We start from the raw sequence: 227,765 nt of genomic DNA on the forward strand, positions 1-227,765 counted from the left end.
ACGGACCGAAACAGTGTCTTCCAGCTCATCCTTCATCAGGATGAGGACCTGTGCGTGACTTAACCGACGCTGCCTTCGAGCGAGATCGAGATCAGCTTCTGCGCTTCGACCGCGAACTCCATCGGCAGCTGCTGCAGCACGTCCTTGACGAAGCCGTTGACCACGAGGCCGACGGCCTCTTCCTGGCTCAGGCCGCGCTGGATGCAGTAGAACAGCACATCTTCCGAGATCTTCGAGGTGGTCGCTTCGTGCTCGAACAGCGCCGACGAGTTCTTCGCCTCGATGTAAGGCACCGTATGCGCGCCGCACTGGTCGCCGATCAGGAGCGAGTCACAGGCCGTGAAGTTACGGGCGTTCTTCGCCTTGCGGTTCGCCGTGACGAGGCCGCGATAGGTGTTCTGCGACTTGCCGGCCGCGATACCCTTGGAAATGATCCGGCTCGTGGTGTTGTTGCCGAGATGGATCATCTTGGTGCCGCTATCGACCTGCTGATAGCCGTTCGAAATCGCGATCGAATAGAACTCGCCGCGGGAGTTGTCACCGCGGAGAATGCAGCTCGGATACTTCCAGGTGATGGCCGAACCGGTCTCGACCTGGGTCCAGGAGATCTTCGAATTGTCGCCGCGGCAGTCGCCACGCTTGGTGACGAAATTGTAGATGCCGCCCTTGCCTTCCGAATTGCCCGGATACCAGTTCTGCACCGTCGAATACTTGATTTCGGCATCGTCGAGCGCGACGAGTTCGACCACGGCGGCGTGGAGCTGGTTCTCGTCGCGCTGCGGCGCCGTGCAGCCTTCGAGATAGGAGACGTAGGAGCCCTTGTCGGCGATGATCAGCGTGCGCTCGAACTGGCCGGTGTTGCGCTCGTTGATGCGGAAATAGGTCGACAGCTCCATCGGGCACTTCACGCCCGGCGGGATGTAGACGAAGGAGCCGTCGGAGAACACGGCCGAATTCAGCGTGGCGTAGAAGTTATCCGAGGTCGGGACCACCGAGCCGAGATATTTCTGCACGAGTTCGGGATGTTCGCGGATGGCTTCCGAGATCGGCATGAAGATCACGCCGGCCTTCTTCAGCTCGGCCTGGAACGTGGTTGCGACCGAGACCGAGTCGAACACGGCGTCGACGGCGATCTTGCGCTTGCCCTCATCCTGCTCGCCCGGCTGCGGCTCGACGCCTTCCAGCATCGCAACTTCACGCAGCGGAATGCCGAGCTTCTCATAGGTCTTCAGGATTTCCGGATCGATCTCGTCCAGCGACGCGATCGACTTCTTCTTCGGCGCTGCGTAGTAGTGAATGTCCTGGAAGTCGATCTTCGGATATTCCACGCGCGCCCAGGTGGGCTCTTCCATGGTCAGCCAGCGGCGATAGGCCTCCAGGCGCCATTCCAGCATCCACGCGGGCTCATTCTTCTTCGCGGAAATATAACGGACGATGTCTTCGCTCAGCCCCTTCGGAGCGAGCTCGGATTCGATGTTGGTCTCGAACCCATAACGATATTGATCGACATCGATGAGGCGGACCTGATCGATCGTCTCTTGTACGGCAGCCATTCAATCCTCCGCTCGCGGTTTCAAGGACCACGGTGGACATACCCAAACCAAATTCAGAACTTGCGGGGGTCTTTACGACGTTCCGGCGGGAAAATCACCAGCCTTAGAACCGTTCAACCTCTGTTTCGTCGCTCTGCTTAATTAATGATCCCGCGAGCTTTTTCCAAGCCTGTAGGCACCGATCAATGTCCGCTTCCGTGGTCGACCAGCCCAGGCTGATGCGAATCGCGCTGCGGGTTAGTTCCGGCCCGAAACCCATCGCCTCGACAACATGGGACGGCTGAACCTTACCAGAAGAACAGGCGGACCCTGACGATACCGCGATACCTTCGAGATCAAATCCAATGACGGCGGTCTCCGCGCGCAAACCGGGAGCGCCGAACAGGACGGTGTTTGGCAGGCGCGGGGCATCCTCCGCGAACACAATGACGTCATTGTGCTGCCGCAAGCCGGCCTCAAGGATTCTGCGCAATTCATCGACTTTCGCCATCTCTGGCAAGCCGGAGAGGGCCGCCCTGGCGGCGGCTCCGAAACCGCTGATTCCGATGACATTTTCGGTCCCGGCCCGGCGCGACAGCTCCTGCCCGCCGCCGCGCAGCAGCGGCTGTGGACCGGTCAGACCGTCGCCGATCACCAGCGCCCCGACACCCTTGGGACCGCCGATCTTGTGCGCCGAAATCGACAGAAGATCGGCCCGCAATTCATTGATATCGATTGGAATTTTTCCAAACGCCTGCACAGCGTCCACATGCAGCAAGCCGCCGGCGTCATGCACAATTTCAGCAATCCCGCCAATCGGCTGCAGCGCTCCGGTCTCATTATTCGCCGCCATCACCGACACCAGCGCCGGCCGTCCTCCCGCCAGCAACGTCCGCAAGCGGTCGGGATCGACGATCCCGTTCCGATCAACCGCCAAAACCGTCACCGCCTCCGGAGAAAATCGTCCTGCGGCCATCACGGACGGGTGCTCCACGGCGGATACGATCAACCTTTCCGCCGGCACGCCACCCTTACGGGTCGCACCGGGCGCCAGTGCCTGCACATTGGCTTCAGTTCCACCGGAGGTGAACACGACCTGCCGCGCCTCGGCACCCACCGCTGCGGCGACGGCCGCGCGGGCATCCTCCACGAGCCGCCGCGCCTGACGGCCTTCCGCATGCACCGAGGACGGGTTCCCGACCGCATCCATCGCAGCCAGCATCGCCGCCCGTGCCTCATCGCGCAGCGGAGTGGTGGCGTTCCAGTCGAGATAAACACGCGGCCGCGCCAATCCTGATCTCCTTCAATCCCAATCGCGTCTCTTAGACCAAGTTGGAGGCGAATGCGCGTCCGGACCTACCTCGAACCGTTCAATATGCTTGCTTTTTGCCCCTGCGCTTGTGGTAGAACGCGGCCTCCACTCCACCCGGCGCCGCCTCCGGCGGTGTCGATCGCCCGTCTCAAGGGGCGCGAGAGCTAGCGCCACGCCACAGCGAGGCCAGCCGACCGCGCCGGGAACGGGACAAGGATCACAATGCCCGAAGTTATTTTCGCAGGCCCCGCCGGCCGTATCGAAGGCCGCTACCACCCTGCCAAGCAGAAGAATGCGCCGATCGCGATGGTGCTGCATCCGCACCCGCAATTCGCGGGCACGATGAACCACCAGATCGTCTATCAGTGCTATTATGCGTTCGTGCATCGCGGCTTCTCGGTGCTGCGTTTCAACTTCCGCGGCGTCGGACGCAGCCAGGGCTCGTTCGACCACGGAACGGGCGAGCTCTCGGACGCCGCAGCGGCACTCGACTGGGCACAGTCAATCAATCCCGAGGCACGCGCCTGCTGGGTCGCCGGCTTTTCCTTCGGCGCCTGGATCGGCATGCAGCTTCTGATGCGCCGTCCGGAAGTCGAAGGCTTCATTTCGATCGCGCCGCCGGCCAATCTCTATGACTTCTCGTTCCTTGCGCCCTGCCCGTCTTCTGGCCTGATCGTACACGGCGACAAGGACGCCGTGGTGCCTGCCAAGGACGTCAACACGCTGGTCGAGAAGCTGAAGACGCAGAAGGGCATCGTGATCGACCAGCAGGTCATTCCCGGCGCCAACCACTTCTTCGACAACAAGCTCGAGCCGCTGATGGAATCGGTGACCAGCTATCTCGACATGCGCCTAGCCAATGTGAGGTAAACATAGGGGCGGATGAGCCGAAGGCGTAACCCGCTCTACAGAAAAAGCCCTCGGCCTTTCAGCCGGGGGCTTTTTTGTTTCAATCAGAACGACCGCAGGATCTGCACCGAACCGTTGTACAGGTTCTGGTCCTTGATCTCGTAAGCCTGCCCCGCCGGCTTGCCGCTGACATTACCCGTATAGATGCCACCGAGATTCTGATCGAGGCGCGTATAGGTGAACTCGGCCGACAGGGTCAGGTTCTTCACCGGCGTCCACGCGGTCCGCGTGCCGATCTGGGCGATGGCGAAATCGAAATTGTTCGTGGTGCCAGAAATGCTGCCCGCATTCGTGCCCGTCGGCGCGGCCGCAGTACTTGTGCCGAGCCGCCCGCCGCCCAGCCCCGGCCCGAATGCCGTCGCGAGCAGCGCATTGCCGCCGTCCCCGTAGGAGATGTGGCTGTAGTTGCCGAACAGCGACGTACGCCACGCCGTGTTCCAGTAGTGCTCGTAGAAGGCGCTGACCTGCCAGGTCTCGGCCTGCTGGATCTGGCCATTGGTGCCGAACACACCATCGAGCAGATAGCCGAAGCCGACGGTGTTGCCGTCGAACTTGGCAAAACGACCGCCGCCCTGCGTGTCGAGCGTGCCGCCACCGAAGACATACTTCGTCGCGCCTTTGCCGTAAGAGGTTTCGATCTTCAGGCTGTCGCTGGCGCCAGTCGGCAGGTTCTTGAACTCGACGGCACCCGTGACGGCGAAGCCGTACGAATCGTCAGCATGACCCGTCGCTTCGGTCGCCCCATAGAAGCCCGGCGTAATCGCATGCATGGCTGCGCCGAAATGCAGCGAGCCCCACTTCTGATCGAGACGCACATTGCCGACGATATCGGGAATGTGGTTGCCGCCATAGGAGTTGCCGAGGAAGGTGTAGGACGACACGCCATAGAGCTGATTGCCGAACTGGCCGGCGCCGGGCGCGACGATGAAATTCGCCGTGTTGTAGAGACCGGCATTGCGATAGGGCGAGGCATTTTCGAGCGAGATCGACGCCGACACACCATTGCCGAATTCAGCCATATAGGCGATCTGCGGCAGGCCGGTGGTGTTGTTCGAGCCGGCCAGGAAGCCGGACGAAATATAGGGCTTGGTCAGCGCCCATTGCGGATCGAATTGCGACACCGCCTTGCCGAAGGTGAAGCCTGCGAACTGAATGAAAGCGAGATCGACCTCGGTGAAGCCGCCGGCGATGCTGTCGCGGTCCTGGGTAAAATCGAGCTGGAAATTGGCATAGGTACGGACCGTGCCGTACTCCGTGGCAGTGCGCGTATCCGTAGTCAGATTCACGCGCTCGCGGGTGAGGTAGTAGTTCTTGGTCCAGAGATTGTTGCCGCCGGCGCCGCCCTGCCAGAACGGCGCGTCATAAGGGCCGCCGTTGATCGTCGTATCGATACGGATCGCGCCGCCGATCTTGATGCAGGTGTCGGTGCCTGGAATGTAGTAGAAGCCTGCGCCATAGAGCGAGCAGACTTTCACATACTCGACGGCCTTGGCCTTGACCGGAAGATCCGCCGCCTGCGCTCCGCCGGTTGCCATCAGGACCGCCGCCGAGCCTAGAATTGCCTGCTTGATCGTCGTCATGATGCTCCCCCCGCGGCAGACCGAACGCAGAGACATTCCGCGATCGGCATCGCATCTATTCAGGCCGGTCGTCGCGGCCGCTCGGCGTCAATCTGTTGGCGACGGCCGTGCGGCACAATGGCCGCGGTCGATTGACGCACCATCATTTGCAGCCTGTGTGTTTTGGGCAACAGAACATGAATCCTAACGGCAGCAAGTTACCGACACGAGAATTCATGACCTGATCACGGTCGGGTGTTGGCGGCGAGAGCCCTCGGCACTGCAGAGGCTGGAATAGCAAGCTGCCACGAATCGCGATGCTAGTGCTGCGATCTGCCTGCGCGCACGCCACCTGTCAGCGCAGCAGCGACGCCTGTCGTGCCCGGAAACGTCAGCGGCAATCCCTTCGCACTCCTGACTGCGAGAAAAGCGAAAGCCTGCGCCTCCATGGCGTCGGCAGACCAGCCGAGCGCATCAGCGCTTTCGACCGATGCAGGCGCGACGCGGGCGCGCAGCATCGCCAGCAAGGTCGGATTTCGCGCGCCGCCTCCGGCTACGATGAAGGCACGCGGCGGTGCCGGCAGCAGCGTGGCTATCGCTGCGATGCTCGCAGCGGTGAAGGCAGTGAGTGTCGCGGCGCCATCGGCCGGCGACTTACCTTCCACCGTCAGCGCAGCGAAGTGGTTGCGATCCAGCGACTTCGGCGGCGCCGCGCTGAAGAACGGATTCTGTAGCGCGCGTGCCACCCAGGCTTCGTCCACCTGGCCCTGCGCAGCCAGCGCACCGTCGGCATCGAAAGGCTGCCCGGTGCTCCGGGCCACAAAATCATCGAGCAGCGCATTGCCGGGGCCGGTGTCGCAGGCGATCAGCACGTCGTCACCGTCGATATAAGTGATGTTTGACACGCCGCCGACGTTGACGACGACCAGCGGACCACTGCGCTCCAAACCGCGCGCCAGTGCGCGGTGATAGACCGGCACCAGCGGGGCACCCTGCCCGCCAGCGGCGACATCCGCCGCCCGCATGTCGTAGACGACGGGAAGGTCGAGGCGGGCGGACAGCTCCTCGCCGTCACCGATCTGCACTGTCAGGCGGTCCGCGGGTCGATGTAAAACAGTCTGACCGTGGAAGCCGACAAGATCGACGGTTTCGTGTGCTATCTGGTGCGCGGACAAGAAGGCCTCGACAGCGTCAGCATGGATCGCCGTGACGATCCGCTCGGCCTCGGCGAGAACACCGGGCCGGGCATTGCGATCAGCTAGACCGACTGCATCGGTCAGCGCCTGCCGCAGCAATGCTCGCTCAGCGTCGCCATATGGCCGATAAAAAGAAGGGCCAAAAGCCATGACCCCCTCACCGTCGGTCTCGATCATGGCGACATCGACCCCGTCCAACGAGGTTCCGCTCATCAGCCCGATCGCCCGCAACACCTCGGTCACGTCAGCTCCCATGAATTTCGGTCCAAACTTGTGCCGAACCGCCCAATCTTATACCAAACGGCACCCTGGCGCGGTCCAGCCGTGGCCAGTATGCCGCCGATCTGTTGAGGCGGCGTAAACCTTCAGATCCGAGTCCTGCACCGATGACCACCTACAAGTCCGATTTCCTCAACGTGCTGCACGACCGTGGCCTGATCCATCAGGTTTCCGATGCCGCCGCGCTGGATGCCGCCTGCTGCAAGGGACCGGTCACGGCTTATGTGGGCTATGACGCGACGGCCACGAGCCTGCATATCGGCAATCTGATCTCGGTGACCATGCTGTATTGGTTCCAGCAGACCGGACATCGCCCGATCACGCTGATGGGCGGCGGCACCTCGATGGTTGGCGATCCCTCGTTCCGCGATGACCAGCGCCAGCTGCTGACGGTCGAAAAGATCGCGGAGAACATCGAAGGTATCAAAAAGATTTTTGGCAAGATCCTGCGCTATGGCGATGGCCCGACCGATGCGCTGATGGTCAACAATGCCGACTGGCTGCTGAAGCTGAACTATGTCGAATTTCTGCGCGATGTCGGCCGGCATTTCTCGGTCAACCGCATGCTGTCCTTCGACAGCGTAAAGCTGCGCCTCGACCGCGACCAGTCGCTGTCGTTCCTCGAATTCAACTACATGATCATGCAGGGCTACGACTTCGTCGAACTCAACCGCCGATACGGCACGCTGCTGCAGATGGGCGGCTCAGACCAGTGGGGCAACATCATCAATGGCGTCGATCTCAGCCATCGCATGGGCGGTCCGCAGCTCTATGCCCTGACGACGCCGCTGCTGACGAAGTCGTCCGGCGAGAAGATGGGTAAGTCGGCCTCCGGCGCGGTCTGGCTCAATGGCGACTTATTCAGCCCCTATGACTTCTGGCAATACTTCCGCAACACTGAGGATGCCGATGTCGGGCGATTCCTGAAGGTGTTCACGCGCCTGCCGCTGGACGAGATCGCACGACTTGCAGCGCTAGGCGGCGCGGAGATCAACGAAGCAAAGAAGATCCTCGCGACCGAAGCCACCGCCGTCGTTCACGGCCGCGATGCAGCAGAGGCTGCCGCCGAGACGGCGCGAAAGACCTTCGAGGAAGGCGCACTGGCCGAGAGCCTTCCGACCGTCAATATTCCACGCGCCGAACTGGATGCCGGCATCGGCGTCCTGGCGGCTTTCGTCAATGCCGGCTTCGTTGCCTCGAATGGCGAAGCACGCCGCCAGATCAAGGGTGGCGGACTGCGCGTCAACGACGTGGCGGTCAATGACGAGAAGATGCTGCTGACCCCGGATCAGCTGACGCCGGAAGGCGTCATCAAGCTCTCGCTCGGCAAGAAGCGGCACATCCTCCTCAAGCCTGCATAGCCGCATTCATCCAGCGCACTTGTCCACGGCGAGCGAAGCGCGTCCCATGGCGCCATCGCAATCGCCACGGAAGAAGAGCGCTCGATGGATCTGAAGTCGTCCCAACGGATCGGGCTCTTTGTCCTTGGCCTCTGCTTCACACTCTCGCTGTTCGGTCGCGGGCTACAAGAGAGCTTTACGGTCTTTCTGCTGCCGGTATCGCAATCATTTGGCTGGGACCGTGGCGAAGTCGTTTCGATCTATTCGCTGACGGCACTCTGCGTCGGACTTTCCTCGCCACTGGTCGGACGCCTATTCGACAAATACGGTCCACGCACGGTCTTCCTCACCGGCCTCGCCGTGCTCGGATGCTCCCTGCTCGCCGCAGCTCACTCCCGGCAGCTCTGGCAATTCCAGCTCACGATGGGGCTCTGCTTCGGCTTCGCTGTGGCCTGCATCGGCAATGTCCCGAACGCACTGATGCTGGGGCGCTGGTTCGGCAAACGCCTGCCGACGGCCATGTCCGTCGTCTATTCGGCGACCGGTGCCGGCGTTCTCCTCATGCTGCCGCTCGCCCAACTGCTGATCGACCATCTCGAATGGCGCGGCGCCTATCGGATATTCGGCTTCACTGCGCTCGCCTTGATGCTGCCGTTGCTCCTCCTCCCCTGGCGCAAGTTCAGCGCTGGCTCCCCCCATCTCGAAAAGCCGAAGGGCGGCGACGACCTGATCGACGAAGGATGGACGCTCGCGTCTGCCATGCGCCACCACGCCTTCTGGGCGCTGTTTGGCACTTTCTTCTTCACCGCGATCGGCATGTACGCCATCACGCCGCAAGTGGTGGCCTATCTCATCGATGCCGGCTTTCCTCCACTGCAGGCGGCGACGGCCTGGGGTTTCAGCGGCGTCGCATTGCTGGTCGGCATGCTCGGAATCAGCTGGCTCGATGGCGTGATCGGCCGCCGTCCTTCGATCCTGTTCAGTTACTCTTGCTCGCTGCTTGGGATCGCGATGCTATGGCTGTTGCAGTGGTATCCCAACTACGTCCTGCTCACCGGTTTCGTCATCTGTTTCGGCAGCATGGTCGGATCGCGCGGACCTTTGCTTTCCGCCACGGCCATGAAGATCTTTCGCGGCAAACGCGTCGGAACGATTTATGGTGCAATCACCTTCGGCAGCGGCCTCGGCGCAGCGCTGGGCTCGTGGAGCGGCGGCCTGCTGCATGACTGGACCCAGAGCTACAACTCGCTGCTGGCCTTCGCGCTGATCAGCGTGGTGCTCGGCATGATCCCTTTTCTGGTTGTGCCCGCACTGCGCAGTTGACGCCTATCGTTCGCCGCGCGAACAAGTTGAACTTCTCACCATTCACGATTGATAAGCGACTCGCTGGTAGGAAAGTACGAGTCCTGCCCATTCGAGGTCGCCATGAGTTTGCTCAGCCGCTTCACGATCCGCACTAAGCTCACCAGTATGGTGCTCGTCTCTGCCACATCGATCTGCGCCGTCATCGCCGTGGCCGCATCGCTCAGTCAGAAGCGCATGCAGCAGGATCGTATGGAGCAACTCCACACCGCGACCGATCTGATGCTGGGCATGGCCGAGAGTCTGCAGGAAGAAGTCGCCGCCGGGAAACTCAGCCTCGCCGACGCACAAATGCAGTTCCGTATGCGCGCCCGAACCATGACCTTCGGCAACAAGCAGGGCTACCTCGTCGCCTATCGTCCCGACGGGGTCATTCTGGTCAATGCCGGCAATCCCAAGCTCGAAGACAAAAATACGGGCGCCAAGGATTCCAACGGCGTGTTGATCTCCAAGGCGATCATCGATGCCGGCCGCCAGACCCCGATGGGCGGCATGACCTACTATCTCTATCCGCGCCCCGGCCAGACCGAGCCCACCGCCAAGATGGTCTACGCCCGTCATTTCGCGCCGTGGGATGTCACTGTGAGCACCGGGCTCTATGTGGACGATCTCGATGCCGACGTGAATGCGCTGCTGGTGCGTCTCGGCTCGCTCGGCGCCGCTGTGCTCGGCGTCATGGCTCTTTTGTCCTGGCTGATCGCCAGCGACATTCTCGGTGCGCTGCGCCGCCTGCAGGCCCGGATGCATGAGATCGCCAATGGCGCCCTCGACCAGAGCGTGGCGGAAATCGACCGCGGCGACGAAATCGGCCGCATGGCCGAGACGCTGGAAATGCTGCGCCAAACCTCGCTCACCGCGCGCACGCTGCAGGCCGAGCAGGCCGCGCTCGAACAGCGCAGCGAAACCGAGAAACGCGAGGCGCTGATCGCGCTCGCAGACCGCTTCGATGCCTCGGTCGGCCAGCTCGTTGGCCTGATGGCCTCGGGCTCGACCGAACTGGAAGCTACCGCGCAATCGATGTCCGGCACCGCCGCCCGCACCAACGATCAGGCCAACGTGGTCTCAACCGCCGCCAATCAGGCCAGCAGCCGCGTCCAGACTGTCGCGGCGGCAGCGGAGGAATTATCGTCGTCGATCTCCGAGATCGCCCGGCAAATGGCACAGTCGGCCAAGATCACCACTCACGCGGTGGAGAACGCCCGTCGCACCGACGCCATCGTGCGTGCGCTGGCCGACGGCGCGCAGCAGATCGAGGATGTGGTCGAACTCATCTCGACCATCGCCGCACAGACCAACCTGCTGGCGCTGAACGCCACCATCGAAGCAGCCCGCGCCGGCGATGCCGGCAAAGGATTTGCGGTGGTCGCCACCGAGGTGAAGAGCCTCGCCGGCCAGACCGCCAGCGCCACCAAGGAAATCAGCACCCGCATCGCGCAGATCCAGACGGCGACCAAGGAAGCGGTCGACGCCATCCAGAGTATCACCACGACCATCGAGGAAGTCAGCGCCATCGCGACCACGATCGGCTCCGCCATCGAGGAGCAAGGCGCCGCCACCGCCGAGATCGCCCGCAACGTCACCCAGACCGCGCAGGCCACGCAGGCCGTCACCACCAATATCGACGGCGTCACCAATGCCGCTCATGAGACCGGCAACGCGGCGACCATGGTGCTCAGCGCCGCTTCCGGCCTTTCCAAGCAGGCCGTGCAGCTCACCGGCGAAGTGAACACCTTCCTGGCCGGCGTCCGCGCGGCGTGATGTAATAGGCTATAGGGCGGATGAGCCGAAGGCGTCATCCGCCGACCGACATCCTGTAACAAGGAACGGCGGATTACGCTTCGCTCATCCGCCCTGTCACCTCACCTTGCCGTAAAGCCGCCATCCACCGGCAGCGCGACGCCGGTAACGAAGGACGACTCGTCCGACGCCAGCCACAGCGCGGCATTCGCGACATCTTCAGCCTTGCAGAGACGCCCCATCGGCACGGCCGAGAGCAGCTTGGCTTCATTGGCGACCGCTTCCGCGGCGACGCCCGAACGGCCGGTGAAACCAAGCTTCATCGGCGTATCGGCAAGACCCGGACAAATCACATTGACGCGGACCTGATCGGCCGCGAAAGCCTGCGCCAGCGACTTGGTCAGCCCGACGACGGCGAACTTCGCCGCCGAATAGATCGGGCTCATCATCGAACCGACGATGCCCGACACCGACGACGTGAAGATTACCGAGCCCCCGCCACGCTTGCGCATATATTTGATGACCTCGCCAGCGCCGAGCGTGGCGGATGTAACGTTCAGCGACATCGCAAATTCATAGGCCTTGAGGTCCAGATTCTCGACGCCGGCCGGCCCGGGCGTCCCGGCGTGAGCCCAGAGAATGTCAACGCCGCCGAGCGCGGTCGCAGCATCGTTAATCGAGCTCTTCATGTCTTCGGTCTTCGACAGATCGGCCCGGATGGTGATGAGCTCGAAACCCTTGGCCTCCATGTCGGCCTTGAGCTGCGCCAACGCCTCGGTATTGACGTCCACCGCCGCGACTTTTGCTCCTTCCTTGAGGAATGTTTCGACGCCGGCACGTCCCATCCCGGAAGCCGCGGCGGTAACGATGGCGAGTTTGTTGGCGAGACGCATGATGATGTCCTCTTGGTTACAAAGTCGAAGATAAAAAGAAACGCGCAGCGCGGGATTACCGACATCTGCGCGTCTAAGTCTCGGGAGTGAGATCCGTTACTTGATCAGCGGGCAGCCACCGTCCTTGAGCGGACGGAAGGCCGTCTCGGCCGGGATCGTTGCAACGACGTTGTAGTAGTCATAGGGCTTCTTCGACTCCGACGGCTTCTTCACCTGCAGCAGATACATGTCGTGCAGCACACGGCCATCCTCGCGCAGCGTGGTCTTGCCGAACAGCGGATCGTCGAAGGTCCCCATCTCGCGGATCGCCTTGACGACCGCGGCGCCATCCTTCGGCGAACCGACCTTGGCAACGGCCTTCAGATAGGTCAGCGCAGCCGAATAAGCACCAGCCTGGTTCATACTGGGATAGCGACCATTGTTGCGCTTGGCGAAGCGTTCGCCGAATTCGCGGGTCTTGTCGTTGAGATCCCAATAGAAGGCTTCGGTGAGCTGCAGGCCCTGCGCGGTGCTGAGGCCGAGCGAATGCACGTCCGAAATGAACATCAGCATCGCGGCAAGCTTCTGGCCGGCCTGCACGATACCGAATTCCGATGCCTGCTTGATCGCCTTGATGGTGTCGCCGCCAGCATTGGCGAGCGCGATGACGTCGGCCTTCGAGGCCTGCGCCTGCAGCAGATAGGAGGCGAAATCGTTGGAGTCCGTCGGATGCTTGATGGCACCGACCACCTTGCCACCATTGGCGTTGATCACTGCCGTCGCATCGCGCTCCAGCGAGGCGCCGAGCGCGAAGTCCACCGACAGAAAGAACCAGTTTTTGCCACCGGCCTTGGTCATCGCATCGGCGGTGCCGTGCGACAGTGCCCAGGTGTCATAGGTCCAGTGCACCGAATTGGGCGTACAGGCCTTACCGGTGAGATCCGATGTGCCTGACGCGGTGAACAACGCGACCTTGTTGAGCTCAGCCGTCAGCGGCGCGACCGCCAGCGAGGTCGCGCTGGTCGGGATATCCACGAGCACATCGACACCTTCGGTCTCGTACCACTTGCGGGCGATGTTGCGTGCGATGTCCGGCTTGTTCTGCGGATCGCCCTGAACGACCTCGACCTTGAACTTGTCCGCGCCCGGCAGCTTGTTGAAATCCTCGACGGCCATCTTGGTCGCCTCGAACGAGCCCATGCCGCCGATATCCGAGAAGATGCCGGACATGTCTGCGAGGACGCCGAGCTTCACAGGCGTCTGGGCCGAAGCCATCGGCATGGACAACAGGCCAAGCGACAGCGCGAGAGCGGATACGGCGAGCGGTTTGCGAATGGTCATGAATCCTCCCCTGACCCCTTGATCGGCAGCAACGACCCGACGGCACTTCGCTGCACAAAATTCTTGTTTATGAATTCATAAGACCTATACATGAATTAGAAGTCAAGACGCTGCGCAAAAATCCAGATGGCTTCCGAGAGCCATCTGGCGCTACAGAGCCGACCGGAACGCGCTGCGATGCAGCGCCCCGGCTCCGGGGCTTTACAGGGAACGAACGCAATGCTGGTCAGGCAGGCTGCCAACGTTTTGGAATTGATGGAGTATTTTGCCCGTCGCAAACGACCGGCGACACTGGCGGAGATTTCCGACGATCTCGGCTGGCCACGCTCCAGCACGTTCAACCTGGTCGGTACGATCGCCGACAAGGGCTGGCTCTATGAGCCCCGCGCCCGCAACGGCTACTATCCCAGCCCGCGGTGGCTCACCCTCGCCCGCACCGTGGCCGAGGGCGAACCGCTGCCGGAAGCTGCCCATGCACTCGTGCTGGAGATCGCCGACAAGACCGGCGAGACCACTGCCATCGCAGCCCTGGCCGGGACCAGCGCGATCTTCCTCGACGTTGTCGAGTCCTCGCATTCCGTGCGCTACTTCGCCCAGATCGGTGATCGCGTTCCCGTTCATGCAAGTTCGGTCGGCCGCGCCATTCTCGCCCAGCAGTCGCCCGAAGAACGCCGCGCGATCTACCGCAAGATCAAGTTCGAGCCGTTTTCAGACACGACACCGTGCTCCGTCGAAGCCATCGAGACTTCGCTGAACGAGGCCGCCGCCCGCGGCTATCACCAGAGTTCGTCGGAATACATTGCTGATCTTGCCGGCGTCGCCGTGCCGTTGCCGGTCAATCATCGCCGGCTCTCGCTCGTCGTCGCCGGGCCGACATCAAGGTGCCTCAACAGGCGCCCTGAGACGGCAGCAACGATCCTCGCCTGCGTCGAGCGCTTCGAGGCCGAGATGTCACGCAGCTAACCGGCCGCCCATCGTCCGGCGATCAATTGCTATTGTTATTCTGGTTCGGAAACTCGACCTGATTGTTCTGCTTGCCGGTGCTGAAGTCGAAAATCTTGCGGGTAATACCCGGCGCGATGGCGGACAGCGGATTGACGCGCAAGACTGGAGCGCCGGGCGTACCGACGACCTCATAGGTCACGCCAAACAGGCCTTCATTGCTTCCGCCGCCAAGAAACAGGCCGACCACCGGGATCTGACCGAACATGTTGTTGAGACCGTACATGGGCACAAAGGTGCCGCTCATCCGTACCTGATTGGCGTTGTAGTCGATATTGCCTTCGATGGTCGCGCCGACCGACGGCCCCTGCACCAGACCTTCGCGAACTGTCATCAAGTTATTCTGCCGGGTAAATTCCGCGCGCAGGCGTGAAAACGACACGCCGTTGTTCTGGGTACCAGGCGGACCGTTGGAGGCGGCAATGCGCTCGAGCGAAGCCTCTCCCTTTATGGTGAAGTTTCGCACATTGATCAGGCCCTCCTTCGGGCGCGGGTCCGTGGACGGCGCGTCCATCGCCAGAGCGAGCTGGCCACCGATCATCTTCGAATAAGTGTCGGTGGCGCGCAGGAATGCGCCGGCATCGTTAGTCTCGATGAAGATCAGATCGCGGCCGGCGCCCTGCGCCTTTCCGCGCATGTCCCCGGTAAGCGGCGTGTCGCGGCCAAGTTTGCCGGTCAGGGCAAATTTCGAGATGGTGCCGCCCCGGCGCGACACCTTGGCGTCGACGCTGCGTAGCGCCTCACCATAATAGCCAGCCACCACACCGAGCTTGACGTCGATATCGACATCGACCGACTTGGCCTTGCTCTTGGCATCCGGCTCCTTGCCCGACATTGCCCCCTTCAGGAAGCTGCGGCCATCGAACACGTCGCCGCGCATGGTAACCTTGAGAACACCGTCATTGCCACGCTCGGCCTTGATGGACGTCTTGTCGCCTTCGGACGGCGAATATGTCGGGAAGTTGACATTGACGAGATCACCGTTCTGATCGAGCTCGACCGATCCTTTGATCGAGAGGCCGGCGCCATCGACACTGATGTCCTCGAGGCGGGTCGTATCGCCCTTCTTGACCACATTGAACGCAGCCTTCGCCGGCCTGCCCGGCATCTTGGCCCAGCCTGGCAACAGGTTGTCGAGCTTAAGCGGCGTCAGATCGGCTTCGATACTGAACTTGCTGTCGCGATCGCCGCTACCGATCTTGCCTGTCATCTTCAAAGGCACGGCGCCGACGACGGCCGTGCCGAGGTCGATTCCCATCCGTGCGCGGCTGGCATCGTCCAGCGTCGCACTGAGCCGGACATCCGCATCGCCATCGGCCGGCTTGCGATAATCGAGCGATCCGGTCTGGCCGTTGATCTTGATGTCGCCGCGGACCTGATAGCCCTGATTGCTGGCCGCGATCTTCAATGCATTCGCCTCGACCTTCTGGTTCATGACCAGCTTATCGGCCGAAAAATCCTTCAGATCAGCGGTGATGTTGTAGGTCGTATCGGCCTTGGTGAGTTCATGCTGGATGGGCATGCCCATGGCGACCTGCGCCGTCACATTGCCCTTGATGGCACTCGGGTCGAGCAGGTTGCCGGAGGCTTCGCTGAGACGATCGGAGTTCAGCACCTCCACGACGGCCGGCGCCGGCCCATCGAGCTTGAAGCGAATACGCGACGGCGACGGTTTCGGCGCCATATCCGGCACTTCGAACACGATGTCGCTGAGATTGATCTTGCGGCCTGCCGCCGTATCGGCATTGGCCTGGCTGATAGTTACGGTCGCGGTGCGACCGGTGATGCGCGCGCGCAGATCGCCGTCGCGGACCACAGGCAAGCCATCCACCGGACGCAGTGAGACGTCATTGGCGATGATGGCGACGTTCAGGCCGTCATCCGGGATCGGCGGACCGCGGCGTGTCAGGTTCTTGGTCGGCGAATTCACGCCGATCTCGATGCGCTGCAGGGTGCCGGCCTCGACACGCTCGATGACCCACTCCCGCACTTCCGGCACGATCAGGACCGGCCACATGCGCTTGAGCGCCGAGGCGGACATCGGCGTTCCCGCGAAGCCGAGCTTCATGCGCGGCTCGCCCGCATAATCGATGCTGCCGGTACCGGCGACACCAAGTTCACCGTTGCTGATATTGGCCTGGGTCAGAGACACCAGCCGACTATCCGGATCGAATTTGGCACGAATGGAGATGTTGTTGAAGATTAGCGGCGCTTCGCCGGGATTGCTGCCACCGAGCACGATGGTGCCGCCGCTGAGGCCTGCCTGCCATGCGTTGGAGGTACCGTTCGGCGGCTCCACATGAGCCAGCAACGTCACGCGATTGCCACCCGAAATGACCTTGAAAGGCGCCAGCAGCACACGGCGGCCGGAATCCCATTCGAAACTGATCTCGGCGCTATCGATCGGCATCGGATAGTCGGGCGTATCGTTGTCGACGATGTCGCCTGCCCCCGCCGTCAGCCTACCGCGCAGATAGGTCGGCACACCGTCGCGGCCGATTTCACCCCTGAGTTCGCCGGTCAATGGGATGTCGGCGCTATAGGTGAGATCCTTCATCCGCAGCGCGAGCAGAATATTCTTGGTCGAGACCCTGTCCGCCTTGAAATCGACCGAGCGCACGCCATTGCTCGGCACACCGATATTGACACCGAGCGACCACGGCGCCTCGCCGCCCTCGCCGACCGTGAGCGCGACCCCGCCACCACTTGGCCGCCGCAAGCTCAAGGAGATCTTGTTAAACTCCCACTTGTTGCCGCGTTGCTGGTCATCCACGACGAGTCGGCCGTTCTTGAGACCAACCTCGTTGAGATTCTGACCGTCCAGCCCTGACAACGTCAACGTATCCAACCAGTCGAGACCGGCAAGAATGCCTGTCGGCGCCTCGCGCCGATCGCCGCCAATGGCGGGACCGGCCGGCGGCTGTACCTGGACAACCGGAGGCTGCGGTTGCCGGGGGAATGTCAGATCCGGCGGCTTGGCCGGCCCGAGCCACGAGCCCGGTGAGCGCGGCGACGCCACGCCGGTGGCGATCGGCCTCTCATTATTCCCGGTCGAGACCGAAACCTGCCCGTCCGGCGAGATACGCACCGCGAGTGCGACATCGAACAGGTTGAGACTTTCAGCCCGCATCCGCCCCATCAGCATGGCCGCGAAAGAAACCTTCACTTCAGCTTTCGGTGCGCTGGCGATCACGTTGTGATCGTGGTCGCGAACGACGATGTCGCGGATACGCACAGCCATACGGATACGACCCGCACGTTCGATCTGGGTGCCGCCGATCTCGACCTTGTTGCTCTCTCCGATATTGTCCTGGATCGCGTCAGCGAGCCATGGTGTCGCAATGTCGAAGTTGATGGGCCCCGCGCCCAGACGCCACCACAGTACGGCAAAGCAGACGGCGGAGACGATGATCAGGCCGCCGAAGACCGTGACGATGCGCTTGAGCCAGCGACTGCCGGTATAATTTCCACCCAGCGCCCGGAAACGATCGCCAAGCCGATGCCAGCCCGACGATTTCCGCGATAGCAGCTTGCGCGCACGATCATGGCCGGCCACGTAGTGCTGACGATCCCAATCGGAATCGCCGTACTGCATCGACCGGTCATCGGTGCGCGGACGAGGCGCTGCGGGTGGCTTGCTCTTTGCCATATCCTCTAGGTGCCGGGCCTTTCGGTGGGCGCGCTGATTGCGAGACCGATCGCCACCGACAGTTCGCATCGATCTGTGACGAACGCCCAACTGCCGGCAAAACTGCCAATCCCGGATCTGATTTATAGCTCGTCTTGGTCGCTGCAGCGCCGACAGGCGCGGGCAACGTGTATCGTCTCGAATCCTTCAGTCACCATACAGTGAGGTCGGTTGTTTTGCACCGCGCCGCCATATCGACGGCGCCCCGAAGCACCCTCGCAATCCTGTCACAGTGACCGTCCGAAAGCGACGAAAGGAAGGCGTATGTACAAGAAATCGTGCGAGAATCCCTCGAAAGACCAAACAATGGGATGGCCTGCCGCGCACCTGAACTGATGTCCTCGGCCGGCTCTCGCTGCGTCCATCCGCCTCGTCGGGACGGCAGCCCTGGTTTCGGCCATGGAGCCGTTTCCGTACGTCGGATAAGACGTTTCGACGAAATGCCGATAACGAAGGACAGGCTCAATGAAGAAGACGGCGACGACTGCCGAGATCGATTTAATCGAAGGAAAGAAGGCACCTGCCTTCAGATTGCCGCGCGACGGCGGCGGGACGGTATCGCTGTCCGATTACGCCGGCCGCAAAGTCGTAATCTTCTTCTATCCGCGTGCCAGCACTCCCGGCTGCACCAAGGAGGCGATGGACTTCACCCGCCTGGCCGCCGACTTCGCGGCCGCCGATACCGCCGTGCTTGGCGTCTCTGCGGACCCGCTGAAGGCGCAGGAGAAGTTTCGCGATAAATACGAGCTCGGCATGCCGCTGCTTTCGGACGACACGCAAACAATGCTCACCGCCTATCGCGCCTGGGGCGAAAAGAAGCTGTACGGCAAAGTGTTCGAGGGGGTTCTTCGCAGCACGGTGCTGATCGGCAAGGACGGCAAGATCGTCAAGGTCTGGCGCAACGTGAAGGTCGATGGCCATGCAGAGGCGGTGCTGGCCGAAGCGCGGCGGCATTAACCCATATTCAAATTGACGGATGTCATTTAGCTGGAATTAACCATGCCGGGCTCAAATCCCTCCCGTTAGTTGAGCCCGCCGATGAGTCTCCCGGCGGGCCCGGGAGTGCTGATGTCGAACCGCCCTGTCCAATACGCCGAGTACCCTCAGCATCACGCTCACGACCACGGACGCCCCCAACCGCGCCGCGTCACAACCGCTAAGCCGCCAGCCGCCAAATCGGCTGCGACGGCTGTTCGGCAGAGCGACTACACGATCGCGCATCGCGGCAAGCAAGTCCGCATCGGGCCGGTGGTGTTCTGGATCGTGGTCGGTACGGTAACCGTGCTCGGCGCCTGGTCGGCTGCCACCGCCACCTATTTTGCCTTCCGCGACGACGTGCTGACCAAGCTGATCGCGCGTCAGGCCGACATGCAATATGCCTATGAGGATCGCATCGCCGAGCTGCGCGCCAAGATCGATCGCACAACCAGCCGTCAGATGCTGGACCAGGAGCAGTTCGACAAAAAGCTCGAACAGGTGATGCGCCGGCAGAACCAGCTCGAGTCCCGCGCCAGCGCGCTGGGCAATGTTCCCGATCTTTCAGTCACCGGCTCGATCCCGCCGAAGCCTCCCGGTCGCGGCGCATCGCTGGATATGAATTCGATCCCAAAACCCTCGCCGATCAGCGACACCGTCACCTTCGTTGCCCCGCCCGATCGCGAAGCACGGCTGGAGTCGCGCGCGCCTGCTCTGGCAGCGCCGCCGCAGACCCAGGTCGCCAAGCTAGGCGGCGCCGACAATGTGATCGACCGTCTGCAAGCCTCGCTTGATCGTGTTGAAACCCGTCAGCTCGCGGCGCTCTCTTCGGCTGAAGAAGCCATGGATTCCAAAGTCCGCCGCATGCGCGGCGCCATTTCCGATCTCGGTCTCAATATGGCCAAGCTGGAAGCCGCTGCGCCGCGCGGTGGAATGGGCGGACCGTACATTCCGGTCAAACTCTCGGCCAATGCCGATCCGTTCGAACGCCAGCTCTACCGGTTACAGCTCACCCGGGCGCAGATGGACAAGCTGAACCGCACAATGGCGCAGGTACCTTATCGCAAGCCGGTCGTCGGCACGGTCGAATTCAGCTCCGGCTTCGGCGTGCGTACCGATCCGTTCCTCGGTCGCCCGGCAATGCATGCCGGACTCGATTTCCGCGGCTCCACCGGCGATCCGATCCGTGCCACGGCCAATGGCCGCGTGGTCTCCGCCGCCTATTCAGGCGGCTACGGCAAGATGGTCGAGATCGATCACGGCAACGGCCTGTCCACCCGCTACGGCCACATGTCGGTGATCCAGGTCAAGGTGGGCGACAGCATCAAGATCGGTCAGGTTATCGGTCTCGTCGGATCGACCGGCCGCTCCACAGGCCCCCATCTCCATTACGAAACCCGCATCGACGGCGAAGCAGTGGATCCGCAGAAGTTCCTCCGCGCGGGCGTGCGTCTCAGCGCCGGCTGAGACGCCGACAGGCATTGTTGCCCTGCTTACGATGTGATTGAAGCGACGTCGAAATCCATCGAGGTCGCCGCGTGACATCTCCCCGACGCATTGGTCCCCGCTACCCCCGCCTTGGCCGGTTCTGCTTCCGCACCACACGACGGCTGACGACCTGGGTGATGTCCTTGGCGGGCTTTCACGCCAACGACTCTCGTTTCACGCTCCGTCGCATCGACGAACTCCGCGCCAAGCTGGCGCGCGGCGAAACCGTCTATCTCGCTGGCCTCGGGTTGCCGGGCACACACAATTCCGGCGTGGCGCTTATTGAAGTCACCCCGGCTCAAGGCCCGCGCCTGATTGTCAACAATGAAGAAGAGCGCTTTTCCGGCGACAAACACACCACACAATATCCTCGCGCCGCGCTCGATGCGATGCGCGCAACGCTGCGCGCGATGGGGCGAGACGTCATCGACATCGATGCATGGCTGACGAGCTGGGACTATCCCGATCTGCTCGGCACATTGTTACGGAGCATCGTGGAGGAATTTCCCGATGGCCTGAAGCTGCTACGCACGAAGAATTCCGTCAGCTTCGATGCCAAGCGTCTCGAACAGATGACGCGAACACCGAAGCTGCTGCGCAAACAGTTCGACCTGCCAGCGCGCGTGCCGCTGCTGATGATGCCGCATCACGACAATCACGCATGGTTCTCGTTTGCGGCATCGCCATTTCCCGATGATGAACCCGTCGCGGTCGCCGTGCTGGATGGCACCGGCGATCTCGGTTCGGTCTCCACCTATGTGGCCCGGGATGGCGGTATCGCAAAGCTGTATTGCAACGACAGCGTCTTCGACTCCCTCGGCGCCTTCTACAGTGTGATCTCCTCAACCCAGGGCGGCTGGACCTGGCTCTCGAGCGAAGGCCGCTATATGGGCGCCGCCGCCTGGGGCGACATGGATCGCACGAGCAACCCTTATTACGCGCGGCTGCGTGAGGTCCTCGACTTCAGCGCGGATGGCGAGATCCGGCTCAACCGCGCCATGGGCAACTGGTATTGCGACCCGTTCGACAATCCCTACAAGCAACCGCTCATCGACATCCTCGGCGCCCCGCTGAAGCCCGAGCAGCTGTGGAATCCGGACGCCGTACTGCGCGTCGAGGACATTCAGCATCGGCCGGACACCCAGGAGCGCCTCGACAAGGCCGCCGCCACACAACTCGTCTTCGAGGATGCGATGATCCATGTGGTCGCCGGTCTTTTGCGCAGGACGGGTGCGCATCGTCTCGTACTCACCGGCGGCGTCGCGCTCAATGCGCTGGGCAATATGCGGCTTCTCGAACACTTCAACGAGGCATGGTTCGAACGGGAGCAAGGCCGCAAGGTGAATCTGCATCTGTGGATGCCGCCAACCCCCGGCGACCCCGGCGTCACCATCGGCGCCGCATGGATCTTCGCCCATCTGATCGGCGCCCCGCGCGGCGCACCGATGACGCATGCGTTCTATTGCGGCGACGCGCCGGCATCGCAGGAGATCGCGACTGTGCTCGCTGTCGACGACATCAATTCGAAGATCATCGGCGACATTTCAACGCCAGAAGGCCTCGAAGCCATCGCCGATCTGATGGCCTATCTCGTCGCACAGAACGGCATCATCGCAGTGTATCAGGGCGCAGCAGAGACAGGCCCTCGCGCACTCGGTCATCGCTCGATCCTTGCCAATCCATGCGATGCCGGCACCCGCGAACGTCTCAATGAGCGCGTCAAATATCGCGAGGCGATCCGCCCGCTGGCGCCGATGGCAACGCGCGAAGCGGCGCTGGACTACTTCGATCTTTTGGAAGGCGCGTCGGACGCCGATTATAACGCGTACAATTACATGGTGCTGACGGCACAGTCGAAGCCACATGCGCGCGACAAGATACCGTCCGTCATCCATGCCGATGGCACCGGCCGTATCCAGATCGTCCGGGCCGAGGACGATCCGCTCACTCATGCTTATCTGAAAGCGCTTGGCCGCCATATCGGCGTCGAGCTGTCAGTGAACACATCGTTCAATGTCGCCGGCCCGATCGCACAGACGCCGCAGCAGGCCGTCGAGACGCTGCACCGCTCGGCTGGTCTCGACGTGGTGCTGATGGTGGCCAGGGATGGCTCCGTCACCGCCGCCTGGCACGGCGGTGAACGCGACAGTGGCCGGTTTACAGCCCTATATCAGCAATGGCTCACCGTAGGGCGGATGAGCAAAGTGTAATCCGCCGGCCGAGCCGATGTGGCGAAGAAGGCGGATTACGCCTTCCGCCGTCGCTCTTCGAGCTTTGGCGGACAAGTCGGCTCATCCGCCTTACGCCTCTTGTCAGACCTTGCCGATCTTCTTAGCGACGGCGACCAAGCGCTCGCTGTCCTTGGCCACGAAGGCCGCAAACGCTTCCGAGTCCTGATAGGCAGGCATGTTGCCGGCCGCCTCGAAGACCTTGGTCACCTCGGGATCCTTCATCGCATCCCGCATGGTCTCGCGCAGCTTGGCCACGACCGGCGCAGGCATGCCCTTCGGCGCGAACAGACCCGCCCAGATGTAGAACTCAACATCCGAGTAGCCCAGCTCCTTGAACGTCGGCAAATTCGGAAACGCCGCCAGACGCTCGCCGCCGAAATTGGCGAGCACGCGAAGCGTACCAGCATCGACATGCTGCTTGAGCGTGCCTGGCGCTGAGGCGAGCGCCTGGATCTGTCCTCCAATGAGATCGCTGATCGCAGGCGCAGCGCCGCGATAGGGCACGTGAAGCATCTTGATGTCGGCGGCGAGCGCGAACATTTCCATCGAGATGTGCAGCGTACCGAAAGGCCCCGACGAGCCATAGGAGATCGCGCCAGGACGCGCCTTGGCATCGGCAACGAATTCCTGGATCGTCTTCCAGGGGGCGCTGGCCGGCACGGCGAACAGGGTGGGATCGGCAAGCACGCGCGCGACCGGCTGCAACTGATCGACTTCATATGCGACCGGGCGGCCATAGATGCGATCAGACTCCGGCAGCACCGCGAGCGAGGACAGCGTCATCAACAGGGTATGTCCGTCTGGCTGCGCGCGAGCGACAGTGGCATTGCCAAGCGAACCGCCGGCGCCGCTGCGATTGTCGATGATAACAGCCTTGCCGAGCGCTTTCTGCATGTAGGTCGCGACTGGGCGTGCAGCGATGTCGGCCTGCCCGCCTGCCGGAAACGGCACGACCATGCTGATGTTCTTGCTCGGCCACGCTTCCTGCGCATATGCAGTCTGGCCGGTCAGGGCAAGTGTCGACAGACCGCCAAGGCCTGCAAGAAAATCACGGCGTTTCATGGATATCTCCCGTTTATTCGATTCAGCAATGCATCGGATGCGTGCATCAAAGGACACGTCACCCCTATAAGAGGTGGGGTTCTTGAAGCTTGCGGAGCTTTCACACGGGGCCAAGATCGCCCCGTGCGTTCTGATTGCGGTCCTACGACGATCAACCGACCGGATTTTGCAAACGGCCGATGCCGCTCACCTCGATCGCCACCACGTCGCCCTTCTTGAGGAAACGCGGCGGCGTAAAGCCGAGGCCGACGCCGGCCGGTGTGCCCGTCGCGATGACATCGCCTGGTTCCAGCGTGATGCCCGCCGACAGCGTCTCGATCAGTGTCGGGATGTCGAACACGAGATCGGCGACCGAAGCGTTCTGGCGCAGTTCGCCGTTCACGAAGGTCTTGAGATGCATCTTGGTCGGATCGGGCATCGCATCGGCGGTGATGATCGCGGGCCCCATCGGGCAGAAGCCGTCGATACCCTTGCCGATGAACCACTGGCGATGCTGATGCTGCAGCGTGCGCGCCGTCACATCATTGATGATCGTATAGCCGAACACATGCTTGAGTGCGTCCGCTTTCTTGATGCCACGACCACCGCGGCCGATGATCACCGTCAGTTCGCCTTCATAGTCGGTGCTGTCGGTCGTATCGAGATATTGCGGGATCGCAGCGCCCTGGCCGATCACCGTGCTCGACGGCTTGGTGAAGATCACGGGATATTCCGGCACGACTTCCTTGGCCGACGAGTCATAGCCGCTGCCGGCGAATTCCTTGGCATGCTCATGATAATTCTTGCCGACACAGAATACGTTGCGCGCCGGGCGTGGGATCGGCGCGAGCAGTTCCACATTAGCCAGCGGCAGCGCTGCGCCCGCAGCACCAGCGATGCTACCCTTCAGGTCATCGTATTTGGCGATCAGGGAGAGCATGTCCGGCGCGACACTGGCCGGGAGCGGCTGCACCTTGGAGAGCGCCTCGTCCGCGATGCCGACGGTCGGCCGGCCTTCGTGCATGAATGTGACAAGATGCATGGTTTCTCCTGATATCCGCTTCTGAAGCGGCTGATACGCCGCGTCTCCTATAGGTACGACTATCTTCGATGGGAGATTTTCGCAAGCTTCCGGTTCGGAATTTTTCCTCTTTAGTAGACGCGGCTAATCCTTCATTAATGTCTTTCTCGGCCTTAACTTAGCCAACCAATACGACCGTTTTTCTTGCCGCAGGATGTGACATCGCGCAAAACCGCGCCTAAAGTAGAATCAGATTTCAGAACAGGCGGAGCGACATCGAAAATGGCGAAGGCGGCGGCACGGAAGGTCGTACGTGAAGACCCCGTCAGCCGCGCATTCGGCGATCGGGTACGCACGTTGCGTGAAGAAGCAGAACTCACGCTAGAACAACTCTCGAAACAATCCGGTGTCAGCCGCGCAATGCTGTCCAAGGTCGAGCGCGGCGAGAAGAGTCCGACGATCGGCGTCGCCCGGCGCATCGCACTGGCTCTCGACACATCATTCTCGTCTCTCATGGGAGACGATGACGGCCCTCGCCGCGCCTTTGCGATTGTCCGGAAGGACCAGCGGCCGGTGTTCCGCGACGCCGATACCGGCTTCGAGCGCTTTTTGTTGTCACCGGTCATGGCAGGGATGGCCGTCGAGGTCGCGCTCCATCACCTGCCGCCCAAGACATCGACAGGCGAATTACCCGCCTACCCCGTCGGCACGTCGAAGCATGTTCTGGTCGCGCGCGGAAAGGTCACCGTCAAAACCAAAGACACTGAAACGGTGCTCGACGAAGGCGATTCCCTCTATTTCGAGGTGGATGTCGAACACTGGTTCGAGAACCGCACCACGCGGGCCTGCGAATACTATCTCGTGATTTCCGCGCCGCCATCCTTCGGACGACGCGACGGAAAATGAGCTGAGCGGCAGGGCGGACGACGCCTTCGGCTCATCCGCCCTACGACCTCGCTTACTTCTTTAAACACAGTCCGACGGTCGGCGCGGTCGCGCATTTCACGCCGTCCGGGGCGCCGCCGCTGGGGCACAGCACCGACACCAGAGTCTCGCTGGCATCGCATGTGATGGCGCCATCGGCCTGGACAACGCGGAAGGTCGAGCCCGTATCGCCTTTGTCACCCTTGTCGCCTTTCGGCCCCGGCGCGCCCTGCGGACCTTGTGGCCCCTGCGCACCCGGCACACCCTGAGCGCCTTGCGCGCCCTGTGGCCCTGCCGGCCCCTGTGCGCCGGTCTCCCCCTTGGGCCCTTGCGGCCCAGGATCGCGGCCACAACCGCTGACCATCAATGCAACGCCGATCGCGAGAACTGGAAAGATCTTCATCATGCCCCACCCCGTTGATTTGACGCTGTCGTAGCGATGGCAACCGAACAGATCGGCACCATCAGCCCTGTTACAGCACGGGAATGATATCGAGCGCAGTATGGAAGGAAAGCTTGAAGCTGCCGCGCCTCTGTTTCAAGACGCCGCAGCTATCGCCAATTAGTCCACGTCGTCGATCGCCCCCGGCGTCGTCCCGAAGGCGCGCTGGGCCAAAGTCGCTGCCATGAACTCGTCGAGATCGCCATCGAGCACGCCGGATGTGTCCGACGTCTGCACGCCCGTGCGCAGATCCTTCACCATCTGATAGGGTTGCAGGACATAGGAGCGGATCTGGTGGCCCCAGCCAATATCGGTCTTGGCGGCCTGATCGGCGGCGGCCTTCTCCTCGCGCTTTTGCAGCTCGATCTCATAGAGACGCGCGCGTAGCATGTCCCATGCCTGAGCACGATTCTTGTGCTGTGAACGACCGGCCTGACAGACGACTGCTACACCGGTCGGAATATGCGTCAGACGTACAGCAGATTCCGTCTTGTTGACGTGCTGACCGCCGGCGCCGCCCGAGCGCATCGTATCGACACGGACATCGCTTTCATTGATCTCGATCTTGATGCTGTCGTCCACCACCGGGAAGATCGCCACCGACGAGAACGAGGTGTGACGACGGGCATTGGAGTCGTAGGGCGAGATGCGGACCAGACGGTGCACGCCGCCTTCGGTCTTCAGCCAGCCATAGGCATTGTGGCCGGAAATCTGAATCGTCGCGGACTTGATGCCGGCTTCTTCGCCCTGGGTTTCTTCGAGATATTCGATCTTAAAACCGTGCTTTTCCGCCCAGCGCGTATACATCCGCAGCAGCATCGACGCCCAATCCTGGCTCTCGGTGCCACCGGCACCGGCATGGACTTCGAGATAGGTGTCGAAGCGATCCGCCTCCCCAGACAACAGCGCTTCCAGCTCGCGGCGCGCGACATCCTTCTTGAGAGCCTTCAGCGCATTCTCGGCTTCCGTCACGACGCTCGCATCGCCCTCGGCCTCGCCGAGTTCGATCATGCCGATCTGGTCCTCGAGCTCGCGCTCGACCTTGCCGATGCCCTGGAGCGAATCCTCGAGCGAGGTGCGCTCCTGCATCAGCTTCTGGGCTTTCTGGGGATCATTCCAGAGATTGGGATCTTCGGCGAGAGCGTTCAGCTCCGCCAGTCGTGCCGTGGAAGCATCGACGTCAAAGATGCCTCCTCAGCAGCCCGACTGACTGCTTGATCTCTTCTACAAGGCGTTCGATTTCAGCGCGCATGAAAATTCCGTTTGGTTGGGCGCGTGTGTAACCGCGGCGCCCGTCTTATTCAACCCGTCAGCATCAACTCAGCCTCTCGTGGCGAGGAGCCGCCACTTCGGCGCCGTCTCGAGCCCATGAGATCGCGTGGCTGGCAACTCGCCAACATCCTTCGAGACGCGGCCAAGCGGCCGCTTCTCAGGATCAGGTTTGGTGCTTGCGGCACTCAGCCGATCAATACAGACCGCCGGTTCCGGGACGCATGAACGTGCGGTCGGTGTCGGGCGAAATCTGCTGCGAGCGACCATCGGCATCGGCCACCCCGATTACCGAATAATTGTCTGGAGGCGCCGTGCCCGGCTTGAAGGCTTCGAGGATGGTACGGCCGCCATCGCCCGGGCTCGCACGCATGCCCGTCTTGGCATCGACACGGATGAGCTTGATGCCGGCGGGCACCTTGAACGGCACCGCCGGCTTGTCAGCAAGCGCCAGCTTCATGAAATCCTTGGCGATAGGCGCAGCGAGCGCGCCGCCGGTTGCCCTGGCACCGAGATTGCGCGGCCTGTCATAGCCGACATAGATGCCGATCACGACGTCCGGCGAGAAGCCGACGAACCAGGCATCCTTCTCGTCATTGGTGGTGCCAGTCTTGCCGGCGATGGGCTTGCCGACTTCGCGCAAAATGGTCGCAGTGCCGCCCTGCACCACGCCCTCCATCATCGATGTGATCTGATAGGCTGTCATCGGATCCATCACCTGCTCGCGGCGATCGATCAGCTGAGGTTCCGGCTGGTTCTTCCAGCCTTCCGGTGCATCGCAGCCACGGCATTCGCGCTGGTCGTGCTTGAAGATGGTGCGGCCGTAGCGGTCCTGGATACGGTCGATCAGCGTAGACTTCACGCGGCGGCCGCCGTTGGCGAACATCGAATAAGCCGTAACCATGCGCATGACGGTCGTTTCGCCAGCGCCGAGCGCGTAGGACAGATAGTTCGGCAGTTCGTCATAGACGCCGAACCGCTTGGCATATTCGCCGATCAGCGGCATGCCTACATCCTGCGCGAGGCGGACCGTCACCGTGTTCAGCGAACGCTGAAGCGCGTTGCGCAGAGTCACCGGGCCATAATATTTACCGGTCGAGTAGTTTTCCGGACGCCACACATTGCCGCCCGTGCCTTGGTCGATTTCGATCGGGGCGTCCACGACCACGGTGGACGGCGTATAGCCGTTATCCATCGCCGCCGAATAGACCAGCGGCTTGAAGCTCGAGCCCGGCTGGCGATAGGCCTGCGTCGCGCGGTTGAACTGGCTCTGGTCGAACGAGAAGCCGCCGACCATCGCCAGCACACGGCCGGTGTTCGGATCCATGGCGACCATGGCGCCGGACACTTCCGGATACTGCCGCAGCCGGAACTGCCCATCGACGGTCGAGCCATCCTTGTTCAGCAGCGGATCGACATAGATGACATCGCCGGGGCTCAAGACCTGCGAGACGGCCGTCGGCGTCTTGCCGCGGGTCGGACCGGCCGCCGGCTTCGCCCAGCGCACGCCGTCCATGGACACGAGGCCGGTCTGGCGATCCTTCGACACGGCACCACCAAGTTCACGCCCTGGCTGGAAGCCGATCCGCGCCGACTGGTCGGAGACATCGAGCACGACAGCCATCCTCCATGGCGAAATGTCGGACAGCGACTTCACCTCGGCAAGCTTGACGCCCCAGTCTCCGGAAATGTCGATCTTGTTGGTTGCGCCCCGCCAGCCGCGCACCTCGTCGAAATTGATCAGACCATTGGTCATGGTCTTGCGCGCCATGACCTGCAGCTTGGGATCGAGTGTGGTGCGCACCGACAGGCCACCCTCGTACAGTTTCTTCTCGCCGTAGCGCTCGAGAATGTCGCGGCGCACTTCCTCGGCGAAATATTCGCCGGCAAAAATGTGGGCATGGCCGCCGCGGCCGGTGACGCTCAGTGTCTCCTTGCGCGCCTTGTCGGCATCGGCCTGCTTGATCCAGCCGTTTTCGAGCAGACGATCGATCACATAGTTGCGGCGTTCGATAGCACGGTCACGATTCTTGACCGGATGCAGCGTGGACGGCGCCTTCGGCAGCGCCGCGAGATACGCAGCTTCGGACACGGTGAGCTCGTTCACCGACTTGTCGAAATAGACCAGCGAGGCAGCGGCGACACCATAGGCACCGAGACCGAGATAGATTTCGTTCAGGTACAATTCGAGGATCTTGTCCTTCGAATAGGTGCGCTCGATACGCATCGCCAGCAGTGCCTCCTTGATCTTGCGATCGAAGGAGACTTCGTTGGTGAGCAGGAAATTCTTCGCAACCTGCTGCGTGATGGTCGATGCGCCCTGCGGGCGGCGGTTCGAGCCGATGTTCTGCAAGTACAGCAGGCCGGCGCGCGCCATGCCGGTATAGTCGAGACCGCCATGCTCGTAGAAGTTCTTGTCTTCGGCCGCGAGGAAGGCGTTCACGACCAGCTTCGGGATCGCCTGGATCGGCAGGTACAGGCGGCGCTCCTTGGCATATTCGCCCAGCAGCTGGCCGTCAGCCGCATGCACGCGGGTCATCACCGGCGGCTCGTAATCCTGCAGCTGCGAGTAATCCGGAAGGTCCTTGGAGAAGTGCCAGATCAGGCCCGCAGCGGCGGCGACGCCCACCAGGAACACGACGGTTCCGGCGGCGAACAAAAATCCGAAAAACCGCACGAGCAGACGCATGTTGAGACGATCCGTTTCAGTCGCTGTGCGGCCATATAGCACAGATGGCAGCCGCCGGGGGCGAAAGTCAGCCAAAATCAATCGACTAGAGACGCCCACAGCCACCGCTCAAGGTGGCTGATTCTCCGGCCGTATGGCGGATTTTATAGAATGCGCGCTGTGGCCAAACTAGGGCTCAGGCGTTGAAAGCCCTGTCATTTCCATAATCATCAATTGCCGGCACCGGCAGAGACCATGTGCTTGGCAAAATAGCTGTCGATCGACTTGGCGACCGCCCCCACCGTCTTGGAGCGCCAGTTCTCCGACATCAGCGACTGCAGGTCGTCCTTGTTGGAGACATAGCCGAGCTCGATCAGCACCGAGGGGACGTCCGGCGCCTTCAATACCCGGAAACCGGCGGACTTCAACGGATGCTTGTGCATCCGGGTCGTCACCTTCATCTCGCCGACCACGAGGCGGGCAAAACGACCGGAAAAAGTCCTGGTTTCGCGCTGGGCGAGATCGATGAGGATGTCGGCAACCTCCGTCGGTTCCTCGGTGAGGTTCACACCGCCGATCGCGTCCGCCTTGTTTTCCAGGTCGGCCAGCCGCTGCGCCTCGGCGTCCGACGCTTTGTCGGACAATGTGTAGACTGTCGCACCCTGGGCATCGCCTTCGCCTTTGGGCAAAGCGTCGGCATGGATCGAAACGAACAGCGCCGCTCCTTCCTTGCGTGCCATTTTCACCCGGTCATCAAGCGCAACGAAAGTGTCGTCGGAGCGTGTCATCACCACGCGGTATTTGCCGATCTTCTCCAGCCGGTCCCGGAGCGCCAGACCGAAGCCGAGCACGATGCTCTTTTCGCTCTCGCCGCCCGCCTGGGTTCCGTTGTCGACGCCGCCATGGCCGGGATCGATGACCACCACCGGACGCGAATCCATCGCTGTTGCAGGCCCGGCCGCTGCGATCACCGTCGTGGCCACAGGTGACGATGTTTCGCTGGCAGTGATCGCGGGACGCAGTTCCGGTCGATTCTCCACCGCCAGCCCCTGGACAAAGGTCGTCCGGTCCACGGCTTCGAGCTCGATCACCATCCGCGCCGGCTGACCATTGGCCGGATCGAGCGCCACAGCACTCTTGATCCTCACAGGCTTCGCGAGATCGAACACCATGCGCGAGCCGCCCGGCATCACCATGCCGTAGCGAAACGCCTTGATCAGACCACGCGCGACCGTCCCTGCCCCGGGATCGAGATGAAAGGCCACCTGGGGCATGTCGATGACGACGCGATACGGGTCCGCCAGCGTGAAGGCACGCAGCGACACCTTGCGGTCGAGATCGAGGATAAACCGAGTCTGTTTTTCGTCGCCGGCGATGCGGACATCGGACGCGACGGGGAGCGATGCATCGGCCGGCTTCTCCGCCGAGGCCTCGGATACTTCACCCGGGGCAGCACGGGTAACTGAGCACCAGCCAAACCCTAGCACGGCACTCGCGAGCGCCATTCCCAGCAAAACGATATGGTTTGCGCGGCGGGTCAAGCGAATCCGGTGCCTCCGTAGCAGCCCATCCCTAGCCCATTAGAATCGCAGGGTTAACTTCACCTTAATGACGCCCTTGCGAATTCCCCCGACTGTTGCAGCGCTGTGACGCTTCCCTTGCCAGCGGGGTTCATTCGACGTATGTACGAAGAGCTGACGGATTAACTCCCGGTTGTGTCGCGTTCAACCTCCCGGTGCAGCGTTCGTTTCCCCGATCTCCATCGGAGAGCTGAACGTTTTTGATCATCCCTCCAGAACCTGCGCCGGGCGCGGTTTTTGGGAGAGACGGTCCTGGCCCGAGCGGTGTCCGGTCCCTGGCTTTCTCGCTGACGGGACGGCTTCAGACACGACATGATCGAAAACTCCGGCCCTTATCGGCCGAGTTGGCGACAGCCGGCGCGCGCACTCGCGTGGCGCCGGACGTCAGCGCAGGCGGTGCCTTTGCCGCCCAAAAGTTTAGACGGGCCGACGCTTGATGCGCCAGACTGTGATGCCGACCGAGACCCGCCTGGGGACGCCGATGCGAAGCTTCCGCTTCGTGCGGTTTTCTACGCGGCTCTCGCATCCGGCAACCTTACAGTTGTCACGGCGCGACGGTGAGCGCTTCGGCCTTCCCCTCACCCCAGAATCAGGTGGACCCTCGCGTCACCCGGCCGCGCCAGACGCGCTTGCCGCCACGCGGGCATTCCGCCGCCATGAGTCCTTCCATGCCAAACAAAATGTTGATCGATGCGACGCATCCCGAGGAGACCCGGGTCGTCGTGGTTCGCGGCAATCGCGTCGAGGAATTTGATTTCGAGACAGCGCAGCGCAAGCAGCTCCGCGGAAACATCTATCTCGCCAAGGTCACACGCGTTGAGCCATCGCTGCAGGCCGCCTTCATCGAGTATGGCGGCAACCGCCATGGCTTCCTCGCCTTCAGCGAAATCCATCCGGATTACTATCAAATTCCGACGGCCGACCGTCAGGCGCTGATCGAGGCCGACGAGGCCGCACATCGCGAAGCCGAGGAAGAGAGCGAGCGCCGCTCCAGCCGTCGCCGCTCGCGCCACCGCAACTCGCGACGCCGCGACCGGGGCGAACGCGTGCGCAGCGGTGTCGTCGAAGGCGCCGTCATCGATGCGTCGCAGGCCGAACAGCCGCACGAGGAGTTCCTGGGCTTCGTACCGGCACGCTTTGATGCGCCCGACCACATTGTCGCGTCCGAACGGGTCGTCGTCGCCGAAACGCATAACGAACAGCCCGCCGCTCCCACCGAAGTCGCTCCCACCGAAACGGCGGCCGCCGAGATCAGTGAGCCCGTCGCTGTCGCGGCGCAGGACGAATCGGCTGAGCAGGCCGCGATCGCGGCGAACGACGAACACCCAGCCGAGATCAACGCAGACGAAGCCGCGGCCCACGACGTGAACGCCGAGGGTGTCCACGCGGCCGAAGGCGACGATGCCGAGGACGATGAGGACGAAGACGAGGACGACGAAGAAGAAGCCGAAGAGGATCAGGTCGAGTCCGTCGGCGGCGACGACGTGTTGGAGGAAGTACCGGAGCGCGCCTTCCGTCCACGCCGCCAGTACAAGATCCAGGAAGTCATCAAGCGCCGCCAGGTGATGCTGGTGCAGGTGGTCAAGGAAGAGCGCGGCAACAAGGGCGCGGCTCTCACCACCTATCTGTCGCTCGCCGGCCGCTATGCCGTGTTGATGCCGAACACCGCGCGCGGCGGCGGCATCTCGCGAAAAATCACCTCGGCGCAGGATCGTTCGCGCCTGAAGGAAGTCGTCTCCGATCTCGACGTGCCGGAGGGCATGGGCATCATCCTGCGCACCGCAGGTGCGTCCCGCTCCAAGCCGGAGATCAAGCGCGACTTCGAATATCTGATCCGGATGTGGGAAACCGTCCGCGACATGACGCTGAAGTCGCAGGCCCCGACCCTCGTCTACGAGGAAGGTTCGCTGATCAAGCGCTCGCTGCGCGATCTCTACAACAAGGAGATCGACGAGATTCAGGTTGCCGGTGAAGCCGGCTATCACGAAGCGCGCGACTTCATGCACATGCTGATGCCGAGCAACACGCGCGCCGTGAAGCTGTATCGCGACGGCCAGCCGCTGTTCTCGCGCATGGGCGTCGAAAGCCAGCTCGACGCTATGTTCACGCCGACCGTGCAGCTTAAGTCCGGTGGCTATATCGTCATCAACCAGACCGAAGCCCTCGTCTCCATCGACGTGAACTCGGGTCGTTCGACCCGCGAGCATCACATCGAAGACACCGCGCTGAAGACCAATCTCGAAGCAGCCGAGGAAGTCGCGCGTCAGCTCCGCCTGCGCGACCTCGCCGGCCTGATCGTGATCGACTTCATCGACATGGACGAGAAGCGCAACAACCGCGCGGTCGAGCGCAAGCTCAGCGACTGCCTGCGGCAGGATCGCGCCCGTATCCAGGTGGGCCGCATCTCGCATTTCGGCCTGCTGGAGATGTCGCGTCAGCGCATCCGCGCCAGCGTGCTCGAAAGCTCCACCGAGATCTGCGCGCATTGCGGCGGCACCGGTCATGTCCGCTCGGTCTCGTCGGTCGCGCTGCAGCTTCTGCGTGGCGTCGAAGAGGTCCTCATGAAGGGCGCGACGCATAATCTCGTCGTCCGCACCCGCAGCGATGTCGCCCTCTATGTGCTGAACCACAAGCGTGGCCACCTGCGCGATCTCGAAGAGAGCTTCCAGGTCACGATCGCGATCCTTGCCGATGCGAATGTCACCGGCCAGCAGTCCTATGTGATCGACCGCGGAGAACAGGTCCACACGCTCGAAGCGGCCAAGGCCCTGCTCGCGGCACAGCTCGCCAATCTGCCGCCGGCGCCCGAGGAAGAGCCCTACGACGACGAAGAATTGTTCGAGACGGAAGCCGAAATCGAAACCGAAGAGACCGAAGGTCTCAATGACGAGGACGGTACGTCCGAAGCCTCTGCCGACAGCGAAGGCGGCGATCGCAAGCGCCGCCGTCGTCGTCGCCGTCGCGGCCGTTCGGGCGAGACCCGCGAAGCGAGCGATATTCAGGTCAGCGATACCCATGTCATGACGGACGGGGCCATCGAAGCCGTTGGTGAACCCGCCGGCGACGAAGCCGAAGCCGAAGACGACGAGGCCGACGATCAACCGCGCGAGGCGCGCGACGATCAATCTGCGGATGGAGAGCGCCGTCCGCGCCGCCGCGGCCGTCGTGGTGGTCGCCGCCGGCGTGGTGAGCGCCATGAAGGCAACGAGGAAGGTCTCGCTGGCTCGATCGCCGACGAACTCGCGGGTCCCTCGGAGTCCGAAGCAAGCGTCGCCGTCGCCGATCTCGAAGGCGGCCATAACGGTCACGGCGACCAGCCGAGCGTCGAAGCTCAGCCGGTCCAGGCGCCGACGCGCGACCATGACTCGGTCCCGGTGTTCGCGCCCGCCGAGCCTGCTCCGGCCACGCCGGTTGCCGCTGCTTCCGAGCCTGCCACACCTGCGCAGGAAGACGAGAAGCCGGCCCGCCGCCGGTCCACGGTACGTGAGAAGGTGAGCTTCGCGACCTCCACTCCGGTCCCTGCCGAACCGGAAGCATCAGCGCCCGTCACTGTTGTCGAAGAGCCAGCTGCGGTCACGCCGTCAGCTCCGGTGCCGGGCACCGAGGCCCCGCGCAAGGCCGGTTGGTGGTCACGTGCTTTTGGTGGCGGGAATAGCTGAGCGCTAACGCTGCGTGACGATCAGGCAAAGCCCTGATCGGCGTTCTTAGCCACGCCAATCGACTATCGGAAAACAAAAAGCCGCCCGGCAAAACCGGGCGGCTTTCGAATTGCGGGTCGGGTGTGCGCTCAGCCCGTCGTGATCGCCGTTTCGACATCGGACGGATCGATGTCCTGGTTCAGCCGGGCGTGCATCGTCTCCTTGTCGAGCTCGCCTTCCCACCACGACACGAACACGGCTGCGATGCCGTTGCCGGTGATGTTGGTGAGCGCGCGAACCTCGCTCATGAACTTGTCGATCGAGAATACGATTGCCATGCCCGGCACGAGGCGCGGATCGACCACGGCCAGGGTTGCCGCGAGGGTGATGAAGCCGGCGCCGGTGACGCCCGAGGCCCCCTTCGAGGTCAGCATCGCCACGATCAGAATCGTGATCTGCTGACCGAAAGACAGCTCAACGCCAAGCGCCTGTGCGATGAACAGCGTCGCCAGCGTCATGTAGATATTGGTGCCGTCGAGATTGAACGAATAGCCGGTCGGGACCACGAGGCCGACGACGGACTTCGAGCAGCCGAGACGCTGCAGCTTTTCCATCAGCTGCGGCAGCGCGCTTTCCGAAGACGACGTGCCGAGCACGATCAGAAGCTCGTCCTTGATGTAGCGGATGAACTTGAAGATGCTGAAGCCGACGATGCGCGCGATGATGCCGAGCACGACCACCACGAACAGCAACGCAGTCCCGTAGAACAGCAGGATCAGGCTGAACAGGTTGGTCAGCGCGGCCGGGCCGAACTTGCCGATCGTATAGGCCATCGCACCGAACGCGCCGATCGGCGCCGCTTTCATGACGATGGCGATGACACCGAAAACGGCATGCGACGCATCATCGATGATGTCGCGAAGCTTGTGGCCGCGCTCGCCTAGCGCCATCAGCGCGAAGCCGAACAGGATCGCGAACAGCAGCACCTGCAGGATGTCGCCCTTGGCGAAAGCGCCGACGACGCTGTCCGGAATGATGTTGAGCACGAAGTCCACCGACTTCTGCGCTTCCGCCTGCTTCACGTAACCGGCGACAGCCGCATTGGTGGGATCGACCTTCGCTGTCAGGCCATGGCCAACCTGAAAGATATTGCCCATGACCAGGCCGAGCAGCAGCGCGAAGGTCGAGACGATCTCGAAATAGACCAACGCCTTGATGCCAACGCGGCCGACCTTCTTGGCGTCCTGGATATGCGCGATGCCGGAGACGACAGTGCAGAAGATGATCGGCGCGATCACCATCTTGATCAGCTTGATGAAGCCGTCGCCGAGCGCCTTGATCCAGTCATTGGTCGCGAACTTGGGCTCCAGCCATCCGACCAGCACGCCGATAACGATGGCGATCAGCACCTGAATATAGAGGACCTTGTACCAGGGCTTTTTCGCCTCTGAGACGCCCGCATGAGGCGCCACGGTAGTCACCGACATCGAACGTTATCTCCCAGTTCGTCGCAAAACTGGGGGTCCTTACACGCAAGAATGTCGCACCCGCAACCCGCCATACGGAATAAAATATCCGATCAGGCGAGCAATTGGTCGAATACACGCCTAGTTGTTGCGACGCCCCGCCGCACCATAGGCGAGCGGAATGAGCAATGCACCGATCGCATTCTTCAGCAGCGCGCCGACCAGGAACGGCGTTACGCCGACGATCAGCGCCTTGCCGATTCCGAGCCCGACGCCGAAGGCGAGCCAGGCCCAACCCATTGCAAGGATGACGAAATGTCCGATGGCCATGGCGATGAACAGCCAGCCGACCGAGCGATCCCAACCGCGCTCGGCCAGCCAGCCGGTGATGAAGGCCGCGACGACGAAGCCGAACAGAAAGCCCGCGGTTGCCCCGAACAGCGGTTTCAGCCCCCCTGCCGGACCGGCAAAAACGGGCAATCCGCAAGCACCGACAATAAGATAAAGCACGAGGGTCGCTGTCCCCAGCCGCCAGCCATAGGCGGCCCCGACCATCAGAACGACCAGTGTCTGCAGCGTCATCGGCACGAACGGCAGCGGCAGGTTCACCTTGGCCGACAGGGCCAGAAGCACGACGCCGGCGACGGCGAGGATGGCCGCGCGCCACAAGGCGGCCGCTGGTTTGCCGCTGGACGGCCACAGGACCGCTGCGATCGGAGATTGCACGCTCATCTCAGGCCAGCCACTTGCAGATGCGCGCGACGGCATCCTGCATCTCCGCGCTGGAGCGCGCATAAGAGAGGCGGATGAAGGACTTACCGTGGAACGGATCGAAATCGGCGCCCGGCGTCGCGGCCACATGGGCCTGTTCGAGCATCTGTTTGGCGAATTCGAAGCTGTCGTCGGTAAAGCGCGAAACATTCGCGTAAAGATAGAATGCACCGTCCGCCGGCAAGAAATCCGTGAGGCCGCCTTGCGGCAATCCGGTGGTTAGAATGCGGCGGTTCTCCTGATAGCCGTGCTTGATTTCCTCCATCTCCGCCGCCCCTTCGAACGCGGCCTCGGCCGCGATCTGGGACAAGGTGGGAACCGAGATGGACAGATTCTGCTGCAACCGTTCCATGGAGCGAACAAGCGGCGGCGGCACCACCATCCAGCCGACCCGCCAGCCGGTCATGCAGAAGTATTTCGAGAATGAATTGATGATGAGCGCATTGGGCGACAGTTCCGCCGCCGTCACTGCCGGAAATGCATAATCGAGGCCGTGATAGATTTCGTCGGAGATGAAGCGGATGCCTTCGCTCTCGGCGGCGGCGATCAGACTGCTCAAAGCTTCCCGCGACATCATGGTGCCGGTGGGATTGGCGGGGCTTGCGACCAGCACGCCCTTCAACGGCTTCTTACGATGCTCGGCAAGCAGGGCTTCGCCGGTCAACGCATGGCGCGTCTCCGCATGCGTCTCGATCAATACCGGCTCGCAGCCGAGCGCGGTGAGAATGTGCCGATACGGCGGATAGCCGGGGGCTGTGATGGCGACGCGATCACCCGGCTCGAACAGCGCAAGGAAAGCGAGAATGAACGCGCCCGACGAGCCGGTCGTCACCACGATCTGCCCGGGATCGACGTCGCAGCCATAAGCGTCGCGATAATGCCGTGCGATGCGCGCGCGCAGCGATGGCGTGCCAAGCGCGGCAGTATATTCAACCTGTCCCCGCGCCAGCGCTTCCTGCGCCGCCTTGATCGCCGTCTGCGGCGCCGGTGCGGCGGGCTGGCCGACCTCCATATGGATCACATGGCCGCCCGATGCCTCGATGCGGGCTGCGGCGGCCATCACATCCATCACCATGAAGGAGGGAACGTCGCTGCGACCGGATGCCGTCAGGAGACTCTTGGCGCGCGCACGGAGGATCGTATCGGACATCGTATCGAACCTGGAAATCTGCTATCTGCGCGGCGAGAAAACCGCTGCGGACAGGCGCGCCGCGCTCCCGCCGCAATATTGAACTGTACCGGCTTATCGCGAATCCGGACCCCGGCCAATGATGAAAGACCTGCACCTGCAGCCTCAAAAGGCTGCACCCCGGCTGTTCTCCCGGCTGACTGCCCTGCTCACCGCCGCCGCGATCGCGCTGGCGCCGCTTCCCGCCAGCCCCCAGCAGGGCGACGTGCGCCTGCTGCGCGATGCCGAGATCGAGCAGCTCCTGCGCGACTATACGCGCCCGATCCTGCGCGCCGCCGGGCTCGAGAAGCAGAACATCCAGGTCGTCATCATCAACAATCCGACGTTCAACGCCTTCGTCGCTGACGGTCGCCGCATCTTCGTCAATTACGGCGCGCTGATGCAGTCACAGACGCCGAACCAGATCATCGGCGTGCTCGCGCATGAAACCGGCCATCTCGCCGGCGGCCATCTGTCGAAACTGCGCCAGCGCCTCGCCGAAGCGCAGACGCAGATGATCATTGCCATGCTGCTGGGCGTCGGCGCCATGGCGGCTGGCGCGCGCGGCGGCAATTCCAATAGCAACATGAGCAATGTCGGCGCCGCCGCGGTGGCCGCGCCGCAGGCGATGATGATGAACACCATGCTCGCCTATCAGCGCCAGCATGAAGAAAATGCGGACCGTGCCGGGGTCAAATATCTGACGCAGACCGGCCAATCCGCGAAAGGCATGTACGAGACCTTTAAGCGCTTCTCGTCAGACAGCCTGTTCGCGGCGCGCGGCAGCGATCCCTACATGCAGTCGCATCCGATGCCGCAGGAACGTGTCGCCGCGCTCGAAGAGCTCGCCAAGGCCAGCCCCTATTGGGACAAGAAGGACGACCCGGCGCTGCAGCTGCGCCACGATTTGATGCGCGCGAAAACCTCGGGTTTCATGGAGCAGCGCGACACCGTGCTGCGCCGCTATCCGCCATCCGACACCAGCCTGCCCGCGCAATATGCCCGCGCCATCGCCACCTATCGCCATGGCGATCTCACGGTCGCCATCGGACAGATCGACCAGCTCATCAAGGCGCAGCCGAACAATCCGTATTTCCACGAATTGCGCGGCCAGGCCCTGCTCGAAGGCGGCAAGCCCAACGAGGCGATCGCCCCCCTGCGCCGCGCCGTCCAGCTGTCGAGCAACGCGCCACTGATCGAAATGATGCTCGGCCAGGCCCTCGTCGCAACCGACAACAAGGCCTATACCGACGAAGCCATTCGCATTCTCAAGGCCGCCATCGCCCGCGAAGGCGAAGCATCGGCGGGTTACCAGCAGCTCGCCATGGCCTATGGCCGCAAGGGCGAACTCGCGGAAGCGGATCTGGCATCGGCGCAGGCCGCATTCTTGCGTGGCGACAACAAGACCGCGCGCGATCTCGCCTCGCGTGCGAAGGCACGGTTTGCGGTGGGCACGCCCGGCTGGGTGAAGGCGGACGATATCATTGCGGCGAAGATGAAGTAGGAGCGGTTGAGCGCAGCGATATCCGTCCCGCGGTTACTTGCTACTTGTAAAATCCGTCGCGGAGATGGATGCCGTGTTCGAGCCAGACTTTCATGGCGCACAACATGCCCGTCCATCCTTCGCAATTGCCGTAGGATGCCGAACGTCCTTCCGGGTTATCCAGCCATCCCTCTTCCGTGATCTCGACCAGCGTCCGACCGTCATCGGTGGAGGCGAAAGTCATCGTGACCTTCGTATTGTTGCTCCCCGAAGCGTCGGCTTCGACTGCAGTGGCCTCGCCGTCCCAGCGCAGCACGATCCGCCTGTCCTTCTCAACCTCGGTGACATGAACCGGAAAGGCGCCGGGGAAATCGTGGAAATCCCAGGTCACGACGGCCCCGGTTTCCAGCCGTCCTTTCGCACCGCCGGTCGTGAAAAATTCCGACAATTGCTCGGGATTGACGACAGCCTCGAACACTTCGCTGACGGGCTTGGCGATCCGCCCCTTGATGGTGAACCTCGGTGCCATGGACATCCTCCTCTTGTTTCATTCGACAATAGGTTATATATTTATAACATGTCAAATGACGAGAAAGACGACCTGTTGTTCCGGGCTCTGGCCCATCGTGCACGGCGGCGGATGGTCGATGCGCTCAAGACAGGCGCCAAGACGACGGGAATGCTATGCGAGCTGTTTCCCGAGCTGGATCGCTGCACGGTGATGCAACATCTAAAAGTTTTGGACGAAGCCGGCCTCCTCATCATCGAGCGCCGCGGGCGCGAGCGATGGAACCAGCTCGACGCGCTGCCGATCCACGCCATCCACGAACGCTGGATCGGTCCTTATGCGGCCTATGCGGCTTCCATGCTCGGCAAGCTGAAACATGCAAGTGAGCGCAAGGAACTGGTTAGCCAGTCATCCTAGATCGCGGTTGGTTGGGGTGAGACGAAAGCCCATCGATCGGTCGCGCTACTATTGCGCGATGTCTTCGCGACAGCGCAGTGCCATTGCAGGTCTTGAATGGGCACTCCGCCGTTCTCGGCCGGAGGTAGGATGGGTTGAGCGCAGGCGCGCAGCGCCGGAGCGATACCCATCGGAGCTGGGCGCTTGCGGTGATGGGGATCGCTGCGCTCTACCCATCCTACGCGCTGCGAGCCGTCTACGGATCGGGGCGTTCGCCGAAACTGACGCCGATTTCGGATACATCTCCCGCCCAATCCTTGGGATAAATCCCACGCGCGACAAAGCGGTGAAACGACGAATAAGGCCAGTCCCTCACCCGCGTGACATGCCCGTGTTTCACCGGATTGAAATGGATGTAGTCAACATGACGCTCGTAGTCGCGTTCATCCCGGATCGTGTGTTCCCAGAACCGGCGCTGCCAGATGCCGCGTTCGCCTCTCAATATCCGGCTTCTCGACACGTCCTCGCCAAGGGCCACGTGCCGCGAGAAATACGCCTTGATTAGCCGCCAGCGTGTGGCGAAATCCGCGTCACCCTCCGGCAGCGTCCAGATCGCATGTAGATGATCCGGCAACACCACGATCGCATCCATCGTGAAAGGCCGTCGCACCGAACGAAAAGCGCCGCGCAAATGATCCGCATGTTCGGTCAGCAACTGCCGCCGCCGATCCGCGAGATTGACCGTGAAGAAGAAGCAGCCTCCCGAAACGACGCTGCGGCGGTAACTTGTCACCAGTGCCCCTCCCCCGAGACCTCACGCCGATGAGAATAGCACCAATTGACGTCCGCAGGATGGGTTGAGCGCAGCGATACCCATCAATGCCGGGCGTAGGGGGTGATGGGTATCGCTGCGCTCAACCCATCCTACGATCACGCCAGCCGGCAGACATAGCGCGAGCCGCGGGCCGAACAAGCGAAGATGCCCGATTTATGCGACGCACAGTCAGGTCCACGAGCCGTTGCCCCCGCCGGCTGACATAAAGTGCAACAAACGGCACCCCCACAGCAACGTTCTGCAATCTACGCGACAATTTCTGGCGCTACGCCGCGTCTGCACAACCCCGGGGGCATTCTTATGCGCGCGACGACGACCAGCATCGTCCTGAAGCTTCTCTGTATCCACGCACGCCGCGCCGACATGCTGACAAGCAAGCCGCGCGTCGCGGCATCGGGCGACGCCTACGACCTCGCCTGCGAGTTCGGCGCCGATTTCAGCAAGCTGCTCATCACCGGCAGCAATCCGTTCGACAACAGGCTGGCTCTGCCGAGCATGCAGCGCGTGCAGTCGGCATTCGGCGGAAAGCCGAAATATGCTGCGTGCGACGCCTTCGGACGTACCGGCGTCCCCGCATTCATCGGCGGTAGAATGGGCGCACCTCCGGAATGGAGCGACGATGCGAAACCAGTGCCCCACTAACCGCCCACACGACAGGCAGTGGCGCATCCATGGCCGGAGCCGATATGCTGCGACCGGCCTCCCCGCGGGGTGCATGCTGCCAAAAGCCGGTACCTTCGATGCAGAACATGTCGCACATCCTCATCGTCGATGACGATCTCGAAATACGGAAACTGCTGGGGCGCTATCTGACCGAGCAAGGCTATCGCGTGTCGATTGCATCGGACCGACGCACCATGAACGAGAGCCTGCAGAACAACGAGATCAGCCTCATCGTGCTCGATGTCCTGCTGCCGGATGGATCGGGGCTGAATATCTGCCAGGACCTCAGACGTGACGGGTCCGAAGTGCCCGTTATCCTTCTGACGGCGCTGAAGGAGGATATCGACCGGATCATCGGCCTCGAAATCGGCGCCGACGATTATCTTGGCAAGCCCTTCAATCCGCGCGAACTGCTCGCCCGCATCCGCGCCGTGCTCCGGCGCCGGGTGACGCAGGACATCCAGCTGGCGCAAGTGCGCGAATATCGCTTCAGCGGATTCACGCTTCGACCCGGCACCCGCCAGCTGATGCATGACAGCGGGGAATCCATAGACCTCACCACAGCCGAATTCGAACTGCTCACCGTGCTCGTCAAACGACCGGGGCGACTGCTGTCGCGCGACCAGCTCATTGGATTGACGAACCGCAAATCGGACGACGTCTTCGATCGCTCGGTCGATGTGTTGATGAGCCGGCTGCGCAAGAAAATGGGCGACAGCGATCTCCTGATCAAGACCATCCGCAACGGCGGCTATATGTTCACGGCGCGCGTTGAAATGATGGGCGCTGACTCATGAATTCGATCAGGCTCAGATTCTCGCTGATGCTGGTCGGCTCCGTGTTGAGCGTGGTTATTCTTGCCAGCATCGTGATGTCGAAAATGACCCTGAGCCTGGTCGAACGGACGTTCCGCGACGATCTGACCTCCCGTGTCGCTGCATTCTCCAAGAACATCACGGTCCAAGGCAATAGCGCGATTTTCCATCTCCAGCCCGCGCCCGTCGAGGGCAAGACCCTCGAAAAACAAACTGCGCAGCTGCAGGCGGCATTCCAGAAATCGCGCAGCCCGTTCGACACCCTCGTCAAGGAAACACCGGACGGCCGTCGATGGGCATCGATCAAGATGGGGAACGGATGGCTGAGCTGGCCGACCCCGGAGCACGCGCCGCCCCCCGAAGTCTGGTACGGCCTTGCGGGATGGATGTTGCTGATTGCGGTCGGCGTGATCGGCGTGGCGCTCACCGTCTCACATCAGACCACCCGACAGCTCAAGCTTCTGCAGACCATGGCACTGTCCGTCGGCAGGGACGGTGTGTTGCCGGATGTGAAAGAAGAAGGATCGGTGGAGATCAAGGCGACGGCCAGGGCGCTCAACATGATGGGCGCGAGCCTGAAGAAAGCGATGGACAGCAAGATCCGGCTCGTGGCCGCGGCCGGACACGATCTGCGGACGCCGATGACGCGCATGCGTTTGCGCGCAGAGTTTCTCGACGAGCGAGACCGTATCGCATGGCTGCAAGATCTCGACGAAATGGAGCGCATCGCTGACAGCGCCATTCAGCTCGTTCGCGAGGAAACCGTCGGCAAGGGGTCCGAGATCGTTACGCTGGATGCGCTCGTCCGCGATGTCTGCAACGACCTCATCCTGATCAAGATGCCAGTGACTATCGCCGGGCTCGCCCCGTGTCGCGTCGAGATATCGCCGCTCGCACTGACGCGCGCCCTGCGCAATCTCATCATCAACGCAGCGACCCATGGCGGCGGCGCGATCGTCAGCGTGCAGACCGAGGGGCCCAGCGCCAGGGTGGTGATCGACGACAACGGCCCCGGCATTCCCGAACAGTTTTTGGACAGCGCCTTCGAGCCTTTCTTTCGCGTCGATCCGGCCCGGCGTCAGGCCATCCCGGGCGCCGGCCTCGGCCTCGCCATCGCCAAGGAGATCGTCGAGCGGCAGGGCGGAACGCTCACGATCGAAAACCGACAGCCGCACGGCTTGCGCCAGGTGCTGTCGTTCGCGATGGACGTCGAACGTGATGCACGGGTTGCATCTACGAAAGCGGTCGCCTCCTCTGACGGTGCGGCAACCGCGATCACCCTGCATACAGGATCATAACGATCCCGAATGCCAACAGCGGATATCGGTCTTATTCGCAGCAACCGTCAATTCGGACAGTCTGGTCACGATCTCCTGCCGGCGGACTCCCGCGCATAAATGGCGGTCGCTTCGGCGGCGGAGATCGTGACGAAGGCGTCGGCCTTGCATGCGCGTCCGGTTTTCACGTGGCCGTTCGGGGCGCGCGCAAGCTAGACGGGTCCTCTCCTGCCCTGAATTGCCCGTGATGGTATTCACAAATTGCACGTATTTCGCTGGAACAATGCTAAGCAGCCTTCCCGACAATGCGGCTTCCGACTCGATTTTCGTTCAAAGGATTATTCGCCTATGCGCACCTTCCGCCTTCTTGCCTCCGCCGCCGTGGCGCTCGCTTTGTGCGCTGCGCCGCTCAAGGCCTCGGCCCAAAGTTTCAACGACGCGCAGCGCGGCGAAATTCAGAAGATCATGAAGGACTACCTGCTGCAGCATCCGGAAATCCTGGAAGAGGTCTCGGCCGAGCTGCAGAAGCGCCAGGCCGCCGCCGAGGCTGAGAAGCATAAGGCCGCTGTTTCGGCCAATGCCAATCTGATCTTCAACTCGCCCCGCGGCGTCACCATCGGCAACAAGGACGGCGACGTCACCTTCGTGGAGTTCTTCGACTACAATTGCGGCTACTGCAAACGCGCCATGGAAGACATGGTGACGATCATGAAGGCCGATCCGAAGCTGAAGATCGTGCTGAAGGAATTCCCGGTGCTCGGCCCCGGCTCGGTGGAAGCCGCGCAGGTCGCGGTCGCGGTGCGCATGCAGGATCCCACCGGCAAGAAGTATCTCGACTTCCATCAGAAGCTGCTCGGCGGCCGCGGCCAGGCCGACAAGGCACGCTCGCTCGCGGCGGCCAAGGAAGCCGGCCTCGACATGGCGAAGATCGAAAAGGACATGGCGAGCCCGGAAGTGCGCGCCACCATCGAGGAAAACTTCAAGCTCGCCGAGAGCATGGGCATGAACGGCACGCCCAGCTATGTGATCGGCGACCAAGTGGTGATCGGCGCCGTCGGCGTCGAGGCTCTGAAGGAAAAGATCAACGTCGCGCGTTGCGGCAAGGCGACCTGCTCGTAACATCGCAGGCGACCGAGCAATTCCGGAAAGCCGGCTGTGAACCAGCCGGCTTTTTGATGTCCTATGCGACGCGCGCTCTGCGGCGCCTCGTCCACCAGACGACCGAAGCGACGAGTAGCCCCAGCACGAGCACACCACCGACCATCAGTCCGGCACGCAGCCTGCCCCCCGGCCGATCGATGTAAATCGACCACCACGAAGGCGCCTCGCCGTCACGCGCAAGGCGAAACGCGACGACACCGTCGCCGATGGAAGTGCCGGATTCCGAATGACCGCCGGCACCGATCACCACATACTGCTCGCCGTCGATCGCATAGGTCATCGGATTGGCAACGCCCGGTACGGGCAACCGGCCCTGCCAGAGCTCCTTGCCAGTGGCGGCATCGAAAGCACGCAGATAGGCGTCCATCGCGCCGGTGAAGACGACGCCGCCTGCGGTTGCCAGCACGCCGCTGACCAGCGGTGTGCCGGTCTTCAGCGCCACGCCGAGCGGCGCCATGTCCTCGGTGGTGCCGACCTGGCTTTCCCACAGGATCTTGCCGTCCTTCAGATCGACGGCGACCATGGCGCCCCACGGTGGCGGATTGCAGGGCATGCCGAGCGGCGATGTAACGAGCGTCCGCGTCATCGCGAACGGAGCGCCCCGCTGCGGTCCGAATTCGGTGCCGGAGGGCGGCTTGTAGTTTTGCGCCTGCGCGCGCGGGATCAGCGTGATCCGATGCACGGCGCGGCTGGTATTGGCGAACATGACCTGACGAATGGGATCATAGGCCACGCCGCCCCAATTGACGCCGCCGCCAGTCATCGGAAACAGCAGTGTGCCCTGCGTCGACGGCGGCGTGAACAGGCCGTCGTAGCGGCCCGACTTGAGCTGCTCGCCGCACGCATCGCGATCCCAGAACGTGACGCCGAACGGCTTGTCGAGGTTGAGGCGCTGCGGCAGCAGCGGCGGCACATGCGTCGGAAACGGCTGCGTCGGCGACAGGCTCTCGCCCGCGACCGCGCCTTGCGGCACAGGCCGTTCCTCGACCGGCCAGATGGGTTGCCCGGTGTCACGGTCCAGCACAAAGACAAACCCCATCTTGGTGGCCTGGATCACCACGTCACGCGGGCCACCGCCGATATCGATCCGCGCCAGGGTCGGCTGCGCCGGAACATCGTAGTCCCAGACATCGTGATGCACGGTCTGGAATGCCCAGACGCGTTCGCCGGTCTCGATCCTGAGCGCGACCACGGAATTGGCGTGGGCGTCGTTGCCCGGCCGCCTGCCGCCGTAGAAATCCGGGCTCGGCGACGAGGTCGGCAGAAAGACGAGGCCGCGGTCGATATCGACCGACATCGGCGCCCACACATTGGCATGGCCGGCCTCGATGCCGTCGGGGATCAGCGGATCCCATGTCCAGCGCGCCTCGCCCGTGCGGGCATCGAAGGCGCGGACGATGCCGCGCGGCGCATCCACGCGGCGATTGTCGGCGATGGACGAACCGACCACGATGGTGTCGCGCGCGACGACGGGCGGCGACGTGACCTGAAACTCGCCGGCATAGTCCAGCGGCATGCCGGGATCGAGTTCGATCTCGCCGTGCTTGCCGAAGCCTGCGCATCGTTCTCCCGTTTTCGCATCGAGCGCAATCACACGCGCATCGTTGGTTCCCATCACGATGCGGCTGGCGCAGGCGGCGTTCGCTTCGGCGCGAGGGTCGCGCCAGTGGGTGACGCCGCGACAGACCCAGCGGTTGCCCGGCTTGAAATCGGCTGGAATGCCGGGATCGGTGCGCCAGCGCACGCGGCCGGTAGCCGGATTTAGCGCCACCACTTCGTTGAACGGCGTGCAGAAGATCAGGCTGCCCTCGACCAACAGCGGCGTCGCCTCGAATTTCGAGCGCCGCATCATCGCGGGCGGGCGCGTGATCAGATCGCCCGTGTGAAAACGCCACGCCTCGACGAGGCGCGTGACGTTGCCGGGGGTGATCTGGGAAAGTGGTGAAAAACGCGTTCCGCCGGCGTCGCCGCCCCAGTGCTCCCATGCCGATGCCGAGGATATCATGGCGGCCATCGCCAGCACGACACTCGCAACCAGTCTCCGCATCAACCCGTCATCCAGACTCACATCGGCGCAGGAATGTTAGATGAAACGACGCTCGTGTCTATCGAGCGACCGCGCCAGAGGCTGCGGCGTTACGCCTGAGGGTGGCACTTGAAGGCGATGCGAACAGGCCGGTTTGCGCCGGCAGACCGGATGTCGTCAGGAGGGCGAACAGATGTCTTCCTTCCCGGAATGTCTTTTCTCAAGCCAGACGCGCTCACCGCGCGACAGTTTGGCCGCCGTATTTTCCAAAACGTCGGCAACGATCGTCGACACTGCGCGCTCGATCGGCGCCGCTTCGCTCAGTTTCTGCACGATCCGTTCGACGAAAGCGGTCATTCCAAGGCCTCGCAGACCCAAAAACGCATTGAACGCGCTTTTGTTCCCGCTGAACGAAACTGGACAGTACGACTGACACCTCTTTTTTGGCTGCGTGCAACATCGGCACAAGTTTCTGCGGAACATCGACATATGCACTCTGTTGTCGGGCGGGCAATGCAAACGCAACTGTGAGGAAAACAAGATGAACAAGCATTTATTCGTAAGTGTCGCCGCCGCTGCTCTGATTGCAGGTTCAGGTGTCGTGAGCGCACAGAGCCCCGGCGGCGCCGGAGCAGGCAGCGCCGGCGGCGGTGCCGGCATGAGCCGGGAAGCACCCGCGGGTGGCGGTGCGGCGGGTGGTGGTGCGTCGATGCGCGGCGGCACTGAAGATCGCGCGGCGCCGACCGCAAACAGCGCTCCCAGCAAGCGCGATGAAGCCACCGACACCACCAACAAATCCGATCATAAACAGCCTGCCACCAAGCAGAGTCAGTCGGATGACAAGATGCAGCGCGATAACGGCAATCAGCGTGCGAGCGATCAGACCCGCGATGGCGGCAAGAACGCGAAGGACATGAAGGCCGAGGACAGGAACAATCCGGCTGCGAATTCGAAATCGAGCGCCGACAGCAAGTCGACGACCGAAAAATCGACCACGACCACCGGACAGGCTGCGGCCGGCGCCAAACTCACCACCGAGCAACGCACCAAGGTGACGACCGTTGTCAAGCAGCAGCACATCGCGCCCGTGACCAACGTGAACTTCGCGGTGTCGGTTGGTACCCGCGTCCCGCGTGACGTTCACTTCCATCCGGTCCCGGCCGAGATCGTGACGATCTATCCGGCCTGGCGCGGCTACAATCTGATCCTGGTGAGCAACCAGATCGTGATCGTCGATCCGGCGACCTATGAGATCGTGGCCGTGATCGACGCGTAAGCCATCGCCTCCAGGCCATGGCATTAATCACGGATTCGGCGGGCGGGTCTCCAACGACTCGCCCGTTTCGGTTGCGCGAATCCTTCCGCATCGCAACATTCAGACCCGGTGCACCTTCGCAAGAGCTTGGTTAATCCAAGGATTCGAGCGCTTTGCGGTATATTTCGCCCGCCGGGCAAAGGATTTGGCTGGGGGAACGGGCACAGGCAAGGCTTCCCCTCCGCGGCGAGGTTACCTATAACCCCCGGCAGAACCGCGCTTTTGCGCCCTGTCGCCTGTCCGGGACCCCCGATGGCCTCCACCAACACAGTTCTGGTCCTCAACGGACCCAACCTCAATCTGCTGGGCATTCGCGAGCCCGAGACCTATGGGCACGCGACCCTTGCCGATGTCGAGGCGCTGTGCGCGGAGGCCGCTGCCAAATATGGCCTGACAGCGGATTGCCGCCAGTCGAATATCGAGGGCGAGCTAATCAATTGGATCCATGCCGCGCGCACGACGGCAGCGGGCATCATCATCAATGCCGGCGCCTATTCGCACACCTCGATCGCCATTCATGACGCGCTGGTCGGCGTGAAAGTGCCGACCGTCGAAGTGCATATCAGCAACGTCTATACGCGCGAAGACTTTCGCCATCACTCGTTCACCGCCCGCGCCGCCTTTGCCAGCCTTTGCGGTTTCGGCATCGAGGGCTATCGCCTCGCGATCTCCGGTCTCGCCGCCAAGCTCGGCAAGACCCCGCTCACCTGATTCAAACCCACTCCTTCAAGTATCGGATTGCCCATGGCCCGTAAGCCTGCCCCTGCCAAAGCCGCCGCCCCGAAAGTCGTCGCACCGCAAGCCGCTTCCGCCGACAGCGCTTTCATCCGCGAACTCGCGCAGCTGCTGAATGAGACGAACCTCACCGAGATCGAAGTCGAGCGCTCGGGCCTGCATGTGCGCGTCGCACGCGAAGTGCATGTGACTGCCGCCGCTGCGCCGGTCTACGCTGCTGCGCCCGTTACCGCTGCGCCGGCGCCGGCTCCGGTGACAGCCATCGCTGCAGCACCTGCCGCACCGTCGGGCCCAGACTACAGCAAGCATCCGGGCGTCGTGCCGTCGCCGATGGTCGGCACCGCCTATATGGCGCCAGAGCCCGGCAAGCCGCCTTTCGTCAGCGTCGGCACCAAGGTCACCGCGGGCCAGACCCTGATCATCATCGAAGCGATGAAGACCATGAACCAGATTCCGGCGCCGCGCGCGGGCACGGTCACCCAGATCCTGGTGGAAGACGGCGCGCCCGTCGAATACGGCGAACCGCTCGTCATCATCGAATAACGACTTCAATACCTCAGACGACGGAACGCCATGTTCGAGAAAATCCTGATCGCCAATCGCGGCGAGATCGCACTTCGCATCTTGCGCGCCTGCAAGGAGCTCGGCATCGCGACCGTCGCCGTGCATTCCACGGCCGATGCCGACGCCATGCATGTGCGCCTTGCCGACGAGAGCGTGTGCATCGGCCCGCCGGCCTCCAAGGACAGCTACCTCCATATCCCCTCGCTGCTCGCTGCCGCCGAGATCACCGGCGCCGATGCGGTGCATCCGGGCTATGGATTCCTGTCGGAGAACGCGCGCTTCGCCGAGATTCTTGCGGACCACAATCTCGCTTTCATCGGCCCGAAGGCGGAGCATATCCGCACCATGGGCGACAAGATCGAAGCCAAGAAGACCGCCAAGCGCCTCGGCATTCCCGTTGTGCCTGGCTCGGATGGCGGCGTCGGTCCCGACGACGATGCCATGGCGATCGCCAAGGAGATCGGTTTTCCGGTGCTGGTGAAGGCAGCTGCCGGCGGCGGCGGCCGCGGCATGAAGGTAGCTCAGACAGAAGCCGATCTCGAATTGGCACTCTCGACAGCGGCGACCGAAGCGAAAGCGGCGTTTGGCGATGCTTCGGTCTATCTCGAAAAATATCTGACCAAACCGCGCCATATCGAAATCCAGGTGCTCGGCGATGGCCGCGGTGGCGCGCTGCATCTCGGCGAGCGCGACTGTTCGCTGCAGCGCCGCCACCAGAAGGTCTGGGAAGAAGGCCCGTCACCGATCCTCTCCAAGGAAGCGCGCGCCAAGATCGGCGGCATCTGTGCCAAGGCGATGCAGGAGATGAAGTATCTCGGCGTCGGCACCATCGAATTCCTCTATGAGGATGGCGAGTTCTATTTCATCGAAATGAACACCCGCATCCAGGTCGAGCATCCTGTCACCGAGATGATCACCGACATCGATCTCGTGCTCGAGCAGATCCGCATTGCCGCCGGCGGCGACCTGCCCTGCACCCAGGACGAGCTGCAGATCATTGGCCACGCCATCGAGTGCCGCATCAATGCGGAGAACCCGGAAACCTTCCGGCCCTCGCCTGGCACCATTACCCAGTATCACCCGCCCGGCGGCCTCGGGGTCCGCATCGATAGCGCGGTCTATCAGGGTTACAAGATCCCGCCTTATTACGACTCTCTCGTCGGCAAGCTGATCGTACACGGCAAGAACCGTCCGGAATGTCTGATGCGGCTGCGCCGGGCGCTGGACGAGATCGTGGTGGACGGCGTCGAGACGACGCTGCCGCTGTTCCGCAAGCTTGCGCGCGAGCAGGACATGATCGAGGGCGACTATCACATCCACTGGCTCGAACAGTATCTGGCTGGCCAGAAGGGTTAACGGGTCGGCGGCGCGCGGAAATCCGCGTGCCTCGCCGCGTGTGCGGCGGCGTTGGCGGCCGGAACAGGCCTCGATCACCACCCCGAATTTGATTTCACTGTGGAACCAAATCGCGACGTCGGGGTTGTGCAGTACCGGGCACTCCCGGTTCCCCGGGGGACGTGTTGAAATTCCAGCGAAAATCCTTGCGAGCCCGTCGTGACCGCTGACGTCGCCCGCAAGCGCAGATTCTGGCAGATCGTCCTGCTTTCGGCGGGATTGTTGGTGCTGGTCGCCATCAGTGCGGCCTCGGTCATCCTCGTCAATCAGGCACGCAAGGATTCCGGCTGGGTCGTCCACACCGTCGAGGTCGAGAACCAGCTGGCGACGCTGCTGCTGGAAATCCGCCGCGCCGAAAGTGCCGCACGCGCCTATCTGCTGAACGGTCAAGAGCAGTTCCTGCGCGAGCATGAAGCCGCGGTCGCCGTCATTCTACCCGGGGTCGACAAACTCGCGGCTGCCACTTCCGACAATCCCGTCCAGGTCGAGAACATGAAGCGCCTGCGGCCGGCCGTGATGGAGCGGTTGGCCGAATTCGCGCGGGCCGTCAATTACGTGAAGCAGAACGACACGCCATCCGCCGTCGCCATGCTGCCGCAGACCGGCGCCGGCCCCGCCGTGCAGGCGATCGCCGAAGCCGGGCGTGCCATACGTCTGGAAGAAGAGAAACTGTTCGGCGAACGCACACAGACGGCCGACCGTACCCAGCAACTCGCTTCTCTCGTCACCGTCATCGGCTCGGGCCTCGTCGTGCTGCTGGCGGCGGTTTCGATCTTTCTGGTCCGTCGTTCATCGGACGCCCGCGACGATGCCGAGGCCAAGCTGCGCGACAACAATCTCAACCTCGAGAGCGCCGTGCAGGAGCGCACCGCCGACCTGCGCGAAGCCAATGAGGAAATCCAGCGCTTCGCCTATATCGTCAGCCACGATTTGCGCTCCCCGCTGGTCAACATCATGGGCTTCACCAGCGAGCTGGAGGAGTTGCGCGGCGATATCTTCCGCCGCATCGCGACGCTGGCGAACAACGATCCGGTCGTTCCCGACACCGACGGGAACTTGCCCGAACCGGCGCTGCCCCCGGAGGACAAGCAGCTCTCGTCAGACTTCAGCGAGGCGCTCGGCTTCATCAAATCGTCCATCGGCAAGATGGACCGGCTGATCAATGCGATCCTCAATCTCACGCGCGAGGGCCGGCGCGAATTCAAGCCGGTCAGGATCGACACACGTGAACTGATCGAAACCATCGTCTCGACGGTCGCTCACCAGGCAGCGGAAACCGAAACCGCGATCCATGTCGAGCCGCTGCCCGAGATCGTCAGCGACCGCCTGGCACTGGAACAGATCTTCGGGAACTTGATCGACAACGCGCTCAAATATCTCAGGGATGGTGTGCCCGGCGAGATCAGGGTCAAGGGCCGCACCAAGATGGGCTTTGTGATCTTCGAGGTGATGGACAACGGCCGCGGCATCGATCCCAAAGATCATCAGCGAATATTTGATCTTTTCCGCCGGGCGGGTACACAGGACAGGCCGGGCCAAGGCATTGGTCTCGCCCATGTCCGCGCCCTTGTGCGCCGGCTTGGGGGCACCATGTCGGTATCCTCCGAACTCGGCCATGGCAGCACTTTCACCGTCACTTTGCCCGCCAGATGGACGGGCAAGAGCAGGAACGAAACAGCATGAGCAACCCGGTGACGATCATCATGATCGAGGACGACGAGGGTCACGCCCGTCTGATTGAGCGCAATATCCGGCGATCCGGTGTCAACAATGAGATCAAACCGTTCACCAATGGTACAGAGGCCCTCGCCTATCTGTTCGGTTCGGACGGCACCGGCGCCGTCCACAAGGGCGACGCCCTTCTGATCCTGCTCGATCTCAACCTGCCCGACATGACCGGGATCGATATCCTGCGCCGGGTCAAGGAAAACGAGTATCTCAAATATGCGCCGGTTGTGGTTCTGACCACCACCGACGACGCGCAGGAAATCAAGCGATGCTACGAGCTTGGATGTAACGTCTACATCACCAAGCCAGTGAACTACGAAAACTTCGCCAACGCGATCCGTCAACTCGGTCTGTTCTTCTCGGTGATCCAGGTTCCCCAAGCCACGTCATGACCTCAACCGCCTCGCCAACGCTGCTGTATATCGACGACGACGTGGGCCTCGCACGGCTGGTAGAGCGCGGCCTGAAGCGTCAGGGCTACTTGGTCGAGCATTGCGGGAATGGCGAGGCCGGCATCGCGCGTATCGAGCGAGGCGGCATCGATGTGATTGCGCTGGACCAGTACATGCCGGGCATGGACGGACTGGAAGTGCTGAAACTGATTCAGAAACTGCCTGCGCCGCCCCCTGTCGTGTTCGTCACGGCCTCGCAGGACAGCAAGATCGCGGTGACTGCGCTCAAGGCCGGCGCTGTGGATTATCTCGTCAAGGACACCCAAGGCGACTTCATTCCATTGCTCACTGTGGCTTGCGACACGGCGATCAGGCAAGCCGCGATCATGCGTGCGCGCGACGAGGCGGAGGCCGAGGTCCATGCCGCACGCGACCGTTATGCCGCCCTCGCCGCCGAGCGCGAAATGCTGCTGCGGGAGGTCAACCACCGCGTCGGCAACTCACTGCAGATCATCGCCTCGCTGCTGCATCTGCAGGCGAGTTCCGCCCGCGAGAACGACGTCAAGGTGGCGCTGACCAATGCGATGGGCCGCGTCGCTGCGGTCGCACAGGTGCACCGCCGGCTCTACACATCGCATGATCTCAAAAGCGTACTGCTGAACCAGTATCTTGAAGCGCTGCTCGAGGATCTGCGCCGCTCCGCCGAGGGCAACCGGATGTCGCGCCTGACACTGAAGGCGAAGACGGTCGAAATCGATCCGGACCGCGCCGTAGCGATCGGCATCATCGTCAACGAACTGGTGATGAACGCCGTCAAATACGCTTACCCCGACGGCGCCGGCCCGATCCATATCGAGCTCGACGGCCATGGCGACGATCTCGAATTGTCGATTACCGACGACGGTGTCGGCCTCAATGTGAAGGCCGACCCGCGCTCCACCGGCATGGGCCAACGCATCGTCAGCGCCATGGCGAACAAACTTGACGCGACGGTCGAGCGTGATCCGACCCACACGGGTACGCGCGTGATCCTTCGCTTCAGCGCGGTGGCGAAGCCGGTCGCGAAACCGCAGGTCAACGCGGCGAAATAACGTAGGGCCGACCGGCGCCAGTTTAATCCACCGTCATTGGCCGCACGACTGCTGCCGGCAGATGCCGCTCCGCGAGGTTCTACGATTTCATCCGATCCAGCACGGCACGTCCCTGCGTGATCAGCCGCGCGCCGCGCTGATCGAGGGTGTGGATCCAGAGCCAGTTCAGCGCGACCGCCAGACGGTTGCGCAGGCCGATCAGGAAATAGATGTGGGCGATGCCCCAGATCCACCAGGCCAGCGCGCCGCGCAGCCTGATTTTGCCAAAATCGATCACCGCAAGATGCTTGCCGATCTGCGCGAGGCTGCCGTCGTGACGATAGCGGAACGGCGCCGGCGTCGCGCCGCGCAGCCGTTGCCTGATGGCATCGGCGACGTAGCGTCCCTCCTGTTTCGCCGCGGGCGCGATGCCCGGCACGGGTGAGCCATCCGGAGCTGCAACGCTCACCGTGTCGCCGATGGCGAAAATATCGGGATGACCGGGCACGGTGAGATCGGGATCGATCAGCAGGCGGCCGGCGCGATCGGCTGCCGCGCCCAGCCATTCCGCCGCCGGCGAAGCGCGCACGCCCGCAGCCCAGATGATGGTGCGCGCCGGCAAGCGCGTCCCGCCATAGACGACGCCTTCGGCGCTGCATTCGGACACGGCATGGCCGAGCGCCACCTCGACGCCGAGCTTTTCCAGCGAGCGCTGCGCATAGGCCGACAGGTCTTCCGGAAAGTTCGCAAGCACGCGCTGTCCAGCTTCGATCAGCACCACACGTGCCTTGCGCGTATCGATATTGCGAAAATCGTCCGGCAATGTCGTCCGCGCCATTTCGGCAATGGTTCCTGCGAGCTCGACGCCAGTCGGGCCGGCGCCGATCACGACAAAGTTCAGCAGTGCCGCGCGCTCTTGCGGGTCATCCACGCTCTCGGCGCGCTCAAACGCCGTGAGAATGCGACGGCGAATGGTCGTGGCATCTTCGAGTGTCTTGAGACCCGGAGCGAACGGCGCCCATTCGTCATGGCCGAAATAGGCGTGGCCGGCGCCGGTGGCGAGCACCAGCGTATCATAGGGCAGCGCCGGCCCGTCCTCGAGCCGCACATGCTTCGCGACCGGATCGATACCGGTCACCGTGCCGAGCAGCGTGGTCACATCCTTGCGTCCGCGCAGCAGATAACGGATCGGCCACGCGATCTCGGAGGTCGCCAGGGACGCCGTCGCAACCTGATACAGCAAGGGCTGGAACAGATGATGGTTGCGACGATCGACCAACGTGATGCGCGCGCCGACGCCGCGCAGCCGATACACGGTCTCGAGCCCGCCGAACCCCGCACCGACGACGACGATACGATGCCCCGCAGCCTCGGCCGTGTTCGGAACAGGTGTCATGGTCCACATCTCCCTTGGCTCCTGCAGGTTAGGTCGGATGTCACGACAAGCAAGCCGGTCGCGCTTATCGCCCTATTCTGCTAGCCTATCGAGATGAGTTCCCGCGACTCCGCATCGACCGAGATCACGCCCGAGCTGCTGCTGCGGGCTTACGCCTGCGGCATCTTCCCGATGTCGGAAAGCGCAGACGATCCCGGCCTGTTCTGGGTCGAGCCGGAAATACGCGGTGTCATCCCGCTGAACGGTTTTTGCGTCAGTTCGCGCCTCGCACGCACGGTGCGCTCCGGCAAGTTCTCGGTGACCGTCGATCGCGCCTTCAAGCGCGTGATGTCGGAATGCGCCGCGCCGAAGCCCGATCGCGAAGATACCTGGATCAACAAACGTATCCGCGACCTCTATGGCGCGCTGCACGAGATGGGGCACGCGCACAGCGTCGAGGTTTGGCAGGACGGCGACCTCGTCGGCGGCCTCTATGGCGTCTCGCTCGGCCGCGCGTTTTTCGGCGAGAGCATGTTTCACCATGCCCGCGATGCGTCGAAGGTGGCGCTGGTCCATCTCGTCGCACGGCTGCTCGCCGGCGGTTACGGCCTGCTCGACACCCAATATGTGACGGAGCATCTGCGCAGCTTCGGTGCGATCGAAGTGCCCCGCGAGCGCTACCGGGTTCTGCTCGATGCGGCGCTGGACGATGTTGCGGATTTCGAGGCGTTACCGGCAGCGACGAGCGGCGAGGATGCACTGGCGATCATCGCGGAGCCCACGCGATCGTAGGATGGGTAGAGCGCGGGCGCGCTAGCGCCGGAGCGAAACCCATCGTTCCTTCGCTGCAGCAAGCTCGGCCGATGGCTTCGCTACGCTCTACCCATCCCTACAATCGGAAGCTTACTGCCTGAACGCCGGGAAGCCCGGAGGCGGCAGCAACTGCTGCTGGGGTTGCGGGCGCGGCTGCTGCCTCGGCGGCTGGCGCTTCTGCACCGTGGCCGGCGCGGGACGCGTTTCCTGCTGGTTGGCAACCACTTCGGGCTGTTTGCAGTCGGTCAGCCAGATGTCATAGATCGGATGCTCGACGCCATGCAGGCCCGGGCTGGCCGCAAACATCCAGCCCGAGAAGATGCGCCTCACCTCGCCCTGCAACGTGATCTCGTCCACTTCGACGAACGCGTCGGTGTTCGCCGCCTCGGTGGCCGGCCGCGTGTAGCAGGCATCGGTTTTCACGCGCAGCGCGCCGAATTGCACGGTCTCGCCGATATCGGCATCGAAATTGATGATGCGGCCGGTGATCTTGTCGAGACCGGAGAACGCAGCCTTCTTGTTCGGGATCTTCTGCGCCGGAGGCTCGGTGACCACCTCGTCTCCCGGCTGCAGCGTGGCGGCTGGCGGCGGTGCGTTTTTCGGTGCCTGCTTGGCGTTCGGATTCGGCGTGCCGGGCGGTGGCACATTGGCGATGCCGGGCTGCTGCGGCTGGCTTGGCGTCACCCCCAGCGGCGGCGGCTGATCGGACGGGCGACCGCCCGGCGAGTTCTGTGGGATCGTGGTGACATTGCTGCCGGGCGGCGGCGCGAGCGGCTGCGACTGCACGGCACCGGGTGGCGGCACACCCATGCCCGGTGCAGGACGCGCCGGCAGCAGGCGGCCTTGCGGCAGGTCAGGCACATCCTCGTCGTCGTCCATTGGGGGCGGCTGCTGGCCGCGTGGCACACTGCCCGGCGGGCGCGGTGGCGGATCGCCGAATAACGGGCCGAACTGCGCGTGCACCGGCGCAGTGGACAGCGCGGTTGCGGCCACAAGAGCCGCAAATCCGGCGATGGCAAATTTGGCCACAAAAAATGTTCGGAACATGCAGCGGCGCTCAACCGAGAATCAGGCTCGCGACATTTTAGGGGAATGGCCGCGCAATCGCCTCCGGTTAACACGTCGAATGCGGCGGCGGAAGGGCGCCATGCGTCCCATAGCACCGTCTGGTCAGCTCTCTCCACGCATGAAATAGTTCGCAGAGAGCCGGCACGACCGGCCCACAATCCGGGACAACCGGAGCATCAGGGAGAACGCATATGGCCGACGGAATTCGTCTGGATGGCAGGATCGCTGTCGTCACCGGGGCAGCCGGGGTAATCGGCACCGAAACCATCAAACTGCTCGCCGCGCGCGGTGCCCGAATCGTCGCCGTGGACCGCGACACGGCCGCCCTCGAGCGCGCGATCGCCGGCCTGCCGGCTTCGGCCGAAGCCCTCGCGGTCACCGCCGACGTCACCAGCGAGGAGGATGTGATCGGCTATGTGGCCGCTGCGGTGAAGCGCTTCGGCACCATCGATATCTTCTACAACAATGCCGGCATCGAAGGGACGATCACGCCAATCGTGAAGGCCTCCCTCGCCGATTTCCGCAAGGTGCTCGACGTCAATGTCGTCGGCGTCTTCCTTGGCATGAAACACGTGCTGCCTGTGATGCTGAAGCAGGATCGCGGCTCGATCATCAACACCGCCTCCATCGCAGGCCTGATCGGATCGGCCGAAGTCGCGGTCTACAGCGCCAGCAAGCATGCTGTCATCGGCCTCACCAAGAGTGCGGCACAGGAATGCACCGGCACCAATGTGCGCGTGAACTGCGTTTGCCCCGGCCTGATCGAGAGCCGCATGCTGTCGGCGATCGTGGATGCCCGCGTCGGGCGAGGTTCACCGGCACCGGTGGAGAAAGTCGTCGATCGCGTACCGCAGCGGCGTCTAGGCCTTGCGCGGGAAGTCGCCCCTATCGTCGCTTTCCTCGCCTCGGACGATGCGAGCTATGTCACCGGCTCCGCCTACACCGTCGATGGCGGCCGCACCTCGGCATAACCAGCAACAAGCAAGAGCCCATCATGCCCGTCATTCTCGATCCCGATGCCAACGCCGTCCTCAATGTCTTCCGCGACGCCGGTCGTCCGCCCTATGAAACGCTGACGCCGCCGGAGGCGCGCGAGTGGTATCTCAAGGCCCGCCCCGTCGCCAATCCCGAACCACCGGAACTTGCCTCGGTAATAGCGCTCACCATTCCCGGTCCTGCCGGTGCGATCCCTGCCCGGCTCTACAAGCCGAAGACGCTGCGGCAGCAGGATGGCCTGTCGCCTTGCATGGTGTTCTTCCATGGCGGCGGCTGGGTGATCGGCGACCTCGACAGCCATGATGTCGTCTGCCGCTTCCTCGCCCATGAAGGCGAGATGCTGGTGATATCCGTCGACTACCGTCTCGCCCCCGAGCACAAGTTTCCGGCCGCCATCGACGACGCCATCGCGGCCACGCGCTGGATCGCGGACAACGCCGTGCAATTGAACATCGATGCGCGGCATCTCTTTGTCGGCGGCGACAGCGCCGGCGGCAATCTCTCCGCAATCGTCGCCATCGACGCGCGCGACCATCGCGGACCGCGGCTCGCCGGCCAGATGCTGATCTATCCCGCCACCGACTTCCGCATGAACCACCCCTCGCATCACGAACCGGAGACGAGCTGCCTTCTGACGCACAACGTAATCAGCTGGTTCGCCGGCCACTATCTCAACGGGCCCGCCGATATCGACAACTGGCGTGCGTCTCCGGCGCGGGCGGAGAACCTCAAGAGCCTGCCACCCGCCTATGTACTCATCGCCGGCGCCGATCCGCTGCGCGACGAGGGCGACGAATATGCCAGGCGGCTCGCGGATGCCGGCGTGGCGGTGACCTACAAGAACTATCCCGGCCAGTTCCACGGCTTCATCACCATGGGCAAGATCTTGCCCAAAGCGAACGAGGCGCTACGTGACATCGGCGGTTGGCTGAAGTCGCTCTGAGCGGCTTCAGCCCTTCTTCGCTCTCTTGCGTGCGCTGACAACCGTCGTCGTCGGCGCGCCTGCCGGCTTGAGCCAGTCCGAATTCTGCAAGGCATGGCGTACACAATCGTGGATATGCGTATGCAGCAGCTGTCGCGCTTTCGCGGCGTCGCGCGCCAGCGCCGCGTTCATCAATTCGCGATGCTCGACAGCGGCGGCCTCGCCGCGGAACACCACGGCAAGCATCTGATACCGCAGATACCGATCATAAACCGACGACAGCGTGTCCAATAGCACTTGCGACCCGCAGGCCGCGATCAATGCGCGGTGAAACTGCCAATCGCACTGTTTCCAGGCTTCCGTCTTCGACTTGTCGCCCGCCAGCATCGCCCGCTCCATCGCCGAAAGCTTGTGATGCGCGGAGACCACCAGAGCTTCCCAATCGAGATCGCCGGCCTTGAAGGACTGTTCGATAGCGTGACTTTCGAGCAATTCACGTAGTTCGGCGATCTGGCGGAATTCAATCGCCGAGATCGAGGTGACCTCAAAGCCGCGCTGGCCTTCGGCAATGACGAACCCTTCCGAACAAAGCCGATTGAGCGTCTCACGCAGCGTCGAGACGCTGGTGCCATAGACGCCGCTCATCTTCTCCAGCTTCAGTTTCTGGCCCGGTTCCAGCACACCGAAAATGACGTCGCTGCGGATGCGCCGATAGGCGCTGTCGCCGACCGATTCGGCAGCGCGATCAACAATGGGGGTATCCAGCATGCAGGCGTCCCGAGCGCTAATGACGATTCAACCGACCATATAGCAGGCTGCGACCGGCACACATATCATATGATATAATAAAAAATATCGGTTGATTTTTGTTTTACCATATAAGACGGTACTGCCCGACAAGCAAAAATACCATTGTGGGGAGATCGCAAATGTCCAAGCGCAGGATATCCGTCGTCTGGCTGGCCGCCGTCATCACCGCCTCCGCTCTTACGTCCGGCTCCGCCGGCGCGCAGGTGCAAGAGCGCACGATCCGCTGGGGGCACCTCAACAACACGGATCACCCCGTCAGCAAGGGCGTGCAGAAATTCACCGAACTCGTCGCCGCCAAGAGTGGCGGCAAGCTCAAGGTGCGCGAATATCCCGCCAATCAACTCGGCTCCGAGATGCAGCAGCAGTCGGCGCTGCGTGCAGGCACGCAGGAAATGCAATCGCCCGCAACGACATCGCTGGTCGGCATCGTCAAGGACTACGGGCTGATCGACTTCCCCTTCATCGTTTCGACGCCGCAGCAGGCCGATGCGCTGCTCGATGGCCCGCTGGGCGCCGCGCTGCTTGCCAAACTGCCGGAGAAAGGGCTCGTCGGTCTCGGTTACTGGGATCTCGGCTTCCGCAACGTCACCAACAGCCGCCGCGCCGTCACCAAGGGCGAGGATCTCGACGGCATCAAGATCCGCGTGATCCCGAATCCGGTCTATCTGGAGACCTTCAAGGCCTTCAACGCCAATCCGGTGCCGATGAGCTTCTCGGAACTCTACTCCGCACTGGAGACCCGCACCGTGGATGGCCAGGAAAATCCGTTTTCGGTGATCCTGTCCAACAAGTTCTATGAGGTGCAGAAGTATCTCAGCGTCACCAATCACACCTATTCGACCAACATCATCCTCATCAGCAAGATCTTCTGGGACAAGCTCTCGAAGGAAGAACAAGCGATCCTGCAGGACGCGGCCAACGAGGCGCGCGCCTATCAGCGCAAGGTCAGCCGCGAGGCGGCCGCTGCGGCAATCGGCGAGTTGAAGGCCAAGGGTATGGAAATCAACGAGATCGCTCCGGCCGAACTCGCAAGGATGCGCGACAAGACCAAACCGATCGCCGCGAAGTTCTCCGCCGATTACGACCAGGAAATCGTCAAGCTGTTCAACAGCGAACTCGAGAAGATTTACGCGCGCAAGGACTAAGCGCGCCGAGCGTCAAACGAACCGACACGTAAAGGCTGCCGATGTCAGCACGTCCTTCCTCCACCATCGGCGGCCTCGTCGATCTCTATTTCCGAGCGATCAAGGCGCTACTCGCATTGCTGATGGTTGCGATGGTGGCTCTGGTGTTCGGCAATGTCGTGATGCGCTACGTTTTCAATTCCGGTATCGCCATCTCGGAAGAGCTGTCGCGCTGGCTATTCGTCTGGATGGTATTTCTCGGTGCCATCATCGGACTGCGCGAACACGCCCATCTCGGTGTCGACAGCTTCGTAAAAATATTGCCGCCGGTGGGGCGCAAGATCTGCTACGCGCTCAGCCACGCGTTGATGCTCTACGCCTCGGTGCTGCTCGCCGAAGGCGCATGGAAGCAGACCGTGCTGAACTGGGACACCACCGCGCCGGCGTCCGGCCTGTCGGTCGGCCTGTTCTACGCGGCCGGGCTTGTTTTCGGCATCGCTGCGATCCCCATCCTGCTGCACGATCTCTATCGGCTGCTCAGCGGCCGGATATCGGCCCATGACCTGATCGCCGTCAGCGAGTCCGAAGAACTTGTCCAGGCGACACCTGCCCATGCCAACGGGAACGAGCGGCGATGACCATCGGCATCTTCACCTTCTCGCTGCTCGGCGCAATGGCGATCGGCATGCCGATCGCATTCGCCCTGATCATCTGCGGCGTGGCACTGATGACCTATCTCGGCATCTTCGACTCGCAGATTGTCGCGCAGAACGTTATCAACGGCGTCGACTCCTTCCCGTTGATGGCGGTGCCGTTCTTTATCCTCGCGGGCGAGATCATGAACACGGGCGGCCTCGCCCGCCGCATCCTCAATTTCGCGATCGCCCTTGTCGGGCATTTGCGCGGTGGCCTCGGCTATGTCGCCATCCTGACGTCCTGCATCCTCGCGTCGCTGTCAGGCTCTGCCGTCGCCGACGCCGCTGCCCTCGGCGCGCTACTGGTACCGATGATGGCGGCGGCTGGCCATAATCGCGCTTCGGCCGCAGGCCTGGTCGCGGCCGGCGGCATCATCGCGCCGGTGATCCCGCCCTCGATCGGCTTCGTGATCTTCGGCGTCGCCGCCGGGGTTTCAATCTCGAAGCTGTTTCTGGCTGGCATCGTGCCGGGCCTGATGCTCGGCGTCAGCCTGTGCTTTGCCTGGTGGTGGGTGGCGCGTAACGAGGACACCGTGAGCCCGCCCCGCCAGAGCATGGCGCAAATTCTGCGCGCCTTGATCGACGGATTCTGGGCGCTGATGCTGCCGATGATCATCATCGTCGGCCTCCGTTTTGGCATCTTCACGCCGACCGAGGCCGCCGTCGTGGTCGCGGTCTATTCCTACATCGTCGCCACCTTCATCTATCGCGAACTGACGCTACCGCAGCTCGTGCAGATCCTGGCAAGCTCCGCGCAGATTACTGCCGTGGTGATGTTTCTGGTCGCGGCGGCGCTGGTATCGTCCTGGCTGATCACCGTTGCAGACATCTCGGGTCAGATCGTCGAACTGGCCCGGCCCTTTATGGGCAACCAGACGCTGCTGATGATCGTGCTGATGATCATCGTGGTGATCGTCGGCACCGCCCTCGACATGACACCAACCATCCTGATCCTGACGCCGGTGCTCATGCCCATCGTCAAGGCCGCCGGAATCGACCCCGTTTATTTCGGCGTGCTGTTCATCATCAACAACGCCATCGGCCTGATCACACCGCCGGTCGGCGTGGTGCTCAACGTGGTCTGCGGCGTGGCGAAAGTAAGCATGGACGACCTCATGCGCGGCGTCTGGCCGTTTTTGATCGCGCAGCTCGTCGTGCTCGGTTTGCTGACGCTTTTCCCTGCGCTCGTGCTGGTGCCGGCAAAGTGGCTCGGCGGCTAGAAGGAATTTGAAGATGAAACGCGTGATGATCCTGAACGGTCCCAATCTCAATCTGCTCGGGGTGCGCGAGCCGCATATCTACGGAACCACGACCCTCGACCAGATCAGAGCGAATTGCGAGCAACAGGCGAAGGCGCTCGGTCTCGCGCTGTCATTCCATCAATCCAATCATGAAGGCGTGCTCGTCGACCTCGTGCAGTCAGCACGACAGGATGCGGATGCGATCATCATCAATCCGGCCGGCTATTCGTTCACATCGATCGCAATCCTCGATGCGCTGAAAGCATTTGAAGGACCCATTGTGGAGCTGCATATTTCCAACATCCACGCGCGCGACAAATATCACCGCCATTCGGTGCTGTCGCAAGCCGCCACCGCGGTGATTTGCGGCCTCGGCCCTTACGGCTATGTGGCGGCATTGATGGCGGTGGCGCAAATGCCGGACCGCTGATCGCAGATCCGTCGCGCAACGACTAGCCCGAGCCGGACATCCATGGCAGGTTGCCGTGTGCATGCGCCACGCCAGGCGCCAGCCCGGAGATTGCCATGCCCGCCCCTATTCGGATCGGCTTCGTGCTGTTCCCCAACGTCACCCAGCTCGATTTCACCGGCCCACTGCAGGTGCTGTCGCGCGCGCCGGGCGCCGAAGTGCATCTGTTGTGGAAGCGTATCGAACCGCTCACCAGCGATACGGTGCTGACGTTTCTGCCGACCACATCCTTTGCCGACTGCCCGCAACTCGACGTGATTTGCGTCCCCGGCGGCGCCGGTGCCGACGACGCGATGCTTGACGAGGAAGTCCTCGCCTTCCTGCACAAGCAGTCCGAAGGCGCCCGCTACGTCACCTCGGTCTGCACGGGCGCGCTGGTACTGGGCGCGGCAGGCCTGTTGAAGGGCTACCGCGCGGCGACGCACTGGTCGGCGCGGCCGTTCCTGCCTCAGTTCGGCGCAATCCTCGATACGTCGCGCGTCTGCGTCGATCGCAACCGTGTCACCGGGGGTGGCGTCACCGCCGGCATCGACTTTGCGCTGACACTTGTCTCGATCATGGTCGACCGGCGAACTGCCGAGATGATCCAGCTCGGTATCGAATACAACCCATCGCCGCCCTTCGACGCCGGCTCGCCCGAAACAGCTCCGGCTGACGTGGTGGCTGCCCTGACCGAGCGCGCGGGCGGCTGGAAGCAACGCGAGGCGAAGGCGAAACGTGCCGCAGAGCGGCTGGGCTCTTAAGGCATGATCCCAAAAGGGATACCGGATTTAGGTCAGAATCATACTCCGGCACCCGCATGAGCTGCACCAACGAAAAAGCCGCACATGTCGCCATGCGCGGCTTTTCCAAATTCGAAGCTCGCGTTTACGAGCCTGGCGTCCAGGCCTCATAATCACCGGTCGCTTTGGGACGACGACCCGAAGCCAGCGTCGACCCCGACGGGCGATACGCTGCCGGGGTCCCGGTCAGGTTCGGCTGATGCGGCTTCTGCCATTCACGGGGCGTGTAGGAGGTCTCACTCGGCACCACATCGGTGGTGTGGTGAATCCAGCCGTGCCAGCCGGTCGGAATGCGGCTCGCTTCGGCATAGCCGTTATAGATCACCCAGCGTCGCTCGAAGCCGAGGGTTGGATCGATCTTGCCGCCCTTGGTGCGGTAATAGCGGTTGCCCTGCTCATCCGTGCCGACCAGTTCGCCGAATCGACTGGTCCACAGATCGGTCCCGAAGGTCGATCCGCTCCACCAGGTAAAGAATTTCAGCAGAAACTGTTTCATCTTTTGAGCCGTTCCAAGGAAATCGTCGGGCCGTTGATGCCATCCGGCCGGTCAAATGTCCAGTTGCCGGCCGGCGCGGAGCCGCTTGCAACTGTTCGTGAGAACGCTTCCCGCATTCCCGGGGCAATGCCATCTAAGTCGCAGGCCGTGCACGGTTTTGTTCATGCCTTGTACATCGGAAATAGTGCGAGATGACATACAGATATGCGGTGAAATGACGGAACATGGCCCCGACGAGACCGTTGGGAACATATCCAGATAGGAGACGACGATGACCGGTTTGAAGATTTTGAGCGTTGCTGCACTCGCGGCGGTAGCGATCCCCAGCATGGCGACGCCGAGCTTCGCCATTGAGAAGCGTGTCGTTGTCGGGGGCCCCGGCGGCGGTGTCGCAGTCGGAGGGGGTGGGCCGCGCTTCGGCGGCGGTGGCGGTGGTTGGCATGGCGGCGGCCCTCGCTTTGGCGGCGGAGGCTGGCACGGTGGCGGGTGGCGCGGTGGTGGCTGGCGCGGCGGCGGGTTCGGTCCGGGCTTCGCGGCCGGCGCGATCATCGGCAGCGGCATCGCAGCCAACAGCTACTATGGCGGCTATGGTTATTATGGCGGTGGTCCCTATTACGGCAGCAGCTACGGTTACTATGACGACGCGCCCGATGTCGTAGAGGTCGCGCCCGCGACCAGCGGCGCGGACGTGGATTACTGCATCCGCACCTACAAGTCGTACAATGTGCGGACCGGCACGTATCTCGGCTATGACGGCCAGCGCCACGCCTGTCCGTAAACGCCTGTGCAATATTGATCGAGGGCGGCGCCTAGCGTCGCCCTTTGTCGTTTCCGGTTGCGCCGATTGGCACAACATCTAAGACTGGCCCGCGAGCGCGTGGAAACTCCGGTGGAACTCACGCGCATCTAATCGCGATCCGCCGATCGCCCTCGTTCAGAGCCGGTATGAGTAGTTCCGTGGCGTCAGACAAGCCGAAGGTCGCAGCACTGCATCCGAACGAGACCGAACGGCTGAAGGCGCTGCGGTCTTACGGAATCCTCGATACAGGCACCGAGCCCTCTTTCGACGACATCACCAAGATCGCGAGCTATGTCTGCCAAACGCCGATCTCGATCATCAGCCTGGTCGATGACGGCCGGCAATGGTTCAAGTCCGAGATCGGACTCGGCGTGCGCCAGACGCCGATGGAGCAGTCGATCTGCGCGCATGCGATTCTCGAACACAGTTTTCTCGAAGTCGAGGATGTTACCAAGGACGCCCGTTTCAACTGCAATCCGCTGGTGACCGGCGAACCGCATGTGCGTTTCTATGCCGGCGCATTGCTGCGCACACCGGATGGTCTTCCGCTTGGCACGGTCTGCGTGCTCGATGACAAGCCACGCGTCCTCTCGGCGGAACAGCGTGAAGTGCTCGCCGCCCTCGCCCGCCAGGTCATGGCGCAGATGGAATTTCGCCGCGCTCTGGTGCTCGCCGACCGACTCCAGCGCAATATCAGCCGCCTGATGGCAGTGGCCGGTCATGACCTCAAGCAACCGCTGCAGGTGATGGTGATGGCGATCGACCGCATCCGCAACAAGCTGACCGACGAAAAGGATCGCGAGCGGTTGAACTACGCGATCGATGCCGGCATGCGGATGGCGGAAGAACTCGACCGCCTCGCCGAAACCTCGGTGCTGGGCGCCGGCCTCGGTGCCCCGAGCCTACATGCGTTTCCGCTTCAGGATGTCCTTGACTCCATTCTCGTCAACTGGCGCCTGCACGCGGAAGCGAAGGGACTCGAGCTCACGGTGTTGCCGAGCAAGGCCCAGATCGTCAGCGATTCCGGCATGCTGCGGGCGATCCTTGGCAATCTCGTCGGCAATGCGATCAAATATACCGATCGCGGCCGTGTGCTTGTCGGCTGCCGCAAGCGTGACAACGCCGTGAGCATCGAGGTGCTGGACACGGGGACCGGCATTCCGAGCGAACAGCTCTCATCGATCTTCGAAGCTTTCCATCAGATCAATCCCGACAGCGAAGGCCTTGGTCTCGGCCTGTCCATCGTGCGCCGAACCGCCGAGGCTCTGGGTCACGAGATCGCCCTGAAGTCGGACCTCGCCCGTGGCTCGCATTTCACAGTCAAGGTGCCGCTGGCGGCGCATACCTAGCTCTTCGTCGCCAGCGCCACGCCAGCGAGCGTGAAACCGAGGGCGGCGATCTGCACGATGCCGAGCGGCTCGTGCAGCATGAAGGACGATCCCACGACGCCGATCACCGGCACCGCCATGGTGCCGATCGCCGCGACCGAAGCCGGCAGCAACGTCAGCGCTGCGAACCAGCAGACATAAGCGAGGCAGAAGCCGATCAGCCCGACATAGGCGAAGGTGAGCCATCCAAGGTAAGTTATCGGCTGCGGATGCGGCGTCTCGAACACGAGGCCGATCAGCAGTACAGGAAAGCTGCCAAGCACAATCTGCCAGCCAGCCGACGCGAGCAGCGGCATCCGCAGCGGATATTTCTTGCCCAGCACGGTGCCGCCGGCGAAGCCGAAAGCGCCGGTGACGGCCATGACCAGGCCGAGCAGCTTCTCCTGGGTGACGTGGACGCCGTCGCCAGCCATCAGCGCCGCGATGCCGGCAAAGGCCATCAGCATCGCGATGACGCGCCGGAGCGACAGATGCTCGCCGAGGATCTGCCATGCCAGCACAGCGGCCCAGATCGGCATCGTATAGGCGATGACGGCCGCCTCCCCTGCGGGCAGCCACACCAGCGCCAGGCTCATCAGCGCCATCCAGCCGAACACGTTGAGCAGCGCCAGCACCATCAGCCGCCCCCGCTGTCCCGACGGCACGCGCAGACTCTCGCCGCGCGCCAGCGCGAGGGCGCCCAGCACCAGACCGCCGATCACGCCGGCCGCGCCGCGGCCGGTCAGCGGCGGCCATTCCGTGAGCATCAGCTTGGTCATCGGCCAGTTGAAGCCCCAGCCGATCGAGGTGACGACGAGAAACAGGAGGCCAAGCGATGCGATTCGCGGGCGCGAATCTGTGGGGGATGGAACGGACATGAAGGGGCATTTCCGGCAGGAGATTCGGCGTCACCATGCGCGCATTCGGGTGTTCCGACCACCGCCAGTCGTGGGAACCGCCTACCCGGCTGCCGCAAGCCTGTGGGTCATCGCAACGCAATGTCGAAATGCAATGCTCAGGCCGCCTGTGAACAGCGGGTACGGAGCGCTTCGCCGACACATTACAAAAAATTTTCAGCTTTGGATTCCGTGAGGACTCACCGATAGTTGGCTTCATTCAGGGCGTGGCCGAGCCCCCTGGTTATCCACCCTTTCCACCATATTTAGTATTTGATTCAGGAACCGTCACTAATCCTTGACGTGAGAGATCGGTTTGGCCTAATTTTCGGACTGTCCGGTGCGAGCAGTTACTCGTCCCGCCGGGCGCTCCCAAAACGGTTCCGACCGGTCACTTCGTCCCTCCAAGGAGGTTACGGGGATCGGGGACCTGTGCCCTGAAAACCAGAGCTTCGGAGCAGCAAAAAGAGCCGGGAAAACCGGTTCAAACCACGCGTTGAGGCGTTAGGATCAGGCAGCGACGCTTGGTCCGGAAAGCATGACCCCGGCAGTTCCGGGCGGCCGCAAATGGCCCCGCCATGCTCCAGAACAGAGACAAAAGGACCGGTTTCACCGGGACATCCTGCGGCAATTTCGAGGCAGCCTTGCGGCAACCTTGAGACCGCAAACAGAAATCCCCGACCCACAAGATGTGGTGTCGGACGCAAGACGGGGCACGACGACGATGCAGATTCAACGCCGCTACACCACCGAAGGACAGTCGCCCTATGCCGGGATCGACTTCCGCCTCACCACTTCCGAAATCCGCAACCCGGATGGCTCGGTCGTGTTCAAGGCCGACAATGTCGAAGTCCCCGAGTCGTGGTCGCAGGTCGCGTCCGACGTGCTCGCGCAAAAATACTTCCGCAAGGCCGGCGTCGCTGCGCGCCTGAAGAAGGTCGAGGAAGAGACCGTGCCGTCGTGGCTGTGGCGCTCGGTGCCGGACACCGATGCCCTCAATGCCCTGCCCGAGAACGAGCGCTTCATCGGCGAGCTCTCGGCCAAGCAGGTGTTCGACCGCCTCGCCGGCTGCTGGACCTATTGGGGCTGGAAGGGCGGCTACTTCACCTCGGAAGCCGACGCCCACGCCTTCCATGACGAGCTGCGCTACATGCTCGCCAAGCAGATGGTCGCGCCGAACTCGCCCCAGTGGTTCAATACCGGCCTGCACTGGGCTTACGGCGTCGATGGTCCCGGCCAGGGCCACTATTACGTCGACTGGAAGACCGGCAAACTCACCAAGTCCAAATCGTCCTACGAACATCCGCAGCCGCATGCCTGCTTCATCCAGGGCGTCGAGGACGATCTGGTCAACGAAGGCGGCATCATGGACCTGTGGGTGCGTGAAGCCCGCCTGTTCAAATACGGCTCGGGCACCGGCTCCAATTTCTCGCGCCTGCGCGGCGAAGGTGAAAAGCTCTCGGGTGGCGGGCGTTCGTCCGGCCTCATGAGCTTCCTGAAGATCGGCGATCGCGCGGCCGGCGCCATCAAGTCGGGCGGCACCACGCGCCGCGCCGCCAAGATGGTGGTGGTCGATGCCGACCATCCGGATATCGAGACCTATATCGACTGGAAGGTGAAGGAAGAGCAGAAGGTCGCCGCCCTCGTCACCGGTTCGAAGATGAACCAGAAGCACCTCAAGGCCATCATGAAGGCCGCGGTGAACTGCGAAGGTTCGAACGACGACTGCTTCGATCCCGAGAAGAACCCGGCGCTGCGCCGCGAGATCAAGCTCGCGCGCCGCGCGCTGGTGTCCGACAACATGATCAAGCGGGTGATCCAGTTCGCCAAGCAGGGCTACAAGGACATCCAGTTCGACGTCTATGACACCGACTGGGATAGCGAAGCCTATCTCACCGTCGCCGGCCAGAACTCCAACAACTCGGTCTCGCTGAAGGATGACTTCCTGCGCGCCGTCGAGAGCGACGGCACCTGGGATCTCATTGGCCGCACCAACGGCAAGGTCACCAAGACTCTCAAGGCCCGCGACCTCTGGGAGAAGATCGGTTACGCCGCCTGGGCGTCGGCCGATCCCGGCCTGCACTTCAACACCACCATGAACGACTGGCACACCTGCAAGTCGTCCGGCGATATCCGCGCGTCCAATCCGTGCTCGGAATACATGTTCCTGGACGACACGGCGTGCAATCTCGCCTCGGCCAACCTGCTCACCTTCTACGATGTCGCCTCCAAGCGCTTCGACATCGAGGCCTATGAGCATCTGTGCCGCCTGTGGACCGTGGTGCTCGAAATCTCGGTGATGATGGCCCAGTTCCCCTCGAAGCCGATCGCGGAGCTGTCCTACGAATTCCGCACCCTCGGCCTCGGCTATGCGAACATCGGCGGCCTCTTGATGACCATGGGCCTGCCCTATGACTCGAAGGAAGGCCGCGCACTGTGCGGCGCCCTCACCGCGGTCATGACCGGCGTGGCTTACGCGACCTCGGCCGAAATGGCCGGCGAGCTCGGCCCGTTCCCGGGCTACAAGAAGAACGCCGCCCATATGCTGCGCGTGATCCGCAACCATCGCCGCGCCGCCCACGGCGACACCCACGGCTATGAGAAGCTCGCCGTCAATCCGGTGGCGCTCGACCATGCCTCCTGCCCGCAGGCAGACATCGTCACCCGCGCCAAGCTGGCCTGGGACCGCGCCCTCGAACTCGGCGAAACCAACGGCTATCGCAACGCCCAGACCACCGTGGTCGCCCCCACCGGCACCATCGGTCTCGTCATGGATTGCGACACCACCGGCATCGAGCCCGACTTCGCGCTGGTGAAGTTCAAGAAGCTCGCCGGCGGCGGCTACTGGAAGATCATCAACCGCGCCGTTCCGGCCGCGCTGCGCGTGCTCGGCTATCGCGAAAGCGAGATCGCCGAGATCGAGGCCTATGCCGTCGGTCACGGTTCGCTGTCCAATGCACCGGGCATCAACGCCTCGACGCTGAAGGCCAAGGGTTTTACCGACGAAGCGCTCGCCAAGGTCGAAAAGGCCCTGCCGACCGCCTTCGACATCAAGTTCGCCTTCAACAAGTGGACCTTTGGCGAGGACTTCCTCCGCGACACGCTGAAGATCGAGGCCGAAGCCATCGCGGCTCCGGGCTTCGACCTGCTCGCCGCCCTCGGCTTCACCAAGCGCGAGATCGAAGCCGCCAACGTGCACATCTGCGGCGCGATGACGGTGGAAGGTGCCCCGCATCTGAAGGCCGAGCACTATGCCGTGTTCGATTGCGCCAATCCCTGCGGCAAGATCGGCAAGCGCTATCTCTCGGTGGAGAGCCACATCCGCATGATGGCGGCCTCGCAGCCCTTCATCTCGGGTGCGATCTCAAAAACCATCAACATGCCGAACGACGCCACGGTGGAGGACTGCAAGTCCGCTTACCTCTTGTCGTGGAAGCTGGCGCTGAAGGCCAACGCGCTCTATCGCGATGGCTCGAAGCTCTCGCAGCCGCTCAACTCGCAGCTCATCAGCGATGAGGACGAGGACGAGGATGCCATCGAGACCCTGATGGAGAAGCCGATGGCGGCCCGCACCGCCGCGATCTCCGAGAAGGTGGTGGAGCGTCTGGTCGAGCGCATCGTCGTCATGCGCGAGCGTGAAAAGATGCCGGATCGCCGCAAGGGCTACACCCAGAAGGCCGTGGTCGGTGGCCACAAGGTGTACCTGCGCACCGGCGAATATGATGACGGCCGCCTCGGCGAAATCTTCATCGACATGCACAAGGAAGGCGCGGCGCTCCGCTCCTTCATCAACAACTTCGCCATCGCCGTTTCGCTCGGTCTGCAATACGGCGTGCCGCTGGAAGAATATGTCGACGCCTTCACCTTCACCCGCTTCGAACCCGCGGGCCCGGTGCAGGGCAATGACAGCATCAAGTTCGCGACCTCGATCCTCGACTACGTGTTCCGCGAACTCGCGGTCAGCTACATGTCGCGCTTCGACCTCGGCCATGTCGACCTCTCCGAGACCGGCTTCGATGCGCTGGGCAAGGGCGAGGAAGAAGGCAAGGCGCCCGATGAAGCGAGCAAATATGTCTCGCGCGGCCTCACCCGCTCGCGCACCGACAATCTCGTCGTCATGCGCGGCGGCGCCACCGCCGTGTCGTCGAGCAACGACAGCGCCCCCTCCGGCGGCAGCCGCGTCACCGCTTTCGCCGGTGGCCGCACCGGCGATAATGTCGACGGCGCCGTGGCGCTGAAGACGGCGGAGCCGACGGTTGCCCTGTCACCGACCGAGAAGCTCGAGGCGCAGGCTTTTAAAAATGAGTCCTGGAGCAAGCCCGGCACGGCAGCAGCGACCGCTCCGACCAAGGCGGAGCGCCGCGCCGAAGCCAAGGCCAAGGGCTATGAAGGCGACATGTGCGGTGAGTGCAGCAACTTCACGCTGGTGCGGAATGGCACCTGTATGAAGTGCGATACGTGCGGCAGCACGACGGGTTGCAGTTAAATAGCCAACGCAGCTTTGGATGTTAGGCTAAGTTGTCCATCCAGAGGCTCTGCATGTCCATTTTGGCCAGACTAGTTTGTCCACTGGATGCATCAGAGCCCGTCAATCGAAGCAGAAAATGCAAAAAGCCCCGCCAATTGCGGGGCTTTTCTTTGTTCGATTGCGCAGCTTCACGACCGACTAACTGCGTGTGGCCGCGCGGTTGGCCGTGCTCGCCACGGTCTGCTTGCGAATAGGCTTGGCCAAGATCTGACGAGCGGAGAACTCGTCGGTGTATTGATGCCACCTACAGTTCAAACAGCCACCGTCGATCTCGCGAAACTTCATCCAAGCCAAAAAGCCTCCCTCCAGCGTGAATTTTCCCCGGACCTTACTGCGCCCAAAAGTTTGCCGGCACGCTTCACAACCGAGAAATCCGGTTGGGGCCCGGATTATGGGACTTTCCTCGTTCAGTAGAGCGCGGCCGGTTTCCCCAGTCCGTGGGCTGAAAATTTTCTGAAAGAACGTTTCGAAGCCAGTTCCGTGCTGACGCCTCTCGAGCGTTTTGAGCTCCGAATGGATGTGGTCCAAGTGCATCGTGGCGAACGCTGCACGTTGATCAAAATTGCTGCAAAACTCGGATTCCCAGTCGCGAAGTGCCCTGCAAAGAGGTCCGAACGCCCGTTTTACGCCGGCGCCGATGCTCAATTGCCAAGTCTGGAGGGCCATCAGACCTTCCTCCGAAGACCCACTTTTCTGGATCTCTAAAAATCTGGCTTTCGCGTCCTGGGCCCGTCTGGTGGACTGTTGGTCCCCTCGTGCGCTCACAGCCAGAGCAGCAGCATCGGCAAGTTCGTTGAACACCGGCTTTGCGGCGATGAGCAGGACTTGCTTACCGAGAGCAGCCCTGACGGCATCGCGCGATGCGATATCCAATCGACTGTCCAAGCATACGGAGAAAAGGGCTCGCTTTTCACGGGGCTTCAGTCGACCAAGCCAACCTTCGATGACCTTCGGCAGCACACTGGGGATGACATCGATGATGATTAGCTGGGATAGATCAACGAAAACCGCTCGGTCGCGACCATCCACTTTGATGACGTGGATCCCGAGGCCGCCGGACGGCCCGAAGATCCGGCGCGATCCACCTCGAAGAGGGTATTTTTGGACTGTCGCGCGTGCGACCGTTTTGTCGTCGACACCGTACCTGCCCGCCACAGCAGAGTACGTGTCCCTTCCAGCCTCGAACGCCAGAGCGTCAGCGAACTCGGCGGTCATGCGGCGGTTCTTGGAAAGGCCCGGTATAGGCTGAAAAAAGGTTTTCTCACACTTTCTGCATCGATATCGCAGACGTAGCACGCGAATGACAAACCGCTCTTCCTCCGCGTCATCCAAGTATTCCGATGTCTTTCGTCCATGGACGCCGAGACCGCGGGTCTTGCCGCACTTCAGGCAGCGTTTGGGCTCAATCTTGTACCTTGCATTGATGATCCGACGACGTCGTCGCCCTTCGGTAAAACCACCGTCGATCTTTTCCCAATCCTGATCGTCCAACAGTCTCAGCATTTGCCCACCCGTTCGACGGGGAAAATCAGGCATCCGGCTTAACGTGTGGCTACCGCGCTGGTGTGCCCGACGAGGATCCTGCTCAGCGTCGTTAACAAAGCTCCAAACGCGGGACGAACGCCGCTGCCGAGGTTCTAACCTCAATTACTGGGCTTCGGCATATCGTGTGGAGCGCCGAACACCGCTGTGTCACCGCGTAATAGCTCGCAAAAGTCATAATTTTCGAGGCTCCTGCTCCGCCTTGGAGCCCGTTTCGAGCCCCGATTTTGCGCGTTCGGCACAAAGTGTGGTCGTCCGGACTCCGTCGTCAGGATCTTGAGAACTACGGTCATGAACGCTTGAAATGCGCGGTAAACCGCACAGTATTGAGCAAAAATCGACTACACTTAGTTATATGGAACCCGCGCGCGCTCCTGCGGAAATGCTAGACGCCTTGCGCCAAGTGGAGTCACCGCATGGCTTACGAAGTTGAGTTTCACCCCGTGGGCTCCGGGGCCAACAGCGGTGACGCCATCAGCATGCGCTACTGAGCCGGTACCGAGTGGCGCGTCACCGTGGTAGACGGCGGCTACCAAGACACTGGCCAGATGATCGTCGAGCACATTCGACGCCAGTACGGCACGAACGCCGTCGAACGCGTCGTCAGCACACACCCTGACAACGATCATATCAGTGGGCTCAGGGCGGTCATCTCTCAGTTGGCCAAGTAGACCGTTTGGACAAAGCACGTGGGTGGATCTGTTGGACAGCGACGCGCTGCGCGACGCCGGTTCTCCTCCCCAGCGACTAACGGCCTCGAATCCGAAATTGGGACCACTCGCGGAAGTATGCATCGTAAGTTTCCGAAAGCTGGGGTAATGATCTGCCCAGGCGAATCCGCGGACACGGGGATCGTGCTGTCGAGGAAACCGGAGGGAAGATGGCGCGAAAGCTCGCTGACATCGTTGTCGTGGTTCCAGGTCTGATCGGATCGGTGCTGTCGAAGGACGGAAAAGCGCTATGGGACATGGCGCCCGGTGCCATCTATCGGCTGATGCGCGGCGGCGCGTTGCGTGAGATCACGCTGACGGGCCCGGACGACGAGACCGACGACATCGGCGACGGCATCGAGGCAACGGCCCTCATCGACAACGTCGAAATGATCCCCGGCTTCTGGAAGCAAGGCGGCTATTCGATCCTCAGCCGGAAGCTGATCGAGGGCATGGGGCTCACGCGCGGCGAAAACTACTTCGAATTTCCGTACGACTGGCGTCGCAGCAACCGCGTTTCCGCGCGTAAGCTGGCAGCCTCCGTGCAGGCCTGGCTCGCTGCCTGGAAGGAGAAGAGCGGCAACAGCGAAGCCAAGGTGGTTTTCGTCGTGCATTCCATGGGTGGCCTCGTCGCCAGGCACTACATCGAATGCCTGGGCGGCTGGTCGACCACGCGCACTTTGATCAGCTTTGGTACGCCTTATAGGGGTTCGGGCAACGCTCTCGGCTTCCTCTGCAACGGCTTCGCGTGGAAGATCGGTCCACTGCAGGCATTCGATGGGACCGAGGCACTTCGTTCGTTCGACTCGGTCTACCAGTTGCTGCCGGTATACCCATTCGTGGATGCGGGCGACGCGGAGATGAACAGGGTATCGGAACTGGATCTGCCCAACCTCGACCGGCAGCGCGCGTTGCGAGCTCGCGCGTTTCACGACGAGATCCTCCAAGCACAGGAGATCAACGCGAAAGCGGACGGATATGCGCCGTATGCCAGGCCCATCGTCGGCATCGAGCAGCCCACGTTCCAATCAGCGACATTTCATGATGGCGCGCTATCACTCCTGACCAGCTACAAAGGCCAGGATGACAAGGGAGACGCGACGGTTCCCAGGGTCTCGGCGATTCCTATCGAAGTCGGCCAGGAAGCCGCGGTCTACATCGCCAACACGCATTCCGCGCTTCAGAGCGACGACACCTCTGACGCTCAGATACGCGGAATTCTGACGGAGCCGGCGATCGACCTACGGAAATTCCGCGCAGGTCCCGGTCAGCTAGGTCGTGTTGGATTGCATGTCGATGACGCCTATGCCGCCGGGAGACCGTTCACGATCGGCGCAACGTCCACCCAATACGTACAGCGGATCAAGGCGTCGATCGTTCGGCTCGACTCTCCGGGCGAGAATATCGGGATTTCGCTATGGCCATCGGAGGGCATGTATAAAAAGGACGTCACCCTGCCCTCCGGACTCTATCGCGTCGAAACCCAGCACGAAGATCTAAGTCCGGCGAGCGACATTTTCCTCGTCGTGGACGAGCATTAGGGAGCAACATAGGATGGAAGGTCACGCCCCTTGGGAGGTGCTGTTCGTCCGCGACGGTTCGCGCGAGCTGAAGACGAACCTCGACGAAGAGGAGGTGCACACTCTTGCCCGATTAACGCAACTAGACGAGCTTGTCTGGTGGCGCGTGTTTCAAGATATCATGTCTTCACCCCCTTACATTTTCGCCCTGAGGATCACGTTATTCCGGAACGAGATGACGATCGCGGGCAACGTATCCAACAGAGGTGACAGGGATCATCTCATCAACTTATTCCACCGAGCCCTCCGGTCGAGCGGACCTGCTCCCGTGAAACTCACCGACCACATTCAGGTCACCGCTCCCTTCCGACCTGCACATAGAAGCGATCTCGAGCAATACGTTGCCAGAAGCGATAGCAGCTCTCTCGCGATGGATAGCGCCCTCGAAACCTCGCCTCCCGCAAGCGTGGATGTAGATCGCTATCCCAGCATCACAGCGGAGAAGCCGCCGGTTGTAGGAGAGATCTTTCGCTTTCAGGTGGCGTTGGACGCCGAGCCGACGGATGCCTCCGCGGAGCCCGTTTCGTTCAAGAAGGTCCCGGGCGATTGGCGCGTCCTGAGGGTCGCAGTCGAAGTCCACTCGTCGCGCCTCCGGTTCAAGGACGGTGACAACCGGAAGACCATCAACGTCGTCCGGCAAGGCAGGACGCTCCCGGTCAGTTTTTCGGCAACCGTGCTCGATGACGGTGGCGCTGGATCTCCCTTGGAGATCGTGGCGATCTTCACGTACGAATACCGTTTCAGCGGCATGATCCGCCAGACCTTCGAGGTGGAGCGATCCACTGGATCCCCCGGCAGCACCTTCGCCACGGCTGTGAACATGCACTCGGCTTCGGTTGCCGACCTGACGATCAAGATCTTTCGCTCGGACACATTGGGCAACTACATCTGGAGCTTCGACGCCCCGCGCGGGCGCAACCTGGGATCGCCCGAACGCTCCGAATTCGTAAATCTCGGAACGTCCACTGGCGATTACGCGATGGGATTGCTGCGCGAGTGTCCGGGCTTCGCCGCGGGCCAGCACGCCGGCAAACTGCGGGGCATTGGCGAAGAAATCTGGAAAATCAGTCCGCCGTCCTTCAAGTTACTTTATCGGGACATGCATCGCGAGTTCGGGCCGTCGTTTCCCATTCAAATCATCACGGACGAACCCCACATCGCTTGGGAGATGATGCACCCGGACAACGACGCTGGCGTCAATGGTCCCGACCATCTTTTCATGACCCATCCGATCGCTCGATGGTTGGTCCATCTTCAAGGGCGGATTTCATCGAAATTCACGCCAGGCTCCATCGCGAGCTTTGTTCCAAACTACAAGGACGAGGAAAGCCTCGCCATGGCGTTGGAGGAAGGACAATGGCTCGCGGACAATCTTGGCGCCGTCGCGCAGGAGGCCACCTACAAAGGTTTCACTGACTTCTGGGGCAGCGCGATGCCCCGCGAACCCGTGGCAGTCCTGCACTTCGCGGGCCACGGCGACACCGATGCCGCCGGTATTGCGAAAATCAAGCTTGTCGACGGCTGGGTCAGTTGCAATGACGTGCACGGCGGCGTGAGGCTCGGCCGAGAACATGGGACGTTCGTCGTACTCAACGCCTGCAAGGTCGGAGCCTCCGAGTATCGGCTTGGTCTCTCCTCAGGATGGGCTGCGAGCCTGACCGGTCAAGGTTTCCGAGGCGTACTTGCGCCGCTCTGGGCCGTGCAGGACAAATGCGCCTCGGTAATCGTTCGCGACTATCTTACCAGCTTCATGCAAGGCGTCCCGCTCGGGGAAGCAATGCAAACCGCGCGCGCCGCAAGTCGCCACCTATCCTCGACACCCTACGCGTACGTGGTCCATGGCGACGTGATGGCGCGAATAGAGCCAGAGACATCGGCTTAGGTCGGTACGACTCCGGCGAAGAGTTCGGCCGGAATCTTGGGCAGGACTTCGGCGAACAGATCACCGCCGGCGTCGGCCGGCGTTCGGATGGACACGATCAGCGAGTAGTTGATCTTCCGTTCATAACGGTCCTGCCCCGGCATATCGCCCCACCAACCGCGCACCGGCACGACGGATATCCCGTCGCGATCGGCGAGTTGATAAGCCATTCCACGCCAGATGTCCTGGACGAGCGTCCCGCGCGAGCGGGACGGCAAAACCCAGCCCTCGCCGCTTCCCGCGCTCTCGGTCATGTCGCCGCCAGCAAGCTGATTGTTGCGCAGTTGAGCCCGATCATCGCTCTCGCCGGATCGCTTCACATCGAATTTGAGCCGATGCGACGGATATCTATCGCTTGCGCGATTCCTCGCTGCAGCATGGGGATCCGGTTCGACGAAGTAGGACAGCGTGCAGCGCATCTCGACCGGCGCCTGGTTGAGCTCCCTCAGCACCTCCTCCGGCCAGGGAAGCTTGAAATACTTCATCTCCTTGAGCCGGATGCCCTGCAGCTTGCCGCCCTTGAACGGCCTCTCATACGGCTGCATGTCGTCTTCGACGATGAGCGTCAGCGCGTTCGCCGCGCTTTCGAAGAGACGCTCCTCGTTGGGCACGCCCCAGCCGTAGCGGCCGAGCAACAGATCCATGACGTCCTGATTGGAATAGCCCGCGTCCCGATCACGCTCCGCCTGCGCGAGCATGGCAGGCGTCCAGTCCGCCGAATGGGCCAAGAGGCCCCTGATCGTCTCCATTCGATAGAGCGGGTATCGCGCCGCAAGCCGGGCGGCGAGCCCGGCCGCCATAGCAGTCGCCGTGCTCGTTTCTCCGGAGATCGTCAAAGGCGAAATCGGAGCCTGATGCGACGTCGTCACGACCATGTGCGCCGGCGACGGCCTGCTGAACACACCGTCGGGCTCCACCAGGAAGTTTCCTCCCTCCATGACGATGTCGGGCTTGATCGGATGCGGCCTGGACCAACGCCTGGCGGTGCGGGAAGTCGGCATCAGATCGCCGACGGGAGCAACCATGACATCGCTGGAGCCCGGATCCTTGAGGCTTACGGCGCCGACCGAAAGCGCATTGACCGCCTGGGCGGGTGCCTGGATCGCATGGTTCTCGTTGCGGTCTTCATACTCCGCGATCTGGTAGGGCTCTTCCAGAGAATGAGGTGCGTTGCCGACAGCAGCGCAGAACAGGCGGGTGTTGTCTCCATCGCCATAGGCGAGTTGGTCGAGCACCGCCGACGTGCTGGTGGGACGCCCGTTCTCCTCTTCGCCCTGCGCGGTCTGCGCCAGGCAGAAGACGCGCCGGTGCGGCTCGCGCTCCACCAATGCGACCGCGCTCATCAGCGCGTCGCGTGCCGGCACGTCCCCCGTGGGTGTCGGGGCGGCCACGACCACGGACTCCAATGCAGTCGAGAGCGCGATCAGCGATGAAGCCGTTAGCCCTTCGAGATCGCCGAACTGCGCGACGCCGGCCATCCTGGTGCCGTGGCCCGAGCGATCGTTCGTGCCCCACGACTCGACGACAGTGAAGCAGCGGCTTTGAGGTAGCGATGAAGAGAGCAGATCGTGGCTACGGTTGACGCCAGTATCCAGCAGAGTGATCCGAGGCGCGTCAGCCGGCGGTCCCAAAATCCGCGATGCGACCTTCTCCATCACCGACGCTCTGCGCTCCGGCTCCATGTCGTAAAAGTCGGACACGAAGGTCGACGCGCTTCTCAGTTCGACGACGGAGGCGCTGGATCGCACAAGGGCTTCCAGTTGCTGCGGCGTCGCGGACACGTTTCGAACGACCGTTTCGATGAAAGCCGTCGGCTTCCCCAGCGGCTTGATGCCGAGCTTGTCGATGGCCTTCAAGAAGGAGTTCTCGAAGCCCGGCAGGGTCCATACCTCCCACGCGGTTTCGGTCCTCTTCTTCGGAAACCGCTCGATCTGATCCGTCCAGAAGTCCCTCAGGGTCGCACTGCGGATGGCCGCTCCGCTTTCGAAAAGCCAGAAATTCCTCGGCCGCCCCTTTTCGTCCTCCTCCTCGTCGTCGATGTCGTCGTTGTCGATGGCCTCCGACAGGTCACGCCACTCGGCATATTCGTCGAGGTTCTTGCGCAACGTCTCCAGGCTCTTCTTGGCGATGAAGAAGGTCGCCTGGTCGGGGGCGTCGGGCGCATCCTCATCGTCGCTCGCACGGCGAACGGACAGCAGTTTCAGGCCTGGCGAGTTGGCGCGCTTGCTGCCGACCTCGATCGGCACCGATGGGCGTGCGGAGACCGTGATCGCCGCTCCACGCTTGGCGGCAGGAACTCCGCTCTCTTTCTGCGCGGCGATGACGCTCTCAAGGTCGGCAATGCTCTCGTCGAGTTGCTTCCGCAGCGCCTGCGCGTGAGCCACCCTGTCTGAGATCGAAGGCGGCCGCTTCTTGTTGCCGCCTCCCCGCGCCCTGAAGTCCTCGGACGGTTTTCCAAGCCCCCGAAGATGGATGTGCCGATACTTCTCTGCGTCCGCCATGCCGCCGCTACTCACACGTCTGGCGGCGCTGATTCGCCGCCTACTCGCGGTGGATGTTAGCCCGATCGCGCAACGCGCGACATAGGACTTCCGTGGTCAGCTCGCGCCCGTGGGCGATGACCGCGATGCGGCCGGCGTTCTCCGCCGCGGCGGCAAGATCCGCCTGACTGAGATCGCCCGTGAATGAATCGACTTCCTGCCAAGCGATTGCTTCCCGGTCGAACCTGAGCAAATTGTTGCGTAGCACCTGACGCGCCTCTTCGGGCGACGGGTTCGCATATGCGAAGGCCTCGTCGAAGCGGCGGAAAAGCGCCGCGTCCAGCAAGGATCGATGGTTGGTCGCTGCGACGATCAGGCTGAGAGACTGATCTTCTTCCAGGAACTGCAGGAACGAGTTCAGCATCCGGCGGGCTTCGCCGATATCGTTGTCGGCCCCGCGGCTGGAGGCCAGCGCATCGACTTCGTCGAAGAAGTAGACTCCGCGGGCGGTGTGCATGGCGTCGAAGATCAGACGGAGCTTCGCGGCCGTCTCGCCGAGAAACTTGGTGATCACGGCGTCGAGCCGGATTTTGAAAAGCGGAAGGCCGAGCTCGCAGGCCATGGCAGCGGCCGTCATCCCCTTCCCGGTGCCGGGCGGGCCCGAGAACAGAAATTTCCTGCGCGGCAGCATGCCCTCGGCCTCGAGCGTTTCGCGCTCGCGATGCTCCCGCACGACCCAAAGAATTCTGTCGCGCAGATCGCCGTTCACGACCAGGTCCGAGATGCGAACTTCGGGATAGGACGCCTTCACCAAGGAAGACAGTTCTCCCCTGGGTGCGGCGATCGGCACCGGACCGGCGCTTCGGCCGCCCGAGGCCTGATTGCGCACGCGTTGGACGAGGGTCTTGATCTCGTCGGCGACCTTGTTCTTTCCCGCCTTGTCGGCGTCGCTCGCGATGTGCTCCGCGATCGAAAGGAACTGTTGATTGTCCCCTGCCGCGTGGCTTCGGATCATGGCGAGTATCTGCTTGGAATTCGTCATGACGCTTCCTTTCCGGACGGCCCGTCCAGAGCGGTGGATATAATCTTCTGGGCTTTCGGAAACAGATTAACGAATTTACGCAATAAACGCAAATCGTTTTCGGAAACACCTCGGATCCATGATTCCACGTCAACGCCGAGTCCGTCCACGGGCTCTTTAGGCGGATTGACCAGCTTGTGGACACGTCGCTCGAGTTCTGCAGAAAACATCTGATCTTTCAGGGATCTACTGACTGTTGAGACATCCACCCTCAACAAGCGCGCTGCCTGTGAACAGTTCAAGCCAGACGCGGCCATCCAGTCTCTCAACTGCTGAGCCACGCCCTGTCGGTGCCGTTTCGGAGGTCTTCCAGCCATGTTTGTATTTATTGCATAAATAGTTGTTGCAAGCAATCCGGATCTTCGGCGACCAAGGCTCCCTGCCTGCTCCATCGCAGGATCTGCACCGGCCCCCTCGCCCAAACGCCAAATGCGACTCGACTTATGTTCTCTATATGTTCTAATTCATCACATAACCAATCACACTGCGAGTTGGCGGATGCCGTCCCCGAAACAGATGGAAAAGCTGGAGGCGGAGGCCGTCCGCAAACGGGCCTCGGCCCCGTCCGGCACGGAAAGCGCCGACATGCCGCCCGAATACTGGGACGCCGTCCTGAGCGACCCCAGTGCGGGCGCACGCTCGTCTGGCGGCGTCCCCGTTCAGCAGCGGCGGCTGTCCGAGATCCCTCGCCACGTACTCCGTGTCTCCTGCCGGCGCTGCGACCGCACCATCGAGATTCAGAAAACCGATGCGGTCCGCCTCTACGGCGAGCACGCGATCTGGAAAGATGTCGGTCAACGACTGCTCGACAACACGTGCCGCGAGCGGACGGGGCGTTACGAAGAAGACGGCTGCTGGCCGTCGTTTTCTTAATCCCGGCTTCGCCGGTCCGTAGACCCGTCCCCCACGATCGACCAAGCCGTGAACGGCGGCTTTCCCTGGCTGCAGATCGAGTACTCCCGCTGCAGGGCACCGAGTGAGGTCGACCTCGCCGCCCTGTCCCATCCGCCGACCACCTTCGTCCATGACCTCGCCAGCCGACTCCGCTGCCGGAAATGTGCCAAGGTGGGGCGGCGACCTGGAGCCACCCTGTTGCAGCTCGCACCGCGCCCCCGCCATCCATCGACGGATCCATGAATGTGTAACCTGTACTCGATGACCAAGAACCAGGCGGCCATCCGTCAGCTCGTCGCGGTCACGAAGGATGCGACCGGCAACTTACCGCCGCTGCCAGGCATCTTTCCCGACAAGATGGCTCCAATCGTGCGGAATGCCGATGGCGGTCGCGAGCTCGCGATGCTGCGCTGGGGCATGCCATCGTCATCGCAGGCGATCTTCAAGAAGGCGACCACGCGTGCCGAGAAGCTGGCGGCCAAGGGAAAGCAGTACGATTTCAAGGAGCTGCTGCGGCTGGAGCCCGACAAGGGCACGACCAACATCCGGAACACAACGAGCAAACACTGGAAGCGCTGGTTCGGCGTCGAGCACCGCTGCATCGTGCCGTTCTCGTCCTTCAGCGAGTTCAACAAGGATGCCGGGGGCGACATCTGGTTCGCGCTCGACGAGAGCCGCCCTCTCGTCTGCTTCGCCGGCCTCTGGACGAACTGGACATCGGTCCGGATCATCAAGGAAGGCGAGACGACCAACGACATATTCGCATTCCTGACGACGGACGCTAATGCCGAGGTGCATGCCGTTCATCCCAAAGCGATGCCCGTCATCCTCACCAAACCCGAGGAAGTCGACGTCTGGATGCGAGCCCCCTGGGACGAAGCCAAGGATCTGCAACGCAAGCTTCCCGATGGGTCACTCCAGATCGTGGCGCGGGGACAGAAGAAGGATGGGAGCGATGCGAATTAAGTGGATTGCCTTGCTCGCCTTGATCATGCCGACCGTCGTTGCGGCTCAGGACATCACGCAGCGTCCGGTACGCACCGAGAAGATCACCGGGACAACAACAGGCGTCGGACTCTACGAAGTGGCACCGGACGGTACCGTCCTCATCGATTGGCGCGCCGTCGAGGCGACCGCTGAAGGGCCGACCGATCGCACGCTGACGCCGGTCGCACAAATGATGCTGGCCATCCGGGACGGCAAATGGAAGCCGATGTCCCGTTGAATCAGGAAGGGCCTGCCGCAGCGCGCCAGCGCAAGATCATCCACATCGACATGGATGCCTTCTACGCGTCGGTTGAACAACGCGATAATCCGGAACTGCGGGACAAGCCCGTCGCGGTCGGCGGCTCCCGGGAACGCGGTGTCGTGGCGGCCGCGAGCTATGAAGCCCGCAGGTTCGGTGTCCGGTCGGCCATGCCGTCCGTGACCGCCAAGCGTCAGTGTCCGGATTTGATCTTCGTGAAGCCCCGCTTCGAAGTCTATAAGGCTATCAGCCAGCAGATCCGCGAGATCTTCGCCGAGCACACGCCGATCATCGAGCCGCTTTCGCTCGATGAGGCCTATCTCGACGTCACGGAGAACCTGCAGTCAATTCCGCTCGCCCGCGACATCGCCTTGGCGATCCGAGCGAAGATCAAGACGGAGACCGGGCTGAACGCCTCGGCCGGCATCAGCTACAATAAGTTCTTGGCCAAGCTCGCGTCCGACCATCGCAAGCCGAACGGACAGTATGTGATATCTCCGGAGATGGGACCGGCATTCGTCGAGACGCTCCCCGTCGGTAAATTCCATGGCATCGGTCCGGCGACCGCCGCCAAGTTCAATGCACTCGGCATCCGGACCGGCCTCGACATCCGCAATCAGACGCTGGCCTTCCTCGAAGCAAACTTCGGTAAGTCGGGCACATACTACTATTGGATCTCGCGGGGCATCGACGAGCGCCCCGTCCGCGCGAACCGCATCCGCAAATCGGTCGGTGCCGAGAACACGTTCTTCGAGGACCTGAACGATTTCGCAACCATGGCGACCGCCTTGACGCCACTCGTCGACAAGGTCTCGCGGCACTGCGAGACGACCGGCAACCGAGGCAGGACGGTGACGCTGAAAATCAAGTTCTTCGATTTCGAGATCATGTCGCGGAGCCGCTCTACCGAAGTCCCGGTCGGCACCCGCGACGATCTAAACCGGGCAGCGATTCAGTTGCTGAAGAGCGTCATGCCGCTGCCGAAGCCCGTCCGCCTGCTCGGCGTTTCGCTCTCGTCGCTGCAGCGGAACGATGACGAAGCCGAACAACTCGGATTGCAGATCTAGCGATGACCGATAGCACCGCCCCTATTTTCATCCTCACCGCCGAGCTGGACGCCGAAAGCTTCGCCTGGCTGGATGGCCTGCGACGAGCGCACTTTCCAGCGGAGCGGAACTTCCTGTCCGCTCATCTCACGATGTTTCATCGTTTGTCGCCGCTGCACATCGAGCGCCTATTGGCGATCCCGCTTCCGTCGGGTCCGATGAAGATCGCGTTCACCGGCGTCACTTTCCTTGGCTTCGGCAGCGCGATACGAGCCACCTCGGGCGAACTAGAGCGATTACGCGAAGAGTTGAAGGATGGCATGGGCGACGAATTTTCGCGTCAGGACGCACAACGCTGGTCACCCCACGTCACGGTCCAAAACAAGGTGCCGCCGGAAGAGGCCCGCGGCCTGTTCAGGACGCTCGACGACACGTTCACCCCACGCGACGGTGAAGCGCTCGGCTTGCTTGTCTGGGAGTATCGTGGTGGCCCTTGGAATCTGTCACATCGTCTTCCGTTCGCGCACCGGTAGGACACATGCTTAGCGACGGCAGCCTCAGGCGACTTTACGTTTGCGGGTCGAAGCCGCCTTCGCGCGAGATGGTTTCTTCGGAGTAGCGGGTTTCACGCTGGCGATCTGCCCCAGAGACTCGGCGATCAGTGCGCGTTGAGCGTTCAGCCAGAAGGCCTCAGAGCTACCGTCGGGACGGCCGGCATCATTCCACATGTGATAGGCGCGAACCCGGATAGCTTCTTCCATGTTCAACATCGACAACTCCTACTGCAACGCGCGAACGATGGATCGCCCCGATTAACAAACACCTACTGCGCAAATGAAACTTGGATGACCTGTCGCGTGCCCCCTCACGCGGGCCGATCCGACGATCGCAGGCAATTCTGGCGCATAATTCCCATGACCTTGCGGAAAGACGACACCTCTTCCGCTGTCGCCCCTCGGAAGATCAATTCGTCCGCAGCTCTACGCGTCGGGTCGCTCCGTAGTGCCAGCTCCCTGCCTCGTCGAGTGAGCGCGATCATCCTCCCGCGCATATCATTCTCCTTGGGCCGGCGTCGAACGAGTCCCACCGCCTCGAGTCTAGCGACCTGGGAACTGACGAACTGGCTCGATACCGACAGTGACGCAGCCAAGGCGCCCACAGCGACCGATCGCATTTCGAAAATCTTCAGAATCGCGCCGTACTGGAACGCCGTCACTCCCGCATCGCGCGCCGTGTGATGGCGCGTTCTCGCGACAATTCGCGAAACTTCGAGGAAGTCCCCGACGAGCTCACTCGCCGCGGAACCGTCTTTCTCCACCAACCTGTTCTCGCGGCCCTCGGTGCGCCGCGTAGACGTGTGTCCGACTATCGATTTCGAATCATAGCGTATACCGGGCTTCATCCTCTTTGTCCCTTCGGACTCGAGTTGACGACCTCCGGAAGCATACAGACATCGCCGATATCGGGCTGCAGTCCCGGCGAAGTCGCGGGGGGCGCACTCTTCGTGGACGACTTGGTAGAAGCGACTGGAGGGGTGTAAGGCGACGCCGAGCGGGTCCAGGTCTGTCCTCCACAAAGGACGCCCATGACGCACCCCTTGAGTGCGAGCTTGTCGGTCGTGTCTCCGGCTTTGATCGTTGACGTGTAGGACTTTCCGTTCTCGGCGTTATAAATCTTGCCTGCCCAACCATTCTTTCCGTCCGGCTTCATGTCGGAGAGAAGGACGATGCCGAGCGTCGGGCGCGAGCGTTTCGAAGCATCCGGGTTGTGCTCGTCGGTGCCGCCCGACTTCTTTTCCCACGCCAACGCTCCCCAGACGCGTCCGTCGCATTCGGCGATCCGGACCTTCGCGGAACCTCCTTCGACAAGCCAATCGCCCCTGACATCGCCAGCTCCGGCGAACGACGCGGGAATCACGAAGAGGAGAGACATCGTTAGACAAGTACGAAAGCTCATTTCGTGCTCCAAGATTTCAGATTTTCGCTGGCGCCTACCACCGGATTTCCGCTGCAAGCCCGTAGAGCCACCCAACCGTTCGCTACGGGCACCGCCGCCCTCAGCCAGACGATCCTCTGAACAAGATGACGTTCGCTGGATTGGAGCATGCGGTGGTCCTTGGTTTGTCTGTCCGGAGGTGCGCCTCCGGCAGGCGACCTGCCGGAGGCGCTTGGTGTGTCCACGAGGCCTCTGCATGAAAGCCCGTGGACGTCTTCCCTGCGCGAGGACACCCGCAGGAAAGATCGATCGGCCGGCGCGAGGCGGCACCGGCAAAGGTTCAAGTGGATCTGGCCACGGTGCGCGCGAACTGCGCACGACAATCCCGGCATTCGAAGCGCTGGACCTCGTAGTTGGTCCGGCGCGGATGCGGCCCGCTGCGATACAGGGCCATCTCACCGCTGCACTTGCCGCAGGCACGGCGATCGCCGATGTCCGCTCCAGAAATCTGTCGATTTGCCGCAATCGCCACGCTTCCCGATTTCCTCATTGGCCCGATGGCGTCCTCAGCCCGTGCCACGCATCGCGGACCTGCTGGTAGTGAACCTCTGGCAGATAGTCGGGCGTCTTCAAGCCGAGGGTCTGAACGTCGAGCCTTCCGACGGTGCTGAGTAGCGAATACGACGCGATCACCCTGTCCCGCTGCGCGCCGATCAGGCGCGCTTTCGCATTGATCAGGTCCTGCTGCGCATTCAACACTTCGACGATCGTTCTCTGGCCACCGGCGTTCTCGCGCTGGATGCCCCGAAGCGCCACCGCGGCCGCCTCAACCTCCGTTTCCGACGCCCGGACTGCAGTCTTTGCACCTTCATTCGACACCCAGGCGCCGACGGCGGCGGTGCGCGCCTGATTACGGGCCAATTCGAACACCATCCGGCTTTGGGTGGAGAGTTGCTTGGCCTGGCGCGTCTGAGATGCCGCCAACCCGCCGTCATAGATCGGTGCATTCAGTTGGCCGACGATCGACGCCTGATCGGTCCCGTAGGTACCGAGCGTGGGATCGTTCTGGCTCGACTTGCTCGCGCTACCTTGCAGGGTGATCGTCGGCAACAAGCTGCTTTCCGCGACTTTGATCGACGTCGAGGCCACGTCGACGTCGAAGCCGGCGGCCAACACGGCAGGATGCTGGCTGTAGGCCATCGTGACGGCTTCCTCCTGGCGCCGCGGGAGAAGCCGATCGATCGGCTGCGCCGGCGACAGCCGGGACGGCGGATTGCCGACTACCTGCGTGTAGGTAGCTTGGCTGACCGCGAGCGCGACTTCCGCGGCATTCAGGTCGGCCTGGCCACGCGCCAGACGCGCCTGCGCCTGCGACGTGTCCGTCGGCGTCACGTCGCCCGCGTTGAGGCGCTTCTGGGCGACATCCAAAGTCTCCTTCAGGGAGGCGACGTTCGCCCGCTGCGCCTCGACGAGGGACTGGTTCGCGAGGACGTTGGTGTAGGCGATTACAGCGTCGAGCAGCACGCCCTGCCCCACGTTGCGTAGCGCCTCGCGTCCTGATTTGACCTGGAACTCGGCAACACGCACGCTGTTGGCGGTCCGGTTGCCGTTGTACAGCGTCTGGGTCACGGTAAGCCCGATCGTCCAGGGCTTCAGCGTCGCCCCTTGGATGGTGTTGTCCACCATCAGGTTTCGCACTGCCTGCAGCCCGTAGCCGAGGGTGGCGTTGATCTGGGGCCGATAGCCCGCCATCGCCTGCGGGACGTTCTCATCCGTCGCACGCTGGCGGGCCCGCTCGCTGTTGAGAGCGGGGTTCGATTGATACGCCCGGACGAGCGCCTCGGAAACCGTCTCGGCGCGTGCCTCCGCAACCGCTGCACAACTGATGATCGCCATGCTGGCGGCGCCCAGAAGGCCGCTCCGGAACGTCGAGGCTCGCCTCTTCTGCGACAGAACGATCACTGCTTCGCTCCTCCGAATTTCGTGTACAGGGCGGGCAGTACGACCAGCGTCAGCAGTGTCGCCGTGATCAAACCTCCGATAACGACCGTGGCGAGCGGGCGCTGCACCTCCGCTCCCGTTCCGCTGGCGAGCGCCATCGGGACGAAGCCCAATGAAGCGACGAGCGCGGTCATGACGACGGGTCGGAAGCGCGTCATAGCCCCGTCCCGGACTGCCTCAAGGACGGACATGCCCTCCTCGACGTGGTGCCGGATCTGCGTGAGCATGACCAGACCGTTCAGCACCGCGACGCCCGACAGCGCGATGAAGCCCACCGCGGCCGAGATCGAGAACGGCATGCCTCGCAGCCAGAGCGCCGCGATACCGCCGGTCAGAGCCAATGGGACCGCGCTGAAGACGAGCAAGGCGTCCCTGAAGGAGCCGAGCGCGCCAAACAGAAGCAGGTAGATCAAGGCAAAACAGCCGGGTACCAGAATCATCAAGCGCTGGCGTGCGACCGTGAAGTTCTCGAACTGCCCGCCCCACGCCAGATAGCTGCCGGCCGGAAGCTTCACCTGCTCGGCGACCTTGGCCTGCACTTCCGTGACGAGCGAGCCGATGTCTCGGCCTCGAACCTCCGCGGTCGACACCACGCGCCGCTTGCCGTTCTCGCGGCTGATCTGGTTCGCGCCTTCGGTCAGTTCGAGGGCCGCGACGGTGCTGAGCGGGACCGAGGCTGTCGATCCGTTGGCGTTCGTCTGCGGCAGCGGCACCGGCAGATTGCGCAACGCATCGATATCGTTGCGGAGGCTGTCGTTGAGCCGGACGACGATCTGGAAGCGACGATCGCCCTCGAAGACGAGGCCCGCAGGCTTGCCACCGACCGCAGTCTCTATCAGATCCTGCACATCCGACAGATTGAGGCCGCGGCGGGCGATCTCACCCTTGTCTATCTTGATCTCGAGGAACGGCAGACCGGCGGTCTCCTCGACCTTGACGCTCTCCGCACCTTCGACCTTCCGCAAAACCTCGGAGATCTGCGCCGCGGTCCGCTGCATGGCGTCGAAGTCATCGCCGAACACCTTGACGGCAAGGTCCTCGCGCACGCCAGCGACAAGCTCATTGAAGCGCATCTCGATGGGCTGAGAGAAGCCAAGCTTGTTGCCGGGAAGCTTGCTGACCTCCGCCTCGATCTTCTTGATCAGATCCTCCTTGGTCATCGACGGATCCGGCCATTCGTCCTGCGCCTTCACGATGATGTAGGTGTCCGACGCGTTCGGCGGCATCGGGTCGGCCGCAAGGTCTGGCGTACCGGTGCGCGAGAAGACGAAGGCCACTTCGGGAAACTTGCTGACCAGCTTCTCGATCTGGAGCTGCATGGCCTGCCCTTGCGTGATCGAGGTGCTCGGAATGCGTTTCACTTCCATGACGATGTTCTTCTCGTCCAGGGTCGGCGTGAATTCCTGGCCGAGCCTCGAGAACAGCACCATCGCACCCACAAACATCAGCAGAGCGACCGTGGCGAACGCGCCCGGCCGCGCCACGGCCCGCATCAGCAGAGGTTCGTAACCGGTCTTCAGCCGGTGGACGATGAAGTTCTCCTTCTCCTGCACGGGCTTGGTGATCGCGATGGCGATTGCGGCGGGCACGAATGTCAGCGACATCACGAAGGCCACCGCCAACGCGATCATCACCGTCAAGGCCATCGGTTCGAAGGTCTTGCCCTCGACGCCGGTGAAGGCGAGCAACGGCGCGTAGACCAGGATGATGATGGCCTGGCCGTAGACCGACGGGCGGATCATCTCAATCGTCGATTTCGAAACGGTCTCCAGCCGCTCTTCGAGGGTCAACGCCCGCCCGAGCTCCTTCTGCCGTTCGGCGAAATGCCGCAGGCTGTTTTCGGCGATGATGACGGCACCATCGACGATGAGACCGAAATCGAGCGCGCCGAGGCTCATCAGGTTCGCACTGATGCGCCCCTCGAGCATGCCGGTCGCGGTGATCAGCATCGTGATCGGAATGACGAAAGCGGTGATCAGCGCCGCGCGGAAGTTGCCCAGCATGAGGAAGAGGATGGCGATGACGAGCAGCGCGCCTTCGGCCAGGTTCTTCGCCACCGTCTTGATGGTCGCATCAACCAATTGGGTCCGGTTGAGGACGGTGCGAGCGTAGACGCCCGGCGGCAGGGTCTTGTTGATCTCCTGGATCTTCGCATCCGCGGCCGCGGCGACCGTCCGGCTGTTCTCGCCGACGAGCATCAGAGCGGTGCCGAGAACGACCTCACGCTCGTTGGAGCTCGCGCTGCCCGTTCGGAGTTCCTTGCCGATCTCGACCTTCGCTACATCCTTGATGCGTACGGGAACGCCCGCGCGGGTCGTCACGACGATCTGCGCGATGTCTTCCATGTTCTCGACGCGGCCTGCCGCGCGGACGACCAGACCTTCGCCGTTCTGCTCGATGAAGTTTGCGCCGCGGCTCGCATTGTTCGCTTCGATGGATTTGATCACCTGATCGAAGGTCACACCGTAGCCGATGAGCTTCTGCGGGTCGGGCTGAACCTGGAATTGCTTGGTGAATCCGCCGATCGCGTCCGCGCCGGCGACGCCCTTCACCGTCCGCATCTGCGGCCGGATGATCCAGTCCTGCACGGTCCGCAGGTAGACGGTACGCGTGAAGTCGTCGGTCAGACGCTCGCCCTCCGGCGTCATGTAGCTGCCGTCGCTCTGCCAACCGGGACGCCCGTCGCGCACCGGCGCCGTCGCACCGGGCTTTTCGTATTCGACCGCCCACCAGTAGATTTCGCCCAACCCCGTCGATACCGGCCCGAGGCGCACATCGACGTTCGGGGGCAGCAGCGACTTCGCGTCGTTGAGCCGTTCGGTCACCAATTGCCGGGCGAAGTAGATGTTGGTCTTGTCGGCGAACACCGCGGTGATCTGCGCAAAACCGTTGCGCGAGAACGACCTCATGGAATCCATGCCGGGGATACCCGACAGCGCGGTCTCGAGCGCGACCACGACCTGTTTCTCGATCTCGAGCGGTGTGAGGGCGGGCGCTACAGCGTTGACCTGCACCTGAACGTTGGTGACGTCCGGAACGGCATCGATCGGCAGTTTCGTGAGAGCCCACATGCCCGTGCATGCGGCCAGGAGAACAGCAATCAGGACGAGCCAACGGCGCTGGACGGAAAAATCTACGATACGCTCGATAAACATCAGTCTTCGTCCGTCGGCTTGGCAAGCTCGGCCTTGAGTGCGAAAGTGTTGGAACTCGCGATACGCTCCCCCGCGCTCAATCCGGAAACGATCTCGACGACGTCGCCATCACGCTGGCCGACGACGACATCGCGCTTCTGGAAGCCGTCCTTGACGCGGACGAAGAGCGCCTTCCGGCCCGAGATGTTCTGGATGGCGCTGATCGGTACGACGACGGACGCCTGTTTCTCCTCCACGGCGATCGCCGCAGTTACAAACGCGCCCGGGCGCCAGGCCCGTTTCGGGTTTTCCAGGACGGCGACGACGCGGGCTCCACGGGTCTCCTTGTCGAGCAGTGGATTGACGAAGATCACTTTTGCCGTGCCCGTCTGCGCCGATCCCGCCACCGTTATCCGGACGCTCTGGCCCTCGCGTACGTCAATGATATCGGCCGAGCTGACCGTCATCTCGACCCACACGTTCGCGAGATCGACCATAGTGAACATTTCGGTGGACTGACTGTCGCGCCCGACCGCCGCGCCGAGTTCGACCTTTCTTTCGACGACCCGCCCCGAAATGGGCGCGCGGACATACTGAACACGCAGCGTTCCCTCAGGCGCGGCGGCGATCGATGCGATCTCGCTCTCCTCGAGCCCGAGCGCCAACAGCTTCTGCCGTGCTATGTCGAACCGCATGTGCGATTGAGCCGCGGCGCTGCGGGACTTGATGTACTGCTGCTCGGGAATCGCGCGTCCCTCGAAAAGACCCTTGTCGCGCCCGGTCAGGTCCTGCTGCAGGTCGTCGGACAGCTTGGAGGCGAGATACTCGCTGCGGGCCTCCGCCACCTCCCGGCTTTCGATCGCACCGAGAACCTCGCCCTTGGCGACCTCGTCGCCGATGTTCTTGCGGAGCTCGGACACCGTTCCGGCGAGCTTGACCGTGACGCGGGCCACTCGGTCTGCGTCCGGAACGATGACGCCCGGGACGACGAGTCTCTTTGCGACCATGCCGGCGCGCGCCGGCGCCAGCTCGATCTGGGCCAACTGCATGCGCTCGGCATCCATCGCAAGATCGACCTTAGCTTCGGTCGATGCGGGCTTCTGCTCCTGCTGCGCGACCGGAGCCTTCTCTTTGCCGGCCCCACCGAACAGTCTCGGCCCGAGACTCGCGACGCCGACGCCGGCGGCGAACACCAGCGCGATGCCTGCGAACCTGGAAACTTTACTCGTCATCGTCTTGCTCCGGATCTCACCGTCAGAGGTAGCGTGAGATCGATTTGAATTCGGCCATCGCGGCCTTGTCGGGCTTCCCGTCCGTGCCGTTCGTCGCCGCATCGAGACAGTGGTCGATGTGATCGTGAATGAGCGAGCGCTTCGCCTCGCTTACGGCCTTCTCCACCGCGTGCAGTTGCTGGGCGAGATCGAGGCACGACCGCTCCTCCTCGAACATCTCGATCACTCGGCGCAGGTGCCCCTCTGCGCGCTTCAATCGCTTCACGATGTCCGGATGGCTTTCGTGGAGATGTTTACCGCTCATTCGATCATCCCCCCCACGGGAGGGCTCCGCATCTCTGCAAATCGCCAGAAAATCGGCGATTCTGGTTGATCCTATATAGGGGGATACCCTATATGATCGGGCATGTCGCACATCAGGTCGAGCAAGTCAAAGCTCTTCGCCCGCATCGGAGCGCTCAGACAAAAAATTGATGAGGTGGATGCGGCGGTCGAGCGCGACGCGAGTTCGCTGGAGATCCTGCAGCACGTCGAGATCGCGAGACGTGAACTCGGCGGCCTGACGGCGGATGTCGTCGAGGACGAAGTGCTGCCGATGATGGCGCGACGAAGAGCTGCGTTCGACACGATGAAGCCCGAGCGTCGACCGCGTTTTGTCGACCTCCTACGAAAGTACCTCAGGTAAGCCGATAGGTCGGACGCGTCCGCGCCGATCGGCCACACAACCAACGACGGATTGCCTCCATGCTGCGCGTACTCGCCGACCGTACCTACCGACACCTCTTCGCAGCGCAGGTCATCGCGCTGATCGGGACCGGCCTTGCGACGGTCGCCCTCGGACTTCTGGCCTACGACCTGGCGGGAGCCGATGCCGGTGCCGTGCTGGGCACGGCTCTCGCCATCAAGATGATCGCCTATGTCGGCGTATCCCCGATCGCGGCGGCCTTCGCCGAGCGGTTCCCTCGGCGCGGCATGCTCGTCGCCCTGGACCTCATACGCGCTGCAGTCGCGCTCGCCCTGCCGTTCGTCGATCAGATCTGGCAGGTCTACATCCTGATCTTCGTTCTCCAGTCCGCATCCGCGTCTTTCACGCCGACATTCCAGGCCACCATCCCTGATGTCCTCACCGAAGAACGCGACTACACGCGTGCTCTTTCGCTGTCGCGTCTGGCCTACGATCTCGAAAGCGTCGTCAGCCCGATGCTGGCCGCCGCCCTTCTCACGGTGATCAGCTTCCACACGCTGTTCGCAGGAACCGTCGTCGGCTTCCTGGCGTCGGCCGCTCTCGTCGTTTCGGTCGTCCTGCCGAGCCCGAAGCCGACCGAGCCGCGGGGCATCTACGACCGAACCACGCGCGGCATGCGCATCTACCTCGCCACACCACGCCTGCGGGGACTGCTGGCGCTGAACCTCGCCGCGGCCGCTGCCAGTGCGATGGTGATCGTCAATACGGTCGTCCTTGTTCAGGCCGGCTTCGGACTGTCCCAGCGGGCGACGGCGCTGGCCCTCGCAGCCTTCGGCGGCGGGTCCATGATCGCCGCGTTCGTCCTGCCTCGCCTGCTCGACAGCGTTCCGGATCGCCGCGCGATGACCGTCGGTGCCGGCGCACTTGTCCTCTGTCTGCTCGCCGGAAGCGCCCTGCGCAGCTACGAGTTGCTCCTGCCGCTCTGGTTCGTTCTGGGATTCAGCTACTCGCTGACCCAGACGCCGTCGGGACGGCTGCTGCGTCGCTCGTCGCAGCCGGAGGACCGCCCATCCCTGTTCGCCGCCCAGTTCGCTCTGTCGCACGCCTGCTGGCTCATCACCTATCCGGTAGCGGGCTGGGTCGGTGCCAAGGCCGGCATGCCGGTGGCCTTCCTCCTGCTTGCCGGCATTGCCGCCGCAGCGGTGTTCGTCGCCGTCACGGTCTGGCCGGCGGCGGATCCGGATGAGGTCGAGCACGTCCACAGCGGCCTCGCTCCGGATCATCCGCACCTGGCCGATGCAAAGGGCACGACCGGCGGCTACCGCCACGCGCATGCCTTCGTGATCGACAGCCATCATCCGGAATGGCCGCGACCGGCCTGATAGTCCGGAGGCGCCGAGATGCAGAGCATCATCGCCTTCCAGCGCGAGATCTATCTCGCGCTGTCGCACGTATGTCTGATCGCCATCGTCTTCCGGAAATGGCTGGCACGTCTGCTTGAAACGAAGGGCGCGCAACTGCACGGCGCTGCCCGCTTCGTGGAAGCGGCCTCCGGAGCTGTTCTGATCCTGATAGCGGCGATAGAGCTGCATTCAGGCTGACTCCCCCTCAACGCGGCGCCGCTTGAAATACCGCTTAAGGTCAAGAGCCGGCTTTTCGACGAGCGTCCATGACGCGAAAGCCAACGGTATGACGACCACCAATGCCAACAGGATCATCAGTTCGGCGGACATAGCGGGAAAGAGAACGATAATGCTCTGCTGGATCGGCCACCCGTAGATGTACGTCCCATATGAGATATCGGTGTCGCGCGTGATGCGCGTCAACGGCCCGTAGCTGAACGAACCCGCGACCATGACGAAGTGCGCGACAAGCACGATGTAGGCGAGACCGGCGAAGCGCGTGCCCGTGGCCGCGACGGCGACCGCGAGCGAGGACACCAGAAGCCAGGGCGTCAACGGGATCGCATGACGGAAGCGGTAGGCCAGCGCTCCGAGCAAGAAGCAGAACCCGTACCGCCCCATGTGGAACGGCCAAGCCGATATCGACGAGTTGAGGATCATCGGGGCGGTCAGGATGTAGACCGAACCGGCGATCAGTATCATCGCGACGAGCGCCATCCACGAACGGAGCAGTCCGCATAGCTGCAGAAGAGCCAACCCCGCATAGGCCGCCAGCTCGTATTTGAGTGTCCAGAGCGGGTCGTTCGGTATTTCGGAGAACGGCGCTGTCGTGAAGACCCCGTGCGGCGGCTCGGCGCGGGCAAACTTCAGGATGACGGTGAACGGGTAGAGCCACGTGTGCGCGTCCGTGAAATAATCGCTCAACTTCCAAGTCGTCATCACCGGACCCAGCACGAGAGCGAAGAATGCCCCGCAGACGAACAAGCCGGGTATCACCCTCAAGAAGCGCGCCGCCGTGAAGTGCACCAGGCTCGGATTTCGCGCGAGGCTGAGCGACAGCGTCAGCCCCGACAGAAAGAAGAACGCGTTGACGGCGTGCTGGCCGAGCGTGAACGGCGTCAGCGGCGCCAACGGCTCCGGCGCCCCTGGTCCTATCCGCATGACGTATGCGTGCGAGACGATCACGCTGACGGCCGCGACGAGGCGGATGAAATTGAAAGAATTACGGTTGGCATCAAGAACTTCCGAAAGCATGACGTTTCCCCAAACGTTCGACCCCGAAAATGTTTTCTGAAAAGGTGCCCGGGCGGGACGCGAGACGACGCCCGCCCGGGATGTCATTTAGTCGTTCTTCGCCGTGACGGCGTCGTATGGGCCATCGACGCGAAGCGTGACCTTCACAGGCGCCTTGCCGCGATTGCGCCAGAACCAGCCGTGCGATCCGTCGAATGCGGCTTCGAGCACGCCTTCCTCGCCCGCGGAGCCACGTCCCTTCGAATAGCTCTTCGACGTCTGCCCGGCCTCGCCGTGCATGTCGTAGTTCACGGTCCCGTCGGCGACGGACCATTTGAACTTCACCTTGCCGCCCTTCTGCATGCCGAGTTTGGCTTCGATATATTCGCCGGGCTTGAGGGTGTAGCTCTTCTCTTCGGCCTTCTGGCTGATCGCTGCCGTCGGAGTCTGCGCGTGCGCGGACGAGATCAGCAGCCCCATGATGGCGTCGCCCAGCCCGGAGCGCCTGTCCGCCGCGGGAGCGCCGGCATCCTTGGCCTTGTCGCGGGCCGCCTCGTCGGCGAGCTGCGACTTGATCTCGCCCATCTCGGTCAGACCGAGCGCGCGTCCCGCTCCGGTGGGATCGATCGCGTATTCGGCCGGGAGAACGACCGTGACGAGGATCGCGGCCGCAGCAGCGATCGCGATGGCCGTGGAGCGAAGAAGTTGCGCGGACGACGGAAGGTCGGCACGCGAAGGCATGTCGGTGTTGTACATCGATGTGTTTCCGTAGTTTGAGATGTCAGGAGACGAGAAGGCCGGTGAGCTGATAACCGATCAGCACGAAGCCGGCCGTCATGATGGCTGTGTTGGCCGTGTAGGCGTGGCGCCAGAACCCGTCGGTCCGCCGCCAGTAGCCCATCACGATCAGGATCGCTCCGAGCGCCAGCAACTGGCCGACTTCGACCCCCACGTTGAATGCGAGGAGGTTCGGTATGAGGCCGTCCTTCGGGATGTCGTATTCGAGGATCTTCGTCGACAGGCCGAAGCCGTGGAAGAGACCGAAGACGAGCGTCGCGACCTTGGTGTTTGGCTGGAATCCGAGCCACCGTTGGAACGCGCCCATGTTGTCGAGCGCCTTGTAGACGACCGACAGGCCGATGATGGCGTCGATGACGAAGCTGTTGATGCCGACGTTGAAGTAGACGCCGAGCAGCATCGTCGTCGAATGCCCGAGGGCGAACAGGCTCACATAGATCCCGATGTGCTTCATCCGGTAGAGGAAGAAGATCACCGCGAACAGGAACAGGATGTGGTCGTACCCGGTCACCATGTGCTTGGCGCCGAGATAGACGAACGGGAGGATGTTGATCCCGCTGATCTCCTGAATGTAGCCCTTGTCGCCCTCGGCCACGGCGTGAGCGAAGGCCGGTCCCGCGAACAGGACGAGCGCGGCCAGCGTCAGCAGGCCGAGCGGAGCCGACCGCGCGCGCGAAGGCGACGGCGCTCCGAGATGGAGTGCGTGCATGTAGATCCGATCATTTCCGTTGAGTTAGGCGCGCGGACGCGCCGGGATCAGGCGAAAACGGTCGGTCTTGGAGGGCGGTCGAAGGAGATCGAGGCCGAGCGCATGGAGATGCCGACGAAATCGGCGGGACGCATCCATCCGGAGGGCGACACGAAAGCCGTCATGGACGGCGGCATGCTCGACGGCACGTGGCTGTGATCCGCCGCATTGTGCTGTTCGCTGGAATCTCCGTCATGATCATGCAAATGCCCGTGAGAGGCGCCGGCGTGATCATCGGAATGCTGGACGGCCTCGATATGAGAGGTCGAACCGGTAGCGGCATGAGCATCGACGCCAAAAGGCGGACGCAGCAAACCCACGACTATCGCAATGACGATAGCGAACTGGATCAGTGCTGTCCGTGCGACTCGAGACATCGGAGATTCGGTTCCAAAAAACTGGCTTCCAACTAGCATACTATCATTCGCAATCTGGGCGAACAAGCGACACGGATCATTCCACCACGATCCTTCCTGCAATCTCGACGTCGGGATGGCCGGCGAGAAGGCAGCCGAACTCGAACTCACCCACTTTAGTGAACTGCCAATCGAGATTCACAGTGGCGCCTGCGGCTACAACACGGCCGTTCGGTTCGTCATGCCCCTGCCCGATACCGAGCGTCATCGTTTGCGAGTGAGCGAGGTTCTCCGTATGACTGCCGAGCACAAATTCATGCGGACGCTCGGTGTCGTTCCGTATGGTGAACCTCACGTTGGTGCCGCGCGCGAACCTGAACTCGTTCGGCGCGAACGTCATGGTTCCACCGACGTCAACCATCGCGACCTGCACAACGATTTTCTTCGCTGAGTGCCGAGAAGGCTCTCCGGCGGCATGCATGGGAAATTTGCCAGGCCGTTCCCGCAGGGGCCCGCTCCACGCCGCGCATGGCAAGGACAATGCGACCAGAGCCACCGCGGCGGTGACGCGACAACGCCTCGACGGCATGAATCCCTCATTGCTTAGTGGCATGAGCGTCCTCTCGGGCGGTCAGCGGTTCGTCGCCGGCGACGTCAGGAGAAAGTTGAACTCCCCCGTCGTTCGCACGGTGATGCGAACGGATTCCCTGCTTGTGTTTCGCCACATCCAGCCGTGCGAGCCGTCGAAGGCCGCTTCGAGCACGCCCGAGGCCCCCGTCGAACCACGCCCCGTCGCGTAGCTCCGCTCGCCTTCTTCCCGCTCGCCGTGCTTGTCGAAGAACACCGAACCTCCGGACACATTCCAGATGTAGTCGACGCGCGTCCCTTTGCGCATCCCGACCTTGGCTTCGACCGAATAGCCCGGCTTGAGCTCGACGGCCGCCTGCTCGGTCTTGCGAGAAAAGTCGAACTGGGCCGCAACCGGCGGGATCGCGATGGCGGTGGCCGACATCAGGGCCGCGGCGATCACGATGAATCGAGCCCGCGCGCGCATGTGCGGCGACGCTCCTCGGAGGAGTCCTTGCATGTTTGAAGTCTCTGTTCGTTGAAACCTGGCGCGGAGCGCCGCGATCAAGCGAGGGAGACGGACCTCGGAGGGCGTTCGAACGAAGACGACGCCGTCCGCATGGACGACGCGGCGAAGATCACCAACGAAGCATGATTATCGGGGCCGGCAGGAACCACCGCGAACGGCGGCGCGATGGAAGCAACATGTGAGTGGTCGCCGGAATCGTGGCGATCGGCATGATCGCCGTCGGGCGCCTCGCCCTGAGATGCGTTCTCTTGCTGCAGATCGTCGGCCACCTGGGCGAATCCGCGCACGGCCCCGTCGTCATGCATGGCAACCGAAGAGACGGCCGTGTGGTGATCATGATCTTCGCTGCCGAAGGGCGGACGCAACAAGCCGATCACCATCGCGATCATGACCGCGATCCGAACCCACACTCCTGGTGACAGAAAAGACATTCGACCCGCAACACTCCAAGCGGCGCACGCTGGACGTGTCATCTAGGCGAAATGGTGGCGGCGGTGCTCCGACGAATTGTCGCATCGTGTAGCTGATCTCGCCGAGCGTCCTCCAGGGAGGACCAAGACAATCGGCCGAACTCGTAGGTCTCCACAAGACGGTTGACGGGATGCCGGTCTGCCGCGACCAGCGCCTGCATCGCCCGCCGATGCGCCGCCGCCGAGAGCCCCGCCCGACTGCAGTTGCAGAACTTGCAGGACATCTGCTTCGTCTCACTGTCTAACGTGGCGACGTGTTGGGTCAGGTTCTTGCCGGCGCCGGAGACGCCGGCTTCGATCCGAAGCCTGCGCCGCGCGTCGTCCTTGTGCTCCCGTTCCACGACAAATGTCGGCCCGTCGCAATAGACGCAGCGGCCGCGCTGCTCGAGCCAAAGTCCATAGAGTCTCGTCGTGCGCGGCCGTCCAATTTCGATCATGGCTTCCCTGCAATCCACCCATTGAGTTCGCTTGCGATCTCCTCCGGATATTCCTCATGCAGGGCGAGCTTGCCGTGCGGAAGGCGGACGGTTTCGACGAACGGCAACGCTGCGAGCGCCTCCATCTCGGCGCGGGACTTCGGCGGCGTCCCGTCTCCGAATAAATTGAGCAGAGGGATACCCGCTGTCCTGGCAAGGTCGAGAAATGCATCGCGATCGTCGACGCGATCCAGCGCGCCGGTCACGAACCTCACGGATGCGAACCGCGCTCCCCGCGCGGAAGTGACGTTGCGTTTCGCCGCAAGGCGGATCTCGAACGCCTCGCCTGGCTGCTCGTAGACGTGCGCCCGCGCCATCCTGCGCACCACAGGTCCGCTCATGTTCAACGCGTATAGCAGCGTGCCCGCGACCGGAGCATCGACCGCCGAGCGGATGTTGCCGAACCAGGGACGTCTGCCCCCCATCATCGTCGGGAGCGGCCCCCGCCAAGTGGGGGCGATCATCGCCAGGCTGCAGATCGCTCCGGGATGATGGAACTGGTGATGCAGAGCATAGGTCGCCGCGTGACCGGCCGCGACAACGACATGCGGCCCGCCGTCCAGACTACCGAGAAACCAGGCCAGAAAATCCGACAAGAGATCCGGTCCCCAATCGGCCTTTGGCTTCGCAAGGTCCCCAAAGCCCGGCCAGTCCACGCTGCGGACACGGAAGGATCGCGACAATTGCGCAAGGAGCGGTGACATCTCGTTGCGGGTCGAGATCGAACTGAGGGCCGGTAGCAGGACGATCGAACGTCCGCGCCCCGCTTCGTCCATCTCGAGCGGAACGGTAGTCGCACCTGTCCGGAAGGAAATGCTCCGGATCACGACCTATCGGCCCGCTTGGCCGCATGCTGCAGCAGCTTGGCTTCCCGCCGACGACGATCCGAGAGAATGGTCCGCCGTTTGTGATCGGTCATCTTCCGCCATAGGCGGATTTCTTCCGTCGTCCGCAGGCAGCCCGTGCACATGTCTTTCTTGCGGTCGAACTGGCAGATATCGATGCAAGGAGAAGCGACGGTCATGATGGCTGTGATCTAGGTGCTGGGGAACGCGAACCGGACGCATAAGGGCATCCTAAGACACCCGCGAACTCAGACATGGATATAACCCCCTCCCCTATGCCGTGCAAGGCACCTAAGCGAGGATGACGCGACGCGCTCCCGATGCTAAACGACGAATTCACCTCCGGAGCAGCCCGTTCATGCACACGATCAAAGACAAGCAGCGCCTTATGACAAGAGTCCGGCGCATCAAAGGTCAGGCGGAAGCGCTGGAACGTGCGTTGGAAGCGGAACTCGGCTGCGCCGACGTCCTGATGCTGGTCGCCAGCATGCGGGGGGCGGTCAACGGCCTCACGGCCGAGGTCATGGAAGATCACATCCGGAATCACATCGTGGACCCCGACCGGGAAAGCACCAAGCGAGCCCAAGGTGCGGCAGAGTTGATCGAGGTTCTGCGGACCTACTTGAAGTAACATAAAGCGTCGACAGCCGACGACGGAGATGCGCATCTGATGCCAATCGGCCTCACCACATCGGTCCGGGGCAATCGAGATGCCCCGCGGCAACCCATCCCCTAGAATCTTGCCGATACTCCGACGAAAGGACTGTACCGCGGGGACGCGGGCGTCACCCCGAAATTCACGCCGCAGTCCAACTGGACGTCCTTGGTGATCCGGTAGGCCATACCGCCGCCGACCAGGCCGACATCGCCCATGCCTTCGCGAAGCCCCGTCCGTGCCGCGATCTCGCCATACGTCGAGAACTTCTCCGTCCACGCATAGCCAAGCGTCGCGGATGCGGTCGTTTCCATGTGACGGCCGACGGCATCGAGGTTTTTCACGGAATGGACGCCCGCGTTCATGCCGAAGGAGAAGTTGCCGCCTAGATCGGCTGCGAAGAACGTCTGCAATCCGCCGTCGAAGGCCTCCGGACTGACGCCGTTGTGCGTCTCCGTCGGAAGCGACACGTATGGCAGCACCGCGAATGCCGTCGAGCTGGATTTGCCGAAGGTGTCGTTGCCCCAGACATTCCACTTGGCTCGCAGCACGACGGCTCCGGACCCCGAGGCGACGGTGCCGACGCCGGGACCCACGGTCCGTTGCCGCGCATAGGGTGCCACGATGATCGTCGCCTCCAGGTCGTGCGTGAGGCCAATCCGGATGTTGCTCCCCATCAACTCGTAGCCTCCCGTCACCGTCCCATCCGCATCCGGACGCGAGCGCGCATAGCCGAATGCCGTCGTCTCGACCTGGACCCGCCCGGCATCAACGGTGAACGGCACCTCGGTTATGTCCGGACGGTCGGTCGTCATCTCGCGCATCAGCCGGTCCGGTGTGGGGTTGGCCAACGAGTAAATGGTCTTGTCGTCGGCAGCGGACGCCGTCATGCCGCCCGCCGTCAACAGCGCGCAAATCGCAGCGCCCCAGATGCTCCGAGATCCTGCAAGCGTCGTCTCCGACGGCAGCATCCAGGCCCGCTCGATCGATGTCGGGCGGCACCGCCCCATCTTGCTAGTGCAACTCATTCGCAACAAGAGCCATGAGACGGTTCCCGTGTCAAGTTGTTGCAAGTCGTTCGCAAAACAAAACAGGCGCCCGCAGGCGCCTGAATCCTCCCTTCCCGATCAACGGGCTATCTAGTGGTGGCCACCCCCATGACCGAAGCCACCGTGTCCAAAGCCTCCATGTCCGAAGCCACCGTGGTGACCGAACCCGCCGTGACCGAAGCCGTGATGACCGAACCCACGACCGAAACCGATGCCGCCGAATCCGAACGGCCTGCCGTAGCCGCCAAAGCCGTAGCCGCCGTAGTAGCCGCTCCCGTAATAGGCCGGCTGCCAGCCGCCGTAGTCGTAGCCCGAGTACGCCGGCTGCAGATACTGCGATCGGTACTGACGGGCGTAGCCCGCCCCGTACATGCGATGATGCCCGCGCTGTTCGTGATGGCGATGCGAACGATGATGACGTCGGCTTGCTCCGACATCGGTCGCCTTGCTCTTCGCCGACGTCGAGATCTTCTGCGACTGTTGCGACGCTGCGACGGCACCGGTGCTCATGAATGAGCCCGAGAAGGCGATGGTGGCCGTCAATGCAGCAGCGCTTATCCAAGTCTTCATTTCAAATCCTTTGTTTTCCCAGCGATGACCAATGCCGACGACACACGCTGTTTCCAGCGAAATATCCAAAGCACCATCACGATCGCGCGACACCATCGAGTGTTGCAAAAACACAGCGGAAAACACCGATGATTTCATCATGCATCTCCATCTAGCTAACATCTCCGCTACTACACTTCGCGCATCCTAACATTCGCGTCGACGAGCCTTCGAAGCGCTGGCGTCACGCGTACAAGGTTGCTATCTGCGTCGCATGCGACGATTAGCAGCGACCAACACGAACAACATCGACGTATCGGGACGAAACGAGTCCGATGACGGCGACGAACCTTCGACGCGCTCCAAGACCGAGATCGTCGGTCCCCTCCTCTATCTCCAAGGGCTGCGCGACGGACGCGTCCATCTCGTAGCCCTCATGGTGATGCCGCTCGCGGCCGCCCTCCCGGTACTCCGCATCGACGACCGCTTCGTCACAGCGGCATCCATTCTCGAATGCGAAGGCCGGCGCATCCTGCGCTACGCCTTCGATGTCGCGCCAACCTCCGACGAATCCTACGAGATCGACGGTCGAAGCTACGCGCTAGACACCGCGTTCGACGGCGATCTCCGGATCGCGTTCGTGTCCTGCAACGGCCAGGAGGCCGGCGATCGGGACCGGGACCGCAGCGAACGCAACGCGATGTGGCGGCGATTGGCCGACGAGCATGTCGCAAGCCCGTTCAAGCTGCTCCTTCACGGCGGCGATCAGATCTATGCCGATGAGGTCCTCGACGCGCATCCGTTGATCCGTCGGTGGGCAGATGGCGAAACCGTACGCACGACGCAGTCAGAACTCGACGAACTCGCCGGCGCGCTGCGCCAGGCCTTCTTCGCCCGATACGTCGGCGTCCTCGGCGAAGCGGAGAGCGCCTCGTTGATGTCGCACGTTCCGTCCCTTGCCATCTGGGACGATCACGACATCTGCGACGGATGGGGATCGATGGACGCGGCGAAGCTCGACGCCCCGATCGGACAACTGCTGTTCGAGATCGCGCGCGAATTCTACCTCGTCTTCCAGTTCGGAAGCGAGCCGGACGATCTCCCCGAATGCGTCATCGATCAGACCGGCACCAGCCTCACTTGGCACCTGAAGTTGCCCGGCCTCCACGTGATCGCTCCAGACCTGCGCTCGGAACGTCGCTGGGACCGCGTGATGGGTGAAGAGGGTTGGCGTGCCTTCGACGTGGCCATGGCGCAGGTGGACACCGGACGGGTGCTTCTACTCTCCAGCGTGCCCGGTCTGGGTCCCCGCCTCTCATGGGTCGAGGCGGTGCTGAACCTACTGCCGAACATGCACAAGTACGAAGACGATCTGCGGGACCAATGGCAGAGCCGCGCGCATCGCGTCGAATGGCGGCGTTTCCTTGAGCGACTGGCGGAGATACACCGCAACCCGGCAACTCCCGTCACGCTGCTGTCAGGCGAGATTCATCTGGCAACCCGCGCGACGTTCGACACGGCGCCTGCACCGATGCACCAACTGGTCGCTTCCGGCATCTCGCATCCCGCCCCGACCGTCGCCTACGCGCTGGCGCTCGATCTCCTGGCGCGGCTGGGAGAGACTCCGGTGCCGGGCAAGCCCATTCGCTTGCATCCGCTGCCGGGAAAGACGTCGATCTACATCTCGCAGCGCAACTATCTGGTGCTGGAACGCCGGTCCGGCGAATGGACCGCATGCTGGGAACTCGAGAAGGACGGGAGAACGTCACCCCTTCGGCTCTGAGACACTACGTGCAGGCCACGCCGAGATCGCGCGCTTCGCGCCGGATGACTTCCTGGATCTCACGCAGCGGCACCTGGAAAGCTCCTTCGATCGCATTGGCATACGCGAACGTGTCGACGACCGAATTGCTTGGCGCGCTGGCCAGGTGGCGGCGCACTTCGTCGATCAAATCCTTGTTCTCAATCATCGCGACGCCGCTCCAACCGTTCAGCGCCGATCGTACAATGGGTTGCGACATCGAGCCAGTGAGCAAAAGGTCTCGCATGGACAGCGCAGCTCACATTCTCGCGGAGGAAGGAACGTTACCGACGACCTCCCGTTCGACATGTGCAAACGACAGCCATGGAGACCTGAAATGAACATGAAGAAGACAGCACTCGTCGCGGCAGCGATCATCGCGCTCTCCGGATCGGCCTTCGCCCAAGGCGGCGGAGGCGGTGGTGGCGCGGGTGGTGGTGCCGGCGGAGGCGCGGGCGGAGGTGCAGCAGCGTCCGGAACATCAGGCGGCAGCTCCGGCGGCATGGGTGGTACGGGCGGCACGAACTCCGGTAGCAGCGGTGCCAACACCACGACTTCGGCCCCCTCCTCCACGACCGGCTCGTCCAGCACAGGCGGTCCAGCCGGCTCGCCGGCGACGAACTCGCTCGGCAACACCAACACCGGCGTCATGCCTTCGACCGGCAACAGCGGCAATCGCTAAAGTCGTCCATGACATCGCAAGGGCTCCGTCACGCGACGGAGCCCTTTTCGCTTGAACGGCAGACACCAGAGACTTAACGCCGCGGGAACGAGTGCATCGTCAGTCTATTGCCGACGTGCGAACCAACTATGGAGCACTCGCAATGAAGAAGATCGCAATCACAGCCGCAGTCGTCTCGTTCATGTCGACGGCAGCCTTCGCTCAGACGACTGGAGAGAACATGCGCCAGCCCAGTGCTCCCGCAGGCACGACCAACCAACCGATGCAGGATCCCAATCGCACCGCCATCGAGAACGGCAAGACGAGTGGCTCGAACATGCGCTCGCCGGACAACTCCATGAACGTCAATCGCGGCGCCGCGACGAAGGACAGCGACGGCCAGACCAAAGGCGGCATGAAGACCCACTGATCCCGCCTGCAGATCGATCAGCGCAGCGAGGGCCGGCAGCGATGCCGGCCCTCGCTGCATGTGGAGGCGGATATGCGGAAGACTCCTACCATTCAGAAATCGGAGTTCGTCGACGGCCTCCCCTCCCGAAGCAAAAAGGCCCCCGAAGGGGCCTTTCGCATCTCGACAGCGATCAGTAGCGACGATGCATGCGCGGCGCACCATGTCGCGCCGGCGCACCGTGACGTCCCATGCCGGGCGCCACCATCATGCGTGGCCCGCCATGTCCCCGCCGCACCATTGCGGGCCGATTGCCGCGGTGGCCGCCGCGCCAGGCACCACCACCGTGACCGCCGCCCTGCACCACGACGCCGCCGTGCTGCGCCTGAGCCTGCGACGTGAACGTCGGGACCGCGAGACCGAACGTGGCGACGGCGGCGATCGCCAGAATGAGTTTATGCATCTTCTTCTCCTCGATTGAAATGCACTGGACGAATGCGAAGATCGACCGTGCGTTCCGCATGTATCAAACGAATCCTTGAGATGTCTCATTCGCGCATCACTCAGCGCTGGCAACTAACAAACCGCTGCTGCTCCACTCGTTTTTCAACTCGAACTCGCCGATGAAAACCGATGATAAAATCATAGATTTTTATCGACGAACTACATATGCGGTTTTCATCATGGTGAAAGCGCGACACGCACACAGCTTCGACCGTACGACGATGCGGGTTTAGTTGAACTGTCGCAAACCGTCCCTACGGTGCCCGCGAGCTCGCAAGACGGCTCGCCTGAAGATTCGGATCGCTGCTACGCGAGTATCGATCCGACCTTCGTCAACACATCACCGCAAGGCCCGCATCCGCCCGTGAAGCAATTCGCGGCGAGCGCGAGGCTTTGCCTATACAGGGGCACTACTCCATGAATTTCGTCATCAAGGGTTTCCTCGCGACGGTCGCCGTCGTCGGCGCACTCGGCACCGGCCAGGCGCATGCACAGTCCGCAAGCGACGGCGAGATCGCCGCGCTGAAGGCGCAGCTTCGCGCGCTTGAGAAGAAGCTCGACAACGTCCAGAAGCAGGCGAACCACACGCAGAAGCAGGCCGACACCGTCCAGGCGAACTTCGCAAACGCCAACGCGGCCATGCACAAGAAGGCCGTTCCCTTCCTGGATGCCACGCTGAAGATGCCGGGCAACCGTCCGACGTTCTGCACCGCCGACGGTCTCAACTGCGTCGCCGTCACCAGCCGCCTCCACTTCGACGCGGGTGCCTACTCCTACACCCCGAACTCGGCCGCGACGGCACCGCAGTCGCTGAACGACGGCATCAACGCCCGTCGCGCGCGCCTCGGCGTGATCGGTGTCTTCAACAAGGATTGGGAATACGGCCTTATCTTCGACGCCGGCGGCACCACCGACGGTGCGGCCGTGCTGAACAACGCTTACGTGTCGTACAAGGGCGTCAAGGGCCTGGTCATCCAGGGCGGTTACATCGACGTTCCGTATACGCTCGACCAGGCGACCAGTTCGAACAACGGTCTATTCATGGAACGCGCAGCCCCGCAGGCGATGGCAACCGGCATTGCCGCCGGCGACTTCCGCTCGGCGTTTGGTGGCTACACATACGGCGAGCGCCATTGGATCGGCGCCTACGTGACGGGCCCGACCACCGGCACCACAAGCGTCAACCACGCGCAGCCGCAGCCGCTCGGCGCCACCTTCCGCGCGATCGGCCTGCCGATGCGCAACGAGGTCGGCACGATCCTGGTCGGCTTCGACGCCCTCTATCTCGCCCAACCGGGCGGCCCGACCAACAGCACGCTCGGCCTCAGCGACCGCATCGAGGTCCGCATCGATCCCGCGTCGAACGCGTTGCTGAACACCGGCACGATGCAGAACGTCGACAGCGCGCGCGTCCTCAGCGGTGAAGCCGCCGCCCAGTTCGGCAGCTTCATGGCGCAGGGCGAATATTTCGACTTCGCCGTGCAGCGCACCAACGGTCTCGGTGACCTGAGCTTCAACGGCTTCTACGGCCAGGCCAGCTACGTCCTCACCGGCGAGCAGCACAAGTACAGCACGACCTCGGGTTCGTTCGGCGGCATCAATCCGAAGCGCCCGGTGAACTTCGCCATCGGCGATTACGGCGCTTGGGAATTGGCGGTCCGTTACAGCTCTGCGAACCTCAATGACCTGAACGTCCGCGGCGGCGAGCTCAAGAACACCACCGTCGGCCTGAACTGGTACGTCAATCAGAACATGCGATTCATGTTCAATTGGATTAACGGTCGCGTCGACAAGATCAATGCCGCTGGGCTCGACGCGGGCGCCAGCTACAACGTCTTCGCGATGCGTACGCAGGTCGCGTTCTAAGAGCCCGAGGGCGGCGCAAGTCGCCGCCCTCACAATCGGCTATTCCCCCGTCTTAGTCGCAACCTTGCAGCTTCCACGTCGTTACATGAGCCTCAACCAAGGGAGGCCATCATGGTAGACACGACGCAGATCAAAGAGCACATGGACGTGATCTCATCCGACAAGAAGGTGGTCGGAAAGGTCGATCACATGGACGGCCCCGACAAGATCAAGCTCACCAAGGCCAGCTCGCCGGACGGCCAGCATCATTTCATTCCGACGGAGTGGATCGACCACGTCGATCAGCATGTCCACCTGAACAAATCGGGTGACGACGTCACCGCGCACTGGCAGCACGGCAAGTCGTAGCTCACCGGTCCGAGGCGCGGCTCCAAAGGTCGCGTCTTCCGATCTCACTCGGGATCAGGATCCTTCTTCCTGAAATGGTCGAGCACGAAAACCCGCAAGGCCGACGAATAGTTGAAGTGCTGCTGCCCGCTCAGTACCCGGGTGGCCAGTTCGGCGGCGGAGCACTGCTCCTTAGCGGCGATCTCCCGGAACGCCTCCCAGAACTCGTCCTCCAGCGTGACGTTCGTCTTCCGGCCGTGCAGCGCGATCGAGCGCTGCTTCATCTGGCCCGAGCTTCTCTTCCTGCTGCCGAACTGCGGCGCCTTCACTTCGTACCCACGGTCACTGCGTTGCGGCGCCCATCACGCCACCAAGAAGCTCCTCATTCTCGGCGAGTTGGATCCATGACAACGCACTCTGAACCGACTGCAACCCGTCCTCTTCCTTCCTCTGCAGGTACAAGGCATCGGCCGCGCGCGCGAACTCCGCCGCTCGCCGACGGTATTTCATCGATAGAGGCGTCATGGTCATTCCACGTTCCGTTCCTGTCTCCATCCGGCGGAGCATCCGATCCACTTCCAACTTTGCGCCGGCGACCATCACTTCGGCGCACGTAGCAGTCGCAGCGCGTTCAGGGTGACGATCACGGTGGCGCCGGTGTCCGCCAGAATCGCGGGCCAGAGTCCGGTGATCCCCGCCACCGTCGTGACGAGGAAGAGCGCCTTGAGACCGAGCGCGACGCCGATATTCTGCTTGATGTTGCCCATAGTCCGCCTGGACAGTTCGACCATGGCGGCGACGTCGGCGACCCGTCCGTGCAGGACGGCGGCGTCCGCCGTCTCAAGCGCCACGTCGGTCCCTCCGCCCATGGCGATGCCGACATCGGCGGCCGCGAGCGCCGGCGCGTCGTTGATGCCGTCGCCGATCTTGGCGACTTTCTTCCCGCCGTTCCGGAAGCCCGAGACGATCTGCTGCTTATCCTGCGGCAGCAGTCCAGCCCGGACGCGGATTCCGATCGTCCGACCGATGGCGGTCGCGGTACGCTCGTTGTCGCCGGTCAGCATCATGGTCTCGACGCCGAGGTCGCGCAGGCGCTGCAGGCCCTGAACCGCGTCCGTACGAGGCTCGTCCCGCATGGCGATCGCAGCGGCGGGGGCGCCGTCGATGAGGAGAACCGAAGCAGTCTTGCCGACCTCGTTGAACGCAGCGATCAGGGTCTTCTGCTGCTCGGTGAGAGGGGTAAGTTCTTCGGCCGCCTGAGGCGAGCCGAGAAAGACGAGCCGCCCCTCGACCGTCCCCCGGACGCCCTTGCCGCCGATGGCGCTGGCGTCGGTAGCTGCCGGCACCACGACGCTTCGATCGGCTGCCGCGGCCAGGATGGCGGTGGCGAGCGGATGGCTGGATCCGGATTCGAGCGCAGCCGCGAGCCGCAGCACCTCCTCTTCCGGAACCCCGAACGACGCTACGTCGGTGACTTGCGGCTTTCCGGCCGTCAGCGTGCCGGTCTTGTCGAAACAGGCCACCTGAATCCGGCCGACCTCCTCCAGGACGGCGCCGCCCTTGAGAAGAAGACCCCTACGAGCGCCCGCCGAGAGGCTCGCCGCGATCGCCGCCGGCGTCGAGATCACCAGCGCGCACGGGCAGCCGATCAGGAGGATGGCGAGGCCCTTGTAGATCCATTCCTGCCATTCGCCGCCGAACAGCAGCGGCGGAACGACGGCGATCAGCGCGGCCACGACGACCACGCCGGGCGTGTAGTATCTGGAGAAGCGATCGATGAAGCGTTCGGTCGGCGCCTTGGACTCCTGCGCCTCCTCCACCAGGCGGACAACCCGCGCGATGGTGTTGTCGGCGGCGGCCGCCGTGACCCTGACCCGCAGCAGGCCGTCGCCATTGATCGTGCCGGCATAGACGGTCCCCTCGACACCTTTCCGGACAGGTGTGCTCTCGCCCGTGACCGGCGCCTCGTCGATCGCGCTCTCGCCGGAGATGATCACCCCGTCCGCCGGGATGCGGTCGCCCGGACGCACCTGGATGACGGCCTGGACCTCGAGGCTCGCGGCCGGGACTTCCTCCACGCGGCCGTCCCGTTCGAGCCTCGCGGTCTCCGGAACGAGTTTAGTGAGGTCCTGGATGCTGGCGCGGGCACGGCTCGCGGCGACGCCCTCCAGGAGTTCGCCGATCAGGAACAGGAAGACCACCGTGGCCGCCTCCTCCGTCGCCCCGATGAAGACGGCGCCGATGGCGGCGATCGTCATCAGCATCTCGATGGAGAACGGCGTTCCGGAGATGGCGGCGTTGAAGGCGCGGCCGCCGATGGGTACCAGGCCGATCAGCATCGCCGCCAGGAATGCCGGGGTCTCGACGGCCGGGACGAGCTTGCCCAGAACGAAGGCCGCAGCGAGTGCGACGCCTACGACGATGGTCATCGTCGCCTTGGCGGTCCGCCACCACGGCGTCCGGGCAACCGGACCCGCGTCGGCACAGGAGCCCCCGTGATCACGGTGATCGTGGGAATGACTGTGATGATGGTTCGACGCCTGGGAGTGCGCGTGGCCGCCTTCCCCTCCGACGTCGAGCACCTTGTACCCCAAGCCTTCCACCCGTTTCCGCATCGACAGGACGTCGGACGCCGCATGCTGGACCGTTACCGTGCCCGCCGGAACGGACACCCTCACCTCGGACACACCCTCGACCCGCAGCAAGGCGTTCTCGATCTTCGTGGCGCAGGAGGCGCAGTCCATGCCCTCCACCCGCATCCTGGTCTTTTCGGCTGTCGCAGCGCTCATGGCCGACCTTTCATGCATCGCGCCGAGCGCCGGGACGGCGCTGCGGCGTCTGGTTCAGTTGATCGCGGAGCAGCTCCGCTTCGATCCGGAAAAGGCCGGTCGGCGGAGGCGTCACGCATGTCACGACCTCGCCGGTCGCCCGATCCCGAACGCACCATCCGTCGGCGTCCCGGCAGGTCTCGAACCTCGGATCGTCGTCGCCGGCGCGCCGTCCCATCAATCCTCTCCCGCTCCCGCCAGCTTCCGGAGCTCTTCGGCGGGCTCGCCCTTGAAGACCGTCTTGGCCAGGACGTCGTAGGCATGCGTGGCCGCCATCATCCGGCTCATCTCGTCGGCCGGCCTGACGTTCGCCATCTCGAGAACGCCTGTCGCCAGGCGCCCCTTACCGGACGGGATGTCGATCGGCGGCGTCGCCGACGAGAAGAGGCCTCCGCCTTCCGGCGTCAGTTGCTGGCGATCGGCGAACCGGACCATCCGCAGGCCGGCGACGCGTCCCTGCGATGTAGAGATAGATCCGTCCCCTGATATCGTGACGGGACCGTCGCGCTGCTGCACGACCAGCGGGCCGTTGCTCGTCATGACGGGCGCGCCGTCCAGCGTCGTCAGCTTGCCCATCCCGTCCAGCGTGAAAGCTCCGGAGCGGGTGTAGCGGGGACCTGCGGGCGTATCGACGACGAAGAAGGACTGATCGTCGATGAGAGCAACGTCCAGGAAATTTCCGGTCGCCTTCACGCCGCCGACTGTGAAGTCGGTGAACTGCGAGGTCGACACCATCGCGCGCTTGGCAAGATCCGGAACCTCCGCCTCCTTGGCCTCGGTCAGATACTCCTGGAACTGCACGCGTCCGGCCTTGAACGCCGGCGTCGTCTGGTTCGCGACGTTGTTGGCGATCGAGTCCAGGTGCTTCCTCATCGCGATGAGGCCGGACAGTCCGATCATCTGTTTGTCGCTCATGACGCCCTCCGACGGGTCAGCGGGCTCAGAAGCCGAGTTGCGCTTCCGCGCTTCTCATCGCTTCGTCCTCGACCTGGATGGTGACGTGGTCGATGCCGAATTCCTTCCGGACGCGGGTCTGCGCTTCCCGCAGCACCTCGCGCCACCGACTGGCGTCCTGGACCACGAGATGGCCGCTCATCGCGTCGGTACCCGAGGTGATGGTCCAGACGTGCAGATCGTGGACCGCGGTCACGCCGGGGATCGTGCCCAGGGTCGCGGTCATTTTCTCCACGTCCACGTTTGCCGGCGTCGCCTCCATCAGGATGTTGACCGCCTGCTTGAGAAGGATCCAGGTGCGCGGCACGATGAAGAGACCGATACCGGCGCCGATCAGCGGGTCCGCCAACTGCCAGCCAGTGAACATGATGATGAGGGACGCCGCGATCACACCGACGGAGCCCAGCATGTCGCCGAGAACCTCGAAGTACGCGCCCTTCACGTTGAGGCTTTCCTTCGATCCGTCCATCAGCAGCCACATGCTGACGAGATTCACGGCAAGGCCGATGAGCGCGACGATCAGCATCGGTCCGCTGAGGATTTCCGGCGGAGCCAAGAAGCGCTGATAGGCCTCGTAGATGATGTAGATCGTCAGCAGCAGCAGGATGACGGCGTTGGTGAGCGCCGACAGTACCTCCATGCGGAGAAAGCCGTAGGTCCTCTGCGGCGTCGCGGGTCGCGCGGCGAACCTGATCGCCAGAAGCGCGAGGCCGAGCCCCACGACGTCGGTCGCCATATGCGCTGCGTCCGCGAGCAGCGCGAGACTGCCGGTGATCAGGCCGCCGACGATCTCGGCCACCATGTACGTGGCCGTCATCGCCAGCGCGATCGCGAGCCTCGTCGAATGTTTCGCCGCCGCCGTACCGTGTGAACCGCCACCGTGCATTTCAGATTTCCTTTGCTTTCTGCGCGTTCAACGAAGCGCGCAACTTCTCTTCGAGTTCGTCCAGCAGGAACAGGCTGACGTCGTCCACGGAGCCGTGGCCTTTGGCGAAGGGCTGCTCCAGCAGCCTGATGAGGTAGAGGACGTAGACGAACATGTAGGCCATGAAGCCGAACAGGATCGCGGACGCCGGATCTCCCTCCGTCTTCAAGAGCATCAGCAGGATGATGATCGACGAGACCAGCGTCTGGACCAGCACCCGCACCGAGGGCACGAACTCGACCCGCTGGATCGTGTAGATCCGGAGCAGAGAGCCCCGGAGCCGGTCCTGCGAATTGCGGAGCCTGACGACGAAGTTCGAGGCCATTCCGAGACCTTCGAGCCGTCCGAGGATGGGCGTCAGCTTCGCAAGTTCGTCCAGCGCCGGCGTGATCTCCTTGTGATCCTTCGCATGACCGAGACCTGCCCTCAGCTTCTGCAGCAGCGCGACCATGATCTGCCGCGGCTTCGCGAGGTCGAACGTCGTCTCCTCCTCCGAGAAGACTTCGAGGTCGCCGTCGATCGCCTCGATCTCGGTCCGGATGGCCGCCGGGATGCGCTCGGCTTCCTTGTAGTCGGCCAGAATACTGGACAGCATGAAGCCGATGATGAAGATCGCACCGGCGATGCCGCTGGTGACCAATCGATTGAGGTCGAGCAGCTCGAAGCCCGAATAGTGGATCGCAAGCTTGATGGCGCTCAGGATGAGCACGACCGACGCCACGATGAAGAACAACCTGAACTTCTTGCGGTAGCTGATGTTCGCGCCGCCGAAATGCAGGTGGCCGATAAGCGAGTGTTCCATCATCTTCTCCTGCACTCGATCACCGGCGAGAACCCGTTGCGCGCCCACGAATAGGTCTCGGTCGTCCAGCCTTTGCGGACGGCGAGGCATACGCGGCCGCCGTCGTTACTGAGGGTCGTCTCGTCCGCATATGACTGGAAGACGGGCGACCAGCCGCGTCCGCTCCGGACGAACACTTCATGAAGGCACCCGCCCGAGCGGCAGACGGCCGCCCGGTTCGTGCAGGTGAGCTTGTCGTAGTGAAACGACATGAACTGCCGGCCGTCTCCTTCGATCGAGACCGAGAACAGGTGCTGCGCCGACGGCTGATTGCCGCAACTCGCGGCCCGGCTCCGGACGATCTTGCGAAGCTCCTGCGGCAGATTGTCGATGTGATATGGAGCGCGCGGCGGTTCGTCGGCGAAACCGGCACGCGCCGCGGCGCCGTCCGAAGTCAGCAGGATCGTCAGCAGAAAGAGTGCAATCGCGCGCATCCGTCTCACCCCGTCTTCGCCGGCTTGGCCTTGCCGGCCTTGGCCCATTTCCGGAAATAGGCGACGCCGATCATCGCGGCGATGCCGGCGATGCTGACGAGCAACTGGAACCAGAACGCCTCGGAGACGAGGTCGATGGCGAAATACGCCACGAACGCCAGGAACACGCCGGCGCAGAACACTTCGAGCGACTGCTGGCCGCACACGATGATGGGACGCCAGACCGGCCACTTCAGCGCGGGCGCGTCACGGGAAATCAGGCGCGAGACGACGATCGCCAGCGCCAGGAAGTGGATGATGCGGTACGGCGCAAGGTTGGTCTTGTCGTTCGGAATGAAGAACGACCGCACGGCCTCCGGGAGCATCGCCTCGTTGCCAGTGTGCGCCACCACCGTGACGACCGCGGAAAGGACGAGCATGGCGATGCAGATCGGCATGACGATGGGGGACCGCAATGCCGTGTGCAGCTTCGTCCGGTCGGTGACCGCGGTCCACGCGCCGATCACGAACAGGAGCTGCCAAGCGAACGGGTTGAAGTACCACGTGCCGGACGGATACCCCGACAGATTCCAGCCCATCTGACGCGCGACGACGTAGAGAACGAGCGATGCCCCCAGCGTGATATTCGGTGCCTTCGTTAGCAGCCAGAGCACCGGCGGAAACGGCGCCATCAGGACGATGTAGAGCGGCAGGACGTCGAGATTGAGCGGGCGATATTCGAGCAGCAGACCATGCTTGATGAATTCGACGGGTTCCGCGATGAGGAGGCGTATGTTGAATTCGTCGAGAAGGTGCGCGTGTCCGTAGCGTTGAGCCACGTAGCCGATGGCCACCACGTAGAATACGAACAGCAGGATGTAGGCCACGTAGATCTGCCAGACCCGACCAAGGACGCCGACGGAGGCCTTGAAGAAGCCGGCCGTCCGCATCATGCGTCCGTAGACGAACGCCACGGTGAGGCCCGACACGAACACGAACAGCTCGGCCGCGTCGCTGAAACCGTAGTTCCGCGCGGTGATCCAGGCCACCAGGTTGTTGGGCACGTGATCAAGGAAGATCGCCCAATTGGCGAGTCCTCGGAAGAGATCGAGTCTCAGATCCCTCCCCGAACCCTTGTCGTTCGTTGCTTGGGTCATCTTTTCCATTCAGGAGCGCCGCACATGGCGGCGCTCCGATCAGCGAGACGGACGTATCCGGTCAGTTCTTGAACTTGGCCTGGCCGGACTTGCCGGCCGCGGTCTTGAGGGTGACGGCGACGGACGCGCCCTTGGCGATCTCGCCCTTGGCCTCGGCCTTGAGCGCATTGCCCGAGGCGACGAGCGGGATGGTCTCGCGGTCGCTTCCGGAAGTCAGCATGACCGATCCGGAGAAGCCGCTCGCCGAGACCGGCTTCTTGGACTCGTCGAACACGTTGAACGTCAGCGTCTTGCCGGAAGCGATCATTTCGACTTCCACGCCTGCGACGTCCTCCATCTGGCCGCCGTTCGGCCCCTTCTCGTGGGCGTGCTGGGCCATCGCCGGCGTGGCGAGCAGCAGCGCGGATGCGACGAGCAGGATCTTCTTCATCAGTGGTCTCCTTTAGTAGCGTGGACAGGCATCGCCTCCACATAGGCAGGCGAAGATTCCCGGCGGAACAGGATGTAGAGCGCCGGAAGCACGAGAAGCGTGAGAATGGTGGACGAGATGATGCCGCCGATCACGACGGTGGCCAGCGGACGCTGCACCTCCGCACCGGCGCCGGTCGCGATCGCCATCGGAACGAAGCCGAGCGAAGCCACCAACGCCGTCATCAGGACAGGACGCAGACGGGTCAGCGCGCCTTCGCGGACCGCGTCCATCACCGTCTTTCCTTCAAGACGGAGACGCTCGATGAAGGTGATGATGACGAGGCCGTTCAGCACGGCGACACCCGACAGCGCGATGAAGCCGATGCCCGCGCTGATGGACAGCGGAATGTCCCGCAGCAGCAGCGCGAAGATGCCACCCGTAAGCGCCAGCGGCACGCCGCTGAACACCAGCAAAGCGTCGGCCGCGGACCCAAGGCTGAGGAACAGCAGCAGGAAGATCAGCAGCAGAGCGATCGGGACAACGATGGTCAGACGCTGGGTCGCCGAGACGAGCTGCTCGAACTGACCGCCCCACCCGATCCAGTAGCCCGCGGGCAACTTGACCTTCTGGGCAATCTGCTGCTGCGCGTCGCCGACGAAGGAACCAAGGTCGCGGCCGCGTACATTTGCCGACACCACGATACGGCGCTTGCCGTCCTCGCGGCTGATCTGGTTCGGCCCCGGCGAGACCGAGATCTCGGCCAGCTCAGAAAGAGGGGCGTAGCGCATTTGAGCAAGAGGCGACGTACCGAACACGGCTGGCTGTGCCTTGTTCTGGCTCGGTTGAGCATCGACCGGAGGCAGCGGGATCGGAAGCGCCTTGATCGCCTCGACGTCCGTCCGGAGCTGGTCCGGAAGGCGGACGACGAGATCGAAGCGACGGTCGCCCTCGAACACGAGGCCCGCGGTCTTTCCGCCGACAGCGATCTCCACCAGGTTTTGCACGTCCGAGACACTGATGCCGTAGCGCGCGAGCGCCTTCCGGTTCAGCTTGACGTTTAGCACGGGCAGACCGGACACCTGTTCGGTCTTCACGTCCGCTGCGCCCTGTATGCCCTGCAGGGCCGTCTGAACCTGCCCGGCGATCTGGGCGAGGACATCGAGATCGTCGCCGAAGATCTTGACGCCGACGTCGCTGCGCACGCCCGAGATGAGTTCGTTGAAACGAAGCTGGATCGGCTGTGACAGTTCGTAGAGGCTGCCCGCGACCTCCTCCGACGCCGCCTCGATCTCCTTCATGACTTCGAGCTTCGGCTTCTTCGGGTCCGGCCACTGGTCACGCGGCTTGAGCATGACATAGCCGTCCGAGATCGACGGCGGCATGGGATCCGTCGCCACCTCCGCAGTACCGGTGCGAGCAAAGGCCTCCTTCACTTCCGGGATCTTGTGCAGACGCTCTTCCAGAGCCTTCTGCATCTCCAGCGATTGGGTCAGGCTGGTTCCGGGAATGCGCATCGCTTGGATCGCAACGTCGCCCTCGTCGAGGCTCGGAATGAACTCGCCACCCATCCGCGTAGCGGCGTATCCGCTCACGACGACAAGAGCCACTGCGGCCGCTGCCACCACGACGCGAAGCCGGATCGCGACGTCCAGGAGCGGAACGTAGGTCCGATGCGCAGCGCGCATGAACCAGTTCTCCTTTTCCGAGACCTTGCCCGTCACGAACAGGGCGACCGCGGCCGGTACGAAGGTCATCGACAGGATGCTCGCGCCGAGCAGCGCCATCAGCACGGTCAGCGCCATCGGCGTGAACATCTTTCCTTCCACGCCCGTGAGGGTGAGGACCGGGAGATAGACGACGGCGATGATTAGCGTGCCGAAAAGGCTCGGCTTGATGACTTCCCGCGAGCCTTCGATGATCGTCGCGAACCGTTCGTCGCGCGTCAGCAGACGCCCCTGCTTTGCCTGCTCATGCGCGAGCAGACGCAGGCAGTTCTCGACGATGATGACCGCGCCGTCGATGATGATGCCGAAGTCGATGGCGCCGAGACTCATCAGATTGGCGCTGACCTTGTTCTCGAACATGCCCGTGATCGTGAAGAGCATGGACAGCGGGATGACGAGCGCCGTCGCGAACGCCGCCTTGAAGTTCCCGAGAATGAGGAACAGGATCACGATGACGAGCAACGCGCCTTCGACCAGGTTCTTCTCGACCGTCGCGATGGTCGCGTCGATCAGATGGGTTCGGTCGTAGATCGGGCGGAGCGAAATGCCTTCCGGAAGAGATTTCTGGATCTGCTCGAGCTTCTGTCCGACGCGCTGCGCCACCGTGCGGCCGTTCTCGCCGATCAGAAGCATCGCCGTGCCGAGCACGACCTCCTTGCCGTCGACGGTAGCCGCGCCGGTCCGGAGATCGGTACCTTCCTTGACCTCCGCAACGTCCTGGATGCGAACCGGGACGCCGTTGCGCGAGCCGATGACGATCTCGCTGATCTCCTCGACATTGGCGACCTGCCCAGGCGTGCGAACGAGATACTGTTCACCGTTCTTCTCGATGTAGCCGGCACCGACGTTGTTGTTGTTGTTCGCGAGCGAGGTCATCACGTCGCGGAAGCTGAGCTTGTAGGCCATCAACTTGGCCGGGTCAGGAAGCACATGGAACTGCTTCTCGAAGCCGCCGATGGTGTTGACCTCGTTGACGCCCGCGACGTTCCGGAGCTGCGGCTTGATGATCCAGTCCTGCACGGTCCGCAGGTCGCTCGGGGTGAAGGGCTTGCCTTCGGCGTTCTTCGCGCCTTCCTTCGCCTCGACCGTGTACATGTAGATTTCGCCGAGGCCGGTCGAGACCGGGCCCATGGCCGTTTCGATGCCAGTCGGCAGCGAGTCCTTCACGCGCTGAACGCGTTCGTTGACGAGCTGGCGCGCGAAGTAGATGTCGGTCCCGTCCTTGAACACGACGGTGACCTGGCTGAGGCCATAGCGTGACAGCGAGCGCGTGTTCAGGAGGTTCGGCAGGCCGGCCATTCCCGTTTCGATGGGGAACGTGATGCGCTGCTCGACCTCCAACGGCGAGAACCCCGCCGCATTCGTGTTGATCTGAACCTGGACGTTCGTGATGTCCGGCACCGCGTCGATCGGCAGGCGCGTGAAGTTCCAGACGCCGAACGCGCCCATCATCAGCACGCCGATCATGATCAGCCAGCGCTGATGGACGGAAAACGAGAGAAGCTTGTCGATCATAGTCGAATTCCCGACGTGACGGTCCCCGATGGAGACCAGCAAAGGCTCTGGCGGGCGCGGTCGGACCGCGCGCGAACGGAATTAGTGCTCATGGGACGCCGATCCCTTTCCGAGCTCTGCCTTCACGATGAAGCTGTTCTTCGCGGCATACTTGTCGCCCTCGAGCAGTCCGAAGAGGATCTCGACGTTCTCCGGATCGTGCGCCCCGGTGTCGACGTCGCGCGCCTCGAACTTGTCGCCGTTGCGGACGAAAACGACCTTGCGGTTCTCAACGGTCTGGATTGCCGATGCCCGAACCGCGAGCGGCACTTTCTTTGCCGCCAGGATCAAGCGTGCCGACACGAAGAGCCCGGTCCGCAGGCGCATGTCCGGGTTCGGAACGACCGCGCGCGCCAGCGCGCTCTGGGTGTCGCTGCTGCCCACGGGAGAGATGTAGGACAGCTCCGCCTCGACCGGCGCTCCGCCGTCGCCGACGTCGATCAAGATCTTGTCGCCGATCCGGACACGCGGCAGATTCCGGCGATAGACAGACAGGTCGACCCAGACCGTCGAGATGTCAGCGACGGTGAAGGCAGGCTTCTGCTCGGAGGCATACTCGCCGAGCGAAATCTGCCGATCGATCACGGTGCCCGAGATGGGCGCGCGGATCTCGTAGACGGTCAGGCTCTGGTTGCTCTCGATCTTCGCGAGGAGTTCGCCCTTCTCCACGTTGTCGCCGATGCGCTTCTTGATCTCGCGGACGATGCCCGGAAAGCGTGGCGTCACCTGCACCAGAGATTCCTGGTTGGGCTGAAGAATGCCGTTCAACAACAGCGAGTCACGCAACGTCTCCGGCCCGACTGCAAGGATCTCAATGTTGGAAGATGCGACGCGGGCGTCGTTCATTTCCACGGCGCCCTCCTCGCCATGGCCCTTCTCCTCCTCGCCGGCGCCGCCCTTCTTCTCGCCCTTGGACTTCTCACCCTTGGCGTTCTTCGAAGCCGCAGCGGTCTGCGCGTCGTTCTTACTTGGTGCGTAGGCGTAGACGCCGGCGCCGAGAGCGAAGACCGCGACAGCTCCCACCAGCAACATGATCGGCTTGTTCATCGTACGCTCCCCCGAGCCAATGCGAATGGATTGCCGACGAGCCCCTCGATGGTGGCGACGGCGACATGGAAATTTTGTTGGGCTTCCTGCTCGCGCAGGCGCGCCTGCGCGACGCTGGCTTGTGCATCCAGCACTTCGAGCAGCGTGTAGCGTCCCTGCCCGTAGCCTTCGAAAATCGCGTCGGCCGCGTCCTTCGACTTCGGAATTGCGCTTTCGCGCAGGATCGCGAGTTCGCGCAGCGAACCGGTCAGGGAGTCGTAGGCACGGCCCGCGATCACGACCAACGTGTTGCGGTTGCCCTGACGCTCGGCGGCGGTCTTGGCGAGGCTTTCCTGAGCGGAGAGGATGTTTCCCTGATTCTGATCGAACACCGGGATCGGCACCGACACCGACAGACGGACCGCGCTGTCCCCGGTCTCGTTGTAACGGCGCCAACCGGCGGCGACGGTGACGTCCGGATACGGCTTGAGACGTGCCAGCAGCAGTTCTGCGTTCCGCTGAGCGTAGATCGCCTTCCAGCGGACGAGTTGCGGATTGGCCTCGATCGCTGCCACCACCGACTGGAAGCTCGGCGGCTTGCCGACCGCATCGAGGCGTCCGGAGACCGAACTGAACTTCGGCGCGGTGTCGCCCATCAGGATCGCGAGCTCTCGACGTGCCGTGGCGAGAGACGCCTTGGTACGTTCGAGGTCGGCCTTGACAAGTGCCGATGCCACTTCGGCCCGGCCCGTCTCCGCGATCGAGGAGGCGCCCGCTTCGACGCGCCGCTGCAGCAGCGGCGTGAGTTTGTTGATCGCCTCTACTTGCTCTTCGAGGATGTGAATGCGACGCTGTAGACCGAGGACGCTGACGAAGGCGATCGCCGTCTCCGAAAGCACTTCCAGACGTACGGCCTGGCGGCCGATCCCGGCGGCATCCAGACCGGCCTGACCGGCGGAAATTCGTGCGTCGCGCTTGCCCCAGAGTTCGAACATCTGGCTGACCTGCAGCGTGGACTGTGCCGAGCGCGTTCCGCGGTAGGCTCCGGATCCGAACGAATCGTCCTGTTCGTAGGAGACGTCCGGATTGATCAGCGCGCCAGCCTGGATGCGCTGGCCTCGGGCGATGCCGACGTCACGCTCTGCTGCGGTCAGACGTGGACTGGCGGCGAGCGCGCGCTGCAGCGCCGCCCCCATGGTGAGGGTTTGCGAATGGGCTATCCCCGTCGGCAAAGCGACGAGCAGCACAATCGCGCACGCGACACGCGTGGCGTATTTCGAGAACATGATGAAAGCCTGACGAACGACGGATTCTGGGCGCGATGCGCCCGGCGACTACGTTCAGGTCAGGGATTTGGGGGGCGGAGGATCGATTCCGCGCGGCAGGCTACGGCGCTCCAAGTCGTGCATGACCGCAGGACGGGTGGCGAGCTCGACCGACGACGCGATGACGACCGGCGCCGGCATGGAGACAGAGAAGCAGCCATGGCAATGATGATCGGCCAGGACGCCCTTGTCTGAAGGACCGGGATCCTGATCGGCAAGCGAGACGATGGACGCCCCGCCCGCGTTGGTCACATCCAGTTCGAACAGCCCGTGCATCGCACCGGCGAAGAGATACGACGCCAGCACGACCATGACCAAGGCCTTGCGCGAGAAGCGCAGCGGACCGCGGCGGAAGATGCGGGCGAGAAAGGTCACGAACGTTGTCTCTTTCGAACTATGCGAGGGAAGTACCACGGATCGTCGATTCCTGTCGATCCGCAATAGTATAACAATTTCAATTATACGCAGGTATGTACGGACTATATGTAGGTATCTACCCGCCCGTTGTTACTCCACGATGACTTCGCCACGGATTTCCTTTTCCGCATGTCCCGGAACGAGGCAGGCAAACTCGAACTTGCCGGTATTTATGAACTGCCACTGTAGTTCCACAGTGGAACTCGGCTTCATCACCCGGCCGTTGACCTCATGCCGTTCGAGATCCGGCGAAATCCGCATCGTCTCCGCATGCCCGAGATTCTCCGTCGTCGTTCCCAGAACGAATTCGTGCTTCACGGCGGTATCGTTGCGGATGGAGAACTTCACGACCTGCCCCTGCTTGAACTTCAGTTGTCCCGGCGTGATTTCCAGCTTCCCGTCCTTCTCCGAGTAGACCACCGCGACCGGCGTCGACTTCCACTTGCCCTTCACCGGCTGGCCGGCAGCATAGTTGTAGTGGGCATCGACGGCGGGCCCGCGCGGGGTGGCGGCGGAGAACGTCGTTCCAGCGATCATGGCGGCGGCAACGATAGGGATGCGTAGCAAGATTTGGACTCCCGAGTGATGATTGACCAGACAACCGCGCGTCATACGGCCCTCCCCGACCTGTAGTTCAATGCGGGCCGTTCGACGACCGACCACGAAAAAATCGCCAAAGGCAGCACGCCGACGAACGACAGAAGCGCGAATACCGGCAGCGAAATGCCGGGTACCAGCGTCAGCAGCGCCTGCTGCACGGGCCATCCGTAGATGTAGGTGCCGTACGAGATGTCGTTGCGTTGGGTCCATCGCGTGGCGGTTCCGAAGTCCGCCGCTCCCGCGACGACGGCGACATGCGCCGTGGCGATGATGCAGGTCACTGGCGAAAGCGACGTCCCCGCGAATGCGACGGCGGCGGTCAAGGAGATCGGCATCAGCCACGGCGTCACCGGTAGAAGATCGCGCCCACGATGCGCGAGGACGCCGAGCAGGAAGCAGAGCCCGTAGCGGCTCAGGTGATAGGGCCAGAGCGTGCCTTCAACTGAATGCAAGCCTGGCTGCATGGCCACGATACCCCCGGCGGTCACGACAAGTGACAACATCAGAAACGGCACGGACCTTCGCAGTCCGATTGCTTGAGCGACGCCGAGACCGGCATAGGCCGCCATCTCGTACTTCAGGGTCCACAAAGGCTCGTTGACTGCGAATGCGTACGGCAGATCGTCGAACAGGCCCGGTGGCGCCGGCGCCTGCTGGAAACGCGCCAGCACCGTCACCGGATAGGTCCACGTCTTGATGTCCACGAAATAGCCCGTCAGCGTCGCCGCCGTCAGCAGCGGTCCGGCGATAATCGCGAAAACCAGCCCGTAAACGAACAGCGCCGGTACGATGCGTAGCAACCGTGCGACCGCGAACTGTCGAAGGTCGGGATTTCGATCGAGCGATCGCGAGGCCAGCAGACCTGAAAGTACGAAGAACAGGTTTACGGCGTGCTGACCGAGGGTGAACGGCGTCGCGGAGGACAGCGGCTCCGGCGTGCCGGGACCGTACCTCAGGATGAAGAGATGCGAGACGATCACCGACGCCGCTGCGGCAAGCCGGACGAGATTGAACGAATTCCGGTCCGACTGCAGCCTTTCGGAGAGAACCGCGCCGAACATCGGATTTCAGATCTCCAGGCCGAGGGGACATTTGGATGCGCCCTCCAAGCGGGGGTGTTCGCCGGAGAGCGCCTCCGCCCGGCGTGCAGGACACGACGGACATTCCAGCCGAAGTCACCACAACTACGGTAGGAATTGTGAAAGGAGCAAACGCCTCCGGCCGGGCATGGCCGGAGGCGCCTTGGAGGTTCACGAAGCCTTGACGAGGGGCCCAGCGAACATCTTGCCCGCGAGGAAGGGACTCCAATGCGGGGAAGAATTTCGAAGATCAGAAAGAGCGAAGAATCTGGACCGCGCCGTTGTAGAGGTTCTGATCCTGCGTCTGCAGCACAGTACCGGCCGGCTTGCCGAGCATACCGCCGGCATTGGTCGTGTAGGTACCGTTCAGGTTCTGATCGAGGCGGCTATAGGTGAACTGAGCCGACAAAGTCAGGTTGCGAACAGGCGTCCACGCAGTACGCGTACCGATCTGCGCGAGGGCTAGATCGAAATTACCCGTACCCGCGAAGGTACCCGCGCGCGCCGCCGCAGCAGATGACGAATTGAATCCTGGTCCGCCCGCACCCACGCCTTGGAAGGCAGCCAGCATCTGAGCATTACCGTCGCCGTAGGAGATCTGGCTGTAGTTGCCGAACACCGACGTGCGCCAAGCGGGATTCCAGTAGTGTTCATAGAACGCACTGATCTGCCAGGCTTCGCTCTGGATGATCTGGCCACCCGGAGCGAACACGCCGTCGAGCACGTAGCCGAAACCGACGGTGTCGCCGTTCACCTTATTATAGCGGCCGCCTCCGATGACGTCCGTCGTACCACCGAAGATGTACTTGGCCGCGCCTTTGCCGTACGACGCTTCGAGCTTCAAGCTGTCGCCCGTACCCGTTGGCAGATTCTTGAATTCGACGGCGCCGGTGACAGCGAAGCCATAGCTGTTGTTCGCGTGACCGGTGTTCTCGGTACCAGCATAAAAGCCAGGCGTGATCGTGTGCATCGCCGCACCGAGATGCAAGGTGCCCCAGGCCTGATCGAGGCGAAGATTGCCGACGACGTCCGGCATTTGATTGCCGCCGTACGAATTGCCAAGGAAGCTATTCGAGCTCGAACCGTAGAACGTGCCCGTGAAGGTGCTCGCGCCCGGACCGGTGATGAAGGTGTTGGTGTTCCACAGACCGGCGTTGCGGTACGGAGACGCGTTCTCAAGCGAGATCGTCCCCGAAACGCCGTTTCCGAACGAAGCGGTGTAAGCGATCTGCGCGATGCCGGTGGCATTGAACGAACCTGCATTGAAACCCGATGAGATAAAGGGACGCGACAGCGTCCACTGCGGGTCGAACTGAGAAACCGCCTTACCGAAAGTGAAACCCGCGAACTGGATGAACGCATAGTCGACCTCGGTGTAGCCACCGGCGATCGACTCACGGTTCTGCAGGAAGTCGAACTGGATGTTGGCATATGTACGGACGACACCGTAGTCCGTGGCCGTGCGCGTGTCGGTCGTGAGGTTGATACGCTCACGCGTGGTGTAGTTGTCCTTGGTCCAGAGGTTGTTGCCACCGGCACCGCCCTGCCAGAACGGCGTGTCGTAGGTGCCGCCGTTGAATGCGGTGTCGAGGCGAATTGCGCCTCCGATCTTGATGCAGGTGTCGGTCCCTGGGATGTAGTAGAAACCCGCGCCGTACAGCGAGCATACCTTCACATACTCGACCGCCTTCGCCTTCATCGGCAGATCGGCCGCCTGGGCCACGCTCAGGACGGCCAGGCTGGCCGCAGTCCCCAAGATAGTTGTCTTCAAGACACTCATTTTCATCTCTCCTTGTGCAGCGAGACTTTGCAGGTCAGCCCGCGAACGAGCAGTCCTGTTCAATCGATGCGCCCTACTCGAACGAGCGCTCATCACGCTCAGGCATTCCGCGCATTCGATAAGGAGGTGTCCCCCAAACTCCGCAACGAGATATGAATTCGCTCGCACTGCGAGAGCAACATCGTTTTGATAGTTGAGCGGCTTACAAACTATCTTTCCGTACGGCTGTGAGAAAAGAACAGCGCAGAAAAAGAATGATTTCTTCAAGCAATTCCATCAGACATCAACGCGACATGTAGTTCGTTCCACCCATATGTCCGTGCGATCACTGAACTACTCGCCAGCGGCGACGAGAAGCATTGCGCGCCCCAACCGTCGTCGCATCGTGATCAAACTGTCTGAGAGTTCCTGCAGCGACTGATCTTCCAACTCGCCGCACACATGCGTTTCGATCGCGCTCTTCGCCGAATCGAGAACTCTAAGACGCTGCTTGGCGAGCTCCGTGACGGCGAGCAGGACCAGGCGTTTGTCCTCTGTGGATTGCGAGCGCCGCAAGATCCCTTGCTCCTCGAGAATCTTCGACTGGGCCGACACGAAGGATCCGTCTACGTTCAGCAGCGCGGCGACATCGCGGACCGACACCCCCTCCCCTTCGCCGAGGCCGTCGACCGCCATGATCAGCAGCCATTGCGATCCGGTCACGCCGATACGCCGCCCCAAGAGGTCGGCAATCCGGTTGACGTATACGCCGATCGCCGTCAGGTCCCAGACCATTCGTCGACCGATATCGTCGTCGTTCTGGAGGGCATCTTGCAAGCTTTCCGGCATCCCGTCGAAGAGAGGTCTTGCGGTCTTCATGTGCTGCCCTCCTTGCGGAGGCGCACGCCGCACGCCGAAGTCGCGCTGCGGAGACAGCAATGGCATAACATGGACGGCGAAATTGGAGCGCGGGTCGCTAAGAGGTCGTGCGCATGCGCAGTGTGCGCCGCAGCCTTGAGAGATAGCATGACAAATACCTGATGAAGTCGATCGGAGACGCCAGCGGCGCCTGACGGAATTCGCTCAGACGAATAATTTCGGAGGAGGACTATCTGGACCAGCGACGCTAACGATGTGCAAGACGGTCGTCAGAACGATCATCGGCGCAGGTTCCAAGGCATGCGAGATCTTGGCGATGTTGGGGGCGATCGCACCGGCGCACGTAGGGCAGTGATCGCATGCCGTCAACATCAACTTGTTCTTCTCGGTGCCTCCGTCGGATATGGTGACGACGGTCGACTGAGATACCGAAAAGGTATGCTCGCAGTCGAAATGATGGAGAAGACCGGTCAAAAGATACGCGAACGCGACGAATACCAATACGCCGCGACGCAAAACATGCGTAGCTCTCATCGGATTCGATCGTGTGATTTCAATTCGCATGTGCTTCGCATAACAAAACGATCAGGCAAGGCAAAGTATAAATCGAGTCCTCGGTCGATGCGCGCCCTGCTGTTTAACACGATCATCTGCTGCCATCGCGCATTAGCGCATCGGAATTCAAAGAGTTTTCGCAACATTTGATCGTGAGCGGTATCCACGTCGATCTGCATCATCCTTTTCGAAACAATCTCGGACCATTGAGCGTTCAAGTGCGTCACATTGTCAAAGGAGTGAGTGGATGACAGATTTCGTAGTCGCAGCAGTCGAGCGCGCGGGCGCGATCGGAGTCTTCTTCCTGATGCTCATCGAAAATCTCTTTCCGCCGATACCGTCCGAACTCGTCATGCCGCTCGCCGGGTTCGTCGCATCACGCGGACAACTCGGACTGGCTACCGTCATCGCCGCCGGAATTGCCGGGTCGGTCCTCGGCACGCTCTTCTGGTATGTCGTCGGCCGTTGGCTGGGCGAGACACGCCTGAAGGGCTTTGCGGCCAGACACGGCAGGTGGCTGACCCTCAGTCCTGAAGACATCGACCGCGCCAATTCCTGGTTCGTCCGCCACGGTGCGGCAGCCCTGATACTCGGTCGACTGGTGCCGGGAGTACGGACGCTCATCTCGGTGCCGGCAGGAATCTTCCGCGTGTCGCCGCTCTGTTTTCTACTGCTCTCCACGATCGGTTCGGCGGTCTGGACGGGTGCCCTCGCCTATGCCGGCTTCGTCTTCGGCGCAAACTACGGGAAGATCACCGGCATCGTCGAGCCGATCGGCACCGGCATCTTCATCGTCGCGATCACGATCTACCTGTTTCGCGTCGCCACCTTCAAGGCGCAGACGAACTGAAGCGCTATGCTGACGGCTGCCGATGTTGCAGATACACCATGATGAAATTGGATGATTTCATCCCACGCCTCATGTTTGCAGTGTGCGCCGGCGACAGGACGACGCGCGCCATCGGTACGGCCGTCATCTACATTTCACTCGCGCACATCGCTTGTCGGCCGACGTGTCCCCTCGAACTTCATTCGATCCGGAGCCGAACATGGACTCTCCCCTCTGCGAGGCTTGCGATGTTCCCATGAAGAAGGAAGGTATTCGCCCCCTGCGGCCAGGCTACGACGCTCACGTATACAGGTGTCCGGATTGCGGCCTGCGACGGGAGGTGCCTCGCGACACGCGCTTCGCGAGCGACGAGGAGCGTTAGCGCCTCGTTCGGCTCCGATGCGACGCATCCCGGGTTTCACCTTGCTTTCCTGTCGGTGGCTGTGGTCCGCGCGGCCTGAGCCTTGCGCTCCGTGCATTCGGAGCGCTGCACCTCGTAGCCGGTGCGCCACGGATGCGGCCCCGTCCGATAGACGAGCATCTCGCCTCCGCACTTCTTGCAGACGTCCGTCATCACATGCCCACCCGCCGCGGGGCGGCCACGCACCGGCGCCCTGCCGACATCGCCGCAGGCACCACCACGACTCTCAACTCTCCCCCTCCGCCCGCAGGACTTCGGCGAGCCGCGGCCGCTTGCGGCACAGATAGGTGGTGCGGCGCTGATTGTGACCGATGTTGCGAGCCATCCGTTCGCAGGTGAAGCCGGCACGGTCTAGCACCAGTCGGATCTCCGCCTCGTCGTAGGTCGTCAGACCGAGCTCTTGCCTCAGCTTGCGATAGGGCGAGATGGCGGTCTTCGCCAGGCCGATCACAGCGGCTCCGAAGAACCGCTCCTTCCTCGCGAGGGTCAGGAGCGCGTAGGCGTCGGACACGGCACCGCCTTCTCCGGAGACGATGTCGCCCAGCACCAGCTTGCCGTCCGCCTTGAGGAGACGATCGAAGCTTGCCAAGGTCTTCCGCATCTCGTCCGCCGCCAGGTATTGGGCGACGGAATGCATGACGACGACGTCGAACGAGGCGTCCGGAAAGAGGTCGAGCTCTTCCGGAGCCAACACCATGATCTTCGGATGATTGGGAAACCGACCCTGAAGCTCTTCCCGCACCGAGAATGCGGCATCGCAGAGAATGAGCTGAGCGGCCTTGTCCATCATCTCATGCACCGCAAAATTCTTGCCGCACCCAAAATCCAAGACGGCGCTGCCCTCAGGCAGGTACGCGGCGATATCGCGGGTGACGAGCTGGTCGTGGACGATCTTGTGCCTTTGGTTCACGTAGATGTGGTGGTCGGTGTTCCAGAAGCCGACCCAATCGAGCTTTTGCAAGCGATGTTCCTTTGAGCGATCGTCACCTCCCGACGTTGCGGCGAGGTCGATCCGGTCCGAATGACGAGATGGAAGCTCTGCCCTCGCCGCGGCGCGCACGTGGACGCGCTTGTCGGCGGCTCCCGAAAAGAACGGGACCGGCAGCCTTCATGAATGGTGGGAACGCTGGGGCATCCGCTCCAGCGGCACCATCACGCGCGGAGGAAAGGTCTCGGAGGACGCTCGAAGGAAGGCATGGTGCCGCTGGATGCCGCGCTCACGACCGTCATCGCCGTCGAGAGCGGCGGCGCCGACGGAAGAACGGGTGTCGATGGGGGCAAATGTGATGCGACATGCGAATGATCGGCAGGATCATGACGATCCGCCTGGCCGACATCGTGCTGTACGTGAGACGAGATCGTCACGACGACCTTTTGATCACCGTCCGGATCAGCGGAGATCAGGACCTGAGGCTCGCCTTGAACCGCGGTCAGGCCATGGTGCGAATGGCTTTCGCTCCCGATGGGCGGACGCTGCAGACCGACGATCATCGCGAAGACGAGCGCGATGCGGAGCCATATCTGCAGAGTCGGAATTGACATCGAGTGGCGCAGTGTCCCGTTGGCCGTCACCGACCAGTGTAGCAAATGCGCGGCCAAATAGTGGCGCCACGTCTCGTATCTCATCATTCGCCGTCTCGGTGCGAGATAACCTTGGCGGCGCGGTCGCCCGACTTCGCCTCTCGACGACGGCGGTCCGCCAAAATCTGGCGGCGTCTATGGTCGGTCATTTTGCGCCAGGAACGGATCTCCTCCGTTGTCCGCCAGCATCCGACGCACATGTCCTTTCGCCGGTCGAATTTGCAGACATCCACGCACGGGGATTCGATTGCCATCTTCGGAGCCTGTCGTCGTCTACACGCGACCGTCGAGATAAGAACGCGCCGCGTCCACGGCGGGACGACACGCCGGCGCGGCATCGTCGGCGACCTGTTCCGGAGACCTGCGCTTGAGCCAGAGGTCGACCGCGATGCCGACCGCCCACCGCGGATCGTCCTGGACGCGCCGCACGACGACCGGCAGCGCCGCCGTCGTGCACGACTTCACCTGAGCAATGATCGCGGTCGGAACACGCGCCTTCGCAAGTCGATCTGTGAGTTCGGTCTGCAGCGGATCGAGAACCAGCGCTCGAACGAAAAGATAGATGAGACTCTCAAGCATTTTACACCGGCATCGCGCTCATATGATGCGATCCGACATCACGTGAGCCGCCGATCGCCACGCCAGAGGGGCCCGGACCATCCTCGACCGCTAGATAGGATTCAAAATGGGATCCGTCAAATGAACGTTGGACGTCGCTTGGATCACCTGCATGAATTCACAACGTACGCGCAACGGCCCAACGGTGCTATCGGTCGCCGTCGATCTCGGCGGCCATCAGCGTCTCGAACAACAACTTCAACACCGCCGCTGCCGATACCGAAGCCTTCGCCCGATAACCGTCCGCCTTGAATGCATCGCAGTAGTCGACGATGGAGCGCACCACGATGAATTCGATGTTGTTGGTGTAGGCGGCGTCACGTAGTCCGACCGCCTCCATCTCGATCGCGAGGGCGCCGAATTTGTCGCGGATCGCGTCGCGCACGACCGGATCCTTCAGAAGCGTATCGCCGGCAGCGATCACACCGGTGTGCACGATCGGCCTGTTCCCTTCCCTCCTCGCATCATCCGGGTGGTCGAGGACATTTCCGTCGTGGTCGTGCAGCACGTCGGTATCGGGGTTCGGACCGACTTCGTTTAGCGCGGCCATCGCAGGCGCCACCGCGCCTCTCCAATCGTCAGAGAACCCCGTCGCGTTTTTCGTCAGGGACTCGGCTGCCGAGATCCAAGCGTGGCTTGCCCGCTGCGGATCGTCTCGCGTTTCGATGCTCTTGTCAGCAAGCAGCTTGAAATGATCGTGCTCGACGACCTTCGACGATATCACGACGTCGCCGAGCCGCACATGCCGCTCGCTCTTCTCCGGCATCGGGCATCCGCCCGCGATCCCAACGAATGCAGCGTACCTGACGTCGAACGACCTGAGGAGATTGGACGCCAACACCGCTGCACGAACGTTGCCTTGTCCGGTGACACCGTAGACGATGTTGAAAGGACGGTCGCGGATTTTGACCGTCACCAGTCGGTAAAGATTATTGTCACCCTTGACCTTGTATGGAATGCCCTGACCGAACACGTGCTCGACGGCTTCGCGTTCGATGGACAAGGCCGTGATGATCGCCAGATCGACTTTGAGTTTCGGCGTGGTGGACAACGGCGCGTACCCTTCGAATTGCGTCTGCTCGAACGCGGTTATGAAACGGTGATCCATGCTGAGTTCGCTGAGCGCGTCCGGCGGCGCTTCCTCGATCTCCCGCAGGATGCCGAAATCCATGCAAGCCTTCTGCAGGATGTCGTAACGAATGTCATCTTGCGGACGTTGCGTCGGAAGTCCGGCAGGATTCGACAGGACCACCAGTCCCTGGATCATCGCAGCGGACGGATCCAGGGAGTAGCTGGTGAAATACTCGCGGTTGATGAGGTCGTGCAGACGGTTCACCACGATGATATTCGCAGCCGGCCCGAGGTCGAGCAGTTCGAGCACATGCGGAACGATCCAGGCTTTCTTTCCGAGCCGCTCCTCGACCTCGAGCCACCGCCTTTCGAACACCGGTTCGGTGATACGGCCGGCACAGTGCGCGTGCAGTCCCCTGATCGCCGAGGGCAAGGCCGCCGACCAACCTCGCGCGATATCACCGCCGGCACTCCGCTGTCGACGATGCCACCCGATGTCGTGCGCCTCCGCTGCGAGATAGGCGGCGTGCTGCGGTGACCCGACCGGATACTGCGGCATCTTTTCGAAACGAAACTCCTCGATCGAGGATCCGCTTCCGACCAGAGCGAAGCGCTGAGAGACGAAAGGGCTGTCCAGAAAAGGCTTGAGGACGGTGGCAGCGATCGGACTTTCGTAGAACGACGACGCAGGAACGAGAATCCGGGAGCCCACCATCACGGCGAAGCGCGTCGCCAAATTCATTTCATTCAACGCGCGACGACTCCGGGCGACGGAGCCCCGCTCTTCCAGGAAGTGTACATCGAAGAAATGCAGGAAAATGGGGCGCGGGCGAACGCTCGCCGGCTTTAGAACTGAGGAAACCTGAGTTGCGCCGTCGCGTGCCGACATGACTGTTCGTACATCCGGACAAGCCGAGGTATGTCGCCGTTCAGCGCGATCGCGCCCCAAGCGGTCAATTCGTCGGCGTACTGGGAGGGAATTTCACTTAGGAGGAAGATCTTCTTGCGAGAGGAAAAAGCAACGCTGATCTCGGCGAAGGTGTTCGCGCCGACATACCCGTAAATGCCATTCTTATCGAAATTTGCAACCAGAACGGCGTAGGTTCTGGGATCCTTGATTTTGTTGATGTGCGCGACGGAAACCGCCTTCTTGAAGGCCAGGTAGGATCCGGTATCGTAGAGCTTGAATTCGCCGTCCACATCGTCCGGAACGACGGCCCGAACGTTCAGTGTGTCGAGTTGGTCCTTGATCATGCGGATCTGCGTGGTGAAGGCCATACTACCGCACACGACGACGCGCTTCGCCGCAAAGTGATCTGCGGTCGGTAAGTCGTCATGGCGGAGCGAGACCACGCTCGACATCGAACATCTTTCCGCTGCCCTTGGAGAACAGCCACTCGAATTGGGTCGATCCCTGGAATCGTAACACGAACTCGTCGGGCGCGACCACGCACCACTCAGGGATGTGAACAGGAAGGTCCACAGGATATTCAGAGAAATATACCGGCTGCCGCCGCTGCACGACCCGCCCTATCTCATAGCAGGTCGTCCTCCCGACATATCCGCCAGGCGCGGCCACGTAGACGGCATGTGCCGAAAAGATGCGCTCCAACGTGGAACTCTGGATCTCTTGATCGCTGCTGGACGCATCGTCGGTCGCGAAACGCACGAACTCGACGCCATCGACGATCTCAGATCCCGACGGCGATACGATATCGAAACCCGACGCGGCAAAAGTTTCGAGGACGTCGAGCACGCCTCCGTACCGCTCACGCCTGAAACTGCCAATGATCGCGATTCGCGCAGACATTGTGGCCCCCCTACGCCACGATGTCCGATTCTCGCCTCGCACGCACTTCAGTCTTTCGGCTGCTTGTCCGCAGCGGGTTTGGACGATTTGGACCGAAGCTCGCGCTTCATGGCCATTTCGATCCACTCCCACGATTTCATGCCGCGGACCTCGGCCACTTTCTGCGCGGCATCCAGGACTTCCGGCAGCACGTAGATCAGCGTCGGCACGCGACCATCTCGTCGGACCGATGCCTTTCTGCCGCTCTTTATCGCCTTCGCCATCGTGGACCGATCATCAGTAATCGCGACGGATAGTAGCGATGCGCATCACCGGTCAGAATAGGCATTTGCGATAAAGTTGTTGAATAATCCGACTGCAAAAATTAGATATCTAAATTTGGCTTTTTCCATTGACATAATAGGTTTTTTCTGATCTAAGAACACTCGCCTTCGGGCGCCTCCACCGATACGCTTTCGCGACCATTCGTTGCTCCCTCCCTGGACGATCGCACGCGCATGAAACGCGATCGATCCGTCGCGTCCCCATGTCCCGAACTATGCGAGGATGAATGCAGACGACGAAGCCCTCCCTCTTCATCGGTTACAGCTCCGAGCGTGCCATCCCTGTCAGGTCCCACCTCCACCGCGACTTCCTGGTACAGACGACCTTCGACGGCGCGGTGCGCCGCATCGAATTCCACCCCAGCCTCCGCATCGACGACACCATCCAGCGCATCGATGCGTTGATCGTCGACAGCGACTACGGGCGCCACGCCATCGACCTCGTCGAGGACCGGCCGCCGTGCGATCCGACTGCGGAAGGCCTCATGCACCTCGCTTTCGCGGAGGGATGCACGGGCATCATGACCGTCACCTCCGCCGACATCAGGCGCGAGCCGCGCTTCACATCGGCGCGCGCGGTCTGGCGTCGTCGCGCCGACAATCTGCATGTCGACGACCGCGAAGCCGTGCTCGGCGCCCTCGAACGCGAAGGGCCGCTGCAATTGCGAGCTCTGTCGGGCCTCATCCACACGCGGCGCGGTCTTGAGGCCGTTATCCATACGATGGCCTGCGAGGGGTCCGTCGTGATCGACCTCAGCGAGCCCCTCGACGACCGTGCCGTCGTGCGAGCGGGTATGCGACCAATGGGCAAGTTCGGCCGTCTCGCCTACGGGACCTGACCTCCCGCTCTTTGCGCATCCATCCCCCGGCGGCATCGAAACCTCGCGTGGTCGGGGCCCAACCAGACCCCGCAGTCGTCGGTCATTCGAACCATTCGCTGGCATCAATTTCAGCACAATTCGCTCCGTCGAAGCCACGCCCTCGGAATCAAACCGCGGACGTCCCTGAGAACATGAGATCGACTTGTTGCTCACGGTCGAAGTCTGACGCTTCCGAATATTCCTGACACAGCGACACGGAGCGCTTGATGGCCTACGCATCTCCTCGTCAACGCGAATTTTTCATCGGAGCCAAAACACACGGACAAGCGGTTCCGGTCGAAGGCGTCGTTCGCGACGCCCTCATCCTGCTTTCGCTCGATCCTGACGTGCTCGATATCGGCCACATGAACTCGGTAGAAGTCGATGGCCACAGACACTGGATCGATGCCATCACCGTGACCAGACAGGGCGGCGGCGTTCGCTTGTTCGGGCTCGCCAATCGAAATGACGATCCTCCGCTAAAGCGCATTGCATCGCTCTGCGGCATGGACATCGAGATCGTCGAAGTCGGCCAGGTGACCGCCGAACCGCGCCTTGCGTCGGCGCGCGAGATCTGGTCGCAGCGGCACATACAGATGCCTTGCTCGATGCGTCGCGCCATCGCACGCGCACTGTTCGATGACGGTCCACTGACGTTGCACCAGCTTTGCAGTTACGTGCCCGGTCCACGCGAACCCGAGAGTGCGGTCATGTCGATGCTCTGCTCTGGCGAGATCGAGCTTGCTCGGGCTTTGCAGCCTTCGGACACCTTCGGCGGCGCCACCCTGATCCGGAGCCGCGGATGACTGAGTGGGAGAGCCAGGACGATCTTTCGTTGCCGGTGGTGGAGAGCGGCAGCAAGCCCCTGTTGGCAAAGTCGCCGGACGCCGTGGCACGCCTCGCCGCAGCGGCTATCGAAGCGGTCGTAACGCCCGAATTCACGCGCAGAATCGATCGTGACGACGTCCTCGCAGTCGTCGCGCTCGTCCCCAACGACGAATGGCTTCAGCCGATCACGAAAGCCTGGAAAGCCCGGTTCCGGTCGTGGGTGGTAGTCACACGTGAGCGAAGCGGGTATTCGCGAACTGCGGACAGTGGCGGTAGCGAAGTGGCGCGCGCACTCTCGCTAGGCAAGTCCGTGCTCGGAGTTGCGGAAGAAGCGGACATGCTGCCGCGCGCACTGACGACGAACGCTGACTTCGTCGTCGAGCTCCGGCTCGACGCGTCGATCATACGCCGCGCCATCGAACGCTTCACCAACCGGAAGACGCCGGAGCCGTCCGGCGAATACCGGAAGCTCGACATCTGCGTCGCAGCGTCGGCCTTCCGCCCTTCGTGGTCGCCGCGACAAATCCTCAGACGCATTGACAGCGCGGCGTGCGCGTCCTCGCCCCCTCCTGATGCGAAGGACCTTCAGCGGCTCGAGGACGCACATCAATACGGTGAAGCACAGACGTGGGCGCTCCAGTTGGTCGAACAAGTCGGCGCATGGCGCCGGAACGAGCTCGACTGGTCCGAGGTCCAGAACACCTGCCTGTTCTACGGCCCGCCCGGAACCGGGAAAACCACGCTGGCGCAAATCGTCGCCGCTGCGCTCAAAATCGACAACTTTGTGCCTGGATCGATGGCCGCTTGCTTCTCCGGCGGCAGCTCAGAACTCGGCAAAGCAATGAAGATCGCGCGCGACATCAATCGCACGTCTCCGGAGGCAGTGATCCATTGGGACGAACTGGAGGCGCTTCCGCGGCGAGATCGACTCGACGGACGTGCTCATTCGTATTGGGGCCCATGGGTAACCGGGATGATGTTGGACATAGAGGCAGCGGCCCGCGAGCCCGGGAAAATCATACTGGCCAGCACAAATTACGTCGAGCAAGTCGATCCCGCCCTGCGGCGCCCGGGCCGTTTCGGTCGTAGCATTTACATCGGTCACCCGGACGAGCAAGGCATCGAAGCGATTGCGCGGCATCATCTGCGTGGCGAGCTTCCCGGTGCCAATCTCTCGCAGTTCGCGCTTATCTGCCTCAATCGGACTGCTGCAGAAATCGCGGCGACCGTCAAAGACGCCCGCCGTCTAGCCAGGACCGCTGGCCGGGACTTGACGCTCGATGATCTAATCAATGCTGCGTTGGGCGAGAAGGATGCTGATCCCACCGAGCTCTGGCGGACGTGCATTCACGAAGCGGGGCATGCCGCACTCGGCGTTATTCTCGGCATCGGGGTACTGAAGTCGGTGAAAGCGTCGATGAAGGGCGGATCGAGCGGCACCACCGCGTTCGAGACGACCGCATCGATCGACACCCTCGACGTTATCGAGCGAAGGGTCGTCCTCCTGCTCGCTGGCCGCTCTGCCGAGTGCGTCTTCTTCGGCGAACCCGGGGCTGGCGCATCGGGTTCCGATGACAGCGATCTTGCCAAGGCCACAAAACTTTTGGCACTGGCCCAGATGACGGGCCTCGGTGAAACGATCGTGTACACCGGCAGTGCCGATGATGCCCTCGCCGCGGTCAGGCTCAATCCCGCTCTCCGGGCCAAGGTTGAGCGCCACTTGCGCTATCTCGAACAATCAACGGTCTCGCTGGTTCGCGCTCATAGAGCCCCTATCGAAGATATCGCACGGCAACTTGCCGAGCGTCGTCACCTCACCGGCGACCAAGTTCGCAGCTTGATTTTCACTCACGACACCGAAGGAGGCTGAATGATCCGAGTCACGGTCGAACTTCTACCAGGCGGCTACGACAACATCACCCGACGCACGATCGCGATGATGCATGTCGGCAACATGTCCAACTTGGCTCCTCGAAGCGACTACGACGTCATGTTGATGGAAGCCGCGAACAGCCTGGCCAGTACGCCATCGCGGACAGCAGCATGGACGCTGCGAGATCACGACCGACACCAGTCGGTCTGGATGCTGATCCGGGCGGCGCTCGCGGAATATGAAGGCGCCGATTTCGAGGAGCTATAGCGCAATCGTTCGGCATATCGTGTGGATTCACTTCACACGATATGCCGAACGGCTTTTATTATTGTCGTTTAGCAATCGAGTCCTTGAAAGTCGTCCGCGAGCGATCACCACGAGGTGTGCGTTCGCGTCGAAAACGGCGCCAATCACGCTCCGAAGGGCAAAAAAGATTCGAGAGAATTTTATGAATCGGCATCTTTCTTGTCCGCCAAATACCGCGGCCGAGATGCAACAGAGCCTATGATTCAGCTGGTTCGCGCGATTCCGCCATGCCCGTAATCGCACGTCCAGCAACGCACCAGGCAAATTAGCGCGGCCAAAATTTTGTGTTGCTGCGCATATTCTCGACGATCATGTTGATGACGCCGGCGCAAAAAGCTCGGCCTAGTAGCAACACAGCGCGGCCGAAGAGCAACACGGCCGAAGGAGAGAAGACATGCACAAGTCCAGAAATGCGAAAGCCCAACCACCCTGGCCGGTGGTTGGGCTTTCTTAAGCAATCAAGTGAGCTAGGAAACTCACTCTCTCGACCAACGAGAGAGACACTGCCAGCTCCACGGCAGTGATGCAAGCGCTGTTTCCGCGCCTCTCCTGATTTCACATCCCCATGGTTAGCAATCGCCGGACAACATTGTCCGGCAACGCTACCGGCTTGCCCGACGCATCCAGCGTTGGCCCCGGCGCGTCGGCATCGCCGACGCGCTCCCATCGACATCACCCGAGTAGCAGCGCTTTCCGCGCCACGACGGCGCTCGCGCCAAAACAGGAACAGCGACATGAATACCATTGTGCATCCCGATCCGGCCGCATTCTACACGGCACTGGAATGGGCCGAATACATCACGACGGACGCCTCGAGCGACATTACGGCGATCTCGTCCGCTTACGGATCGTCCGACCACGAACGTGAGATCATCCAGGACGAACTCATGAACTACGCCGGCTGGATGTCGGGCAAGTTCAGCTTCAACCGCAGTGTCGTCATCGATCTCCTGCTTCGCGTCGCCCAGCACGCCTGCGCCGATGCTGGCGCGGGCCGCCTCCACTGACGCCTAAGCGACCGGGGTGCGGAGCATTCCGGTCGACTCTCCTCGAGATCAGGAACATCAAATGACAACTCACGCAGTCTTCAACGGCGTGGGCTTCGCCGCCCACGATCCAGATATTTGGTACCCCGTAGGACAAAGTCTGGGCACCCGCGCCACGGCCTGGCGATCCCGCTTCGCCACGACGGGCTTTCTCGTCGAACCCGATGCCGACGGCAACGATCGCGTCATCAATTTCGAGAGCCGTATCGAAAAATACGCCATCGAAGCTTTGGCAATGGATCCCTCTATCGCGACCGTCATCGAACAGGCTCCTTGCGTCGAGTATTACGACCACAACGGCGAGTGGCACCGTCACACCTTCGACTGCCTCGCGATCGGCACGGACGGCCTTCGCACCGCCGGAGCCATCAAGCACAGCAAGCGCGCGGCGAAGAGCGGCATCTATGAGACTGTCCGGTCTATTGCCGCACAGATCGACCGCTCGATCGCGGATCGGGTCGTGGTGATGACCGAACTCGACTTCTCGTCCGCGGAGCGGGCGAACGCGGAGCTTGTCCATGAAGTGCGACGTCATCCCGTGCCGGCACACGATGCCCTGGTTCGTGGCGTCGTGGCGGAAATCATTGGATCGGTGACCGTCCGCACGATCGCGGATGCATCCGGCCTCCCCGCCGCGGACGGCTTTCGTGCCGTCGTCCGCGCGCTCGCCGACGGCGTGCTTCGCCTCTCCTCCCCGGGCTCTCGCATTGACCACGAAACGCGCGTCCGCCGCGCCTGACCAATCAAGGAAATTACAATGTCAAAAGCCAACGAAGTGATCCGCTACGATCTAGGTCCTCTCGACCGGATCATCATCAACGACATCGCGTCGGGTCTCCGCGAATTCCGCGTCGTATCCGGCGACGATCACGGCTACGTGCTGACCGCTGCATCCGGCCGGGACAATCGCTGTGAGGAATTCAGTCACGCCGACATCCATGCGCTCGTCAAGGCCGACCGCTTCAGTCACGACCCGCGCTGGTACGACGAGAAGAAATCGATGGTTCGCGTCAGGCACGGTAACATCAACCTCTTCGATCTGACGGAGACCGAGCAACGTCAGATCCTCAAACGTCACGAAATCGTCGAGCTGCTGCTCGCCGCGGAGAAGGCCGACAAGAATTTCAAGCGTACCGACGAATATCTCGGCGAGGTGCGCACGATCATCGGCGGCACGCTGCTTCAACGCAATCAGGCCCGCGCAGCGGGCGACAAAAAAGAACGCTGCGACCAGGACTTCACGATGGCCGGAATGCCGTCCACCCGCACGATGCGGCGCTGGCTCCGGATGTACGAAGAATCGGGTTGCGACGTGCTGTCCCTACGGGACGGCCATCATCGCAGCGGCAACAACTATTCCAACCTCGCCCCGACGATCCTTGCCCTCATGGAGAAGCACGCCGCAGGATACGCCGACCGTCGCCGCCCGACGATTCATCGACAATATGAGGCAATGGCCCGCGAACTCCGCGAAATCAACGGTTCCCGCGAGAGCGGTGCGGCGCCTCTCGTCATGCCCAGCCCGACCACCTTCCGAAAAGTCGTGAAATCAATTCCGGCTTTCGACATCCACGCCGGCAGGTTCGGCATCGAGGCCGCCAAGAAGAAATTCGCCATTGTCGGCGCTGGACTGGAAAGCGTGCGCGCTTTCCAGCGCATGCTGGCGGACGGGCACAAAATGCAGATCGTGACGATCTCGGAGGAGAACGGAAAGGAGGTCAAAAAGCGTCTTATGCTGCACTGTGCGATCGATGCCGCCACCCGCTGCGTGACCGCCGTCAAGTTGTCGGAGACCGAAAACAAGAAAACCGCCGTGCCGTTGTTGCGCATGGCGGTTTCGGACAAATCACGTTTTGCCGAGGCGGCCAACTGCAGCAGCACCTGGCCCATGACGGCCCGCCCCGTCTCCGTTCACACCGACAGCGGCAGCGCCTGGATCTCCACCGAGTTCCGCACCGCCGTTGCCAATCTTCGCGCAACCGCCGAGGTCGCAGCGGTAGGCGTCCCCTGGATGCGCTCACACGCCGAGCGTTTTTTCGGCACGCTCGACCGTTGCCTGCTGCCCTCCTTCAGCGGTCGCACCTTCGGCTCGATCCAAGAGAAGGGCGACGATGACCCCACGAAGTCCTGCAGCCTCCTCGACGACGAGTTGGGAAAAGCCATCGTCAGGTACATCGTCGATGTCTACCACCACACACCCCATGCTGGCCTGCTCGGGCTCACGCCCTTCCAAAAGTGGACCGAACTGGTCGATCGGTACGGCGTGCTCCCGCCGCCCGGTAAGCACGAAATCCGCAATATCTTCGGACTGCGTCTCGAGCGCTCGCTTGATCAGCGAGGTATCCGCGTCGCAGGCGTCCACTATCAGTCCCTCAAACTGCAAGAACATCGCCGCATCGTCGGAGATACCACGGTGAACGTCATGTTCGACCCGGAGGACATCGGCGCCGTCAGCGCATGGCTCGGCGATGGGTGGGTCACCGTGCCCGCGGTCCATTACGACACGTTCGCGGGCGTTCACCTCGACGACTGGGTCGAGGCGGCACGCGACCTGCGCCGACGCAATCTGTTGAGCGCCGCACTGACGCAGAACCTCGTCGATGAAGCACTGCGCGACATCGCCGCCTTGGGCAATGCCGCCATCGCCCGCGGCAACATCAACGGCATCACGACGACTGCCGAAGAGCTCGCGCGCGCCGAACGCGAGACCCTGTTCGGCTTCGACATCGCCGATGTCGATGCAATTGCAGAAGGCGGTGTGACCGCCAATCGCGACGAGAACGGCAACCGCGACCGGTTCGCCAACGCCATCGCGGTCAGGGGCGCCCTGTTGGGACCATTTCCTAACGATGCCGCCGAGGGCAACACCACGGCGTCCCCCGTCTCAACCACCCCCAACCGCAAGCCCAACATCAAGCTCGAGGACTAACCTATGAACCACCATGACAACGATCCCATCAAGCGTATGCAGGCCGCACTTCCAGCCGAAATGTCGATCGAACTGAACACCATCGCGCATCTCAAGCGGAAGTACGTCGCGACCGACCGCGACGGCACCCTCGCCGCCGAAGTCAACAAACTGCTCAATGATGCCGTCCAGCCGCTCGACCCGGCTCTGCCACCTTCGCTAGAGAACCGCTCGGTTCCTCGCGGCCTGGCCCTCATCGGCCCGACCGGCGTCGGCAAGACTACAGCGTTGAAACGCCTGTTCAGCAAGCATGCCGCGTTCACGGGATATCGCGACGTATCTTCCGGCTCACCGCTGATCCTGTTCTCCGCACCCAGCCCCTGCACGGTCATCCAACTCGGTCGCCGCCTGCTCTTCGCAAGCGGGTACCCTCTCGAACGCGACCTTCCCGCGCACCGTCTCTTCGAACTCGCCGGCAAACGCCTGAACTCAACGGGCAAGATCGTGCTCGCCATCGAGGAATTCCAGCACGTGGTCCACAACGTCCCCGTGAAAGATCAGCAACTGGTGGCGGACATCCTCAAGGCGCTGATGGAGATCGAGCGCATCACCGTCATCATCAGTGGCATCGAGACCCTCAAACCGTTCCTCGCTCTTGATCCGCAACTCGATCGTCGGCTCACCAAGGTCTATTTCGATCGTCTCGAACCGGGCGATCACGACCTGATCCACGGCACGCTGTGCAGCTACGCCGCAGAATCCAACATCGAGGTCGATCACGCGGAAGCCCGAGCCAAAGCGCTGGTCCCTCGTCTCAGCCATGCTTCCCGCTACGCGTTCGGGCTCGCCGTAGAGAACATCATCAAGGCCATCGCCCGCTGCAAGCAGGACGGCGGCAACGTGCTCAGGGTGGAACACTTCGCGACAGTCTACGCCGCCGCAAGCGGCAAAGGTGCAAGCGAGAACCCCTTCATCGTCGATCGCTGGCACGAAGTGAAGGTTCCGACCTCCGACAACAACTTGCAGAACGGACCTCCGCCGCCGGCAACCAAAAAGAGCAGGAAATCCTGATCGCCTGCTCCGTTCACAACCGGCGCCTCATCAGCGCCGGTTCTCCTCATCGAGAGGTATCCGAATGACTGCACTTCAATTGACCATCAAGACGGGATCCAACGAGACGCCAACGTCGTATGCCTCTCGTCTTGCCGCCCGGAACTGCGTCAGCGCCAGGGTGCTGGCTCAAGACTTTCTTTTCAGCTTTCAATCCGTTGTCGATGGCGAACACGACGAAATTCGACGCCTCGCCGATCTGGGCGGAGTTGCCGCCGAGCCGCTCATCGAGCATGCCGTCGTGAAGACCGACTCCGGATTCTCGCTCCGCGGACAGCAACTCACGAAGCCGACGATCCGACGGGCCCGCGTGGTCGGCTGCCCATTCTGCCTGGCAAGTGACATCCGGGGTTCCGATCTTCCGCCGGCTATCGCTGTTCACGGCCGATCCGAGTGGAACGTCGCTTCAATTCGATCCTGCCGGCAACACCGTGCATCGTTGGTCACCTTGGCCGATGCTCTCACGCCCGGCAATTTGCATGACTTCACCCGTAACGTCGCACCCACCGTCACCGACATCGCGAAGCTCGAAGATCGAGCCGTGATGCGAGAGCCGTCCGGGCTCGAGACCTATCTGCTCGATCGCCTCGACGGCCACGCAAACCATCCGTTCCTGGACCGCCTGCCGTTCTACGTGGCAGCATGGACCACGGAGATCGTCGGTGCCGTCGTGGAATTCGGAAAGAAAGTGAAGCTCGACGAGCTCACGGAAGATCAACGGCATTGCGCCGGCGACGCAGGGTTCCGCTTCATGCGCGACGGCGCCGCTGGCCTTGAGCGCTGCATGTCGGAACTCAAGCGCAACCATACGTACAAAGGACCAACGTCCTCCGATGGGCCGCAAGCCGTCTACGGAAAGCTGTACATGACCTTTGCGCAGGGCCTTCACGGGCCCGACTACGACCCTGTCCGCGAAGTCATGCGCACGCACATCCTCGAAAACTTTGCCTTGGGACCTGATGACGAGGTTTTCGGTAAGCCTGTCGAACAGCGTCGACTGCACTCAATTCGGACCGCCGCCAAATCGTATCAGATGCATCAGAAGCGGCTCCGAAAACTCGTTCTGGCAGAATGCGGTGTTGAAGATCAGGCGGACAAGGCAGACCGGGACATCCTTTTCGACGCAGCGCTCGCCGAACGTATATTCCTCCGCGAGGCATCCCTTTTGACGCTCAAGGAGGTTGAGAACTACCTCAACGCTCCGCGCCCACTCGCCAGCTCGCTGTCCGACGCAGGGCTCATCCGCCGTCACGCAGTCGGGGAAGGCACGACCGATCGCTACCTTAAGTCGGAGCTCGATCAGCTTATTTCCTCAATGTATGCGAAGGCTGTGGCCGTGGCAGTGCCAGGGCCGGAAATGTGCAGCGTATCCGAAGCCGCCAAGCGCACCAACTGCACCACGGTGGAAGTCGTTCGCCTCATCCGCGACGGTGGTCTGGATCGCGTCCAACACGTTCATGGCAAAACGTCCGGCATCCTGGATCTGCTCGTCGACGTCGAGGAGGTCCGGTTGCGCACACGGCTGCCGGAACTGGACGGCCTTCTGCCGCTCGATGCGGCTCGCCTCCTTCGGACAAATCAGGATGTGGTCAAGAAACTCATCAAATTGGGTGAATTGCAGACCATCACCCAGAAACATCCGATCAAGCGGAATCCGATAAACATCGTACAAACCGAGGAGATCAAGCGCTTCCAGCGCCAGTACGTCTCCCTCTTCTCCCTGGCGCGAGAACGAGACATCGGCCTCCCGAAACTCAAGCGACAACTTGCCGAAATCGGGATCCAACCCGCTTTCCGTGATGAACTCGGAGCGACCTTCTACCGGCGATCCGACGTCGAATAGACGAAATCAGCATCTCTGACCTAAGCCGGCGACATCGTGCGCCGGCTTTTTTTGTGCCTGCACACATGTCTCGTGCAACTTGACCTGTCACCGGCGCAGATTAGTTGTGGAGACGGGCCATATTTGAATGTCCTCCGGGCCACCACCAACAACAGTGTGCTACAAAATTACAAGTAAATTCAGCGTAGCGAGAAATCCAATGGACAAGTTTCGCTAGTTTCCAAAGCAGCCTGTCGGGGCTTACCCCCGCTATAAATTAGCTAAAGGCCACTCTTCGGAGTGGCCTTTTCATTCCTCATCAGGATATTCACAGGGTGCAAAAATCATAGTCACAACCATAGACTTATAAGAACAAATCAGGCACGATATCTCAGCTAATGGTGGAGCATTCAAATGTCCAAGAAGGACTACCATGTCGTCCCGAATAAGGACCGCGGAGGCTGGGACGTGAAGCGCGAAGGCGCTGAACGCTCGAGTGGCTTCTTCGAACGCAAATCTGACGCAATGGATCGCGGGAGAGATTTGGCACGCGACCGCAAAACGGAGTTAGTTGAGCACGGTAGAAATGGCCGCATCCAAGATAGCGACAGCTATGGAAATGATCCAAACCCACCTAAAGATCGCAAGCACTAGTTCATTTTTAAGGCGGCGCTACCGACGAAATAGCAAACCTAATGAGGACAACATGTCAGACGATAAGCGGATTCACACTAGGGTTATTGCGCAGGACTCGATGACCATCAGGCACCTCACAACGCAGCATCTTCGACAAGCACTTGGAAATACGCAAGCTCAGCAAACAGTCGCTTCTCAGTCTCAGCAGACATCAACGCCTCCAGCAGATAAGCCAACAGGCAAGTAAACAAGGTCAACTAGTGGCAGAACCGCCGAAGAGCAAATGGTCTAAGCACACCGGCTCGGTCTCGATGAAGCACATCGAACAGCACCTACGCCGAAAAGACACACTTGAACGCCAAGCCCCCCCGTCTACTGGCGACACGAAATCCCAGCCCCCCGGCACACCGGGCACGTCCGATCAAAAGAAGCAGTGATGTGTTGGCCAACAGACGCTCAGGCACAATATTGGTCGAGCATCATAACAATGTTCGGTTTGCCGGTAGCATCTATAGCTTTACTTGCCGCACTCCGGCAGTTGTGGCTAAGCCAACGAACTGGTTCGGTCACTGCTCTCGTTTCAATTCACGATTCATTGCGTGAGTGCTGGTCGGATTTTCTCAAAGCAGATATTCAAGATCGCGATATGCCATTCGGCGATCTTTGCAATACAATCGAAGCTGCTTGCGCCGCTAGCTTCGACCGCGTGTTCTTTGGTAAGTCCGGAGAGGTACTTACGCAGTATCTTCTCAGTGCTCTCAAATTAATCGAGCAAGACGAACAGCTAAGGACCAAGCTTTTAGCGTTGCTCGAAGACCCGTCCACGTTCATTTACATGAGACGCTTTCTTGCGAAGAATCGTCGCACCTTCAAACGCATGAAGCTTGATCTCGGCTCATAGGATCAAGGAGTGTTCATGAGAACCGCGCGTTGATCCTAAGGCTTTGCATAACCATCTCGGCACCAAGCGTTCGCTTCGATGCGGCACAGGTTAAAAGCTTGCGCAGCACTGGACCGGACTAGGGAACAACAATGCGCGCGAGCATCGTTGGTGCGGCCCTTCGACATGAGCAAGCAGTTGATATCACATAATCAAGAAGGCATTTACGGTCGCGCGTGATAACATCCGACCTAAAAGGTCGAGATTGCGGGTATGCTGACTTCCACGAAAGAAGAGCGCCGAAGCGTCGAAGAGTATTTTCTTTGGCAGTCGCCAGAGGCGACGATCAGCTTTCTGCAGAAGGTCTATTGCGAAACTGTGGCAGGCCACAGGCATGACGTCTGGGACGTTCATGCGAGTGACGGGCGATGGTGGATCATCACGAATCCGACCAACCTGTACTCGCAGACCCAGTTCCCCAACATGGACTACGCTGTCACCTTCCATTTGGGATTGTGTCTCCGGATCCCGCGAACGGATTCTGAAAATAAGGCGGATGCTTTCTTCACCCCTTTTTCCGCTGTGCTAAACGAGCTCAATGTTCTTCCCGATGCTCTGGGTCAGGCCAAGAGCCTGTCGGATTACCAAGGCATCGGAGTAAAATGCCGAGAATTGCTCTTGTCTTTTGTCGGCGCGGCACAGGACGCGATCAACTGGTCAGTCGAGAAGCCACCACAGCGCGCGAATTTTCGCGCGTGGATCGACATCATCTTTGATACGGTTCTGGGTGGGCAAGCGCAGCAAGAACGTCGCCGGCTATTCAAATCGCTATTTAACGAGGCATGGACATTTTCAAATTGGCTCACGCATACAAAGAGCGCGACGTGGCACGATGCGGAAGCGGCGCAGACAACAATCGACCATGCGATCGGATTCGGCACATCCCTCCTCCTTCGAGTCATCAGGCTCGTGCCGGAGGAGTGCCCAAAGTGCGGTTCGCCCGATATCGCGCCGCAGGAATCACGCCCCGCTGAGCGGCCAAACACGGTTTGGCAGCGTCCCGCGTGCCGGGACTGTGACTGGACCGGTCTGCCGGTGCGTGTGGACCCAAAAGCGTCGTCGCTACCCCTGATCAAGCGCGAAGGCCGCGAAGATACCGGCGAGTGCATTGTGCCGAATGTGCCGCTGACGAAACTTGCCCATCCACGCAATGCCGACGAATGAATAGAGCTGGTGAACCGATCCGATGTCGTTTCGGCGCAATACATTTCGCCATTGCGCCCCACCTGTTAGCGTCGGGCGTTGCGCCCTTGTGAGCCGACCGCGCGTCCCGCGGCCATTATTGACGAGCCGTGCAATGCTCTATCTAGTTGCCGCAGTGCCGCTACGCGGCAGCCCGATGACTGGAACATCAATATGCGCTTTCAAGTTGCTCGCTCCCTCACGCATCTCGCCGTCGCAACCCTGCTGTCCGCCGCGCTGTCGCTGCCCGCTCACGCGGACACCGGCAAAGTGCGCTTCAAGTTCTTCAAGGCCGGATGGTTCATCGGCGCGCAGGCAGGGGAAGGAATCCTCAGCTATCGTGGTGAGATCTATCCATTTCGCATCGGCGGCGTGAGCGCGGGCCTGACATTCGGGGGCTCGTCGACCGACCTGGTCGGCACGGCGCAGAATATGCGCCAGCCCTCGGACATCGAAGGCATCTATACGGCGCTCGGTGCTGGTGTGGCGGTCGGTGCAGGCAGGCGGGCCATCCAGATGCGCAACGCCAAGGGCGTCATCCTGTCGCTGGAGGGCGAGCAACTGGGCCTCCAGTTCGACCTGGACCTGAGCGGCATGAGCGTCTCCATCCAGAACCAGTAATGCTAGGATGGGTCAAGCGCAGGCGCATCGCGCCGGAGCGAAACCCATCGGCGGAGATTGCCGCAACAGCGCAATGATGGGTTTCGCTACGCTCTACCCATCCTACGGCTCAGCGCTTGAAGAGAGCTGACTGAACATCGGGCCAGCTCTGCAGGACTTCATCATCCCGAGCGATATCCCCGCACGCAGACCCTGATCGCTCTACATGTTTGCGGCCAGACGGAAACGCCGCTCGACCTCTCTGACATTGACCCGTGCCACAGCAATGGTGCGCCGGATTTGTCCGAGACTGACTCTGGTCGGTGTCGGTGTCGCCGGGGTGGCGGGCCGCGCGACAAGCACGCCATCGAGCGGCTGCTGATAAGCGACATCATAGGGCGGCGTCTTATAGCCCAGTTGACCGACCAGAAGCGCGATCTCGCTTCGCGTCAGACAATTCACTCCCGCATTGCGATAGAACAGGTCGTTGATCCGCGCATGATAGTAGAGCGCCAATATCACCGCGACCGTGTCGCCACCTGTCGCATTTCGCAACGTGCTCCGATACGCATTGCAAAAAGCCGGGATCTGTGTCGTCCACCCGTTGGGGATCGCCGACTGGATATTCGACGCCAGCACGTCGAGATTTGAGTTCGGGAATGCAACGTTGAAATTGCTTGAAATATTGGCGCCGGCAAAAGGGCCCGATCCGTCGCCCAACGCCATCATCGATAGCTTCGCCTGTTTCGTCACGCTGAAGATATTGTCCCTGCCCGCATTGTAGGCGAGTTTCGAGACGTCGATTTCAAAACGGCGCGATGACGGGCGCGTCGTCCTGTTCACGTCCAACGTCGCCAGCAAGGTATTGGTCGCCTTGGTGATCTGCGCAAGAGCACCGGTGGATGAATTGATATAGGAGAACACCGCGGCTCCCGCGGTCACCTGAAGCCCGCCCAACGCGGAGCCCACATCCTTGAGCGCATTCAAGGTCGGTGTCGGATCATCCAGTCTCCAGCTGGATTTAGCCGAGAAATCGAACTGCACGGTAATGACGCGATCTGCAGGAATATCCGACACGATGATGTCGTTGCATTCGATCCGGCCGATGGCGGCATTCGAATAGGCAATCAACGGCAGGACGACTGCGGGCTTGTTGGTATTGGGAAAGCCGATGGTCACCGTGAAAGCTGCCGCCCTGGTCTGCGTGGCCCACAGGATTTGCTGGGCGCCATCGACCCATTGCGACGCTTTCAGATTGAGGCTGCCGGCGTCGCACAGCTTTTCCAGCTTCACATCGTAATAGAGCAAGTTGTCCCGCTGCTGCTGCGACAGGAACGTGACCCGTGGTTTCACACGGACAGCCTGAATGATCTGATCGATCGCTGCATCCTGTGCGTGAAGCGATGCCCCGCTACCGACAAGCGCGATTCCGCCGACGACGAGGCGTAAAAAAGCCCGGCGCATGTTTGCCCCCTGACAATGAATGTTAACAATGTCTCAACATTGCGTTGCATCCATTTCCGTTGCAAGCCCCAATTGATTGAAGCCTTCGGCTCGCGTGGGGGATTTATATTCCTAATGCCCCGCTTTCGGCGCCCCGGCGCTGGCCGCTGGCGGCTTCCCGGCTTCGCCTTGCGGCGGCAGCGTCGCGGCATGGACGACGAAGCCCAGGAAGAGCAGCGCAATCACGCCGGCGACGATCGCGCCATATGCACGCTCCTCGCTGTGAACGGGGGCTTCCTTCGGGGTGTGATCGGCTGCGGGATCCATGGCGATACCTCTGCTTTGAGATGGAGATGCTCGGCAACTCATGTGACGATAATACGAGCGCTTCGATGAAGCATCCCTCGCCGGCCGCGCGCGCGTCAACGCGCTCGGCTGGCTCAATCCGTCCCGCTGTTACTGGGTGATCTCGGGCTCGACGAGTTTCGTGAGCTTGCGCAGGGACTCCTGCCAGCCGAGATAGCAGGCCTCGGCCGGGATCACATCCGGAACGCCCTGCTGCTCGATATTCACCTCCGTGCCGACAGAGACGGCCTTCAACGTCACCGTGACCTTTATCTCGCCGGGCAGGTTCGGGTCATCAAAAGTGTCGGTGTAGACGAGGCGTTCGCCGGGAACGAGTTCCAGATAGGTCCCGCCAAAGCCGTGACTGTCGCCGGTGGTGAAGTTCCGGAATGACATTCGGTGCCGGCCACCGACCTTCGCATCCAGCTCATGGACGGTGCATGTGAACCCGTAGGGTGGAATCCAGCTCGCAATCGCGTCAGGCTCGATGAACGCGCGGTAGATCTTCTGGGGCTTGGCGGCAATGACGCGGTGCAGACGGATCGTGCTTGGCATGGGTCGTTCCCTTGTATCGGTCTCATTCGGTTCGGATGGATCGGGCAGCGACCTTCGCCGCCGATACATCCAGGACGAACGGGGCCGTCCGGCCCCGACATGTCAGCAGAATAAAAAGTGGAGCACCGGCACGGCCGCACACGCTTCACTTCGACGTCACAAACTCGTTGCCCTCCACCCCGTCCGAGCGGATCTGTCCGAGCAGACCGTGGATGTCGCCGAGCACCCAGAGGTCGCGCACCTTCTCGCCATCGAAGGTGAAGATCGGTGCGCCCTGCCAGCCGACATGCCTGCCGGTCGGCGGCTGGCCGAACATCGCCTCGCGCTGGATGCCATGAAAGAACACCTTGCCGGCGACGCGGTTGCCCTCCTCGATCATGACCAGGATATCCGAGGTGTAATTCTGCAGCGCGCCGGTGACCCAGCGGACATAATCGGCGAACTGCGCGTGCCCGGTCAGCACCGGGCCGAGCGATCCGCGAAAGGTGAAATCCGCATGGAAGAGTTTTGGGATCAGGCTGACATCCGCATGGTCCCACATGTCCTTGTAGAAGGCGCGGACGACTTCCTTCTGCGGCGTCAGCGTCACGCCGTCGAAGGACATCGGCGGTTCGGTATGGGGGCGGTGAAGGGTCATGACGCGCGCCTATTTCGTTCTGCGGATTATAAGGAAGCTGACTGATCAGCTGCTTTCCCGGTGAGACCACCACATCGCCACGCGCATGTCGATATTGCGCCGGCGGCCGGAAAACCGGAATATCCCGCCCAATCAGAACACCCAAGGACGAAACCTCCCATGCAATTCGATGACGTGATCCTCGGCCGCCGCAGCATTCGCGGCTACAAGCCCGATCCGGTGCCGCAGAAGCTGATCGAGGAGATCATCGCACTGGCGATGCGCGCGCCCTCCTCCATGAACACCCAGCCGTGGAATTTCACCGTCGTCACCGGCGAACCGCTCGATCGCATTCGCGCCGGCAATACCGAGCGGATGATCGCCGGCATCCCGCAATCGCGCGAATTCCGCACCGGGCAGCCCTTTGCGGGCCAGCACCGCGACCGTCAGGTCGGTGTCGCCAAGCAGCTGTTCGCGGCGATGGGAATCGCGCGCGACGACGCGGCCATGCGGCAGGACTGGGTGCTGCGCGGTTTCCGCCAGTTCGATGCGCCGGTTTGCGTGATCATCACCTATGACCGCGTGCTGGACGGCAGCGACGATACGCCGTTCGATTGCGGCGCCGTCGCCACCGCCCTCGTCAATGCCGCCTGGTCGCGCGGCCTCGGCGCCGTGATCAACAGCCAGGGCATCATGCAGTCGCCGGTGGTGCGCGAGCATGCGGGCATCGCCGACGACCAGATCATCATGAAGAGCATCGCCCTCGGCTGGCCGGACGACAGCTTTCCCGCCAATGCCGTGGTGTCGGAGCGCAAGTCGGTGGCGGAAGCCGCGCGCTTCGTCGGCTTTGGAGACCAGGCATGAAAATCAGCGATCCCAAGGACAATGTCTGGACCGCGCAGCAGGACGAGGAGCTGAAGCTGCAGCTCGCCAACGGCCGCAGCATCAACGAGATCGCGCTCCGCCTGAAGCGCTCGCCGCTGGCGGTGCGGACGCGGCTGAACAAGCTCGGCATCCGCGCGGCGAAGGACGGCTAGAATATTTCGACCTCGATAGAACCATGTCCCGGACGCGCTGCAGCGTCAGGCGATGCGTCGCATCGCCGCCAACGCTGCTGCGCAGAACCGGGACCGTATCAGGCACCGTCGTTCGTTGCGGTCCCGGCTCTGCGAAGCGGCACTTGCGGCGAAGCTTCGCTTCGCCTGAGCGCCGCATCGCGTCCGGGACACGATCCCATGACAACAAAAATCTCGCGAGGCGCGCGGATCAGCCGGGCTTGAACTTGCTGTAGGCCTCGCTGGTGCAGATGATGACGTGATCCGCGCAGCCATTGCGGCGATGCGGATCGCAGCGGGTCTCATAGTCCGCCGAGGTCATCATTTCCATGAAGGCTTTGAGCATGGGATAATAGACCAGCGCCAGATAGTCCCAGCGATGCGCATCGGGCACGCCGAGCGCGACGGCCTTGGCGTCGCCGGTCCACAGCAACGTGCCGCCGCGCGCCTTGATCATCGGCACCGTCAGCGCGCTGTAGCGCAGATAGGCGTCCCAGCCGGTGCCGTCGCCATCGAGCGCACGCGGATGAAAGCGCATCAGATTGACCATCACCACCGGGCTTTGCGGATCCTGCGCGCTGAGACCTTCGATGTTCAAGAGATCGACGCCCATGGATGAAACCTCCCTGTTTTTCTTATGAGACTAGCTAAGTGAACTAGCCGCGCCTCATCTTCAATCCCGCCGCCCTGCAATGCCGCCGGACGGCGGCGGCGATCTCGGTAGCGGCGCGCGTGCGGGCGCGGCCCTTGCGCCAGATGATGGCGGCGGTGCGCATCACGTTCGGCTGCACGATCTCGATCTGACGCAACCCGCTGCCCGGGCCGATGGCACGCTCGAACAGGATCGCAGCGGTCTGCGCCTGCAGCCGGATCGTCTCCAGCATCGCGCCGATGGAGCTCATTTCCAACCAGATACGCCCCTCGATGAGCGGGCCAAGTTCGGCGTCGATCATCCGGCGCGAGACGAAACGTTCGGTCTGCACCGCGAGCCGCAATCCGGCGAGCTGCGACGCGCTCACGGTCTTGCGCTGAGCGAGCGGATGGTCGTCGCGCACCACCAGCATCAGGCGCTCCGAGAACAGCGGCTCCGCCTCGACATCGGCACGTCCGGGCGTGGCGAAAGACAACCCGAGATGCAGCGCGCCGCTCGCCACCATGGCCGCGATGTCGGAGGCCGGCATGTCCTCAATGGAGACATGAATGCCGGGATGTGCTGTTGCGAATTCCGCGATCACCGCCGGAAGCAGCGTGCTGTTATAGGTGTGGATGACGCCGATGCGGACGCGACCGCGCACGAGGTCGCGCAGACCCTCCAGCGCAAAGCGCCCCTCGTCCACCTCCTCCAGCGCACGCCGCGCGTAATCCGAAAAGGTACGGCCGGCATCGGTGAGCTGCAGGCCACGGCCGATGCGATCAAACAATTGTACGCCGAGCACAGCTTCGAGCTGGCCGATCTGATGCGACAGCGTGGACTGCGTCACATGCAACGCCTCTGCGGCGCGCGTGATGTGCTCGACGCGCGCGACTTCGAGGAAATAGCGCAGATGCCGCAGCTCGACCATTCATCGACCTCATCGATTGATCTATGCGAAACATATCATTTGACAGATGGGATGGTCCATCACCATGTACCGCAAAACACATCAGGAGGAGACGGTTTTGCGGAAGGTCTTGATCGCGATTTGTACGGTGCTCGGCTTCGGCCAGTGTCTGGGCCAGGCATCGGCCGCGGATTATCCCACCCGGCCGATCCGGCTCGTCGTCCCGCTGCCGGCGGGCTCCTCCACCGACGTGATCGCGCGCGTGTTCGCCGATTCCGTGTCGCAGAAACTGGGGCAGCAGATCATCATCGACAACAAGCCCGGCGCCGACGGCGCCATCGCCGCCAGCGACATCAAGCGCAGCGCCGCGGACGGCTACAGCATCATGCTTGCCTCCAACAGCGCCATGTCCGGCGTGCCAGCGACGCGCAAGACACCGCCCTACGACGTGACCACCGATTTCACGCCGATCACCGACATCGGCCGCTACAACTTCTTCTTCTACGTGAACAAGGAAATCCCGGCGAAGACGCTGGCGGAACTCGTCGCTTACGCCAAGGCCAATCCGGGCAAATTGATCTATGGCGCCGGCAACATCACCGGCCGCCTGTCCTTCGCGTCGGTGGTGATGAGCAACGGCCTCGACGTGACGCATGTGCCGTATCGCGGCGAGCCGCCGGCGATGACCGACCTCATCACCGGCCGCATCCAGGCCATGGTGGCGACATCCGGCACCGGCATTCCGCAGGTCAAGGACGGCAAGATCACCGCGCTGGCGACCGTGCTTGAAAAGCGCAGCGCCATCGCGCCGGATGTGCCGACCATTGCCGAAGCCGGCTATCCGGACTTCAAGATCGAGCCCTGGGCCGGGCTGTTCGGACCGCCGAACATGCCTGCAGAGATCGTCGCGGTGCTCAACAAGGCATTCCGCGAGGCGATGAACGATCCCGCCGTCAAGCAGCGCATGGTGGAGCAGGATTTCGCGCTGACGCCCTCGACGCCGGAGCAGCTTGGCGCACTGGTGAAGCAGCAACTGGACATCCACCGCAAGATCGTCGCGGCGGCTGGCATCGAGATCATTCCGTGATGCCGTGACAGGTCAGGACGGGTCGCGCGCAGCAAGACCCGTCTTCGCATCTGTCCGTACCGTCGGTTCAGATCACGGACGGCTCAATCGCATTATTTATTTCAACGCGCGCGGAACCAGGCGGCACCAAGTGGATTGAGAGCGAGCGATCACGGGAGCTTCCGATGCTGCGCTCAGATCCCTCGCCCGACCATTCGAGCATTTTCGCATTCGCCGCTTTCGCCGCTGCCGCTGCCGTCTGGATCGGCGTCATGACCATCCAGCCGAAAGCCACCGGCCTGCAGGCGTCGGCCATCGTCGCGGGCCACGACGTCATCGTATCGGCACGGCCACTGCCGCCAATGCTGGAACTGGCCGACCTGTCACGCTAGGCCAGTCTGTAGTTGGCGCTGCTGGTCATCCAGCCAGAACACACTCTGTCCCTCATGGTGAGGAGGCGCCCTTGCGCCGTCTCGAACCATGAGAGGGCTTGGCTCGGAGCTTTTGGCCATCCCTTGCGAATGGCTACGCCATTCGCTGGGAGACGCCGCTACGCGGCTCCTCAGGATGAGGGACGGAGAATCGAAATCCTGACCTGAAGGGGGCATTACCCCGAGCAAAAGCAGTCGAAAACCACCTCGACCGCTTTATGAGTCAGACCCTTAGGACGGAACGGGCTCGCCGACCCCTCCTGATTAACCGCAGGTCCAGATCGCGCCGATCGGCGTGCGGGTCCAGCACGGGCCGAAACTGCCACCATTGTACTGGCCACCTGAGAAACCGGGACGGCCGGGATAGCGCCACTCGCCGCTCCACCACTGATAGTATTGCGGAGTCCGGTCGACGTACCAGTGACGGCGGTCGCGCTTCGCCATGTTCAGATCGGCGCGCTTCTGCATGAACAGCGGCACGCTGTTGTTGAGCGGCTGGCGATAGCCCGGCAGGAAGCCATAGCCCTGCCAGCGCTTTGCTTGCTGCTTCTTGGCAGCTGCGGCCATCGCATCGGCTGACAGCAGCGACAAGGCGGTGACGAGGGACAGGCAAATCAGGCGCGACATGCCGTCAGCATAACCGCTGCACGGCTTCGGCGCCACTGGCACCTCGCCGCGCCCTGCTCAACTCTCCACGCGCCTCATTTTGGCGCAAAGTTCGGCCGTGTGGTCCATCGCAGGCACCATCGCCGGCGGCGCCGATTCCGCTTCGCGCGGCGTGCTCCCCGTCCGTGTGAGCATAGCCAGCGACGCCATCACGGCGGGAGCGGCAACGCGCGCCACCTGCGCGACGCTCGCGGCCAGATCGAACCGGGGATGGCTGACCACCATCTCCACCACGAGCGCGAGACCGGCCAGTCCAAGGGTGCGCTTGCGCGACCTGATCGACAGTTTGCGAAATTTCATCGCCATGACGGGCTCATGAGGCTTGAGGGTGCGCGCCGGAATTTGCGCGCATCGACGGAAGATCCTGCCTCACCCTATGCAGGACTGTGGCGATACGTTTGCAGGTGCGAACAACAGTGCTCGCAGCAGATCACGTTGCGCGGAGGCGCATGTGAATGCGGTCGCGAAAATTCCGCATGACGGCAGCACGCCCTCACCCGAAGCGGCCATTCGTCTAGTTTCCCGCAAGGCGACGCATGTATTAGCCTACCCGCGGGAATCCGGGGCTTCTCAGGAGCGTCGGGCGGGCCGACAACGACAAGAATGTGACACGTTACGATCTCGGGATCGGTGCTGCGGCGCTCCCCGCCGTCTCGGGCATCGCAACGGACATCGAGGAAATGCAATGACACGAGGTTTCGCTCGCGCGCTCGGCGCCGTCGCCATCCTGCTGGCCGGCGCCGGCAGCGTCCATGCGCAGAACTGGCCGAACAAGCCGATCCGCATGGTCGTGCCCTATACACCGGGCGGCTATACCGACCTGATGGCACGGCTCGTGTCCGAGAAGATGTCGACATCGCTGGGTCAGACCATCGTGATCGAGAACAAGCCCGGCGCAAATGCGGTGATCGGCACCGACACCGTCGCCAAGGCCGCGCCCGACGGCTACACCTTCGGCACCGTGATCGCGGCCCATTCGGTGAACCCTTCGCTCAATCCGAAGCTGCCCTATGACACGATGAAGGATCTGACCTATGTGTCGCTGACCTCGGTGGCACCGCTGATCCTGATCGCCACGCCATCGCTGCCGGCCAAGGACATGAAGGAGTTCATCGCGCTGGCAAAATCGAAGCCCGGTCAGTTGAATTTCGCATCTAGCGGCATCGGCTCGGCGGCGCATCTGACGATGGAAATGCTCAAGAGCCGCGAAGGCCTCAACCTGCAGCATATTCCGTACAAGGGCACGGCCGGCGCCTTGCAGGATACGGTGGGCGGCCAGATCAATGTGATGTTCGACGTGATCGGCCCATTGATGTCACAGGTGAAGTCGGGCAATGCCAGGGCGCTCGCCGTCGCAGCGAAGCAGCGCATCCCGGCCGCCGGCGACGTGCCGACCATGACCGAAGCCGGCGTGCCGGATTTCGTGTCGGGCACCTGGTCGGGCATCATTGCGCCGGCCGGCACCCCGAAGGAGATCGTCGACCGCGTCGCCGCGGAAGCCAAGAAGGCTCTCGCCGATCCCGACCTGCGCAAGAAGCTCGACGATCAGGGCATCGTCCCGATGGGCACATCGCCGGACGAATTCAAGACCTTCGTCACCGACGAGATCGCGCGCTGGAAGAAGGTCATCGCCGACGCCGACATCAAGATGCCGCAGTAAGCGCGGCACCATCGCGCGTCCGTAATCGGACGCGCGATTTCTCCCTTGAGCGGTCCCACGAAATCTCGCTTCATGCGCCGCGATCAGGCCCAGCCAACGAGCCCTCCGACAACCATGACCGCAAGCGCCACACCGTCCAGCCTGATCGACGCTCGCATCAAGGAGCTCGGCGACTGGCGCGGCAGGACGCTGGCGCATGTTCGGGCGCTGATCAAAGCGGCGCTGCCTGACATTGTCGAAGAGTGGAAATGGCGCGGCGTGCCGGTTTGGGAACATAACGGCATCATCTGCACCGGCGAGAGCTACAAGAGCGCGGTCAAGCTGACCTTCGCCAAGGGCGCTATCCTCGACGACCCCAAGGGTCTGTTCAATGCCAGTCTCGACGGCAATGTCCGTCGCGCCATCGATCTGCATGAAGGCGATGCGATCGACGAGACAGCGTTCAAGGCGCTGGTCAGGGCGGCTGCGGCCGTGAACGCCAGTAAACCTGCGAAACGCAAAGAGAAATAGCCGGCCGGGCGGTATCTCAGCACAGCCATCGCTGCGGCGTGGCCGCGATGCGCGCCACTCGTTAAGCCTAACCGCGGCATCCGGAGGCTGCCGACCGCCCAAGGCAGCGACGACGGTTGAGTCGCCCGGCAGGCAGCGCTAGCTTGGCGGGCATAGTGGACATCGCGGGGCTCAGCCCCTTCGCCTAACCATTCACGCCATGGCCGTATCCAGTCCCCACGGAGAACCGCGGCCGCGTCGACACCGGACGACGCTGTTCCTGTTCGTAGGTGTGGGGCTGTTGGCCTTCAGTGCAATCGCAGCCATCACCTACGTCACGACACGCCCCGTCACCCTGCGGATCGCCGTGGGACCGGCGGATGGCAACGACAAGAACCTGATCCAGATTATCGGCGCACAATTCGCCCGAGATCGCAGCCCGATCCGGCTGTCGCTGCGTGTCACCGCGGGCGGTACCGAAAGTCTCGCATTGCTCGCGAGCGGCAAGGCCGACATCGCCGTCGCCCGCGGCGATCTCGACCTGCCGCGCGACGCGCAATCGCTCGCCATCATGCGCAAGAATCTCGTCGTGATCTGGTCGCCTTCCGGGCGCGGCATCACGGGAAAGCGCAAGACCGCGCTCAAGACGATCGGCGACCTCGCCGGCCGCCGCATCGGCGTGGTCGGCCGCAGCGACGCCAATATCAAATTGCTGAAAGTCATCCTCACGGAAGCCGGCGTCGCCCCGGACAAGGTCAAGATCGTTCAGTTCGCAGTCGATCAGGTCGCACAGATGGCGCGTGATCCCGGCCTCGACGCATTCATGACGGTCGGTCCGCTCGACAGCAAAATCACGGCGGATGCCATCGCCTTCAGCACCGAACCGAAGCGCGAGCTCACTTTCATCCCGATCAGTGTCTCCGACACGATCGCCCGCAAGCATCCACTCTACGAATCCGACAAGATTCCCGCGAGCAGTTTTGGCGGCAAACCGGCGCGGCCTGACGATGAGGTCGAAACGGTCAGCGTCAATCATCTCATCGTCGCCCGCAGCGAATTGCCGGATAGCACGGCCTCCGCCTTCACGCGCCAACTTCTGACCGTCCGCCAGCGTCTGTCGCGCGATAATCCCGACGCATCGAAAATCGAGAAGCCGGACACCGACAAGGATGCCGCTTTGCCAGCACATCCCGGCGCCGCCGCTTATATCGACGGCACCGAACGGACCTTTCTCGAAAAATACAGCGATTATTTCTGGGCCGGCATTCTGCTGCTATCGGTCCTGGGTTCGGCGGGCGCGTGGATCGGTCACTATCTCAAGCGCGATGAAAAGACCGCCAACACGGCCCATCGCGACAAGCTCCTGGGTACGATCGCGCGTGTTCGTGCTGCCGGCTCGCTTGCCGAGCTGAAGGAATTGCAGGGAGACGTCGATTCCGTGCTGCAAGAGACGCTCGATTGCTACGACGACGGCGCTATCGACGAAGGCGATCTCAAAGCGGTCGAGCTGGTTCTGGCGCAATTGCATCGCGCTTTGTTGGATCGGCGCATGGACCTCGGCACCGAAGCACCGGAAATGACAGAGAGCCAGATCTCGCGCCCCCGCAAAATCGATCGCCCGACCAGCCTTTAGCGTTCGCGGCGCACGCGATTTGCCACAGTCGCCCACAATTGCCTGTGCCGATGCAGAACGGATAGTTTTGCGCATCTATGGAGATGCACAAATGGAACTCACCTGTCCCTGCAAAGCGGTCACCCTGCGGATTTCCTCCGAGCCTGTCGCCCAGTTCTGGTGCCACTGCGCCGACTGCCAGACCGTCCACGGCGCGGCCTATGTGGCGGAGTCGATCTATCCTGCCGGGGATGTCGAGATCGTCTCTGGCGACACAACGAGTTTCGCCTTGAAGACGACGCCGCGCATCAGTTGCGCGACATGCGGCACACGACTGGTCGTCGAACTCCCCGGGATCGAGATGCGCGCCATCAACGGCTACCTGCTGACGGATACATTCAAGCCGAGCCTCCATATCCATTGCAGCGAGGCCGTCGCACCAATTCGCGACAACCTTCCGCATTACGCCACCATGCCGGCGGCGTTCGGTGGCGACGACAGGCGGGTGGACTGGTAGGCCAGAAAGCAGCCGGCCCACTTGCATGCAGTTGCATCCATCCTTACGTGTCCCGGATACCCTTCCCTCTCCGGAGCCTGCCGATGACCGACGTCCCCTACACGCCCCCGAAAGTCTGGACCTGGAACAAGCCCAGCGGCGGCCAGTTCGCCTCGGTCAATCGGCCGATCGCCGGACCGACTCATGAGAAGGAGCTTCCGGTCGGCAAGCATCCGTTCCAGCTTTACTCGCTGGCGACGCCCAACGGACAGAAAGTCACCATCATGTTCGAGGAGCTGCTCGCCGCAGGCCATAAGGGCGCCGAATATGACGCCTGGCTGATCAAGATCGACGGCAACCAGTTCGGCTCCGGGTTCGTCGATGTCAATCCGAACTCGAAGATCCCGGCGCTGATCGACCGTAGCGGCGACAAGCCATTTCGCGTGTTCGAATCCGGCGCAATCCTGACCCATCTCGCCGAGAAGTTCGGCGCGTTCCTGCCGAAAGACGGTCCGGCACGGGCTGAAACCCTGTCCTGGCTGTTCTGGCAGATGGGCAGCGCCCCGTTCCTCGGCGGCGGCTTCGGGCATTTCTATGCCTATGCGCCCAGCAAGATCGAATATGCCATCGACCGTTATGCCATGGAGACCAAGCGCCAGCTCGACGTGCTGGATCGCCAGCTGGCCAACAACGAGTTCATCGCCGGCAAGGACTACAGCATCGCCGATATGGCGATCTTTCCCTGGTATGGCGGCCTCGCCGAAGGCGCGATCTATGGCGATGCCGGCACGTTCCTCGATGTGCAGAGCTACAAGAACCTGCAGCGCTGGACCAGGGCGATCGGCGCACGCCCGGCCGTGAAGCGCGGTCGCATGGTCAATCGCGTCTCGGGCGATCCCGCCCGCCAGCTCCACGAACGCCATGACGCCAGCGACTTCGAGACACGGACCCAGGACAAGATCGAGGCGCAGGCCGGCAAGGCCTGATCGTTGCCTCACAACGAAGAAGCCCCGCGCGAGCGGGGCTTCTTGCATAAATGCAAACAGCGATGCGCCTGCGCGCTCAGCCCTTCATGCACTTGTCGATGGAGCTCTTCTTTGCAGCGCCCGACAGCGGCTTGCCGTCGGCGCTCTTGGCGTTGCTCTCGCAGCATTTCTTCATATGGCTGGCTTTGGCGGCGCCGGCCAGCGGCTTGCCGTCGGCTGATGTAGCGGAGCAAGCCGCGTTCTGCGCCATCGCCGGCGCGGCTGCGAACATGCTCAAGAGAACGAGGACAGACAGGCGTTTCATGGACGACTCCCGGTTTGTTGGAACCCCAGCCTAGCGCAACCGCACGATGCCGCAATGGCGGCAAAGCGCACCTGCTTACCGTTTTCTACACGCTATGCCGCGGCCGGGCTATTTCGCCGCGGGTGGTCGCGATTCCCATCTCGAAACTGTCGGCGATGCGCCGGGCACGCAATATGATGGCGTCGGCAACGTCCGCGTCGAAAATCTCGCGTGTCGTGGGTTCGAACAGCGCCAGCCAGCGGTCGAAATGCGCCCCCGTCAGCGGCAGCATCAGATGCGGACGCATCGGACGGCCGTTATAGCGTCCGGTCTTGAGCATCATCGATGACCAGAAATCGCTGATCTGGGCGAGATGATGATTCCAGTCGGCCACCGCCGCGTTGAAGATCGGGCCAAGCACCTCGTCCTCGCGAGCGCGGCTGTAAAAGGTGTGCACGAGGAGCGCGATATTCTCCTCGTTCAGGGACGGCTGGAAGCTGGTAAAACCGGGCTGGGACATACCGCTGATTTAGGTGACGACGGCCACTCCGGCAACCGCTCTCACTTCAGCATTTGACGCCGCCCCTTTTTCGGATGCGGCGCATTCCTTCTGTTCATCAGGATGGATGCCACGCCTGCGAGAACCCGCAAGGCGTGGCCCCGCCGATGCAAACTCAGTTGCGATAGGACGGATCGACCCGGTCCAGCTTGCGCAGCAGCGCCGGCCAGGCGAGTTCGCCGCTGAGGCCTGGAACGTTGTCGCGCGGCTTCATGCGATCATAGGTGTCCTGCAGCACGCTCTGCGGCGGCGTGATCAGCTTGGTGTTGCAGGACAGCGCTGCCACCTGAACCTGACAAGCACGCTCCATCCGGAACAGCACATTGAAGGCTGACGCGATGGTCTTGCCCACGACCAGGAGACCATGATTGCGCAGCACCATGGCCTCATGATCGCCGAGATGCGCGATCAGGCGTTCGCGTTCGTCGGGATTGTCGGCAATCCCCTCGAAGTCGTGATAGGCGACGTGCAGGAAGCGCATGCAGGTTTGCGCCACCGGCAGCAAGCCGCATTCCATCGCCGAGACCGCCATGCCGGCGACCGTATGCGTATGGGCGACACAATCGACATCGTGCCGCGCCATATGGATGGCGCTATGGATCACGAAGCCGGCCGCGTTCACGCTGTAGGCGGAGGCATTGAACAGCGTGTTGCCGTCGAGATCGATCTTCACCAGGCTCGATGCATCGATCTCCTCATACAGCATACCATAGGGATTGATCAGGAACTGATCTTCCGTGCCCGGCACGCGGCAGGAGATATGGTTGGCGATCATTTCCGTCATGCCGTACATCGCCGTGAGGCGATAGCACGCGGCAAGATTGACACGTGACTGCCACTCCTCCGGACTCACTTGATCCTGCACGGAGCGGACGACTTTGACGGCGGGTGCGCAGACGGCGGCATTCATTGATGATCTCCCTTGTCTGTCTCGTGGTCAGTCGACTGTGATGTTCGCTTCGCGAATGAGCTTGCCGAGACGCTCGCTTTCGCTCTTCACATGAGCGTCGAGCCCGGCAGACGTCATCGGCCATGGCTGGTTGCCCATCGGGTCCATCTTCTTCGCGAATTCCGGCGTCTTGATCACGTTGTTGATAGCCGCGCTGAGTTTATCCAGCACCGGCTGCGGGGTGCCGGCCGGGGCGAAGACGGCGAACCAGGTGGAGCCGACGATGCTCGGAAATCCCAGTTCCTTGAAGGTCGGCACATCGGGCAACTGCGGCAGGCGTTCTTCGGACAAAACCGCGATCGCCCGATACAGACCCGCATTGTGGTTCGGCACCGTGTTGGTCAGCGCCTCCACATTGCTGTCGACGACGCCGGCGAGCAGATCGTTCATCGCCGGCGCGGCGCCGCGATAATGCACATGCTGCAGCTTCACGCCGAGCCCGCGCGCGACGATCTCGCCCATCAGATGCACCGTGCTGCCCGGCCCGTTGGTGGCGTTGTTGACCTTGTTGGGATTGGCGAGCGCATAGGCACGGAACGCAGCGACATCCTTCGCCGGAAAGTCCTTCTTCACATTGAAGGCAAAAGGCACCTTCACCACCATGGCGACCGGCGCGAAGTCTGCGAGCTTGTATTTGATCGAGGCGAGCAGATGCGGATTGGTCGTGAATGTGGTCGCGGCTGCAAAGAGCAGCGTATAGCCGTCCTTATCGGCTCCGGCGACATATTGCGCACCAATGGAGGTCGAGGCGCCGCCACGGTTCTCAATAATCACCTGCTTGCCCAGCTCTGCGCCGAGCTGTTCGGTAAGAACGCGCGCGACGATATCGGTCGTTCCGCCCGGCGGAAATGGCACGACCATCGTGATGTTGCGATCCGGGTACTGTTGCGCCTGCCCCGGCGCCACGGCCATCAGCGATGCGGCAATAGCCGCAGCGATGGCGATGCATCGACCTGTCCTCGTCCTCACGTTCTCTCCCGCTTTACGCCGTTCCATCGCGCCTGCGGGCGACGTGGAACGATTTTGTCCGGAGAAGCTAGAGTAACAGCCAAAGCGATGCGAGGACTAAATCAGCCGATCAGCCATCGGAATATGCAGGCTGAAATCAGTGCGCCGTGGCTTTCGAAAATACATTGATGACGACCACGCCGGCGACGATCAGACCGAGGCCTCCCAAAGCCGGCGCATCGAGTTTCTGCCCCTGGAAAATCCAGGCGATGGCGGTGATCAGGACGATGCCGACGCCCGACCATATCGCATAGGCGATGCCGGTCGGTATGGTGCGTAGCGCCAGCGACAGGAAGTAAAACGAGATCGCATAGCCAGCCACCGTGATGGCGGATGGAATCGGCCTGGTGAAACCATCCGAGACTTTCAGAAAGCTGGTGGCGATGACCTCCGAGAGAATGGCGACGGCCAGATAGAGATAGGTCATGACGCCCGCCTCGCCCGGCTCTGTTCCGGCCCCGCACCGGCCACACGTTCCAAATAATCCCGATGGATCGCCTGCACCGTGATGCGGTCGTCGAATTTCACCCGCATGCTGTTGGGCGAGCCCATGCCGACAATGACTCCCTCACGGAGGCCATAGCTCGGATGGCGCTGGAGTCCCAGCGGCGACATCCGCACCCGATCTCCATAAGTCAGGCGATCGGGATCGAGCTCGCGATCGAGTTCATGGATCATGCTACGGGGCATCTCCGGTCTCCCTATGTCAGCCGCGACGCTGCGTCGTGAGAGCCGACGTCTGCCTGCTGTCGCTTTCGTTTCGAGGGCATCCGCTTCAGGACGAACACATAGAACACCGGCACGAACAGCACCGCGAGGACGGTGGCGGAGATCATGCCGCCGAGCACGCCGGTGCCGATGGCGTTCTGGCTGCCGGCGCTCGCACCCGTCGCAACTGCCAGCGGGGTGACGCCGAGAATGAAGGCAAGCGACGTCATCAGGATCGGCCGGAACCGGATGAAGGCCGCCTCGATAGCCGCGTCGCGCAACGACTTGCCTTCCGCATGCAATTCCTTGGCGAATTCCACGATCAGGATCGCGTTCTTCGCGGACAGGCCGATGATCGCGATCAAGCCGACCTTGAAATAGATGTCATTCGGCATGTCGCGCAGCATAACGGCGAGCAACGAACCGATGATACCAAGCGGCACCACCAGCATCACCGACAGCGGAATCGACCAGCTCTCATAGAGAGCGGCGAGCAGCAGGAACACGAACAGCACACTCAGCCCCAGCAGAAACGGCGCCTGGTTGCCAGACTCGATTTCCTGCTGCGACTGCCCCGCCCATTGATAGCCGAAGCCATCGGGCAACCGCGTGACTAGCCTTTCCATCTCCTTGATGGCATCGCCGGACGAGTAACCCGGCGCGGCGTCTCCGGCGATACGGATCGACGGATAACCGTTGAAGCCGACCACCTGCACAGGTCCCTTGGCCCATTCGGTGCGGGCAAAGGCCGAGAGCGGCACCATACCGCCGCTGGCATTGCGGACATTGAGCTTCAGGAGATCGTCCGCCTGCATGCGGCGCGTGCCCTCCGCCTGTACGGTGACGCGTTGCATGCGGCCGGTATTGGGGAAGTCGTTGACATAGGCCGAGCCGAGGCTCGCCGAAATTGTCGTGTTGATATCGGTGAAGGAGACGCCAAACGTATTCGCCTTCTCGCGATCGATGACGAGATTGAGCTGCGCGGAATTCGACAGCCCCTCGACGCGCAGACCGGTGAGCACCGGGCTCTTCGCGCCTTCGGCCATCAATTGGTTAGCGGCGGCCGTCAGTGCAGCCGAACCACGGCTGCTGCGGTCCTGCAGACGGAAGCTGAAGCCGGTCGAATTGCCGAGACCTTCGATCGGCGGCGGCGACAGCGCGAAAGCCTGTGCATCGCCAATCTTGGCGAATTCCGCATTGGCGCGATTGACGATCTCAGGCGCCGCATCCTGCCTGCCGCGATCGCTCCAGTCCTTCAATGTCGGCCATGCAATGCCCGAACTCTGCCCATTGCCGGAGAAGCTGAAGCCGAGCACGGAGAAGACGCTGGCGACCCCCTTCTCCTTCAGGAAGACGTCCTCGATCTGTTTCATCGAGTCGAGCGTCCGCGACTGGCTCGCCTCCGGCGGCGCCTGCACGTCGACGATCACATAGCCCTGATCTTCCGTCGGCAGAAAGCCGGTCGGCAGCCGGATATAGGCCCAGCCGAGCCCGACCAGTAGTGCAAGATAGATCGCCATCATCCGGCCGGTGCGGCTGGTGATCCAGCCGACCGTGCCACGATAGCTCCCGGCGAGACGGTCGAAGCTGCGATTGAACCAGCCGAAGAAGCCGCCCTTCTCATGATGCCCATGCGGGATCGGCTTCAGGAAAGTCGCGCACAATGCAGGCGTCAGCGTGAGCGCCAGGAATCCCGAGAACAGGATCGACACCACCATGGTGAGACTGAATTGTCGATAGATGATGCCGACCGCCCCCGGGAAGAATGCCATCGGCACGAACACGGCCGTGAGCACCAGCGTGATCCCCACGATGGCTCCGCTGATCTGCCTCATCGCTTTCACGGTCGCCTCGCGCGGCGACAGGCCTTCCTGCGCCATCAGGCGCTCAACATTCTCGACCACCACGATGGCGTCATCGACAAGAATACCGATGGCCAGCACCATGGCGAACATGGTGAGCACATTGATGGAGAAACCCGTCGCGAACATCACGGCGCACGTGCCGAGCAAGGCGATGGGCACCACGATCGTCGGGATCAGCGTGTAGCGGATGTTCTGCAGGAAAAGGAACATCACGATGAAGACGAGGCCGATCGCCTCGGCAAGCGTGTGCAGCACCTTTTCGATGGACGCTTTCACGAATGGCGTGGTGTCATAGGGGATTTCGTAGGTCAGCCCCTTCGGGAAGAACTTTGACAGCTCCTTCATCTTGGCGTTAACCGCCTCCGACGTCGCCATTGCATTTCCGGTTGCCGACATCTGCACACCGATGGCGGCCGCCGGCTTGCCGTTCAGGCGGCTGGCAAAATTATAGTCCTCGCCGCCCACCTCGACGCGAGCGACATCGCGCAAACGCACCGATGAACCGTCGCGATTGGCACGCAGCACGATTGCGCCGAATTCATCCGGCGTTCCAAGCTGGCCTTTGACCAGGACGGGCGCGGTGACCTCCTGCGAGACGGGATTGGGCTGTGCCCCGATGCGACCGGCCGCGACCTGGGCGTTTTGTGCGGTGATTGCCGCTGTGATGTCCGACGCCGTGAGACCGAGGCCGAGCATCTTGTCGGGATCGATCCAGACGCGCATCGAGCGCTGTGTGCCGAACAGCTGCGCCTTACCGACACCGGGCACCCGCCGGATTTCGCTGAGCACATTGCGGGTGATGTAGTCGCCAAGCGCAATACTATCCATGCTGCCATCGGTGGTCTGCATGGAGATGAAGAGCAGGAACGCGATCGAGCCTTCCTCGACGATAATGCCTTGCTGAGTCACCGCACGCGGCAGCCGCGATTCCACGCGGCGGATACGGTTCTGTACGTCCACCGTCGCCTGCGCCACCGACGTGCCAGGCCGGAACGTGACGTCGATCTGGATCGCGCCAGTCGCGTCCGCGGTGGACTCGAAATACATCAGGCCGGGAATGCCGTTGAGCTGATCCTCGATCAGCCGCGTCACGCCCTGATAGATCTCTTCCGACGATGCGCCGGGATAATTGGTGGAGATCGCGATGCGTGGCGGCGCGATGTCCGGATACTGCGCAACCGGCAGCGAGGGGATCGCCAGCGCACCGGCAATCATGATGAAGATGGCGACCACCCAGGCAAAGATGGGGCGCGCGATGAAGAAGTTGGACATGGATAGCGCGCCTTACCTGCTCGGCCGTGCGTCAGCGGTGGCATTCGCCGCCGACTGGCTGCGCCACGGCTTCGGATCGACAAGCGCCCCCGGCGCGAGCGTCTGGAAACCTTCGACAACGACGTTGTCGCCCGCGTTGAGCCCGCTCCTGATGATCCAGCGTCCATTGACGAGGCGCGACGGCGTGACGTTGCGGAGTTCGGCCTTGCGATCGACGGTGACGACATAGAGCTGTGCCTGCCCGCCGGGGTCGCGTTGCAGGGCACGCTCCGGCACCGAGAGTGCGTTCTGCTGCTCGCCCTGCACGATCTGCACACGGACATACATGCCGGGCAGAAGATCACCTTCCGGGTTGGGAAATTCGCCACGCAGTGTGACCTGACCTGTGCTCGCATCGACTGCGGCTTCTGAAAACAGCAGGCGGCCGTGATGGGCATAGTCCGAACCGTCATCGAAACGCAGCCGCACCTGAGTGGCATCGTCGCCCTGCTCCTTCGCATTCGCCTGCGCAGCACGCTTCAATGCGAGCAGTTCATTGGCTGACTGGGTGAAGTCGGCATAAACGGGTTCGAGCTGCTGGATCTTTGCAAGGCTCTCGCTGCCGCCGACGCTGACCAGCGCGCCTTCGGTGATCAAGGCGCGGCCAATGCGGCCGGTGATCGGCGCGCGGACCTCGGTATATTGCAGATCGAGTTGCGCAGCTTCGAGCCCCGCCCGCGCCGACGCCTCGTCGGCTTCGGCCTGTGCCAGTTCGGCGACGGCGCGGTCATAGAGCTGACCGGTGGTGACGTCGCGCTCCTTCAATTGTGTCTGACGTTCGGCCTGCTGCTTCGCAAGCACCCGCGTGGCCTCCGCGCGCTGCAAGGCGGCCTTGGCGCTGTTCACCCGTACGCGGAACGGCGCGGGATCGATGCGATAGAGCACATCGCCCTGACGAACGATGGTCCCCTGCTTGAACACCCGCTCGACCACGATGCCGGCCACCCGCGGACGCACCTCTGCGATCCGCGTTGGCGCGATACGCCCGGGCAGATCGTTGACGATCCGCAGGGTCTCGGGATTCACGGTCACCACACCAACGCGCGTTGCCGGAGCCGCCTGGCCGTTCGGCGCCTGTTTGCCGTCGCCGCAGCCGGCGAGCAGCGCAGCGATCACCGAAAGCGCCGCGAACGGAGCAATTTTCTTCGTCTTGCCAAACACTTAAGTCACCATTGATCGGAAGGCCGAGACCGCAGACTGCGCCCTCTCGGCCTGAAAGCTCGCCGGATTCGAACGAGGATCAGAAACATACCATCTGGTTGGTTTCAATTACAATCCCTATGTTTGCAACGCAGCATGCGCGCCGCAGGAACCGATAGCGCTTGCAACCACCGCATCCGCCCGGCCAGATGAACCGATGAACGAAGGTTACGAACGCAAGAAACAACCCGAACTGGTCCGGCGCGCGCTGATCGACTGCGCCGCGCGCCTCGCCACCGAATGCGGCCTGCAGGCCGTTACCGTGCAGGCCGTCGCCGATGCAGCCGGTGTCACGAAAGGCGGCCTCTTTCATCACTTCCCGAACAAGCAGGCGCTCATCGAAGCGGTCTTGAAGGACCAGCTCGACAAGTTCGATGCCGTCATCGAGACAACACTGGCGCAGGACGGCGACGGTTACGGCTGCTTCACCCGCGCTTACGTGATCGCCAATCTCTCGATGGCCGAATATGCGCCGGCGCTGGAGTCGACCTGTATTGCGCTGCTCACCGATCCCGTCGCGCGCACGCACTGGTCGGACTGGCTGCGCGCCCGCCTCGAGCGTCATCACGCCACCGATGCCGCGCCCGAACTGGAAATCGTCCGCTATGCCGCCGATGGCGTCTGGCTGGCCGATCTGCAGCAGGTGCCGGCCGACCTGCGTATCGAACGCGATGCGTTGCGGAAGCGGTTGCTGGCCATGACGATCAGATGATCAGCGACCGCCAAAGCTGCTCTTGATCTGGTGCAGCAGCGTCAGCCCCCAGCAGAGCGCGAACGAACCTGCAAGGCCATAGCCGGTACGACGGTCGATCAACGACAGGCCGGTCCAGAGATAGATCCGGTAGAGCCAGAGCCCGGCGAGACCGACGCCGAGCAGGCACACCAGCAGTTTCACGAAACGTGCATTGGCAACGCCGACCGCAGCGAACAGAATGGTCAGCGGAACCAGAAACAGCTGGCAGACGGCAATCAGGCTCTCGTTCACAGGTAGCTCCAGGGAATCGCAAAACGCGTCTCAGCACCTGGAGCTTAGGCGGCGAATTTGAAACAAATGGTTGCCGATGAATGAGCTACGAGGAATCGCTCAGAAGCACATATTGGTGACGACGTTGCCACGCTTGTCCTTGACCACATAGGGACACTTGATGCGTTCCAATGCCTTCTTCGCATCTTCGTCGCCAAGAGCTGCGGCTTTCTCATAATAGGCCTTCGCGGCATCCTTGTTCGACGCGCCGCCGCGGCCGCTTTGCGCGAACGCACCCATGCGCTCCAATGCGCCTGCATGGTTCTGCGCCGCAGCCTTCTCGAATAGGGCGCGTGCCGCAACATCGTCCTTTGCGCCACCGATACCTTCCGACAGCATCATGCCCAATTGATATTGCGCTTCGGCATTGGTCTCCGCGGACTTGGCCAGCAACTGCCGCGCGCGCACCGGGTCGGAGCCCGCGCCCGCGCCGCCCGACAGCGCCGCAAGATTGCTGACGCCGCGCGGATTGCCAGCCTCGGCCGCGCGTTCGAACAATCTGCGCGCCTGTGCCTCGTCGCGCGCAACACCCGTGCCGTTGCCATAGGCGACGCCGAGTTCGACCATGGCCGAGGTGCTGCCCTTGTCCGACGCCTTGCGCCATGCAGCGAGCGCCTCCGCAACCTGTGCATTTGCCGCGTAAGCGCGTCCAAGCTGGAACATTGCACGGCGCGCCCCGCCCGACGCGGTCCGGCAGAACTTGATGGCGGTGGCGATGTCCGCTTTCGCGATCTCGGCCATGCCCTTCACATCGGCAGGCTTGTCGGGATCGGCAGGATCGGCCGCGAGACGATCGCACAGAACCAGATCGGCGGACTGGGCCTGTACAGGCGACGGTGCGGGCGGCATAGCGAGTCCGGCGGCAATACCGAGCAAACAGATCAGAGGCGTCGCGCCGATACGTCGTGTCATGGGTTTTGTCGCCATCAGTGTCATTCACCGGCGACATTAGGGACAGGCGCGCAGCCCATCAAGCGGCGCACCAGGAACTCACACGGCCTTGCGGATCAGCTTCAGCACGGCCTGCAACCGCAGGCTCCGCTTGCCGGCCAGCGCCGTGGCTTCCAGCTCGGCGCCCTCGGGGTCACAGCTTCCGGAAAAGCCGATACCGATCTCATAGCCGCCGAAGATCGGAACCTCACCCAGCGACGGCGTGTGCTCCTGATTCAGGATCTCGCCCTTCCAGCGCCCGTCCGCGGAGGAATAGGCGCCGAGATAGTAGAACGAGGCATCGCCGCCAAGGATGCGGCCATCCTGCAGCAGCATCACGCCCGTGAGCCCGCCATCGATGCCGTCGAGGGCGCGCAGATGGATCGAATAAAGCCCGTTGGCAATGCTGCCCTCGCCGATCTCGCCGGCTGGCGGCATTTCGCTGTCATCGAGATTGGTCATCAGCGAGCGAAAGCTCGCGCCCGGCATCTGCGGCGAGCTGCCCTCGAAGCGATAGGTGTCTCCGCAGGCGCGGCCGATCACCTTGATGGTCGCGATGTCCTGGCCGAGCAGCGACTGGTAGTCCGCCTCGAAACAATGGCGGCGGCTTTCGATCTCGGCGAACACCTGGTCGCCCTCGAAGCGATAGGCGCCGATATGAGCGAAGCCGGAATTGCCGCCGAGCATGGTACCGTCGCGAACATACATCACGCTGCGCCCGAGCGCCTCGCCGACGTAGTATTCGCATTTGTAGAAGCCGGTCCGCACTGACCATTCCTCACTGAGCCTCCGGCAATCTAGCCGAAGTTGCGCAGTGAGGAAAAGCGCACCTTGTCAGCCCGGAACGATTCCGGCGGCCTTGATCACAGGCAGAACGCACGTCTGCCTGTCTTCACAGTTCCCCGGCCCGCACTGCACAGGGCCTCACGAATGTGACGGCGCCGAGCCATGTGCCTTGTGGGCATGCGCCTCGCTGTCATGAGCCCCCGGCGCCAGCGGTGCATCCTGATCCACTGTGCCCTCGCCATGCTGGGTGAGCGGGCGGTTGCCCGCCATGGCGCGCAGCAGCACATAGAACATCGGCGTGAAGAAGATGCCGAAGGCCGTCACACCAATCATGCCTGCGAACACGGCGACGCCCATCGCATGCCGCATCTCCGAGCCCGCGCCAGTGGACGTCACGAGTGGCACGACACCCATGATGAAGGCCATCGACGTCATCAGGATCGGACGCAGACGCAGCCGGCTCGCCTCGATCGCCGCTTCGATGGGCTTGCGACCCGCAAATTCCAGCTCGCGCGCAAATTCCACGATCAGAATGGCGTTCTTCGCGGACAGTCCGACAAGCACGATCAAACCGATCTGGGTGAAGACATTGTTGTCCCCCTTGGTGATCCAGACGCCGAACATGGCGGCGAGCAGGCTCATGGGCACGATCATGATGATCGAGAGCGGCAGCGTCAGGCTCTCGTATTGGGCAGCGAGCACCAGGAACACCAGCAGGATCGCAACCGGAAACACGATCAACGACGAATTCCCCGCGATGATTTCCTGATAGGTCAGTTCGGTCCATTCGAAGGCAATGCCCTTTGGCAAAGTCTCCTTCGCAACCCGCGCGACCGCGTCCTGCGCCTGCCCCGTAGAGTAGCCCGGCGCAGCACCGCCATTCACGTCGGCGGAGAGGAAGCCGTTGTAACGCATGGCGCGTTCCGGCCCTGCGCTCTCCTTGACACGCAGCAGCGTCGACAGCGGGATCATCTCGTTGCTGTCCGAACGCACCTTGAGCTGTCCTATATCGTCGGCCCGCGCGCGATACTTCGCGTCGGCCTGCACGCGCACCGAATAAGTGCGGCCGAACTTGTTGAAGTCGTTCACATAGAGCGAGCCGAGATAGATCTGCATCGTGTCGAAGATCGAGGTTACTGGCACGTTGAGCTGCCGCGCCTTGGTGCGATCGACATCCGCATAGAGTTGCGGCACGTTGATCTGATAGCTCGAGAACAGACCGGCCAGCTCCTTCTGCTGCATCGCCTTGCCGATAAAGGCCTTGGTGGCGTCGTTGAGCGCCTCATAGCCGAGACCGGCGCGATCCTCGATCTGCAGCTTGAAACCGCCGATGGTGCCGAGGCCGGCGACCGGCGGCGGCGGGAACATCGCGATGAAGGCATCCTGCAAGCCGGCATATTTCTTGTTCAGCGACAGCGCGATGGCATTGCCGGACAGCGACTTGTCCTTGCGTTCCTCGAACGACTTCAGGCCGATGAAGACGATGCCCGAATTCGACGAATTGGTGAAACCGTTGATCGACAGGCCCGGGAACTGGATGGCGTTCTCGACGCCCGGCTCCTTGAGAGCAATGTCGCCCATCCTGCGGATCACTTCTTCGGTGCGATCCAATGTGGCGCCGTCGGGCAATTGCGCGAAGCCGACGAGATACTGCTTGTCCTGTCCCGGCACGAAACCGCCCGGCACCGCGTGGAACAGATAGCCGGTGACGCCCACCAGCGCGAGATAGACACCCATCACCACCGCGCGGCGAGAGATGACGCGCTTGACGCCGCCGCCATAGGCTTCCGACGAACGCGTGAAAAAGCGGTTGAAGCGGACGAAGAACCAGCCGAGCGTCCTGTCCATGAAGCGCGTCAGCACGTCCTTCGGCGCATCGTGGCCCTTGAGCAGCAGCGCCGCGAGTGCCGGCGACAGCGTCAGCGAATTGAAGGCTGAGATTACCGTCGAGATCGCCACGGTCAGCGCGAACTGCTTGTAGAACTGGCCGGTCAGACCGGTAATGAAAGCCAGCGGCACGAACACCGCGACCAGCACGAGTGCGATGGCGATGATCGGCCCGGTCACTTCACGCATGGCCTGATAGGCCGCGCTCTTCGGATCGAGACCCCGTTCGATGTTGCGTTCGACGTTTTCGACCACGACGATGGCGTCGTCCACCACGATACCGATGGCGAGCACGAGGCCGAACAGCGTCAGCGCGTTCACCGAAAAACCGAACACATGCATGACCGCAAAGGTGCCGACCACCGACACCGGCACCGCAATCAACGGAATGATCGATGCGCGCCAGGTCTGCAGGAACAGGATCACCACCAGCACGACAAGCGCGATGGCTTCGAGCAGCGTGTGGATCACAGCCTCGATCGAAGCGCGGACGAACTGCGTGGGGTCATAGACGATGTCATAGTCGACGCCGTCGGGCATGTTCTCCTTCAGCTCCTTCATCGTCCTGCGGACATTGTCGGAGATCTGGATCGCGTTGGAGCCCGGCGACTGGAAGATCGGCACGGCGACGGCCGACTTGTTGTTCAGCAGCGAGCGGAGCGCATAATCGGCAGCGCCGAGCTCGATCCGCGCGATGTCGCGCAGCCTGACGACTTCACCATTGTCGCCGTTCTTGACGATGATTTCGCCGAACTCTTCCTCGCTCTGCAGGCGTCCCTGCGCGTTGATGGAGAGCTGCAGGTCGAGACCGGGCTCGTTGGGCGAGCCGCCCACCTGCCCCGCCGCCGCCTGCACGTTCTGCGCGCGGATCTCGCGCACCACGTCGCCCGGCGACAGGCCGCGCTCGGCGACCTTCTGCGGATCGAGCCAGACGCGCATGGAGTAATCCCCCGAACCGAACAGCTGCACCTGACCGACGCCTTCGATACGCGCGAGGCGATCCTTGACGTTGAGCACGGCATAGTTGCGCAGATAGGTCATGTCGTAGCGGTCGTTCGGCGACAGCAAGTGCACGACCATGGTAAGGTCGGGCGCACTCTTGATCGTCGTCACGCCGAGCGCGCGCACTTCCGCCGGCAGCCGCGGCTCGGCCTGCGACACGCGGTTCTGCACCAGTTGCTGCGCCTTATCGGGATCGGTGCCGAGGCGGAAGGTGACATTGAGGGTCATCCGGCCGTCGGTGGTCGCCTGGCTGCTCATATAGAGCATATTCTCGACGCCGTTGATCTGTTCTTCGATCGGCGTCGAAACCGTTTCCGCAATCACCTTCGGATTGGCGCCGGGATAGTTCGCCGTCACCACCACGGTCGGCGGCGCAACTTCCGGATATTCAGAGATCGGCAGAGCCGGCATCGCCAGCAGGCCCGCCAGGAAGATCACCGCGGACAGCACGCCGGCGAAAATCGGGCGGTCGATGAAAAACTTTGAGAAGTTCATGGCGATGATCCGTAAAACCTGCCCCGTCCGGGCGCAGTAACCTCTTGCGGTCCCGAAGGCGACCGCCAAAGCGTGAGCATGAAGATGAAAAAATCTCCGCCGCGAGCGGGCGGAAAAGATCAGGCGAAACGCAGAACTAGTTCGCCAAGGCAGTCTTCGTTTGCGGCAGCGATGCAGAATTCATGGCGACCATTTCAGGCTTGATGGTCACGCCCGGACGCACGCGCTGCAGGCCGTTGACGACGATGCGTTCGCCAGCCTTCAGGCCTGCGAGGATGATGCGCATGCCATCCACGGAAGCGCCGAGCTGCACCTCGCGATATTCGGCCTTGTCCTTGTCGTCGACGACCATCACGAACTTCTTGTTCTGGTCGGTGCCGACGGCGCGCTCGCTGATCAGCAACGTCTGCTCCGGCTTTGGCTGTCCCATGGAGAGACGGGCGAACTGGCCCGGCATCAGGCGACCGTCGTGATTGTCGAACACCGCACGCACGCGTACGGTGCCCGAACGCGGATCCACCTGGTTGTCGATGAACTGCATCTTGCCCTTGATCGGCGCAGTGTCGGAGATCGTGGTCATCTGCACGGGAATGCGCTCGATCTCGTTCGCCGTCTTCTCGTCAGCGAGCGTCTTGAGCGCGCGCGACACCACCTGCTCGTCCGCGTTGAAGCTCGCATAGATCGGATTGACCGAGACCAGCGTGGTGAGCAGCGGTGAGCTTGGACCGGCGGCGATCAGGTTGCCGACCGTGATCTCGATCTTGCCGACGCGGCCCGACACCGGCGCACGGACTTCGGTGTAGCTGAGATTGAGCTGCGCGGTCTTCAGCGCAGCTTCCGTTGCGGCGAGATTGGCTTCGGCCTCGTGGAAGGCATTGGAGCGATTGTCGAGATCGCGCTGGGTGATGCTCGACGTCGTGAGCTGCTGGCCGCGGTCGTAGTCGGCCTTGGTGAAGATCAACCGTGCCCGCGCGGCCGAGACCTGCCCCTGCGCGCGATCGACTTCCGCGGCGTAGAGCGCCGGATCGATCTGCACCAGGAGATCGCCCTTCTTCACCAGCGCGCCCTCACGAAAGTGGATCGCCTGGACGGCGCCGGCAACGCGGGAACGGATTTCCACCCGCTCGATCGCCTCGAGCCGGCCGGAGAATTCGTCGGAGGGCGTGGTCGCCTTGGCTTCGACCAGCGCCACCGAGGCCGGAACCGCCGGCGGCGGCGCGGGTGCCTGTTCTGCCTGGGCCGCGAATCCGGCAAGACCCCAAAGGGCGGCGCCGCCGCCCAAACTCACGGAAACAAGGAAGATTCCGGCGCCAAGTGCGATATTCCGAGCAAGAGAACTGGCCATCGTGAACCCCATTTTAATCTCGAAGGACTTGAGAAAGCCCTGTCATTCCAATAGCTAAGGACAGAAACACCGCGGGGGCATCTCCACCCGGGAAACTTGCTGCGATGCACATATCCGTAACGCCCGGTATAGATGGCCTATCGACATCCACTGTCAAGGGACTTATCTACTAAACGGTAGAAATCTTTGGAGGACCTGGCCATGGCCATGGGACGTCCGCGCGAATTCGATACCGACACGGCTCTCGATCTCGCGCTGCATGTGTTCTGGCGAAAAGGCTATGAGGGCGCCTCGATGGCCGACCTCACCGAAGCCATGGGCATCACCAAGCCGAGCCTTTACGCGGCTTTCGGAAACAAGGAAGAGCTGTTCCGCAAAGCGCTGGATCGCTATGTCGACGGCCCCGGCGGCTATTTCCGCACCGGGCTGGACAAGCCGACTGCCCGCGAAGTGGTCGAGCACATCCTCTATGAATCAGTCGAGGCCGTCACCGATCCCAGGAACCCCGGCTGTCTCGCCGTACAGGGCGCGCTGTGCTGCGGCGATGCCGCCGAGACCATCAAGCAGGAGCTGATGTCACGCCGCTCGAAAGGGGAGAACGACTTGCGCGTTCGTTTCACGCGCGCCCTCGCCGAGGGCGATCTCCCCATGGGAGCAGATCCCGGCGATCTCGCGCGCTATGTGTCGGCCATCCTGCAGGGCATGGCTGTACAGGCCGCCGGCGGCGCGCCACGCGAGCAATTGCGCAAGCTCGCCGATATGGCGATGCGCAGCTGGCCGCCCGTATAGGCAATGCTCCCGTATGACGATTGAGTTCTCGCGTGCGCACGCCTCTGCCGTTGGCTCACGCTCGCCATTCGTCGATCATGCTTGCGGGATTGGGGATGACGGGATAGGACGTCGCACGACGATTGAGCAATGCAGGCAAGTGACATCCACATCACTCGCAACTGCCGCATTCTCGGCAAACGCGCCCCCCTCATCGACATCGCGTTCGAGTAGAACTCCATCGGAGTTTCGATTAGCGTGAAGCTGACCATCGCCTACCCTCCCCTGCAGGGGGAGGGTCGCTCGCGCAGCGAGCGGGGTGGGGTGAACGCAGTCGAGGGACGTGCAATGGTTACGTCGTCACTCCGTCGCGCAGCCGCAAAGAGACTCCGCAGCAATGCGGACACCGCATGAGCGTATCCTGTGGCGTGTGCTGAAAGAGCTTTCGTTGGAGGGCACGCATTTCCGACGCCAGGCTCCGATCGGTCCTTCTGTCGTCGATTTCCTTTGTCCAGCCACACGCCTCATCGTCGAACCCGACGGCGGTCATCGCAACGAAGACGAGCAAGCTCGCCGCGACGTGCGGCGGCAGCGATGGCTGGAAACAGAAGGCTATCGTGTCCTTCGGTTCTGGAACGACATCGACAACGAGCTGCCATCCGTGCTCGAACGCATCTATATCGAACTGCACGGCGGACGCGACGTGGCGTCTGCGCCGATGAAACATCGCCGTCGTGTATGGGGCAAGTCGGCCACCCCACCCCGATGAACGCTGCGCGTTCATCGACCCTCCCCCTGCAGGGGAGCGCTATTTGCCCATGCTGCGATCCACAACTTCACGATATCGAGATCGCCGCTGCGTGCATTGCTGCGTCCTGCGTGGCGCCTTTGCGCTGCAACTGCGAACATGGCACTCCGTCTTATATCGCGCCGCAATATTTCCGCGCAGGAGAATGCCAAATTCGCCTCTCTCTCCCCATTCTCGCCCTTGCGGCGGCGTCGTTCGGCATCGGAACGACCGAATTCGTTATCATGGGCCTGCTGCCGGATGTGGCGCGCAGCCTGTCGGTGACGATTCCCCAGGCCGGCTATCTTGTCTCCGGCTACGCACTCGGGGTCGTGGTCGGCGCGCCAATCGTGGCGATGGCGACCGCCGGCATGCCGCGCAAGGCGGCGCTGCTGTCACTGATGGCGCTGTTCACCATCGGCAATGTCGGCTGCGCCGTCGCGTCCGATTACAATCTGCTGATGGCGGCGCGCATCGTCACCGCCTTCTCCCATGGCGCTTTCTTCGGCATCGGCGCCGTGGTCGCCAGCAATCTCGTGCCGCGCGAGCAACGCGCGCAGGCGGTGTCGCTGATGTTCGCGGGCCTTACGCTGGCGAATGTCCTCGGTGTCCCGTTCGGCACCGCGCTCGGCCAGGCCGCCGGATGGCGCGCAGCGTTCTGGGCCGTGGTGGTCATCGGCATCGTCGCCTTCATCGCCATCCTGCGTTATGTCCCCTCGGGCTTGCCCGGCCCGAGAGGTGGCCTCGGCCGCGAATTCCGCGCGCTCGGCCGCTGGCCCGTGCTGCTGCCGATGCTGATTTCCACCACCGCCTCGGTCAGCATGTTCAGCCTGTTCACCTACATCACGCCACTGCTCGAGGACATCACCGGCCTTACCCCGCACGGCGTCACCGGCGCCCTGCTGGCCATCGGCGTCGGCCTCACCATCGGCAATCTGATCGGCGGCCGCCTCGCCGACAAGAATCTCCTCTCCACGGTGATCGGCGCCTTCATCTGCCTCGCGATCGTGCTCGGCCTGCTCTCGCTCGTCGCACATCTGGTGATTCCGACCATCGCGCTGCTCGTATTGTGGGGCGGCATCGCTTTCGCGCTGGTCTCGCCGCTGCAGATCTGGGTGGTGGATGCCGCCACCGACGCGCCCAATCTCGCTTCGACGCTGAATCAGGGCGCGTTCAATCTCGGCAACGCCACCGGCGCCTGGATCGGCGGTATCGCCATCAATCTCGGCGTCCACTACGGTCAACTGCCGCTTCTCGCCGCCTGCGTGGCGCTGATCGGTCTCGCAATGACTCTAACAACCCTCATCGATCGCAGGGTCTTGCCGGCGCAGATCAGTCCGGCAGAATGACGAAAGGCGGCAAGAGTCGCCGCCTCGCTTCTCGATTCAAGGAATTCATTGTGGCGCTCGGGCGCGAAACGTTTGCCTTCACCGCGTTCCTGGGCACCCTGACCGCGCTGCCGCCTCTGTCGATCGACATGGGCCTGCCGGGCTTTCCAGCTCTCGAGGCGACATTCCCCGATGCAGCCGGGCGCAGCCCGCTGACGCTCAGCCTGTTCATGGCCGGCTTTGCGATCTCACCCTTGATCTGCGGCCCGCTGGCCGACCGCTTCGGCCGCCGCGCCACATTGCTCGATGGCCTGCTGATCTTTTCGCTCGCGGCCACTGCCTGCGCCCTCGCCCCGAATTTTACCGTGCTGCTCGCCTGCCGCCTGCTGCAGGGCTTTGCCGCGGGCGCCTGCGCGATCCTGCCCATCGCCATCGTCCGCGACCTGTTCGTTCACGGCGCCGCACGGCAAAAGCTGTCGCAGATCGCCGCCGTGCTCGGTATCGCGCCGATGCTCGCGCCCGTGCTCGGCGGCTGGATCATGACGTTTGCCGACTGGCGCGCGATCTATGCCGCGCAGGCTTTGGTCGGCGTCACCCTGTTGATCGTCGGCGCCATCGGCCTCGCTGAATCCCAGCCTGTCGAAAACCGCCGCTCCCTGAATCCGCGACAGCTCGCCGAGAGCTATCGCTTCGTCCTCGGCGATCGCGCCTTTGTCGGCTATGCCACGCTCTATGCCTTCGCCTTCGCCTGCATGTTCGCCTTCATTTCCGGCGCACCATCGGTGCTGATCGGCAGCCTCAAGCTCTCCACCACCGCTTTTGCGCTGCTGTTCGGCCTCACCTCCTGCGGCGTGCTTGTGGCCTCCCTGATCTCGGGGCAGCTCAGCAAGCGTCACGTGCCGTCGCGAAAGATCATCGCGTTCGGCCTGGTGTTGATGGCGGCAAGCGCCCTCGCAGCGCTGCTGCTCGTTCCGGCCAATGCCGTGACCGTTGCGTCGCTTACGCCGCTGATGGCGCTGACCATTTTCGCTTTCGGTATTCTCGCCCCCTCGACCAATCACGAAGCGCTGCAAAATCTGCCGCATGTGGCAGGCTCCGCCGCCGGCGTCATGCGCTGCACCCAGATGGTGATGGGCTCCTTCGCCAGCGCCATGATCGCGGTGCTGGAGCCATTCGGCCATCCCGCGCTGGTGATGACCGGGCTGATGTCCGTCATGGCGATCGTCGCAGGCAGTATCTATCTCTGGGTCCTTCCCGCAGCGAAAGCGGGGACCGATCACAGCTAGGCGGAGGTATTACCGATGCAGAAGAAGATCGTTGTCATCACGGGCGCCGCCGGTGCGCTCGGTCGGGTCGTCGCCGATCGCGCGCTGAACGAGGGAGCGACCGTGGCTGTGATCGACCACGGCCGTAACGACGCCCCCTCGACGCCGCAGCGCTTGCAGATCGGCGGTGTCGATCTGTCCGCTGCGCCGCAGGCCAGCAAGGCCATCGACGACATCGTTGCGCAACTGGGGCGCATCGACGTGCTGATCAACATCGCCGGCGCATTCAAGTTCGAAACCATTGCCGATGGCAACGACGAGAGCTGGGAGACGATGCATCGTCTCAACCTGCTCACCGCGCTCAACACGTCGCGCGCTGCGATTCCGCATCTGGTGAAATCGAACGCCGGCCGCATCGTGAATATCGGCGCCCTTGGCGCGCTCGAGGCCGGCAGCGGCATGGGGCCTTACGCCGCCTCGAAGGCCGGCGTGCACAAATTGACGGAGTCCTTGGCGGCGGAGCTGAAAGGCAGGGTCACGGTCAACGCCGTGCTGCCCTCCACGATCGACACATTGGCCAATCGCCGCGATATGCCGAACGCGGATTTTGCGAAATGGGTGACGCCCGACGAGCTTGCGAGCGTGATCCTGTTTCTGGCGAGCGACGCCGCAAGTGCGATCACCGGCGCTTTGGTGCCGGTGCGCGGACGGGTGTGATCAGCACTCTGTTGTCGTCGCCCGGCTTGACCGGGCGATCCAGTAGACATTGGCGTCAGTGCAAATCACGCCCCCCGTGTCTACTGGGTCACCCGCTCCAGGCGCGCAATTGCGCGCCAGGCGGGTGACGACAAGTTAAACGAGGACATGCGCGTCCGCCTCAGCCCCGGTTCTTTTTCTTCTTCCCGAACGCCGGCTTCTCGAACTTCGCACCGCCATCGCGCTTGGCCTTGGCGACATAGGGGGCCTTCTCCTTGCGCGGCTTGTCGTGGAAGTTCGGCTTCTTGCCTTCGTAGGGCTTCTTGCCCTCGTAGCCAGTGTCACGCTTCGGCTTGCGATCATCCCAGCTTGCAGACGGTTCGCGAGCGCGGTCCGCTTTCAGCGGATCATATTTCGGCTTCCGATCACCGCGCGGCTTGTCCTCGAAATTCTTGCCGCCATACGGCTTGTCGCTGCGAGGACGCTCGCGCGGTCCGTCATCCTTCCATGACTTCCCTTTATACGAATCCTTCGCCTTGAAGTCCGGCCGGTCGCCGTCTTTCCTGAAGTCACCGCCCTTGTCGAATTTGCGCGGACGCTTCGGCGCAAAGTCGCGGTCCTCGCGCGGCATTGGCGTGACGGTGCCGCCTTCCGGCCCGTTCGGCAGCGCCTCGATGCGGATATTGTCTTCCTTGTCCGGACGCTTGATCATCGACACGAAACGATCGGCCGCAGCTGCCGAAATCTCGAACTCGGTTGCGCCGTCATAGATCTTGATGGCGCCGACATCGACCTTCTCGATGCCACCACGGCGACAGATCATCGGCAGCAGCCAGCGGGCCTCGGCATTCTTCGTACGGCCGATGGCCGCGCGGAACCATCTTGCGCCCTCGCCCATCGGCTCGCTCTTCTTCGGAGTCTTGCGGACGGGCAAGCCATCCTCGCCCTTGCGGCGGCTGCCGGCGCGATCCTCACGGCCCCGATAGGTGCCGGGATCCTCGACTTCTTCCGGCGATGGCAGGCGCGAACGATAAAGCCGCGCCAGCGCCGTCGCGATGATTTCGGCCGAATGCTTCTCCAGCAGCGCCTTGGCGAACACGGAATCGTCTTCATTCGCCGCATCGTCGAAGATCGGGTCCGACATCATGCGCTCTTCGTCGAGCGCGCGGATTTCGTCCACGGTCGGCGCCGCGCTCCATACCGCTTCGGTCTCGGCGAGCTGCAGCAGGAATTCAGCGCGGCGGCGGCGCGATGGCGGCACCAGCAAGACACTGACGCCCTTGCGGCCGGCCCGGCCGGTGCGACCGGAGCGATGCTGCATCACTTCGGGATCGTTCGGCAGTTCGGCATGGATGACCAGACCGAGATTGGGCAGATCGATACCGCGCGCGGCAACGTCGGTGGCGACGCAGATACGCGCATGGCCGTCGCGCAATGCCTGCAGCGCATGGGTGCGCTCGTTCTGGGACAGCTCGCCCGACAGCGCGACCACCGAGAAACCGCGCTCCAGCAGTACGCCCTGCAGATGCTTCACCGCATTGCGAGTGTTGCAGAACACGATCGAGGTCGGCGATTCGAAATAGCGCAGCACGTTGACGACGGCATGGTCGACATCGTTCGGCGAGATGCGGATCGCGCGGTATTCGATGTCCGAATGGCCGCCTTCACTGCCGGCGACTTCGATGCGGAAGGCGTCGTTCTGATATTCCTTGGCGAGATTGGCGATACCGCGCGGCATGGTCGCCGAGAACAGCAGCGTACGACGGCTCTCCGGCGTGGTCTCGAGGATGAACTCCATGTCCTCGCGAAAGCCCATGTCGAGCATCTCGTCGGCTTCATCCAGAACGACCGCCTTGAGCTGCGAGATATCGAGGCGATTGCGGCGGAGGTGGTCGCACAGACGGCCCGGCGTCCCGACGACGATATGCGCGCCGGCAGCGAGCGCGCGCTGCTCGGCGCGCGGATCCATACCGCCGACACAGGAAACGACGCGGGCGCCGGCCTGGGCATAGAGCCAGGTCAGTTCGCCATGCACCTGCAGCGCAAGCTCGCGGGTCGGCGCGACGATCAATGCCAGCGGCGCACCGGCCTGCGGCAGCCGCTCGGCCCCTTCGAGGAGGTCGGCCGCAATGGCGAGGCCATAGGCGACGGTCTTGCCGGAGCCGGTCTGCGCCGAAACGAGCAAGTCGCGGCCAACGGCATCATCAGCCAGCACGGCCGATTGAACGGGGGTGGATTCGCTGTAGTTGCGCTCAGCCAATGCGCGGGCGAGCGCCGGAGGCGTCGATTGAAAAGACACGGATTGTAACCTTGGTTGCGGCAGGCCGTATCACGCGGCCGGGACTCATCTGATGTTCGACATCGAGATACTGGGACCAAACGGAATCGAATCTGCCGTCCTTCATTTGACGGTCACGTCGGGTCCAGGGAGTCCGGTGCGTATCGGGATGACGCCCTTCTACGCTGCTTTGCAGCAAAGCGCCAGCCCGATGCCGCTCACATCTCGCTATGCGGTTTCAGCCCGTTCTCGTCCTCCTTGCCGCCCTCTTCCTTGAATGGAACCAGCAGCCACAAGGTCAGGAAGGTGAAGAGCGAGATCACCACCGCCACGTCATAGGCGCCAAGCCCCACCGCCGCGCCCGTAGCGCCGGTCGCCCAAAGGCTGGCGGCAGTGGCCGTGCCGCGCACCGATCCGCCATGTTTCAGGATGGCGCCGCCGCCGATGAACCCCATCCCGGTCATCAGGCCTTCAATGATACGGGCGGTACCTTCCGGATGACCGTTCAGAATACCTTCGGTCGCCTGGACGATGCCGCAGCTTGCCAAAGCAACCAGCGGGAACGTGCGCAGGCCGGCGCTGCGCTCGGCACGCTCGCGGTTCCAGCCGATCGGCAGCGCTAAAATATATGCGATGGAAAGCGCAACAAGATGAGGCAATACACGAAAGCTATCAGACATTTCGAGTAAAGTCTTCACGTTAACTCCGATGATCTTCAAAGGGCACTTCAGGTGCCAAAGGCAAGGCAACCCGGATAAACTCGACGCCCGAGTCGCGGTTGCCGCGACGCTTCGTCTCATCAAGCGGCCATATCTTGGAAACCTCGCTCTACCTCCCAGTGAAACGCTTCCTCGAAGGCCTCGGCTTTTCGGTGAAGGGCGAGATATCGGGTTGCGATCTGGTGGCGCTGAAGGGCGACGATCCGCCCATCGTGGTGATCGGCGAGCTCAAGCTTTCATTTAATCTGGAGCTGATCCTGCAGGCCGTGGAGCGCGCCGGCGCCTGCGACGAACTCTGGATTGCCGCCAAAATGTCGATTCGCGGCAAGGGCCGCGAGAGCGATGCGCGCTATCGCAACCTGTGCCGCCGACTCGGCTTCGGCATGCTGGGCGTGACCGATGCGGGCGTCGTGGAGATCCTGGTGGAGCCGCCCATCGCGGCGCCGCGGCGCAATCCGAAAAAGCGCGCCCGTCTGGTGGCCGAGCATCGAAAACGCATCGGCGACCCCGCCCTCGGCGGCAGCACCAAGACACCGATCATGACCGCCTACCGTCAGCAGGCACTCGGCTGCGCAGCCGCCCTCGCCCTCGGCCCACGCAAACTGAAAGAACTCAAACCCACCTATCCGGATGCGCAGAAGATCCTGCACCGGAACGTCTATGGCTGGTTCGAGCCGATCGCGCGCGGCATCTACGGACTTACGCCCGCGGGCCATCAGGCGTTGGAAAAGTGGCCGCAGCCGGCGCGCGATCTGGCGCCGGACTCAGCTTTGCAATAAAGCTACCTAACAAATCAGTTCGCGATGATGTGGACGTGTTGACGCATGGCTGCCTTGCCATGGGTTTTTCATATTGCAATGCAACAATGGCTTCGTTAGGAAGCCGATATCAACCTAGAGGCAGCACGATGAGCGGCGAGTGGAATACGAAATATGGCACCCGGCGCGTGCGGCATGATCCGCCGACGCTGGACGAAGCCATCTTCGCAGCCATCGGCATCACCGAGGACCTCGACCAGCAGGCCGAAATCGCGGCATCGCTGATGGGCCTGCCGATCGAAGAAGTCCAGGCGCAGGTCAAGAAAGCCAGCCGCCCTTCCGGCACGCTGCGCGTCAGCCGTGTTATCGCCGGCGAACAGGGCGCTCAACGCACCGTCGTCGTCGAGCGCCGCGTCACCCGCAGGGTTGCGGTCGCCAAGCGCGCATGATTGCGAATTTCGCTTCTGAAATGAAAAAGCAGGGTTTTTGGCCCTGCTTTGTTTTGCGATGAACCTACTCCGTCCCTGATGGCGAGGAGGCCAAGCGGCGCAATTGCGCCGCTGACAGCGCCGTCTCGAACCATGAGTTGGTAAGCCTCAGAGCTAGCCGCCATCCCCAGCAATTGACTTCGCCAGTCGCAAGGAGACGCCGCTTCGCGGCTCGTGAGAGTCTGACTCATAAAGCGGTCTGGCGCTTTTCGACTGCTTTTGCTCGTGACAATGCCGCGTTCAACTCAGTATCTCGCTTCTCCGTCCCTCATCCTGAGGAGCCGCGTAGCGGCGTCTCGAAGGATGGCCGAAGAGCGCCGAGCCAAGCCATCTCATGGTTCGAGACGGCGCTGCGCGCCTCCTCACCATGAGGGGCGGTGTGTCGCGCTCCGTCTGGGCGACCAGCAGCACCAAACAACGGACTGCATTTCCAGTCAGACTCTCAGGATGAGGGTGAGCGTATCGGTCAGCGTTTGCTGATGCCCGTTGCGTTGAACCATGCACGCCACGCAGCGCGATTGTAATCACCGACGGCCTTGGCGACATCGAGCACCCCAGCCTTCGGCTGTGGCTTGGGCTGCGGCTTGATCTTGGCCGTCACGGGCTCGGCTGTGAGATCGATGAGTCCGGTGGATTCGCCATGACGGAATGAAAGCTTCGCGCCGAACTTGGCGGCGAGCGCCCGCATCGCATCGTTCTGCGCGCCGGTCGTCACGCGCAGCTTCTTGTACCCCATCGACTTCGCCTTAGCGATCAACTGGGTGAACAGGATGCTGCCGACGCCCTTGCGGCGCATGCAGCTTTCGACGCTGAACGCCACTTCCGGTTCGGTATTGGTCAGGTCGGCCTGGTGCAGCTCGGCTGCGCCGCGCACGACGCCATCCTCGAAATAGGCCAGGATCACCGTGCCGTCATGCACCGAACGTTCGGCATAGTTCGCAACCCAGTCGTCACCCAGCGAGCCGTTGAAACGATCACGGCGGCTCTCGCGGTCGAGGCGCAGCAGATGGTCGCGAAACAGCGGGAGTTCGTGGGTGGCGAGAATACGAACCGGTCCGCTCTTGGCTGAAGCCTTGGGCGTCCGGTGGGCGAGTGCGATGATCGTTGCGGGGCTGAACATGATCCGATTCCGACGGTTAGCCGCCGGAACACCTTGATTCTTGTACGACCCCAATATTGTGCATCGCACAAAGAATTTCAAGATCGAAGCGCTGCGACAAGACCGCACCTGCCGCAGGCGAGCTATGCGATAACCTTGAAAATTAACGGAAATTCACCACAGCGTGAGATCAGAGCACCAGCTGGGTCTGGGTCACGACCCCCACCAGCTTGCCCTCCTCCGTCTCGATCCGGGTCTGCCAGACCTGGGTTCGCCGGCCGCGATGGATCGGGGTTGCGATAGCCCGGACTGTGATTCCGGCCGCGGCAGCGCTGACGAAATTGGTTTTGCTCTCGATGGTGGTGGTGCCCTTGGCACCTTCCGGCAGATTGATCACCGTGGCCGCGGCGCCGACTGCATCGGCCAGCGCCATTACCGCGCCGCCATGAATGATATGGCGCGTGGTGCAGAGATCCTCGCGCACCAGCATGGTCGCGACCACCCGTTCCGGCTCGGCTTCGATGAAAGTGACGCCCATGGACACCGAGAACGGCATCGGGGTGCTTTTGATCTTGTCGAGCAGCGTCATCGAATTCTCCCTGTGCATTCGTCCGTCGTGGCGCGGACTGATGGCTTATGGAGACGGAAGCAGCGCATCGTGACAAGCCCTTGTTTCCGCGGCATAGCGGTGCGATGCGCCATTTTCCGCCCGAACGGATTGTCTGTCTCACCGAAGAAACCGTGGAGACGCTGTATCTGCTCGGCGAGCAGGATCGTATCGTCGGCGTGTCCGGCTATGCGGTGCGGCCACCGCAGGTGCGGCGGGAGAAGCCGCGGGTGTCGGCCTTCATCTCCGCGGACGTGCCTAAAATTCTCGCGCTGGAACCGGATCTCGTCCTCTGTTTCTCGGATTTGCAGGCCGACATTGCCGCCGCGCTGATCCGCGCCGGTGTCGCCGTGCATGTTTTCAATCAACGCGATGTTGCCGGAATCCTCGCGATGATCGGCACTTTGGGCGCTCTTGCTGACGCGAAAAACCGCGCGGATGCGCTCGCTAACGAGCTTGCGTTGCGGCTTTCCAGCGTCAGCACGGCGGCAAAATTGCGGCAGCCAAAACCGCGCGTTTATTTCGAGGAATGGGACGATCCGCTCATCACCGGCATCGGCTGGGTCTCGGAACTGATCGAACTCGCCGGCGGGATCGACGTGTTTCCACAGATGCGGTCCCGCAAAGCGGCGAAGGATCGCATCGTGTCGCCTGACGAGGTGCGCGATGCGATGCCGGATGTGATCCTGGCCTCCTGGTGCGGCAAGAAAGTCGTGGCAGACAGGATCAGGCAGCGGCCGGGATGGCATGACATTCCGGCCGTGCGCAACAATCGCATCGTCGAAATCAAGTCGCCGCTGATCCTGCAACCGGGACCGGCGGCGTTGACGGATGGATTGGATGCGATCGTGAAGGCATTATGGGGCGACGCCATGCGCTGAGCTTCCGCCGTCATTGCGAGGTCAAGGAAAGCCTTCGGCTTTCCTCTTGGCGAAGCGACGAAGCAATGGATCGCTTCGCTGCGCTCGCAATGACGGAGCTGTAATTACGCCTGCTCCACGCCGCACCACTCTGCAATGAACAGCGCCATGGCCTTGGTGCATTTGCGGACCGACTCCAGGTCCACGTATTCGTTGAAGCCGTGGATGTCCTTGCCTTCGGGGCCGAAGCAGAGGCCGGGGATGTCGTAATACAGGCCGTAGAAGCGCGTGTCGGTCAATCCGGTGTTGGTGACGTCCTGCGGCTTGCCGCCGCCATAGACGGCGTCAAAGGCCTTTGCGAAGGCAGCTTCAGGGGCTTCCGCGTCGGTCAGCACATAACCTTCCGACTGATAGCCGGACCACTCCACCACGGGCGGATTGTTGGCGAGGAACGGATGCGCACGCGCCGCCTTGTCGATACAGGCTTTGATCTCGGCCTGACATTCCTGCACCGACCACCCCGGCAGGATCGCGATCCGGCAATCGACATCGCACCAGGCCGGGACGCTGGATGCCCAATCGCCGCCCTTGATGATGCCGGGATTGAAATTCAGTGGATGATGAACCTTGTCGTAATACGGTGCAGTTTCGGCACGCCTGTTCCACTCCGCCTCGAGTTGTTCAACCGCCTCGATCAGATGATAGGCTCCCTTGATGGCATTGGCGCCGCTGCCGGCGTCCTGAACATGGACGGGGAAGCCGCGCACCTTGATGCGAAACCAGATCACGCCGATCTGCGCACGCACCATCTTGCCGGCGGTGGGCTCGGGAATGAAGCACGCATCCGCACGATAGCCGCGCTGCAGCGTGGAGAGCGCGCCGACGCCGGTGCTTTCCTCTTCAATGACCGACTGGAAGTGAATACGCGCCGTCGGCTTGAGACCGGCGGCCTTGATCGCATCGAGCGCATACAGCGCGCCGATGGTGCCCGACTTCATGTCGCAGGCGCCGCGGCCATACATTCTGCCGTCCTTGATGACCGGCGAGAATGGCGGTGTCTCCCACATATCGAGTGGGCCCGCCGGCACCACGTCACAGTGGCCCTGCAGGATCAGCGATTTGCCGGCCGTGGTGGTTGGCCTGTAGGTGCCGACCACGCTGCGCGCCTTCGAAAAATCATGCTCGATGATTCCGACGCCGGGTAGACCTGCGAGTTCACCCATATCGACGTGCCAGTCGTCGACCTCATAACCGCGGGCGCGCAGCAGCTCGCCCATCATGTCCTGGCATGGCCCCTCGGCGCCGCGCGTCGAGGGGATCGCAACGAAATCCTTCGTCGTCTCGAGCTGCGCGTCGAAAGCGTTATCGACGGCATCCAGGATTTTTCGCTGCGTATCGGCGACAGTCATGCATCAGGCTCCGGTGAGATTCGATCGATCGCGCCGGCAACCTAACCTCGCCTCACCCCTTCGGGTACTGCATAAAATAGGCATCCGTCAGCGCATCTTCGAGCAACCTGCCCTCGCTGTAAGCCGCAAGCGTCGCCGGCCGTTCGACACCCGGAAGCAGCCGCGGGCACGGCTCCGGTGCGCCGAGCACGGTCTTTACCGGAATGCGCTCGGCATAGATCGGCAGCTCGTAATCCTCGTCGTCGTCAGCGACGCCCTTGGCGCGGATTTTGGCCGAGGCTTCCTCGATCTCCATGGCGACGAAGGACGTCGCCTTCATCTCCTGCGCCGTGGAGGCGCGCAGGCTGGCGGTGCGATCGGGGAAGAAGCGATCCACCATGGCGATGCCGGCGCGATCCTTTTCATCGGGATCGGTGACAAGATAGGCATTTCCGAACGCCATGACGGCGCGATAGTCGGCGGAGTGATTGAAGCCGCAGCGCGCCAGCACGAGGCTGTCGAGAAAGGCCACCGTGAGACAGACGCGCTGATGCGCGGTCTGGTTCTTCAGCATGCGGCTGGCGCTCGATCCGTGCCAGTACAACGTCGTACCCTCGCGCCAGAAGAAGGTCGGCGTACAGTAGGGCTGGCCGTCGATCACATAGGACACGTGGCACATCATCGACGCATCGAGAATCCTGTGCACGGTCTCGTGGTCGTAGAAACCGCGATCGTGCCGCCGCTTCACGCGGTTGCGCTGACTGAGCGGATATGATGGCGCGGCGTTGTCGTCGGTCGTGGTCACGGTCATTCTCCTGATGTCGAACGCGTGTCCCGGACGCGGTACGGCGCGAAGCGATGCTCCGCGTCCGGGACAAGGGATTGTGTTTCTTAGAATTGTTGTAGCCACCTAATTGGTCTGCGATAGTGCCAATTCCATGCGAAAAATTCCGACCAATTCTCGCGCCAGAAAATCGGCCACGGCAACGCCGCACGAACTGCCCCTCGATCTTCACGGTGCCCATATCGACCAGCACGCCGCCGCGGCCGACCGCCTGTATCAGGCGCTGCGCCATGCCATGACCGGGGGCATGGCCAAGCCTGGCGACGCCCTGCCGCCGTCGCGGCATCTGGCCGCACAGACCGGTTTTCGCCGTAACACCGTGACCGATGCCTATGAACGGCTGATCGCCGACGGTTTTGCGGTCGCGCGCGTCGGTTCCGGGACGTTCGTGGCCGAGCGCATCCCGTCGGCCATCGCAGGCAAGGCGCCGAAACGCATCGCCATCGCGGAGCCGCAGCGCGGCACGCTGGCGCTCGGCTGCACCGATATCGACGAAACGACGTTACGTCGTTTTCGCACTTTTGCCGGCCGCCGCCTGCGCACCTTCGGCAGCGAGCATCTGCATTACGGCGATCCGCGCGGCAGCCTCGAGCTGCGCATCGCCATCGCCAATCACCTGCTCTCGGCGCGCGGCCTGCGCTGCGATCCCGACCAGATCATGCTCACCTCGGGCACCCAGCACGGGCTGCGCATCGTGCTGTCGGCCATCCTCAAGCCGGGCGAACAGATCTGGGTCGAAGATCCCGGCTACCCCGCCGCGCGAAAATCCATCGAGCACTACGGCGGGCGGCCGGTCTCCGTACCGGTCGACGACCGCGGCATGATCGTCGCCAAGGGCCGCGCGACGGCGCCGCATGCGCGGGCTGCTTACGTGACGCCGTCGCATCAGTTTCCACTCGGCGTGCAGATGGCGATGCCGCGGCGGCTGGAACTGCTCGACTGGGCGCGCACCGCCGATGCTTTCGTGTTCGAGGACGATTACGACAGCGAATTCCGTTACGACGGCGCACCGCTTCTCTCGCTCGCCGGCATCGATCACCTGCGCCGCGTCGTCTATATGGGCACCTTCGCCAAGACGCTGTTTCCCGGCCTGCGCATCGGCTATTGCGCGCTGCCCGAAAACCTGATCAGCCCCGTCGCCGCGGCACGTGCGGCAATGGACCGCTTTCCCGCCACGGTCATGGAAGGCGCCATCGCCGACATGCTGAATTCCGGCGCCTTCGCCGCCAATCTGCGCAGGGTGCGTAGCCGCTATCGCGATGCGCGGGATGCGCTGGCGCGCACTTTGATCGACGCATCGGATGGACAGCTTTCGGTCCCCGTCCCCTCACAGGGGCTGCATCTGGTGGCGCGATTTGCGCCCGCGACACCATTGCAGACCGCTGCCGACGCCAAGGCCGCCGCAGGCGTCGAAGGCTGGCTGCTGGCTGACACCTATCTGCGCGCACGACCGGCGCCCGGTTTCGTGCTCGGCTTTTCCGGGCACCCCATCCGCAAGATCGTCGCCGCTGCGGAGACGCTTGCGAAGGCGTCGACGGCAGCCTTGCGCGTTCACCGACAAGCAACGGCGAAACCGCGTCGTGGAACCCACGGCCGGGGATCGTGATTATGGGGAACAGCCGCTCGCTTCAAGAATCGGGCACGCGTCCGTAAATTGCATCCCCAATGGCCTCCAGGAGACCTCATGTCCGGCAATCGCAACGTGCTCTATCTCATCATCGGCGCACTCATCGTCGGCATCGGCGTCCTCGGCTACAATCTCTACCAGGAAAAGAAAGAGCCGCAGGGCCTGCAGATCAATGTCGGGCCCGATGGCCTGAAGGTGCAGAACAAGTAACGGATCTCATCATGCGCGCGGCCATCGCCTTCGGCATTCTCGCCATCGTCACCACCGCCACGCCAGCTTTCGCCATCGATCAGGTGTCGCGCGAGGATGACATTATCGATCTGCGTCTGGGCCAGCGCATCTGGGTCGATGACGGCTCCTGCCCCACCGGCCAGATCAAGGAAGTGATGGGCGCGACGCTGGCCGCCAACGGCGGCGTCGCCCGCGTGAAAAAATGCGTGCCGCGCAGCGCGACGCGAATTCGCTGATATCGCGCGCCGCCGTATCAAGCTTGAGCGACGAAGCAATCCATAGAGCTTCGGGCAAATAACCGGATTGCTTCGTCGCTTTGCTCCTCGCAATGACGACGATCAGAACATCCCGTTGTCGTTCGCGGCTTTTTCCGGGATCGGCTGGTTGACGTCCCAGTGCTCGACGATCTTGCCGTTTTCCAGCTTGAAGATATCGACGATGGCGTTGCCGCGGGTGCCCTTTTCGCGCACCGCATGGACGTGCAGGATCACATAGTCGCCATCGGCGAAGACCTTCTTGATCTCGCTACGGGAGTCCGGGAATTTCTCGCGCAGGAAGGCGATGAACTTCCTGAAACCTTCGATGCCATCCGCAGCAGTCGGATTGTGCTGGACATAACGCGGGCCGAAATACTTCGCGGCAGCTTCGAAATCCTTCTGGTTCAGTCCCTTCTCGTAGAACTCGACCACCGTTTTCTTGTTGGCCTCCTGCGTCGCCGTGTCCGCAGCCATTGCCGATGTCGAGAGAAGCAAAGCTGCAGCCAGCCCCGTGAAAAAACGCATTGTCATGATCCCTTTCCCGCGCAGCCGAAGGGCCGAGCACAAAAGCTCCTATCACTGCGGCGGAAGCAGTCAGGATCACTTTGCCGCGAACCGCTCTGAAGGACATCCAGTGTCCAATGTGCAAGATTGAGATTTTGTCCCGGACGCGACGCCGAGCCGGGACCGTATCAAACGCCGGAGTTCGTTACGGTCCCGGTTCTGCGCGACAGCGCTGCAGCGCGCCCGGGACGAGATCCAGTGTTCAGTTCGGTGGCGCGGAGTCTAATGCTTCTCCGGCTCGCTCGGCGGCACCGGCGTGTTGCTCTCGCCGGCGCTTGCGCCGCCGTCGATGGGCAGCGTGATACCCGTGATCCAGCGGGCTTCATCGCTCGCCAGAAACAGCACACCGTTGCCGACATCCCAGCCGGTTCCCTCGGTGCCGAGCAAGGTCGTCGCAATGCGCGCGCGACGCATCTCCTCGCTCATGCCGCGCGACGCGACCATGGGCGTGTAGACCGTCCCCGGCGCGATGCAGTTGACACGGATGCCACTGCGACCGTGATGCGCCGCCATCGCCTTGGTAAGGCCGATCACCGCCGCCTTCGACGTCGGATATAACAGACTGGGATGACCGCCGCGCAGGCCCGCGACCGAGGTCAGATTGATGATCGAGCCGCCGCCCGATCCGATCATCGCGGGAACGGCGTATTTCGACATCAGCATCATCGAGGTGACGTTGACCGTCATGGCGTCGTCCCATGCCCCGCTATCGACTTCGACGGCATTGCCGCGCGGCCCGGTGATGCCGACATTGTTGACCAGGATATCGAGACGACCGAAGCCTCCGACCGTACGCTCGACGATGGCCTCGCAGGTGGCGGGATCACTGACGTCGCCGTCATAGATGTGATAAGCGCCGCCCTCGGCCGCGATCAGACTCGCAGTTTGTTCGGCCCAGTCGGGATTCAGATCGACCAGCGCAACCCTGGCACCATGTCGGGCCAGCAACACCGCCGCGGCGCGTCCGTTGCCGATCCCGTTGCCGCGCGAACCCGCGCCGGTGACAATCGCCACCTTGCCGTTCAAACGTCCGTCGCCTGCCATCGAAGTCCCCTGAAGCACGCACCCCAAGGCCCCGGCGCTGCATTCCAGCGTGGACGATAGCGTGCGACATCATCCCACCGCAATGCCTCAGTTCGCCGCAAAAGTGTAAACATCGATTGCACTTCTTACAGGCGATCCAGCCGACAGCTGCGCCATCGTGCAGGAAGGAGCAGAAACAGCATGCGCCACGAACAGGCAACGCAGGCTGGCTAGCCGCTATTTAATGTAATCGCCGCATTTCTGAACGGCCGCATCCGTCTGCCCCCATGGCATGATCGGCACCGACGAGGTCGAGTTTTTCGGCGAACCCTCGATGATCCGGTCCGAATAGACCATGTAGACCAGCACGTTTCGCTTGGCGTCGCAGCCACGCACGATCTGCATCTTCTTGAAGAACAGCGAGCGGCGCTGGCGGAACATGTCGTCGCCCTGATCGCTCTTGTTCCTGAACCTGATGGGGCCGATCTGCCGGCAGGCCAGCGAGATGTCCGAGACCTCCTCGGCGAGGCCGAGCCAGCCTTTGAAGCCGCCCTTCTCCGGCACCGTGAAGTGGCAAGCGACACCCTCGACTTCGGGATCGTCGACCCCGTAGGTGGCGAGCTTGTCGTTCGGGCTCAGCCATTTGAACACGGTTGAGCGGCGGAAGATCAGGTCGGGCTCATCCGCCGCATGCGCGATCGCGCCTGTGCCCAGCATCGCGGCAGCCAGCGCGAGGGTGACGATCTGCTTCCAACCGAAGCGAAAGCTCAAAGCGATCAAGGACATTCAACTCTCCGTGTTCCCGAGGCGCATATGTAGCGATTGTGCCACGCGGCGGTAGACCGCAGGCCGCCGCGTTAATCCAATGTGAGTGTTTTTTGTTACCTTCGGGCATAACTGCGGAGGTACGATTCGCCCGCCGATGAACGCCTTTTGCGTCCGCGACACTAACGCTTTGCAACGGATTCAAGGATTTTACAGCGTGACGTTTTTTCAGTTTTCAGGGAGCTCCGTCCACAAGCGCATGCTTCTGAGCGGCACCTCTGTTGCGCGTCATGTTTCGTCCCCGCGCCAGTTGCTGCAAGCGGTATTGCTGGCCAGTTTCGTCTTCGGCGCGGCAGCGCCGGCGCACGCTGTATTTTGGTTCGACGAAGACCCGATGCGCCCGCGCAGCATGATGGAGCCGCCGCCGCCACCACCGCCCCCACGGCCAAATGTTCACCGCGACAACCGGCTGAAGCAGCAGGGCATCGCCCTGGAGAAACAGGCGAGAGAGCACGCCAAGCCGGTCGGCCCGTTGGTCATCGCCATCTCCATCGACAAGCAGACCATGCGTGTGTTCGATGCCAACGGCCTGTTCGCCGAGACCCGTGTCTCCACCGGCATGAAAGGCCATGAGACGCCGACAGGCGTGTTCAGCGTCATCCAGAAGAACAAATGGCACAAGTCGAATATCTATAGCGACGCGCCGATGCCCTATATGCAGCGGATCACCTGGTCCGGCATCGCGTTGCATGCGGGAGCCCTGCCCGGTTATCCCGCCTCCCATGGCTGCATCCGCATGCCGATGGCCTTTGCGACCAAGCTGTGGGCCTGGACGCGGATGGGCGCTCGCGTGATCATCACGCCGGGCGAGATTTCGCCAGCCGAGTTTTCGCATCCGCAGTTGATCGCGCAAAAGCCGGTGCCTGTTGCGGCCGCGCCGATGGCGGCACCCAGTGTACAGCCTGCGACGGCGAAGCCGGCAGACGGCAAGTCTACCGATCTTGGTCTCAAGCCGGCGACCTTCGGCGAGCGCAGCAAGACCGTGACGGCCGATGCTGCCAATGCGCTCGGCGGGCCGGCGAAGCCGGTTCTGTCGGATGTGAATGCGGCGATGGCCCAGATGCCAGCGGCCGACGTAGAAACAGCAAAACCTGCGGAGAAGAAGGCCGACGCTCCCGCGCGGGTGACGCGTCAGGACGTCGATGCCGCGGCGGCCAAGATCGTCGAAGCACCGGCTACGGAAGACAAGAAGGCGCCGGAAGCCCGCGCCGAGGATCTGCCGCCGAAATCGCCGCTCGCCGCCACGCCGGCGATGCAACAGGACGACACGCAGCGCGCCGATGCGCCCAAGGCCGAGGCGCAGGTCGGAGCGAAGCCAGGCGCGGCCAAGCTCGATGCCGTCGACATTCCGCCGCCGCCGGATACGTCGCCGAAACGTACGGGCCAGATCGCGGTGCTGATCAGCGGCAAGGACGGCAAGCTCTATGTGCGGCAGAATTTCTCGCCGCTGTTCGAGACCGACATCACCATCAAGGCGAGCGACCGACCGCTCGGCACGCATATCTTCACCGCGCGCATCGACAAGGACGAAGCCAAGAAAATTCACTGGACGGCGATGTCGCTGCCTGCGGTGCCGCATCGTGCGACCACAGGGGCCGGCCGCAAGCAGACAGCCATCACCGCCGCAGCGCCACCGCTCCCTGACAGCGCCGCCGAGGCGCTCGATCGCATCAACATCCCCGACGACGCCATGGCGCAGATCGCCGAGGCGATCGCCACCGGCGGCTCGATCATCGTCTCCGACCAGAGCATCAAGGCCGGCGGCGAAACCGGCCAGGGCACCGAATTCGTCGTTCCCATGCGCTGATGAGCCGGTTGACGTCGGATGCCGGCGGGATCACCCTGCCATCTCCGACGCAAGAGGCGTATCATGATGAACCGCAGACATGTGCTGACAACGCTGCTCGGCGGCGTAGCTGCTGTCGCGGCCCTATCGCGTGCCGACGCACAGGCCAGCCGGATGACGGCCTATGGCTTTTCCTTTCCGGGCCTGAAAGGCGGCGAGATCAAGCTGGCCGACTATGCCGGCAAGCCGATCCTGGTGGTCAACACCGCCTCGCAATGCGGTTACACCCCGCAATATGCGGGGTTGCAGGAGCTGTGGACCGAATTTCGCGAGCGCGGCCTGACGGTGATCGGCGTTCCCTCCAACGATTTCGGCAATCAGGAACCCGGCGGGCCGCACGAGATCGACGACATCGCCCATGGCCGTTTCGGCATCAGCTTTCCGATTGCCGCGAAGACCGTCGTGAAGGGGCCGAACGCGCATCCGTTTTACAAATGGGCCGCCGAAGCGCGCCCCCGCGACTTGCCGCGCTGGAACTTTCACAAATATCTGGTCGGCCGCGACGGTTATCTCGCGGATGCCTTCGGCTCCGAGCTGGAGCCGATGGATACACGCGTGAAGACAGCGGTGGCGCGCTCGCTGACAGCGGTGTGAGGGACGGCTTCTCGTCTCCCGGGCTTGACCGGGCGATCCAATAAGCACCGAGATCGATGATCCTACCCGACCGTCGGCGTCTACTGGATCCCCGCCTTCGCGGGGATGACAGTGAGCATTATGCCGCGACCACTTCCCTCGGCTGATAGATCGCGATGTGCTGGCAATGCGCCACCGGCGTCACGCCGTTAGCCACCACCAGCGCGTCGAGTTCGACGAAGCGGTGGCCCTTCTTCTCGTAATTGCCGGTCACCTTCGCCCGCGCCACCAGTTCGTCGTCGACGCTGGCGGCCGCCAACAGCTGCATGCGGCTGCCGACGTGAATCCACGGGCCAAGGATGGCATTGTCGACCAGCACCTTGTTCATGATCCGCTGCAGCACGCCGGGATGCACGAGGCCCTCACGCAGATAGCGCTCATCCGTCTCGCGCACTTCGCCCAGATATTCGGCAAGCCCGTCCTCGGGCCACACCCGAGGCGCGGTACCGAGCCATTTGCCCTGTGCATAAGAGGCGGAACTCACTGGCAATCGCTTCTCGACCGCCGGCGTTTCGGGGAAATCCTCCAGCGCCGGAACCACGGGAAACGATGCCAGCGACGCCGATCCGGTGGCGCGCATTTCGCCGCCCCCTTCGACCGCCAGCCGCAGCGCCTCGCCCGCCTGCTCCGCCGTTACGTCCACGGTTTCGCCGTCATAGACCGGCTTGATGAACTTTGCCTCGATCAGCCCGCGCTCCAGGAAATCCCGTCCCCAATGCGCGACGGCGGGGTGCACCATATAGGCCAGCACGTCCACGCCCGGCACCAGCCCGCCGCTGAAGCCGAATTTGCGCGCCACGGTATCGTCATGCATCTTGTTTTCGGACTGTTTGGCCGTGTTGAAGGCCTCGACGCGATATGGCGCGATCCCCTGTGTCATGATTCCTCCCGAACGCTCTGCGAAGATTGGTATTCGTGTTCAGGAGATGATACCCCTCGCCCCGCACGAGGCAAGACGAGGCGACGGGAACCGCGCCCCCCGTCGGCACCACCCGGCCCAAGCGAAAACGACTGACGTTCTCGCTGGCGTTGTGACATCCGGAGCACAGGCGACCGTTGAATACCCGCATCTATATCGACGCCGATGCCTGCCCCGTGAAGGACGAGATCTACCGCGTCGCCGCGCGCTTCAAACTGCCGGTCAGCGTGGTGGCCGGAACCTGGCTGCGCGTGCCGCAGGACCCGATGATCGAATGCATCGCCGCCGGCTCCGGCATGGACGCCGCCGATGACTGGATCGCGGAGCGTGCGACCAAAGGCGACGTGGTCGTAACCGCCGATATCCCGCTGGCTAGCCGCTGCGTGAAGGCCGGTGCCGCCGTCATTGCGCCGAATGGCAAGCCGTTCACCGAACAATCCATCGGCATGACGCTGGCGATGCGCAATCTGATGACCGACCTGCGCTCCACCGGGGAGATCACCGGCGGCCCCAAATCCTTCGCGCCGCGCGACCGCTCGGCCTTTCTCTCCGCGCTTGACCAGACGATCCGCCGCATCCAGCGCGATCAGGCTGCCAGCGCGCCCAAGCAAAGTTGAACTGACGTCATGGCTCCTCCGCTCATCCAGCTCAAGGACATCTCGCTGACCTTTGGCGGCACGCCGCTGCTCAAGGGCGTCGAACTCACGGTGTCGCAGGGCGACCGCCTCTGCCTGATCGGCCGCAACGGCTCCGGTAAATCGACGCTGCTGAAGATCGTCGCCGGCACGGTCGAAGCCGACAGCGGCAGCCGCTTCGTGCAGCCCGGCGCCACCGTGCAATACCTGTCGCAGGAACCCGACTTCTCCGGCTATCCGACGACGTTGGCCTATGTCGAGGCCGGCATGGCGGACGGCAACGATCACTATCAGGCGCAATATCTGCTCGAACAGCTCGGTCTCACCGGACAGGAAGATCCGATGCATCTGTCCGGCGGCGAAGCGCGCCGCACGGCAATTGCCCGCGCGCTGGCGCCCTCGCCCGACATCCTGCTGCTGGACGAGCCCACCAACCATCTCGACCTCACCACCATCGAATGGCTGGAAGGCGAACTGTTGAGTCGCCGTTGCGCGCTGGTGCTGATCAGCCATGACCGCCGCTTCCTGGGCAATCTGTCGCGCGGCACCGCCTGGCTCGATCGCGGCCAGATCCGTCAGATCGATCGTGGCTTCAACGCATTCGAGGAATGGCGCGACGAAGTGCTTGCCGAAGAGGAGCGCGACCAGCACAAGCTCGACCGCAAGATCGTCGAGGAAGAACACTGGCTGCGTCACGGCGTGTCCGGCCGCCGCAAGCGCAACGTCAAGCGCCTCGCCGGGCTGCATGAGCTGCGCCAGCAACGCCGCGACTATCGCGGCGTGCAAGGCAATGCGACACTGGCTGCAGCGGAGGCCGACAAGTCCGGCAAGCTGGTGGTCGAGGCCAAGGGCATCTCACGGACCTATGGCGAGCGCAAGATCGTCGATGAATTCTCCATCCGCATCCAGCGCGGCGACCGCATCGGCATTGTCGGCCCGAACGGCGCCGGCAAGACCACGCTGGTCAACATGCTCACCGGCGCGGAGCCACCGGATAGCGGCAGCATCCGTTTCGGCACCAATCTCGAAATGGCGACGCTGGACCAGCATCGCGAAAGCCTCAATCCGAAATGGAGCCTTGCCGAAGCCCTCACCGGCGGCCGCGGCGATCACGTGATGGTCGGCGGCAAATCGAAGCATGTGGTCAGCTACATGAAGGACTTTCTGTTCGCGCAGGAACAGATGCGCACGCCGCTGGAAGTGCTGTCCGGCGGCGAGCGCGGCCGCCTGATGCTGGCGCGTGCTCTGGCAAAGCCTTCAAACGTGCTGGTGCTGGACGAACCGACCAACGATCTCGATCTCGAAACCCTCGACGTGCTCGAGGAGATGCTTGGTGATTATGAGGGCACGGTGCTGCTGATCAGCCATGACCGCGACTTTCTCGACCGCGTGGTGACTTCGGTGATCGTGCCGGAAGGCAACGGCAAATGGGTTGAATATGCCGGCGGTTATACGGACATGCTGACGCAACGTGGCGCCGATCTCACGCGTGAGGGCGTGAAGGGTAGCGGCGAGCCGGTGAAAGCGGCGAAAGCAGAATCCGTTGCCGCTGCGCCTGCGGCCAAGAAGAAGCTGAGTTTCAAGGACAAGCACGCGCTAGAGACGCTACCGGCAACTATGGCGAAGCTGCAGGACGAGATCGCAAAACAGCAGAAAATGCTCGACGATCCCGCGCTCTATACGAAGGACCGCAAAAAGTTCGATGCAGCGAGCGCGGCGATCGCGAGCGCACAGCAGCAGCTCAGCGACGCCGAGGAGAAATGGCTGGAGCTGGAAATGCTCCGTGAAGAGATCGAGAGTGCATAAGCACCGTCATTGCGAGGAGCCCAAACGAATTGGCAAAGCCAATTCGTTTGGGCTCCTCGCAATGACGAATGAGAGGACCGAGCAACATGACCACATCCCTCGCCGCCAAAATCGCCCGCGACTACGGCACCCCTGCCCTGGTCATCGACATGGACCGTGTCGAGTGCAATATCGCGCGTATCCAGAAGGTCTGCGACGACGCCGGCATCGCCAACCGCCCGCATATCAAGACGCATAAGAGCCCGGTGCTGGCCAAGCTGCAGATCGACGCGGGCGCCAAAGGCATCACCTGCCAGAAGCTCGGCGAGGCCGAGATCATGGCGGAAGCAGGGATCGACGATATCCTGATCAGCTACAACCTGCTCGGTGACGAGAAGATGGCCCGCCTCGGTGCACTGCAGGGCAAGGCGAATATCACAGTCGCCGCCGACAACTCCGTCGTTGTCGCCGACCTGCCGAAGGCCGCCGCGCTTTCCGGCCGCGATCTCAATGTGGTCGTGGAATGCGACACCGGCCGCAAGCGCGCCGGCGTCGAGACGCCGGCAGAAGCGATTGCGCTCGCACGTGAGATCAAGGCAGCCAAGGGCCTGACCTTCGCCGGCTTCATGCTGTATCCGACCGAGACCGGCTGGGCCGATGCGCAAAAGTTCTACGACGAGGCGCTGCTCGGCGTGCGCGCAGAAGGATTGGAGCCGCTGATCGTCTCCACCGGCGGTACGCCGAACCTGAAGAATGTCGGCTCGCTGAAAGGCGCTACCGAACATCGCTTCGGCACCTACATCTATAACGACCGCATGCAGGTCGCGGCCGGTTCAGCGACGTGGGATGACTGCGCGCTCACGGTCTATTCCACCGTCGTCAGCCGTGCCGGCCCGGAGCGCGGCATTCTCGATGCCGGCTCGAAGACGCTGACGCCGGACACCGGCGGCCTCGACGGCTATGGCCTGATCCTCGAACATCCCGAAGCGAAGATCGCGAAATTTGCCGAAGAACACGGTTTCCTCGACCTCACCCGCAGCAATACCCGCCCGAATGTCGGCGATGTCGTGCGCATCGTGCCGAACCATGTCTGCGTGGTCGTCAACATGTTCGACGAGGTGGTGATGGTGCGCGGCGACGAGATCGTCGGAACGCTACCGATCGCGGCACGCGGGAAGCTGCGGTAAGCTCAGTCCCTCATCCTGAGGAGCGCGCATCGCGCGCGTCTCGAAGGATGGCCGCGGAGCTCTGCATCTCATGGTTCGAGACGCGCGCAAGGGCGCGCTCCTCACCATGAGGGTCAGAGATTGATCCAGTTCAACGCGCCCTGTCCTGCCGCCACGCCCGTCGCAAACGACGCCTGCAGCAGATAGCCGCCGGTCGGCGCCTCCCAATCCAGCATCTCGCCGGCGACGAATACACCCGGCAGGCGTTTCAGCATGAAAGCATCGTCGATCTCATCAAAGGCGACGCCGCCTGCCGTCGAGATCGCGCGGGCCATCGGTGCGATTCCGGTTAGCGTGATCGGGACGGCATTGATCAGGGCCGCGAGCTCATCGGGCGACAGCGCCGCGAGCTGCCGCCCCTCTGCAATCGCAACCTCCTGCAGCAGCCCGATCGCTACCGGCGACAGATGCAGCGCCTTGCGCAGGAAATTCGAGAACGACTGCTTGCTGCGCGGCGCTGCGAGTTTAGACCGTAGTTCATCGGCCGTCAGATCAGGGCGCAAAGCAATGCGAAGCACAGCCTTGCCGTCCGCCATGGCAGCCTCGCGCAACACGGAAGACAGCGCATAAATCGCACCGCCTTCGATGCCCGCACGCGTGATCATTGCCTCGCCGCGCACCGATTGCATGCCAAAGGCCAGTGCGATGCCCTTGAGCGGCTGGCCTTCGAAGCGATCCCTGAAGACATCCGACCATGCGACATCAAAGCCGACATTGGCGGGCCGCAGCGGTGCGATGACGATGCCTTTTGCTTTGAGCAAATCAACCCATGCACCATCCGAGCCGAGCTTGGCCCAGCTTGCGCCGCCGAGGGCCAGCAGCGTCGCTTTGGCCGAGATCGTTCGTTCGCCCTCAGGCGTTTGAAATTTCAGAGCACCATCCGCGTTCCAGCCAATCCATCGATGACGGAACGCGAAGGACACGCCGCTATTGTCAAGGCGCCGCAGCCAAGCCCGCAGCAGCGGCGAGGCCTTAAACGCCTCGGGAAACACGCGGCCGCTGGAGCCGATGAAAGTGGGCTGGCCGAGCGTCTCGCTCCAGGCACGCAGATCGGTCGGCGTGAAGCCGTCGATCACCGGCGCAAGCAGTGCTTCAGCCCCACCGTAGCGCTTCACGAAATCCGGCAACGGCTCGCTATGGGTGAGATTGAGGCCACCGCGGCCGGCCATCAGGAATTTTCGCGCGGCCGATGGCATGGCGTCGAACACGGTGACGCGAGCCCCGCCCCTCGCGAGCACTTCGGCCGCCATCAGGCCGGCGGGGCCGGCACCGATGACCGCGACCTCGATTGTCGGAATGTCGATCATCCGGATGGGGTATCATGTAGGGTGAGCAAAGCGAAACGTGCCCACCCTACAGGATCACCGCATCAGGTTTTAACGCCGAGCCTCTTCGCTGCCTGCTCGACATATTTTTGCGTCTGCTGGAAGGCGCCATCGAGCACCTTCGCCTTCGACATGTCGCTGATCTCGGCGAAATGCGCCGCGACGGTGTCGGCGGTCCACTGCTCCTCCGGGAAGTTCACACCCTCGCTTTCGAGGATGCGGATCACTGCGAAAGAGCCGGCACCGGCACCCATGATGGTCTTGGTCGGGGCGTTCTCACTCAACATGTATTCCACTGCCGGAGTGATGGCTTCGGGCTTCATCAGCTTCAGCGCTTCCGGCGGCAGCAATTCCTCGGTCATGCGTGTCGCGGCCGTCGGCGAGACGATGTTCACGCGGATGTCGGTCTTGCGCCCCTCTTCCGCCAGCACGTTCATCAGGCCGACCATACCGGTCTTCGCCGCGCCGTAATTGGCCTGACCGAAATTGCCGTAGAGGCCCGAGGACGAGGTGGTGAGCACGATGCGGCCATAGTTGCGCGCGCGCATGCCATCCCACACAGCCTTGCAGCAATAGAAGGTACCGACCAGATGCACGTCGAGCACCTTCTGAAAATCGGCGACCTCCATCTTGCCGAATGACTTGTCGCGCAGGATGCCGGCATTGGCGCAGAGCACGTCGACACTGCCCCACTCCTTGGTGGCCTTCTCGACCATCGCCGCGACCTGCTCGAAATTCGAGACGTCGGCGCCATCGGCCATCGCGGTGCCGCCGGCGGCGCGGATTTCCTCGACCACGGCGTCGGCGGCCGTGAGCGAGCCACCGGTGCCGTCGCGCGCGCCGCCGAAATCGTTGACGACGACCTTGGCGCCGAGTCTGGCGAGACCCAGCGCATGGGCGCGGCCAAGGCCGTTGCCGGCGCCGGTGACAATGGCCACGCGGCCGTCAAAGCGAATGGTCATGATGCAAGCTCCTCAATTGAAATAGACGAGGCCGAGCCAGTCGGCGACCAGCGCCGGCTTGTCCTCGCCTTCGATCTCGACGGTGGCCGATGTGCGGGTGAAGAGTTCATTCGGTTTGCGCAGCGTCGCCTCGGTGAGTACGAAACGGCCACGCAGGCGCGAGCCGGCCTTTACCGGCGAGATGAAGCGGAGCTTGTCGGTGCCGTAGTTCACGCCCATGGCGACGTCGGCAAGCTTCGGCAGCGCCTCATAGGAGAACACCGAGAGCAGCGACATCGTGAGAAAGCCGTGAGCGATGGTGGTGCCGAACGGCGTCTCCCGTGCACGGGCGGGATCGACGTGGATGAACTGATGATCCTCGGTCGCGGCGGCAAAGGCGTCGATGCGGGCCTGATCAACCAGATGCCAATCGGAAACCCCGACTTCCTTGCCGACCATGGCGATATAGGCTTCACGCGAGATCATCGGTTCGGTCATCCCTTGTTGTTTGCGCACGCAGATTCCACAAAGCGAACGGGCATGCCAAGCAATTTTCTCACCCGCCGCGCAGCTGCGGGAAATCCTCTTCCTTGAATTCGACGCCGCGCAGTGGGTCCTGGCGGTCATTCTCGTGTTCGAGGCGGCGCAGATGGACGCGGCGGATCTTGCCGGAAATCGTCTTCGGCAGTTCGGTGACGAATTCGATCCGGCGGATGCGCTTGAACGGCGCGAGGCGCTCCTGCAGATGCGTGTAGATGGACAGCGCCGTATCGGCATCGGGTTTGGCGCTGCCGACCAACATCACGTAGGCCTTGGGAATCGCCAGACGAATGGGGTCCGGGCTTGGCACGATCGCCGCTTCGGCGACGGCATCGTGTTCGATCAGGACGCTTTCGAGCTCGAATGGGCTGATGCGATAATCGGAGGACTTGAACACGTCATCGGCGCGGCCGACGAAAGTGAGATAGCCGTCGTCATCGACGAAGACGACATCGCCGCTGCGATAGATGTCGCCGCTGGCGCCGGTGACACTGCCGTCATCGGCCTGATACCCCTGCATCAGACCGGCGGGACGATCGGCGCCGAGCACGAGACCGACCTCGCCCTCCTTCGCCGGCTGGCCGTCAGCATCGATCACCCTGACCTTGTAGCCGGGCAGCGGGCGGCCCATGGAGCCGACCTTCACCGGCTGGCCCGGCGAGTTGCCGGCGAGTGCCGTCGTCTCGGTCTGTCCGTAGCCATCGCGGATGGTGAGGCCCCAGGCGGACTGCACCTGTTCGATCACTTCCGGATTGAGCGGTTCGCCAGCGCCACAGACCTCGCGCAGCGACACCTTTGTGTCGGCGAGCCTTTCCTGAATGAACAGCCGCCACACGGTCGGCGGCGCACAGAGCGTGGTGACGCCGCAGCGACCGATGGTGGCAAGCAGGCTTTTCGCATCGAAGCGCGGCTGGTTGACCACGAATACGGTGGCGCCGGCATTCCAGGGCGCGAAGAAGCAGGACCACGCATGCTTGGCCCAGCCGGGTGAGGAGATGTTGAGATGGATGTCGCCGGGCTCCAGGCCGATCCAATACATCGTGGAAAGCCCGCCGACGGGATAACTGCGCTGGCTGTGCCGCACGAGTTTCGGTTTCGCCGTAGTACCCGAGGTGAAATAGAGCAGCATCGGATCGTCGGCCTTGGTCGGGCCATCCGGTGTGAAAGTGTCGGGGAAATCTGCGGACGTCTCGAAGGCGAGCCAGCCGCCGTGAGACGACGCGGCATTGACGACGATCTGCCCGACGCCCGCAGTTTTCAGGCTGCCGAACTTGGCGACCTGATCCTCGGCGGCGACGACGAGTTTCGCCCTGCCGCGATCGAGCCGGTCCTGCAATTCGTCCGAGGTCAGCAGTGTCGTCGCAGGGATGATGACAACGCCGAGCTTGATCGCCGCCAGCATGGTTTCCCAGAGCGGTACGACATTGCCGAGCAGCAACAGCAGATGATCGCCGCGCTTCAGCCCCAGCGCGCGCAGGAAATTGGCAACCTGATTGGAACGGCGTGCAAGGTCGGAGAAAGAGAGTTTTGTTTCGTTGCCGGTGACGGCATCGACGATCCAGAGTGCCGGACGATCCTTGCTGACAGGATCGCGAGCAAGTTCGGCGTCGAACCAGTCGAGCGCCCAGTTGAAGTCGACGGGGTCAGGCCAGCGAAAACCGGCGATGGCCTTGTCGTAGTCGGAGCGGTGTTCGAGGAGAAAGTCGCGGGCCTGCTTAAACGTGGTCATGCTTCCTCACCCTTATTTTGTTTTTGTCGCTCTACACTCCGCCCTCATCCTGAGGAGCCACGCAACGCGCGGCGTCTCGAAGGATGATGAGGAGCTCCGCATGTCATGGTTCGAGACGCGTACAACTGCGCGCTCCCACCATGAGGACTGAGAGTTACTTCGCCAAATTCCGCAGATGGTTGACGATGCCCGAGAAGTCGACACCACCCTGCCCGTCCTGGTCAAAAGTCTCGTAGATGCTCTCAGCATGGGCCCCGAGCGGCGTCTGGGCGCCGGCGGCCTTGGCGGCTTCCTGCGACAGCTTGAGATCCTTCAGCATCAGGGCTGCGGCGAAGCCGGGCTTGTAGTCGTTATTGGCCGGCGAGGTCGGCACCGGGCCGGGCACCGGACAATAAGTCGTCAGCGACCAGCACTGGCCCGACGAGGTCGACGCCACATCGAACAGCGCCTGATGCGACAGGCCGAGCTTTTCGGCGAGCACGAAAGCTTCGCTGACGCCGATCATGGAAATGCCGAGGATCATGTTGTTGCAGATCTTGGCCGCCTGCCCGGCGCCGGCATCGCCGCAATGGACGATCTTTTTGCCCATCGCTTCGAGGATCGGCTTGGCGGATGCAAAGGCCTTGGCGTCGCCACCCGCCATGAATGTCAGCGTCGCGCCCTTGGCGCCGCCGGTGCCGCCAGAGACCGGCGCATCGACTGAGGGAAGCTGCTGCGCGGCAGCGAGCCCATGGGCCTTGCGCGCGCTTTCCACATCGATGGTCGAGCAGTCGATCATCAGCGCGCCCCTGGCAGCTGCCGGGATCGCCTCGCTCCACACCGACACCACATGCTTACCGGCGGGCAGCATGGTGATGATGACCTCGGCGCCCTTCACCGCATCCACGGCGGTGGCGGCAATGGTCACGCCATCGGCCTTGGCCTGGGCGCGCGAGGCTTCGACGAGATCGAAACCCGTCACCTTGTGGCCGGCCTTGACCAGGTTGGCGGCCATGGGGCCGCCCATATTGCCGAGACCGATGAATGCGATGCTGGTCATATCCTGCCCTCGTCTGTTTTGATTGTTATCGAATGCCGGCTCCGCCGATGGAATCCGACTTTCGTTCAGAAAGTAAGCGCAACGTCGCGCGGCGCGAGATAGCGCGCGACGATCTCCGGCGTGACGCCGGCCAGATCGGGCGGCTGCCATTTCGGATTGCGATCCTTGTCGATGATCGCTGCACGCACACCCTCGACGAAATCGGCGCTGTCGAACACCTCAAGCGCCGCGAGATATTCGCGCGACAGGCATTCTTCGAGCGAGGACGATGTGCGCGCGAGACGCAGCAGTTTCAGCGTCACCTTCAGGCCGCGCGGCGACTTGTCGGCCATCGCCTTCAGCGTCGCCTGCGCGAATTCGGAACCGTCCTGCTCGAGTGCCGCGACGATCTCCTCGACGCTGTCATGGGCGAAAACGCGATCGATCAGCGCGCGCTGTACGGTGACAGGGCCGATCTGATCCGGAGCGGAAGAACTCTTGAGCTTGGCCATGACCGCAGCCGCGTCGGTGCCCGGTGCCAGCTTGGTCAGCGCTTCGCGCAGCGCGAACCAGCTCCTCGTATCGATCAACACGTCGGCCATCCGGGCGGCCAGCGCATCGGCGCCATTGGCATTCTGGCCAGTGAGGCCAAAGTAGGTGCCGAGCTCGCCCGGTGCGCGCGACAGCAGCCAGGTGCCGCCGACATCGGGAAAGAATCCGAGACTCACTTCAGGCATCGCCATCTTGGTCTTCTCGGTGACGATGCGATGGCTGGCGTGGCCGGCGAGACCGACGCCGCCGCCCATCACGAAGCCGTCCATATAAGCTACATACGGCTTCGGAAATTTCGCGATGCGCGCATTGAGGATGTACTCCTCGCGCCAGAAGATTTTGCCGAGATCACCTTTGACCTTCGCGCTCTCATAGAGGCCGCGAATGTCCCCCCCGGCACAGAGCCCGCGCTCGCCGGCACCTTCAAGAATGATAATGGCGACGGATGGATCGGCCTCGAACGCATCAAGCGCTGCGACGATCTCGCGCGTCATCTCCAGCGTGAGCGCATTGAGTGCTTTCGGCCGGTTCAGTCGCACAATTCCGGCTGAACCTTCCTTGCGGGCGATCAGATCGCCCTCCGTCACGCCATCGCTCATCGTGCGCCCTCGATCAGTTTGCGCGACACGATCAGCCGCATGATTTCATTGGTGCCTTCGAGAATCTGGTGCACGCGCAGATCACGTACGATTTTCTCGACGCCATATTCGGCAAGATAGCCGTAGCCGCCATGCAGCTGCAGCGCCTCATTGGCGACTTCGAAACCGATATCGGTGCCGAAGCGTTTTGCCATGGCGCAGAGCATCGAGGCATCGGCATCCTTGCGATCCAGCGCCGCGGCTGCGCGCCACAGGAAGGTGCGTGCGGCTTCCAGCTCGGTTGCCATGTCGGCTACACGGAATTGCAACGCCTGGAATTCGTCCAGCTGCTTGCCGAAAGCTTTTCGCTCTTTCATGTAGGCCAGCGACTTGTCGAGCGCCGACTGCGCGCCACCGAGCGAGCACGCCGCGATATTGAGACGGCCGCCATCGAGCCCGGCCATGGCGATCTTGAAGCCGATGCCCTCGGTGCCCAACCGGTTTGCGACAGGTACGCGGGCATTCTCAAAAATCACAGCGCGGGTTGGCTGCGCATTCCAGCCCATCTTGCGCTCGTTCGCACCGAAGGAGAGTCCCGGCGTATCCTTGTCGACAACCAGCGTCGAGACGCCGCCAGCGCCCTCGCCGCCCGTACGCACCATGACGACATAGAGGTCGGTGTCACCAGCGCCGGAAATGAACTGCTTCTGGCCGTTCAGCACATAGTGGTCGCCATCGAGCACGGCCTTGGTGCGCAGCGCCGCCGCATCGGAACCCGAGCCCGGCTCGGTCAGGCAATAGCTAGCCAGCAGCTCCATGGAGCAAAGACGCGGCAACCACTTCTGGCGCTGCGCTTCGCTGCCGTAGCTATCGATCATCCACGACGCCATGTTGTGGATCGAGATGAACGCGGATGTGGTCGGACACGCCGTTGCCAGCGCCTCGAAGATCAGCGCCGCATCGAAGCGCGTCATGGCGGAGCCGCCGACATCGTCGCGGATATAGATGCCGCCCATGCCGAGCTCTGCGGCGGCGCGCATCACGTCCTTCGGGAAATGCTTGTCCTCGTCCCATTTCAGGGCGAAAGGCGCGATCTTTTCGGCGGCGAATGCGCGCGCCATGTCGCGGACAGCGGTTTGTTCCTCATCGAGAGCGAATTGCATGACGCCCTTCTTTGTTGATTGCGGATCAAAAAGCAAACGGCCCGGCGCATCGAGGATGCTGCCGGGCCGCTTTCATCGTCTTACTTCATCAGCGGGATGGAGAATTCCGCCCCTTCCTTAACCCCCGACGGCCAGCGCGAGGTGACCGTCTTGGTCTTGGTGTAGAAGCGGACCGAGTCCGGACCATGCTGGTTGAGATCGCCGAATCCCGACTTCTTCCAGCCACCGAAGGTGTAATAGGCGATCGGCACCGGGATCGGCACGTTGATGCCGACCATGCCGACATTGACGCGGGCCGCGAAATCGCGCGCGGCATCGCCGTCGCGGGTGAAGATGGCGACGCCGTTGCCGTAATCGTGATCCGACGGCAGCGCCAGCGCTTCCTCATAGTCATGCGCACGGACGACGGACAGCACCGGGCCGAAGATCTCTTCCTTGTAGATGCGCATGTCCTTGGTGACGTTGTCGAACAGACAGCCACCCATATAGAAGCCCTTCTCGTAGCCCTGCATCTTGAAGCCGCGGCCGTCGACAGCGAGGGTCGCGCCTTCCTTGACGCCGATATCCACGTAATTCCTGACGCGCTCGACGGCCTCCGCGGTCACCAGCGGACCGAAATCGGCGGACGGATCGACCGACGTGCCGATCTTGAGCGCTTCGACGCGCGGGATCAGCTTTTCCATCAGGCGATCGGCGGTGGCCTTGCCCACCGGTACGGCGACCGAAACGGCCATGCAGCGTTCGCCGGCCGAGCCGTAGCCGGCACCGATCAGCGCGTCGACGGCCTGATCCATGTCGGCATCGGGCATGATCAGCGCGTGATTCTTGGCGCCGCCAAAACACTGGCAGCGCTTACCGGTCTGCGCGGCCCTGGTATAGATATATTCGGCGATCGAGGTCGAACCGACGAAGCCGATGGCCTTGATGTCCTCGTCGTCGAGGATCGCATCCACCGATTCCTTGTCACCATTGACGACATTGAGAATGCCCGGCGGCAGGCCAGCTTCGATCATCAGTTCCGCCAGCATCATCGGCACGCCCGGATCGCGCTCCGACGGTTTGAGGATGAAGGCATTGCCGCAGGCAATGGCCGGGGCGAACTTCCACATCGGGATCATGGCCGGGAAGTTGAACGGCGTGATACCGGCGACGACGCCGAGCGGCTGACGCATCGAATAGATGTCGATATTCGGGCCAGCGCCTTCGGTGTATTCGCCCTTCATGAGGTGCGGGATGCCGCAGGCGAATTCAACCACTTCGAGGCCGCGCTGGATGTCGCCCTTGGCGTCCGGCACTGTCTTGCCATGTTCGCGCGCGAGGCGGTCAGCGAGCTTGTCGTAATCGCGCTGGGCGAGTTCGAGGAACTTCATCATCACGCGCGCACGGCGCTGCGGATTGGTGTTGGCCCAGGCGACCTGCGCGGCCTTGGAATTCTCGACGGCGGCGCGGAGTTCGGCCTTGGAGGCCAGTGCGACCTTGGCCTGCACTTCGCCGGTCATCGGCTCGAAAACATCGGCGAAACGCCCCGATGTGCCGGCGACTTCCTTGCCGCCGATGAAATGTCCGATCGTCTTCATGCGTTCCTCCAAAGGGAGCCAATTTGGAGGCGATGTTGAGCAGGGTTTTCCAGCTTTGAAAAGGCCTCGAATGCGCAACGGTTTTGCGAAAATGCAAGCCGCTGACCGGTGGATTGGGCCGGCTTGCATCACGACAAATGTCGCTGCCGCGACAATGTGTCAGGGACGCCGCGAGCAGCGTGTTGCCATCCTTCGAGACGCGGCCGAAGACGGCCGCTCCTCTGGATGAGGGAAGAGTATGGCGCCGCAGAAGACCTTCATGGTGAGGAGCCCGCGTAGCGGGCGTCTCGAACCATGGAGGCCCCGCACCTTCCCATCGCCGTAAACTTTAGCCCTTTTTTGGAGCCTTTTTCGCAACTGCACGCTTCGCGGCCGGTTGCGCCCCGGCGCGCTGCAACACGGCATCGCGCCCGACCTCGAGATACTCGTCTGACACCTCGCCGGCCCCGGCAATACGCGACATCAGGATGCTGCCCATCATCGTGGCGAGCGCGGCGATCGCCTGTTTGCGCGCCGTCGTGGGATCGCCGGAATACTGCTCCGCCATCATGTCGATCAGGTCGTCGAGCTTGGCAGCAAACGCCCGCCGCGTCTTCGGGCTCTCGCGCGCGATCTCGGCGCCAAGTGCCGGCATGGCGCAGCCATGCCCGGGATTGTCGCGATGCTGCGGCGAGAGATAGGTGTCGACGAGATGCGCCAACCGCTCCTCCGGCGGCAGCTCTGTAATCTGCTGCCGCCGGCGTGCGATGGAGCGGTCCATGGCGTAATCGAACGCCTCGATCACCAGCGCCTCGCGCGAGTCGAAATGCGCGTAGAAGCCGCCATGGGTCAGGCCCGCCTCTTTCATCAGATCGGCAACGCCAATGCCATGCGCGCCACGCTCGCGCAGCCGCACCGAGGCCTTCTTGACGATGCGGGCATGCGTCTCGGCCTTGTGTTCTTTGGAGTAGCGCATCGAAATCCATTCCGCCGAAAAAGATGATGGCAATCATACTAATAGCTCTGCGCGGCGCGCGCAACGCATCCCGCCGGAGGCGCTTGACTTTGCCCCGCCCCGCCACAGAACCTGTATGACCGAGACCGGCGATCAGCACCGGCATACCAGGCGAGAAACACCCATGCATATGCTCAATCCGCATTGCGGCATCGACCGCGACTCCCGAGGCGTCGTTCGGCTGACGATCTGCAACGCGGGATCGCTCAACATTCTCAACACCACAGTGATCAATCACGTCCGGGAAGGGATCGAATCCCTCGCCGCGGACCGCGACATTCGCGTGCTGATCGTCGCAGGACAGAGCGAGAAGAGCATGATCGGCGGCGCGGACATCAAGGAGATGGTGACGCTGGATCAGCGTTCGGCGGAAACCTTCATCTCCGGCCTGCGCGCACTCTGCGATGCGCCACGGCACTTCCCGGCCCCGGTCATCGCCCGCATTCCCGGCTGGAGCCTCGGGGGTGGGCTGGAATTCGCCGCCGCCTGCGATTTTCGCGTAGCCGCGCACGATGCAAAATTCGCCATGCCGGAGGTCAAGGTCGGTATTCCCTCGGTGATCCAGGCGGCGCTGCTGCCGCGACTGATTGGCTGGGGACGTGCACGCTGGCTGATCATGACGGCCGCCACCATCGATGCGCCAACGGCGCTGAGCTGGGGTCTCGTCGATGCCGTGGCAGCCGAGGGCGCGCTCGACGCGGAAGTGGAAAAGCTCGTCGAAGCGCTGCTGGACTGCGCCCCGGAAGCGCTGCGGTCGCAAAAAGCGATGCTGCGCCAGTGGGAAGAGCTCCCGTTGAAAGAATCCATGGACCTCAGCGTCGGCGTGTTCGGCGATGCCTATCTGACCGGCGAACCGCAGCGCCTGATGGCAGGCTTCGTCAATCGCAAACGATAGGTCAAACGGCTTATACGGCAAATCAGGCGGTGCGCCCGTTGTAATTTGCGCAATGCATCATATGATGACTATCATCTCAAATGATCCTTTCGAGGAGCACCGCCATGTCCGCCGTTTCCGACCCCGTCGCCATTCTCTCGGCAATTCGCACACCGCTCGGCCGCTTCCAGGGCGAACTGTCCGCATTCAGCGGGCACAAACTCGGCAGCCATGTCATCAGGAACGCCGTCGAGCGGATTGGCCTCGCCCCGGAACGCGTCGACGAAGTCTTCATGGGCTGCGTTTTGCCGGCCGGCCAGGGACAGGCACCGGCCCGGCAGGCTGCGCGCGGCGCGAAACTTCCGGATGCGACTGGTGCCACCACCATCAACAAGGTCTGCGGATCGGGCATGAAGGCCACCATGCTCGGGCACGATATCATCGGTGCCGACTCCGCCGAAATCGTCGTGACGGGCGGCATGGAGAGCATGACCAATGCCCCCTACCTGCTGCAGAAGGCGCGCGGCGGTTACCGCGTCGGGCACGACCGCATCATCGACCATATGCTGATGGACGGCCTCGAGGACGCCTACGAGGTCGGCCGCTCGATGGGCGATTTCGGCGAAGCCACCGCTGAAGCCTATCAATTCACCCGGGCCGACCAGGATGCCTATGCCATCGAAACACTGACCCGCGCGCGCAAGGCGGTGGAGAGCGGCGCCTTTGCCGCGGAAATCGCGCCGCTGTCCGTCATCGACAAGGCGGGACAGCGAGAAATCGCCAACGATGAACACCCGCTGAAGGTCGATCCCGCCAAGATCCCGAGCCTCAAACCCGCATTCCGCAGCAACGGCACGATTACACCCGCGGCATCCTCTGCGAATGCGGATGGCGCTGCGGCTCTCGTTCTCGCGCGCCAATCGCTGGCGGACCGCGACGGCCTTCCCGTGCGCGCCCTCATCCGCGGCCATGCCACCCACAGCCAGGAGCCACAGTGGTTTACCACGGCTCCCATTCCGGCGATCCGTAAACTGCTCGACAAGGTCGGCTGGTCGGTCGGTGACGTCGATCTGTTCGAGATCAACGAAGCGTTCGCCGTCGTGCCGATGGCGGCACAGCGCGATCTCGGCATCCCGCGCGACCGGCTCAATATCAATGGCGGCGCCTGCGCACTCGGCCATCCGATCGGCGCGACGGGCGCCCGGCTGATCGTCACACTGCTGCATGCCCTTGAAGCTCAGGGTTTAAAACGCGGGGTCGCCGCGCTTTGTATCGGCGGCGGCGAGGCAACCGCCATCGCCCTTGAACGCCTCGCGAACTGACCACAGCTTCAGAAACCGGGGCGCGAAGTGCATGCAGGCCCCCAAGGGTATAGCGATGATCTCCGGATGGCTTTCGACAGCGCTCGCGCGCCGCAACATTCACTATGGCTGGGCGATGATCGCCGTGACCTTCGTCACGGCCCTCGTGAGCGCGGCGGCAGTCGGCGCACCCGGGGTGTTCATCGTGCCGCTGCAAAAGGAATTCGGCTGGAGCACCGCCGAGATTTCCTCGGCGATGTCGATACGCTTCGTGCTGTTCGGCCTGATGGCACCGTTCGCCGCCGCGCTGATGAACCGGTATGGGCTGCGCAACGTCACGCTAACGGCGCTTGTGATCGTTGTCGCCAGCCTAGTTTTGTCGCTCGGCATGACGCAGCTCTGGCAGCTGGTGGCCCTGTGGGGTTTTGCGGTCGGCGTCGGCACCGGTATGACCGCCCTCGTGCTCGGCGCCACCGTAGCCTCACGCTGGTTCAAGGAGCGGCGCGGCCTCGTGATCGGCATTCTCACCGCCAGCGCCGCCACCGGCCAACTGATCTTCCTACCGATCCTTGCCAGCATCACTGCTCAGGCCGGCTGGCGCTGGGCGCTCGCTCTGATGTGCGCGATGCTGGTAGTGGCCGCACTCGGCGTCTTGCTGGTGATGCGCGATCGGCCGAGCGATCTCGATCTGCGCCCGTTCGGAGACACCGGCACCGATCCGTTGCCGGCGCCTCCTCCGACCAACACACCGATCATGACTGCCGCACTTGGCGCCCTGCGCGATGCCGCACGGACAAAGGTGTTCTGGATCCTGTTCGCGACATTCTTCATCTGCGGCGCCAGCACCAATGGCCTCGTGCAGGTGCACCTGATTCCGATGTGCCTCGACTTCGGCATCCCCGAAGTGCAAGCCGCAGGCCTCCTCGCCGCCATGGGCATCTTCGATTTCATCGGCACCATCGCGTCGGGCTGGTTGTCCGACCGCTATGACAACCGCTATCTGCTGTTCTGGTATTACGGCCTGCGCGGCCTGTCGCTGCTGGCGCTGCCCTTCACGGACTTCACCTTCTACGGCCTGTCACTGTTCGCGCTGTTCTACGGCCTCGACTGGATCGCCACGGTGCCCCCGACTGTACGGCTGACGGCCGCACGGTTCGGTGCCGAGCGTGCAGGCCTCGTGTTCGGTTGGATTTTTGCCGGCCATCAACTCGGCGCAGCAACCGCCGCTTTCGGCGCCGGTCTCTCGCGCACGATGCTGCTGAGCTACCTGCCAGCCTTCTTCGCGGCCGGCGCACTGTGCATCATCGCTGCTGTGATCGTGCTGGCGATCGCGAAGGAGAAGAAGTTGGCGGCGGTCAGCTGATCACACCACGGCTTACGTCTCAAACTTGCCTGCAGATAGGAATTCAACATGCGTCGCGTTGTCGTAACGGGGATGGGAGCGGTGTCTCCGCTCGGCTGCGGTGTGGAGACCAACTGGTCGCGTCTGCTCACCGGTCAGTCCGGCATTCGCCTGCTTCCCCAAGACATGACAGCTGATCTCGCCGCCACGATCGGCGGTCGGGTACCGGACCTTGCCGATGATCCCGAAGGCGGATTCAACCCGGACAAGGCTGCGCCCCGCAAGGATCAGCGCAAGATGGATCGTTTCATCCTGTTCGCGTTGATGGCCGCAGATGAGGCCATCGCACAAGCCGGATGGACTCCACAAAGCGCGCGCGACAAACAGCGCACCGCCACGATCATTGCATCCGGCATCGGCGGCTTTCCGGCAATCGCCGACGCCGTCCGCACGACCGACAACAAGGGTATCCGCAAGCTTTCTCCCTTCACGGTGCCCTCCTTCCTTGTCAATCTCGCGGCTGGCCATGTCTCGATCCGCCATGGATTCGAGGGGCCCCTCGGGGCGCCGGTGACTGCCTGTGCCGCGGGAGTTCAAGCGATCGGCGACGCGGCTCGCCTCATTCGATCCGGCGAGGCCGATGTGGCGATCGCGGGCGGCGCTGAGGCTTGTATCGACCGGGTGAGCCTCGGTGGTTTCGCGGCTGCACGCGCGCTGTCCACCGACTTCATCGATCGACCGGAAAGCGCATCGCGCCCGTTCGATCGGGATCGCGACGGCTTCGTGATGGGCGAAGGCGCCGGCATTGTAGTCGTCGAAGAGTTCGAACATGCGCTGGCGCGCGGCGCAGCGCCGATTGCCGAAGTGGTTGGCTATGGCACCACCTCCGATGCCTTTCACATGACCGCCGGGCGCGAGGATGGTGACGGCGCCAAACGCGCCATGGAGATCGCAATGACCCAGGCAGGCATCGCGCCAGACGACGTTCAGCACCTCAACGCTCACGCGACCTCGACGCCAGTCGGCGACCGGGGTGAGATCGAGGCGATCAAGACAATCTTCGGCACGCGTGGCAGCGTTGCCGTCAGTTCAACGAAATCGGCGACAGGCCACCTGCTCGGAGCAGCAGGCGGCCTCGAAGCGATCTACGCCATTCTCGCATTGCGGGACCAGATTGCGCCCGCAACGCTCAATCTGGAGTACCCGGACGAGGCCGCAGACGGGATCGACCTGATCCGCGGCACCGCACGACCGATGCCAATCGAACATGTGCTGTCGAATGGCTTCGGTTTCGGTGGCGTCAATGCAAGCATCGCGCTCCGGCGTATCTAGACTGGCCGGCTAGGGCCGCATCTGCAACCTTGCCGGGCCAGGCGTTCGCAACGGCTCGGCGAGGCGCGCGAATTCACACAGAAGTGAGCGTGTCTTGAGCGGGTTGATCACCTCTTCCACCCAAAATTTTTCGGCAGAGCGGAACGGCGAACGCAGCTTGTTCAAGCGTTCCTCGATCTCCTCCAGCTTTGCCTTGGGATCGTCCGACGCCTCGATCTCGGCGCGATAGGCCGCCTCGATGCCGCCTTCCAGCGGCAACGATCCCCAATAGGCGGAGGGCCACGCATAGCGCATCGAGTAGCGATTGGCCGGCTGATGCACCACGCCGGCAACGCCGAAAGCATTGCGCAAAATGACCGTGCACCACGGCACCGTGCTCTGGTTCACCGCCGCCATGGCACGCACGCCATAGCGGATGGTCGCCTGCTTCTCGGCCTCGAGGCCGACCATGAAGCCGGGGCAATCCATCAGATAGACCACCGGCAGATGAAAGGTCTCGGCGAGATCGACGAAGCGGATCACCTTCTGGCAGGCATCCGCCGTCCATGAACCGCCATAGTGGAACGGATCGCTCGCCAGCACGAGGATGGCACGCCCCTCAAGACGTGCAAAGCCGGTGATGACCGGGCGGCCGAAATTTGCCGACATCTCGAAGAACGAGCCACGATCAACGACGGCGTCGATGATCGGGCGCATCTTGTAGACCTGCTTGCGGTTGCGCGGCACCGCATTCAGGAGCATCGCCTCCGCCCGCTCGGGATCGTCGTTGCAAACCGTGGTGGGTGGCAGGTCGTAGACCGACGACGGCAGATAGGACAGGAACCGCCGCGCACAGGCAAAGGCCTCCTCCTCAGTGTCGACGGCATGATCGACACCGCCTGCGCGTGTCTGAATATCCGCGCCGCCGAGTTCCTTCTTGTCGAGCGCCGCACCAAGACGTGCCACCACCGGTGGCCCGGCGACGAACATCGCGGAGTTCTTGGTCATCACCGAATAGTGGCAGGCGGCCAGACGCGCCGCGCCGAGCCCGGCAACGGAGCCCAGGCCGAGACCGACCACCGGCACCTGCGAGAGGTTGGCCGTCGTGTACCAGTACCAGCGCGTGCCGCCGACACCGCCGGGCAGATTGGCCGCGCCCTTGGTCTCGATGGTCTTCACCGATCCGCCGCCGCCCGAACCTTCGATCACGCGAATGATCGGCAGGCGCAGCTCATGCGCCATCTCCTCGGCCATCAAGGGCTTGGCGGAAATCGACGCGTCGGCCGAGCCGCCGCGCACGGTGAAATCGTCACCGACCACGACGACAGTCCGGCCGTCGACCCGCGCCCGACCGAACACACAGTTCGCCGGCGTCAGCTTCTTGAGCTCGCCCTTCTCGTCATATTCGCCGATGCCGGAGATGGCACCGACTTCGTGGAAGGTACCGGTGTCGGTCAGTCTGTCGATGCGCTCACGAACCGTGAGCCGGCCCTGGTCATGCTGTCGTTTGACCTTGTCAGCGCCGCCCATCTCCCGCGCGAAGGCTTCGCGCCGGGCCAGGTCGTCGAGTTCCGGCTTCCAGTTCATTCATTCCCTCCGGGAGCATTTTCTTATGAATTGTTGGGGCCGAGGGCGCAGAGGAAACGGCAGCCGTCGTCAATCCGCTGTCGGCATTCTGGATCATGACACTGATCGTATCGCCCAGCTGGCGAATGATCGGGCCGACCTCGGTCGCCATACGCTCGTCGTCATACATGGCCGACAGCACACCGATCACCACGACCACATAGGTCTGATAGTGCGGCGACCAGATTGGCACGGCGATACCGGTGATGTGCGGGCTGAACATACCGCTGGCAATGACGTAGCCATGGTCGCGCAACGACCGCCGGTTCTCCTCGATCCTGCCGCGCAGAATCTCGGCTTCTTCCGGCATCTCGCGGGACATTTCCTTGATCAGGGCGTTGCCGACATCCTCGTCCAGCGCCGCGAGATAGGTATGGCCCGCAGCTGTCCGGCCCATGGCGATACGGCTGCCCGTCGTGGAATGCAGGCCGAGTGCATGATCAGCGCGTGCATATTCCAGATAGACCATGTGGTGACGATCGGGAATCGTGAAACCGATGGTTCCGGGAATCTGCTCGGCCACTTCCTGCAGGCGCATGCGAATGAGATTGCGGACCTGGAGGCCGCGCGTCATCGACGTGCTCATCGCCACCGCGCTGGAACCGATCCGGTATTTCTGATCGCCGGGAAGATAAGCGAGCTGGCCCATGCGGGTCAGCGTGTGCGTCAGGCGGGACACCGTGGAGCGCGGCAGGCCGCAGCGCTTGGAGATTTCGAGGTTGCCGAGCCGGGCATCATGGCCCTCAAAGCAGCGCAGAATGTCGAATGCGCGCGAGACGACCTGGATCACGTCGCCCTCGCCCGTCTGATCGCTGGCGAGCATACCCTGCTTGGTGAGGCGTTCCGACCGTCGTCCCATAATGCGCTTCCTCTCGGGCAGCGCTTGTCCGGAAGGTCGTCATTGACCCTCACCGCGCGCTGCCATCCTGTTCCGTTATGCGGAATTAAATTCCACTTGCCGGCTACGCTACCTCACGGAATTTCCCACGACAACACCATGCTGCGCGCAACCCCTCATGCTTCTGGCGCGTATCGTCGCAGCCCGGCACACGCCGGGCGCGCAACACTCGACAGCAACCTTCCTTGCGTCACGACGAACATCGAAGTCAGGCGCGTCACGATCCGCAGCATGCAAACGCCAATGTCGTTGCCATCGTCAAACCGCGATGACATGATCGCCTAACAACAAAAGCAATTCGCAAAGCGAATGCGTTCGGGAGGGATTTATGCGTCACCAGCTCATCGGGCTGGCGTCGATGGCTGTGCTCTGCACGGCTGGCGCCGTTCATGCCCAATCACCAGACATCAAGCTTCCATCGTCCATCGCCGTCACCGCCTATGACACCGGCACAGCCGGCTTCAACATCGCCGTCGCCGTCGGCAAGATGATGAAGGACAAATACGGGACGGACGTCCGCGTGCTGCCGGCCGGCAACGATGTCGCCCGCATGGCGCCGCTGCGCGCCGGCCGCGCTGCGATGTCGTGGATGGGATCCGGCATCTACTTCGCGCAGGAAGGCGTGTTCGAATTCGGTGTCAAGGAATGGGGACCACAGCCGGCCCAGGTGACGCTTTCGACCATCGACTGCAACGGCGCCTCACTCGGCGTCGCAAAGGACATCAACGTCAAGGAGATCAAGGACCTTCGCGGCAAACGCGTCGGCTTCGTCGTCGGCTCGCCCGCGCTCAATCAGAATTCGCTCGCCATCATGGCTTATGGCGGATTGACCAAGGCCGATGTGAAGCCGATCGAATTCGCGAGCTATGGCGCGATGTGGAAGGGCATCGTCAACAACGATGTCGATGCCGCGTTCGGCACGACGATCACAGGCCCAGCCAAGGAAGCCGAGACATCGCCGCGCGGCCTGATCTGGCCGCCGATGCCGGCGGAAGACAAGGCAGCGTGGCAGCGCGTCAAACGCATCGCGCCGTTCTTCAATCCGCACATCGCTACATGCGGCGCCGGCATCACGCCGCAGACGCCGATTAATCTCAGCACCTATCCCTATCCCGTCGCGACCGTCTACGGCACGCAGAACGAAGAGGCGGTCTACGCCCTGACCAAAGCGATGATCGTCCATTTCGACGCCTACAAGGACAATGCGCCCGGCGCGCTCGGCCTTGCGGTGAAGGCCCAGACGATGAAGTGGGTCGTGCCCTTCCATCCCGGCGCTGTCAGGGCTTTGAAGGAAGCCAATCACTGGACCGCGGAGGATCAGGCCCACAATGACGGGCTGATCAAACGTCAGGGCGTGCTGAAAGCTGCGTGGGAAGGCTATGCGAAGACCAACGCCTCGAAAGGCGAAAGCGACTTTCTCGATGGCTGGATGAAGGCGCGCGCCGATGCGCTGGCCAAGGCCAATATGCCCAACGGCTTCGAGGAATAAACGGAATCGTCGCTCACCGCCCGTTTTCAGCCGCTGGATATCGCTTCATGACTGCATCTTCCCATACTGCGCGGGTGAATTCCGAAGTGCCACCGAAAATGGAGCTCGACGACCCCCATGGCGTCGCCGACCTCCAGGAGTCCGAAGTGACGCGCGTGCGCGCGTTGCATGGCTTCTGGCGCTGGGCGTTGATGGCAGCAACGCTGGCGACCATCCTGCTCTGCATCAACCAACAATTCGCGCTGCGCTTCCTCATGGATTACACGCAGCTCAACACGGAATATTTCTATCTCCTCATCGCGCTGATGCTGCCCTTCACGTTCCTGATGTTTCCTGGAACGTCAAAGGCCGATCTCGATCGCGTGCCCTGGTACGATCTCGTGCTGTTCGCCGCCACTTTCGCGGCGGCGATCTTCCTGATGATGAACATCCGCAAGGCCGCGCAGTTCGGCTGGGAGTTCGACGGCGCACCGACACCGGTGATCGCGGCCGGCCTCGTGATGTGGTTCGTGCTGATGGAGGCGTTGCGCCGCACCGGCGGCTGGAGCCTCCTCCTCAGCGTCGCTCCTTTCACGATCTATCCGATGGTGGCGGATGCGAGCTGGCTCGGCCCGTTCCGCGGCACCCAGTCGACTCTTGAGCAAACCACCGCCTATCACGTGCTGTCTGGCGAGAGCCTGCTCGGCATTCCGATCCAGGCCTTCGCCGATACGGTGATCGGATTCCTCGTCTTCGGCACCGCGCTGATGATGACGGGCGCCGGAAAGTTCTTCATCAATATCGCCTTCGCACTGTGCGGCACGTTTCGCGGCGGCGCTGCCAAGGTCTGTATCTTTGCATCGGGCCTGCTCGGCACCGTTGGCGGCAGCATCGTGTCCAACGTTCTCACCGCCGGCACGATGACGATCCCGGCAATGAAGAAGACCGGCTTCACGCCATCTTATGCTGGCGCGATCGAAGCATGCGCCTCCACCGGCGCCGTGCTGGCGCCGCCTGTGCTGGGCGCCACGGCCTTCGTGATGGCACAGTTCATGAACGTCAGCTATGCCGACGTTGCCCTCGCCGCTACCATTCCGTCAGTGCTGTATTATTTCGGCCTGTTCGCGCAGGTGGACAGCTATGCCGCGCGCCACAAGCTCGAAGGCATCCCGCGCGAGGAACTGCCGCGCTTCCGTGATGCGCTCAAGGATGGCTGGTACTACCTGTTCGTCATCGCGATCCTGGTGGTGATGCTGCTCTATTTCAAACGCGAGAGCCACGCGCCTTTCTACGCCACCGCGCTGCTGGTGATCCTGCATCAATGGTCCGGCCCCGCACCATGGAAGACCGGCAACACGCTGGTGCTGCTGCTGGCGCTCGCTCTCTCCGGCATCATGCTGTGGCTGGATGCACCGAATGCGATCCTGTGGGGCATGTGCATCCTCGCAGCCCTCAACGAATTCTTCCCCGGCAAGAACTGGGGCGGCGCACGCTGGCTGCATTTCCTCGAACTCAACGGCAAGACCTTCGTCGAACTGATCGCCATTCTCGCCGGTTGCGGATTGCTGATCGGCGCCTTCTCGCTCACCGGCGTGATCTCCAGTCTCGCCAACGATCTGCTCAACATTGCCGGCGGCAATGTCTTTCTGCTGCTGGTGATGTGCGCCTTCACCAGCCTGATCCTCGGCCTCGGCCTGACTGCGACCTCCTGTTACATCTTCCTCGCCATTCTGGTGGCACCGGCACTGGAGAAGCTCGGCCTCAACAAGATGGCCGTACACATGTTCATCTTCTATTGGGGCATGCTGTCATCGATCACACCACCCGTCGCCATCGCTTCATTTGCAGCCGCCGGCATTGCCGGTGCACCGGCGATGAAGACGGGTTGGCAGAGCATGTGGGTCGGCAGCATCATTTATTTCATCCCGTTTTTCTTCGTGCTGAATCCATCACTGCTGCTGCAGGGCGCCAACCCCTATCCGGAAGCGCTGGGGCTGACGGCCCTCGCCTGTATCGGCATTGTCTTCATCTGCGGTGGCATTCAGGGCTATCAGGCCTGGGTCGGCGATCTCCGCCGCGCCGGCGTAATGGAATGGCCGCTGCGTGTGCTGCTGATCATCGGCGGCATCACGCTGGCAACGCCGGGCGGCGGCATCAATCCGCTGTCGCAGTGGCAAATCGTGGTGCTGGCGCTGGCGATCCTGGTCCCGACGCTGCTGGTAGCGTTTGCGCTGGTGCGGCGGGGGAATGTGAAGCTGGCGGTGTCCTGAAGCTGTAGAATGGGTTGAGCGCAGCGATACTCATCCACACCGAACGCTGGAGTGATGGGTGTCGCTGCGCTCAACCCATTCTACGATCGTGGGTTCAAAACTCTTCCGGACAGGGATCGATGATCTTCCACAGCTCCATGCCGTTTTTGACCTTCTTCATCTCCGGCGTCAGGCCGCCATTACGGGCGAGCCAGTCCTTCACCGTCGCCGGATAATAGGACATCAGGTCCGAGGTGCCCTCATAGCTGATGACCTTCATGCCGAAGGTGAAGGCCTTGTCGTAATAGGCCTGATGGAAACCGAGGCTGGCGCGGGGCGTCACGCAGACCTTGTTCAGCGGCACGATGCCGAGCACGAGCGTGCAGGCAGAGTTGCAGATGCCGTCGATGATCACGCGCTCCTTGCGGTCGCGGATACGTTCATACTTCGCCTTGTATTCTTCCACATAGCCGCCGTGATCGCGGGTAATGCGCAAATCGGCATGCGCGGGCGCAACGAAAACCACCACCAGCGACGTCAGCAGAAACAGCAACGAAAGGCGCATCGGGCCATGAAACCGCTAAGAAAAAATCCCCCAAAGCCCCCGCCCGTTCGGGCATCGGCCTAGCCGCCCGATTCTGGCCGGACAGTGCTAGCAATCCGTTAAGCATCGGCTTCGAGCGAAAAAAAGGCAGGAACGTGTCCTGCCTTTTCGCCTAACCGTTCAAAAACATCCGGTAAACTGGGTTGTCCGTCTCGTCCTCATAGGGATAGCCCAGCGCGTCCAGCCGCTCGCCCATGCGGCCGCGATCGGCCTGGGGCACCTGCAGGCCGACCAGGATACGGCCGTAATCGGCGCCGTGATTACGATAATGGAACAGCGTGATATTCCAGTCCGGCTCCATCTGATCGAGGAATTTCAGCAAGGCTCCTGGCCGTTCCGGGAATTCGAAGCGGAGGATGACCTCGCCCTTCAATTCCGGCGGCGCGCGCCCGCCAACCATATAGCGGATATGCAGCTTGGCCGTTTCGTCCGCGCTGATATCGAGCACCTTGTAATCGAGCGCGCGCAATTGCTCGATCAGTTTCGCCTTTTCCTGCCGGGCATCATTGAGCTTGATGCCGACGAAAACATTGGCCTCCTTGGCTCCGGCGTAGCGATAGTTGAACTCGGTGATGACCTGACTGCCGATGGTCTGGATGAAGCGGCGATAACTGCCCGGCTGTTCCGGGATGGTCACGCCGAGCAGGATCTCGCGGGCTTCGCCGACCTCGGCGCGCTCGGCCACATGGCGCAGGCGATCGAAGTTCATGTTGGCCCCGCTGCAGATAGCCACCAACGCGCCGGTGCGCGTGGGGTTCGCCGTGGCATAGGCCTTGAGCCCGGCGAGCGCCAGTGCGCCCGCGGGTTCGGCGATCACGCGGGTATCCTCGAATACATCCTTGATCGCCGCACACATCTCGTCGGTGTCGGCCGTGATGACGTCATCGAGCAATTCGCGGCACAGGCGGAACGTCTCGACGCCGACCTGGCGCACAGCGACGCCATCCGCGAACAGCCCGACGCGATCGAGCACCACACGTTCGCCGGCCTCGATCGCAGCTTTCATCGAAGCTGCATCCGCAGGCTCGACACCGATCACCTTGGTCCCCGGCCGCAGGAACTTGATGAACGACGCGATGCCCGCGGCTAGGCCCCCACCTCCGATCGGTACGAACACCGCTTCGATCGGGTCGGGATGCTGTTGCAGGATTTCCATGCCGATCGTGCCCTGCCCGGCGATGACATCGGGATCGTCATAGGGATGCACGAAGGTCAGCTTGTGCTCGGCCTCGAGCTTTCGCGCATGCGCGGCTGCTTCATCGAACGTATCGCCGATCAGGACGGCATTGCCGCCCCAATAGCGCACGGCATCGACCTTGATCGGTGGCGTCGTTACCGGCATCACGATGGTCGCCTTGATGCCGAGCTTCTGCGCCGACAGCGCCACCCCTTGCGCGTGATTGCCGGCTGATGCGCAAATCACGCCACACGAACGTTGCTCGGGTGTCAGTTGCGCGATGCGGTTATAGGCGCCGCGGATTTTGAACGAGAACACCGGCTGCAGATCCTCGCGCTTCAGTAGCACCGGGCTGCCAATACGGGCGCTGAGGCGCACCATCTTGTCCAGCGGCGTCTGCACCGCGACGTCATAGACGCGGCTGTCGAGTATCTTGCGAACGTAGTCGGTCACGGCGAAGTCCTGAACCATGGGCGCCGCGCCACCTGCGCAGCGAAGCTGAGGGGCGAGATGGGCACCGAAATGCGAGGAAAATCAAGCCCGTTCTGTAATAGACAGCTATGACTGGCACAATTGGCAAACATTTACGATGCTCGCCTGCCGCCACTTTGGGCCCTCGCGTCACGGCTGCAACAGCTGCATCGCCGATGGCGATCGCCCATGACGAAACAGGCGATCAAGCCCGTTGCAGCGATCTCGCGGGCTCCGGCATGGACTTGGTTTGGTCCCATGGGCAGGCCATGGCAAAAACCATCCAGAACAATACCCCGATTTCGCCTGAGGCGATGCTGGTGAGCGGCATATGGACGACAAGCGCGCCGAGCGCGAGCGAACCGAGCACGACACCTTCCCGCGTCGGCATCCGCCACGCCGCCGAGATGCTCCACAACGTCAGCCAGAGATAGGCGGCAAGACAGATCATTCCGACCGGGATACCGAATACCACCCAACTGGCGATAATCTGGCCATCGATCGGCATGGCACCGGCCACACCGACGTCGGTGAAGGTAAAGCCCGATCCCCACACGAAACTGTCGGGCGCATTCCACAGCGTGACAAACTCTTCAAGGCGTTCGGCACCGCTGCCGTCTTCAACACCACTGCCGAGCGATTGCAGCCGTGAGGTGATGACGTCGCCGAACGGCGTGAACAGGACGGCGCAGGCGGCTGCGATCGCGATGCTGACGCCGGTCGCCACCGCGCGCACCCGCGTTGCCGCGAACACCATG

General features: G+C 62.6%; 218 protein-coding genes and 2 pseudogenes (1 of these 220 running past the window's edge). 101 read left to right on the top strand and 119 right to left on the bottom strand.

What is annotated here, in order from left to right:
• Positions 1-59 precede the first annotated feature (59 nt).
• Together sufB and E0H22_RS15155 are read right to left on the bottom strand one after the other, a co-directional pair.
• Positions 60-1,553 (bottom strand): Fe-S cluster assembly protein SufB, encoded by a 1,494-nt coding sequence (gene sufB, locus E0H22_RS15150; RefSeq protein WP_233021839.1) that lies wholly within the window; start codon positions 1,551-1,553, stop codon positions 60-62.
• A 103-nt stretch (positions 1,554-1,656) separates the two neighbouring features.
• Positions 1,657-2,823 (bottom strand): cysteine desulfurase family protein, encoded by a 1,167-nt coding sequence (locus E0H22_RS15155; RefSeq protein ID WP_233021840.1) that lies wholly within the window; start codon positions 2,821-2,823, stop codon positions 1,657-1,659.
• Positions 2,824-3,066: 243 nt separating this feature from the next.
• Here E0H22_RS15155 and E0H22_RS15160 point away from each other — a divergent pair, with 243 nt between their 5' ends.
• On the top strand, positions 3,067-3,714 hold the full coding sequence (locus E0H22_RS15160) for an alpha/beta hydrolase (RefSeq protein ID WP_233021841.1): 648 nt from the start codon (positions 3,067-3,069) through the stop codon (positions 3,712-3,714).
• An 83-nt stretch (positions 3,715-3,797) separates the two neighbouring features.
• Here the strand turns inward: E0H22_RS15160 and E0H22_RS15165 are convergent, their stop codons facing one another.
• Together E0H22_RS15165 and E0H22_RS15170 are read right to left on the bottom strand one after the other, a co-directional pair.
• Positions 3,798-5,333: a porin gene (locus tag E0H22_RS15165; protein WP_233021842.1), complete on the bottom strand. Its 1,536-nt coding sequence runs from the start codon at positions 5,331-5,333 to the stop codon at positions 3,798-3,800.
• Between the two features lie 299 nt (positions 5,334-5,632).
• Positions 5,633-6,763 carry an anhydro-N-acetylmuramic acid kinase gene (locus tag E0H22_RS15170; protein WP_233021843.1) on the bottom strand — a complete coding sequence of 377 codons (1,131 nt, stop codon included), beginning with the start codon at positions 6,761-6,763 and terminating at the stop codon, positions 5,633-5,635.
• 131 nt (positions 6,764-6,894) lie between these two features.
• Between E0H22_RS15170 and tyrS the strand changes: the two genes are divergently transcribed.
• From tyrS to E0H22_RS15185, 3 genes are all read left to right on the top strand, one after another.
• On the top strand, positions 6,895-8,148 hold the full coding sequence (gene tyrS, locus E0H22_RS15175; protein WP_233021844.1) for a tyrosine--tRNA ligase: 1,254 nt from the start codon (positions 6,895-6,897) through the stop codon (positions 8,146-8,148).
• Between the two features lie 84 nt (positions 8,149-8,232).
• The gene (locus E0H22_RS15180; RefSeq protein WP_233021845.1) at positions 8,233-9,450 is read left to right on the top strand and encodes an MFS transporter; all 1,218 of its coding nucleotides are present in this window, start codon (positions 8,233-8,235) and stop codon (positions 9,448-9,450) included.
• 102 nt (positions 9,451-9,552) lie between these two features.
• Positions 9,553-11,247, top strand: a complete 1,695-nt coding sequence (locus E0H22_RS15185) for a methyl-accepting chemotaxis protein (protein ID WP_233021846.1) — start codon at positions 9,553-9,555, stop codon at positions 11,245-11,247.
• A gap of 101 nt (positions 11,248-11,348) precedes the next feature.
• Here E0H22_RS15185 and E0H22_RS15190 read toward each other — a convergent pair whose 3' ends face one another.
• Together E0H22_RS15190 and E0H22_RS15195 are read right to left on the bottom strand one after the other, a co-directional pair.
• Complete coding sequence (locus tag E0H22_RS15190; protein ID WP_233021847.1) at positions 11,349-12,119, bottom strand: SDR family NAD(P)-dependent oxidoreductase; 771 nt, start codon at positions 12,117-12,119, stop codon at positions 11,349-11,351.
• Between the two features lie 96 nt (positions 12,120-12,215).
• Complete coding sequence (locus E0H22_RS15195; protein ID WP_233021848.1) at positions 12,216-13,439, bottom strand: ABC transporter substrate-binding protein; 1,224 nt, start codon at positions 13,437-13,439, stop codon at positions 12,216-12,218.
• 219 nt (positions 13,440-13,658) lie between these two features.
• On the opposite strand from E0H22_RS15195, the gene E0H22_RS15200 reads away from it, so the two are divergent.
• A complete protein-coding gene (locus E0H22_RS15200; protein ID WP_233021849.1) occupies positions 13,659-14,402 on the top strand; it encodes an IclR family transcriptional regulator in 744 nt (247 codons plus the stop codon).
• Between the two features lie 22 nt (positions 14,403-14,424).
• Here the strand turns inward: E0H22_RS15200 and E0H22_RS15205 are convergent, their stop codons facing one another.
• Complete coding sequence (locus E0H22_RS15205; protein WP_233021850.1) at positions 14,425-18,036, bottom strand: YhdP family protein; 3,612 nt, start codon at positions 18,034-18,036, stop codon at positions 14,425-14,427.
• Between the two features lie 588 nt (positions 18,037-18,624).
• On the opposite strand from E0H22_RS15205, the pseudogene E0H22_RS15210 reads away from it, so the two are divergent.
• The 3 genes and pseudogenes from E0H22_RS15210 to E0H22_RS15220 all read left to right on the top strand — a co-directional run.
• Positions 18,625-19,086, top strand: a pseudogene (locus E0H22_RS15210) (peroxiredoxin); the annotation flags it as partial.
• Between the two features lie 111 nt (positions 19,087-19,197).
• Positions 19,198-20,571, top strand: a complete 1,374-nt coding sequence (locus E0H22_RS15215; RefSeq protein ID WP_233021851.1) for a M23 family metallopeptidase — start codon at positions 19,198-19,200, stop codon at positions 20,569-20,571.
• A 158-nt stretch (positions 20,572-20,729) separates the two neighbouring features.
• On the top strand, positions 20,730-22,802 hold the full coding sequence (locus E0H22_RS15220; protein ID WP_233021852.1) for a carbamoyltransferase C-terminal domain-containing protein: 2,073 nt from the start codon (positions 20,730-20,732) through the stop codon (positions 22,800-22,802).
• Between the two features lie 102 nt (positions 22,803-22,904).
• On the opposite strand, the gene E0H22_RS15225 is transcribed toward E0H22_RS15220, so the two are convergent.
• Together E0H22_RS15225 and E0H22_RS15230 are read right to left on the bottom strand one after the other, a co-directional pair.
• On the bottom strand, positions 22,905-23,885 hold the full coding sequence (locus E0H22_RS15225) for a Bug family tripartite tricarboxylate transporter substrate binding protein (RefSeq protein ID WP_233021853.1): 981 nt from the start codon (positions 23,883-23,885) through the stop codon (positions 22,905-22,907).
• Positions 23,886-24,036: 151 nt separating this feature from the next.
• A complete protein-coding gene (locus tag E0H22_RS15230) occupies positions 24,037-24,906 on the bottom strand; it encodes a fumarylacetoacetate hydrolase family protein (RefSeq protein ID WP_233021854.1) in 870 nt (289 codons plus the stop codon).
• 261 nt (positions 24,907-25,167) lie between these two features.
• On the opposite strand from E0H22_RS15230, the gene E0H22_RS15235 reads away from it, so the two are divergent.
• The gene (locus E0H22_RS15235) at positions 25,168-25,791 is read left to right on the top strand and encodes a helix-turn-helix domain-containing protein (protein WP_233021855.1); all 624 of its coding nucleotides are present in this window, start codon (positions 25,168-25,170) and stop codon (positions 25,789-25,791) included.
• A 52-nt stretch (positions 25,792-25,843) separates the two neighbouring features.
• Here the strand turns inward: E0H22_RS15235 and E0H22_RS15240 are convergent, their stop codons facing one another.
• The 4 genes from E0H22_RS15240 to E0H22_RS15255 all read right to left on the bottom strand — a co-directional run bounded on the left by E0H22_RS15240 (position 25,844) and on the right by E0H22_RS15255 (position 31,729).
• Positions 25,844-26,215 carry a collagen-like protein gene (locus E0H22_RS15240; RefSeq protein WP_233021856.1) on the bottom strand — a complete coding sequence of 124 codons (372 nt, stop codon included), beginning with the start codon at positions 26,213-26,215 and terminating at the stop codon, positions 25,844-25,846.
• A 156-nt stretch (positions 26,216-26,371) separates the two neighbouring features.
• Positions 26,372-27,503 (bottom strand): peptide chain release factor 2 gene (prfB, locus tag E0H22_RS15245; RefSeq protein WP_233021857.1). Its coding sequence is split into 2 segments (ribosomal slippage): positions 26,372-27,433 and positions 27,435-27,503, totalling 1,131 coding nucleotides; the frame shifts between segments, so codons are not numbered across the junction.
• Between the two features lie 213 nt (positions 27,504-27,716).
• Entirely contained in the window at positions 27,717-30,209 is a 2,493-nt protein-coding gene (locus E0H22_RS15250; protein WP_233021858.1) for a penicillin-binding protein 1A, read from the bottom strand.
• A 209-nt stretch (positions 30,210-30,418) separates the two neighbouring features.
• Positions 30,419-31,729, bottom strand: a complete 1,311-nt coding sequence (locus E0H22_RS15255; protein WP_233021859.1) for an N-acetylmuramoyl-L-alanine amidase — start codon at positions 31,727-31,729, stop codon at positions 30,419-30,421.
• A 707-nt stretch (positions 31,730-32,436) separates the two neighbouring features.
• Here E0H22_RS15255 and E0H22_RS15260 point away from each other — a divergent pair.
• Positions 32,437-35,427, top strand: a complete 2,991-nt coding sequence (locus E0H22_RS15260) for an Rne/Rng family ribonuclease (protein WP_233021860.1) — start codon at positions 32,437-32,439, stop codon at positions 35,425-35,427.
• Between the two features lie 128 nt (positions 35,428-35,555).
• Here the strand turns inward: E0H22_RS15260 and E0H22_RS15265 are convergent, their stop codons facing one another.
• The 3 genes from E0H22_RS15265 to E0H22_RS15275 form a co-directional block, all read right to left on the bottom strand.
• Complete coding sequence (locus tag E0H22_RS15265) at positions 35,556-36,893, bottom strand: dicarboxylate/amino acid:cation symporter (protein ID WP_233021861.1); 1,338 nt, start codon at positions 36,891-36,893, stop codon at positions 35,556-35,558.
• Between the two features lie 120 nt (positions 36,894-37,013).
• On the bottom strand, positions 37,014-37,604 hold the full coding sequence (locus E0H22_RS15270; RefSeq protein WP_233021862.1) for a biotin transporter BioY: 591 nt from the start codon (positions 37,602-37,604) through the stop codon (positions 37,014-37,016).
• A gap of 1 nt (position 37,605) precedes the next feature.
• Positions 37,606-38,793 carry a pyridoxal phosphate-dependent aminotransferase gene (locus E0H22_RS15275; RefSeq protein WP_233021863.1) on the bottom strand — a complete coding sequence of 396 codons (1,188 nt, stop codon included), beginning with the start codon at positions 38,791-38,793 and terminating at the stop codon, positions 37,606-37,608.
• A gap of 121 nt (positions 38,794-38,914) precedes the next feature.
• Between E0H22_RS15275 and E0H22_RS15280 the strand changes: the two genes are divergently transcribed.
• A complete protein-coding gene (locus E0H22_RS15280) occupies positions 38,915-40,315 on the top strand; it encodes a M48 family metalloprotease (RefSeq protein WP_430715278.1) in 1,401 nt (466 codons plus the stop codon).
• Positions 40,316-40,355: 40 nt separating this feature from the next.
• Here the strand turns inward: E0H22_RS15280 and E0H22_RS15285 are convergent, their stop codons facing one another.
• A complete protein-coding gene (locus tag E0H22_RS15285; protein WP_233021865.1) occupies positions 40,356-40,823 on the bottom strand; it encodes an SRPBCC family protein in 468 nt (155 codons plus the stop codon).
• Positions 40,824-40,871: 48 nt separating this feature from the next.
• Here E0H22_RS15285 and E0H22_RS15290 point away from each other — a divergent pair, with 48 nt between their 5' ends.
• Positions 40,872-41,219 (top strand): ArsR/SmtB family transcription factor, encoded by a 348-nt coding sequence (locus E0H22_RS15290; protein WP_233021866.1) that lies wholly within the window; start codon positions 40,872-40,874, stop codon positions 41,217-41,219.
• 235 nt (positions 41,220-41,454) lie between these two features.
• On the opposite strand, the gene E0H22_RS15295 is transcribed toward E0H22_RS15290, so the two are convergent.
• The gene (locus tag E0H22_RS15295) at positions 41,455-41,991 is read right to left on the bottom strand and encodes an REP-associated tyrosine transposase (protein ID WP_233021867.1); all 537 of its coding nucleotides are present in this window, start codon (positions 41,989-41,991) and stop codon (positions 41,455-41,457) included.
• Positions 41,992-42,333: 342 nt separating this feature from the next.
• On the opposite strand from E0H22_RS15295, the gene E0H22_RS15300 reads away from it, so the two are divergent.
• The 4 genes from E0H22_RS15300 to E0H22_RS15315 all read left to right on the top strand — a co-directional run bounded on the left by E0H22_RS15300 (position 42,334) and on the right by E0H22_RS15315 (position 45,907).
• The gene (locus E0H22_RS15300; protein ID WP_233021868.1) at positions 42,334-42,675 is read left to right on the top strand and encodes a hypothetical protein; all 342 of its coding nucleotides are present in this window, start codon (positions 42,334-42,336) and stop codon (positions 42,673-42,675) included.
• 107 nt (positions 42,676-42,782) lie between these two features.
• Complete coding sequence (locus tag E0H22_RS15305) at positions 42,783-43,493, top strand: response regulator (RefSeq protein ID WP_347340793.1); 711 nt, start codon at positions 42,783-42,785, stop codon at positions 43,491-43,493.
• A complete protein-coding gene (locus tag E0H22_RS15310; RefSeq protein ID WP_233021870.1) occupies positions 43,490-44,809 on the top strand; it encodes an ATP-binding protein in 1,320 nt (439 codons plus the stop codon). Before E0H22_RS15305 ends, E0H22_RS15310 begins: the two co-directional genes overlap by 4 nt.
• 327 nt (positions 44,810-45,136) lie before the next feature.
• Positions 45,137-45,907, top strand: a complete 771-nt coding sequence (locus E0H22_RS15315) for a DsbA family protein (RefSeq protein WP_233021871.1) — start codon at positions 45,137-45,139, stop codon at positions 45,905-45,907.
• A 61-nt stretch (positions 45,908-45,968) separates the two neighbouring features.
• Here E0H22_RS15315 and E0H22_RS15320 read toward each other — a convergent pair whose 3' ends face one another.
• On the bottom strand, positions 45,969-47,996 hold the full coding sequence (locus E0H22_RS15320; protein ID WP_233021872.1) for a pyrroloquinoline quinone-dependent dehydrogenase: 2,028 nt from the start codon (positions 47,994-47,996) through the stop codon (positions 45,969-45,971).
• 189 nt (positions 47,997-48,185) lie between these two features.
• On the opposite strand from E0H22_RS15320, the gene E0H22_RS15325 reads away from it, so the two are divergent.
• From E0H22_RS15325 to E0H22_RS15360, 8 genes are all read left to right on the top strand, one after another.
• Positions 48,186-48,506 carry a hypothetical protein gene (locus E0H22_RS15325; protein WP_233021873.1) on the top strand — a complete coding sequence of 107 codons (321 nt, stop codon included), beginning with the start codon at positions 48,186-48,188 and terminating at the stop codon, positions 48,504-48,506.
• 10 nt (positions 48,507-48,516) lie between these two features.
• On the top strand, positions 48,517-49,251 hold the full coding sequence (locus tag E0H22_RS15330) for a DUF1236 domain-containing protein (RefSeq protein ID WP_233021874.1): 735 nt from the start codon (positions 48,517-48,519) through the stop codon (positions 49,249-49,251).
• A gap of 291 nt (positions 49,252-49,542) precedes the next feature.
• The gene (gene aroQ / locus E0H22_RS15335; RefSeq protein ID WP_233021875.1) at positions 49,543-50,001 is read left to right on the top strand and encodes a type II 3-dehydroquinate dehydratase; all 459 of its coding nucleotides are present in this window, start codon (positions 49,543-49,545) and stop codon (positions 49,999-50,001) included.
• A gap of 33 nt (positions 50,002-50,034) precedes the next feature.
• Positions 50,035-50,568 (top strand): acetyl-CoA carboxylase biotin carboxyl carrier protein, encoded by a 534-nt coding sequence (gene accB, locus E0H22_RS15340; RefSeq protein WP_233021876.1) that lies wholly within the window; start codon positions 50,035-50,037, stop codon positions 50,566-50,568.
• Between the two features lie 30 nt (positions 50,569-50,598).
• The gene (gene accC, locus E0H22_RS15345; protein ID WP_233021877.1) at positions 50,599-51,945 is read left to right on the top strand and encodes an acetyl-CoA carboxylase biotin carboxylase subunit; all 1,347 of its coding nucleotides are present in this window, start codon (positions 50,599-50,601) and stop codon (positions 51,943-51,945) included.
• 198 nt (positions 51,946-52,143) lie between these two features.
• Complete coding sequence (locus E0H22_RS15350; RefSeq protein WP_233021878.1) at positions 52,144-53,667, top strand: sensor histidine kinase; 1,524 nt, start codon at positions 52,144-52,146, stop codon at positions 53,665-53,667.
• Positions 53,664-54,104, top strand: a complete 441-nt coding sequence (locus E0H22_RS15355; RefSeq protein WP_233021879.1) for a response regulator — start codon at positions 53,664-53,666, stop codon at positions 54,102-54,104. The genes E0H22_RS15350 and E0H22_RS15355 overlap by 4 nt, the downstream gene beginning before the upstream one ends.
• Positions 54,101-55,195: a sensor histidine kinase gene (locus E0H22_RS15360; protein ID WP_233021880.1), complete on the top strand. Its 1,095-nt coding sequence runs from the start codon at positions 54,101-54,103 to the stop codon at positions 55,193-55,195. The genes E0H22_RS15355 and E0H22_RS15360 overlap by 4 nt, the downstream gene beginning before the upstream one ends.
• A 79-nt stretch (positions 55,196-55,274) precedes the next feature.
• Here the strand turns inward: E0H22_RS15360 and E0H22_RS15365 are convergent, their stop codons facing one another.
• Positions 55,275-56,570 carry an NAD(P)/FAD-dependent oxidoreductase gene (locus tag E0H22_RS15365; protein ID WP_233021881.1) on the bottom strand — a complete coding sequence of 432 codons (1,296 nt, stop codon included), beginning with the start codon at positions 56,568-56,570 and terminating at the stop codon, positions 55,275-55,277.
• Between the two features lie 93 nt (positions 56,571-56,663).
• On the opposite strand from E0H22_RS15365, the gene aat reads away from it, so the two are divergent.
• Positions 56,664-57,341, top strand: coding sequence for a leucyl/phenylalanyl-tRNA--protein transferase (aat, locus tag E0H22_RS15370; RefSeq protein WP_233021882.1), 678 nt, complete (start codon positions 56,664-56,666; stop codon positions 57,339-57,341).
• Between the two features lie 111 nt (positions 57,342-57,452).
• Here the strand turns inward: aat and E0H22_RS15375 are convergent, their stop codons facing one another.
• Positions 57,453-58,409: a DUF2155 domain-containing protein gene (locus E0H22_RS15375; RefSeq protein WP_233021883.1), complete on the bottom strand. Its 957-nt coding sequence runs from the start codon at positions 58,407-58,409 to the stop codon at positions 57,453-57,455.
• Between the two features lie 212 nt (positions 58,410-58,621).
• Between E0H22_RS15375 and E0H22_RS15380 the strand changes: the two genes are divergently transcribed.
• Both E0H22_RS15380 and E0H22_RS15385 read left to right on the top strand, forming a co-directional pair.
• Positions 58,622-59,401, top strand: a complete 780-nt coding sequence (locus E0H22_RS15380; protein WP_233021884.1) for an SDR family NAD(P)-dependent oxidoreductase — start codon at positions 58,622-58,624, stop codon at positions 59,399-59,401.
• A gap of 23 nt (positions 59,402-59,424) precedes the next feature.
• Positions 59,425-60,369, top strand: a complete 945-nt coding sequence (locus E0H22_RS15385; RefSeq protein ID WP_233021885.1) for an alpha/beta hydrolase — start codon at positions 59,425-59,427, stop codon at positions 60,367-60,369.
• A gap of 6 nt (positions 60,370-60,375) precedes the next feature.
• Here E0H22_RS15385 and E0H22_RS15390 read toward each other — a convergent pair whose 3' ends face one another.
• The gene (locus E0H22_RS15390) at positions 60,376-61,116 is read right to left on the bottom strand and encodes a GntR family transcriptional regulator (RefSeq protein WP_233021886.1); all 741 of its coding nucleotides are present in this window, start codon (positions 61,114-61,116) and stop codon (positions 60,376-60,378) included.
• A 161-nt stretch (positions 61,117-61,277) separates the two neighbouring features.
• On the opposite strand from E0H22_RS15390, the gene E0H22_RS15395 reads away from it, so the two are divergent.
• The 5 genes from E0H22_RS15395 to E0H22_RS15415 all read left to right on the top strand — a co-directional run bounded on the left by E0H22_RS15395 (position 61,278) and on the right by E0H22_RS15415 (position 65,430).
• Entirely contained in the window at positions 61,278-62,303 is a 1,026-nt protein-coding gene (locus E0H22_RS15395) for a TRAP transporter substrate-binding protein (protein WP_233021887.1), read from the top strand.
• 41 nt (positions 62,304-62,344) lie between these two features.
• Positions 62,345-62,920, top strand: coding sequence for a TRAP transporter small permease (locus tag E0H22_RS15400; protein ID WP_430715154.1), 576 nt, complete (start codon positions 62,345-62,347; stop codon positions 62,918-62,920).
• Positions 62,917-64,197 carry a TRAP transporter large permease gene (locus E0H22_RS15405; protein WP_233021888.1) on the top strand — a complete coding sequence of 427 codons (1,281 nt, stop codon included), beginning with the start codon at positions 62,917-62,919 and terminating at the stop codon, positions 64,195-64,197. The genes E0H22_RS15400 and E0H22_RS15405 overlap by 4 nt, the downstream gene beginning before the upstream one ends.
• Positions 64,198-64,210: 13 nt before the next feature.
• Positions 64,211-64,648, top strand: a complete 438-nt coding sequence (gene aroQ, locus E0H22_RS15410) for a type II 3-dehydroquinate dehydratase (protein WP_233021889.1) — start codon at positions 64,211-64,213, stop codon at positions 64,646-64,648.
• Positions 64,649-64,743: 95 nt separating this feature from the next.
• Positions 64,744-65,430: a DJ-1/PfpI family protein gene (locus E0H22_RS15415; protein ID WP_233021890.1), complete on the top strand. Its 687-nt coding sequence runs from the start codon at positions 64,744-64,746 to the stop codon at positions 65,428-65,430.
• Between the two features lie 124 nt (positions 65,431-65,554).
• Here the strand turns inward: E0H22_RS15415 and E0H22_RS15420 are convergent, their stop codons facing one another.
• Positions 65,555-65,965 (bottom strand): NADH:ubiquinone oxidoreductase subunit NDUFA12, encoded by a 411-nt coding sequence (locus tag E0H22_RS15420; protein WP_233021891.1) that lies wholly within the window; start codon positions 65,963-65,965, stop codon positions 65,555-65,557.
• 271 nt (positions 65,966-66,236) lie between these two features.
• On the opposite strand from E0H22_RS15420, the gene E0H22_RS15425 reads away from it, so the two are divergent.
• Together E0H22_RS15425 and E0H22_RS15430 are read left to right on the top strand one after the other, a co-directional pair.
• A complete protein-coding gene (locus tag E0H22_RS15425; RefSeq protein WP_233021892.1) occupies positions 66,237-66,743 on the top strand; it encodes a BA14K family protein in 507 nt (168 codons plus the stop codon).
• Between the two features lie 179 nt (positions 66,744-66,922).
• A complete protein-coding gene (locus E0H22_RS15430; protein WP_233021893.1) occupies positions 66,923-68,113 on the top strand; it encodes a sensor histidine kinase in 1,191 nt (396 codons plus the stop codon).
• On the opposite strand, the gene E0H22_RS15435 is transcribed toward E0H22_RS15430, so the two are convergent.
• Entirely contained in the window at positions 68,110-69,009 is a 900-nt protein-coding gene (locus tag E0H22_RS15435; protein WP_233021894.1) for a DMT family transporter, read from the bottom strand. The two genes, E0H22_RS15430 and E0H22_RS15435, sit on opposite strands and share 4 nt — an antisense overlap.
• 742 nt (positions 69,010-69,751) lie before the next feature.
• Here E0H22_RS15435 and E0H22_RS15440 point away from each other — a divergent pair.
• Positions 69,752-73,513, top strand: coding sequence for a vitamin B12-dependent ribonucleotide reductase (locus tag E0H22_RS15440; RefSeq protein WP_233021895.1), 3,762 nt, complete (start codon positions 69,752-69,754; stop codon positions 73,511-73,513).
• A 180-nt stretch (positions 73,514-73,693) separates the two neighbouring features.
• Here the strand turns inward: E0H22_RS15440 and E0H22_RS15445 are convergent, their stop codons facing one another.
• Entirely contained in the window at positions 73,694-75,058 is a 1,365-nt protein-coding gene (locus E0H22_RS15445; protein ID WP_233021896.1) for a hypothetical protein, read from the bottom strand.
• 587 nt (positions 75,059-75,645) lie between these two features.
• Here E0H22_RS15445 and E0H22_RS26055 point away from each other — a divergent pair.
• The 3 genes from E0H22_RS26055 to E0H22_RS15455 all read left to right on the top strand — a co-directional run bounded on the left by E0H22_RS26055 (position 75,646) and on the right by E0H22_RS15455 (position 79,269).
• Complete coding sequence (locus E0H22_RS26055; protein ID WP_430715155.1) at positions 75,646-75,768, top strand: hypothetical protein; 123 nt, start codon at positions 75,646-75,648, stop codon at positions 75,766-75,768.
• Between the two features lie 263 nt (positions 75,769-76,031).
• Positions 76,032-77,348, top strand: a complete 1,317-nt coding sequence (locus E0H22_RS15450; protein WP_233021897.1) for an esterase/lipase family protein — start codon at positions 76,032-76,034, stop codon at positions 77,346-77,348.
• Between the two features lie 13 nt (positions 77,349-77,361).
• The gene (locus E0H22_RS15455) at positions 77,362-79,269 is read left to right on the top strand and encodes a CHAT domain-containing protein (RefSeq protein ID WP_233021898.1); all 1,908 of its coding nucleotides are present in this window, start codon (positions 77,362-77,364) and stop codon (positions 79,267-79,269) included.
• On the opposite strand, the gene E0H22_RS15460 is transcribed toward E0H22_RS15455, so the two are convergent.
• Together E0H22_RS15460 and E0H22_RS15465 are read right to left on the bottom strand one after the other, a co-directional pair.
• On the bottom strand, positions 79,266-81,413 hold the full coding sequence (locus E0H22_RS15460) for a S8 family peptidase (RefSeq protein WP_233021899.1): 2,148 nt from the start codon (positions 81,411-81,413) through the stop codon (positions 79,266-79,268). The genes E0H22_RS15455 and E0H22_RS15460 overlap by 4 nt on opposite strands.
• A 436-nt stretch (positions 81,414-81,849) precedes the next feature.
• The gene (locus E0H22_RS15465; protein ID WP_233021900.1) at positions 81,850-82,677 is read right to left on the bottom strand and encodes an AAA family ATPase; all 828 of its coding nucleotides are present in this window, start codon (positions 82,675-82,677) and stop codon (positions 81,850-81,852) included.
• 690 nt (positions 82,678-83,367) lie between these two features.
• Between E0H22_RS15465 and E0H22_RS15470 the strand changes: the two genes are divergently transcribed.
• From E0H22_RS15470 to E0H22_RS15495, 6 genes and pseudogenes are all read left to right on the top strand, one after another.
• Positions 83,368-83,742, top strand: a complete 375-nt coding sequence (locus tag E0H22_RS15470; protein WP_233021901.1) for a hypothetical protein — start codon at positions 83,368-83,370, stop codon at positions 83,740-83,742.
• 18 nt (positions 83,743-83,760) lie between these two features.
• Positions 83,761-84,006 (top strand): annotated as a pseudogene (locus E0H22_RS15475) (hypothetical protein); the annotation flags it as partial.
• Entirely contained in the window at positions 84,007-84,729 is a 723-nt protein-coding gene (locus E0H22_RS15480) for an SOS response-associated peptidase (RefSeq protein WP_233021902.1), read from the top strand.
• Positions 84,719-84,988: a hypothetical protein gene (locus tag E0H22_RS15485; RefSeq protein WP_233021903.1), complete on the top strand. Its 270-nt coding sequence runs from the start codon at positions 84,719-84,721 to the stop codon at positions 84,986-84,988. Before E0H22_RS15480 ends, E0H22_RS15485 begins: the two co-directional genes overlap by 11 nt.
• The gene (gene dinB / locus E0H22_RS15490) at positions 84,967-86,076 is read left to right on the top strand and encodes a DNA polymerase IV (RefSeq protein ID WP_233021904.1); all 1,110 of its coding nucleotides are present in this window, start codon (positions 84,967-84,969) and stop codon (positions 86,074-86,076) included. Before E0H22_RS15485 ends, dinB begins: the two co-directional genes overlap by 22 nt.
• Before the next feature lie 2 nt (positions 86,077-86,078).
• Positions 86,079-86,588 carry a 2'-5' RNA ligase family protein gene (locus E0H22_RS15495; protein WP_233021905.1) on the top strand — a complete coding sequence of 170 codons (510 nt, stop codon included), beginning with the start codon at positions 86,079-86,081 and terminating at the stop codon, positions 86,586-86,588.
• Between the two features lie 24 nt (positions 86,589-86,612).
• Here E0H22_RS15495 and E0H22_RS15500 read toward each other — a convergent pair whose 3' ends face one another.
• The 7 genes from E0H22_RS15500 to E0H22_RS15525 all read right to left on the bottom strand — a co-directional run bounded on the left by E0H22_RS15500 (position 86,613) and on the right by E0H22_RS15525 (position 94,661).
• On the bottom strand, positions 86,613-86,825 hold the full coding sequence (locus E0H22_RS15500; RefSeq protein WP_233021906.1) for a DUF2934 domain-containing protein: 213 nt from the start codon (positions 86,823-86,825) through the stop codon (positions 86,613-86,615).
• 95 nt (positions 86,826-86,920) lie between these two features.
• Complete coding sequence (locus E0H22_RS26060) at positions 86,921-87,457, bottom strand: MarR family winged helix-turn-helix transcriptional regulator (RefSeq protein ID WP_430715156.1); 537 nt, start codon at positions 87,455-87,457, stop codon at positions 86,921-86,923.
• Complete coding sequence (locus E0H22_RS15505; protein WP_233021907.1) at positions 87,454-88,011, bottom strand: DUF2147 domain-containing protein; 558 nt, start codon at positions 88,009-88,011, stop codon at positions 87,454-87,456. Before E0H22_RS15505 ends, E0H22_RS26060 begins: the two co-directional genes overlap by 4 nt.
• A 525-nt stretch (positions 88,012-88,536) precedes the next feature.
• Entirely contained in the window at positions 88,537-89,886 is a 1,350-nt protein-coding gene (locus E0H22_RS15510) for a TolC family outer membrane protein (RefSeq protein WP_233026379.1), read from the bottom strand.
• Between the two features lie 62 nt (positions 89,887-89,948).
• The gene (locus E0H22_RS15515; RefSeq protein ID WP_233021908.1) at positions 89,949-93,146 is read right to left on the bottom strand and encodes an efflux RND transporter permease subunit; all 3,198 of its coding nucleotides are present in this window, start codon (positions 93,144-93,146) and stop codon (positions 89,949-89,951) included.
• Positions 93,146-94,318 (bottom strand): efflux RND transporter periplasmic adaptor subunit, encoded by a 1,173-nt coding sequence (locus tag E0H22_RS15520; protein WP_233021909.1) that lies wholly within the window; start codon positions 94,316-94,318, stop codon positions 93,146-93,148. The genes E0H22_RS15515 and E0H22_RS15520 overlap by 1 nt, the downstream gene beginning before the upstream one ends.
• Positions 94,319-94,379: 61 nt before the next feature.
• The gene (locus E0H22_RS15525) at positions 94,380-94,661 is read right to left on the bottom strand and encodes a metal-sensing transcriptional repressor (protein ID WP_233021910.1); all 282 of its coding nucleotides are present in this window, start codon (positions 94,659-94,661) and stop codon (positions 94,380-94,382) included.
• Positions 94,662-94,763: 102 nt separating this feature from the next.
• Here E0H22_RS15525 and E0H22_RS15530 point away from each other — a divergent pair, with 102 nt between their 5' ends.
• Genes E0H22_RS15530 through E0H22_RS15540 form a run of 3 tightly spaced genes read left to right on the top strand, consistent with a single transcriptional unit; the run spans position 94,764 to position 96,643 of the window.
• On the top strand, positions 94,764-95,042 hold the full coding sequence (locus tag E0H22_RS15530) for a metal-sensitive transcriptional regulator (protein ID WP_233021911.1): 279 nt from the start codon (positions 94,764-94,766) through the stop codon (positions 95,040-95,042).
• 59 nt (positions 95,043-95,101) lie between these two features.
• Positions 95,102-96,424 carry an MFS transporter gene (locus tag E0H22_RS15535; RefSeq protein WP_233021912.1) on the top strand — a complete coding sequence of 441 codons (1,323 nt, stop codon included), beginning with the start codon at positions 95,102-95,104 and terminating at the stop codon, positions 96,422-96,424.
• Between the two features lie 18 nt (positions 96,425-96,442).
• Complete coding sequence (locus tag E0H22_RS15540; protein WP_233021913.1) at positions 96,443-96,643, top strand: hypothetical protein; 201 nt, start codon at positions 96,443-96,445, stop codon at positions 96,641-96,643.
• On the opposite strand, the gene E0H22_RS15545 is transcribed toward E0H22_RS15540, so the two are convergent.
• The 10 genes from E0H22_RS15545 to E0H22_RS15590 form a co-directional block, all read right to left on the bottom strand.
• A complete protein-coding gene (locus tag E0H22_RS15545) occupies positions 96,635-97,699 on the bottom strand; it encodes an acyltransferase family protein (RefSeq protein WP_233021914.1) in 1,065 nt (354 codons plus the stop codon). The genes E0H22_RS15540 and E0H22_RS15545 overlap by 9 nt on opposite strands.
• 87 nt (positions 97,700-97,786) lie before the next feature.
• The gene (locus tag E0H22_RS15550) at positions 97,787-98,434 is read right to left on the bottom strand and encodes a transmembrane anchor protein (protein WP_233021915.1); all 648 of its coding nucleotides are present in this window, start codon (positions 98,432-98,434) and stop codon (positions 97,787-97,789) included.
• A gap of 25 nt (positions 98,435-98,459) precedes the next feature.
• Positions 98,460-99,185: a HupE/UreJ family protein gene (locus E0H22_RS15555; protein ID WP_233021916.1), complete on the bottom strand. Its 726-nt coding sequence runs from the start codon at positions 99,183-99,185 to the stop codon at positions 98,460-98,462.
• A gap of 47 nt (positions 99,186-99,232) precedes the next feature.
• Positions 99,233-99,667 (bottom strand): hypothetical protein, encoded by a 435-nt coding sequence (locus tag E0H22_RS15560; protein ID WP_233021917.1) that lies wholly within the window; start codon positions 99,665-99,667, stop codon positions 99,233-99,235.
• 10 nt (positions 99,668-99,677) lie between these two features.
• The gene (locus tag E0H22_RS15565; protein WP_233021918.1) at positions 99,678-100,013 is read right to left on the bottom strand and encodes a cupredoxin domain-containing protein; all 336 of its coding nucleotides are present in this window, start codon (positions 100,011-100,013) and stop codon (positions 99,678-99,680) included.
• A gap of 198 nt (positions 100,014-100,211) precedes the next feature.
• Positions 100,212-100,634: a hypothetical protein gene (locus E0H22_RS15570; protein ID WP_233021919.1), complete on the bottom strand. Its 423-nt coding sequence runs from the start codon at positions 100,632-100,634 to the stop codon at positions 100,212-100,214.
• Positions 100,635-100,711: 77 nt separating this feature from the next.
• On the bottom strand, positions 100,712-101,065 hold the full coding sequence (locus E0H22_RS15575) for a hypothetical protein (RefSeq protein ID WP_233021920.1): 354 nt from the start codon (positions 101,063-101,065) through the stop codon (positions 100,712-100,714).
• Between the two features lie 80 nt (positions 101,066-101,145).
• Positions 101,146-101,583: a hypothetical protein gene (locus tag E0H22_RS15580; RefSeq protein WP_233021921.1), complete on the bottom strand. Its 438-nt coding sequence runs from the start codon at positions 101,581-101,583 to the stop codon at positions 101,146-101,148.
• Positions 101,580-102,449: an alpha/beta fold hydrolase gene (locus E0H22_RS15585; RefSeq protein WP_233021922.1), complete on the bottom strand. Its 870-nt coding sequence runs from the start codon at positions 102,447-102,449 to the stop codon at positions 101,580-101,582. Before E0H22_RS15585 ends, E0H22_RS15580 begins: the two co-directional genes overlap by 4 nt.
• On the bottom strand, positions 102,446-102,646 hold the full coding sequence (locus E0H22_RS15590) for a DUF1289 domain-containing protein (RefSeq protein WP_233021923.1): 201 nt from the start codon (positions 102,644-102,646) through the stop codon (positions 102,446-102,448). Before E0H22_RS15590 ends, E0H22_RS15585 begins: the two co-directional genes overlap by 4 nt.
• Positions 102,647-102,825: 179 nt before the next feature.
• On the opposite strand from E0H22_RS15590, the gene E0H22_RS15595 reads away from it, so the two are divergent.
• Positions 102,826-103,098 (top strand): metal/formaldehyde-sensitive transcriptional repressor, encoded by a 273-nt coding sequence (locus tag E0H22_RS15595; protein ID WP_233021924.1) that lies wholly within the window; start codon positions 102,826-102,828, stop codon positions 103,096-103,098.
• 101 nt (positions 103,099-103,199) lie between these two features.
• On the opposite strand, the gene E0H22_RS15600 is transcribed toward E0H22_RS15595, so the two are convergent.
• Positions 103,200-104,093 carry a transporter gene (locus tag E0H22_RS15600; RefSeq protein WP_233021925.1) on the bottom strand — a complete coding sequence of 298 codons (894 nt, stop codon included), beginning with the start codon at positions 104,091-104,093 and terminating at the stop codon, positions 103,200-103,202.
• A gap of 168 nt (positions 104,094-104,261) precedes the next feature.
• A complete protein-coding gene (locus E0H22_RS15605; protein WP_233021926.1) occupies positions 104,262-104,879 on the bottom strand; it encodes a hypothetical protein in 618 nt (205 codons plus the stop codon).
• Between the two features lie 277 nt (positions 104,880-105,156).
• Between E0H22_RS15605 and E0H22_RS15610 the strand changes: the two genes are divergently transcribed.
• A complete protein-coding gene (locus tag E0H22_RS15610; protein ID WP_233021927.1) occupies positions 105,157-106,503 on the top strand; it encodes an alkaline phosphatase D family protein in 1,347 nt (448 codons plus the stop codon).
• Between the two features lie 4 nt (positions 106,504-106,507).
• Here E0H22_RS15610 and E0H22_RS15615 read toward each other — a convergent pair whose 3' ends face one another.
• Positions 106,508-106,690 carry a hypothetical protein gene (locus E0H22_RS15615; RefSeq protein WP_233021928.1) on the bottom strand — a complete coding sequence of 61 codons (183 nt, stop codon included), beginning with the start codon at positions 106,688-106,690 and terminating at the stop codon, positions 106,508-106,510.
• 168 nt (positions 106,691-106,858) lie between these two features.
• Between E0H22_RS15615 and E0H22_RS15620 the strand changes: the two genes are divergently transcribed.
• Positions 106,859-107,203: a hypothetical protein gene (locus E0H22_RS15620; RefSeq protein ID WP_233021929.1), complete on the top strand. Its 345-nt coding sequence runs from the start codon at positions 106,859-106,861 to the stop codon at positions 107,201-107,203.
• Positions 107,204-107,345: 142 nt separating this feature from the next.
• Positions 107,346-107,612: a hypothetical protein gene (locus E0H22_RS15625; protein ID WP_233021930.1), complete on the top strand. Its 267-nt coding sequence runs from the start codon at positions 107,346-107,348 to the stop codon at positions 107,610-107,612.
• Between the two features lie 172 nt (positions 107,613-107,784).
• Here the strand turns inward: E0H22_RS15625 and E0H22_RS15630 are convergent, their stop codons facing one another.
• Complete coding sequence (locus E0H22_RS15630; RefSeq protein WP_233021931.1) at positions 107,785-108,054, bottom strand: hypothetical protein; 270 nt, start codon at positions 108,052-108,054, stop codon at positions 107,785-107,787.
• A gap of 458 nt (positions 108,055-108,512) precedes the next feature.
• Between E0H22_RS15630 and E0H22_RS15635 the strand changes: the two genes are divergently transcribed.
• Both E0H22_RS15635 and E0H22_RS15640 read left to right on the top strand, forming a co-directional pair.
• Positions 108,513-109,961: an OprO/OprP family phosphate-selective porin gene (locus tag E0H22_RS15635; RefSeq protein WP_233021932.1), complete on the top strand. Its 1,449-nt coding sequence runs from the start codon at positions 108,513-108,515 to the stop codon at positions 109,959-109,961.
• A gap of 111 nt (positions 109,962-110,072) precedes the next feature.
• Positions 110,073-110,309: a DUF2171 domain-containing protein gene (locus E0H22_RS15640; RefSeq protein WP_233021933.1), complete on the top strand. Its 237-nt coding sequence runs from the start codon at positions 110,073-110,075 to the stop codon at positions 110,307-110,309.
• A gap of 44 nt (positions 110,310-110,353) precedes the next feature.
• On the opposite strand, the gene E0H22_RS15645 is transcribed toward E0H22_RS15640, so the two are convergent.
• From E0H22_RS15645 to E0H22_RS15730, 18 genes are all read right to left on the bottom strand, one after another.
• Positions 110,354-110,617, bottom strand: a complete 264-nt coding sequence (locus E0H22_RS15645; RefSeq protein WP_233021934.1) for a ribbon-helix-helix domain-containing protein — start codon at positions 110,615-110,617, stop codon at positions 110,354-110,356.
• A 13-nt stretch (positions 110,618-110,630) separates the two neighbouring features.
• Complete coding sequence (locus tag E0H22_RS15650) at positions 110,631-110,819, bottom strand: hypothetical protein (RefSeq protein WP_233021935.1); 189 nt, start codon at positions 110,817-110,819, stop codon at positions 110,631-110,633.
• 68 nt (positions 110,820-110,887) lie between these two features.
• Complete coding sequence (locus E0H22_RS15655) at positions 110,888-113,077, bottom strand: heavy metal translocating P-type ATPase (RefSeq protein ID WP_233021936.1); 2,190 nt, start codon at positions 113,075-113,077, stop codon at positions 110,888-110,890.
• Between the two features lie 10 nt (positions 113,078-113,087).
• A complete protein-coding gene (locus E0H22_RS15660; protein WP_233021937.1) occupies positions 113,088-113,294 on the bottom strand; it encodes a hypothetical protein in 207 nt (68 codons plus the stop codon).
• Positions 113,294-114,016 carry a flagellar hook-basal body complex protein gene (locus E0H22_RS15665; protein ID WP_233021938.1) on the bottom strand — a complete coding sequence of 241 codons (723 nt, stop codon included), beginning with the start codon at positions 114,014-114,016 and terminating at the stop codon, positions 113,294-113,296. Before E0H22_RS15665 ends, E0H22_RS15660 begins: the two co-directional genes overlap by 1 nt.
• 40 nt (positions 114,017-114,056) lie before the next feature.
• Positions 114,057-114,956, bottom strand: coding sequence for a cation diffusion facilitator family transporter (locus E0H22_RS15670; RefSeq protein WP_233021939.1), 900 nt, complete (start codon positions 114,954-114,956; stop codon positions 114,057-114,059).
• Position 114,957: 1 nt separating this feature from the next.
• Positions 114,958-115,797 carry a hypothetical protein gene (locus E0H22_RS15675; RefSeq protein WP_233021940.1) on the bottom strand — a complete coding sequence of 280 codons (840 nt, stop codon included), beginning with the start codon at positions 115,795-115,797 and terminating at the stop codon, positions 114,958-114,960.
• Positions 115,797-116,270 carry a hypothetical protein gene (locus tag E0H22_RS15680; protein WP_233021941.1) on the bottom strand — a complete coding sequence of 158 codons (474 nt, stop codon included), beginning with the start codon at positions 116,268-116,270 and terminating at the stop codon, positions 115,797-115,799. Before E0H22_RS15680 ends, E0H22_RS15675 begins: the two co-directional genes overlap by 1 nt.
• 5 nt (positions 116,271-116,275) lie before the next feature.
• Complete coding sequence (locus tag E0H22_RS15685; RefSeq protein ID WP_430715157.1) at positions 116,276-117,406, bottom strand: OpgC family protein; 1,131 nt, start codon at positions 117,404-117,406, stop codon at positions 116,276-116,278.
• Between the two features lie 61 nt (positions 117,407-117,467).
• Positions 117,468-117,836 carry a hypothetical protein gene (locus tag E0H22_RS15690; protein ID WP_233021943.1) on the bottom strand — a complete coding sequence of 123 codons (369 nt, stop codon included), beginning with the start codon at positions 117,834-117,836 and terminating at the stop codon, positions 117,468-117,470.
• Entirely contained in the window at positions 117,836-121,057 is a 3,222-nt protein-coding gene (locus E0H22_RS15695) for an efflux RND transporter permease subunit (protein ID WP_233021944.1), read from the bottom strand. Before E0H22_RS15695 ends, E0H22_RS15690 begins: the two co-directional genes overlap by 1 nt.
• Positions 121,058-121,138: 81 nt before the next feature.
• Positions 121,139-122,143: a divalent metal ion exporter adaptor subunit IhpB gene (ihpB, locus tag E0H22_RS15700; protein ID WP_233021945.1), complete on the bottom strand. Its 1,005-nt coding sequence runs from the start codon at positions 122,141-122,143 to the stop codon at positions 121,139-121,141.
• Positions 122,140-123,408 carry a divalent metal ion exporter subunit IhpA gene (gene ihpA, locus E0H22_RS15705; protein WP_233021946.1) on the bottom strand — a complete coding sequence of 423 codons (1,269 nt, stop codon included), beginning with the start codon at positions 123,406-123,408 and terminating at the stop codon, positions 122,140-122,142. The genes ihpB and ihpA overlap by 4 nt, the downstream gene beginning before the upstream one ends.
• 54 nt (positions 123,409-123,462) lie before the next feature.
• On the bottom strand, positions 123,463-123,822 hold the full coding sequence (locus E0H22_RS15710) for a hypothetical protein (RefSeq protein WP_233021947.1): 360 nt from the start codon (positions 123,820-123,822) through the stop codon (positions 123,463-123,465).
• Positions 123,823-123,954: 132 nt separating this feature from the next.
• On the bottom strand, positions 123,955-124,431 hold the full coding sequence (locus E0H22_RS15715; RefSeq protein WP_233021948.1) for a cupredoxin domain-containing protein: 477 nt from the start codon (positions 124,429-124,431) through the stop codon (positions 123,955-123,957).
• 41 nt (positions 124,432-124,472) lie between these two features.
• On the bottom strand, positions 124,473-125,525 hold the full coding sequence (locus E0H22_RS15720) for an acyltransferase family protein (RefSeq protein ID WP_233021949.1): 1,053 nt from the start codon (positions 125,523-125,525) through the stop codon (positions 124,473-124,475).
• 268 nt (positions 125,526-125,793) lie between these two features.
• Positions 125,794-127,323, bottom strand: a complete 1,530-nt coding sequence (locus tag E0H22_RS15725) for a porin (RefSeq protein ID WP_233021950.1) — start codon at positions 127,321-127,323, stop codon at positions 125,794-125,796.
• A gap of 333 nt (positions 127,324-127,656) precedes the next feature.
• The gene (locus E0H22_RS15730) at positions 127,657-128,181 is read right to left on the bottom strand and encodes a MarR family winged helix-turn-helix transcriptional regulator (protein WP_233021951.1); all 525 of its coding nucleotides are present in this window, start codon (positions 128,179-128,181) and stop codon (positions 127,657-127,659) included.
• An 862-nt stretch (positions 128,182-129,043) separates the two neighbouring features.
• On the opposite strand from E0H22_RS15730, the gene E0H22_RS15735 reads away from it, so the two are divergent.
• Positions 129,044-129,586 (top strand): DedA family protein, encoded by a 543-nt coding sequence (locus tag E0H22_RS15735; RefSeq protein WP_233021952.1) that lies wholly within the window; start codon positions 129,044-129,046, stop codon positions 129,584-129,586.
• Positions 129,587-129,983: 397 nt separating this feature from the next.
• On the opposite strand, the gene E0H22_RS15740 is transcribed toward E0H22_RS15735, so the two are convergent.
• On the bottom strand, positions 129,984-130,139 hold the full coding sequence (locus E0H22_RS15740; protein ID WP_233021953.1) for a hypothetical protein: 156 nt from the start codon (positions 130,137-130,139) through the stop codon (positions 129,984-129,986).
• Positions 130,140-130,212: 73 nt separating this feature from the next.
• Positions 130,213-130,947 (bottom strand): class I SAM-dependent methyltransferase, encoded by a 735-nt coding sequence (locus E0H22_RS15745; RefSeq protein ID WP_233021954.1) that lies wholly within the window; start codon positions 130,945-130,947, stop codon positions 130,213-130,215.
• 338 nt (positions 130,948-131,285) lie between these two features.
• Between E0H22_RS15745 and E0H22_RS15750 the strand changes: the two genes are divergently transcribed.
• Positions 131,286-131,525 (top strand): hypothetical protein, encoded by a 240-nt coding sequence (locus E0H22_RS15750; protein WP_233021955.1) that lies wholly within the window; start codon positions 131,286-131,288, stop codon positions 131,523-131,525.
• 86 nt (positions 131,526-131,611) lie between these two features.
• On the opposite strand, the gene E0H22_RS15755 is transcribed toward E0H22_RS15750, so the two are convergent.
• The 6 genes from E0H22_RS15755 to E0H22_RS15780 form a co-directional block, all read right to left on the bottom strand.
• The gene (locus E0H22_RS15755) at positions 131,612-131,905 is read right to left on the bottom strand and encodes a DUF1289 domain-containing protein (RefSeq protein WP_347340794.1); all 294 of its coding nucleotides are present in this window, start codon (positions 131,903-131,905) and stop codon (positions 131,612-131,614) included.
• A complete protein-coding gene (locus E0H22_RS15760) occupies positions 131,841-132,146 on the bottom strand; it encodes a hypothetical protein (RefSeq protein ID WP_233021956.1) in 306 nt (101 codons plus the stop codon). Before E0H22_RS15760 ends, E0H22_RS15755 begins: the two co-directional genes overlap by 65 nt.
• Before the next feature lie 187 nt (positions 132,147-132,333).
• The gene (locus E0H22_RS15765) at positions 132,334-133,992 is read right to left on the bottom strand and encodes a 5'-methylthioadenosine/S-adenosylhomocysteine nucleosidase (RefSeq protein WP_233021957.1); all 1,659 of its coding nucleotides are present in this window, start codon (positions 133,990-133,992) and stop codon (positions 132,334-132,336) included.
• A gap of 110 nt (positions 133,993-134,102) precedes the next feature.
• Complete coding sequence (locus E0H22_RS15770; RefSeq protein ID WP_233021958.1) at positions 134,103-134,618, bottom strand: hypothetical protein; 516 nt, start codon at positions 134,616-134,618, stop codon at positions 134,103-134,105.
• Positions 134,590-135,012, bottom strand: a complete 423-nt coding sequence (locus E0H22_RS15775) for a hypothetical protein (protein WP_233021959.1) — start codon at positions 135,010-135,012, stop codon at positions 134,590-134,592. Before E0H22_RS15775 ends, E0H22_RS15770 begins: the two co-directional genes overlap by 29 nt.
• Before the next feature lie 101 nt (positions 135,013-135,113).
• Positions 135,114-135,275: a hypothetical protein gene (locus E0H22_RS15780; protein WP_233021960.1), complete on the bottom strand. Its 162-nt coding sequence runs from the start codon at positions 135,273-135,275 to the stop codon at positions 135,114-135,116.
• A gap of 341 nt (positions 135,276-135,616) precedes the next feature.
• Between E0H22_RS15780 and E0H22_RS15785 the strand changes: the two genes are divergently transcribed.
• From E0H22_RS15785 to E0H22_RS15845, 13 genes are all read left to right on the top strand, one after another.
• Positions 135,617-136,228, top strand: coding sequence for a hypothetical protein (locus E0H22_RS15785; RefSeq protein WP_233021961.1), 612 nt, complete (start codon positions 135,617-135,619; stop codon positions 136,226-136,228).
• 248 nt (positions 136,229-136,476) lie between these two features.
• Entirely contained in the window at positions 136,477-137,055 is a 579-nt protein-coding gene (locus tag E0H22_RS15790; RefSeq protein WP_233021962.1) for a hypothetical protein, read from the top strand.
• Positions 137,052-138,947 carry an AAA family ATPase gene (locus E0H22_RS15795; protein WP_233021963.1) on the top strand — a complete coding sequence of 632 codons (1,896 nt, stop codon included), beginning with the start codon at positions 137,052-137,054 and terminating at the stop codon, positions 138,945-138,947. Before E0H22_RS15790 ends, E0H22_RS15795 begins: the two co-directional genes overlap by 4 nt.
• Entirely contained in the window at positions 138,948-139,217 is a 270-nt protein-coding gene (locus tag E0H22_RS15800; RefSeq protein ID WP_233021964.1) for a hypothetical protein, read from the top strand.
• Between the two features lie 773 nt (positions 139,218-139,990).
• The gene (locus tag E0H22_RS15805; RefSeq protein WP_233021965.1) at positions 139,991-140,263 is read left to right on the top strand and encodes a hypothetical protein; all 273 of its coding nucleotides are present in this window, start codon (positions 139,991-139,993) and stop codon (positions 140,261-140,263) included.
• A 16-nt stretch (positions 140,264-140,279) separates the two neighbouring features.
• Entirely contained in the window at positions 140,280-141,041 is a 762-nt protein-coding gene (locus E0H22_RS15810) for a hypothetical protein (RefSeq protein ID WP_233021966.1), read from the top strand.
• Between the two features lie 18 nt (positions 141,042-141,059).
• Complete coding sequence (locus E0H22_RS15815; protein ID WP_233021967.1) at positions 141,060-143,231, top strand: Mu transposase C-terminal domain-containing protein; 2,172 nt, start codon at positions 141,060-141,062, stop codon at positions 143,229-143,231.
• 3 nt (positions 143,232-143,234) lie between these two features.
• Complete coding sequence (locus E0H22_RS15820) at positions 143,235-144,281, top strand: TniB family NTP-binding protein (RefSeq protein WP_233021968.1); 1,047 nt, start codon at positions 143,235-143,237, stop codon at positions 144,279-144,281.
• A 64-nt stretch (positions 144,282-144,345) separates the two neighbouring features.
• The gene (locus tag E0H22_RS15825; RefSeq protein ID WP_233021969.1) at positions 144,346-146,163 is read left to right on the top strand and encodes a TniQ family protein; all 1,818 of its coding nucleotides are present in this window, start codon (positions 144,346-144,348) and stop codon (positions 146,161-146,163) included.
• 393 nt (positions 146,164-146,556) lie between these two features.
• Positions 146,557-146,796, top strand: a complete 240-nt coding sequence (locus E0H22_RS15830) for a DUF2188 domain-containing protein (protein ID WP_233021970.1) — start codon at positions 146,557-146,559, stop codon at positions 146,794-146,796.
• A 469-nt stretch (positions 146,797-147,265) separates the two neighbouring features.
• Positions 147,266-147,679 (top strand): hypothetical protein, encoded by a 414-nt coding sequence (locus E0H22_RS15835; protein WP_233021971.1) that lies wholly within the window; start codon positions 147,266-147,268, stop codon positions 147,677-147,679.
• Positions 147,680-147,931: 252 nt separating this feature from the next.
• Positions 147,932-148,882 carry a hypothetical protein gene (locus E0H22_RS15840; protein WP_233021972.1) on the top strand — a complete coding sequence of 317 codons (951 nt, stop codon included), beginning with the start codon at positions 147,932-147,934 and terminating at the stop codon, positions 148,880-148,882.
• 192 nt (positions 148,883-149,074) lie between these two features.
• The gene (locus E0H22_RS15845; RefSeq protein ID WP_233021973.1) at positions 149,075-149,521 is read left to right on the top strand and encodes a lipid-binding SYLF domain-containing protein; all 447 of its coding nucleotides are present in this window, start codon (positions 149,075-149,077) and stop codon (positions 149,519-149,521) included.
• A 201-nt stretch (positions 149,522-149,722) separates the two neighbouring features.
• Here the strand turns inward: E0H22_RS15845 and E0H22_RS15850 are convergent, their stop codons facing one another.
• The 4 genes from E0H22_RS15850 to E0H22_RS15865 all read right to left on the bottom strand — a co-directional run bounded on the left by E0H22_RS15850 (position 149,723) and on the right by E0H22_RS15865 (position 152,480).
• Positions 149,723-150,964, bottom strand: a complete 1,242-nt coding sequence (locus tag E0H22_RS15850) for a hypothetical protein (protein ID WP_233021974.1) — start codon at positions 150,962-150,964, stop codon at positions 149,723-149,725.
• Positions 150,965-151,075: 111 nt separating this feature from the next.
• Entirely contained in the window at positions 151,076-151,270 is a 195-nt protein-coding gene (locus tag E0H22_RS15855) for a hypothetical protein (protein WP_233021975.1), read from the bottom strand.
• A 129-nt stretch (positions 151,271-151,399) separates the two neighbouring features.
• Positions 151,400-151,843 (bottom strand): SRPBCC family protein, encoded by a 444-nt coding sequence (locus E0H22_RS15860; RefSeq protein ID WP_233021976.1) that lies wholly within the window; start codon positions 151,841-151,843, stop codon positions 151,400-151,402.
• A gap of 145 nt (positions 151,844-151,988) precedes the next feature.
• The gene (locus E0H22_RS15865) at positions 151,989-152,480 is read right to left on the bottom strand and encodes an ester cyclase (RefSeq protein ID WP_233021977.1); all 492 of its coding nucleotides are present in this window, start codon (positions 152,478-152,480) and stop codon (positions 151,989-151,991) included.
• A 159-nt stretch (positions 152,481-152,639) separates the two neighbouring features.
• On the opposite strand from E0H22_RS15865, the gene E0H22_RS15870 reads away from it, so the two are divergent.
• Both E0H22_RS15870 and E0H22_RS15875 read left to right on the top strand, forming a co-directional pair.
• Positions 152,640-153,323, top strand: a complete 684-nt coding sequence (locus E0H22_RS15870) for a nitroreductase (protein WP_233021978.1) — start codon at positions 152,640-152,642, stop codon at positions 153,321-153,323.
• Entirely contained in the window at positions 153,320-153,496 is a 177-nt protein-coding gene (locus E0H22_RS15875) for a helix-turn-helix domain-containing protein (protein WP_233021979.1), read from the top strand. The genes E0H22_RS15870 and E0H22_RS15875 overlap by 4 nt, the downstream gene beginning before the upstream one ends.
• A gap of 229 nt (positions 153,497-153,725) precedes the next feature.
• Here the strand turns inward: E0H22_RS15875 and E0H22_RS15880 are convergent, their stop codons facing one another.
• Positions 153,726-154,127 (bottom strand): DUF1330 domain-containing protein, encoded by a 402-nt coding sequence (locus E0H22_RS15880; protein WP_233021980.1) that lies wholly within the window; start codon positions 154,125-154,127, stop codon positions 153,726-153,728.
• Positions 154,128-154,170: 43 nt separating this feature from the next.
• Complete coding sequence (locus E0H22_RS15885; RefSeq protein ID WP_233021981.1) at positions 154,171-155,076, bottom strand: LysR substrate-binding domain-containing protein; 906 nt, start codon at positions 155,074-155,076, stop codon at positions 154,171-154,173.
• Positions 155,077-155,173: 97 nt separating this feature from the next.
• On the opposite strand from E0H22_RS15885, the gene E0H22_RS15890 reads away from it, so the two are divergent.
• Both E0H22_RS15890 and E0H22_RS15895 read left to right on the top strand, forming a co-directional pair.
• On the top strand, positions 155,174-156,142 hold the full coding sequence (locus E0H22_RS15890; RefSeq protein WP_233021982.1) for a Bug family tripartite tricarboxylate transporter substrate binding protein: 969 nt from the start codon (positions 155,174-155,176) through the stop codon (positions 156,140-156,142).
• A gap of 164 nt (positions 156,143-156,306) precedes the next feature.
• Positions 156,307-156,513, top strand: coding sequence for a hypothetical protein (locus E0H22_RS15895; RefSeq protein WP_233021983.1), 207 nt, complete (start codon positions 156,307-156,309; stop codon positions 156,511-156,513).
• Positions 156,514-156,816: 303 nt separating this feature from the next.
• On the opposite strand, the gene E0H22_RS15900 is transcribed toward E0H22_RS15895, so the two are convergent.
• Together E0H22_RS15900 and E0H22_RS15905 are read right to left on the bottom strand one after the other, a co-directional pair.
• Positions 156,817-157,179, bottom strand: a complete 363-nt coding sequence (locus tag E0H22_RS15900) for a hypothetical protein (RefSeq protein WP_233026383.1) — start codon at positions 157,177-157,179, stop codon at positions 156,817-156,819.
• A 57-nt stretch (positions 157,180-157,236) separates the two neighbouring features.
• Entirely contained in the window at positions 157,237-157,524 is a 288-nt protein-coding gene (locus E0H22_RS15905; RefSeq protein WP_233021984.1) for a hypothetical protein, read from the bottom strand.
• A 379-nt stretch (positions 157,525-157,903) separates the two neighbouring features.
• Between E0H22_RS15905 and E0H22_RS15910 the strand changes: the two genes are divergently transcribed.
• The 5 genes from E0H22_RS15910 (at position 157,904) to yghU (ending at position 162,461) form a co-directional block, all read left to right on the top strand.
• The gene (locus E0H22_RS15910; protein WP_233021985.1) at positions 157,904-158,878 is read left to right on the top strand and encodes a Bug family tripartite tricarboxylate transporter substrate binding protein; all 975 of its coding nucleotides are present in this window, start codon (positions 157,904-157,906) and stop codon (positions 158,876-158,878) included.
• Positions 158,879-158,950: 72 nt separating this feature from the next.
• Positions 158,951-159,388, top strand: a complete 438-nt coding sequence (locus E0H22_RS15915) for a DUF1801 domain-containing protein (protein WP_430715158.1) — start codon at positions 158,951-158,953, stop codon at positions 159,386-159,388.
• 271 nt (positions 159,389-159,659) lie between these two features.
• Complete coding sequence (locus E0H22_RS15920) at positions 159,660-161,000, top strand: TAXI family TRAP transporter solute-binding subunit (protein WP_430715279.1); 1,341 nt, start codon at positions 159,660-159,662, stop codon at positions 160,998-161,000.
• A gap of 91 nt (positions 161,001-161,091) precedes the next feature.
• Positions 161,092-161,496 carry a GFA family protein gene (locus E0H22_RS15925; protein ID WP_233021988.1) on the top strand — a complete coding sequence of 135 codons (405 nt, stop codon included), beginning with the start codon at positions 161,092-161,094 and terminating at the stop codon, positions 161,494-161,496.
• A gap of 83 nt (positions 161,497-161,579) precedes the next feature.
• A complete protein-coding gene (yghU, locus tag E0H22_RS15930; RefSeq protein WP_233021989.1) occupies positions 161,580-162,461 on the top strand; it encodes a glutathione-dependent disulfide-bond oxidoreductase in 882 nt (293 codons plus the stop codon).
• 76 nt (positions 162,462-162,537) lie between these two features.
• Here yghU and E0H22_RS15935 read toward each other — a convergent pair whose 3' ends face one another.
• The 8 genes from E0H22_RS15935 to E0H22_RS15970 all read right to left on the bottom strand — a co-directional run bounded on the left by E0H22_RS15935 (position 162,538) and on the right by E0H22_RS15970 (position 170,305).
• Positions 162,538-162,765, bottom strand: a complete 228-nt coding sequence (locus E0H22_RS15935; RefSeq protein WP_233021990.1) for a hypothetical protein — start codon at positions 162,763-162,765, stop codon at positions 162,538-162,540.
• An 85-nt stretch (positions 162,766-162,850) separates the two neighbouring features.
• Entirely contained in the window at positions 162,851-163,264 is a 414-nt protein-coding gene (locus E0H22_RS15940; RefSeq protein WP_233021991.1) for a group III truncated hemoglobin, read from the bottom strand.
• A gap of 154 nt (positions 163,265-163,418) precedes the next feature.
• On the bottom strand, positions 163,419-164,213 hold the full coding sequence (locus E0H22_RS15945; RefSeq protein ID WP_233021992.1) for a class II aldolase/adducin family protein: 795 nt from the start codon (positions 164,211-164,213) through the stop codon (positions 163,419-163,421).
• Between the two features lie 27 nt (positions 164,214-164,240).
• A complete protein-coding gene (locus tag E0H22_RS15950; RefSeq protein WP_233021993.1) occupies positions 164,241-165,221 on the bottom strand; it encodes a Bug family tripartite tricarboxylate transporter substrate binding protein in 981 nt (326 codons plus the stop codon).
• Positions 165,222-165,357: 136 nt separating this feature from the next.
• A complete protein-coding gene (locus E0H22_RS15955; protein ID WP_233021994.1) occupies positions 165,358-165,687 on the bottom strand; it encodes a DMT family transporter in 330 nt (109 codons plus the stop codon).
• On the bottom strand, positions 165,684-165,950 hold the full coding sequence (locus E0H22_RS15960; RefSeq protein WP_233021995.1) for a hypothetical protein: 267 nt from the start codon (positions 165,948-165,950) through the stop codon (positions 165,684-165,686). The genes E0H22_RS15955 and E0H22_RS15960 overlap by 4 nt, the downstream gene beginning before the upstream one ends.
• Before the next feature lie 11 nt (positions 165,951-165,961).
• A complete protein-coding gene (locus E0H22_RS15965; protein WP_233021996.1) occupies positions 165,962-169,105 on the bottom strand; it encodes an efflux RND transporter permease subunit in 3,144 nt (1,047 codons plus the stop codon).
• 12 nt (positions 169,106-169,117) lie between these two features.
• The gene (locus E0H22_RS15970; protein ID WP_233021997.1) at positions 169,118-170,305 is read right to left on the bottom strand and encodes an efflux RND transporter periplasmic adaptor subunit; all 1,188 of its coding nucleotides are present in this window, start codon (positions 170,303-170,305) and stop codon (positions 169,118-169,120) included.
• Between the two features lie 196 nt (positions 170,306-170,501).
• Here E0H22_RS15970 and E0H22_RS15975 point away from each other — a divergent pair, with 196 nt between their 5' ends.
• On the top strand, positions 170,502-171,056 hold the full coding sequence (locus E0H22_RS15975; RefSeq protein ID WP_233021998.1) for a TetR/AcrR family transcriptional regulator: 555 nt from the start codon (positions 170,502-170,504) through the stop codon (positions 171,054-171,056).
• Here E0H22_RS15975 and E0H22_RS15980 read toward each other — a convergent pair whose 3' ends face one another.
• From E0H22_RS15980 to E0H22_RS16000, 5 genes are all read right to left on the bottom strand, one after another.
• Positions 171,057-171,329: a hypothetical protein gene (locus tag E0H22_RS15980; RefSeq protein ID WP_233021999.1), complete on the bottom strand. Its 273-nt coding sequence runs from the start codon at positions 171,327-171,329 to the stop codon at positions 171,057-171,059.
• A gap of 99 nt (positions 171,330-171,428) precedes the next feature.
• A complete protein-coding gene (locus E0H22_RS15985) occupies positions 171,429-172,217 on the bottom strand; it encodes a tetratricopeptide repeat protein (RefSeq protein ID WP_233026385.1) in 789 nt (262 codons plus the stop codon).
• A 141-nt stretch (positions 172,218-172,358) separates the two neighbouring features.
• Entirely contained in the window at positions 172,359-173,066 is a 708-nt protein-coding gene (locus tag E0H22_RS15990) for a GrlR family regulatory protein (RefSeq protein ID WP_233022000.1), read from the bottom strand.
• A 156-nt stretch (positions 173,067-173,222) separates the two neighbouring features.
• On the bottom strand, positions 173,223-176,468 hold the full coding sequence (locus tag E0H22_RS15995) for an efflux RND transporter permease subunit (RefSeq protein ID WP_233022001.1): 3,246 nt from the start codon (positions 176,466-176,468) through the stop codon (positions 173,223-173,225).
• A 136-nt stretch (positions 176,469-176,604) separates the two neighbouring features.
• Positions 176,605-177,813, bottom strand: a complete 1,209-nt coding sequence (locus E0H22_RS16000; RefSeq protein WP_233022002.1) for an efflux RND transporter periplasmic adaptor subunit — start codon at positions 177,811-177,813, stop codon at positions 176,605-176,607.
• A gap of 201 nt (positions 177,814-178,014) precedes the next feature.
• On the opposite strand from E0H22_RS16000, the gene E0H22_RS16005 reads away from it, so the two are divergent.
• The 5 genes from E0H22_RS16005 (at position 178,015) to fabG (ending at position 182,678) form a co-directional block, all read left to right on the top strand.
• On the top strand, positions 178,015-178,602 hold the full coding sequence (locus E0H22_RS16005) for a TetR/AcrR family transcriptional regulator (protein ID WP_233022003.1): 588 nt from the start codon (positions 178,015-178,017) through the stop codon (positions 178,600-178,602).
• A gap of 427 nt (positions 178,603-179,029) precedes the next feature.
• Entirely contained in the window at positions 179,030-179,350 is a 321-nt protein-coding gene (locus E0H22_RS16010; protein WP_233022004.1) for an endonuclease domain-containing protein, read from the top strand.
• A 263-nt stretch (positions 179,351-179,613) separates the two neighbouring features.
• On the top strand, positions 179,614-180,717 hold the full coding sequence (locus E0H22_RS16015) for an MFS transporter (RefSeq protein ID WP_233022005.1): 1,104 nt from the start codon (positions 179,614-179,616) through the stop codon (positions 180,715-180,717).
• A 50-nt stretch (positions 180,718-180,767) separates the two neighbouring features.
• A complete protein-coding gene (locus tag E0H22_RS16020; RefSeq protein WP_233022006.1) occupies positions 180,768-181,982 on the top strand; it encodes a multidrug effflux MFS transporter in 1,215 nt (404 codons plus the stop codon).
• Positions 181,983-181,997: 15 nt separating this feature from the next.
• On the top strand, positions 181,998-182,678 hold the full coding sequence (fabG, locus tag E0H22_RS16025; protein WP_233022007.1) for a 3-oxoacyl-ACP reductase FabG: 681 nt from the start codon (positions 181,998-182,000) through the stop codon (positions 182,676-182,678).
• Positions 182,679-182,838: 160 nt separating this feature from the next.
• Here fabG and E0H22_RS16030 read toward each other — a convergent pair whose 3' ends face one another.
• Positions 182,839-184,956 carry a DEAD/DEAH box helicase gene (locus E0H22_RS16030; RefSeq protein WP_233022008.1) on the bottom strand — a complete coding sequence of 706 codons (2,118 nt, stop codon included), beginning with the start codon at positions 184,954-184,956 and terminating at the stop codon, positions 182,839-182,841.
• A 197-nt stretch (positions 184,957-185,153) separates the two neighbouring features.
• Complete coding sequence (locus E0H22_RS16035) at positions 185,154-185,615, bottom strand: MgtC/SapB family protein (RefSeq protein WP_233026387.1); 462 nt, start codon at positions 185,613-185,615, stop codon at positions 185,154-185,156.
• A 134-nt stretch (positions 185,616-185,749) separates the two neighbouring features.
• Between E0H22_RS16035 and E0H22_RS16040 the strand changes: the two genes are divergently transcribed.
• Both E0H22_RS16040 and E0H22_RS16045 read left to right on the top strand, forming a co-directional pair.
• Positions 185,750-186,433, top strand: a complete 684-nt coding sequence (locus E0H22_RS16040; RefSeq protein WP_233022009.1) for a DUF2161 domain-containing phosphodiesterase — start codon at positions 185,750-185,752, stop codon at positions 186,431-186,433.
• 128 nt (positions 186,434-186,561) lie between these two features.
• The gene (locus E0H22_RS16045) at positions 186,562-186,861 is read left to right on the top strand and encodes a hypothetical protein (RefSeq protein WP_233022010.1); all 300 of its coding nucleotides are present in this window, start codon (positions 186,562-186,564) and stop codon (positions 186,859-186,861) included.
• 505 nt (positions 186,862-187,366) lie between these two features.
• On the opposite strand, the gene E0H22_RS16050 is transcribed toward E0H22_RS16045, so the two are convergent.
• Positions 187,367-188,020 carry a GNAT family N-acetyltransferase gene (locus E0H22_RS16050; RefSeq protein ID WP_233022011.1) on the bottom strand — a complete coding sequence of 218 codons (654 nt, stop codon included), beginning with the start codon at positions 188,018-188,020 and terminating at the stop codon, positions 187,367-187,369.
• 169 nt (positions 188,021-188,189) lie between these two features.
• Positions 188,190-188,588: a PaaI family thioesterase gene (locus tag E0H22_RS16055; RefSeq protein WP_233022012.1), complete on the bottom strand. Its 399-nt coding sequence runs from the start codon at positions 188,586-188,588 to the stop codon at positions 188,190-188,192.
• A 104-nt stretch (positions 188,589-188,692) separates the two neighbouring features.
• Here E0H22_RS16055 and E0H22_RS16060 point away from each other — a divergent pair, with 104 nt between their 5' ends.
• Positions 188,693-189,487 (top strand): cobalamin-binding protein, encoded by a 795-nt coding sequence (locus E0H22_RS16060; protein ID WP_233026389.1) that lies wholly within the window; start codon positions 188,693-188,695, stop codon positions 189,485-189,487.
• 104 nt (positions 189,488-189,591) lie between these two features.
• Here the strand turns inward: E0H22_RS16060 and E0H22_RS16065 are convergent, their stop codons facing one another.
• Together E0H22_RS16065 and E0H22_RS16070 are read right to left on the bottom strand one after the other, a co-directional pair.
• Entirely contained in the window at positions 189,592-190,875 is a 1,284-nt protein-coding gene (locus tag E0H22_RS16065) for an ArgE/DapE family deacylase (protein WP_233022013.1), read from the bottom strand.
• Positions 190,876-190,927: 52 nt separating this feature from the next.
• Positions 190,928-191,665, bottom strand: a complete 738-nt coding sequence (locus E0H22_RS16070; RefSeq protein ID WP_430715159.1) for a pyridoxamine 5'-phosphate oxidase family protein — start codon at positions 191,663-191,665, stop codon at positions 190,928-190,930.
• A gap of 127 nt (positions 191,666-191,792) precedes the next feature.
• Here E0H22_RS16070 and pdxR point away from each other — a divergent pair, with 127 nt between their 5' ends.
• The 3 genes from pdxR (at position 191,793) to E0H22_RS16085 (ending at position 193,792) form a co-directional block, all read left to right on the top strand.
• Complete coding sequence (gene pdxR, locus E0H22_RS16075) at positions 191,793-193,304, top strand: MocR-like pyridoxine biosynthesis transcription factor PdxR (protein WP_233022015.1); 1,512 nt, start codon at positions 191,793-191,795, stop codon at positions 193,302-193,304.
• Between the two features lie 78 nt (positions 193,305-193,382).
• Positions 193,383-193,535: a hypothetical protein gene (locus tag E0H22_RS16080; RefSeq protein WP_233022016.1), complete on the top strand. Its 153-nt coding sequence runs from the start codon at positions 193,383-193,385 to the stop codon at positions 193,533-193,535.
• An 11-nt stretch (positions 193,536-193,546) separates the two neighbouring features.
• Positions 193,547-193,792 (top strand): DUF6719 family protein, encoded by a 246-nt coding sequence (locus tag E0H22_RS16085; RefSeq protein ID WP_233022017.1) that lies wholly within the window; start codon positions 193,547-193,549, stop codon positions 193,790-193,792.
• A gap of 102 nt (positions 193,793-193,894) precedes the next feature.
• Here the strand turns inward: E0H22_RS16085 and E0H22_RS16090 are convergent, their stop codons facing one another.
• The 3 genes from E0H22_RS16090 to E0H22_RS16100 all read right to left on the bottom strand — a co-directional run bounded on the left by E0H22_RS16090 (position 193,895) and on the right by E0H22_RS16100 (position 196,186).
• The gene (locus E0H22_RS16090) at positions 193,895-194,287 is read right to left on the bottom strand and encodes a nuclear transport factor 2 family protein (RefSeq protein ID WP_430715280.1); all 393 of its coding nucleotides are present in this window, start codon (positions 194,285-194,287) and stop codon (positions 193,895-193,897) included.
• A gap of 312 nt (positions 194,288-194,599) precedes the next feature.
• Positions 194,600-195,421, bottom strand: coding sequence for an SDR family NAD(P)-dependent oxidoreductase (locus E0H22_RS16095; RefSeq protein ID WP_233022018.1), 822 nt, complete (start codon positions 195,419-195,421; stop codon positions 194,600-194,602).
• A 216-nt stretch (positions 195,422-195,637) separates the two neighbouring features.
• On the bottom strand, positions 195,638-196,186 hold the full coding sequence (locus E0H22_RS16100; protein WP_430715160.1) for a CreA family protein: 549 nt from the start codon (positions 196,184-196,186) through the stop codon (positions 195,638-195,640).
• A 373-nt stretch (positions 196,187-196,559) separates the two neighbouring features.
• On the opposite strand from E0H22_RS16100, the gene E0H22_RS16105 reads away from it, so the two are divergent.
• Both E0H22_RS16105 and E0H22_RS16110 read left to right on the top strand, forming a co-directional pair.
• The gene (locus tag E0H22_RS16105; RefSeq protein ID WP_233022019.1) at positions 196,560-198,032 is read left to right on the top strand and encodes a L,D-transpeptidase; all 1,473 of its coding nucleotides are present in this window, start codon (positions 196,560-196,562) and stop codon (positions 198,030-198,032) included.
• A 63-nt stretch (positions 198,033-198,095) separates the two neighbouring features.
• Positions 198,096-198,665, top strand: coding sequence for a glutathione peroxidase (locus E0H22_RS16110; protein WP_233022020.1), 570 nt, complete (start codon positions 198,096-198,098; stop codon positions 198,663-198,665).
• Positions 198,666-198,783: 118 nt separating this feature from the next.
• Here the strand turns inward: E0H22_RS16110 and E0H22_RS16115 are convergent, their stop codons facing one another.
• Positions 198,784-199,584 (bottom strand): hotdog family protein, encoded by an 801-nt coding sequence (locus E0H22_RS16115; RefSeq protein WP_233022021.1) that lies wholly within the window; start codon positions 199,582-199,584, stop codon positions 198,784-198,786.
• Positions 199,585-199,760: 176 nt separating this feature from the next.
• Between E0H22_RS16115 and E0H22_RS16120 the strand changes: the two genes are divergently transcribed.
• From E0H22_RS16120 to E0H22_RS16130, 3 genes are all read left to right on the top strand, one after another.
• Complete coding sequence (locus E0H22_RS16120; RefSeq protein ID WP_233022022.1) at positions 199,761-200,240, top strand: YaiI/YqxD family protein; 480 nt, start codon at positions 199,761-199,763, stop codon at positions 200,238-200,240.
• A gap of 9 nt (positions 200,241-200,249) precedes the next feature.
• Positions 200,250-202,064 carry an ABC-F family ATP-binding cassette domain-containing protein gene (locus E0H22_RS16125; protein WP_233022023.1) on the top strand — a complete coding sequence of 605 codons (1,815 nt, stop codon included), beginning with the start codon at positions 200,250-200,252 and terminating at the stop codon, positions 202,062-202,064.
• Between the two features lie 86 nt (positions 202,065-202,150).
• Positions 202,151-203,230 (top strand): D-TA family PLP-dependent enzyme, encoded by a 1,080-nt coding sequence (locus tag E0H22_RS16130; protein WP_233022024.1) that lies wholly within the window; start codon positions 202,151-202,153, stop codon positions 203,228-203,230.
• A 113-nt stretch (positions 203,231-203,343) separates the two neighbouring features.
• On the opposite strand, the gene E0H22_RS16135 is transcribed toward E0H22_RS16130, so the two are convergent.
• The 9 genes from E0H22_RS16135 to E0H22_RS16175 all read right to left on the bottom strand — a co-directional run bounded on the left by E0H22_RS16135 (position 203,344) and on the right by E0H22_RS16175 (position 213,647).
• The gene (locus E0H22_RS16135) at positions 203,344-204,576 is read right to left on the bottom strand and encodes a BaiN/RdsA family NAD(P)/FAD-dependent oxidoreductase (RefSeq protein WP_233022025.1); all 1,233 of its coding nucleotides are present in this window, start codon (positions 204,574-204,576) and stop codon (positions 203,344-203,346) included.
• 62 nt (positions 204,577-204,638) lie between these two features.
• On the bottom strand, positions 204,639-205,556 hold the full coding sequence (locus E0H22_RS16140) for an SDR family NAD(P)-dependent oxidoreductase (protein ID WP_233022026.1): 918 nt from the start codon (positions 205,554-205,556) through the stop codon (positions 204,639-204,641).
• Between the two features lie 12 nt (positions 205,557-205,568).
• On the bottom strand, positions 205,569-206,033 hold the full coding sequence (locus E0H22_RS16145) for a MaoC family dehydratase (protein WP_233022027.1): 465 nt from the start codon (positions 206,031-206,033) through the stop codon (positions 205,569-205,571).
• A 58-nt stretch (positions 206,034-206,091) separates the two neighbouring features.
• Positions 206,092-207,804 carry an AMP-binding protein gene (locus E0H22_RS16150; RefSeq protein WP_233022028.1) on the bottom strand — a complete coding sequence of 571 codons (1,713 nt, stop codon included), beginning with the start codon at positions 207,802-207,804 and terminating at the stop codon, positions 206,092-206,094.
• A gap of 154 nt (positions 207,805-207,958) precedes the next feature.
• The gene (gene mmsB, locus E0H22_RS16155; RefSeq protein ID WP_233022029.1) at positions 207,959-208,843 is read right to left on the bottom strand and encodes a 3-hydroxyisobutyrate dehydrogenase; all 885 of its coding nucleotides are present in this window, start codon (positions 208,841-208,843) and stop codon (positions 207,959-207,961) included.
• Positions 208,844-208,908: 65 nt separating this feature from the next.
• Positions 208,909-209,973, bottom strand: a complete 1,065-nt coding sequence (locus tag E0H22_RS16160) for an enoyl-CoA hydratase/isomerase family protein (RefSeq protein WP_233022030.1) — start codon at positions 209,971-209,973, stop codon at positions 208,909-208,911.
• Entirely contained in the window at positions 209,970-211,115 is a 1,146-nt protein-coding gene (locus tag E0H22_RS16165) for an isobutyryl-CoA dehydrogenase (protein ID WP_233022031.1), read from the bottom strand. Before E0H22_RS16165 ends, E0H22_RS16160 begins: the two co-directional genes overlap by 4 nt.
• Positions 211,116-211,195: 80 nt before the next feature.
• Complete coding sequence (locus E0H22_RS16170) at positions 211,196-212,692, bottom strand: CoA-acylating methylmalonate-semialdehyde dehydrogenase (protein ID WP_233022032.1); 1,497 nt, start codon at positions 212,690-212,692, stop codon at positions 211,196-211,198.
• Between the two features lie 328 nt (positions 212,693-213,020).
• Entirely contained in the window at positions 213,021-213,647 is a 627-nt protein-coding gene (locus E0H22_RS16175; RefSeq protein WP_233022033.1) for a TetR/AcrR family transcriptional regulator, read from the bottom strand.
• A 163-nt stretch (positions 213,648-213,810) separates the two neighbouring features.
• Between E0H22_RS16175 and E0H22_RS16180 the strand changes: the two genes are divergently transcribed.
• From E0H22_RS16180 to fabF, 4 genes are all read left to right on the top strand, one after another.
• On the top strand, positions 213,811-214,581 hold the full coding sequence (locus E0H22_RS16180) for an enoyl-CoA hydratase (RefSeq protein ID WP_233022034.1): 771 nt from the start codon (positions 213,811-213,813) through the stop codon (positions 214,579-214,581).
• 104 nt (positions 214,582-214,685) lie between these two features.
• A complete protein-coding gene (locus tag E0H22_RS16185; protein ID WP_233022035.1) occupies positions 214,686-215,882 on the top strand; it encodes an acetyl-CoA C-acyltransferase in 1,197 nt (398 codons plus the stop codon).
• Positions 215,883-215,937: 55 nt separating this feature from the next.
• Entirely contained in the window at positions 215,938-217,224 is a 1,287-nt protein-coding gene (locus E0H22_RS16190) for an MFS transporter (protein ID WP_233026392.1), read from the top strand.
• A gap of 48 nt (positions 217,225-217,272) precedes the next feature.
• A complete protein-coding gene (gene fabF, locus E0H22_RS16195; protein ID WP_233022036.1) occupies positions 217,273-218,535 on the top strand; it encodes a beta-ketoacyl-ACP synthase II in 1,263 nt (420 codons plus the stop codon).
• Between the two features lie 9 nt (positions 218,536-218,544).
• On the opposite strand, the gene E0H22_RS16200 is transcribed toward fabF, so the two are convergent.
• Both E0H22_RS16200 and E0H22_RS16205 read right to left on the bottom strand, forming a co-directional pair.
• A complete protein-coding gene (locus tag E0H22_RS16200; protein WP_233022037.1) occupies positions 218,545-220,101 on the bottom strand; it encodes an acyl-CoA carboxylase subunit beta in 1,557 nt (518 codons plus the stop codon).
• Positions 220,031-220,999 (bottom strand): IclR family transcriptional regulator, encoded by a 969-nt coding sequence (locus E0H22_RS16205; RefSeq protein ID WP_233022038.1) that lies wholly within the window; start codon positions 220,997-220,999, stop codon positions 220,031-220,033. The genes E0H22_RS16200 and E0H22_RS16205 overlap by 71 nt, the downstream gene beginning before the upstream one ends.
• A gap of 138 nt (positions 221,000-221,137) precedes the next feature.
• Between E0H22_RS16205 and E0H22_RS16210 the strand changes: the two genes are divergently transcribed.
• The 3 genes from E0H22_RS16210 to E0H22_RS16220 are packed head-to-tail and all read left to right on the top strand — an operon-like array spanning position 221,138 to position 224,776.
• Positions 221,138-221,323 (top strand): hypothetical protein, encoded by a 186-nt coding sequence (locus tag E0H22_RS16210; protein WP_233022039.1) that lies wholly within the window; start codon positions 221,138-221,140, stop codon positions 221,321-221,323.
• A gap of 43 nt (positions 221,324-221,366) precedes the next feature.
• Positions 221,367-222,527 carry a TAXI family TRAP transporter solute-binding subunit gene (locus E0H22_RS16215; RefSeq protein WP_233022040.1) on the top strand — a complete coding sequence of 387 codons (1,161 nt, stop codon included), beginning with the start codon at positions 221,367-221,369 and terminating at the stop codon, positions 222,525-222,527.
• Positions 222,528-222,574: 47 nt separating this feature from the next.
• Positions 222,575-224,776, top strand: coding sequence for a TRAP transporter permease (locus E0H22_RS16220; protein WP_233022041.1), 2,202 nt, complete (start codon positions 222,575-222,577; stop codon positions 224,774-224,776).
• Positions 224,777-224,870: 94 nt separating this feature from the next.
• On the opposite strand, the gene E0H22_RS16225 is transcribed toward E0H22_RS16220, so the two are convergent.
• The 3 genes from E0H22_RS16225 to E0H22_RS16235 form a co-directional block, all read right to left on the bottom strand.
• The gene (locus tag E0H22_RS16225) at positions 224,871-225,320 is read right to left on the bottom strand and encodes a hypothetical protein (protein WP_233022042.1); all 450 of its coding nucleotides are present in this window, start codon (positions 225,318-225,320) and stop codon (positions 224,871-224,873) included.
• Between the two features lie 151 nt (positions 225,321-225,471).
• Complete coding sequence (gene ilvA, locus E0H22_RS16230) at positions 225,472-226,989, bottom strand: threonine ammonia-lyase, biosynthetic (protein ID WP_233022043.1); 1,518 nt, start codon at positions 226,987-226,989, stop codon at positions 225,472-225,474.
• Between the two features lie 223 nt (positions 226,990-227,212).
• A protein-coding gene (locus tag E0H22_RS16235; RefSeq protein ID WP_233022044.1) for an O-antigen ligase domain-containing protein crosses the window boundary here: on the bottom strand, positions 227,213-227,765 show its final stretch. Its footprint extends 860 nt past the window's final position; 553 of the gene's 1,413 nt are visible here — the last part of the coding sequence; its start codon lies off the right edge, out of view — the gene reads right to left on this strand; the stop codon is at positions 227,213-227,215.

Source organism: Rhodopseudomonas boonkerdii, from assembly GCF_021184025.1.
Classification (GTDB): Bacteria; Pseudomonadota; Alphaproteobacteria; order Rhizobiales; family Xanthobacteraceae; genus Tardiphaga; species Tardiphaga boonkerdii.

What these genes read in the sequence shown, in the direction of transcription:
- E0H22_RS15550 (WP_233021915.1), bottom strand. Translation starts at nt 98,434, where the DNA reads ATGTACAACACCGACATGCCTTCGCGTGCCGACCTTCCGTCGTCCGCG.
- ihpA (WP_233021946.1), bottom strand. Translation starts at nt 123,408, where the DNA reads ATGTTCTCGAAATACGCCACGCGTGTCGCGTGCGCGATTGTGCTGCTC.
- E0H22_RS16135 (WP_233022025.1), bottom strand. Translation starts at nt 204,576, where the DNA reads ATGATCGACATTCCGACAATCGAGGTCGCGGTCATCGGTGCCGGCCCC.
- E0H22_RS15445 (WP_233021896.1), bottom strand. Translation starts at nt 75,058, where the DNA reads ATGCTGAGACTGTTGGACGATCAGGATTGGGAAAAGATCGACGGTGGT.
- E0H22_RS16065 (WP_233022013.1), bottom strand. Translation starts at nt 190,875, where the DNA reads ATGACTGTCGCCGATACGCAGCGAAAAATCCTGGATGCCGTCGATAAC.
- E0H22_RS15265 (WP_233021861.1), bottom strand. Translation starts at nt 36,893, where the DNA reads ATGTCGGTGACTACCGTGGCGCCTCATGCGGGCGTCTCAGAGGCGAAA.
- E0H22_RS15400 (WP_430715154.1), top strand. Translation starts at nt 62,345, where the DNA reads ATGTCAGCACGTCCTTCCTCCACCATCGGCGGCCTCGTCGATCTCTAT.
- E0H22_RS16180 (WP_233022034.1), top strand. Translation starts at nt 213,811, where the DNA reads ATGCATATGCTCAATCCGCATTGCGGCATCGACCGCGACTCCCGAGGC.
- E0H22_RS16105 (WP_233022019.1), top strand. Translation starts at nt 196,560, where the DNA reads ATGCGCCCGCGCAGCATGATGGAGCCGCCGCCGCCACCACCGCCCCCA.
- E0H22_RS15650 (WP_233021935.1), bottom strand. Translation starts at nt 110,819, where the DNA reads ATGACCATGACGCCTCTATCGATGAAATACCGTCGGCGAGCGGCGGAG.
- E0H22_RS15375 (WP_233021883.1), bottom strand. Translation starts at nt 58,409, where the DNA reads ATGTTCCGAACATTTTTTGTGGCCAAATTTGCCATCGCCGGATTTGCG.
- E0H22_RS15495 (WP_233021905.1), top strand. Translation starts at nt 86,079, where the DNA reads ATGACCGATAGCACCGCCCCTATTTTCATCCTCACCGCCGAGCTGGAC.
- E0H22_RS15670 (WP_233021939.1), bottom strand. Translation starts at nt 114,956, where the DNA reads ATGCACGGTGGCGGTTCACACGGTACGGCGGCGGCGAAACATTCGACG.
- E0H22_RS15205 (WP_233021850.1), bottom strand. Translation starts at nt 18,036, where the DNA reads ATGCAGTACGGCGATTCCGATTGGGATCGTCAGCACTACGTGGCCGGC.
- E0H22_RS15600 (WP_233021925.1), bottom strand. Translation starts at nt 104,093, where the DNA reads ATGCTGCCGTCGGAGACGACGCTTGCAGGATCTCGGAGCATCTGGGGC.
- E0H22_RS16150 (WP_233022028.1), bottom strand. Translation starts at nt 207,804, where the DNA reads ATGACCACGTTTAAGCAGGCCCGCGACTTTCTCCTCGAACACCGCTCC.
- E0H22_RS15900 (WP_233026383.1), bottom strand. Translation starts at nt 157,179, where the DNA reads ATGTCGCGCCTGATTTGCCTGTCCCTCGTCACCGCCTTGTCGCTGCTG.
- E0H22_RS15535 (WP_233021912.1), top strand. Translation starts at nt 95,102, where the DNA reads ATGCTGCGCGTACTCGCCGACCGTACCTACCGACACCTCTTCGCAGCG.
- E0H22_RS15605 (WP_233021926.1), bottom strand. Translation starts at nt 104,879, where the DNA reads ATGAAATCATCGGTGTTTTCCGCTGTGTTTTTGCAACACTCGATGGTG.
- E0H22_RS15865 (WP_233021977.1), bottom strand. Translation starts at nt 152,480, where the DNA reads ATGACCCTTCACCGCCCCCATACCGAACCGCCGATGTCCTTCGACGGC.
- E0H22_RS15855 (WP_233021975.1), bottom strand. Translation starts at nt 151,270, where the DNA reads ATGGATCCCGCAGCCGATCACACCCCGAAGGAAGCCCCCGTTCACAGC.
- E0H22_RS15915 (WP_430715158.1), top strand. Translation starts at nt 158,951, where the DNA reads ATGCGCCGCGATCAGGCCCAGCCAACGAGCCCTCCGACAACCATGACC.
- E0H22_RS15610 (WP_233021927.1), top strand. Translation starts at nt 105,157, where the DNA reads ATGGTGATGCCGCTCGCGGCCGCCCTCCCGGTACTCCGCATCGACGAC.
- E0H22_RS15625 (WP_233021930.1), top strand. Translation starts at nt 107,346, where the DNA reads ATGAAGAAGATCGCAATCACAGCCGCAGTCGTCTCGTTCATGTCGACG.
- E0H22_RS16080 (WP_233022016.1), top strand. Translation starts at nt 193,383, where the DNA reads ATGTCCGGCAATCGCAACGTGCTCTATCTCATCATCGGCGCACTCATC.
- E0H22_RS16115 (WP_233022021.1), bottom strand. Translation starts at nt 199,584, where the DNA reads ATGACACAGGGGATCGCGCCATATCGCGTCGAGGCCTTCAACACGGCC.
- E0H22_RS15590 (WP_233021923.1), bottom strand. Translation starts at nt 102,646, where the DNA reads ATGACCGTCGCTTCTCCTTGCATCGATATCTGCCAGTTCGACCGCAAG.
- E0H22_RS15750 (WP_233021955.1), top strand. Translation starts at nt 131,286, where the DNA reads ATGATCGGCAGGATCATGACGATCCGCCTGGCCGACATCGTGCTGTAC.
- E0H22_RS15805 (WP_233021965.1), top strand. Translation starts at nt 139,991, where the DNA reads ATGAATACCATTGTGCATCCCGATCCGGCCGCATTCTACACGGCACTG.
- E0H22_RS15180 (WP_233021845.1), top strand. Translation starts at nt 8,233, where the DNA reads ATGGATCTGAAGTCGTCCCAACGGATCGGGCTCTTTGTCCTTGGCCTC.
- E0H22_RS15960 (WP_233021995.1), bottom strand. Translation starts at nt 165,950, where the DNA reads ATGCCCCGTAGCATGATCCATGAACTCGATCGCGAGCTCGATCCCGAT.
- E0H22_RS15280 (WP_430715278.1), top strand. Translation starts at nt 38,915, where the DNA reads ATGAAAGACCTGCACCTGCAGCCTCAAAAGGCTGCACCCCGGCTGTTC.
- E0H22_RS15195 (WP_233021848.1), bottom strand. Translation starts at nt 13,439, where the DNA reads ATGACCATTCGCAAACCGCTCGCCGTATCCGCTCTCGCGCTGTCGCTT.
- E0H22_RS16220 (WP_233022041.1), top strand. Translation starts at nt 222,575, where the DNA reads ATGACTGCATCTTCCCATACTGCGCGGGTGAATTCCGAAGTGCCACCG.
- E0H22_RS15500 (WP_233021906.1), bottom strand. Translation starts at nt 86,825, where the DNA reads ATGTTGAACATGGAAGAAGCTATCCGGGTTCGCGCCTATCACATGTGG.
- E0H22_RS16050 (WP_233022011.1), bottom strand. Translation starts at nt 188,020, where the DNA reads ATGTTCAGCCCCGCAACGATCATCGCACTCGCCCACCGGACGCCCAAG.
- E0H22_RS15630 (WP_233021931.1), bottom strand. Translation starts at nt 108,054, where the DNA reads ATGCATAAACTCATTCTGGCGATCGCCGCCGTCGCCACGTTCGGTCTC.
- E0H22_RS15880 (WP_233021980.1), bottom strand. Translation starts at nt 154,127, where the DNA reads ATGGGCGTCGATCTCTTGAACATCGAAGGTCTCAGCGCGCAGGATCCG.
- E0H22_RS15325 (WP_233021873.1), top strand. Translation starts at nt 48,186, where the DNA reads ATGTCTTTTCTCAAGCCAGACGCGCTCACCGCGCGACAGTTTGGCCGC.
- E0H22_RS16175 (WP_233022033.1), bottom strand. Translation starts at nt 213,647, where the DNA reads ATGCGCTACTCCAAAGAACACAAGGCCGAGACGCATGCCCGCATCGTC.
- sufB (WP_233021839.1), bottom strand. Translation starts at nt 1,553, where the DNA reads ATGGCTGCCGTACAAGAGACGATCGATCAGGTCCGCCTCATCGATGTC.
- E0H22_RS15665 (WP_233021938.1), bottom strand. Translation starts at nt 114,016, where the DNA reads ATGATCGGACTGTCCGGCCTCATCGCGATGAGGAAGCACCTGGACTCG.
- E0H22_RS15815 (WP_233021967.1), top strand. Translation starts at nt 141,060, where the DNA reads ATGTCAAAAGCCAACGAAGTGATCCGCTACGATCTAGGTCCTCTCGAC.
- E0H22_RS16225 (WP_233022042.1), bottom strand. Translation starts at nt 225,320, where the DNA reads ATGCGCCTTTCGTTGCTGTTTCTGCTGACGTCGCTGGTGGTGGTTTTC.
- E0H22_RS16100 (WP_430715160.1), bottom strand. Translation starts at nt 196,186, where the DNA reads ATGTCCTTGATCGCTTTGAGCTTTCGCTTCGGTTGGAAGCAGATCGTC.
- E0H22_RS15955 (WP_233021994.1), bottom strand. Translation starts at nt 165,687, where the DNA reads ATGACCTATCTCTATCTGGCCGTCGCCATTCTCTCGGAGGTCATCGCC.
- E0H22_RS16215 (WP_233022040.1), top strand. Translation starts at nt 221,367, where the DNA reads ATGCGTCACCAGCTCATCGGGCTGGCGTCGATGGCTGTGCTCTGCACG.
- E0H22_RS15525 (WP_233021910.1), bottom strand. Translation starts at nt 94,661, where the DNA reads ATGAGCGGTAAACATCTCCACGAAAGCCATCCGGACATCGTGAAGCGA.
- E0H22_RS15435 (WP_233021894.1), bottom strand. Translation starts at nt 69,009, where the DNA reads ATGTCCGTTCCATCCCCCACAGATTCGCGCCCGCGAATCGCATCGCTT.
- E0H22_RS15250 (WP_233021858.1), bottom strand. Translation starts at nt 30,209, where the DNA reads ATGCGTCTGCTCGTGCGGTTTTTCGGATTTTTGTTCGCCGCCGGAACC.
- fabG (WP_233022007.1), top strand. Translation starts at nt 181,998, where the DNA reads ATGCAGAAGAAGATCGTTGTCATCACGGGCGCCGCCGGTGCGCTCGGT.
- accC (WP_233021877.1), top strand. Translation starts at nt 50,599, where the DNA reads ATGTTCGAGAAAATCCTGATCGCCAATCGCGGCGAGATCGCACTTCGC.
- E0H22_RS15240 (WP_233021856.1), bottom strand. Translation starts at nt 26,215, where the DNA reads ATGATGAAGATCTTTCCAGTTCTCGCGATCGGCGTTGCATTGATGGTC.
- accB (WP_233021876.1), top strand. Translation starts at nt 50,035, where the DNA reads ATGGCCCGTAAGCCTGCCCCTGCCAAAGCCGCCGCCCCGAAAGTCGTC.
- E0H22_RS15220 (WP_233021852.1), top strand. Translation starts at nt 20,730, where the DNA reads ATGTCCTTGGCGGGCTTTCACGCCAACGACTCTCGTTTCACGCTCCGT.
- E0H22_RS16060 (WP_233026389.1), top strand. Translation starts at nt 188,693, where the DNA reads ATGCGCCATTTTCCGCCCGAACGGATTGTCTGTCTCACCGAAGAAACC.
- E0H22_RS16095 (WP_233022018.1), bottom strand. Translation starts at nt 195,421, where the DNA reads ATGGCAGGCGACGGACGTTTGAACGGCAAGGTGGCGATTGTCACCGGC.
- E0H22_RS15685 (WP_430715157.1), bottom strand. Translation starts at nt 117,406, where the DNA reads ATGACCCAAGCAACGAACGACAAGGGTTCGGGGAGGGATCTGAGACTC.
- E0H22_RS16170 (WP_233022032.1), bottom strand. Translation starts at nt 212,692, where the DNA reads ATGAAGACGATCGGACATTTCATCGGCGGCAAGGAAGTCGCCGGCACA.
- E0H22_RS15875 (WP_233021979.1), top strand. Translation starts at nt 153,320, where the DNA reads ATGAAAATCAGCGATCCCAAGGACAATGTCTGGACCGCGCAGCAGGAC.
- E0H22_RS15510 (WP_233026379.1), bottom strand. Translation starts at nt 89,886, where the DNA reads ATGGCGATCATCAGTTGTGCAGCGGTTGCGGAGGCACGCGCCGAGACG.
- E0H22_RS15940 (WP_233021991.1), bottom strand. Translation starts at nt 163,264, where the DNA reads ATGTCCCAGCCCGGTTTTACCAGCTTCCAGCCGTCCCTGAACGAGGAG.
- E0H22_RS16190 (WP_233026392.1), top strand. Translation starts at nt 215,938, where the DNA reads ATGATCTCCGGATGGCTTTCGACAGCGCTCGCGCGCCGCAACATTCAC.
- E0H22_RS15860 (WP_233021976.1), bottom strand. Translation starts at nt 151,843, where the DNA reads ATGCCAAGCACGATCCGTCTGCACCGCGTCATTGCCGCCAAGCCCCAG.
- yghU (WP_233021989.1), top strand. Translation starts at nt 161,580, where the DNA reads ATGACCGACGTCCCCTACACGCCCCCGAAAGTCTGGACCTGGAACAAG.
- E0H22_RS15290 (WP_233021866.1), top strand. Translation starts at nt 40,872, where the DNA reads ATGTCAAATGACGAGAAAGACGACCTGTTGTTCCGGGCTCTGGCCCAT.
- E0H22_RS15690 (WP_233021943.1), bottom strand. Translation starts at nt 117,836, where the DNA reads ATGAAGAAGATCCTGCTCGTCGCATCCGCGCTGCTGCTCGCCACGCCG.
- E0H22_RS15730 (WP_233021951.1), bottom strand. Translation starts at nt 128,181, where the DNA reads ATGAAGACCGCAAGACCTCTCTTCGACGGGATGCCGGAAAGCTTGCAA.
- E0H22_RS15190 (WP_233021847.1), bottom strand. Translation starts at nt 12,119, where the DNA reads ATGCGTCTCGCCAACAAACTCGCCATCGTTACCGCCGCGGCTTCCGGG.
- E0H22_RS15540 (WP_233021913.1), top strand. Translation starts at nt 96,443, where the DNA reads ATGCAGAGCATCATCGCCTTCCAGCGCGAGATCTATCTCGCGCTGTCG.
- E0H22_RS16085 (WP_233022017.1), top strand. Translation starts at nt 193,547, where the DNA reads ATGCGCGCGGCCATCGCCTTCGGCATTCTCGCCATCGTCACCACCGCC.
- E0H22_RS15740 (WP_233021953.1), bottom strand. Translation starts at nt 130,139, where the DNA reads ATGACGGACGTCTGCAAGAAGTGCGGAGGCGAGATGCTCGTCTATCGG.
- E0H22_RS15215 (WP_233021851.1), top strand. Translation starts at nt 19,198, where the DNA reads ATGTCGAACCGCCCTGTCCAATACGCCGAGTACCCTCAGCATCACGCT.
- E0H22_RS15315 (WP_233021871.1), top strand. Translation starts at nt 45,137, where the DNA reads ATGCGCACCTTCCGCCTTCTTGCCTCCGCCGCCGTGGCGCTCGCTTTG.
- E0H22_RS15505 (WP_233021907.1), bottom strand. Translation starts at nt 88,011, where the DNA reads ATGAGCTTTCGTACTTGTCTAACGATGTCTCTCCTCTTCGTGATTCCC.
- E0H22_RS15530 (WP_233021911.1), top strand. Translation starts at nt 94,764, where the DNA reads ATGTCGCACATCAGGTCGAGCAAGTCAAAGCTCTTCGCCCGCATCGGA.
- E0H22_RS26055 (WP_430715155.1), top strand. Translation starts at nt 75,646, where the DNA reads ATGATCGTCGAGCACATTCGACGCCAGTACGGCACGAACGCCGTCGAA.
- E0H22_RS16145 (WP_233022027.1), bottom strand. Translation starts at nt 206,033, where the DNA reads ATGACCGAACCGATGATCTCGCGTGAAGCCTATATCGCCATGGTCGGC.
- E0H22_RS15225 (WP_233021853.1), bottom strand. Translation starts at nt 23,885, where the DNA reads ATGAAACGCCGTGATTTTCTTGCAGGCCTTGGCGGTCTGTCGACACTT.
- E0H22_RS15440 (WP_233021895.1), top strand. Translation starts at nt 69,752, where the DNA reads ATGCAGATTCAACGCCGCTACACCACCGAAGGACAGTCGCCCTATGCC.
- fabF (WP_233022036.1), top strand. Translation starts at nt 217,273, where the DNA reads ATGCGTCGCGTTGTCGTAACGGGGATGGGAGCGGTGTCTCCGCTCGGC.
- mmsB (WP_233022029.1), bottom strand. Translation starts at nt 208,843, where the DNA reads ATGACCAGCATCGCATTCATCGGTCTCGGCAATATGGGCGGCCCCATG.
- E0H22_RS15595 (WP_233021924.1), top strand. Translation starts at nt 102,826, where the DNA reads ATGCACACGATCAAAGACAAGCAGCGCCTTATGACAAGAGTCCGGCGC.
- E0H22_RS15360 (WP_233021880.1), top strand. Translation starts at nt 54,101, where the DNA reads ATGACCTCAACCGCCTCGCCAACGCTGCTGTATATCGACGACGACGTG.
- dinB (WP_233021904.1), top strand. Translation starts at nt 84,967, where the DNA reads ATGGAAGCCGATGTCCCGTTGAATCAGGAAGGGCCTGCCGCAGCGCGC.
- E0H22_RS15405 (WP_233021888.1), top strand. Translation starts at nt 62,917, where the DNA reads ATGACCATCGGCATCTTCACCTTCTCGCTGCTCGGCGCAATGGCGATC.
- E0H22_RS15965 (WP_233021996.1), bottom strand. Translation starts at nt 169,105, where the DNA reads ATGTCCAACTTCTTCATCGCGCGCCCCATCTTTGCCTGGGTGGTCGCC.
- E0H22_RS15555 (WP_233021916.1), bottom strand. Translation starts at nt 99,185, where the DNA reads ATGCACGCACTCCATCTCGGAGCGCCGTCGCCTTCGCGCGCGCGGTCG.
- E0H22_RS15895 (WP_233021983.1), top strand. Translation starts at nt 156,307, where the DNA reads ATGCTGCGCTCAGATCCCTCGCCCGACCATTCGAGCATTTTCGCATTC.
- E0H22_RS15615 (WP_233021928.1), bottom strand. Translation starts at nt 106,690, where the DNA reads ATGATTGAGAACAAGGATTTGATCGACGAAGTGCGCCGCCACCTGGCC.
- E0H22_RS15820 (WP_233021968.1), top strand. Translation starts at nt 143,235, where the DNA reads ATGAACCACCATGACAACGATCCCATCAAGCGTATGCAGGCCGCACTT.
- E0H22_RS15310 (WP_233021870.1), top strand. Translation starts at nt 43,490, where the DNA reads ATGAATTCGATCAGGCTCAGATTCTCGCTGATGCTGGTCGGCTCCGTG.
- E0H22_RS15395 (WP_233021887.1), top strand. Translation starts at nt 61,278, where the DNA reads ATGTCCAAGCGCAGGATATCCGTCGTCTGGCTGGCCGCCGTCATCACC.
- E0H22_RS15230 (WP_233021854.1), bottom strand. Translation starts at nt 24,906, where the DNA reads ATGCATCTTGTCACATTCATGCACGAAGGCCGGCCGACCGTCGGCATC.
- E0H22_RS16200 (WP_233022037.1), bottom strand. Translation starts at nt 220,101, where the DNA reads ATGAACTGGAAGCCGGAACTCGACGACCTGGCCCGGCGCGAAGCCTTC.
- E0H22_RS16165 (WP_233022031.1), bottom strand. Translation starts at nt 211,115, where the DNA reads ATGCAATTCGCTCTCGATGAGGAACAAACCGCTGTCCGCGACATGGCG.
- E0H22_RS15635 (WP_233021932.1), top strand. Translation starts at nt 108,513, where the DNA reads ATGAATTTCGTCATCAAGGGTTTCCTCGCGACGGTCGCCGTCGTCGGC.
- E0H22_RS15170 (WP_233021843.1), bottom strand. Translation starts at nt 6,763, where the DNA reads ATGGGAGCTGACGTGACCGAGGTGTTGCGGGCGATCGGGCTGATGAGC.
- E0H22_RS15825 (WP_233021969.1), top strand. Translation starts at nt 144,346, where the DNA reads ATGACTGCACTTCAATTGACCATCAAGACGGGATCCAACGAGACGCCA.
- E0H22_RS15660 (WP_233021937.1), bottom strand. Translation starts at nt 113,294, where the DNA reads ATGGGACGGCGCGCCGGCGACGACGATCCGAGGTTCGAGACCTGCCGG.
- E0H22_RS15885 (WP_233021981.1), bottom strand. Translation starts at nt 155,076, where the DNA reads ATGGTCGAGCTGCGGCATCTGCGCTATTTCCTCGAAGTCGCGCGCGTC.
- E0H22_RS15330 (WP_233021874.1), top strand. Translation starts at nt 48,517, where the DNA reads ATGAACAAGCATTTATTCGTAAGTGTCGCCGCCGCTGCTCTGATTGCA.
- aroQ (WP_233021875.1), top strand. Translation starts at nt 49,543, where the DNA reads ATGGCCTCCACCAACACAGTTCTGGTCCTCAACGGACCCAACCTCAAT.
- E0H22_RS16125 (WP_233022023.1), top strand. Translation starts at nt 200,250, where the DNA reads ATGGCTCCTCCGCTCATCCAGCTCAAGGACATCTCGCTGACCTTTGGC.
- E0H22_RS15480 (WP_233021902.1), top strand. Translation starts at nt 84,007, where the DNA reads ATGTGTAACCTGTACTCGATGACCAAGAACCAGGCGGCCATCCGTCAG.
- E0H22_RS15515 (WP_233021908.1), bottom strand. Translation starts at nt 93,146, where the DNA reads ATGTTTATCGAGCGTATCGTAGATTTTTCCGTCCAGCGCCGTTGGCTC.
- E0H22_RS15420 (WP_233021891.1), bottom strand. Translation starts at nt 65,965, where the DNA reads ATGAAACAGTTTCTGCTGAAATTCTTTACCTGGTGGAGCGGATCGACC.
- tyrS (WP_233021844.1), top strand. Translation starts at nt 6,895, where the DNA reads ATGACCACCTACAAGTCCGATTTCCTCAACGTGCTGCACGACCGTGGC.
- E0H22_RS16210 (WP_233022039.1), top strand. Translation starts at nt 221,138, where the DNA reads ATGCTGCGCGCAACCCCTCATGCTTCTGGCGCGTATCGTCGCAGCCCG.
- E0H22_RS15305 (WP_347340793.1), top strand. Translation starts at nt 42,783, where the DNA reads ATGTCGCACATCCTCATCGTCGATGACGATCTCGAAATACGGAAACTG.
- E0H22_RS15985 (WP_233026385.1), bottom strand. Translation starts at nt 172,217, where the DNA reads ATGCCGCCCGCACCGTCGCCTGTACAGGCCCAGTCCGCCGATCTGGTT.
- E0H22_RS16160 (WP_233022030.1), bottom strand. Translation starts at nt 209,973, where the DNA reads ATGAGCGATGGCGTGACGGAGGGCGATCTGATCGCCCGCAAGGAAGGT.
- E0H22_RS15925 (WP_233021988.1), top strand. Translation starts at nt 161,092, where the DNA reads ATGGAACTCACCTGTCCCTGCAAAGCGGTCACCCTGCGGATTTCCTCC.
- E0H22_RS15655 (WP_233021936.1), bottom strand. Translation starts at nt 113,077, where the DNA reads ATGAGCGCTGCGACAGCCGAAAAGACCAGGATGCGGGTGGAGGGCATG.
- E0H22_RS16045 (WP_233022010.1), top strand. Translation starts at nt 186,562, where the DNA reads ATGAGCGGCGAGTGGAATACGAAATATGGCACCCGGCGCGTGCGGCAT.
- E0H22_RS15545 (WP_233021914.1), bottom strand. Translation starts at nt 97,699, where the DNA reads ATGCTTTCGGAAGTTCTTGATGCCAACCGTAATTCTTTCAATTTCATC.
- E0H22_RS15270 (WP_233021862.1), bottom strand. Translation starts at nt 37,604, where the DNA reads ATGAGCGTGCAATCTCCGATCGCAGCGGTCCTGTGGCCGTCCAGCGGC.
- E0H22_RS15185 (WP_233021846.1), top strand. Translation starts at nt 9,553, where the DNA reads ATGAGTTTGCTCAGCCGCTTCACGATCCGCACTAAGCTCACCAGTATG.
- E0H22_RS15850 (WP_233021974.1), bottom strand. Translation starts at nt 150,964, where the DNA reads ATGCGCCGGGCTTTTTTACGCCTCGTCGTCGGCGGAATCGCGCTTGTC.
- E0H22_RS15275 (WP_233021863.1), bottom strand. Translation starts at nt 38,793, where the DNA reads ATGTCCGATACGATCCTCCGTGCGCGCGCCAAGAGTCTCCTGACGGCA.
- E0H22_RS15235 (WP_233021855.1), top strand. Translation starts at nt 25,168, where the DNA reads ATGGCGAAGGCGGCGGCACGGAAGGTCGTACGTGAAGACCCCGTCAGC.
- E0H22_RS16070 (WP_430715159.1), bottom strand. Translation starts at nt 191,665, where the DNA reads ATGACCGTGACCACGACCGACGACAACGCCGCGCCATCATATCCGCTC.
- ihpB (WP_233021945.1), bottom strand. Translation starts at nt 122,143, where the DNA reads ATGAACAAGCCGATCATGTTGCTGGTGGGAGCTGTCGCGGTCTTCGCT.
- E0H22_RS15675 (WP_233021940.1), bottom strand. Translation starts at nt 115,797, where the DNA reads ATGGAACACTCGCTTATCGGCCACCTGCATTTCGGCGGCGCGAACATC.
- E0H22_RS15840 (WP_233021972.1), top strand. Translation starts at nt 147,932, where the DNA reads ATGCTGACTTCCACGAAAGAAGAGCGCCGAAGCGTCGAAGAGTATTTT.
- E0H22_RS16205 (WP_233022038.1), bottom strand. Translation starts at nt 220,999, where the DNA reads ATGGGACGACGGTCGGAACGCCTCACCAAGCAGGGTATGCTCGCCAGC.
- E0H22_RS15945 (WP_233021992.1), bottom strand. Translation starts at nt 164,213, where the DNA reads ATGAATGCCGCCGTCTGCGCACCCGCCGTCAAAGTCGTCCGCTCCGTG.
- E0H22_RS26060 (WP_430715156.1), bottom strand. Translation starts at nt 87,457, where the DNA reads ATGAAGCCCGGTATACGCTATGATTCGAAATCGATAGTCGGACACACG.
- E0H22_RS15425 (WP_233021892.1), top strand. Translation starts at nt 66,237, where the DNA reads ATGACCGGTTTGAAGATTTTGAGCGTTGCTGCACTCGCGGCGGTAGCG.
- E0H22_RS15470 (WP_233021901.1), top strand. Translation starts at nt 83,368, where the DNA reads ATGCCGTCCCCGAAACAGATGGAAAAGCTGGAGGCGGAGGCCGTCCGC.
- E0H22_RS15755 (WP_347340794.1), bottom strand. Translation starts at nt 131,905, where the DNA reads ATGCCGCGCCGGCGTGTCGTCCCGCCGTGGACGCGGCGCGTTCTTATC.
- aroQ (WP_233021889.1), top strand. Translation starts at nt 64,211, where the DNA reads ATGAAACGCGTGATGATCCTGAACGGTCCCAATCTCAATCTGCTCGGG.
- E0H22_RS15620 (WP_233021929.1), top strand. Translation starts at nt 106,859, where the DNA reads ATGAACATGAAGAAGACAGCACTCGTCGCGGCAGCGATCATCGCGCTC.
- E0H22_RS15300 (WP_233021868.1), top strand. Translation starts at nt 42,334, where the DNA reads ATGCGCGCGACGACGACCAGCATCGTCCTGAAGCTTCTCTGTATCCAC.
- E0H22_RS15580 (WP_233021921.1), bottom strand. Translation starts at nt 101,583, where the DNA reads ATGATCGAAATTGGACGGCCGCGCACGACGAGACTCTATGGACTTTGG.
- pdxR (WP_233022015.1), top strand. Translation starts at nt 191,793, where the DNA reads ATGCGAAAAATTCCGACCAATTCTCGCGCCAGAAAATCGGCCACGGCA.
- E0H22_RS15975 (WP_233021998.1), top strand. Translation starts at nt 170,502, where the DNA reads ATGAACGAAGGTTACGAACGCAAGAAACAACCCGAACTGGTCCGGCGC.
- E0H22_RS15800 (WP_233021964.1), top strand. Translation starts at nt 138,948, where the DNA reads ATGATCCGAGTCACGGTCGAACTTCTACCAGGCGGCTACGACAACATC.
- E0H22_RS15640 (WP_233021933.1), top strand. Translation starts at nt 110,073, where the DNA reads ATGGTAGACACGACGCAGATCAAAGAGCACATGGACGTGATCTCATCC.
- E0H22_RS15285 (WP_233021865.1), bottom strand. Translation starts at nt 40,823, where the DNA reads ATGGCACCGAGGTTCACCATCAAGGGGCGGATCGCCAAGCCCGTCAGC.
- E0H22_RS15790 (WP_233021962.1), top strand. Translation starts at nt 136,477, where the DNA reads ATGGCCTACGCATCTCCTCGTCAACGCGAATTTTTCATCGGAGCCAAA.
- E0H22_RS16090 (WP_430715280.1), bottom strand. Translation starts at nt 194,287, where the DNA reads ATGGCTGCGGACACGGCGACGCAGGAGGCCAACAAGAAAACGGTGGTC.
- E0H22_RS15200 (WP_233021849.1), top strand. Translation starts at nt 13,659, where the DNA reads ATGCTGGTCAGGCAGGCTGCCAACGTTTTGGAATTGATGGAGTATTTT.
- E0H22_RS15935 (WP_233021990.1), bottom strand. Translation starts at nt 162,765, where the DNA reads ATGAAACGCCTGTCTGTCCTCGTTCTCTTGAGCATGTTCGCAGCCGCG.
- E0H22_RS16140 (WP_233022026.1), bottom strand. Translation starts at nt 205,556, where the DNA reads ATGACCATTCGCTTTGACGGCCGCGTGGCCATTGTCACCGGCGCCGGC.
- E0H22_RS15575 (WP_233021920.1), bottom strand. Translation starts at nt 101,065, where the DNA reads ATGATCGCGATGGTGATCGGCTTGTTGCGTCCGCCCTTCGGCAGCGAA.
- E0H22_RS15835 (WP_233021971.1), top strand. Translation starts at nt 147,266, where the DNA reads ATGTTCGGTTTGCCGGTAGCATCTATAGCTTTACTTGCCGCACTCCGG.
- E0H22_RS16110 (WP_233022020.1), top strand. Translation starts at nt 198,096, where the DNA reads ATGATGAACCGCAGACATGTGCTGACAACGCTGCTCGGCGGCGTAGCT.
- E0H22_RS15365 (WP_233021881.1), bottom strand. Translation starts at nt 56,570, where the DNA reads ATGACACCTGTTCCGAACACGGCCGAGGCTGCGGGGCATCGTATCGTC.
- aat (WP_233021882.1), top strand. Translation starts at nt 56,664, where the DNA reads ATGAGTTCCCGCGACTCCGCATCGACCGAGATCACGCCCGAGCTGCTG.
- E0H22_RS15165 (WP_233021842.1), bottom strand. Translation starts at nt 5,333, where the DNA reads ATGACGACGATCAAGCAGGCAATTCTAGGCTCGGCGGCGGTCCTGATG.
- E0H22_RS15695 (WP_233021944.1), bottom strand. Translation starts at nt 121,057, where the DNA reads ATGATCGACAAGCTTCTCTCGTTTTCCGTCCATCAGCGCTGGCTGATC.
- E0H22_RS15320 (WP_233021872.1), bottom strand. Translation starts at nt 47,996, where the DNA reads ATGCGGAGACTGGTTGCGAGTGTCGTGCTGGCGATGGCCGCCATGATA.
- E0H22_RS16130 (WP_233022024.1), top strand. Translation starts at nt 202,151, where the DNA reads ATGACCACATCCCTCGCCGCCAAAATCGCCCGCGACTACGGCACCCCT.
- E0H22_RS15845 (WP_233021973.1), top strand. Translation starts at nt 149,075, where the DNA reads ATGCGCTTTCAAGTTGCTCGCTCCCTCACGCATCTCGCCGTCGCAACC.
- E0H22_RS15910 (WP_233021985.1), top strand. Translation starts at nt 157,904, where the DNA reads ATGACACGAGGTTTCGCTCGCGCGCTCGGCGCCGTCGCCATCCTGCTG.
- E0H22_RS15390 (WP_233021886.1), bottom strand. Translation starts at nt 61,116, where the DNA reads ATGCTGGATACCCCCATTGTTGATCGCGCTGCCGAATCGGTCGGCGAC.
- E0H22_RS15735 (WP_233021952.1), top strand. Translation starts at nt 129,044, where the DNA reads ATGCTCATCGAAAATCTCTTTCCGCCGATACCGTCCGAACTCGTCATG.
- E0H22_RS15720 (WP_233021949.1), bottom strand. Translation starts at nt 125,525, where the DNA reads ATGTTCGGCGCGGTTCTCTCCGAAAGGCTGCAGTCGGACCGGAATTCG.
- E0H22_RS16015 (WP_233022005.1), top strand. Translation starts at nt 179,614, where the DNA reads ATGGGCCTGCTGCCGGATGTGGCGCGCAGCCTGTCGGTGACGATTCCC.
- E0H22_RS15870 (WP_233021978.1), top strand. Translation starts at nt 152,640, where the DNA reads ATGCAATTCGATGACGTGATCCTCGGCCGCCGCAGCATTCGCGGCTAC.
- E0H22_RS15995 (WP_233022001.1), bottom strand. Translation starts at nt 176,468, where the DNA reads ATGAACTTCTCAAAGTTTTTCATCGACCGCCCGATTTTCGCCGGCGTG.
- E0H22_RS15770 (WP_233021958.1), bottom strand. Translation starts at nt 134,618, where the DNA reads ATGTCGAGCGTGGTCTCGCTCCGCCATGACGACTTACCGACCGCAGAT.
- E0H22_RS15785 (WP_233021961.1), top strand. Translation starts at nt 135,617, where the DNA reads ATGCAGACGACGAAGCCCTCCCTCTTCATCGGTTACAGCTCCGAGCGT.
- E0H22_RS15355 (WP_233021879.1), top strand. Translation starts at nt 53,664, where the DNA reads ATGAGCAACCCGGTGACGATCATCATGATCGAGGACGACGAGGGTCAC.
- E0H22_RS15830 (WP_233021970.1), top strand. Translation starts at nt 146,557, where the DNA reads ATGTCCAAGAAGGACTACCATGTCGTCCCGAATAAGGACCGCGGAGGC.
- E0H22_RS15795 (WP_233021963.1), top strand. Translation starts at nt 137,052, where the DNA reads ATGACTGAGTGGGAGAGCCAGGACGATCTTTCGTTGCCGGTGGTGGAG.
- E0H22_RS16185 (WP_233022035.1), top strand. Translation starts at nt 214,686, where the DNA reads ATGTCCGCCGTTTCCGACCCCGTCGCCATTCTCTCGGCAATTCGCACA.
- E0H22_RS16055 (WP_233022012.1), bottom strand. Translation starts at nt 188,588, where the DNA reads ATGACGCTGCTCGACAAGATCAAAAGCACCCCGATGCCGTTCTCGGTG.
- E0H22_RS15680 (WP_233021941.1), bottom strand. Translation starts at nt 116,270, where the DNA reads ATGCGCGCGATTGCACTCTTTCTGCTGACGATCCTGCTGACTTCGGAC.
- E0H22_RS16005 (WP_233022003.1), top strand. Translation starts at nt 178,015, where the DNA reads ATGGCCATGGGACGTCCGCGCGAATTCGATACCGACACGGCTCTCGAT.
- E0H22_RS15455 (WP_233021898.1), top strand. Translation starts at nt 77,362, where the DNA reads ATGGAAGGTCACGCCCCTTGGGAGGTGCTGTTCGTCCGCGACGGTTCG.
- E0H22_RS15485 (WP_233021903.1), top strand. Translation starts at nt 84,719, where the DNA reads ATGCGAATTAAGTGGATTGCCTTGCTCGCCTTGATCATGCCGACCGTC.
- E0H22_RS16035 (WP_233026387.1), bottom strand. Translation starts at nt 185,615, where the DNA reads ATGTCTGATAGCTTTCGTGTATTGCCTCATCTTGTTGCGCTTTCCATC.
- E0H22_RS15760 (WP_233021956.1), bottom strand. Translation starts at nt 132,146, where the DNA reads ATGCTTGAGAGTCTCATCTATCTTTTCGTTCGAGCGCTGGTTCTCGAT.
- E0H22_RS15260 (WP_233021860.1), top strand. Translation starts at nt 32,437, where the DNA reads ATGCCAAACAAAATGTTGATCGATGCGACGCATCCCGAGGAGACCCGG.
- E0H22_RS15160 (WP_233021841.1), top strand. Translation starts at nt 3,067, where the DNA reads ATGCCCGAAGTTATTTTCGCAGGCCCCGCCGGCCGTATCGAAGGCCGC.
- E0H22_RS15570 (WP_233021919.1), bottom strand. Translation starts at nt 100,634, where the DNA reads ATGCGCGCGCGGGCTCGATTCATCGTGATCGCCGCGGCCCTGATGTCG.
- E0H22_RS16000 (WP_233022002.1), bottom strand. Translation starts at nt 177,813, where the DNA reads ATGGCCAGTTCTCTTGCTCGGAATATCGCACTTGGCGCCGGAATCTTC.
- E0H22_RS15905 (WP_233021984.1), bottom strand. Translation starts at nt 157,524, where the DNA reads ATGGCGATGAAATTTCGCAAACTGTCGATCAGGTCGCGCAAGCGCACC.
- E0H22_RS15415 (WP_233021890.1), top strand. Translation starts at nt 64,744, where the DNA reads ATGCCCGCCCCTATTCGGATCGGCTTCGTGCTGTTCCCCAACGTCACC.
- E0H22_RS15385 (WP_233021885.1), top strand. Translation starts at nt 59,425, where the DNA reads ATGCCCGTCATTCTCGATCCCGATGCCAACGCCGTCCTCAATGTCTTC.
- E0H22_RS15725 (WP_233021950.1), bottom strand. Translation starts at nt 127,323, where the DNA reads ATGAGTGTCTTGAAGACAACTATCTTGGGGACTGCGGCCAGCCTGGCC.
- E0H22_RS15380 (WP_233021884.1), top strand. Translation starts at nt 58,622, where the DNA reads ATGGCCGACGGAATTCGTCTGGATGGCAGGATCGCTGTCGTCACCGGG.